We start from the raw sequence: 230686 nt of genomic DNA, 5'->3' as shown, positions 1-230686 counted from the left end.
CCACCAATACCCATCAGCACAGACAGAAATCCAAGGCTGGGCGACAGAACGGCCCGCCGAATCCCGCGCGGCATATCCTCGGCCAGCCGCCAGTGGGCGCGGCCCAGCCCCAAATAGGCGCCAATGACCAAGCCCAGCCCGCCAAAGATCGCCTGCAACACCACCGACCGCAGGCCCGAGGCGACCAAAACCCCCACCAGTGCCCCCGCCGCAATGCCGGGCGCCCATGTCCTGAGGATACCCCAATCGACCGCGCCCCGTCGATTATGCGCCATGACTGATCGGATTGAAGTCACGATGATCGTCGCCAGCGAAGTCGCCAGACAGATCTGCATCAACTGGTCAGAGCCATAGCCAAGTCCCGAGAAAGCATAGAAAAACGCCGGCACCAGCACGATGCCACCACCGACGCCCAACAGCCCTGCCAGAACCCCGGCAAAGGCGCCGATGACCAGCAAAAGCGCCGCCATCGGCAACAGAAGAGATAAATCTGGCATGGGTGATCCTTATGTCGCCGAGGCGTGTTCGGGGACTTGTGACAGAGCTTCAGCTACCAAGGCAACCCCTGCGCCGTCGCGGGTTGCGCCTTCAGACAGGATGCGCCGCCATTTGCGTGCGCCGGGGCGGCCCGTGAACAGACCCAACATATGCCGGGTGATCGAATGAAGGCGAATGCCTTGGGTCAGTTGCGCCTCGATATAAGGGTACATCTTCTTGACAACCTCATGTGCGCTGGGTGGCCGTGTGGTGTCGCCGAAGATCGCTTGATCTGCGCCCAACAGCACGGCGGCCGGGTCATGGTACGCCACGCGCCCGATCATCACGCCATCCATCACATCCAGATGCGCGCGCACTTCGTCCAGTGATGTGATCCCACCGTTGATTGACAGATGAAGATGGGGAAACGCCTGCTTCATCCGGTGCACCAAAGGATAATCCAAGGGCGGAACATCCCGATTTTCCTTGGGGCTGAGGCCCTGCAGCCATGCCTTGCGGGCGTGGATCGTAAATCGCTTCACACCTGCAGCGGCGACGGTTTCGATGAAATCTGGCAACACATCATCTGGCGTCTGATTATCCACGCCAATCCGACATTTTACCGTAACCTCAACACCTTGCGCGGCGTCATTCATTGCTTTCATGCAATCCGCCACCAAGGGCGCATCCCGCATCAAGACCGCCCCAAACGTGCCCGATTGCACCCGGTCCGAGGGGCAGCCGACATTCAGGTTCACCTCGTCATACCCGCGAGCGACACAGATTTTCGTGGCTTGCGCCAGCTCCTTGGGGTCTGATCCGCCAAGCTGCACCGCAACGGGATGTTCTTGGGGGTTGTAATCCAACAGATGCACCGCCCCCCCGCGCACCAAAGCAGGTGCCGTTACCATCTCGGTATAAAGAAGGGCGTGGCGGCTCATCAGCCGATGGAAGTATCGGCAATGGCGATCAGACCAGTCCATCATCGGTGCCACGGACAGTCGGGCGGCCGTTTTAACGTCTTTTGTCATAAGTTTATCAGGCGTTCTTAATTTTCTTAAAACCGCAGTTTTGTGTGAAGCTCGGCGTGTCACTTCGAGTGTTGCGTGTCCCAATCACTCGACTGCACCTCAGTAACAAGTTTTCTCGCGCACTGCACCCCCAACTGTTTATGGGGCAGGTCATAAATGGTCTTCTGACATAAAAACCCACGGCCGTGCTTAAGCCGTGGGTCATTTGCCCTATCGGGCCGATTGCAGATTGTGGCGCTTCAGAACTTCTCCTCCACGATCTGAGTGTCTTTTACGCCAAGATCTTTCAGCGCATCGCGCACCGCGTCCATCATGGGCGGCGGGCCGCAAAGATAGCAGCGATCATCCGCCTGAACAAACTGGCCCAAGAAGTCCCGATCAAGTCGCTGTTCGGGCAGGGCCGATCCAGGTTTGGCGGTGTCGACGACAAAGACGCTTTCAAGCCCCTCCATCGCTTCGAACTGATTGCGCCAGATGATGTCATCTTCGGTCTTGTTGGCGAAGATCAGCTTCGATCCGGCAAGCGTACCCTTGTCGTGCAGGCGCTTGCGCAGAATTGCTATCATCGGCGTCACACCAGCGCCCCCGGCGATGAATACCCCCGGCCCTTGGTCGGACATCGCGCCAAACGGGCCTTTCATCTCGACCTCGTCGCCTGGTGTCATCTTGCCGATCTGTTCGGTTACGCCGTTATGATCGGGATAGGATTTAATGACGAATTCAAGCATCGGCTGCTCCGGCAGGCTGACGGGTGTGAAGGGTCGCCCCTCGTCCTTCCAACCGTCCTTCAGGACATGCAGCTCGACCCCCTGCCCGGGAGAATACTCAAAGCCGTCCGGTCGGTCGAATACCAGATGGTGTGTGTCCTGGGTGACGGGTTCGATCTGCTTCAGTGTCATACGATGTGCCATACATGACTCCCTTCACTTATGTTTCTCGCGGCAGGGTCGGGATCCAGGTGCCCGGCGAGCTCCCACGCGCGAATCTGTTAATTCGGTATTTGCAATACCGATTACCTTTCGGTATATTCGGTAATATCAATACCAGTTAAAGGACTGTGGATGCAACTTTCCAAGTTTACCGACTATGGCTTGCAAGTATTGATGCGACTGGCTGGCACCCCAAATCAGGCAATTTCGACTGGGAAAATCGCCGCAGAGTTTCAGATCTCGCATCATCACCTTGCCAAGGTCGTGCGGCATTTGGGCCACGGCGGGTTTGTCACAAGCCAACGTGGTCGAAGCGGTGGCTTGCAACTGGCCCGTCCCGCACAAGCCATCACGCTGGGCGACGTCGTGCGCCACCTTGAGCAGCGTTTCGCCCTTGTCGAGTGCTTTCGCGCTGATGGCGGATCGTGTTTGCTTAGGCCGCGATGCCGTCTCAGAACCCGGCTGGCCGATGCGCAAGAGGCGTTCATGGCCGAGCTTGACCGATCAACGATCGCTGACTGCGCTTTGTCTGAGGCATCATCAGGCGGACCGCCGTTGGCTGCGGAATAGAACGCACAGAAAGAGAGGAGCCAATGGCACAAATTGAACTCGCGAACGACCAAGTGCGGATTGACGCTGATATCGTCGCCAAGGCGTTTCGTATCGATCCACGAGACCTGCAAAACCGGATGCGGGAAGGCACCATCACAAGCCGGTTCGAGCAGGGCGAAGGTGAGGACGCAGGCAAGGTGCGGCTGACCTTTTTCTCAGAAGATCGAAAGGTGCGCATTACCGCCGATGAAGGCGGCAATGTGCTGAACTGCAGCGCAATTCCATACCTCAGGCCCGGAACGCAGGAAGGTCCGGCAACTGAGGCCGCCGACGACACCTGATCACCAAGACTGGCCGCGCGGCCAAGACCGGTGGTCGTGACACAAGATATGGTCGCCCCATACTGCTTTTGTCGCGGCGCTGTGTCTCGCGTCTTCACGATAGAAGGATTAATGACATGTTGGTCGAAAAGATAATGGCCGATATACGTAAGCGTCTGCTTTGCATCGAACCAACCGCAACCCTGATGCAAGCGGCCCGGCTGTTGGATGATGGCAGGGATATGGTTCTGGTCTGTGACCAAGCCGCGCAGTTGGCCGGGGTCATCACCAAGACGGATGTTGTGCGTATGATCGGCCACTGTGACGGCGCACGCTGCACCGCCCCTGCAACCGATGCAATGACCCGTGATGTTCTGACATCCACGCCGAAAGCGTGGCTGCATGATATCTGGAAAACGATGCAAACACGCGAACTGAAAAATGTGCCGATTGTTGACGAAAACGGCGCGTTGCTGGGTATTCTGAATGCCCGCGATGCGCTTCAGGCGCTGCTGCAAGAGGTCCGCTATGAAGAAGAGTTGCTGCACGACTATGCGATGAGCCTTGGCTATCGTTAATCTGGGAAAAGCAAATCAAGGCGGCACAAAGCCGCTGCAATAATCCGAGGGGACCTCTGCAAGGCTGAGAAGGACATAACATGACCGCATCATTTTCAATTCAGCATACCCTTGTCACCGAACGGCGCGCTCAGATCCGGCGCGCAGCCGGGGTTATGGGCATCAACGAAGCCCATCTGTCGATCATGGTCGACGACTTTTATGCTCGTATTCGCTCCGATGAGCGGCTAGGCCCGATTTTTGATACAGAGATTCAAGACAACTGGGACGAGCACCTTGACCGTATGAAACGGTTCTGGGCGTCAGTAGCGTTGAATGCCGGCAGCTATTCGGGCAAGCCAGTGGTTGTTCACAAGCGCTTGCGCGGGGTCACGAATGACGATTTCGACCGGTGGCTGGCACTGTTTCAGGACACGCTGGATGATACCGCCCCAACACCCGAAGCTGCCAATTATCTGATGTTTCGCGCCGAACGCATCGCGCGCAGCTTGCGCATGGCGATGTTTGAACGGACCGAAGATGGTGTGCCATCGCTTTCGTGATGCTGCCGGGGTACTTTGATCCGTCAACAGGATGTATCCTCGCCGGTAATAGGATAAATCACCTTTCCGTCGTCAGTCCGGATGGCGGAAGGCGTTGGTTGCGCGGCGTCTTCGCGTCCGTTTCCCATCAGGTGAAACACCTTATACCCATCCAGAAGAATGTAGTCGGTGATGATGCGGCGGTGACAACGCCACCACACGGCCTCGGCGCACATGATGGCAACAATATGATCCGCGCCAAGGGTCAGTAGCTGCGCATAGGCGTCCCTAAACTGATCCGACTGCGTATAATCGGCATAGCTTTGAAAGCTGCGATTGCGCCAAAACGCGTTCAACGTGTCGGAAACGTCCTTCTGCACGGGGCGCCGACCACCAAGGTCTGGGAAATGACGATACCCGATCTGATAATCCTGAAGCGCATCCGGCAACGTGTCGATGTTGAAGGCAGGGTTGCTGCGCGATCGGGGAAAGCTGCGCACATCTGCGATCACCTCTACACCCGCTGCGCGCAGAATGTCTACGAAGACCTCAAGGCTGCGGTTTGAATGACCGATGGTGCGAAAACCGCCTGGCATCAGTCTATCTTCGTCAACGTGCCCTCTTTATGGGCGGCGACGTGATCGGTCTTGTCACTTTCAATCTCGTATTGCGGATCATCTTCCGAGGCGCGCCGGGTATGCCCCTTATAGTCAAAATCGCTGGTGTGAATCTTGCTGATCCGCCCGGTTACGTAACCGGCTTCGGAGTTCCATTTGACGTGATCGCCAATTTCAAACTTGGCCACTTAATTGCCCTCCTGTCTTGCTGCGTGAAGGCAGGGCTACGGACCCTGCCCGTTACAGTCAATATGGGGACATTCCACGCAGGCGCAAGGCAGGGGCCGTCAACGGGGCGCCATGCGAATGGCACCGTCCAGCCGAATTACCTCGCCGTTCAGCATCGGGTTTTCGATGATGTGGCGCGCGAGGGCCGCGTATTCTGCCGGATCACCAAGGCGCGAGGGAAACGGGACTTGTGCGCCAAGGCTATCTTGCACCTCTTGCGGCAGACCTGCGACCATGGGCGTTTTGAAAATGCCCGGCGCGATGGTCATCACACGGATACCGTCGCGCATGAGGTCGCGCGCCATCGGCAGGGTCATGCCAACCACACCCCCCTTGGACGCGGCATAGGCCAACTGTCCGATCTGACCGTCGAAGGCAGCAATCGACGCCGTGTTGATAATCACGCCCCGTTCGCCATCACCGGTCAGCGGATCGGCTTGCGACATACCTGCCGCCGCTTGGCTGGCACAGTTGAAGGTGCCGATCAGGTTCACGCTGATGGTCTTTCCAAAAACGACCGGGTCATGCGCTTCACCCTTCGATTGGGTCTTCGCCGCTGGCGCGATGCCCGCGCAATTAACCATGATGCGTTCCTGCCCATGCGCTGCGCGCAGAGCTTTGAACCCTTCGGCAACTGAGGCGGGATCAGAGACGTCGACCATGGCGAATGTGCCACCGATCTTGTCGGCCATCGCTTGGCCGGATGCGTCATTCAAGTCAAAAATGCCGACCTTGGCGCCAGCACCCGCCAGCGCCTCGGCCACTGCGCCGCCAAGCCCGGATGCGCCGCCGGTCACAATCGCAACGGTGTTTTCGGTGATCTGCATGGGGAACCCTCCGTGAACTCTGTGGCTTGGCCTAGCAAGAATTGCACAAGCGTTCAATAAATCCGGGCACCCCCCACAAATTACGCAGCGTCGCCCTGCCCCTTGCACACAGGCACCGCCCCGTTCACAGGCCCCAAGGCCTGCATCGCGGCAAACTGGGTCAGATAGACACAGCCGGTCAGACTTTGAATAAAATCAGTGCGCATCAGGCGGTCCATCACCGGGCCTTTCACCTCAGACAAGCTCAGCGTGATGCCAGCGTCGCCTAGTTGTCGGTTTAGCTCCTCAAGCGTTTCCAAGGCCGACAGGTCAATTTCGTTCACCGCCGAGCACATCAGGACGACATGCTTGATGCCCCCTTTTGCGACGCGGGCCAGCAGGTAATCCTCGATAAACCGCGCGTTGGCGAAATAGAGGTTTTCATCCAGCCGCAGCGTCACCAGTTCCGGGTGGGTCAGCACCGCGTGGCGGTTAATGTTGCGAAAGTGCTGCGTGCCGGGGACCAGACCGACCTCCGCAATATGGGGTCGCGAAGTTTTGTAAAGATACAGCACGATGGACAGGACCACGCCCGCCGAAACACCGATTTCGACGCCGAAGGCAAGGGTCAGGAGGATCGTTGCCAGAACAGCGGTGAAATCCGCCCGATGATAGGCCCATGTGGCCTTTAGGATGTGGAAGTCAACAAGGCTCAGGACCGCGACAATGATGGTCGCGGCCAGTGTGGCCGTCGGCAGGAAGAACAAGAGCGGCGTCAGGAAAAGCGCCGCCCCTGCGATGCCGATGGCGGTGAATGCGCCTGCCGCCGGGGTTTCTGCGCCTGCATCGAAATTCACGACCGACCGCGCGAAGCCGCCCGTGACGGGGTAGCCGCCCGACATGGCCGCCGCGATGTTGGACGCGCCAAGGCCCACAAGCTCCTGATCTGGCACGATGCGTTGGCGTTTCTTCGCGGCCAGTGTTTGCGCGACCGAGATGCTTTCGACAAACCCGATGATCGAAATCAGAAGCGCCGACCCAAACAGGCTGGTCCATAGGTCCGCGTCAAAGCTGGGAAAGGTCAAAGGCGGCAGCCCTTGCGGCACGTCGCCCACAATGGCCACACCCTTTGATTGCAGGTCGAACCCCCAGCTGATCAGGGTCGTCACTGCCACCGCGCCAACAGGCCCGGCTTTTGCCAGAATGTCGGCCATGCGCGGGCCAAGCCCCCACGACAAAAGCAACGGTTTCAACCCCTTGCGCACCCAGAACAGAAACGCGACCGAGGCCGTGCCGATCACGAATGTGATCAGGTTGGTCTGGGTGATGTGCGCCAGAAGCGAGCCGATCAGCTCCAACAGAGAATGCCCGTGCGCTTCGACGCCCAGAATGTGTTTCAGCTGGCTGGTGGCGATCAACAGGCCCGACGCGGTGATGAAGCCTGCAATCACCGGATGGCTCAGGAAGTTGGCCAGAAAGCCCAGCCGGAACACGCCCATGACCATCAGGATCAGCCCTGACAGAAACGCCAGCGTAATTGCTGCCGCGGCGTATTCGGCTGGATTGTCCAGCCCCAGATTGCCGACGGCGGCTGCGGTCATCAGGCTGATCACCGCCACCGGCCCAACCGCCAAGGCGCGCGAGGTGCCGAAGATTGCATAAGCGACCAGCGGCAGGATCGAGGCATAAAGCCCCATCTCGGCGGGCAACCCCGCCAGCAGAGCATAGGCCAGCGATTGCGGGATCAGCATGATCGTCACGATCACCGCCGCCAACAGGTCCGAGGTCAGCGCGTCATTGTCATAGCGCGCGCCCCAATCCAGAATGGGCACATAGCGTCTGATGGCAGCGCCGCGCGCCGCCTTTTTCAGATCAGGCTTCATGATCTTATTCCTAAGCTATCCCAAAGGGTTGCCCCTTGACGTTTACGCGTTTGCCTGCGCGGTCGCCCACAGGATTTCGCAGCGCGCACCGCTGCGGCAATAGGCAAAGACCGGCCCCGGCGCCTCGTCGACCACGCGGCGAAACTCGTCCATCACGGCGAAGGCATCCTCGCGGTTGGACATGGGCAGGAACGAGGTGCCAAGCCCTGCGGCCTCAGCTGCCGCGCTGACCTCGTCCCATGTGGGTTGGCCGGGTTCCTCGCCATCAGGGCGGTTGCACATCACCACCGTAAACCCCGCTGCCTTGATTGCCGGAATGTCATCTGCCGAGACCTGCGCGGCAACCGTCACCCGGTCATCCAGTTTCTTCATTTGCATCTTGTGGTTTGCCTTTCCAAGCATCAGCTTACAATGTGTTCACGGGCACCTTCAGGAAGGTCTTTCCATCTTCGTCCGCAGGCGGCATGTCACCAGCGCGCATGTTGACCTGAAGCGACGGAATGATCAGGCGCGGCATATCAAGTTGCGCATCGCGTTCGGTGCGGAACTTCACGAATTCCTCTTTGGTTTTGCCAGCACCCACATGGATGTTGTGTGCTTTTTCATCCGCCACGGTGGTTTCCCACTGAATGTCGCGCCCATTGGGGCCATAATCGTGGCACATGAATAGACGGGTTTCATCGGGCAGCGCCAGCACCTTCTGGATCGAGTCATAAAGCTCGCCCGCGTCGCCACCGGGGAAATCGGCCCGTGCCGAGCCGCCATCGGGCATGAACAGCGTATCGCCCACGAAGGCCGCGTCGCCGATCACATGCACCATGCAGGCGGGGGTGTGGCCGGGCGTGTGCATCACGAACGCCTCCATCGTGCCGATCTTATAGGTGTCGCCTTCTTCAAACAGCCGGTCGAACTGGCTGCCGTCGCGCTGGAACTCGGTGCCTTCGTTGAAGACCTTGCCGAACACCTCTTGCACAACAGTAATCTTACTGCCGATACCGATCTTGCCGCCCAGCTTGTCCTGGATATAGGGCGCGGCGGACAGATGGTCGGCGTGGACATGGGTTTCGATCAGCCATTCCAACTCAAGCCCTTCAGCTTTGATATGGTCGATGATGTTGTCGGCATGATCGGAACTGATCCGACCAGCGGCATAATCGATGTCCATCACGCTGTCGATCACCGCGCAGGCGTTCGAGGCGGGGTCTTTCACCACGTATGAAATGGTGTTCGTGTCCTCTTCGAAGAAGGCGGTCACGTCGGGTTTCAGGGCGGTGTTGACGGGGTAATCATTCATGTCATGTCCTTTCCTTTTGCCAAGGGCGCACGCGCCCCAAGGTCAGTTGGCTTGTGCCGCGTCTTGGCGGCGTGCCGTGACGGAGATCATCCAGCGGGCCAAAAACAGACCCACGATCATCGACACGGTAAAGATCAAAACCGATGGATTCCCCGTCGAGATGACGGGCAGCGCCGCACCGGGGCAGAAACCGGCCAAGCCCCAGCCCAATCCGAAGGTAAACGATCCCAAGACCAACTTGCGGTCGATCAGCTTTGTGCCCGGCAGTTTGAAGCTTTTGGCGAAGGCGGGTTTTTCTCGCTTGAACACCAGCATGTAGCCCGGCGTCGCAACCAACAGGGCCGCGCCCATCACGAAGGCAAGACTTGGGTCCCATGCGCCAAAAACATCAAAGAAATTCAGAACTTTGGCGGGATTTGCCATGCCCGAGATCGCAATCCCCAGACCAAAGACGACGCCGACCAGATATGTCAAAACAAGTTTCATCTGTTGTCCCCTTACATGCCGAAGATGTGACGGGTCACGAACACCATCACGGCTGTACCTGCCATGAATGTCAGTGTCGCAACGATCGACCGCGGTGAAAGCCGCGCATTTCCACAAATCCCGTGCCCAGAGGTGCAGCCCGAGCCATAGGTGACGCCAACGCCAACGATCAGCCCGCCCACAATCATCGACAGGGTCGAAACCGGCACTTCAATCGCAGGAAAACTGCCCGTTGCAGCCAGATAGATCAGCGGGCCGGTCAGCATCCCAGCCAAGATTGCCGCCCGCCAGGACCAATCGGTTGAGCTGCCAGGTTGCAAGAACCCCACCAAGATACCTGTCGCGCCAAGTATATTGCCACGCAGCCACATCAAAAGCACTGAAGCCAGCCCGATCAACGCGCCCCCCAATGCCGATGCAAGCGGTGTGAATGCCGTTTCGATCATGATCTGCCTCGCTGTATTCTCTGTTCCCAGGTTAGATCTAGGATGGGATATCGGCACAGACAAGGGTTGTATTCTTTATTTTGAATATAATTCTAAAAACGTTTCATGGAACGTCGCGGCCGCGCCTGCCTTACGGACAAACGCGGCCAGCGGTCCCTTGAATATCTCTGGGAATCAGTCGGCAACCGCCTCTTGCACGATTTCGTCCAGAAGCGTTTGGACCTTCTGCATGTCGCCCTCGGGATACTTGCTGTATCCAACACGCACGTCGCCATCCGTGTCGGTGACGAAGATGCCGTAGGGGCAGAAGCTGATATTCATCGGATCAGCTTCCATCACCTCGCGGCTGATCTGGGCCGAGCAAAACAGGAAAATGTCGGCAGCGTCATAGATCTTGATGTCGGACCCCACATCGGCCTTCGTCCGCTCCAGCATCGCGCCGGTGTGGCTGACATAGTCAATCACCAGCCCCTTGCCGACAATCGCCGTTTCAACCGCGAAAGTCGCGTCGTCGAAATCCCCGTCGAAGCCATAGGTGACGGCATGGGCTGTTTCCTGCATCGCGTGATTGTCCGCCAAGGCGGGCGCGGCCAGAAGCGCGGCGGACAGGGTGAGGGTGAGTAACGGTTTCATGAAGACTTCCCTTGCGGTTTTCGGCCAGGGCCCCTGCCCTGTCCTTTGGTTGTGCGTGGGCCGCATGACCAGCCCACGCCTTCGTCTAAAACGTATTCCATCAGGCGAATATTATCAACTGAATCAGCCGAACATGTCGGCAGTGATCCCCGCATACCAACCGATACTTTCCTCATAGGTTGCCTTGCGCAGCGCGTCGTCTTCGCCGGTCTGGCTGATGAAGCCATCGACCTTGGCGATCTTTTCGTCTGTCGCCTCGTAACTCGCGCCCACCTTCACGCCGTTATCGGTGTCGATCAACGACCAGCAGGTGTTGGTGAACTTGGCGGGAAACAGCTTGGACCCGGTCAGCGCCGCGCGCACGGCCATCGCCGCCACCTTGGCCTGACTGTTCGCTGCAAAGGCCGATTTTGGCATGTCGCCTTGCTGGCTGGCATCGCCCAGCACGTGGATATTCTCGTCCATACGGGCCTGCATCGTGTGGGGGTTCACGGGTGCCCAGTTGCCATCCGTGATCCCAGCCAATTCGCAGATACGCCCCGCCTTCATCGCGGGGATGACATTGCAGACATCGACCTTCGTTTCCTCGCCATCAATGGTCACGGTCATGGCGTCCGGGTCGACCGAGACATTGCCGCCACCGAAATCCGCCCCGATCCAGTCGATCATGCCGGGATAATTATCGGCCCACCCTTCCTGAAACAGCGCCATTTTCGAGAACTTGTCTTTCGGATCCGCGATGATGATCTTCGCGGTCGGGTTCTTGTCTTTCAGGATATGCGCCACCATCGAGATCCGCTCATACGGCCCCGGCGGGCATCGAAACGGGTTGGGTGGGGCGACCATCGCGAAGGTGCCGCCTTCGGGCATCGCCTCAATCTGGGCTTTCAAAAGCTCGGATTGTGACCCGGCCTTGAAGGCGTGCGGCATAGCGTTCTGGTGGGTGACGTCCCAGCCCTGCACCGCGCCATCGACGAAATCAATGCCGGGCGACAGGATCAACCGGTCATAGGGCAGCGTGGCGCCCCCGGCCAGGGTGACCGTCCGTGCCTCGCGGTCAATTCCGACCGCCCAATCATGCACCACGTTCACACCAAAGTCAGAGGCCAGCGTTCCATAGCTGTGGGCAATCGACCCCAGTTCGCGAAACCCCGCCATGTAGAGGTTCGAGAAAAAACAGGTGTAATAACTGCGCGAGGGTTCCACCAGCGTCACGTTAATCTCGCCCTTGCTGTCCTTGGCGATGTAACGCGCAGCGGTCGCCCCGCCAGCCCCGCCGCCGATGACAACGACCTTTGGTTTGCCGTTGGTCGCACCATGCACCATTGGCGCAGCCAGTGTGGCGGCGGCCGCAGCCCCGCCCATGAAAAGACGTCGGTTCAGGTTCATCTTGGTTCCTCCCATTTCGATGCGAATTCCGCGCGCACCCGTCGCGGGGCAGACCCCTTCCGGTCCGCCCTTCTATTGTCCCACCTGCTTGAAATAGACCGCCAGCGCGGCGATCTCGTCATTGGACAGGCGTCCGGCCATCATCTGCATCACCGGATGAGGGCGAAACTTGTCTTTATAGGCGTGCATGGCGACAACGAAATCGTCGACCGGCCAGCCGATGATTGGCGGGATGCCGTCGTAATCGCCGTCCAGCTGGTGACACGACACACATTCCGAGGACAGGTATTCACCATATTCCGGGTCGCCCTGTATGGCCAGGATGGTCGGATCGACCGAATGATCGGTGCCGGGGGCCGTCGGCGCAGCCTCGGGGATATTCGCGGGGTCGTCGGAATAGCGGCGCAGGAACGCCAGCAGATCGGCCCGCTGGGCTGCGTCTTTTAGCCCGCCATAGGCCATTCGTGTATCGGACGCGAAAGCTTTGGGGTTTTCGACGTAGCGATCAAGCAGATCGAAATCCCAGATCAGCCCATCATTGCCCATTCGCGTCAGGCCCGCCGAATAGTTAAATCCATCAACCTCTGCCGCACGACGACCAAACAAGCCGTTCAGATGCGGCCCGACGCCGTTTTCGGCACCTTGCCCGACCGAATGGCACGCGGCACATTCGTCAAACAGCTCGGCCCCCTTGTCGGCATCGCCCAATTCGTTCGCTAGTCCGGGCAATCCCCAACACGTAGCCGCGACAACGCCTAAAATAATGTTTCGAATCCACCCCATAACAGAAGGCTAACGCGTTAAGCTAACCCACTCAATAATTTTCATATGTTGATGAATGCATCCGGCGTACACCTACCAGACATCCGGTGTTTCGCCGTTTTTCTCCATCGTCTGAAATACGTCCTGCAGGTAGCGTTGAAACACCTGATCTTGGTAGACATCGGTCGAGACATATTCCAACGATTTTAGAAAGTGAAACGGCTTGAAATAGCCCGGCATACGGAACGCTTCGCCATTGCGGGCACTGCTGGTGTCAGGGGCATCGGCGGGAAAGATCACCACGGTCGGGGTGAAATTCACGCCCCACTTCACCGCAAGATCGCGTTCTTCCAGCGCCTCGCCATCGAAATCGACAACCTCGCGCGCGCCAAACAGGTTCAACTGCACGACCATGAAGTTCTTTTTCAGGTGATCAACGATCTGTTCACGTGCAAAATTCACCTCGTGCAGCTCGCGGCAATAAGGGCAACCTTGTTGTTCAAACAGGATCAGAAGGTCTTTGCCTTCGTCCCCCGCCTCGGTCAGGTCATCGGCCATTTCCAGGAAACTGTCGGTGAACCACGGCTGCTTGTGCAACCCATCATCGCCCAGTTCCGCCGCCGTCGCTGGCAACGCGATGATGAAAGCCAAAATGCCCAGACAAAGAGACAAATACCGCATCGTTTCCTCCTGCATATCGGTGTCGATCAAGCGCTTTTAATCCTAACACAAGAGCGCCCGATCCCAAACCTGCACACCACAAAAAAGGGGCGCCGTTGTCAGACAACGGCGCCCAAGGGTCTGAGTATGAACCAGTTATTGACTGTGCGATTTCAGGAACTCAAGCACCGCCTCGATATCCGCGTCTTTCTTCAGTCCGGCGAAAGTCATCTTGTTACCCTTCAGATATTTACGTGGGTTGGCCAGATAGCCCGACAGAGTCTCGGTGTCCCAAACCAAGCCATCTTCGCCCGCCGCGCTCATCGGTTTGGAGTATTTGAACCCGTCCACCGTGCCGGCGGTTCGCTCCCAAACATCGTTCAGGCTGGGCCCGACGCCGTTCTTGGCCCCCTCGCCGACCTTGTGGCAGGCCTTGCATTTCTTAAACACCTTCTCACCGTCGTCGGCCAAATCGGCGTCGAAGGCGACGGCCACGGGGGCCGCATCATCAGCAGACGGCGCAGTGGCCTCGTCCGTTGTAGACGGGGCGGTGGTTTCGATTTCGTCCGCGCTGGCGCCAGCGTTGGGATCACCCTTGAACACTACGGTCTTGGTAATCTCGACCGCGCCGGGCTTGCAATCTTCCATGCAACGTTCGGTAAACACAGGGTATTCCGTCTCCGGGCGATCATCGACGAAGAACCCGTCCGCATTGGGCATTTCGACATCAAGGAAGGTGTCTTTTGACAGGGTGAAGTCATCCTCGACCAAATAGTTCGAATAGAGGATGTAGGCCACGATCGCGTAAACGTCGTCGTTCGACAGGCTTTGTGCGTCGCCAAACGGCATGGATCGGCGGACATAATCGAAGGTGGTCGACAAATAAGGCCAGTACGACCCCACGGTCTTCAAGGGATCTTCGTCGGCCAGCGTGTCATCACCGCCCGCCAGTTTCGGCCAGTTGTCAATGCCTTCAGCGAAATCGCCGTGGCAGACCGCGCAATTGTCGGCAAACACCTCTTCGCCGGTCAGCACGTCGCCCGACCCTTCGGGCAGGTTTGAGCCATCGGGGAAGACGTCCAGATCCCAAGCGGCCACCTCGGCTTCGGTCGCGGCGCGGCCCAGCCCCAGCTTTTCGGCCATGGCGGGGGCGGCTGTCAGGGTGGCAAGCGCGGTTGCCATCAGGAACTTAGGAAACTTCGACATTGTTCGCCTCTCCTTCAGCATTCACGTGCCATGTCTGGATACCATTGTTGTGATAGATCGAGTTCAACCCGCGCACCTCGCGCAGTTGGGTTTTGGTCGGCTGCACATAGCCCGTGTCGTCCACAGCGCGCGACTGCAGGAACATCTCGGACCCGTCCCAGTCGATATCCAGATAAAAGCGGCTTAGCGCCATCGGTTTGCCGGGTTCGGCCAACCGCGCCTCTTGCCACGTGACACCGCCATCCAGCGACACGTCAACCGCCGTGATCGCGCCGTTGCCAGACCATGCAAGCCCGGTGATGACCAACGGACCCTTGCCATGCGTGATCGGCATTTGAGGGCTGGGGCTGGTGATGATCGACTTGGCGTCCATCGTCCATGTCCACTTGCGCGAGGTGCCATCGGCCATCGTGTCGGTATATTTCGAGGTCTCTTCCCGGCTTTCCACCGGCGCGTCCATCACCTCGATCCGGCGCAACCATTTGACCCACATGTTGCCTTCCCAACCGGGCACAACCAGTCGCACGGGATAGCCGTGTTCCATGCGCAGCGCTTCGCCATTGGCCTTGAACGCGACTAGGCAATCGTCCAACGCCTTTTCCATCGGGATCGACCGGCCGTTTGAAGACGCATCCGCCCCTTCGACATAGACCCACTTGCCCGCCAGATCGCCCGCGGCATCTAGCCCGGCCTCTTCCAACAGGGTGCGCAAAGTCACACCGGTGTATTCCATGTTGTGGATCATGCCGTGGGTGTATTGCGCACCGTTCAGCTGCGCGCCAGCCCACTCCATGCCGGTGTTGGCGGCACATTCCAGAAAAAAGGTGCGCGTGACACGTGGGAAACGCTCAAGATCGGCATAGCTGAAGACCAAGGGCGTATCGACCAGCCCGTTGATCATCAAACGATAGTCTTCCTTCTTCAGCGTGATCGCGCCCGAGTGGTGACGTTCAAACGCACAGCCCTGCGGGGTGATCGTGCCATCCAGCGCGTGGATCGGTGTGAAGTTGATCGACGAGATCGTATCCGCCGTCAGCCATTCCACATTGCGGCGGATCACGTGGTCTTCGAACTCGATCGGCATCCCGTAGGGCGTGGCATCCACCCCATCACCCAGACCTGCGGCCCAATACTGCACCTCGGTGATCAGGGGATCACCTTCAGCGCGTGCAGCGCCTGTGGCCCCAAAGGCGGCCCCGGTTGCGGCGGCCCCTTTCAGGAACGCGCGCCGGGATGCGCCGGATTTCGTAGAGCTGTCACTCATTTGGCATCTCTCCTCTAACATCTCAACATTCGCCTATGTGCATGAATAGGCGTGGAAAAATGGCCCGTCCCCGCGAAGGTCCGGGCCGTCTTGCGTCAGACGCCGACCACTGTGACCGAGTTGTTCGGGTCCAGTTTGACGGTGCCTTGTTTCTTGATGTGGCTTTCGACCACGTCCCAGATCTGAGGCCCTTCGGTGCCTTCGTTCACGCTGGCCCAGCCCGCGACCACATAGGTCTTGGCCGGGTCAATTGCCTCGCCGGTTTTCAGCAGCGTCATCTCGGTGATCCGGCTGCCTTGCGGCTTGGTGATGTCGATCCGGTAGCCCATGCCGCCGATCCGCACCATGTCGCCGCCCTGCTGGTAATAGGGGTCGGGGTTGAAGAGATTGTCGGCCACGTCCTCAAGGATCGTGTGGATGAACTCGCCGGTCATCTCATTGCGGTACGCCTTGCCGTAAGACATGGAGGTGACGTTCCAGATATCTTCGCGCGTGATCTCTTGCCCCGGCAGAATGCTCGGTCCCCAGCGCACGCCCGGCGACATAGCAATGTCCGCCTCGCGTTCGTTGATCAGCGCGTCGCAGATCAGGTCGTCCCACGATCCGTTGAAGTTGCCGCGACGATACAGAAGCGTGTCGGTGGTGCCGATCACCTCTTCCAACTCGGCCTTGTAGGGCGCGCGTTGGTCGTCAATCAGTTGGGTGATGGTGGCATCCGGCGTGATCACGTCGGCGAAGATCGGGATCAGCTTGTGGCGGATGCCCATCATCTTGCCGTCGCGCACATCCAGATCGACACGGCTGACAAACTTGGAGTTCGACCCGGACGCGATGATAAACGTCTGCTCGACCTGCACCGGTTCTGGCAGCGCGTCATGGGTGTGGCCCGACAAGATCACGTCGATCCCCTTGACCTTGCCCGCCATCTTCTTGTCCACGTCGAAGCCATTATGGCTCAGCACGACGACCAGCTCAGCGCCTGCCGCGCGCACTTCGTCGACCATCGCCTGCATGTTCTCGTCCCGGATGCCGAACGAGTATTCCGGGAACATCCAGCCGGGGTTTGCAATCGGCATATAAGGGAAGGCCTGCCCGATCACCGCGATCTTTACCCCGCCGCGATCAAAGAACTTGTAAGGTTTGAACAGCTCGGCCGGCTCGTCCCATTCGGCGTCAAAAATGTTCTGACCAAGGGCGGCGAAGGGCAGCCCCTCGACGATCTCGTTCACCCGGTCTGATCCCAGCGTGAATTCCCAATGGAAGGTCATCGCGTCCGGTTTCAGCGCGTTCATCACATTGACCACATCCTGCCCTTGGGTGTGGTGGCAGGTGTAAGATCCGTGCCAAGTGTCGCCGCCATCCAGCAGCAGTGCATCGGGGCGGTCTGCGCGAATGGCGTTCACGACGGTGGCCACACGGTCCATCCCGCCGACACGGCCATATTCGCGCGCTAGCGCCGAAAAGTCGTTATACGTCAGCGCATAAGCCGAGGGTGATCCGTCCTCGATCCCATATGCGCGCCGGAAATCCGCGCCGGTCACATGTGGCATCTGCCCTTTCGCGGGGCCGACGCCAATGTTGATCTCGGGCTCGCGGAAATAGATCGGCTTCAACTGCGCGTGAATGTCGGTGATATGGATCAGGCTGACATTGCCGAACGTATCAAATTTCAGCAGATCGTCTTGAGTCAGCGCCTGCTGCGCGGCCAGGCGCGCCCAGTTGCCGAAGCCCGAAGCGCCATACAAAGCCGACGCGGCCATTGAGACCTGAAGAAAATCACGGCGAGAGATCATGTGCGGTTTCCCTTTGTCATCAAAGCTTTAACGCGCCATACTTATGCGTAGCTATGAATATGTTGGCAGAAAGAAACCCCGCCCGAACAGATCCGGGCGGGGCAAAAAGGTTTAGTTGCGGACCGACGGGCCTTCGACCGACAGACCGTTGCCGCGCGAGGCCACGTAAAGCTCAAGCGCTACGAACTCGTCCGACCCCGGGCTGAAAGTGTGCGCCCGCGTGTCGCGAATGCACCCCTTGAAGCGCGAGTGCATCCCGTTCAGCTTGGTGTTTTTCAGACGATAGGTCGGAAACCCATTGACCTGCCCTTGGCTTAGATGGTCAGCGCGGATCATGTTGCCGTAATTATCCTCGTGGCAATTCGCACAGCTTAGTTCCAACTGGCCATAGCGGGTATAATACATTTCTTTGCCCTGCTCCCACGTCTCTTGCGCGGGGCCATCTATGGCCACGTTCACGGGCATTCCGCGTGACACGGACGCAAGCAACGCCTCCATGTCGATAGCGACGGGTTTGTCATAACCCCACGGTTCGGCCCCCATGCGGTTTTCGCGGCAATCGTTGACCTGCATTTGCAGGGTGCGCACCTCGCCCGCCTCTTCGTTCCATTTGGGATAGACCGGCTTCACGCCTGCCATTTCCTCGGGCTCGCCGTGGCAATCGGCGCAGGATTTCCCTTCGGACCCGTCCGCGGTCGACCACGTGTCAAGCGCGCTTTCGACGCCCAGCATTCCGGGATTGTCGAAATCATCCATCTCCATTTCCTGGGTCTGGTCCGATCGAAACCGCCAGCCCGACAACACCTCGTCCAGCACATCCGAGATATGCGCAGGCGCGTTGGTGCGGGTCGTGATTTCGATCTCGCCATTGATGACAAGCTCGGCGTTTTCATCGGCGGTGGCGACCGCCGCCCCGAGGACCGAGGCAGCGGTGATTGCGGCTAGGCCGTGAAACTTTTTCATTATATTTATCCCTCCCTTACGATCAGCTTAGCCGATCGCGATCGATTTCGCCGTCTCGTAAACGTCGCCGTCATCGTCATACCACGTGAATTTGAATTCGCCGGCCTCGTCGACCTTGGCATCAAATTCCAGATACGGGTTGGTTGAAATCGCCGGTTCCAGCGTCACGTCGATCACCATCTTGCCGTTCAGCTCGCAGGTGAAGCGGTTGATGATGGACCGGGGGATCAGATTGCCGTCGCCGTCCTTGCGTTGACCTGATTCCATCTTGTGGCTGATCAGGGTTTTCAGGGTCACCACCTCGCCGGCGCTTGCCGTCTTGGGGACCTTTACGCGGGGTTTTACACCTTTTGCCATGTCTTCAAGCTCCTTTAAGTTAGCCGCCGCAGCCGCCGATGGTGACTTTTACGGTCGATGATGCTTTGACAAAGCTGCCATCAGCCATCTTCGCAATAGCGATCACGTCTTGGGTGCCAGCCAGACGCATCCGGGTTGAGGCGGCTTGACTGCCTGCCGCTTCACCGAAGTTGAACTGCGCAACGCCGGGTGTCGGGTTGCCTGCCGCCAGCAGGATGATCGATTCTGCGCCGGGCGCGTCGACCGTGATCGGAACGGTGTTACCGTTTTCCGCAATTTCCGGCGCGGTCAGTGTCACCCCGCCTTCGCCCATTTCGGCCCCGCCGGTAAAGGCGGCGATCGCCTCGTCGGCGGCAGCAGCCGCACGCATAGGCAACATCGCCAAGGCGGTTGCGCCAAGACCAAGTGCCAGAGCATCACGTCGTGTGAATTTCATCTGTGTCTCCTGTAGATAAGTGGTTGGTGACGTCCTGCGCGCTTATTTCAGCGTCATCAGGTATGCGACAACATCTTCGACCTGCTGTGCAGACAGCAGCGGTTCGACTTCGCCCTCATAGGCTTTGCCGGTATAGGCCTTGCCCAGACGGATGAAGCCATCGGTTTTATAGAACGACGGCATCATCGATTCGTAGAACGTCATCTTCGCGTTGGCGACAATGCCGCGCAGTTCTGCTTCGCTCCACCGGTCGCCGGCGCCGTCCAAAATCGGGCCAACCTCACCGTGAAACGGTACATCTGCCAGATCGCTGATTTCGTGGCAGGCAATGCAATTGCCCAGCGATTTTGACGATATGACTTTCGCTCCCTCGACCGGGTCACCAGCAACACCAGTCAGCGACTGGGCCAAAGCCCCATCATCAGTGAACGTGATGTCGGCGGGTGCCACCGTGTCAGCGTTTGCCATTCCAAGCCCTGCAAGCAGCGCAATAAGCGTGATCGTTGTCCGCTTCATAATACCTCCCATGACCGTTGCGCGCCCACAGACCGACCAGGTGATCTTGGGGCCACAATTTGTATAAGGTAACATGCGAAGTAAATTGCGCAACATCAAATTCTAATCTTTGAATTATTCGTGGGCTGGTCGCAGTTTATCATCCGATATTGCCCAGCCACGGCATCCAATCCAACATTGTCTGCCCGATGGCATTGACCGAGTTGGTGACGATCAGCAACGCAAAGAGGATCAGCATCACGCCCATGCCCCGCTCGACCCATGGCAGGTATTTTCGGTTGCGTCCCGCCCAAGCCAGAAACGGCTTGGCAAACAGGGCCGCGATGACGAAAGGCGTGGTCATCGCCAGCCCATAGACCGCCAGCAAAAGTGCGCCGCGCCACAAATCCCCCATCCCCGATGCAATCATCAGAATCGAGGCCAACGCCGGCCCCACACAGGGCGTCCAGCCAAACCCAAACGCAAGCCCCATCAGATATGCGCCGATGATCGTGCTGGGCTCTGCCTGGCTTTCCAGCCGTGCCTCGCGATACAGAAACGGAATTTTTACGACCCCAAGGAAATGCAGCCCGAAGGCCAGCAGAATCACCGCGCCGATATAGCTCAGCGTTTCCTTATGGCGCGCAAAAGCCGTTCCCAGCGCCGTGGCCCCCAGCCCCAGCAGAATGAAAATCGTCGTAACCCCCAACGCAAACGCGACAGCCGAGGTCACAAGCCTGCGCTGTGCACCCGTGCTGATCCGTCCCTCGCCCGTCAGCTCGTTCATCGAAATACCGGCCATGTAACATAGGTAAAACGGCACCATCGGCAGGATGCAGGGCGTAAAGAAAGACAAAAGCCCCGCAAGTGCGGCGCCGGCAAAAGAGATATCGAGCATCGGCTTTCCTTGAAGTCAGGACATATTCAAATTAGGTGTTGGATTATCACAAAGGTCAACCACTTCTCTGAACAGGTGCAGAAGATGTCGCGTATCCGTGCCGCATATGCGGTGTTTTTCATGGCAGTTATCATGGCTGGCGGCATTCTTGTCGCCACCCCCGCCCCAACCATTGCCGCCGAACTGGTGATGGTTGAAGAACCCGGCTGCCCGTGGTGTGCCAAGTGGGAGCTTGAGCTGGGCGCAATTTATCCCAAGACATCGGAAGGCCAATACGCACCACTGCGCAAAATGCAGTTGCGTGACATCCGCCAAAATGACGATCCGGCGGTGCTGGGCTTTGAACTGGCCCGCCCCGTTACCTTCACGCCGACATTTCTGCTGATCAAAGACGGTGCCGAAGTCAGCCGCCTTCAAGGATACCCGGGCGAGGATTTCTTCTGGGGATTGCTGGAAAAAATGCTGGTGGAACACACCGACTACACTGCCCCCAACGACCCGGACAAGGCCGCGAACTGAACCGATATCCGGCCCCCCGCGCCCGCGTCATTGCGCCGCCCCGCACTGGGCGCGTTACGATTGCAAAGATCTTGATACATCTATAAAATTAAATCAGTCTTATGGAAACAAGAGGATTGATCATGGCATTGCCCGTCATCAGCGAGGATATGTCGAGCGAGGAACTGGATCACATGATGGCTAACGCGTGTGATGCCTCGACCCTTTTGAAGGCAATCAGCCACGAAGGCCGTTTGATGATCCTGTGCCACCTTGTGACCGGCGAAAAATCCGTGACCGAGCTTGAGCATCTTCTGCACGCCCGTCAGGCCGCCGTGTCCCAGCAACTTGCCCGCCTGCGGCTGGAAGGTCTTGTGACCCCGCGGCGCGAGGGCAAGACGATCTTTTATTCTCTGACCGACGACCGGCCCCGCCGCATCCTGGAAGTGATATACGAGCTGTTCTGCTCGACCGACCCGGCCGGGGATACGCAACAAAAGGCGGCGGAATAGGCCCGGCAACGCACGTAATACAACACACGGAAACGCTCGGCGCGCCCCGTGCGTTTGAAAGATAAGCCGATACCGCACCGCGTCCGGCTGGGGACAGGAGCATTCACCCATGTTCGACTGGATCACCGACGCCAATCTCGCCGCACTGATAGGACTGTTCAGTGGCGCGCTTCTGGGCCTTGCCGCGCGACTTGGCCGGTTCTGCACGCTGGGTGCGATCGAAGACGTGCTTTATGCCGGATCGTCCTTGCGGATGCGGATGTGGGGCATTGCGATCGGCGTTGCGATGATGGGCACTCATCTGCTGGTCGGCGCGGGACTTCTGCCGATGGAGGAGGCAATCTATCTGCGTCTTGCTTGGAATCCGCTGGCCGCTATCGTGGGCGGGCTGCTGTTTGGATACGGCATGGCGCTGTCGGGCAATTGCGGCTTCGGGGCGCTGGCGCGGCTTGGGGGCGGTGATCTGCGGGCCTTCGTAATCGTGGTGGTGATGGGGCTTTCGGCCTATGTCGCCATTTCCGGCCCGCTGGCAAATCTGCGCGTTATGGCCTTTCCCCAACCTGTCGCGGATCCTGCCGTCCTGCCGTCGATCTCGCACCGCGTGGGGGCTTGGCTGGGGCTTGGCGCGCCGATCATTGGGATCGTAATTGGAGCCATTCTGACCTTTGCCATGTTCACCAGCGTCGAGATGCGAAAGACCCCAAGTGTTGCTTTCTGGGGTGTCATGGCAGGGCTTGCCGTGGTGATTGGCTGGGGGGGCACGGCGTGGGTCTTTCAGAACGGTTTTGCGGCGATCCCTGTTGAAAGCCACACGTTTTCAGCGCCCTTGGGCGATACGATGATTTATCTGATGACCTCTTCGGGGACTCAGTTGAACTTCGGCGTGGGCAGCGTCGCCGGCGTGCTTGCAGGCGCATTCATCGGCAGTTTGTTCAAGGGACATTTCCGTTGGGAAGCCTGTGAAGACCCGCGCGAATTGAAACGTCAGATGGGCGGGGCTGCAATCATGGGGTTGGGTGCCGTGATCGCCTTTGGCTGCTCGATCGGGCAAGGGCTTTCAGCCTTCGCAATCCTCTATTACGGCGCCCCTGTGACCTTCGCTGCAATCTTCGCAGGCGCCGCGCTTGGTCTGCGCCAACTGATCTCGGGCTTCGCTGCTGCTGAATGACGGCGAATGATCCGGTAGTTGAGGCCGCGGCCGCTCTTTCCCTCTTTTCACTTATCAGTCCGCAAGATAGGGTCCGCCCCTGTAGCGCGCAGGTGCCGTCAAACGGCAATCAAGGATCACGAGGAAAAGCAGGGCCATGACTAATTTCACCCCAAGCCCAGACCACGCAGGCGCGTTTCGCGCAGCCCTTGGCCTGTTCACGACAGGCGTAACGGTGGTGACAGCCAATAGCCCGCGCGGCCCCCTGGCGATGACGGTGAACAGCTTTACCTCGGTTTCGTTGGACCCGCCATTGATCCTGTGGTGTCCGGCGCGCGTGTCTGCCCGCCACGATGCCTTTGTTAAGGCCGAACACTTTGCCGTGCATCTTCTGCGCGACGACCAAATTGACATCGCCCGTCATTTTGCCCGTCAAGGCGAGGATTTCGCGGATATGACATGGCGCACCGATTATCATGATGTGCCCGTCATTGAGCCGTGCCTGGCGCGATTTGACTGCACGACCGAAAACGTGGTGGCGGGCGGCGATCACTCGATCGTGCTTGGCCGCGTGCATCGTGTGTCGACAAATGACGGACAACCCCTGATCTTTCATGCAGGCCGGTTCGGCGGATTTGATGCAACCCCCTGACCGCATTCACTGGGTCAGGATATCCGCACGTTCATAGCTTGATGTTGCCTCGCCCCCGTCGTCATAGACAAGCCTGATCGTCACCACGTCGATGGTCTTGGGATCAAACGTCAGATATGGCAATGTGTCGGTGGCCTTGATGGCGTTTGGCTGCGGGTCGCCTTCGTAACAGGGTTCGGCGTTGAACTGCTGCTCGCTCTGCCCATTCACGGCATAGTAAATCTGGTCCAGTCCGCAGCGCCACGCCAGAAGATGTGTGAAATACAGCAGATCCTTGCCATCGTATTCACGCACTGCAATCCATCCCTGACGCGTCGCGTCAAGGATTGGGCGCACCTCGTCGGCGGTGGTGAAATCCTGCGCAAAGGCTGACGCCCCGGACCCCATCAACAGGGCGGCTGCAATCACGGGTCTGATCATGGTCTGCTCCTTCCGGCCCGGTGGGACGGGTCAATCGTTACGGTGCCGCAAGGGCAGCCGGAAAATGTTCCGGGGTCGATGGCCGAAGTGGGTTCAGCCTATCCCCGATCCCGCCTATACTGACTGAAATTCACCGCGCAGGCAAAGCACTGATGGTTAAACCCACCCCCGAATCGGCGAAATCACGCCCTGCTTTCAACATCATGATCGTCGCCCAAGCCGGCAGGTTATCATACGAGGCGCTGCTGTTTGCCGCCACCTTGCGCCATAGCGACCCCACATTTGCCGGACGCCTGTTCGTGGCCGAGCCGCAACCCTCGGACCGCTGGCCCAACGATCCAAGGTTGAAACCACACATCCGCGACGCACTTGAGGAGATGGGGGCCGAGATCATCCCCTTCACCAACCAGCATTTCGGCCATGATTATCCCAACGGCAACAAGATCGAGGCACTGTTGGCTCTGCCCAAGGGCGCGCCCTTCGTGTTTTTTGACACAGACACGGTGATCACTGGCGCGTTGTCCCAGGTGCCGTTTGACTTTAACCGCCCCGCAGCCTCCATGAAACGCGAGGGGACATGGCCGAAGGTTGAACTTTACGGCCCCGGCTATGGAGCAACGTGGAAATCGTTATATGACAAGTTTGACCTCGACTACGAGGCGACGCTGGACCTGCGCCAACCGGATGAATACTGGCAGCGCTATCTCTATTTCAACGCCGGTTGGTTCTTTGGTCCCTGCCCGCGTGCTTTTGGACAACGATTTCGGGACTATGCGGTGGCGATCCGTGACGACCGCCCCGATGCTTTGGTTTGCCAAGAGCTGTTTCCGTGGCTGGATCAGATCGCCCTGCCCTTGGTCATCACCAGCTTCGATGGCGGGCGTCCGGGGCCGGAACTGGCGGGACTGGATGGTAATGTGACCTGCCATTGGCGCGTTTTGCCGCTGGCTTATGCCCGCGAAAGCGACCAGGTGATTGAGGTGATCGAAACCGCGTCAGCGCCCAACAAGATCAAGAAGATCCTGAAGGAATACGAGCCGATGAAACGGATGATCTATCAGGGTCGCGGTCGGAAGGTGCGCGCAATGTTCAACCGCGACGCCCTGCCCCGGCGCGAACAGAAGATCCGCAACCAAATCAAACGCGAAGGGTTTTGGATGCGGTGACGCCCCACCGGAGCGAAAGAAAAAGGCGCATCGTTTCCGATACGCCTTCTTTGTCTGCGAAGATTTGGCCCAAGGGGCCGTATCCTTACGCCAGAGCGATATTCGTCGCGCTTTCGCGGCCGTCACGGCCGGGCTCGATGTCGAAGGTCACTTTCTGGTCGTCGGCCAGACCGGTCAGGCCTGCGCGCTCAACAGCTGAGATGTGCACAAACACGTCTTTGCCGCCGCTTTCGGGTGCAATAAAGCCAAAGCCTTTAGTTGCGTTAAACCATTTGACGGTTCCATTAGCCATCGTTTTTCTCCTAGTTAGTCTGCCCACGTCATGCGGCAGGTCGGCAAAGTCAGTACAAGATCGAGAGACTGAGCCTTTAGGAGCAGTGTAGTCGATAGTGGTAACGTCGCAGGCCCTACATGGGATGATTGCGTCGGAAATACAAGTGTTTTTCTTCTGCTGCGATTGATCGGTGAATTTCTGCGCATGGGGCAAGGGTTGTCAGGCGTCAAACACCAGTTCCATATCGCGAAAGCCCTTCACTTCAATCGGGTTGCCGGACGGGTCGCGAAAGAACATTGTCCATTGTTCGCCCGGCTCATTCTCAAAACGAACGGTGGGCGGGATCACCCATTCGGTGCCATTTGCTTCAAGCCGTCCAGCCAGTGCGCGCCAGTCTTCATACTCCAGAACCACGCCGAAATGCGGCATCGCCACCATATGCGTACCGACCTTGCCGGTGTTTTCCGTCGTAAAAGGCGTTCCCAAGTGCAGACTGAGTTGATGGCCGAAGAAGTTGAAATCGACCCAAGAATCGGTCGATCGCCCCTCTTTGCAGCCCAGCAGATCGCCGTAAAAGCGGCGGGCGGCGTCCAGATCGGTGACGTTGATGGCGAGGTGAAAAGGGGTCGGCATGGAGCACTCCGAAAAAAGGTTCCGAAAATTATAGCAGGGCGCGAACAAAGGACCACCCGAAAGCGCAGGGCCGGACGCGGTTCCGATGCGCGCGCAAACCGTCTGCGGCCGTTTATGACCCGTTGAAGCCCTGCATCCTTTGCCTTAGCCTGCGCGCAATCAAAAACACGTGCAAACTCCGAGGGAAACGCCCATGTCTGACGACCGCCAACTGGCTTTTGAAACCCTGCAAATCCATGCAGGCACCGAACCTGACCCCGCCACCGGTGCCCGTCAGGTGCCGATTTACCAAACCACCGCCTATGTCTTCAAAGACGCCGACCACGCCGCGCGACTGTTTAATCTGGAAGAAGTGGGCTACATCTATTCCCGCCTGACCAACCCGACGATTGCCGCCCTGCAAAACCGCATCGCGGCGCTGGAAGGTGGCGCGGGCGCTGTCTGTTGTTCATCCGGTCACGCGGCGCAAATCATGGCGCTGTTCCCCTTGATGGGTCCGGGCAAGAACCTGGTCGCGTCGACGCGGCTTTATGGTGGCACCGTCACGCAGTTCAGCCAGACCATCAAACGTTTCGGTTGGGAAGCCCGATTCGTCGATTTCGATGACGAGGCCGCCGTGGCCGCTGCCATCGACGACAACACCCGGGCGGTTTTCTGCGAATCCATTGCCAACCCCGGTGGTTACATCACCGACATTCCGGCGATTGCCGCGATTTCAGACAAGGCGGGCGTGCCGCTGATCGTCGACAACACCTCGGCCACGCCTTACCTGTGCAACCCGATTGCGCTTGGCGCGACGCTTGTTGTGCATTCGACCACCAAGTACCTGACCGGGAACGGCACCGTCATGGGCGGCTGCGTGGTGGATTCGGGCAAATTTGACTGGATGGCATCGGACAAGTTCCCATCGCTCAGCCAACCAGAGCCTGCCTATCACGGCTTGGTTTTTGCCGAGGCACTTGGTCCGATGGCGTTCACTTTCCACGGTATCGCCATTGGCCTGCGCGATCTAGGCATGACGATGAACCCGCAAGCGGCGCATTATACGCTGATGGGGATCGAAACCCTGTCCCTGCGCATGGAAAAACATGTCGCCAACGCCGAAAAGGTCGCCAATTGGCTTGAGGCGGACCCGCGCGTCGACGCCGTGACCTATGCCGGGCTGGACAGCTCGCCCTATAAGTCGCGTGTGGCGACGGTCTGCCCGAAAGGCGCGGGGGCGCTGTTCACGGTTGCTGTGAAAGGTGGCTATGACGCCTGCGTGAAGCTCGTGGACAGTCTGGAACTGTTCAGCCACGTTGCCAACCTTGGCGACACGCGGTCCTTGATCATCCACTCGGCGTCTACCACTCACCGGCAATTGTCGCCCGAGCAATTGGAGGCCGCAGGCGCTGCGCCAAATGTGGTCCGCATCTCAATCGGGACCGAGGACGCAGACGATATCATCGCCGATCTGGATCAGGCGCTGGCGAAGGCCACGGCGTAAGCCGGACCGAGTAATCGAAAACAAGAAAGGCCGCTGTTTCAGCGGTCTTTTCTTATGACTGGGATGTGTTTCTGGGTCGTCGTTCAGAATGATATTCTGTGGGCCGTCTGATAAATGCGGGGTCAAACAGATTGAGCGCGCTTAGGAAGATGGCTGATACGGCCAGCAGATACGAAGAAGCAACTGCGCCCCAAGCCCACCTGCCGTTCCTACGAAGGCCTGGTCTGCGCTTAAAACAGAATAAGTGAAGAAAATCGGCGTCACGGCAAGAGGGACAGCGCCGAAATGATGGAAGGCGCGATACCCGCGATGCCATTGGACCCTAAGTGCTGTGATCCGCACATCTCGCAAGATCAAAAACCCTGAGAACAGCAGAGACACCACAAATAAGATCAAAGTTGCAACAGCGACCTTAAAACTGCTGCCAATTTAAAATGACGTGCAGCCTCTTACCCATCCGGGTTTTGCTCGATCTCGGACATGACATCGGCGGGGAACACCTCGAACAATCGAAGAAACATAACACAGGCCAGAAGGGGCATATGTCGCAATCTTCCGCTGCGTTGGTGACGCGAACGGTAGTTGATCCGACATACACCTGTCCTGTTTAACCTGAGCGTTGGTAACCCCTTAGTCTATTCCTCGTTCAACTCAAACACCATCGTCACGCTGGAGCCAATCTCCAGCTCGCCCGCTGCAATCGGCATGTCGGACGGCGCGGCCTCCATCGCCATGCGGCCATAAACCGGCGCAGGCGCGCGGCCACCCCCTTCGTGGATCGACATGATCGCCCCCAGCTTCACGCTCGCAGCGTCCGCCAGCACCTTCGCCCGCGCCATCGCGTCCTTTACGGCATCCGCGCGGGCGGCGTCCTCGGTTGGGCCGCGGTCTTGCAGGTCAAACTGCAATCCGTTCAACTGGTTGGCCCCATCGGCCGTGACCGCTGTCATGATCGAACCCAGCTTGGTCAGGTCGCGCACACGCACAGACACCATCGTATTGGCAGTGAACCCAACCAATTTGGGCGGGCCGTCCGAGGTGCGGTTATGGTCATATCTGGGCGACAGGTTGATCTGAGAGCTTTGCATATCACGCGCCTCGACCCCGGCCTCGGTCAGCCGGGCGAAGACAGCCTGCGCGACGTCGGCCACTTGATCCAGCGCGGCGCTTGCCTCGGTCGCCTGTTTCGTCACGCCAAGGCTGATCCGTGCCATGTCCGGTTCCACTTGTGCAAGACCCTGCCCCGTGACGGTCAGTCGCGCATCCCCGGCGCCATCGGCCCAGCCGGGTGTCGCCACCGCCATCATCAGCCCCAAAATTGCAATCGTTTTTCGCATGTTACCCTCCTGTTTCAAGCCACATTGCGCCGATCTTTGCCGGGTGCAAGGGCGCGCGCGCCGCCCCCCTTTCCTTGGGCGAAAAGCTGCTATAGTTTCAAGGGCGTGCGGTTGCCCTTTGGCTTTGGGCCGCACAGATGGGGAACCCGGCAGTGATCGGGATGGGGATATCACGGGACGACAAACGGTATGAAGCCCAATTTTGCGCTTGATCTTAGCCATGACGGCATCGGTCTTGTCCATCGCGGCAAGGGTGGCTGGACGTTGGTGGGCGAGGTGTCACTGGACGACCCCGACATGGCAGGCGGGCTGGATGTGTTGCGCCGCAAGGCGGCTGACCTGGAAAGCACCGGCATTTCGTGCAAGCTGATCATTCCCGGCTCTCAAATCCTGTTCACCGGTCTGACCGCGCCCGGCCCAGATGACGCGACGCGCACAACGCAGATCCGTGACGGGCTTCAAGGGCTGACCCCTTATGACGTCACCGATCTGGTCTTTGACTGGCATCCCGACCCGGCACAGGACGGCATGGTGCATGTCGCCGTCGTCGCACGCGACACTTTGGACGAGGCCGAAGCGTTTGCCAATGAACACCGGATGAACCCGGTCAGTTTCGTGGCCCGCCCGCTGGGAAATTTCTCGGGCGAGGCATTTTTTGGCCCGGTGTCAAACAGCAATACCACCGTCCAGCGTGACAGCGCACCGGTGCCCGATCTGAGCGGCGAAATGCCCGATCCGGACGTGCCCGCCTCTGATATATCCGACCCCACCCCCGCTTTGCCCGCGCTTGCCCCGTTCCCCCCCACACCAGACACGCCAGCGACCGCGCCGCCGCCCCCAAAGCCGGCAACCGAGCCGCCCAGACCCGCAACATCACCCGGTTTGGCGCCCGAGCCGGAGGCCACACCACAGGCCGTCGCAGACACGCAAGCCGAAGACCGATCGACGGAGGAACACGACACGGTTTTATCGGGTATCGTACCCTCACCCCCGCCGTTGCCATCGACCACTCTGCCAACAGACAAGGCCCCGACTTTTGCATCGCGTCGCACGGCCGATCCGGCGCAGGACCGCGCAGACAGCACGGACATCAAACCTGATCCGGCAGACATGGATGTCTCGCCGCGCCTGCATTTTGGCGTGGAGCATCAGACGGAGAAAGCCGATCCTTCGGCCGATGCCCGCACTGATTTTGACGTCGAAAAATCCGCACAATCCGATACACCGGCGCGCGCGCCGGTTCACGTGCCTGTCACATCACCAACCGTTTTGGGTGATGATTCCGAACCGCGCACGAACACGTCAGCAAAGCCCAAGAAACCCACCGCACTGCCGGCGAAAGACGATCGTCAGGATAGGCCGTCCGGGACGCCCCCGAATGGGTCGGATGACGCGGCACCTGAGGTCCAAACAACACAGCAGGTCACGCGCAAACCCGCCAAGATGGCTGAGCACGGGCACGATAAACTGCCCTCGGGGCCATTTGGTCAGACCGAAAAATCCACGTCTAAACTATCCTTGCCAAAGCTGCTCAAGCGCGAGGATCAGGCGGCTCGCGACACCGCCGCGACCGCAATTGCCCCCCCGCCGCCGCTGTCTGCGGGTGGGCGTCCGGCGAGCGCCCCCAATCCCACGCCAAAATCTGCAAAACCTGCTTCGCCGCGCGCGCGCGAAGCTGAGACGCTGACCGTTTTCGGCGCGCGACAGACCAACGCTGTCGGTGGCAAGCCCAAATATCTGGGCCTGTTCCTGGTGCTTGGCCTGTTGCTGTTGATGGTCGTCGTTGCAATATGGTCGATGTTCTTCCTAAATGACGGCACTGCGCGCTTGTTTCCCGAACGCGAAGATCCGTTCGAGGCCGCGATTTCCGGCGGACCCGACCCGGACGACATCACCGACAGCGGGCTGAAGGATGCAAGCGCTGCGCTGGACCGTGCCGACGACCGCTCAGGCGGGCTGGCGGGCGTTGCCGACCCTATGACACCCGAAGCCGCACAGGCGCGCTATGCCGCGACCGGCATCTGGCAGCGCGCGCCCGAACCGCTCGGGGGCACCGAGGTAGCCAACCTGAACGATCTCTACATAGCCTCGATCGATCCACAATCGGGCGCGCAAGACGCGGTCGCCCTGCCCGATCCCAACCGGGCGGCGGGGGACGCAATCGCGATCAACACCGCGCCGCCCCCACCCCTTGGCACCACCTTCACGCTGGACAGCGACGGGATGGTAGTGCCAACGCCGGATGGCGCACTATCACCGGCAGGCATCATGATTTACGAAGGGCGCCCTGCGCGCGTTCCCGCCCCCGCGCCGCGTGCCGACAGCGATGTATCGCTGGTTGAAGACCCTGCCGACATCGCACCGACCGTGCCCCGCATCACGCCCCGTGCCCGTCCCGAAGGACTGATTGAGGGCAACGAGCGGCTTGAACTTGGCGGACGCACCCGCGCCGAACTGGCGGTACTTCGCCCTCGCCTGCGCCCCTCCACACCGCAAGCCCAGGCGCGGGCCGCCGCCATCGTCGCAGCACTTGGTGCCGACGCTGACGAAAACGCAGCCGCCGGCAACCCATCAACCGCCGCCATCGTCGCCCCGACCGATCAGGCCATCGCCCAGTCGATCGAGCCGCGTTCCCGTCCACGTGGATTCAACAAGATTGTGGCGCGCACAAACGCTGCCCGCACTGATGCGTCAGACGGATCGGTGGCGGTGGCAGCCGCGTCCACCCAACAAAACGTGGTGCCGAACATCCCCACCCGCGCGTCTGTTGCCAAGCAAGCTACGATCAAAAATGCGATCAACCTGCGCAAGATCAGCCTGATCGGCATTTACGGATCGTCGTCATCCCGGCGCGCACTGGTGCGGTTGAAATCCGGACGCTATGTTAAGGTGGCCCCCGGTAGCCGGCTGGACGGGGGTTCGGTCCTGTCGATCTCGGCTTCTGAGCTTGTGTATAAGAAGGGCTCGCGCACCTATACGCTGAAGGTCGTGCCGTTTGGATGAACGCAAAACGCCCGACTGTTAAGGGCCGGACGCGTTGTATCTGGGCGCAATGGTTGCGTTGTCACGCTATGTCGCCCAATTCGCCCTTCTCGATCTGTTCGCGTTCGATGCTTTCAAACAGGGCTTTAAAGTTCCCCTCGCCAAATCCATCATCGCCTTTGCGCTGGATGAATTCAAAAAAGATCGGGCCGATCACGGTTTTCGAGAATATCTGAAGCAGTATCCGCGTTTCACCCCCGCCCACCACGCCTTCACCATCAATCAGAATGCCGTGCTTCATTAAATCTTGCTTCGGCTCGGAATGGTCTTTCACGCGATCATATGACATATCGTAGTAGGTGTCGTTCGGCCCAGGCATGAATTTCAAACCCCGATGCGCGACCTCGTTGACCGAGGCGTAGATATCCTCGGTGCCAACCGCGATGTGTTGAATACCCTCACCGTTGTATTTCTCAAGATAGGCGACGATCTGACCTTTCTCGCCACGATCCTCGTTGATGGGAATGCGAATTTTGCCGCAGGGCGATGTCAGCGCGCGGCTGTACAGCCCGCTATGCTTGCCCTGAATATCAAAAAACCGGATTTCCTTGAAATTGAACAGGGCACCGTAGAACCGAAACCAGACATCCATGTTCCCCTTGAATACATTATGGGTCAGGTGATCGAGGTAATAGAAGCCCACACCTTTCGGATGCGCATCGGCAATCCAGTCGAATTCGTCATTATAGGCACTGGTGTCGAAATACTGATCAATGAAATAGATCAGCGACCCACCAATTCCATAAATCGCGGGCACATCCATCACTTTGCCCGGTCCTTCATATGGTTCGGCCCCCTTCTGCACTGCATGGGCAAACGCATGATCCGCATCCACCACCCGCCAACCCATTGAGGGCGCACAGGGGCCGTGTTCCGTGATAAACTCAGCAGCATGGCTGTCGCGTTCGATATTGATCAGGTAGCTGATATCGCCCTGCTGCCACAATTCAACCTTGCGGGTCTTGTGATTGGCGGTGTGGGCAAACCCCATCTTGATGAACAAATCACGCAGGTCTTGAGGGTTGGGATGGGCAAATTCGACGAACTCGAACCCATCGGTTCCGGCAGGATTATCACTGCTGATGACTGCGCGCGGGGCATCATGGGGGAAAGGACCCATCGTCTCACTCCTGTTCGTTAAGGTTTCATGGGGCAAGTATCGCGCAACCAGCTTGATATATTTGCGCGTTTGACGCAGAGATAAAGTCCAACCGTGCGCAAACACGCGCACGATCAAGCCAACTGCGCGGAAGGTTCGCATATGGACCAGATTGATCGAAATCTGCTGAAGGCGCTGCAGGGCAATGCGCAGATGACGGCGCAAGAGCTGGGCGAACATCTAAATCTTTCTACCAGTCAGGCCGGTCGGCGGCGCGCCCGGCTTGAACAACAGGGATATATCCGCGCCTATACCGCCCGGCTTGATCCGGCCCTGCTTGGCCTTCGGGTGCAGGCCTTCATACAAGTTCAAATGGAAAGCCAGGCGCCCGAGGCCGCGCAGGCCTTTCTGCGCTTGGTTCGGCTGCGTGACGAGGTAACGTCCGTCTGGACCCTGACCGGTGACGCCGATTATCTGATGCGCGTCTATTGCAGCGATCTGGCCGCGCTGAACGTGTTGATACACGAGGTTCTGCTGCCGCATCCGTCGGTGCAACGGGTACACAGCCAGATCGTGCTGGATCATGTAAAGCAGGATGCCCCCCTGCCCACCGACTACGGATAATGGATCAGGCGTCGGACACGCCGGCTTCGGCGAAGGTGGCCATGCCGGAATGGCACGCCACGGCGCCTTGCAGGATGGCGATGGCCAGCGCGGCACCCGACCCTTCGCCCAACCGCATCCCCAGCGACAAAAGCGGTTCTTTTCCCAAGGCGTTCAGCACGCACCCATGTCCGGCCTCGGCCGAGATATGGCCCGCAACGGTATGATCCAGAGCGCCGGGACACATTGCGGCCAGACACGCTGCCGCGGCCGAGCAAATGAAACCGTCCAGGATCACCGGAATGCGATCCAGCCGCGCCCGCGCGATGGCACCGACGACACCGGCCAGTTCACGACCACCCAGACAGCGCAGCGCCTCGGCCCCGTTACCTTGTGCGGTGGGGTTTTGTTCCAGCCCCGCCGCGACCACGCGCGCCTTCAAGGCAAGTCCCGCGTCATCCACCCCGGTGCCGCGCCCGACCCAGTCGGCGGGTGCCCCGCCGAACAGGGCATGCGCGATGGCGGCAGCTGACGTGGTGTTGCCGATCCCCATCTCGCCCACAACCAGAAGGTCGGTGTCGGGATCGACTGCATTCCAGCCGGTACGCAAGGCGTCCAGCAGCTCAACTTCGGTCATAGCGGGGCCTTGGGTGAAATCGGTGGTGGGCCGGTCCAGCGCCAGTGCATGCACGTCCATCCTCGCGCCGAACGTGCGCGACAATTGGTTGACTGCCGCACCACCATGCTGGAAATTCAACACCATCTGTTCCGTCACCTCGGCCGGAAATGCCGACACGCCCTGCGCGGTGATGCCGTGATTGCCCGCAAAAACAATCACCTGTGGCGCGCTGATCGCGGGCCGTGCACTACCGCGCCAACTGCCATACCAGATCGCCAGATCTTCCAGCCGCCCCAGCGCGCCGGGCGGTTTGGTCAGTTGGCCGTTACGCTCCTGCGCCGCGATCCCGGCCGCCTTGTCAGGTCCGGGGGCGGCGGCAAGCAACGCCGTGAAGTCGGCAAGTGTGGCGAAGGGGGTGGAGGTCATGGCGTCGTTCCCAATTGATTCCGTCTGCGACCCTCTTTACCCATGACCCCGCAAGACAACCAGACGACAAAAGGCAGATCATGACAGCATATAACGACCGGTTGGCGGTGGCCGCCGATATTCCCGCCTCGATCGGGTTGTTGACCCGCCTTCCCGTCCGGCTGGCGGATGATCAGGTCTTGCGGCGGGGCGGACGGTCGGCCTGGGCCTGGCCGTTGGTGGGAGTGATCCCGGCAGGCCTGGGCGCGCTGGCGGGGTTCGTCGCGCTGGCCTTCGGGGCGCCTGCGCTGTGGGCGGCTGCGCTTATGTTGGTCGTTCAGGTGATGATCACCGGCGCGCTGCACGAGGACGGGCTCGCAGACACCGCCGACGGGCTGTGGGGCGGCGCGACCCGTGCCCGGCGATTAGAGATCATGAAGGACAGCCATATCGGCACCTATGGCGTGATCGCTCTTGTCCTGTCGCTTCTGCTGCGTGTCGCGGCATTGATGGTCATCCTGCCCGCAGATGGCGCGTTCTGGGCAATCGTGGTGGCAGGCATCGTCAGCCGCGCGCCGATGGTTGCACTGGCCGCGACCATGTCGAAGGCGCGACCGGGTGGGCTGTCACATGCGGTGGGGTTGGTGCCGGGCCGGACCGCGTGGCTGGCGGTGGGGCTGTCGGCGGTCTGCGCGCTGGTGCTGACGCCTTACGCCGTCTTGGGCCTGTTATTCTGGTGTGCGCTGGGGGGCGCGGTCGTGGCTGTGAGCGCCGCGCGCAAGATTGGCGGGCAGACCGGCGATGTTCTGGGCGCAAGCCAACAGGTTGCCGAGATTGCCGCGCTGGCCGTCTTTGCCACCCAACTGGGCTGAGCATGAACGAGAACCGCCGCCCGTTTGACGGGGCGGCGGCTGTCAAAATAGTTCACATTGGCTTATGCCGCGGCAGCGCGCGATTCCAGCACATCGCCGACTTTTTTCTGCGCGGCCAGTTCGTCGCCCCCGCCAACGGCGGCAACTTCGCGGGTCAGACGCTCCAACGCGGCTTCATAAAGCTGACGTTCAGAATAGCTCTGCTCGCGCTGATCATCGGTGCGGTGCAGGTCGCGCACAACCTCGGCAATGGCGATCAGGTCGCCAGAGTTGATCTTTTGCTCATATTCCTGTGCACGACGCGACCACATGGCCCGCTTGACGCGCGCCTTGCCTTTCAGGGTTTTCATGGCGTCCGTCACCTCGTCTGGGCTGGCAAGATTGCGCATCCCCACTTCGGTGGCCTTGTGGGTCGGAACCCGCAGCGTCATCTTGTCCTTTTCGAACGCGATGACGAAAAGTTCCAGTTCGATGCCAGCGACCTCCTGCTCTTCGATCGAGACGATCTGCCCGACCCCGTGGGACGGATAGACGACATATTCATTCGGGCGGAAATCCAGCTTTTTCTTGCTCATACAACGCATCCTTCGCGTAACGTTTTGTTATCACTGTCGGAAGGCGCAAAACAGCAGGCGAAACAAAAACCGCAAGGTAATAAATTACCCTTCGGCTTTACGTGGTGTCCGGTTCATTTTTTCGCTGCTACGGTCGTGCGTGCCCAACAAATCTATATCTATTATAACATAAATCTCACCCCTGTGGAAGCGCCGCGGCGCAGCAGAGGCAGATCGTCTATTTATATCAAGTAGATACCCTACTGACCGGCGGTCAAATACGGCGATTTTTCAAGCCCGGACGCGCATATTCCGAATCACTGTTCGGCAGGGTTTTCCGAGAAGTATTTCTGCAACTTCCCCTCTTCCCCGTCGCGTTCTTCCGCGTTGGGTAACGGTTCTTTTCGTTCAACAATGACCGGCCATAGTTCCGAGTATTTGCGATTGAATTCAACCCAGCTTTCGGTGCCGGGTTCGGTATCTGCCCGGATCGCGTCAGCGGGGCATTCGGGTTCGCAAACGCCACAGTCAATGCATTCATCGGGGTGAATCACCAACATGTTCTCGCCTTCATAGAAACAATCGACGGGGCACACCTCGACGCAGTCGGTGTATTTGCACGAGATACAGTTATCTAGGACGACATAGGTCATGTTGGCACCTCACTTTGGCTCATAGCATCCAATATGGCAGGCGGCGCGATCATTCAAGGGATCGCCTGCGGGAAAGATCAAGGCTGCGACGATCTTTCTTGGTCGGGCGACCCTTTCGGTCGGATCGGATTGCGGGGGCCGTGGGATCGGAAACATCGTCCCCGCGTGGCTGGGGCGGGTCGAGGTCATCATAGAGCATCTGCGCCTCGGGCGCCGGGCCCCGCCGCGTCGATAGCGAAAGGATTCGCACCACCCTCACCAGTCGTCCCTGCGGAAAGGTCAGCACATCCCCCGCCCCGACACTGAAAGACGGCTTCGCCACCTTTGTCGCGTTGACGCGCAAATGCCCTGCCGCGATCAGTTTCGTGGCCAGGCCGCGCGTCTTGAAGAACCGCGCGTGCCACAGCCACTTATCAGCTCTCATCTTGCCATCCGGCCCGGTGCGGCCCGTCTGATCGCTATTCGTCAATCAGTCTTTTTCCTTCAAGGCCAGCAACGCTGCGAACGGATTGTCCGGGTCGATAGCTTTTTCCTTTTTGGGGCTGGACTGATAGCTTTTCGGCTTCTGATCGCGCGGTCCTTTGCGTGGGCCGCCGCGCGCCGATTTGCCACCCTGCTTGCCACCGGGTTTGGCACCTTGTTTGCTGCGGGGGCGATCCCCCTGCGCATGATCGCCGCGTGGTTTGCCACCACGGGCGCGGCCAAAGCCACCCCATGTGAAAGTATAGAACACTTCCGTCTCGGGCGCGTCTTCGCCCACTGCGGCGGTTGTGTTGTTTGCTGGGTTGTCCGGCACCTCGGCAGGTGGAACGGTCGGCGTCTCGCCGGGTTGTTCCACGGGGACCTCGGCGGGCGGCTGGGTCGGCGTTTCGGTCGGAGATTGGTCGGGGGTTTCGGCCGGGGTCGGGGCTGGCACTTCATCCGGTGTTTCGCCGTCGGCTTTCACATCCCCAGCGGCGTCTACCGGAGCCTTGACCTTCACCCGCTCGCTCTTGTCGGCCTTATATCCAAGGCCCTGCATCAAATCCGCAAATTGATCCAGCGTCATGCCGGTGATCGACAGCATATCCGCCTTGGCTTCAAATCCGCCGCGACTGTCTTCAGACCGCAACTGGTCGGTCAGCCGTTCCAGCATGTCGATGCGGATCGCGCGCGCGCCTGACGGGCGATAGCCTGCCAACATATATGCCGAACGGTCCACGCCTTCGACCACCGGAATGGTCACAAGACCGGGCGGGGGTGATTCCGGGAACTCGGACAAGTCCTTGAACAGGCTATCCAGAACCAGACGCAAACGGGTCGGCGCGGGTTTCAAAAGCAGCGGCATGAAAATCGTGAACTGACCGAAGCGAACACCGTGCTTGCGCAGGGCAGCGCGGGCATCCTGATCCAAGTCTTTCACTTCCTGCGCGACCTGATCGCGGGGGATGATCCCCAGCGCCTCGATCATCCGAAAACCGAAGCCACGGGCCAGCCCGGTCAGGCTTTCGTCTTTTTCGATGGTGGTCAGCGGTTCGAACAAAGCCTGCACCTTTCGGTCGATGAAATGCTGCAAACGACGTGTGACCTTCTCAGCAACATCCGTACCGGCTTCTTCATCCACGAAAGCCTGCACGCGGGGCTTGCGCACTTCGTCGCCCTTGACCAGCTTGCCCACCGCCAACTCGCCCCACATCAGGCCGCCTTGTTCGGTGAAGTCCAGCTCGGTATCCGGAGCGTTATAGAACCGGTCGGCCCGCAGGTGGAATTCCGGCGCCAACGCCTTCAGGCTGGCAGTGCGAAGGGTTTTCGCTTCTTCCGGGCTTTGCGCGGTGTCCTGGCTGAACCGGAACCCCTCAAGCCGGCCAACATGCTGGCCTTCAACCGTCACTTCACCTTTGTCATTCACGTCAGCCACGAGGCTCTCCTTCTGTTTCAACCGCCGCAGCAAGACAGATGTGCGGCGATCTACAAATCTTTTGGTCAATGCGCTGTGCAGCGCATCCGACAGGCGATCTTCTACAGCACGAGTCTCTCCGCGCCAATGGGCAACATCATCCAGCCAATCGCGCCGTTGCGCAACATATGTCCATGTCCGAATATAAGCCAAACGTTTCGAAAGCGTGTCGATATCGCCGTCGGTGCGATCAATGCGCTTGACCTGCCGCGCAAACCAGTCGGCGCGCACCCGCCCGTGCTGGTGAATATCATTGAACAGGCTGGTGATTAGACCGGCGTGTTCTGCATGGCTGATGCCGCGAAAATCAGGCAGGCGGCATATATCCCAAAGCAAACCGACTGATCGCCCATCAGTGGCGCGCGCGATCACCTCGGCATCCTCGGCCAGCAATTTCAGGGCCACAAGATCGTCGGCGTCACGTGCCCGCATCAGACGTTCATTCGTGGTCGGCATTTCAAGTGAGCGGATAAGCGCCGGAACGCTGCCAAAGGACAAGTTCGCATTACGCCAACACAGTTTACGGATGGGCGTGAACGAATGCGATGTGATCGCGTCGGCCACTGCGTCAGACAGCGGGGCGGCTTCGCCGGTCACCCCGAACGAGCCGTGTTTCATATACCGCCCTGCCCGCCCGGCGATCTGTGCCAGTTCGTTGGGGGCGAGTTCACGCATCCGGTGGCCGTCAAATTTCGACAGGGCCGAGAAAGCGACATGGTCGATATCAAGGTTCAGCCCCATCCCGATGGCATCCGTGGCGATCAGGTAATCCACCTCGCCGTTCTGATACATTTCGACCTGAGCGTTACGAGTGCGGGGCGACAGCGCGCCCATGACGACGGCCACGCCCCCCTTTTGACGACGCATCAACTCGGCGATGGCATAAAGATTGTCGACGGAAAACCCGACAATCGCCGATCGCCCCGGCATCCGGCTAAGCTTTTTTGAGCCCGCGTGAATCAACTCGGAAAATCGTTCGCGATAAAGGAACTGCACATCGGGCACCAGCGCCGCAATCGCGCCGCGCATCGTGTCAGAGCCCATGAACAACGTTTCCTGCGTGCCGCGCATATGCAGCAGGCGGTCCGTAAACACGTGGCCGCGTTCGGGGTCAGCGCAAAGCTGTATTTCGTCGATTGCAACGAAATCGGCGCCAAGGCCCAGTGGCATCGCCTCGACCGTGGCAACCCAGTATCGCGCGCGTTCGGGAACGATGCGTTCTTCGCCCGTGACCAGCGCGACGGCGTTGGGGCCACGCAAGGCGACCAGTTTATCATACACCTCGCGCGCAAGTAGGCGCAGCGGCAGACCGATGACGCCGGTGCGATAGCCCAGCATCCGGTCCAGAGCATAGTGGGTCTTGCCGGTGTTGGTGGGGCCAAGCACGGCAGTGATCCGCGAGCCGCCCCGCGCGCTGTCCGAGACCATTTTCTGCCCCTCCGTCCGTGTCGGTGGGCGCGATTGCCCGCGCCCGCCCCTCAGATATCCCGCCCGGCTGCCAATTCAAGCCGCTGGACGGCTTCTTTTACGCGCGGATTTCGGGGATGTATAGCAAGTGAATGGCGATAGGCCTCAAGCGCGGCTTTGGGGTCGCCCAATTCCTCCATGATCATGCCAAGGCCAGAGAGCGCCGAGAAATGGCGCGGCTCCAACGTCAGGACGCGTGCGATGTCATCCAGTGACAGACCCAACCGCCCCGACAGGTAAAATGCGGTCGCGCGTGCGTTCCAACCTTCGGCAAATTCCGGCGCATGATCGGTCAGCGCCGTCAGATGTTCGATGGCTGCTTCAAGGTCGCCACCCTCAAGCGCCTTGCGCCCACGGTTCAGCAAAAAATCGAACGTGGCCGATCCTGAACGGGACCAAAGATCCCAGATCTCGTCCTCAAGCGCCTTCCAATTGCTGTCGTCAGCTTGCGCCAGTTGATCAAACAGCCGGTCAAGCTGGGCGGCGTGTGGATGCGGCGCAGCGGTGTGCGCGGCCACATCACCCTGCGCCCCCGACGCAACGGGCATCAGGACGGCAAGCGCCAAGGCAGCGGCGCGGATGGTTGGTAAACGCAACATACCTTATGCTAGGCCTTTCGACCCTGCTGGGCCAAACACAAACCTGTGCATCCGCCAAATTTCTGCAACTTCCACACGTCCCGTCGCGTCACTTCACCGAAAAGCGATTTACGCCTGCGTCAACACTGCGTTAGCATTCGTGCGACAAACATAGCCCGAACGGGCCAAAAACGGAGGATACCTACGTGAGTGACGTGATTAATGGGGCAGTGACCGCCCTGAACGAAAAAATGGAAGGCGGCTTTGACGGCGGCACGGCGAAGTTCGTGCTAAACGGCGAAGGCTCGATCATGGTCGATGGCGACGGCGCGCGCGCAGGCGATGAAGACGCCGATGTGACCCTGACCGCCGACCGCGACGTGTTCGAAGAAATGCTGGCGGGCGAATTGAACCCGACCACCGCCTTCATGTCCGGCAAGCTGTCGGTTGACGGCAATATGGGTCTGGCCATGCAACTTGGCGCTGCGCTGAGTTAAGGGAATACCAAGGCCAGGATATGACAGACGCCCCGCTGTTTCATGACATCGCACATGCGCCACCCGGTGGACGGGCGTTCTGGCGCGTGACGTCGGATGGCGTGCGGGTGCGTCTGGCCCACTGGCCGCGCGCCGACGGCACCAAATCGCGCGGCACCATCCTGCTTCTGCCCGGCCGCACGGAATATATAGAAAAATACGGCCTGAACGCCGCCGAACTTGCCGCGCGCGGGTTTGATACGCTGACGATCGACTGGCGCGGGCAAGGGCTGGCCGACCGCCCGGATGCTGAACGGGTGCTGGGGCATGTCGGCCATTTCGACGAGTATCAGCGCGATCTGGACGCGATGATGGCACAGGCGCGTGATCTTGATCTGCCCCGTCCTTTCACGATGCTGGCCCATTCCATGGGCGGCTGTATCGGGCTGCGCGCGCTCCACAACGGGCTGGATGTGGTCGGCGCGTGCTTTTCGGCGCCGATGTGGGGCATCATCCTATCCAAACCCCTGCGTCCGATGGCCTGGGGCTTTTCCTGGGCCTTGCATTGGTCGCCGTGGAAGATGACCCTGTCGCCGGGCACCGCACGCGAAACCTATGTGCTGGCCGAACCGTTTGAGGGCAACATGCTGACCACCGACCGCACGATGTGGACGATGATGCAGCAGCAGGCAAAGGCCCATCCCGAATTGACGTTGGGCGGGCCTACCGCTGGCTGGCTATTCGCCGCGCTGACGGAAATGCACGCACTGGCCCGACTGCCAGTCCCCAATGTTCCCGCGGTGACGTGGCTTGGATCGAACGAACGTATTGTCGAATCCGTCCCAATCCACCGGTTGATGGCGGACTGGCCGAAGGGTCGGCTGGAAGTGTTGCGCGATCGCGAGCACGAGGTTCTGATGGAAGACCCAACCGTGCGTGGGCAGGTCTATGCGTCGATTGAAGAGTTGGCGCGAGGGCGTTCGAAGGCCACGTCGGCGGCCTGACCCAGCCGGTCCGCCCTTGCAGCGATCAGGTCACGGTCCTGTCTTTTTTCATCCGCGACAGATGTGCCACCAAAGCGCGGGTCGATCCGTCAAGATCATCACCGGGCGCATGGCCGGAAACGACGGGCTCCAACGCAACGGCCAGTTCCTTGCCAAGTTCAACCCCCCATTGATCGAACGAGTTGATACCAAGGATCACCCCTTCAACAAAGACGCGATGCTCGTAAAGCGCGATGATCTGGCCCAGCACCTCGGGCGTGAGTTTGGGATAGACCAGCGTGGTCGACGGGCGATTGCCCGGAAACACGCGGTGCGCGGCCTGACGTTCCAGCTCGTCGCCTTCGAAATCCTGCGCTTCCATCAGCTTGCGCGCCACGTCCAGCGACCGGCCCTGCATCAGGGCTTGCGACTGCGCCAGGCAATTGGCCATCAATAGCCGGTGCTGGTGATCAAGCTCAGGTTCATGGCCCGCCGCGCCGATCATGAATTCACACGGTATGATGTCCGTCCCCTGATGGATCAACTGATAGAACGCGTGCTGCCCATTGGTGCCGGGTTCGCCCCAGACCACGGGGCCGGACACCTCGTCCAGCGGGGTGCCGTCCAGCGCGACACGCTTGCCGTTGCTCTCCATCTCCAACTGTTGAAGATAGGCTGGAAGTCGCGCCAGTCGCTGTTCATAGGGCAACACCGCGCGGGTCGGGTAGCCGCAAATCTGGCGGTGCCACATCCCGACAAGTGCTAGCATCAGAGGCATATTTTCGCGCCCCTCTGCGGCGCGAAAATGCTCATCCATTGCCCGCGCGCCCGCCAACATCTGATCAAACCGGTCTGGACCAATGGCGATCATCAGCGACAGCCCAATCGGCCCCCACATCGAATAGCGCCCGCCCACCCAGTCTTCAAAACCGAACACACGCTCATCCGCGATGCCCCATTCCGCCGTTTTTTCCAGGTTCGAGGACAGCGCGGCGAAATGCAGCCCGACCGCGCGCGCACCTACGTCGCGCATCAGCCAGTCGCGGGCGGTGGCGGCGTTGGTCATGGTTTCAATTGTGGTGAACGTCTTGGACGCCACGATCACAAGCGTCTCGGCCGGGTTCAGCGGCGCCAGTACATCCGCAATCTGCGCCCCATCGACATTCGAGACGAAATGCACGCGCGGCCCATCATGATAGGGTGACAAGGCCAGTGTTGCCATTGCGGGGCCAAGGTCCGACCCCCCGATCCCGATATTCACCACATCGCGAAACCGTCCGCCCCCCGGCGCACGGATCTGGCCCGAGCGCAGGCGCGAGGCAAAATCGCGCATCCGGGCCAATGTTTCGTGTACTTGGGGGATCACGTCATGCCCATCCACCTCGATCCGCGTGTCGCCGCCGGCGCGCAACGCCACATGCAACACCGCGCGATCTTCGGTCATGTTGATCTTTTCACCTGCAAACATCGCTTCCCGCCGTTGGGCCACATGCGCGTTATCGGCGAGCCGCATCAGCATATCGACCGCCCGGTCGTCCAGCGCGGTTTTCGACCAGTCGAACACCATGTCCAGCGCCGTGGTTGAAAACGCCTCGGCGCGGCCCTGTTCGTCAAACAGATCGGCGATGTGCAGGTCGGCCATCCGCGCGCGATAGGCTTTCAGGTCGTGAAACGTCATGGCTTTCCTCAAATCGGCATACTCAAATAAACAAAGATCAAATTCGGGCTGCAGCTCCTGAAAATCCGAGCCCCGCCTGATTGCGTCATGCAGCCCAATGCACTGTCATGTCAGCTAGCACCGCCTTGACGGGTGCGTTCATTGCGTCAGGCGCCTTGGTCGCAGCATTCAGTGCGGCGCGTTTCGCTTCACCCATGATCAACAGATGTTTCGACATCGCACCATTCAGAACCGGTGCGGTCAGGGTGATGCGTGGCTCGTCCGCACCCGGCGCGCGCATCGGCAGAAGCGGCGGCGCGTCAGGCGACAGGCCTTCGGCCAGACGGTCTGCACCGGGAAACAGGCTGGCGGTGTGCATGTCTTCGCCCATGCCAAGCAGCACGACGGATAGAGGCGTCGCCGCCGCGACCGCGTCAGACAAGGCGTCAAGACTTTCCTCGGGCGTGTCGGTGCCACCGTAAAGCGGGATCAGGCGCGCAGCCGCAGCTTTGTCCACCAGTAAACGGTTTTTCAAAAGCGCAGTGTTCGAGCGGGGATTATCCTCGCCCACCCAACGTTCATCGGTAAGCATCACATCGACCCGCGACCAGTCCAGATCGACCCCCGAAAGAGCATCAAACACCGGCCCCGGCGATGTGCCCCCCGCCACCGCAAGCGAAGCACGGTCATTCTGGTCCAGCATCCGCGCCAAGGTCGACGCAATCTTGTCCGCCAAATGCAGCATCATCAAATCGCGATCTGCATATTCAAGCATATTCATTACCGGATCTCCCTCCAACGACGTCCATCCTTGTGAAGCAGCATAAGCGCCTCTTCCGGTCCCGTCGAGAAGGCGTCGTAAAGCTTAGGCTTGTCGGCGCGCTTTTCCCACCCCGCGATAATGGGATCGGTCCAGGCCCATGCCGCTTCGACCTCGTCGCCGCGCATGAACAACGTTTGGTTGCCCCTGATCACATCCATGATCAGCCTTTCATAGGCGTCGGGGGCCTCGGCGGCCTCTTCCCCCAAGGCGTCGGCAAAGGTCATGTCCAACGGCACATCAATCAAACGCATACCGCCCGGCCCCGGTTCCTTGATCGTGACCTTCAGATCCATACCTTCGTTCGGTTGCAAGCGGATCGACAATTCGTTGGCGGTCTGGCCCGTGTCTTCCTCGAAAATCGAATGTGGCGGTTCTTTGAAGCGCACCACGATTTCTGACACCCGACCCCGCAGGCGTTTACCTGTGCGCAAATAGAACGGCGTGCCGTTCCAGCGCCAGTTCGAGATGTGCAGCTTCATCGCGATGAAGCTTTCGGTCATGCTGGCATCCGTTTCCGCGTCCTCAAGGTACGATGCCACTTCGTCATTGCCGCGATACTGGCCGCGCACCATATCGCCGGGTTCCACTTGGTCCAGCGCACGGATGATCTTCAGCTTTTCGTCCCGCACTGCGTTCGGTTCGAATTTCGAGGGCGGCTCCATCGCGGTCAGACACAGAAGCTGCATCAAGTGGTTTTGCACCATATCGCGCATGGCACCCGACTTGTCATAATAGCTGCCCCGCCCCTCAACCCCCACGGTTTCGGCCACCGTGATCTGGATGTGGTCGACATATTGCGCGTTCCAAAGTGGTTCGAACAGCATGTTGCCAAAGCGCAGCGCCATCAGGTTTTGCACGGTTTCCTTACCCAGATAATGGTCGATCCGGTAAATCTGATGTTCCGCGAAATGCCGCGCCAAAGTCTCATTCAACGCCCGGGCCGAAGCTTCGTCATGTCCAAACGGCTTTTCAACGACGATGCGCGCATCCGGTCCGGCGATTTCATGCGTATGCAGACGCTCGGCGATCGGGCCGAACAGCGACGGCCCAACCGAAAAATAGAACGCCTGCACCCGGTCAGGTTTCGTCGCAGCCTTCAGCTCGTCCCATCCCTGATCGCCGGTCGCGTCAAGTTGCACGAAACTGATCCGTTCAATAAAGGCTTTTAATATCTTGGCATCACACCATTTTTTCGCCACGAACTCACGAACCGAGGTCTCGACGAAGGCACGATATCCATCGGTATCCATATCGCCCCGGGCAACGCCGATGATGCAGGCCTCACCCGGCATCTGCCCGTCCAAATAACGTCGATAGAGCCCCGGCAGGATCTTGCGCCGGGCAAGGTCGCCGGTGCCCCCGAAAATCACAAGATCGAAAGGGTCGACGGGAATGACGCGTGAAACCATGGGTAGCTCCAGTTTAAGTTAGCGCTAACGGACGTTGACAAGGCTTTTACCCGCAGCCAGCGTCCGAGTCTAGCATCCACAGGTCGACCGGCAAGGAAAACCGCGCCCGAAGCGCCTATTGCACCATCATGCACAAAAGCTCGAACATGATCGAAGCGCCCAGATAAGCCGTCGCGCCCGAGGCATCAAACGGTGGCGAAACCTCGACCAGGTCTGCGCCGACGATCTTTACGCCCTGAAGCGCGCGCACAACCTCGATCGCCTGAAAAGAATTCGGGCCACCGATCTCGGGCGTGCCGGTGCCGGGGGCAAAGGCGGGGTCCACGAAGTCGATGTCATAGCTGACATAGGTATCACCGGTGCCGACGATGCCGCGCGCCTCTTCCATTACGTCAGCGACGCCGCGGGTGTGGAATTCCTCGATCGGGATAACGCGGATGCCGACGTTTTGGGCGAAGTCGCGATCCTCGTTGTCATAGGCGGTGCCCCGAATGCCGATCATCACCACGCGGGCGGGGTCAAGCAGCCCCTCCTCGACCGCGCGGCGAAAGGGGGTGCCGTGGGTGAACATCGTGCCGTCAAAATAGGAATGGTATAGATCAGTGTGGCTGTCGAAATGAACCATGCCAAGGGGCGCGTCCTTGGCCAGCGCGCGCAGTATCGGCAGCGTGCACAGGTGATCGCCGCCGCCCGTCAGCGGACGAATGCCTGCCGTATGCACCCGCTCGTAAAACCGCTGCATCCGCTGCAAACTGTCCATCACGTCGGCGGGGTTCGGGGCCACATCGCCCAAATCGGCGCAATTCGCGACCTCGAACGGGCGGATGCCGGTCGCCCCATTTTGCGCGCGGATCATGGTGGACATATCGCGCAACTGGCGCGGGCCATGGCGCGGGCCGGGCCGGTTCGTGGTGCCGCCATCCCAAGGCGCACCGATCAGCCCGATCTGCACCTCGTTGAATCTTGGATGGTCGAAATCGACATGGGGCAGGCGCATGAAGGTCGGCACCCCGGCAAAGCGCGGCAGATCAAACCCCGACACAGGGGTGAAGAACGGATCGGACATGGCGAAGCTCCCTTTCAGTCTTGGGGAAGGCTATCGCCAGAATGGTGGCGCGTCACGCCTCCAGTTCCGCGTCCCAATACAGAAAATCCATCCAGCTGTCGTGCAGATGGCCGGGCCGAAAACGCCGGCCCATATTGCGCAGTTCGGCGGCGGCCGGTTGGCGCGGGGGGCGGCGCAGGGTCAGGCCCGAATGCCGCAGGGGTTTGGACCCCTTGCGCAAATTGCAACGCTGACAGGCGGCCACGACATTTTCCCAGCTGGTGACGCCCCCGGCGGCCCGTGGCACAACATGATCGAAGGTGAGATCGCCTTTTGCGCCGCAATATTGGCAGCAGAATGCGTCCCTCAGAAACAGGTTGAACCGCGTGAAAGCCACGCGCTTTTGCGGTTTCACATAGTCTTTCAAAACGACGACCGAGGGGATGCGAATTTGAACCGACGGGCTGCGCACGACCTCGTCATATTCCGCCAGGATTGTGACCCTGTCCAGCACGGCGGCTTTCACGGCCTCCTGCCACGGCCATAACGATAGCGGGTAGTAGGACAAGGGTTGATAATCCGCATTCAGCACCAGCGCCGGGTTGGTCTTCCCGCCACCTTCGCGCACGAAGTTAGTCCTGAAGTCGCCGTCCATCTCGTATCAAATCCTCACCCGTATATGTCTTGTGTCGACCTATCGGGGGCGGGGACACCCGCCCCTTTCTGATAAGCTGACTATATATAGGTGAGCGCAGCTGACAACCCCCATGATCTGGGGGCTTCACTGGGTTTATTCGGCCTTCACGGCGGGCGCGATGCCCAGCTTATCCTGAATAAAGCTCAGCGCGACCGACAGCCCGTCCATCGCGATCCCATGCCCGGTGCCCTTCATGACGAAGCCGTAGGTTTCAAACCCTGCCGCCTGCAAAATCTCGCCGCTTTCCGAGAAGTGGCCGGGCGGTACCATGTCATCCTGATCCCCATGAACCAGCAGCACAGGCGGCTTTGACTTCACGTGATCGGGAAACTGGTCGGGCTCCAGCATCCGACCTGAAAACGCGATCAGACCGGCAACCGGCTCGTCCCGGCGCGGCAGCACACGCAGTGCCATCATCGTGCCTTGTGAGAACCCGAAAACAATGAGTTGCGAGGGGCTTATCCCTTCATCCTCAAGCACTTGATCAAGAAAAGCGTCGATATCTTGCGCTGCTTGATTGGCGCCCTTCATGCTGTCTTCTTCCGACGATCCGTCCAGCCAAGGAATCGGAAACCATTGAAAGCCCATCGGGTTTCCCGCGCATTTCTCGGGTGCGTCCGGAGCGATGAACGTGGTGTCGGGCAGATGCTCAGACAGCGGGTCGGCCAAGCCCAGAAGGTCCGCCCCATCCGCGCCGTATCCATGCAGGAACACGACCACCGATTTGGTCGTTGCCGATGCGGCCTCGCGCCGTTTCACATCCAGTATTCGGTTCATCAGCGGATCCCTTCGCGTTGCTTTTCCACCCGGTAATAGGCCCATAGAAGCCGGGCCGCAACGCCCCTCCACGGCGACCACGGCGCAGCAAGGGCGCGCATCGCCGGATCATTGGGGCGGTCGGGCAGGTCAAACAGCAGGCGCGTGGCCTCTTGCAGGGCAAGATCGCCTGCTGGGAAGATGTCGGCGCGGGCCAAGGCGAACAGGGCATAGATCTCGGCGGTCCAAGATCCGATGCCCGGTACAGCGGTCAGGGTGGCGATCACCTGATCGGACGGCGCGCACCGCAGCGCGGGGTAATCCAGCCCTGCCCCAGCCAATGCCTGCGCATAGCGGACCTTGGGTCGCGACAGGCCCAACGCGGCCAGATCCTCAGGCTGGGCGTCTGCAACGGCGGCGGGCGTGGTCATCCCCGCACCCTCGACCCGCGCCCAGATCGCTGCCGCCGACGCGGTCGAGACCTGTTGACCCACGATTGCAAAAAGAAGCGCGGCGAACCCGTCGTCACGAAGGCGAAGCGGGATATCGTCGATCTGATTCATGACCGTCGCGAACCGAGGTTCGGTTGCGCATAGCCAATCCGCGCCTTCCGCAAGGCAGGCAGACCCGTGAATCAGGCGCTCTGTCTGGACAACCATGTCAGGGCCTCTTGCACGGTTTGGGCATGGTCGCAATCCATCATTACAGGGCGATCCAGCAACGCCACAGGTCGCCCCAAGGCACGCGCTGCGTCAAGGATCGCCCGCGCTGGACCACCTGAATTTTTGCTCACAACCCATTCAATAGAATATGTTTTTAAGAGCCGCAATTCATAAGCGAGCACGAAGGGCGGCTGCCCGATAATCCAGCCACCGTCAAAGGGAAAGGGCTCATCGGTGCGATCTGCGCGACGACAAAACAGCGTGCGCCCCGACGCTAGGTCGGCCCATTTGTCCAGGGCTGCGGCCTCGGTCGACAAAAATACCCGCGCTTTCTTGGGGATCAGCTTGGCGATGTCCGCTTCGGACGCGGCGCTGTGCCACAAATCGCCATCCTGCGCCTGCCACATAGGGCGCAAAACGCGCAGGTATGGCAGCTTCAGGCGGCGCGCAATCGCAAAGCTTCGGGCGGAAATCTTAGCGGAAAACGGCGGTGTTGCGTCGATCACCGCATCAAACCCGCCATCACGTAAAAACCGTTCGTGCGAGACCTCGCCCCCGAACCCCCCGCGCCGGGTCGGAATGGGAAACGTACGGGACGCATTATCGACCCCGACAAGTGACGCCACCGCCTGCGCGCCGTCCGAGGCAAGCCGGTCGGCGATGGCCCGGGCTTCGGGCGTGCCAGCCAGAAGCAAGGTCTTCACGTCAACCGCGCGATGACCGCGCCCTTTTGGTTCATCATTCGACAGGCCGGCAAACCGCCACACCGCGCCAATGTGCTTTGCCGAGGCATATCAATCTGTTGGGGTCCGTTATTCATTCTCGTACAACCGAACCTCGATACTGTCGGGACTGCCCTATCACAATACCAATACCTCTGCGAATATGCGCGAACCAGATCAAAAGCCGACGATAAGCTGACCGTCCATCAACAAATTCCCCAGAATAGCCCCCGGTATCAAGTATAGTGTCATTCCATAGGCCAGAAAGCGCCTGCAGCGCAGCAGACCCGGTCACCATTTTCGCGATTAGGCGCTTTTCGCCGTCAGGCGCCCGGTGCATAAGAAGACATGATCGACTCGCCCCCCTTTACCCCGCCCCCTTTGCCGGGCCGTGACTGGCCGCAGATGCAGCCCGGTTGGGTCTGGCTGTGTGGTGCCGGGCCCGGCGATCCAGGGCTGTTGACCTTGCACGCCATCAACGCGCTGGCGCAGGCAGATGTCATTGTGCATGACGCGCTGGTTGCGCCGGAAATCCTAGGTTGGGCCAATCCGAACGCCGAGGTCATCCGTGCGGGGAAACGCGGCGGGCAGCCATCAGCCAAACAACGCGACATCTCGCTTCAATTGATTGATCTTGCGCGCGCGGGTCGCAAGGTGCTGCGCCTGAAAGGCGGCGATCCTTTCGTCTTTGGCCGTGGTGGCGAGGAAGGGCAAAGCCTTGTGCAACACGGCGTGCCGATCCGCATCATCCCCGGCATCTCGGCCGGGATTGGTGGACTGGCCTATGCGGGCATTCCCGTCACCCACCGCGACGTCAATCAGGCGGTCACTTTCGTGACCGGCCACGACCATTCCGGTAACACGCCGGGCGGGCTGGATTGGGGCGCAATCGCGCGTGGGTCACAGGTGATCGTGATCTATATGGGCATGAAGCATCTGGACCGGATTCGCTCCGCGCTGATGAAGGCCGGACGCACGCCCGATGAGCCTGTCGCAATCGCCGCCAACGCCACGACAGACGATCAGCACGTGCTGGAAACCACCCTTGCCACCTGTGTCGAGGATGCAGCACGCGACGGGATCGGTGCGCCCGCAATCATCTGCGTGGGCCGGGCCGTTCTGATGCGTCAGGCGCTGGACTGGCAGGCGATGGCCGCAGGACAAGCCCCGCGCAACGCTGATCCGCTGAACCTTGGCCGCCCGGCCGAGGATCTTTGACACCCACACCCCGCGAGGTGAACGCAACCTGATGGCCAATCCAATGCCACGTTGCGGCTGGACTTTTCCATCTGGTCAAATCCTCACGTCACATATACGGATATCCGCATGAGTGACGCGATCCCATCCCCCGCCCCAGCCGACCACGCCCGCGCCAAGCGCAACGTGACCATACTTGTGCTGGCACAGGCGCTTCTGGGCGCGCAAATGCCAATGATTTTCACCATGGCCGGGTTGGCGGGGCAATCGCTGGCGTCCAACCCGTGCTGGGCGACACTTCCAATTTCGCTGATGGTCGGCGGGTCGATGGTGTTTGCCAACCCCGTGGCTTGGGTCATGCAGACCTACGGTCGCCGCGTGGGCTTCTGGTTGGGCACCGCAGGCGGCTCGACGGGGGCTGCGATCAGTGCCTACGCTCTGACTCAGGCGGATTTCGGCATCTTCCTGATCGGTTCGTTCCTGATGGGCCTGTATCAATCCGCGCAGGGATTTTATCGCTTTGCGGCTGCCGATACGGCCTCGGCCGAGTTTCGGCCCAAGGCGATCTCCTATGTGATGGCAGGCGGGCTTGCGTCAGCGGTTATTGGCCCGCAACTGTTCAACGCGACAAATGATGCGATGGTTGTGCCGTTTCTGGGTGCCTACCTGACAATCATTGTCATCAACTTCTTGGGATCATTCCTGTTTCTGGCATTGGACATCCCCAAACCGCCCAAACCACATGCAGACGATCCCAGAGGCCGCACCCGGCGCGAGCTTTTGCGCGACCCGGTGATTGCTGTCGCAATCATCTGCGGGATGGTATCTTACGCGCTTATGAATCTTGTCATGACCTCGACCCCCCTGGCGGTGGTCGGTTGCGGGTTTGAAACCGATATGGCTGGCAATGTCGTCACCGCGCACGTTTTGGCCATGTTCGTACCCAGCTTTTTCACCGGCCATCTGATCGCCCGTTTCGGCACCCGCAAGGTAATCGCCACCGGGCTGGCAATCCTGGGGCTGGCGGGCGTCGTCGCCCTGCAAGGCGTCGAGTTAGAAAACTTCTTCATCGCCCTGATCCTTCTTGGCATCGGCTGGAATTTCGGCTTCATCGGCGCGACCTCGATGCTGGCAGGCGCACACGCGCCCGAGGAACGCGGCCGCGTACAAGGCATGAACGACATGATCGTTTTCGGCTGTGTGACCATCGCATCTCTGGCCTCGGGCGGTCTGATGAACTGCTCGGGCGGATCGACGGTCGAGGGCTGGAACGCCGTCAACATCGCCATGGTACCGTTTCTGGCCTTGGCCGGTGCGTCGCTGATCTGGCTCATGTTACGCCCGCAGGATGATGTGGCGTGAGAGACCGTTGACAAAAGTGTTATCACGCGAATAAGCATGAACTGAATACACGACGCCCAACTTGGACCATGAGTTGAGAGAAAAACTGCGGTAAAGTCGAGTCAGTTTCGTCAGGTAAGCCATTGATATAAGAATAGTATCTGATGTTGAGAATAACCAGCAAGCGGCTTTACTTTTGGATCGCCATCGTTTTCGCCACGAACATGATATTGCTTGCGACAACCCGCGCAACGCTCGATCTATCGGTTCTGATCACCTACCTTCTTTGGTGTTTCTTCTTCGGATTGCTGTTCTGCGGAAGTGTCTGGATGGCAAGACACTGGGGCGACAATCGTTTGTGCCTAACTGTCATTGCGTTCTTGGAAGGACTGTTCTTCCTGAAACTTGTCTGGCTGAACGTGCGCCTTCTAAACCATCTGACAATGATGATCCCGTTTCCTTTTCAGGACGAGGTTTTATCCTCATGGGACCGCTATTTCGGCCTGAACTGGCTTGCCTATTTTGAATTCGTACACGAGCGCCCTATGTTGATCCAAATTCTGGATGGCGGTTACACCTCGCTGACTTCCCTCAGCATCGCCGCGCTTCTGGGTCTTATATTGATGGCCCGATTTGACCGTGCGCGATACTTCACCGAGACATTCTTTGTAACAGCGATCATCTGCATCGTGTTCGGCGCAACCATGCCGGCCCTTGCCGCAGTTGCCCATTACATTCCCAATCCCGCCGCATATCTCAATTTTGACGAGACGCCGGGCGTTTATCATCTTGAGCATTTCCAGACATTGCGCGCCGAGGCCGGACCGATCGCTTTGCATCTGAACCGCCTTCCCGGCCTCGTGACATTTCCCTCATTTCACACGGCCGCAGGTATCCTGCTTTGCGCCGCCTATTTCCGCACATTCCTGTTTCTGCCAGTGCTTGGATACACGGTAGTTATGATCGCATCGACGCCGGTCTTTGGCGGCCACTATTTCGTGGATATCTTCGCAGGTGCTGCGGTTGCTTTGGTTGTCGCCTTCGTATTTGCACGAGCGCCAAGTACACTGGCCAGCCCACAACAGACAGCCGTGGGTTAAGCGATATCTTGAGGCTAGCGGACAGGTAAGCGCTAAAACGGCGTTATCACCCCACCCGACCCTTCCGCCCGCCGCGCCGCTTGGGCGTCTTTGCCTCTTCCAACGCCAACCCCAGCACTTGCGTCATCGGGTGATCCGGTTCATCGGTGCCGTAGTGGTCCAACAGCGCCCTTATCCGGTCGCTCTGGGTCATTTCGTGGTCATCGAACAGCGCCCAGTCCAGGAAGATGGACCGGCATTCCTCGATCCTGATGCCGTCGATCCGGTAGCTTTCGCGGATCAAACCGCGCGGGTCGATGGTGGTGATGAGGTCCGTCATGATGGCTCCTTGTTTATTTGGACCGCGGTCGTCATGCCGGGGGCGAGGCCAACACTTTGTCGATGGCACGGGCTGCGGCGCGAGCTTTGCTTTCCAGTTCTTCGACCAACGCTTCTCCGGTTTTCGCGCCCGTTTCACGCAAAAGCAAATCCTGCCCGCCGGTTCCCAACGCGTCAAGGTCCAACGGGCCTTCCGATAACAGTTTTGACACAGCTTGAAGGCGCCACATCAGGTCGTGACTATCGGCCATTGCGCGGCCCTGCGCGGCGGTAAACCAGCCCGATGCAACCCCATGGGCAATCTGCGACGCCGGATCGCGTGCGGCGTCAGACGACAAAAGCGCCACCGCTTGCACAACCAACTCGACGTCTTGCAAATGACCTGCACCCAGTTTGGCGTCCAGCGTTCCGCCGCCGGTCTTGGTCTCGGCGATGCGACTGCGCATGTCGATCACATCGGCCAAGATCTTCGCCGGGTCGCGGTCGAACTTCATGACCTCAGCGCGGGCGGCATCAAAGGCGGTGGCAACGCTGGCAGAACCAGTGATGACGCGGGCGCGGGTCAGGGCCAGATGCTCCCATGTCCAGGCTTCGTCTTTTTGATAGGCGCGGAAACTGTCAATTGAGGTTGCAACCGGCCCTTGCCGGCCCGAAGGTCGCAAGCGCATGTCGACCTCATAGAGCCGCCCTTCGGCCATCGGGGCGGACAGCGCGGTCAGGAACGCTTGGGTCAGGCGCGCATAATAGGCGCGGGGCGCAAGGGGGCGGCGGCCTTCCGACGCCTCTTCCCCCCGAGGGTCGTAGATCACGATCAGGTCCAGATCAGACGCTGCGGTCAGGGTACGCGCACCCATGGATCCCATGCCGATGATCGCCGCCCCTGCCCCCGGCGGGACGCCATGTTTGGCGGCGAAGTTGTCCACCACCACGGGCCAAAGCGCGCGGATCACCGCATCGGCCAGATCGCTGTATTGCATCCCGGCTTCCCCAGCCGGGATCAGCCCGCGCAGCAGGTGGACACCGATGCGAAAATGCCATTCCTTCATCCACCGCCGGGCTCCGTCCAGCCGCGCCTCGTAATCAGGTAGCTTAGTCAAACGGGTGGACAATTCGACCTCAAGCGCGGTGACACCGGGCCAATCCTCAAAGAACCCGCCACCGATCACCGCGTCCAGCACCTGTGCGTTATGTCCCAGATAAGCAGCAAGCGCTGGGGCCGTGGCGGCGATATCGACGATCAGATCCACCAGCGTGGGGTTGGCTTCGAACAACGAAAACAACTGCACCCCCGCTGGCAGGCGCTTCAGGAACCCGTCAAACTGGATCAGCGCATCGTAAGGCTTCGGCGCATCGGCCAGACGGGTCAGAAGCTCGGGTTTCAACCGTTTGAATATACGCACAGCGCGGGTTGACCGCAGGCAGGGATAGGTCGTCCAGCGGCTGACGATTTCGGCCTCGTTTTCGGTTAGCGCGCGGCTGTCGGGGGCGTCGTCGTCAGGGGCAAAGAATCCTTCGGTCACGCTGTGAACCTGGCTTAATGCGGCGTGCAAGCGGGATTTAAGCGCGGCGGTGTCGCCTTCCCCCATCATGCGCGCCAGCCGGTCAAAGCCTGCGTCGGTCGAGGGCAAATCATGAGTTTGTGCGTCGCGTAACATCTGGACGCGATGTTCGACCTCGCGATGGTCACGATAATGACGGGTCAAAATCTGCGCCACGTCCTGCGGCACCCAATCTTTTTCAGCAAGCGCCGCCAGCCCATCCACCGTGCCGCGCACCCGCAGGGTTTCGTCCCGCCCGCCCGCGATGATCTGGCGGGTCTGAGTGAAGAACTCGATCTCGCGAATGCCGCCGCGACCCAGTTTCATATCGTGTCCGGGTAACGTGATATCGCCGTGAAGTCCCTTATGTTCGCGGATGCGCAGGCGCATGTCGTGGGCGTCCTGAATGGCGGCAAAGTCCAGATGCTTGCGCCAGATAAAGGGGCGCAGTCGGGTCAGATATGCCTGCCCCGCCGCGATATCCCCCGCGCAGGGCCGGGCCTTGATGTGGGCGGCGCGTTCCCAAGTGCGGCCAAGGCTTTCATAGTAACGCTCGGCGGCCTCCATCGACACACAGACGGGCGTGACCGCCGGATCGGGGCGCAGACGCAGGTCGGTCCGAAAGACATAGCCATCGGCTGTCAACTCGGACAGCATTGCGCTCATCTTTCGGGTGGCGCGGACGTGGCTGGCGCGGGCGTCGTGGAAATCTGACCCTTCGAACTTGCTGTCGTCAAACAACATGATCAGGTCGATATCCGAGCTGTAATTCAGCTCATGCGCGCCCATCTTGCCCATCGCCAGCGCGACCAGACCGCCTGCGGAGGCGATGTCGTCTTGCGTCATGCCGGGCAGTTTGCCGCGCCGGATTTCCTGGGCCACCTGAAACTGCATCGCCGCACCCGTGGCGCGGTCGGCCAGATCTGTCAACGCGCCCGTGACCTGTTCCAGCGTATATACGCCCGCCAGATCGGCCAGCCCCGCCAACAAGGCGATCCGCTGCTTGGCGATGCGCAAGGTGACGCGCAGGACGCTGTCGCTGTCGGCCTCTGGCGTGACTTTGGCCAGCACCTTGGCAATCGCATCCTCGGGCGCAGCAGATAGGGCGTCGCGCAACCAGTCGGCCTGTGTTTCCATCAACCCTTTCAGATATGGCGCGCACCCGGCCGTGCCCACCAGCACCTCGCGCACCTCAGCCGGTTGATCGGCAAACAGCGTGTCGATCTCGGCGGCGGGGTCGGCCTCGAACGGGATGGGGGTGCGGGTAATGCGGGCGGCGAAGGGGCTGTGACTCATGGTTGCAAATTGCGCCGCACGACGGGGCGGGTCAACTGGCATCATTGATTTACGACACATCGGGCTGCGCTTGCACGGGTGGCGTAATGAGCTAACGTCGCGAGGGTTAAACAGACGAAAGGAACGCGCCCATGTCAAAAAGCCTGAAACGCGTGCAGGCCGACCTGATCGACCTTGGCATTGACACCTCGGTACACGAGATGGAACAAGGCACCCGCACCGCAGAAGATGCCGCCCGCGCGGTCGGTTGTCACGTCGACCAGATCGCGAAATCTATCATTTTTCGCGGCGAAGACAGCGGCCATGTGATCCTGTTTCTGACCGCCGGCGGCAATCAGGTGGATGCGGCCAAAGGCTCGGCCTTGGTGGGCGAGGTGTTGGGCAAGGCTGACGCGCAATTGATCCGCGCCGAAACCGGATTTGCCATCGGTGGCGTGTCCCCCGTTGGGCTGATCCGTCCGGTACGCGCCTTTTTTGATCCACGCCTGATGGAGTTTAGCGAGGTCTGGGCGGCGGCAGGCACGCCGCGACACGTTTTTGCCGCCCCGCCTGTCGTATTGGTCAACGCCTGTGGTGCCCAGCGAGGTGATTTCGTAGCTGCATAAAGCTTGCAGATGCAAGCAATATCGCGTAGCTTGCATCTGCAACTTACAGCCAATCGTCCAATCCTCGGACCGCCGAATCAACAGGAGCCACCATGACCCGCTATCATCCCGCCCTTGCCGCCTTGCACTGGGTTCTTGCCGGACTGATCATCGGCGCGCTTGTTATGGGCAGTCAGGTGTTGGCCGCACTGCCCAATGACAGCCCCGACAAGATGTTCAGCCTGCGCGCCCATATGACGGTGGGCTTGGTAATCGGCGCGCTGATGATCTTGCGTTTGGGTACTCGGCTGACAACACAGCACCCGCCCAAAGCCGATGCGGGCAACCGACTTTTGAACAGCGGCGCACGGGCCGCGCATTGGGGGCTTTATGTGTTGGTTTTTCTGATGGTGGCCAGCGGCATCGGAATTTCGATAACCGCGGGGCTGCCCGATATTGTCTTTGGCGGGTCGGCCGACCCCCTGCCCCAAACCTTCGATGATCTGGCACCGCGGGTGGCCCATGGCGTCATCTCAAAGTTGCTTCTACTTACGATTCTGGCCCATATTGCGGGCTGGCTGTATCATCAGTTTGTGCTGAAAGACGGCCTGATCCGCCGCATGTGGTTTGGGAAACGCCACTGATCGCAGCTTCTGTCGCGCCTGAAAGCCGTCCACAAGGACGGCTTTTTTTGTTTCTAAGCAAAGAGATGTCAAAAAAATGTAAAAAACATTCACATTAAACCTTGATGTGAACCGCCAAATACCCACATCTTACCCATGTGAATGGCATTCACATTAAAGCAACCAACGGAGATCAACCATGAACACCGCCGCACAAACCGAGTTTCCCGCCGCACCCCGCGGCTGGTTTTCGCGAAGCGAGGCATGGCTGGACGAACGCGGCAAAGGCGCGTGGATCGCGGTCATGGTCATCAGCTTCATCTTCTTCTGGCCCCTTGGGCTGGCGATCCTTGCCTATCTGATCTGGAGCAAACGCATGTTTTCGAAATCCTGCAGCCACCGCCGATCAAACGACAACACCGCATGGAAAGACGCGCGCTATGCCCGTCGTCATGGGTTCTCGACATCGGGCAACACTGCGTTTGACGCCTATAAGGCTGAAACGCTACGCCGCCTGATGGACGAACAGGAAGCGTTCGAAGCGTTCCTTGAGCGTCTGCGCGCCGCCAAGGATAAGTCAGAATTCGACCAATTCATGGACGAACGCGCAACCGCCGCCCAATCGGCACGCGAACAGGCCTATGACACGGATAACGTCGATCCGGGCGCAGACGATGTTGAGGTTCTGGATGAACCAGCCAAGGGCACAGACAAGACCTCGTAAATGCATCGCTGTTACCTATATAAGCGACAGCCCACCCGGCCCCTATCTTGGGCCGGGTTTCTTGCCAGACGAACAGAACACAGGACCGACCATGTCTGATTTCCCACACGCGTTTCACAGCGATACAAGCGGGCGCGCGCGCTATTGGGGGCTGCCCGACCCAGAAACGCAGGCTGAGTTTTATCGGGATGTCACGATCAAACGGCTGCTGGCTTGGCTGATTGACGTGGTTCTGATCGTCGCAATCTGCATTCTGGTCAGCCTGCTGACCCTTGGCGTGGGTTTCTTTTTGTGGGGTATCATCTATCTGGCGGTTAGCTTCATTTATCGGGTCACCACGCTCAGCAGCAAATCCGCAACCCTAGGCATGCGCCTTACAGCGATCGAACTGCGCACCCATCGCGGGCAACGTTTTGACCGGGGCACGGCGGCGCTTCACACGCTGGGGTATTTCGTGGCGATGTCGACCTTCGTTCTTCAAGCGATCTCGATCGTGATGATGTTCACGACACCCCGCGGTCAGGGGTTGGGCGATATGGTGCTGGGAACCGCTGCTGTGAACCGAGCAGCGGGCCAGTGATCGGACGGTTGGCGGCGGGTTGGATTCACCTTCTCGTCTCGCGCCCCTTGCCCGACCTGCTTCGTCGCGCTAACGTTCGTTCATCCGCACCAATCTGATACCCCAATGCGTCACACCCTTCCGCTTGCTCCTCAATTCTATGTCACCGCGCCGCAGGAATGCCCGTATCTTGACGGGCGCATGGAGCGCAAGCTGTTCACGGCGTTGCAAGGCGAACATGCCTCTACCCTGAATGACTCTCTGTCCAAACAGGGATTTCGACGGTCGCAGAATGTACTGTATCGCCCGTCCTGTGCGGACTGCTCGGCTTGTCTTTCCGCCCGCATTCGCGTCGCGGATTTTGCACCGACCAAGGGCCAGCGCCGCACCATGCGCCGCAACGATGATCTGGAACGACGCGCCCGATCGCCTTGGGCCAGCGAAGAACAATATGAACTGTTCCGTCGCTATCTTGATACCCGCCACGCCGATGGCGGTATGGCTGACATGGACGTGTTCGAATTTGCCGCCATGATTGAAGAAACGCCGATCAAAAGCCGCGTCATCGAATATTCCGAACGCGGCGCAAGCCAGCAGCCGGGGGACGAGCCCGCCGGCCCCTTGCGCGCCGTCTGCCTGACCGATGTTTTGGATGACGGGCTGTCGATGGTCTATTCCTTCTATGACCCGGACCGGGTCAAAACCTCGCTTGGCACGCATATGATCCTTGATCATATTCAGATCGCGCGCGAGGCCGGTCTGCCCTATGTCTATTTGGGATATTGGGTGCCGGGCAGCCCAAAAATGGATTATAAATCCCGCTTTTCCGGGCTTGAGATCTATCGCAACGGCGAATGGACCCTGCTTCGCGCCGGGGAAGACTACGACGCCGAGCTGCACCCCCTGTCCACCGCCCCCATTGCCCAGCAGGTTGCCAACATCACTCTTCCCGACGCGGCCGGGTCATCGGGCAACCAAAGCTAACACCACCCCTAGCCGAATGAAACCACTAGGAATCGGTCCTGTATTTGCAAAAATTGCGCTGCCATGCACCAAAAAGACTGAAAGTTACAATTTTTTTGACCCTGCGACACTTTATTCACCCTTTTCGCGGTTGACGCCCCCTTTTGTCGCTCATAATGTCGCGCCCATGTCAGCAAAACGCCCGTTCGGGCAAGGCAAAGGAAAAGTTGCAGTGGGCAGCATCCTCGTACTTGTAGAGAAATGGCGCATGGGCCGGTAACGGAACCATATTGGATCCCCATGCGCCCCCGAAAATCGGGGGCTTTTTTGTGAATAACGCACGTGGAACGGAGAGAGTGATGACACGTCAGATGACCGGAGCGAAAATGGTGGTACAAGCCCTGAAGGATCAGGGTGTCGACACGGTATTCGGCTATCCGGGGGGCGCAGTCCTGCCGATCTATGATGAGATTTTTCAGCAAAACGACATTCGCCACATCCTTGTCCGTCACGAACAGGGCGCGGTCCATGCCGCCGAAGGCTATGCGCGTTCCACCGGCAAGCCGGGCGTCGTTCTGGTGACATCTGGCCCAGGTGCCACCAACGCAGTCACCGGGTTGACAGATGCCCTGCTGGATTCCATTCCGATCATTGTCCTTACCGGACAGGTTCCGACCTTCATGATCGGCACGGATGGCTTTCAGGAAGCCGACACCGTGGGCATCACCCGCCCCTGCACCAAGCACAACTGGCTGGTGAAAGAGACCGACAAACTGTCCGATGTCATCCATCAGGCTTTCCACGTCGCCACACAGGGCCGTCCCGGTCCGACACTGGTCGACATTCCGAAAGACGTGCAGTTTGCAACCGGCAAATACACCCCGCCCGCGAAGGCCGAAACCCATCACTACACCCCACAGGTGCGCGGCGATATCGACGCGATCACCGAATTGGCTGCCGCGATGGAGACCGCGAAACGGCCGATCTTCTATACCGGCGGCGGTGTGATCAACTCGGGCCCAGAGGCCTGCCAATTGCTGCGCGAACTGGTGGATGCGACGGGCTTTCCCATCACCTCGACCCTGATGGGGCTGGGCGCTTATCCGGCGTCGGGCAAACATTGGTTGGGTATGTTGGGGATGCACGGGCTTTATGAAGCCAACATGGCGATGCATGACTGCGATCTGATGATCTGCGTCGGCGCGCGGTTTGATGACCGGATCACCGGGCGGCTTGACGCGTTCAGCCCCGGTTCGAAAAAGGCGCATATCGACATTGATCCCAGCTCCGTCAACAAGGTGATCCATGTGGATATCCCGATCATCGGTGATGTTGGCTATGTGCTTGAGGACCTTCTGAAAATCTGGAAAGCGCGCGGGCGCAAGACGCATGCCGACGGGCTGGCTGACTGGACAAATAAGATCAATGAATGGCAGGCACGCGACTGTCTGGCCTATCAGGGCAGCGACAAGGTAATTCAACCACAATACGCGATGGAACGGCTTGAGGCCCTGACAAAAGACAAAGACCGTTACGTTGCCACCGAAGTGGGCCAACACCAGATGTGGGCCGCGCAATTCATGGGCTTTGAAGGTCCGAACCGCTGGCTGACTTCGGGCGGGTTGGGCACGATGGGCTATGGCCTGCCCGCGTCACTGGGCGCACAGATCGCGCACCCTGACGCGTTGGTCATCAACGTGGCAGGTGACGCAAGCTGGCTGATGAACATGCAGGAAATGGGCACCGCCGTTCAGTTCCGCGCGCCCATTAAGCAGTTCATCCTGAACAACGAACGCTTGGGGATGGTACGCCAGTGGCAAGAACTTCTGCACGGTGAACGATACAGCCAAAGCTGGTCGGAAAGCCTGCCTGATTTCGTGAAGCTCGCCGAGGCGTTCGGCTGCAAAGGCCGACAAGTGTCTGACCCCGCCGAACTGGACGATGCTATTCAGGAAATGCTGGATTACGACGGCCCGTTCATTCTGGATGTGCTTGTCGAAAAGCACGCAAACTGCTTCCCGATGATCCCGTCGGGCGAGCCGCATAACAAGATGCTTCTGGGCGAAGCCGAGACGCAGGGCGTCATCGGTTCCTCAGGCGCGACGCTGGTTTAAGGAGGGTCTGTAAATGTCTGCACTCAAGATCAAAAAAGGCTCGTCACGCAAATCGGCCTATGACCTGCGCGATCCCAATTCGGACGTGATCGAACGTCACACGCTGGCGATCGTGGTCGACAACGAAGCCGGCGTTCTGGCCCGCGTCATCGGGCTGTTTTCGGGCCGGGGCTATAATATCGAAAGCTTGACCGTGGCCGAAATCGACCACTTGGGCCACCTGTCGCGGATCACAATCGTCACCACTGGCACGCCGGCGGTAATTGAGCAGATCAAGGCCCAGCTGGGTCGGATCGTACCGGTACATGACGTTCATGACCTGACCGTCGAAGGCCCGTCGGTCGAACGTGAACTGGCCTTGTTCAAGGTCGAAGGGTCCGGCGACAAACGGGTCGAGGCGCTGCGCCTTGCCGACATTTTCCGCGCCAATGTGGTCGACTCGACCCTGGACAGTTTCGTGTTCGAGATGACAGGCACGACCGACAAGATCTCGGCGTTCTCAGAATTGATGCGCCCCTTGGGTCTGGTAGAGGTTGCGCGCACCGGGGTTGCCGCACTGTCGCGCGGGGCGACCGCTTGAACTGACAATTGGTTGAAACGAACGCGCCCGCCACGGTCGTGTGACGGGCGTTTGTGCGCAATCGTTGGAACCCTTCTGTCCTGCGTCGCAGGTCAGGCCACAACTCGCAACATCGGGCCAGCGGCAGGAGGGTCATAGTTCGCCAAGACCTTGGCCGGGTCTGTGCCCCCCATCACTACCGCAACCCCTTCGATCCGTCGGACGGTCCGAAAGCCGTTCTGCTCTTCGTAGCCAAACCGAATTTGGGCACCCCGGCCCAGCTTATGCACGCCTTCCGGGACGGCAACTTCTGGCCCGATATAAGCCAACGGCCCCTGATCCTCGCACCAGACCAAGCCAACGCTCTTATCGGCGTTATACCAAAGGATTATTCCCAACATCTGCTTCTCCACTTCTAGTGGTTAAAATACCGTTGGTATGTGGCAGAAACAGGGCGATTTTCTGCGACTGCGAAAAAAACGGCCGATCAAAACGATTTTCAGGACCAATTCAAGACGACTTTGCGTCGTTTTAAGGTCAGCGGTGCCCCCACGTCACCCGTGGCGCAAACACGCATGGAATCAGCCACCCACCCGGACCCATCGAACGATCTTTCGCGCAAAAGAAAGGGGCGCCCGCAGGCACCCCAGTTTCGCTGATAAAGCTCTTGATTGTTACCGCCCGGTTTGTTTGCCTGCGGCCTTATCCGCGTCAGGGGACGAGCGCACCCGCCCCGTGTCAATTCGGGCTGGCGGCGGACCGCCCTGCCCTGTCTTGTCTGGACGTTCATCCACCGATGAGCGTCCGTTTTGATTCTAGCTACAGCCCGACGTCCCACCGCAAGTGTTGCACTTCATGCAGGTGCCGTTACGCACCAGCGTGTAGTTGCCACATTCGCCACAAGGGTCGCCTTCGTAGCCTTGCATCTTGGCCTTGGCGCGCGCGTCGATCTTGTTGACCGTGCCCGCTGACACCGCCGTTTCGCTGACCAGTGTTTCTGTCACGGTGGTTCGCACGCCCGTCGTTTCCGGCACAAGCGCATTCAACGTGCCGACCGGATCGCTGCCGCTCAGAACAGTTCCGCCCGCCTCGGCCCCACCCTGCAATACCATCAACTGTTGCGGCATCCGTTTGCGCAGATATCCAGTCGAGCTGATTTGCTTCAAGACTGCCAAAGACTTGGTCGCGGCTGTTTCGGTCATTTCCTGAACATTTGCCACGCCTTCTTCTTGGCCCCGGCCCAGATCGTCAAAGGCAGCACCTTCTGGCTTCACATGGGCAAGATCCGTGCGGTCCAGATAGGACACGGCCAATTCGCGGAAGATGTAGTCAAGAATAGACGTCGCGTTCTTGATCGAATCGTTGCCCTGCACCATCCCTGCCGGTTCGAACTTGGTGAAGGTGAAAGCGTCCACGAATTCTTCAAGCGGCACACCATATTGCAGGCCAACGGACACGGCGATGGCAAAATTGTTCATCATCGCCCGGAAGCCCGCACCTTCCTTGTGCATATCGATGAAAATCTCACCCAGCTTGCCGTCGGCATATTCGCCGGTACGCACATAAACCTTGTGCCCCCCCACGATGGCCTTCTGGGTATAGCCTTTGCGGCGTTCCGGCATCTTGTCGCGCCCACGCGCCACCTCTTTGATTACCACTTTTTCGATGATCTTTTCGGCCAGCGTCACGGCCTTGTCATGCGGATTGCCCGAGGCCAAGATTTCTTCTGCCTCCTCGTCATCTTCCACCAGCGCAGCCGCCAACGGTTGGCTGAGTTTCGAGCCGTCGCGATACAGCGCGTTGGCCTTGATCCCCAAGCTCCAGGACAGCTCATAAGCTCTCTGACAGTCCTCAATCGTGGCGTCGTTTGCCATGTTGATCGTTTTCGAAATCGCACCGGAAATGAAGCTCTGCGCGGCCGCCATCATATAGATATGGCTGTCAACGTTCAGGAAGCGCTTACCGATTTTGCCGCACGGGTTGGCGCAGTCAAAGACGCTGTAATGCTCTTCTTTCAGATGTGGCGCGCCTTCCAGGGTCATCGTGCCGCAGACGTGATCGTTGGCCGCGTCAATGTCCTTGCGGGTGAAGCCAAGGTGGCTGAGCAGGCTGAAATCGGGGTTGTTCAGTTTGTCTGCCGGAATGCCAAGAACGTTGGTGCAAAACTCATCGCCCAGTGTCCACTGGTTGAATACGAAACGAATATCAAACGCCGAGGGCAGAGCCGCTTCAATCTTGTCAATCTCGTTCTGGCCGAAGCCATGGCCGATCAGCGTGGTGTGGTTGATCCCCGGCGCGTTGCCAATGGTTCCATGACCCACAGCATAGCTGATGATCTCTTCAATTTGCGACGAGCTGTAGCCGAGCTTCTCAAGCGCGGCGGGAACCGAGCGGTTGATGATCTTGAAATATCCGCCGCCCGCAAGTTTCTTGAATTTCACCAGCGCGAAGTCAGGCTCAATCCCGGTGGTGTCGCAGTCCATCACCAGACCGATCGTGCCGGTGGGTGCAATCACAGATACTTGCGCGTTGCGATAGCCGTGCTTTTCCCCCAGTGCCAGCGCTTCGTCCCAAGCCCCCATGGCCAGATCGACCAGCTTCCCGTCAGGGCAGTTTTTCAGGTCCAACGGCAACGGTTTGATCGCCAGATCCTCGTAGCCTTCCGTTGCACCATACGCCGCCGTTCGGTGATTGCGGATGACGCGCAGCATGTGGTCTTTGTTGCGCTTATACCCTTCAAACGCGCCCAACTCGCCTGCCATTTCCGCCGAGGTCGCATAAGACACACCCGACAGGATCGCGGTCAACGCACCACACAGCGCGCGGCCTTTGTCGCTGTCATATCCCAGACCCATATTCATCAGAAGCCCGCCGATATTGGCATAGCCCAGCCCCAGCGTGCGGAAAACGTAGCTGCGCTCGGCGATCTCTTTCGATGGGAACTGCGCCATCATCACCGAGATTTCCAAGGTGATCGTCCACAACCGCGTGGCGTGCATGTAGTCCTCGGCCTGGAACACGCCATCTTCAAGGAAGGTCAGCAGGTTCATCGAGGCGAGGTTACAAGCAGTGTCGTCCAGAAACATGTATTCTGAGCACGGATTCGAGCCGCGGATCGCGCCATCTTCCGGGCAGGTGTGCCATGCGTTGACGGTGTCGTGATATTGAATGCCGGGATCGGCGCAGGCCCATGCAGCGTGACCGATTTGGTCCCACAGATCCCGCGCCTTGATGGTCTTGGCGACCGAGCCATCGGTGCGGCGAATCAATTCCCAATCGGCGTCAGCTTCGACGGCTTTCAAATACGCATCGGTCACACGCACCGAGTTGTTCGAGTTCTGACCCGATACGGTGGCGTATGCTTCCGAATCCCAGTCGGTGTCATAGGTCGGAAACTCGATCGAGCCATAGCCCTGCTTGGCATAATCCAGAACGCGTTTCACGTACACTTCTGGAATCGCGACTTTTTTCGCAGCCCGAATGGCAGCTTTCAGAGTGTCATTTACCTTCGGATCATAGGCGTCTTCCTCGGCCCCGTCCCACGCGCGGATTGCGGCAAAGATGTGGTTCAAATGCTCTTCGTGCATCTTCGAACCTGCGACCAGCGACGCCACCTTCTGCTCTTCTTTCACCTTCCAGTTGATGTATTCTTCAATGTCCGGGTGGTCGCTGTCCACGATCACCATCTTGGCGGCGCGACGCGTGGTGCCCCCCGATTTGATCGCGCCCGCAGCGCGGTCGCCAATTTTCAGAAACCCCATCAGGCCCGAGGATTTGCCACCGCCAGACAGCGGTTCATTCGCCGCACGCAGGGACGAGAAGTTGGTGCCAGTGCCGGAGCCATATTTGAACAGGCGCGCCTCGCGCACCCACAGATCCATGATGCCACCGTCGCCCACCAGATCGTCACCAATGGACTGAATGAAACAGGCGTGCGGCTGCGGATGCTCATAGCTCGACTTGGATTTGGTCAGCTTGCGGGTCTTGTGATCTACATAATAATGGCCTTGTGCGGGGCCGTCGATGCCGTAGGCCCAATGCAGGCCGGTGTTGAACCACTGGGGCGAATTCGGTGCTGCGCGCTGGCTGGCAAGCATATGCCGCATCTCGTCGAAATAGGCTTTCGCATCCTCTTCGGTGGTGAAGTAGCCACCCTTCCAACCCCAATAGGTCCACGCACCGGCCAAACGGTCGAACACCTGCTTGGCCGAAATCTCGCCGCCAAACCGCTGTTCTTTGGGCAGGTCTGCCAGCGCTTTGTCGTCAGGGACCGAACGCCACAGGAATTCCGGCACGTCCTTTTCCTTCACGCGCTTCAGGGCGGCGGGCACACCAGCCTTACGGAAGTATTTCTGCGCGATGACGTCCGAGGCAACCTGGCTCCAATCGGCGGGCACTTCGCAATCGTCCAACTTGAACACGATCGTCCCGTCCGGGTTACGGATTTCCGACGAAGTGGTGATGAAATCCAGATCCGAATATGCGTCTTGGCCGGCCTTGGTGAATTTGCGTTCAATCTTCATGGTGCCCCATCGTTCCTTACGTGCAAAGCGGTGCTGCGTGCTTCCACGCCGTCACCTGAGAATAATCAAGCGCCGTTCATACAGGGTTTCGGGCACACGACTTTCCCGCCCCCAAACGTGATCTTAACCACGTCTGGACAAGACCGACCTCAACGGCCGAATTTTTCGCATTTGTTATCCCGCTGAAACCTGCCGCCACTATATGTTGTGGCTTGATGACCAGCGCCCACAACTTGGCGTAGCGACCCCTATCAGGTCAACCAAAACTTCTGCTCTATCCACAACTCTTTTAAGTTGACGTTAATACCGGATTGTTTAAGCGCTGCATTAACCATTTGATTCCGGAGAGTGGATGATATTGGGGACAACATGTGGACGGTTTTAGATTTTGTTAATCCGTCCGCAGGCTTACGCGCAGAAGGATAAGTTTTACCTCAATCCCTGCGACGCGCACTCAGATCTGCCGTGCGACAACAAGGCCGCCGCTTACCGTTGATATTGTGGTTTTCACGCGAAAACCCTGGTCGAGCGCAATCGCGTTGCAAACATGGCGGTGAGGTGGCGATTGTGACAATCTGGTGCCACATTTTCGATGCGATGGGCATCTGACCGTGGCGGCTAGGGGAATCACTTTTTAGGACGAAACACCTGTTCATTTGGCGCCTCTGCACCCCCCCCTTAACGACCGCCACAACAGTTTTGTGACCAATCGCCGGTCAATCTGCCCCGCTGCGCTGACGCCAGACGCCCCTGATCCACCACTAGATATAGTATGCACCGCTTAGAGCGGGCAAAGGCTGCGACTTGCAAGAATGATGGAAGAATGGTCGGGACGGCAAGATTCGAACTTGCGACCTACGGTACCCAAAACCGTCGCGCTACCAGGCTGCGCTACGCCCCGAACGTCCCTTCCTTAACGGTGCTTCTGCGTGTTGAAAAGAGCAAACTGCGCCGTGGCGGCATCTTCGCACTAGTCGGGCGCGACACAAGGCCAGGCGGCGCGGTCCTGATCCAGCGCCGGATGACGCAGAACGCTGCCTGCGTCGATACCAAATCGCTTTGCGATCCCGCCATTGACCTCAAGCACCGCAAGGATATCCGTGCCGCCGGGAATGGGGGTGAGATCATGAGGCACCGCGTTATGATGGATGCGCGCAACAGTGCCATCAGCGCGCAGAAACAGCATATCCAGCGGGATCAACGTATTCTTCATCCAAAAGCTGACTTCGCGTGGCCGGTCATACAGAAACAACATGCCGTGCGTTGCGGGCATTGTCTCGCGGTGCATCAGGCCGCGCGCCCGTTCGCTGTCGTCGTCGGCGATCTCGACTGTGAACCGCGCCTGCCCCCAGGTGCCGCGCAGATCAACATGGTCTGACGCGCAACCGCCTGCCCAAGCCACAGCGCCAGACAGCAGCAAGGCGCACGCTACTGATGCCCCGGACCGTGCTAACTTGCGAACGGTCGGCACCATGTCAGCTGTCGACCTCGTGTTCTTGGGAGGTACTGTTGGCGGCATCCCATGACAAGACACTGACGGCCATACAGCCGCGTTTGCCCGCTGCCGACCGCAGGCCGATTGCCTCGCCCGGTTGCAGGTCCGCAAGACCGGAGCGACGCAAAACTTCGACATGGATAAACACGTCCTCGGACCGACCGAAGACGTTGGCGAAGCCAAACCCCTTGGCTTTGTCAAACCATTTCACGCGGGCAGGTTCCAGCGGGCCGACGCTGTCGGGGTCCACCAAACCTTCGGTAAACTCTTCTAACTGGTGTTCCCCATCAGCTTGCGGCGGTTCGATAGACAGCACGCTAACCGCTTGCCGGCCGCGTTCGGTTGACTGGACCGTGATTTCGATCAGCGAACCATCCGCCACCGAACTTTGCCCGAAATTACGCAACACATTAGCGTGAAGCAGAATGTCTGCTCCACCCTCGTCTGCAATTACAAACCCAAACCCCTTGTTCGGATCGAACCATTTGACTTGGCCGCGCAACACGATCGGATCGTGCGCACTAATTTCTTGAGCCATTGTCTTCCTCTGATAGTTTTCATCCCCACTCAAGTATTGAGCGGTTTGAGGAAAGGGCGCAAGCAATAAACACCTGTCCTTTTGGGTATGTTCCGTTCTAAAAACTCTTAAAATTAGGGGTTTAGACGAACAACTGACCATGGGTCATTTTTTTGCGAGCGGGTCCAGCGGAACCGGTCATGCAGCCGGAACGCGCCATCGGCCCAGAACTCGATCTCGGTTGGGTGAATGCGATAGCCGCCCCAGAACGGCGGACGGGCCGGGTTCGGACCATGTGTGGCGGTCACTTTGGCGACCTCGGCCATCAAGGCGGCACGCGACGCTAAAGGCAGGCTTTGTTGCGACGCCCATGCACCCAGACGGCTTTTCAACGACCGCGAGGCATAATAGGCATCCGCCTGCGGCCCTTCTTCGCGTTCGATCACGCCACGCACGCGGATCTGACGGCGCAACGACTTCCAGTGCATGACAAACGCCGCCTTGCCCGCCCCATCCAGTTCCCGCGCCTTGACCGAGCCGTAGTTGGTGTAAAAGACGAAGGCATCATCCTCGATATCTTTTAGCAGAACCATGCGGACATTGGGCAGACCATCGGCATCAACGGTGGACAGCGCGATGGCATTGGGATCGTTGGGCTCAGATTTTTCTGCCTCGGCCAGCCAGTTACGCGCGATCCGAAAGGGATCATCGCCTGCAAATATCCCGCCACGTTCCGCCATTGCGACCTCCGTTTTCGTTGTGGTCCGGCATTGCGCCGTGCGCGGTTGCCTGCCAACTGTGTTACAATCAGTTCGCTGATCACGTGCCGCAGACTTGAAGAAGCACGACCAATCACTTAAACGAGCGTATCTCAGTATCTCGGGACGGGGAACCAGAATGTCGACCGAATTGATGAAGGGCAAACGCGGCCTGATCATGGGACTTGCAAATGACAAGTCCATCGCGTGGGGAATCGCAAAGTCATGCGCCGAGGCAGGCGCCGAACTTGCGTTTTCCTATCAGGGTGACGCCCTTAAAAAACGCGTCGATCCGTTGGCCGCCCAGTTGGGATCGGATTTCGTGGTTGAATGTGATGTGTCCGATCAAGGGTCAATCGACACCTTGTTCGCCACGCTCGAGGATAAATGGGGCAAGCTGGATTTCGTCGTCCACGCCATCGGCTTTTCGGACAAGAGCGAGCTTCGCGGCCGTTACGTCGACACCAGCCCCGAGAATTTTCGCACGACGATGGATATCTCGGTCTACTCCTTTACTGCCGTTGCCCGCCGGGCCGCAAGCATGATGCCTGATGGCGGGTCGCTTCTGACACTGACGTATTATGGCGCTGAACAGGTCATGCCGCATTATAACGTGATGGGCGTGGCCAAGGCCGCACTTGAGGCATCCGTGCGCTATATGGCCGAGGATCTGGGCAAGGACGGTATTCGCGTCAACGCGATCTCGGCCGGGCCGATCAAGACACTGGCGGCGTCCGGCATCGGGGACTTCCGCTATATCCTGAAATGGAACGAGTTGAATTCCCCTCTGCGCCGCAATGTGACCATTCAGGATGTGGGTAACTCGGCGCTTTATCTGCTGTCGGACCTTGGGTCGGGCGTCACGGGCGAGACACACCACGTCGACAGCGGCTATCACGTCGTCGGCATGAAGGCCGTCGACGCACCCGATATCGACGTCACAACCGGTCGCAAGTAAGGAGCCCGCAGATGAGCCACCAACTGCCGCACGAAAAAGGGTTTCACATCAGTTGGGATCAACTTCACCGCGACAGCCGGGCACTGGCCTGGCGCCTGGACGGCGAAGGCCCCAAGGACACAGGTTGGCGGGCCGTTGTCGCGATCACCCGCGGCGGACTGGCCCCGGCGATGATCGTCGCCCGCGAGCTGGACATCCGCACGGTCGATACGATCTCGGTCAAATCCTATCACCATCAATCGCGAGGCGAGGCCGAGTTATTGAAAGCCCCAGACGCCCAGATGATGGGCGATGGCGAGGGTATTCTTGTAATCGACGATCTGGTCGACACCGGCAAGACGCTGGAACTGGTGCGCAAGATGTATCCCAAAGCGCATTTCGGCACCGTTTATGCCAAACCCAAGGGCCGTCCGCTGGTGGATACGTTCATCACCGAGGTCAGTCAGGACACTTGGATTTTCTTTCCTTGGGATATGGCCCTGCAATATGTCGAGCCCTATCGCGGGACCGAATAACCGCGGCAGGACCACTGCTTTGCCCAACCGTTCAGTCCGGAAACCCCGCGTCCCGCGCGGGGCTTTTCCAATGGCAGATAGCGCAGCATCATCCGCACAAAAGAAAGCCCGGCGCTGATTACAGGCCGGGCTGAAGATGTCCTATTTGCGGGCTCTACTCTGCCGCTTCGGGGGTATCGGGCGTTTTGTCCCCCGAGCCACCATCGCCATCCTGTCCGGATCCCTTGTCATCCGACTTGGCCGGTTTGCGCGGTTTGCGGCTGCGCGCCTGGGCCTTTTTGGGCTTGCTTTCCGGTGTTTCCACCAAACCGCTATCGGATCCGTCGGCTATCACGTCGGACTCGGCAGGGACATCAGGCTGGTCGCCTTCGCCCGGCACGTCTTGCGCGGCTTTGCGTTCGGCGCGGGCGTCGCGCTCTTCCTTCTCGCGCTGCTGGCGTTCGCGGTTTTGCTGTTCGGACTGAAGCCTGCGGGCTTCCATCTCGCGCTGCGCTTCGCTTAGAAGGCGGGTGTAATGTTCGGCGTGCTGCTGGAAATTTTCACCCGCGACCCGGTCGTTGGACAGAAACGCGTCACGCGCCAACTGGGTGTATTTGTCAATAATCTGTTGCGGCGTGCCACGCACTTTGCCCTCGGGCCCAGAACTGTCATAGACTCGGTTGATGATGTTTCCCGGAGTGTTCCGGTTACGGTTCGATTTAGTATTACGCGAACGTGATTTCGGCGATCTCATAAGCTTGTTTTTCCAGCTTTGGTTTCCGGCGCACAAGCCAATTGCTGTGCTGTGTTTTCGAACAAGGTACTTATAGGCACCGTATCGTTCGAATTTTTGGGCTTACCAGCAGCGGCTGTCGCAAGGACTGCGTCACTGCTAGGCCTTGATTGTCACGCGAACAGCCGAAACACAAGACTTATCTGGAAAAAATTAGCCAAAACGGGGGAATTTGCCGAATTCGGGCGGGTTTCACGGCTGTTTCATGCTTGTAAACTGGTTTGGGCGCGATTGTCAGGCAACCTGCCCATAACGACGCGATCATGGCCCGAGAGATCTTTCAGAACATGTATTCCCGCAAACCCGGCGCGCTGAAACAGAGTCTTGACCGCCGCCGCCTGCGCCGTGCCGATCTCGACTATCAACCGTCCGGCGGGGGTTAAATGTGCAGACGCACCAGATATGATCGCGCGATACGCGTCCAGGCCGTCGCCGCCGGGGGTCAGCGCCAAGTGCGGCTCCCACGCTTCGACCTCGGGCGCCAATGTCGTCATTTCGTCTTGCGCGATGTAGGGCGGATTAGAGACGATCAGATCAAAGCGCGCCCCATCGGTGATGGGTGTGAACCAAGACCCTTCGCCAAATGTGGCACGATCTGTAACCCCCAGCGCCACAGCGTTGCGACGCGCAACCTCAAGCGCGGAGGCGGACACGTCCACCCCCTGCCCGCAAGCAGCAGGCAGTTCGGCCAGAAGCGTCAGAAGAATGCAGCCCGATCCGGTCCCAAGATCCAGGACCCTATCAAACGGAGCTTGCAGTGCAGTGTCGACCAGAAGTTCCGTTTCAGGACGCGGGTCCAGAACGTCGCGGGTCACGATAAAGTCGCGGCCATAGAACGCGCGCGTGCCGGTGATCTGTGCGACCGGTTGGCGCGCGGCGCGCGCTTTGATCGCCCTCGTGAATGCCCATATCACATCTTCACCCACCGGTTCGGGCAGCATCAAGGTCAGCCGGCTGCGGTCAATCCCCATCACATGCGCCAACAACACCCGCGCATCGCGTGCGGGGTCATCCACGTTCGCCGCCCGCAGCGCGCGTGTGGCCGAAACCAATAACGCCGCGCCGGTCGTGTCGCCGGCCATCATGCGCCCATATCGGCCAGTTGCGCAGCCTGGTCTTCAGCGATCAGTGCGTCGATCACATCGTCCAGATCGCCTGCGATGATCTGGTCCAGCTTATAAAGCGTCAGATTGATCCGGTGATCGGTCATCCGCCCTTGGGGGAAATTATAGGTGCGGATGCGTTCCGAGCGATCGCCCGACCCGACCTGCGCCTTGCGGTCCGCCGCACGCGCTTCGTCGACGCGTTGCCGTTCAAGGTCAAACAGCCGCGTCTTCAGAACCTGCATGGCGATGTCGCGGTTGCGATGCTGGGATTTTTCCGAACTTGTCACAACGATTCCGGTTGGCAGGTGCGTGATCCGAACGGCACTGTCGGTGGTGTTCACGTGCTGCCCGCCCGCGCCGGACGAGCGCATGGTGTCGATGCGCAGATCGCCCGGGTCGATCTGTATGTCCACGTCCTCGGCCTCGGGCAGAACGGCGACGGTGGCGGCTGATGTGTGAATGCGCCCACCGCTTTCGGTTTCGGGCACACGCTGGACGCGGTGCACGCCACTTTCGTATTTTAGCCGCGCAAAGACGCCATCGCCCTTCACATGGGCGACAACCTCTTTCACGCCACCCAGTTCGGACAGGGATTGTTCCATGATCTCGAATTTCCAGCCGCGGGCTTCGGCATAGCGTTGATACATGCGCAAAAGATCAGCGGCAAACAGCCCGGCTTCGTCCCCCCCCGTGCCGGGGCGAATTTCGATCATCGCAGGCCGCGCATCAGCGGCGTCCTTGGGCAGAAGGACCAACCGCATGGCCTGTTCGACCTCGGGCAGACGTTCCTTCAGGGCGGGAAGCTCATCTTCCGCCAGTTCGCGCATATCGGGGTCGTCCAGCATCGCCTCGGCTTCGGCAATATCATTCAGCAGGCGGCGATAAGCGGCGATCTCGTCAACTACGGGTCGCAATTCGGCATATTCGCGCCCGACCTGCGCAATCTCGTCGCCCGACAGGCCCTGAGCCATGCGAGCTTCCAGATATTCGAACCGTTCGGTGATCGCTGAGAGTTTTTCCAATGGAACCATCGTCGCGGTTTCCCCCATCCGGCGGGTTTGGTCAAGAGGCGTAACGTCGCCAACGTGCGGCTTGTTCTGCTTTATAAAGCAGTTTCTAATCGTACGCCGATGTCAGGATGCGGACGTATCGGCACGCACGAAATTGACCTGATCAGTGTCCATATACGGTCGCTGATCTGATTAACGGACCCTTAGAGGATCATCATCATCTTCGGTCTCGGTGGCAAGTAGGGCCAACCGGTCCAGCCACCGGTCTGTTCGCGCCGCATTCTGACCCAAATCGTTCTTGCCATAGACCAGATGCGCATGAACATGCAGGTTCCCGTCGGCCACCCATGCGACGGTAATATCGGGAAAGCCGATACGACGGGTGCGTGTAACAATCGCGATCAGGTCATCTTCTTGATGGGCCAAACGGCTGCGCGGTGTCTCTAGCGCGATCCAAGTCAAGTGATCCAGCGCACCGTCGGGTAATAGTTTCAGGGGAATCACATATTTCACACCGCCCGGCATCTTGTGCGTTCCGGGTGAATAAGGGCCGGGGCGCGCGGAAAAGCGTTCGACAGGTAAGGGAGCCAAACGCACCCAGCCAACACCAAGAACTGCCAGAAACAACACCCCAACAACAGCAGCAACCAGATAGTTCACACACACCCCCTAACCCTGAGCCCCCCGGCAGATCAGGATCAAACACCTGTAATTAGCGATAGATCAGCGCGCCTGACCCTGCAAGCCGAATGATATCCAAAGCGTGCTATTCCTGACCTGGCCCTCGACGGATCACGGCCCACAGGTTCAGGATTTCCATCGCCACATGCGCCCCCGCAATCGCGGTGGCTCCGGTGGTGTCAAAGGGCGGCGACACCTCGACCACATCACCGCCGACAAGGTTGATCCCCGCCAGATCACGCAGAATGATCGAAGCTTGCGCCGAGGTCAGCCCACCCCAGACCGGCGTGCCTGTGCCCGGTGCAAAGGCCGGGTCCAGCGCGTCAATATCGAAGGTCAGATAGGTCTGGTGGTCGCCAAGGATCGACTTGATCTTCTTGGCCACCGCAGCAGGTCCGGTTTCATGCACCTCGCGCGCGTCGATGATGTTCACGCCCAGAGTATCGGCGTTATGTGTGCGAATCCCCACCTGGACCGAGCGCGCGGGGTCGATCAGCCCCTCTCTCACCGCCTTGTAGAACATCGTGCCATGATCGACGCGGGTCATGTCGTCGTCAGGCCAGGTGTCGGTGTGCGCATCGAACTGCAACAGGCACAGCGGGCCGTGCTTCTTTACATGCGCGCGCAGGATCGGGAAGGTGATATAGTGATCGCCGCCAAGCGCAAGACAGGCCGCGCCTTGGTCCAGAATGCTGGTGATATGCGCCTCGAGCGTTGCGGGAAACTGGTCGATATGGGCATAATCAAAGGCCAGATCACCATAATCCGCGATGGCAAACTCGCTCATCACGTCAAAGCCCCAGCCATAAGCGGGGTCCGGGGATTGCAGGCTTGACGCCTCGCGGATGGCACGCGGGCCAAGGCGGGTGCCGGGGCGGTTGGTCACGGCCTGATCGAAAGGGATGCCGGTGACAGCAATATCGACGCCGGTTAGATCCTTGCTATAGCTTCGCCGCAAAAAGGACGGCACGCCGCCGAAGGTGTTTTCAAAGGCCAACCCCTTGAACCCGTCGCGGGTCACGGCGGTATCCACCTGTGTCTTTGCGTCTTCCAGTGCCATCTGTGTCTCCTGTGGTTGTTTGGACCGGTTAGCACAGGCAGGCAAAGCACGCCAGAAATCTGATTAAATCGGGTTCAGCCGCTCAACCAACCGAGCGAAGAAACTGGCCCCGTAAGGCGCGGCGTCATCGTTGAAGTCATAGGCCGGATGATGCAACCCTGCGCCATCTTCGCCCTGCCCCAGAAACAGATAGGCGCCGGGGCGTTCTTCCAGCATATAGGCGAAATCCTCGGCTCCCATCTGGCGACCATAATCGCGGCGCACGCGGTCTGCGCCGCTGATCTCGCGCGCGACGGCGACGGCCTGTTCAACAGCACCAGCGTCGTTGACGGTGGGCGGGTAGCCAAGCTCATAGTCGATCTGAGCAGTGACCCCGAAACTGGCCGCCTGCCCTTCGATCACCTCGTGAAGACGCCGCTGCGCCAGCGCGCGCACCTGGGGCGTAAAGGACCGGACGGTTGCGGTAAACCAGGCATCTTCGGGGATGATGTTGTCCGCCGTACCCCCGCCGATCATCGTGACCGAAATCACAAGATTGTCCATTGGCGACAGGTTGCGACTTACAATCGACTGCACCGCCTGCACCATCGACACCACCGCCATGACCGGATCGGCCGTGTCCTGGGGGTAAGCCGCATGCCCACCGCGCCCCGTCACCTTGACGCGCAGAGTGTCCACCGCAGCCATAATTGGCCCCGGCGTCGTCTGGAAATGTCCCAGTGGTTGGCCCGGCTTGTTGTGCAGAGCATAAATTTGCGAAATATCAAACCGCTCCATCAACCCGTCGTCACACATATGTTTCGCCCCACCCTCGTTTTCCTCGGCGGGCTGAAAGATCAGGGCGGCGCGGCCTTTGAAGTTCCGCGTCTCGGCCAGATAACGCGCAGCACCCAGTAACATCGTGGTGTGCCCGTCATGGCCGCAGGCGTGCATTGCCCCCGGCACGGTCGAGGCATAGTCAAGCCCCGTCGCCTCGTCCATCGGCAGCGCATCCATATCGGCGCGCAGGCCAATGGTGGGTCCCGTGCTGTGGCCGTTGATAATGCCCACCACACCCGAGACGCCCATCCCTTCGTACACCTCGTCCACGCCGAAGCTATGAAGGTGATCGACCACATAGCGGGCGGTGTTGTGACACTCCAACCCTAATTCGGGATGGGCGTGCAGCCAGCGCCGCCAAGTCTTCATGTCGCCTGCAAATTCGCCAATGCGGTTGATGATCGCCATGACTTCCTCCTATCAAGGGTGCGATGAAACAATCCTGATTTGGACCATGATGCAATGAGCAAAACTCACGATCTTTCCCCCTCTGACAGTCTGGTTCATGACCCGCAAGGGGGGATGGATCGCCTGCGCGAGATCATGCGCCGCCTGCGCGATCCGCAAAACGGGTGCCCTTGGGATATCGAACAGACCTTCGCGACCATCGCCCCCTACACGATCGAGGAAGCCTATGAGGTGGCTGACGCGATCGAACGGGAAGCCTGGGACGAGCTTAAGGGTGAATTGGGCGATCTGCTGTTCCAATCCGTCTTTCACGCCCAGATGGCGGAGGAAGCCGGGCTGTTCACCTTTGACGACGTGGCCGACACTATGTCCGACAAGATGGTTGCGCGCCATCCGCATGTGTTCGGGGACGAATCGCGCGACAAATCCGCCCAGCAGCAGACCCGCGATTGGGAAACCATCAAGGCCGCTGAACGTGCCGGGAAGGCTCAACAAGGTGTGTTGGACGGCGTTGCCATCGGCTTGCCTGCCCTTCTTCGGGCAATGAAGCTGCAAAAACGCGCCGCACGGGTGGGCTTTGACTGGCCCGATATCGGCCCGGTCTTGGACAAGATCACCGAAGAAGCGCACGAACTGGCCGAAGCCCGCGACACGCTTGGCCCCGATGAGGTGCGCGAGGAATTAGGCGATCTGCTGTTCGTCGTGGCCAATCTGGCCCGCCATCTGGATGTGGACCCCGAAGAAGCGCTGCGCAACGCCAACGCCAAGTTCGAACGCCGCTTTCAGGGGATCGAACGCAGGCTGGCCAACCAAGGGCGCAGCCCAGATCATGCCACACTGAATGAGATGGACGCGCTTTGGGACGCGGAAAAGGCCGTCGAGAAATCTGTCAAACGCGGCGAATAATCTCCGATTAAATCAATCGGGTATTGACCCGACGAAAAGAGTCGGGTTTAAGCGCGGCAACACCAGAAACACGAAGGAGATCTTTCTGATGACACCCATCCGCACCCTTACCGCAAGCCTGATTGCCGCGACTGCCCTGACCCCCTTCGCCGCCAGCGCGGACGAGGTCAACGTTTATTCCTATCGCCAACCCGAGCTGATCCAGCCGCTGACCGATGCGTTCACCGAAGAAACCGGCATCGACGTCAACGTGGCCTATTTGAACAAGGGCATGGTCGAACGTCTGAAAGCCGAAGGCGAACGCAGCCCGGCGGACCTGATCTTCACCGTCGACATCTCGCGGCTGGCCGGAGTGGTCGACGAAGGACTGACACAGGCTGTCGATAATGAAACGCTTAAGGCAAACATCCCCGCCACCTATCGCGACCCTGACGGCCATTGGTTTGGCCTGACCACGCGGGCGCGGATCGTCTATGCCTCGAAAGACCGCGTGGCGGATGGTGAAGTCACCACCTATGAAGATCTGGCCGACCCAAAATGGAAGGGCCGCATCTGCACCCGTTCGGGCACCCACGCTTATACGCTGGCGCTTGTATCGGCCTATCTGACGCACCACGGTGCGGAAGAAACAAAGACCTGGCTGGAAGGCGTAAAAGCCAACCTGGCGCGCAAACCGCAAGGCAACGACCGCGCGCAGGTCAAGGCGATCTGGGCCGGTGAATGCGACGTCGCTATCGGGAACACCTATTACATGGGTAAGATGGTCAACGATCCCGAACAGAAAGAATGGGCTGACAGTGTGAATGTTGTTTTCCCTGTCTTCGAAGGCCAAGGCACACACGTGAACGTGTCAGGCGTGGCGCTGGCCAAGAACGCCCCGAACAAGGACGGCGCGGTGAAGCTGATGGAATTCCTGTCCTCGCCAAAAGCACAGGAAATCTATGCCGCGCAGAACTTCGAGTATCCCATTGCACCGGGCACCGAAGCCGTTGATCTGGTGAAAAGCTGGGGCTCGTTCACGCCGGACAGTCTGAACCTGATGGAAGTCGCCGGCCACCGCGCCGACGCTTTGAAACTGGTGCAAGAAGTCGACTTCGACAGCTAACACCGCCCCTGTCCCGAAAAATGGAAAGCCCGGCCTGATCGCCGGGCTTTTCCTATGTCTGGCTCACTCGCCTGCTTTGCGGATCGGGGTCAACATCTGCGCCAGATACTGCCCGGTATAGCTGTCGCTCACCTGCGCCACGTCCTCGGGCGTGCCGGTCGCCACGATCCGTCCGCCCCCATCGCCGCCTTCGGGGCCAATATCGATGATATGGTCGGCGGTCTTGATCACGTCCAGATTGTGTTCAATCACGATGACCGTATTGCCCTGATCGACAAGCTCATGCAGCACCTCGAGCAGCTTGCGCACATCTTCGAAATGCAGACCCGTCGTGGGTTCGTCCAGAATGTAAAGTGTGCGCCCGGTCGACCGTTTGGACAGCTCTTTCGACAGCTTCACCCGCTGCGCTTCGCCCCCTGACAGTGTCGTCGCCTGCTGGCCCACTTTGATATAGCCCAGCCCGACCCGCATAAGCGCATCCATCTTGTCGCGTATTGTCGGAACTGCTTGAAAAAAGGCCTGCGCATCTTCGACGGTCATATCAAGAACGTCCGCTATGCTTTTGCCCTTGAACTGAATTTCCAAAGTTTCGCGATTATAGCGCGCACCGTTGCAGGTTTCACAAGTGACGTAAACATCAGGCAGGAAGTGCATTTCGATCTTGATGACACCGTCGCCCTGACACGCCTCGCACCGGCCGCCCTTCACGTTGAAGCTGAAGCGACCGGGCTTGTAGCCACGGGTTTTGGCCTCGGGCAGACCGGCGAACCATTCGCGGATGGGCGTGAACGCCCCGGTATAGGTCGCCGGGTTGGATCGTGGCGTGCGCCCGATGGGGCGCTGGTCGATGTCGATCACCTTGTCCAGATGCTCAAGCCCCTTGATGGTTTCGCAGGGCGCGGGCGTCTGGCGCGCACCGTTCAAGCGCATCGAGGCCGTCTTGAACAGGGTTTCAATCGTCAATGTGGACTTGCCCCCGCCCGACACACCGGTGACGCAAACAAACTTGCCCAACGGGAAGGTGGCGGTCACGTTTTGCAGGTTGTTGCCTGTTGCCTTCACCACCTTCAACATCTTTCGATTGCCCTTGCGGCGCTTCGCAGGCACAGGAATTTCGCGGGTGCCGGTCAGGTATTGGCCGGTGATGGACGCCTCGCAAGCCGCAATATCGGCAGGTGTGCCGTGGGCGATCACTTCGCCGCCATGCACGCCAGCGCCGGGGCCGATGTCAAAGACGTAATCGGCCTCGCGGATGGCTTCTTCGTCATGTTCGACGACGATGACGGTATTCCCTTGATCACGCAGGTTTTTCAGCGTGGTCAGCAGCCGCCCGTTGTCGCGCTGATGCAATCCGATAGAAGGCTCATCCAGCACATACAGAACCCCCGTCAGACCCGATCCAATCTGGCTGGCCAATCGGATGCGCTGGCTTTCACCCCCCGACAACGTGCCGGAATTGCGGCTGAGCGTCAGGTATTCCAAGCCGACATTGTTCAGAAAGCCAAGGCGTTCGCGAATTTCCTTCAGGATGGCGCGTGCAATCTCGTTTTTCTGGGCAGACAGGTGATTGGGCGCGTCCTCGACCCAATCCAGTGCCTCGCGGATCGACATTTCAACCACCTGCCCCACATGCAACAGCGCCTTGCCGGACCCGATCTTGACCGCCAAAGCCTCGTCGCGCAGCCGGTATCCGCCGCAAGCGCCACAGGGGCGGTTGTTCTGGTAACGCTCGAACTCCTCACGAATCCAGTTCGAATCCGTCTCGCGATAGCGGCGTTCCATGTTCGGAATGACCCCTTCGAAGGGTCGCGTCACCTCGTAAACCCGACCGCCTTCGTCGAAGCGAAACTTGATCTCGTCCTCGCCCGAGCCATACAAAAACACCTGTTGCACATGCTTGGGCAAGTCTTTCCACGGCGTGTTGCGATCAAACTCATAGTGTTTCGCAATCGATTCAATCGTTTGCAGGAAATAGGGCGACTTGCCCTTGCGCCACGGGGCCAGCGCGCCGTCATAGATCTTCAAGGCCGCATCAGGCACGATCAGGCGTTCGTCGAAAAACAGCTCTTTCCCCAGCCCGTCACAGACCGGGCACGCGCCGAAAGGGGCGTTGAAGGAAAACAGGCGCGGTTCGATTTCGGGGATGGTGAAACCCGACACGGGACAGGCGAAGTTTTCCGAAAAGGTGAATATCTCTGGCTCACCCTCTTTCGGTGCTGTTTCCAGCAGGGCGATCCCGTCGGCCAGATCAAGCGCGGTGCGGAAGCTGTCGGCCAGCCGCTGCTCCATCCCCTCACGCACAATGATCCGGTCTACCACCACGTCGATATTGTGGCGAAACTTCTTATCCAGCGTTGGTGGCGCATCCAGTTCGTGAAGCTCGCCGTTCACCTTGACGCGCTGGAAGCCTTTTTTCTGAAGCTCCTGAAATTCCTTGCGATATTCACCCTTTCGGTCGCGCACGATGGGGGCAAGAAGATAGGCGCGGGTGCCTTCCTCCATCTGCATGACGCGATCCACCATATCCTGCACTTGCTGGGCTTCGATGGGCAGACCTGTAGCGGGGGAATAAGGCGTACCCGCGCGCGCAAACAAGAGCCGCAGATAGTCATAAATCTCGGTCACCGTGCCAACGGTCGAGCGCGGGTTTTTCGAAGTCGTCTTTTGCTCGATCGAAATTGCGGGCGACAGCCCCGCGATATGATCCACATCGGGCTTTTCCATCATGTCCAGGAACTGCCGCGCATAGGCTGACAGGCTTTCGACATAACGCCGCTGCCCTTCCGCATAGATTGTGTCGAACGCCAACGAGGATTTACCCGACCCGGACAACCCCGTGATCACCACCAGCTGGTCGCGCGGGATATCCACGTCAATGGATTTCAGATTGTGTTCACGCGCACCGCGAACTTGGATTTCTTTCAATTCGGCCATTCTGACCCCCTGTTCATCGACAGATAACGGATAGGGGAAAGCCCGGGCGGGAACAATCAAAAAATAAGAACGTAAGGGGAACGGCAGAGACTCACACGCAGTTGTGTAAGTCTTATTCGTTTCTCTGCATATTTATATGCGAACCGACGTTGACCGACCGTCGCAACAGTTTATATCCGGTGACGCAATCGCAATCGAAAGGTAACGCATGTTCGGTCTTTTCACGAGTGGCCCGAAGCTCAGCCCGCAAGACGCTGTGACCCGTGCGCGGGCGGGCGAGATTACGTTGATCGACGTGCGCAACCATGCCGAAGTCCGAATGACTGGCAAGGCCAAAGGTGCGCTGGTCGTGCCACTATCTGTCATGCCCATTAAATGCGACCCGAAAGGGCCGGATTTCATCGCAGGTATCGACCCAACCAAGCCAATCGCGCTTTACTGCGCATCGGGTGCACGGTCAGCCCAAGGCGCGCGCGTGCTGAAACGGATGGGGTTTGAGCAGGTGTATAACATCGGCGGATTGACCCACTGGCACCGCGCGGGCGGCGAGATCGAGCGTTAGTCGCCCCGCATAGCGGCGGCGTCGCGCAGGTAAATCGCGCGAAAAGGCACAGACACCGGGCCGAAAAAAACGCTTAGCGCCAACAGGAATACCGCGAACCGCCAGCGAAACCGCGTGGTATGGGTCAGCCGACAGGTGTCTAGAAGCGCACAGGCCGCGACAATGTCATGATCGAACACCATCACCCGCGCGCCACCCATCGCAACCGCGTGCTGCCCCATCATCTGGTGCACTTCGTCCCCGTGGATGAAGATCGGGAGTCCCGCCGCATCAAATGCCGAACGAACCAAGCCGATATCTGCCACGCCATAGGCCCAGCCGATATGCTTCAGAACGGCCATATCGGCCTCGCGGTGCGGATCATGGCCGGGCTACATATGAATGACACGGTCATAGGCATCGAGCACCGCCTCGTGCATACTTTCCGAGATTGTGGGGTGCGGGAAGACCGAGTGCATCAACTCTTCTTCCGTGGTTTCCAGCGTCTTGCCGACGACGTAGCCTTGGATCATCTCGGTCACTTCCGGGCCCACCATATGCGCGCCCAGAAGCTCGCCCGTCTTGGCGTCGAAGATGGTTTTGACCATGCCTTCCGGGTCGCCCATGGCGATGGCCTTCCCGTTGCCGATAAAGGGGAAACGGCCAACCTTGATCTTCAGCCCCTGCTCTTTCGCCTTCGCCTCGGTCAAGCCAACGCTGGCAACCTGCGGATGGCAATAGGTGCAGCCGGGGATGCTTTCAGGCTTCACCGGATGGGCGTGCAGGCCCGCGATCAACTCGGCTACCATCACGCCTTCGTGGCTGGCCTTGTGGGCAAGCCACGGCGCGCCGGCGATGTCGCCGATGGCATAAAGCCCGTCGACGCCGGTGCGGCAATGTGCGTCGGTCACAACATGGGTGCGGTCGATTTTGACGCCCAATTCCTCAAGCCCCAGACCTTCGACATTTCCGACGATACCAACCGCGGAAATCACGGTGTCGAAGTCGTGTTTCTCGACTTTGCCGCCAACCTCAATATGCGCCGTGACCTTGCCCTTGGCGCGGTCCAGTTGTTTGACCATGGCCTTTTCCATGATCTTCATACCTTGCTTGATGAAGGACTTCTTGGCGAAAGCTGAAATCTCGGCGTCTTCGACGGGCAGCACGCGGTCCATCACCTCGACCACGGTCGTATCCGCGCCCAGAGTGTTGAAGAAGCTGGCAAATTCAATGCCGATGGCGCCTGATCCGATCACCAGAAGCTTTTTCGGCATACGCGGTGGGTTCAGGGCGTGGCGGTAGGTCCAGACCAGATCGCCATCGGCCTCAAGCCCCGGCAATTCACGGGCGCGGGCGCCGGTGGCCACGACGATATTCTTGGCGCTCAGCTCGTCCGTGCCCTTATCGGTCTTGACGGACACCTTGCCCTTGGCGGGAATCGTCGCATCGCCCATGAACACGGTGACCTTGTTCTTTTTCATCAAGTGACCAATGCCGCCGGACAGCTGAGCAGCCACCCCACGCGAACGTTTGACGATTGCAGGCAGGTCGTAATCAATCTTTCCTGCCGACAGGCCAAATTCCTTGGCGCGGTGCATCAAGTGGAACACTTCAGCCGAGCGCAGAAGCGCCTTGGTCGGAATACACCCCCAGTTCAGGCAAATGCCGCCCAGGTTTTCACGCTCGACGATGGCAACCTTCTGACCCAGCTGCGCTGCCCGAATTGCCGCCACATACCCACCGGGACCGGCCCCGATAATTATCGTGTCAAAAGTCTTGCCCGCCATGGAGTATCTCCTCATCTTCAGGATAGTTCGGTGCTAAACCAATTCCCACATCTGATCAATGACGCAAGGGAAATTCGCAGGACAAAACCGACGCAGGTCGGCTTAATCCTGCTTTGCCTTGACCTGTTTGAGGATCGCGGCATAGCCACCATCATCCAGAAACACCTGTTCTTCATCAGTTGTGTCACGCCCCAAGGCATCGTTTCGATAGGGGAAGCGGCCAAAGCGGCGGATAATCTCGCGATGCGCCCGGGCGTGCAGCGTATCACCCTGCCCCGGCGTGTCGGCCATGCGTTCGGCCATCAGCTCGATGCAACGCTCCTGATCCTCCATCGCTTCGCTGTGCATGAAGGGCAGATAGAAGAACTGCCGGTCGGGCAAGCCGATCTGCATGTCCAGCCCTTGCGCGATGGCGCGATCGGCGCAGGCCCGCGCCGCCGGGTCCGTCGCGAAAGAGCGCGCATCGCCGCGAAACATGTTGCGCGGGAACTGGTCGGTCAGGATCAGGAACGCCAGCGCACCTTTGGGATCGTCCTGCCAATCATCGCGGGCACCATCTCGTGCCGCCTCCCAATCCGCCATGAACCGGGCGCGGATCGTGTTGTCCAGCTTGGCCGAACTTTCATACCAGCCCTTTGGCCCGACCTCGTTGATCCAGAAGCTGATGATCTCGTCCGGTGTTGTGCGTGTCATGGCGGCCCCTCCTTTTGCTCCTACCCTAGCCGGTGACCGGAGCAGCGCAAGGGGGCTTTGCATGATATGCTACCCCTCCTCTTCCTCGAGAGCCTCATCTGCCCAGACCTCTTGCGCCATATCCAGCGCCACTGGTGAAGCCGCAGGCGACATGGTCATATAGGCGCCAGTGTCCGTCGGTGCGGGCGCCGACCGCTGGAACGTGCGCCAGATGCCATAGGTCAACAGCCCGATCAGCAAAAGAGCCATGTACCCAAAGAAGCCGATCGGCCCCATCACACCCATCACCCAGCCCGTGATCAGTGGCCCGGCAATCGCGCCCATCCCGTTGATGAAGATCAGCCCAGCCGATGCCGCCGGCATGTTTTCCGGCTCAAGAAAGTCGTTCACATAGGCCAAAAGCAACGCGTAAAGCGGGTTCGTCATGCCGCCCAACAGGAAGGACGACACCAGCAAAAGCTCGTATCGCACGCCAAAGACCACCGGCAGCAGGGCCGCCACGCTGGCAATCGCTGTCACGATCAGGATCAGTGCGCGTCGGTCCATCCGGTCTGAAATCCAGCCAATAGGGTATTGCAACACCAGCCCACCGATATACAGCGCCGATACGAATGCCGAGATCTGGCCAACCGTCAATCCGACCTGCTGTCCAAAGACCGACGCCATGCCAAACTGCGCCGAGAAGACCCCACCCAGTGCCATGAAGCCGACACAGCCCAAGGGCGAAATCGTGAACAGTTCACGCAAGCTCATCCCCTTGGTGGTTTCAAACGCGGGCGTTGGGCTAATCGACAGAAGGATCGGCGCAAAGGCGATGGACACCAGCACCGAAGGCAGGATGAACAGGATGAACCCACCAGGGTCTCCGATTACCAGCAGACCCTGGGCGGCGATGATACCAACCATCTGGACAAACATGTAAAGCGACAGCGCCTTGCCTCGGTTCTGGTTGTCTGCCGCATTGTTCAGCCAGCTTTCCGCCGTGACATACACGCCCGAAAAACAGAACCCCACAATCACCCTGAGTGCCGCCCAAGCCCAAGGATCGGTCAGCGTCGGATACAAGATCAGCACCGCCGAGATGAACGACCCCAGCGCGGCAAAGACCCGCACGTGCCCGACGCGACGGATCATGATCGGTGCCATACGCGAGCCGAACAGGAAGCCAGCGAAATAGCCGGACATGACGACGGACAGCTCGAAGGTCGAAAACCCTTCAAGCCCGCCCCGGATGCCCAAAAGCGTACCTTGCACACCGTTGCCCACCATCAGCAACATCATGCCAAGAAGCAGAGCCCAAGAGCTCGACAAGACCTGAAGCATGGGATTCTCCTGTTCGCGTCAGATTTCAGATTAGCAAGCCGGGCCTTGTGACAGTTGACCTTTCACGACACCTGAAGGTCTGTCACCGGCCCCGACCGTTTCGGATTACGCCCCGTGGGGCAGAAGTAAAGAGCTGTCGCCGTAAGAAAAAAAGCGATACCGCTGGGCGATGGCATGGTCATAGACCGCGCGCATGCGGTCCGTGCCCATCAGGGCCGAAACCAGCATCATCAAAGTCGATTTCGGCAGGTGGAAATTGGTCATCAACCCGTCGGTGATGTTGAACCGGAAACCGGGGGTGATGAAAATGTCGGTCTCGCCCTGCCATGGCGCGATCTGGCTGGGGCCGGTCGACGCACTTTCGATCAGGCGAAGCGCGGTCGTGCCGACAGGAATGATCCGCCCACCCGCGTCCTTGGTGGCCTGGATCTCGGCCGCCGCATCTGTGCTGACACGGCCCCATTCGGCGTGCATCTTGTGTTGTGAAATATCGTCGACCTTCACGGGAAGGAACGTGCCCGCCCCAACATGCAAGGTGACATGGGTCAGCCCGACCCCCATTGCCTTGATCTGCTCAAGAAGAGCGTTGTCGAAATGAAGCGAAGCCGTGGGTGCCGCCACCGCGCCAGAATAGCGGGCAAATACGGTCTGATAGTCCTCAAGGTCGCGCGTATCCGCCGCCCGTTTCGCGGCGATGTAGGGCGGAAGCGGCATTTTACCGGCGGCGGCAAGGGCTGCGTCAAATACCTCGCCTTCCAGATTGAACCGGATCAGGGCTTGTTCATCTTCGCGCCCCAGAAACGTGGCCGACAGATCGTCCGAGAAGCTGATGACATCGCCCGCGCGCAGTTTGCGCAGGGGTTTGGCCATCACGTGCCACTGACCCGCGCCGTCGGGCGACAGCAGAGTGACCTCGATCTTTGCAACCCCTTCGCCGGGGGCTTGGCCCGTGCGGGTCCGCATGCCCAGCAGCCGGCCCGGAATGACCTTGGTATCGTTCAGAACCAGCCGGTCGCCCGGCCGCAGCCACTGGGCCAAATCGCCGACCTGCGCGTCAGTGATCCGGTCCGGTGTCGCCACCAACAGACGGCTTGCCGAGCGCGGACGCGCAGGGCGCGTCGCGATCAGGTCGTCGGGCAGGTCAAAGTCAAAATCACTGAGCTTCATGGCGGCGCGTGTAGGGCGCTTGCCCGCGCCCGTCAACGGATTCCTGTCAGCGCCACCATAACGTCATTGTGGTTGCGGTCTGGGAGGTGGATCGCGGCGAAAAATATCTCGGAAAAAACCGGGCGTAAACAGCGACAATGGATTAACCCCCACCTGCGGGTCCGACGCCGTACCTTTTAGGGTATAGTTGAAACCCACAAGCCCTTCGCCCTTGCGAGCAAAGATCTGGCCGACCGAATTCACCATATAGAAAGGTGAAATCACCCCCTGCATGTCCATCCGCCCTGCCCCAAGGAAGTAATACCCATCCATCGAGATTCCCATGGAATGACCCGACGCCGCACCTTGATAAAGCGTGACCTTTTCAGGATCCAAACGGAAGCGCGCATCGACATCGGTGAAAGGAATGCCCTGCCCGCCCAGTTGCTGCAAAAGGCCGACCACGGAAATGGCCGACAAGAGTTCGGCCATGGCGGGGGCGTCGTGGATGTTGATGTTGTTGATCTTCAGGTCGCCTTCGTAAACGCCTTTGCCGCTTCCGGGGGCTAGGATCAGATTCAAATCCCCCCCGCGCGCGGATTTCAAAAGGCCCGCAGCGCGCAGCACACCGCCGGCATCCGTGCTGGTCAGCCGAAACGCAGTACCTTTAGGCTGAGGCGCAGCGGTGCCCCGGATGGTGGGGCCACCGCCGATCCGCCCCTGAAACGTGCCGTTCAAACCGCCGCGCGCCTGTGTGAAATCGCCCTCGAAACCTGTGACGGTGATTCCCTTCGAGATGATCAGCCGATCCAGCAGAAGCGAGATGGGGACGGGTTGCCCACCGCCCCCGCTGCCGCTACCCGACCCAAGCGTGGCCCGGCGCATATCCACCGTGCCACCCTTAACGGTTATCGCGACCGGCTGTCCCGGCCCGCGTCCGGTCAAGGTTACGGGTGCATCCAGCCATCCGCCCAACGTGACCCGGTCAAACTGTGCGGCGACCAGCCCGCCACCTTCGGCCATGATCACGCTGCCTTTCGCCTCTAACCCCGCGGCGCGCAAGGTCACGTCCTCGATCACCGGGGCTTTGCCCAGCTTGCCGGACAGAGACAGAACACCCTTGGCCGCGCTGGGCTTTGACCAACCCAGCGGTGCGATGCGCAGACCAAGCCCGGTCAGGGGGGCCTCAAGCGTGATCCGGGGCGGCGCCCCGCGTTCCAACGCAATCTCATAGCTGGCATTCGTCGCGCCCGTCACGCTGCCTGGCGGCAACCCAATTGAGAACGCATCCAGAAAAGCCTGATCCAACGTCATCTCGCCCGAGACGGTCGAGCGGCCAGTGGACTGTCCGCCCTCAAGCACCTGTTCCCATTTTCCCGTGACAGGGACGCCGGACAGACGGCCCTTGCCAGCGATGCTGACACCCGACTTTGACACCTTCAGATCGGCGCGAGGCAAGTCCAGAAGCCGACCCGCCACAATCTTATCGCTTTTTACACTGCTCAACGTGCCGGAAAGCAGATAGTCGATGGCGCTACGCGGTACTTTGGGTTGCATCGCGATGTCGATCCGCCCGCCCATCGCGATGCGCCCGCTGACCATGTCAGGCCCGATCGCGCCGCCGGACGTGTTGCGAAAAATGCGAAACGGTTTGTCGTCCAGCAGATGCAGCGCCGCCTTCAGCGGACCCGAGACCGACAAATCCACCCAGGCCGGCACCGGCGGGCGCGGAGCCGAGGGGTCCTTGGGGCGACGGGCCATCTGCGGGATCACGAAACTGGTGCCCGAGGCATCCAGAACCCCCGCGGTATCGCCCGTGCGATCACGCGGCCGCAACACGCCGCGATCTGCGGTCACGACCAGCCTGCGCCCATCAATGGTGAACTGGCCCGAGGCGTTTTCAATCGGGACCATGTCCTTGACTGCGCGCACCGTCACACCGTCAAACCCGGCGCTTAACGCCGTGTGGGCGGGGGTGCCTTGCGTCTTTCGCCACGCCATCGTGACATCGGTGAACCGCCCCTTGGTCACATTCTTGCGCGTCCATGCGCGGGTGCGCAGACCACCGGTCAGGGGCCAGAACGCTGTGACCTGCTGGGGGCTGACATGATCTGCGGCCGCGTCAATGGCCACCGACCAGCCATCCTTGCCAATTCCGATTTTGGCCGACCCTGTCACCAGCGCGTCATCATGTGTCATGGCAAACTGACCCACATCCACTCGAAATGGGCTGAGTGTCAGTCGAAAATCGGCCGATCCCTCGCCTAGCGCAAGCGGATCTTCAAACAGCTCTGGCGGGCTGATACGAGCGCGTGTGACATTCAACTGGCCAAGCAATTCGGTCGGCCACCCCCCAGACCAGCCCCGCAAATAGGAATGACCGTCAGCCTGTATCTCGCCCCAATCTGACTGCACGGACATTTGCGCGAAGTTCATCCGCTCGCGTTCCGGTTCATAGTCAAGATAGATTTTTCCGCCGTTGAACTTCACCGGTTTCGCCGCCGGATCAGGCGAGAGGCTGCCTGCGCCAAATTCCAACGTTCCGGCCAGGTTTGACACCGCGCCTGTGTCGTCGATAACCGTGCGCAACGCGCCCGAAATCGGCGCGTCAACGAGGCCAAGAAAGGTCAAAAGCGGAGTTTGCGCTGCGATGTCGCGCGCCAGCGCGTTCTGGAACGTGGCCGTCAGCCGCGCCGACGAGCTGCCTTTTACCGACCGAAACCCCAGCACGGTCTGGGCCAGCTCCTCGGTCTGGTTGAACACCTCAAACGATAGGGTCATGTCGACCGCCGTTTCGGTTTGCGTCACGCCAAGCCGACCGTTTGTGACCTGCCAAAGACGACCCGAACGCGCGTCTTCAAGCGTTATTGTCAAGTTTGTGGCGCTGATCCGTTCGGTGCCCGACAGGATGCCCGTGTTGAACACCGCGTCAATCCGGTCCAATACCGAGGCCAGATCACCCGTCGCGCCAATTCCCTGACCAAGGCTCAGATCGAAGGCTCCGTCACGGCGGCGGCGAATGGTGATCTGCGCGCCGCGCAGCGACAGGGTCGCAGGCTCTACCCGCCCCGACAGAATTGGCCGCAGCAAAAGCGCGCCCTCGACAGCATTCAGACGTCCGATCTCAAGCCCGGTATCATCGCGCACACCCAGATCAACCAACCGCAGCTGTGGCAGCCCCAGCCGCGTCACCCCCAGTTCAACCCGCGACAGGGACAATTTCACGCGGTTGGTACGGTTATTGATCGTCGCCTCGATCCGTTCCGTTGCCCATTTGGGAAGCACAAGGACATGGCCGGTGGCCGACATCGACACAAGCCCCAAAAAAACCGCTGTCAAAGCGATCATGATGAACGACCAGATACCGAAATGCCATTTTAACCGCCGCCGCCGACGGGTCTTTGGGTTGGGCGCTGCGGCAAGGGCAGGCGCGTTGTCGTTCGTCTGTGACCCGTCACCATCAACACCGCCATCGTCTGTCCCGGATTGCGCGGATCGCGCAGCTTGATCGACGTCCGAAGGCGCTGCTTCGTTCGTATCGTGATCCTCGCGCTTGTCGTCTTTATCCATCCAGATTGCCCAAATGCCGCCTGCCCGCGATCGCTCGTGCCTTTCATCCTGACGCGAAACGGCATAGAAGGAAAGCTGACAAAACTCTAGGCGCTGAACGCGGAGGATGCCAATCAAATGACCGATAACATGCTGAACACAGGCGATATTGCGCCGGATTTCACCTTGCCACAGGATGGTGGCGACCCGGTGACGTTATCGCAGCTGGCCCCTGCCCCGGTGGTGCTTTATTTCTACCCCAAGGACAACACGCCGGGCTGCACAACCGAGGCACAGGATTTTTCGACCCTTCTGCCGGAGTTTCAAGCCTTGGGCGCGCATGTGTTCGGTGTGTCGAAAGACAGTCTGAAGAAGCACGAGAATTTCCGCACCAAGCAAGATCTGAGCGTCCCGCTTCTATCAGATGCCGATGGGGACGTCTGCGAACGTTATGGCGTGTGGGGCGAGAAAAAGAATTATGGCCGCACTTATATGGGCATCACGCGCACAACCTTCCTGATTGGGGCGGATGGCAAGATCGCGCAAGTCTGGAACAAGGTGAAGGTCAAGGGCCACGCCGACGAGGTGCTGAAGGCGACCCGGGCACTGGCCGACCAATGATCGCCTTGTCCCGCCCGCTGGCCGAAATGGCCAATGCAGTGTTGCGCACGGCAGACGGACGCGAAAAGACGACTTTGGCGCGCAAATACGCCGCCGAATGGATCGCCGCGCGTCAAGACGGCGCGATCACGACGCCGTTGACCCACCGCGAAGCGATCATAGGTGCCGCCACGCCACCCGACTTTCCCGCGCGGCCGGAAAAACCCGAACTGAAAGACCCCCGCGATGTGCCCCGCCGCCGGCCCGGCACCCGCGAAGGCCAAATCGCACTTTTACACGCGGTGGCCCATATCGAACTGAATGCGGTTGATCTTCATTGGGACATCATCGCGCGGTTCACGGACACTCTTATGCCGCTGGGGTTTTACGATGACTGGGTCAAGGCCGCCGACGAAGAAGCCAAGCATTTCAACCTTGTAAACGACTGCCTTGAGGCACTGGGAAGCCACTACGGCGCCCTGCCCGCACATACCGGTATGTGGCGCGCCGCCGAGGACACCGCGCAAGATCTGATGGGGCGACTTGCCGTCGTGCCGATGGTGCTTGAGGCGCGCGGGTTGGACGTGACCCCCGGCATGATCGAGGTGTTTCGCAAGGCAAAGCTTGATGACACCGTCGCCGCACTTGAGGTGATCTATGCCGAAGAGGTCGGGCATGTCGCTTATGGCTCGAAGTGGTTCCATTTTCTGTGCGGGCGTCATGAACTGGACCCAAAAGAGACATTTCACAGCTTGGTGCGTACCTATTTCCACGGCAGCCTGAAGCAGCCCTTTAACGAAGAAAAACGCGCCGAGGCCGGATTGCCACCTGATTTCTATTGGCCTCTGACGGATGACGTCCGGGCAAAATCGCCCAACAAGGCTGACTGAGACCAGAGACCAAAGACGAATGGATCGGCAAAATTTCGCTTGAAACCCCGGCTGCTGTTGAGAAATTTCAAAATTCCTTGCGTGAATGTGTCACCCGCGTTACTTCCCCTTTGCTTGCCGACGCGCGCGTTTCTTCGCATACGCCGTGCTAAGGCTTGCCGCAAAAGGAAAATTCGGGGCGTCGGACTTGCATATAAGCTTGATGAACAAGGTTAATCATCTTCTGGAACGTGTTTTTCCTGAACAACGGCTGTTTCTGCGGTCCGAGGACAGCACACGCTTTATCCGCCTCTCTCCGCTAACGCAGGCCCTTGGCTGGACCGGTTCTGCTGCGTTTATCGCCTGGTCAATCATCGCCACTGCGGTTTTGCTGATGGATTCTATCGGTTCGGGCAATCTGCGTGACCAAGCGCAACGCGAAAAGCTGTTGTACGAAGAACGTCTGCAAACTCTGTCGGAACAACGTGATGCCCGCGCAACCGAAGCTGCCGCGGCTCAGGAACGCTTCAACCTCGCACTGGCCGAGATTTCGGACATGCAAAGCGAGCTGCTGGCCAGCGAAGAACGCCGCAAAGAGTTCGAGACAGGTATTGGCGTCATTCAAGCCACGTTGCGCCGCACCATGCACGAACGCGACGCCGCCAAGGATAATCTGGCCGAAATGGTCGCCACCCAAAAAGAAAATGGTGCTGGCGCCGGTGGGTCCGGCCCCGTGCAGGCGAATGCGACACTGGCTTTCCTGACATCGGAATTGTCGCGCACCGCAGCCGAACGCGATCTTGTCGCCCAGAACGCCGCCCAGGCAGAGAATTTCGCACAAGATATGCTGTATGACGCACGCCTGCGCGATGAGCGCAACGACCAGATTTTTCGCCAACTTGAGGACGCCGTCACGGTCTCGATGGAGCCTTTGGACAAGATGTTCGCCAAGTCGGGGATGTCCGTCGATCACATACTAGACCAAGTGCGCCAGGGCTATTCTGGCCAAGGCGGACCAATGACCCCGTTGATCATGTCGACCCGCGGGCAACGCCCCGACCCCGACGCGGAACGCGCCAACAACATCCTGAACGAATTGGACAAGATGAACCTGTACCGCATCGCGGCACAGAAAATGCCGTTTGGTATGCCAGTAAAGTCGGGGTTCCGCTTCACCTCGGGCTTCGGGTCGCGCTGGGGGCGAATGCACAACGGTACTGACTTCGCCGCGCCCATCGGCACGCCCGTTTATGCGCCCGCCGATGGTGTGGTGGTCAGCGCTTCGTGGAGCTCGGGTTACGGGCGGCTTATCAAGATCCGTCATGAATTCGGGATCGAAACGCGATATGCCCATCTTTCGCGCATGAATGTGCAAAAAGGACAAAGGGTCTCGCGCGGCGATCGAATTGGTGATATTGGAAATTCCGGGCGTTCAACCGGACCGCATCTTCACTACGAAGTGCGCGTCGGTGGCAAGCCCATCAACCCGATGATCTATATCAAGGCAGCAAAAGATGTTCTCTAAAAGCAGGATCAACGAGCCGGGTCCGAAAGCCGGTGACAAGGAAACCCATCCCGACGCAAAGGCCGACAAGCCCGCGTCCTCGGCACCTGCGGTTCCATCCGCACCGACATCGGCAGGACCCAAGGTCAAGCCGCCCGCGTCTACCCTTTCGTCCGATCTTGTGATCAAAGGCGACGTCAAGTCGACTGGTGACATCATGGTGGAGGGCACAGTCGAAGGCGACATCCGCGCCCATCAACTGACCATTGGCGAAACCGCCACGGTGAAGGGCGAAGTCGTTGGCGACGATGTCGTGATCAACGGTCGCATCATCGGCCGCCTGCGTGGGCTGAAAGTGCGTCTGACGTCATCGGCACGCGTTGAAGGCGACATCATCCACAAGACAATCGCCATCGAAAGCGGCGCGCATTTCGAAGGCTCGGTCCAACGGCAGGACGACCCGCTGGGTGGTGCCAAGTCCCCTCATCCGGCTGCCCCGGCACCGCAACAGCCACCGAAATCTGACAAAGGCTGAGCACTGCGCTCAGACAAACGCAAAAGGCCGCCTTTGGGGCGGCCTTTGGTCTTTTAGGATATTATCAAACGGATGCTCAACCCGGTTGATCTGCAAAATGCATCATCCGGCGATACAAGTGCCAAGTCGCGTGACCCAGCACCGGCAAGATGATGAAAAGTCCAAGGAAAAACGGCAACATCGCAACCAGCATCCCAATCGAAATCACGGCGCCCCACGCAACCATCGGCACGGGGTTGTACAACACCGATTGCACCGAAAAGATCATCGCTGTGATGAAGTCCATCTCGCGATCCAGAAGCATCGGCAGACTGACGACGGTCAGTGAAAACAGGCTGAACGACAGCACAGCGCCGACCGCCGTGCCCACGAACAGCATCGTGATCCCATTGCGGTTCAAAAGCGCGTCCTGCCAGTTCGACGTGATGTTGGTCAGTGGCTCAAGCCCCATGAAGATGGCGAACACCAGATGCGCTACGAACACCCAGAACATGAAAATCATAATGATCACCATCGCGATGGATGGGAATTGTCGGTCTTTCTGGCTGAAAACGACCCCCAATATCTGCGCCCAATCAAGGGGTTGTTCGGTTTCAATTCTGCGGCTGACCTCGTACAGGCCGACTGCCAAAAACGGCGCGAGCAGTGGAAAGCCCAGCCCCAACGGGATGATCCAATAGCTTTGGTCCAGCACATCCAGTTGCAGATAAATCAGATTGCCCAGCACCACATAGAAAGCGGCGAAGAACAGTCCAAAGACTGGGGCGCGTTTGAAGTCCGCCATCCCGGCCTTGATGGCCTGCAAAACGTCACGAATACTGATGGAATGAACCTCGGGCGGCGCCGAGGCTTCAAGGATCGGTGCGTCTGTCATATGTCCTCCCTGCACGCGTCAATGATAGCGTATGACATAGTGTCGCGGTAGACGCGGCCTGCGTCAAGTTTCTGAATGCGTTAAAGTCTCGATCCCTGCCCAGTTTTTCGTGCGGCGCCGTTCAGTCCATGATCATGCCAGCAAGGCCTTTACCAACCACACAAAAGCCATACTATTGAGCCAGCCGAACGAAGGAACATTCTTTATGTCTATTTTGAAAATGCTTGCTGCAACCGGCATGGCCGTTACACTGCTTACCGGCATGGCGATTGGCGCTGACTGTGGCAACACAGGTGGTGGGTTTGAAAGCTGGAAGGCCGGATTTGCCAAAGACGCAAAGGCCGCAGGGGTCGGACAACGCGGATTGCAGGCGCTGGCTGCGGCGCAATATTCAACCTCGACCATCCGTGCCGACCGCAATCAGAAATCTTTTAAGTACTCGCTGTCGAAATTCATGCAGGTGCGCGGGGCCGACACGATTGTCGCACAAGCGCGCAAACGCAAGGCGCGCAATCCCGGGTTCTATCAATCGCTGGAAAAACACTTTGGCGTGCCGGCCGGTATCCTGCTGGCCATTCACGGGATGGAGACAGGATTTGGCGGCTTCATGGGCGACACACCCGTGGTATCTGCGATCACCACGCTGGCCTATGATTGCCGCAGACCAGCTTTTTTCACCCCGCACGCCATTGGCGCGCTGAAACTTGTGGACCAAGGGACGATCACCGCGAACACTCGCGGTGCAAAACACGGCGAATTGGGCCATACGCAATTTCTGCCGGGAAATGCGTTAAAATACGGTGTGGACGCATCAGGCGACGGGCGGGTGGACCTGTACAACCTTGCCGACGCACTGGCGTCGACCGCCAACTTTCTGCGCAAAAAGGGCTGGAAACCCGGCAAAGGCTATCAGCAAGGGCAAAGCAACTACAAAGTGATCAAACATTGGAATGCGGCCAGTGTCTATCAGCAGGCGATCGCGATCATGGCGGCGCGGATCGACGGCTGATCACTCGTCCGCGTTCGCTTCGGCCCGTGATTTTCCAGCCACGTCCTGCGCCAGAACGGCAGCCATGAAGGCATCAAGATCGCCGTCCAGCACGCCTTTGGTGTCAGACGTTTCATGCCCGGTGCGCAGGTCTTTCACCATTTGATAAGGTTGCAGCACGTAGGAACGGATTTGGTTTCCCCAACCCGCTGCCCCCTTGTTTTCATGGGCTTCGTTGATGGCGGCGTTGCGGCGGTCCAGCTCCAGCTGATACAGCCGCGACTTCAGCGCCTTCATGGCGATGTCGCGGTTCTGGTGCTGCGATTTTTCCGAACTGGTGGTCACGATGCCCGTAGGCACGTGCGTAATCCGCACCGCTGAATCCGTCGTGTTCACGTGCTGACCACCCGCGCCGGACGACCGATAAGTGTCGATGCGGATATCGGACGGGTTCACGTCAATCTCGATATTGTCATCCACCACCGGATAGACCCAGACCGAGCTGAAGGACGTATGCCGCTTGGCCGCAGAATCATAGGGCGAGATGCGCACCAACCGGTGCACCCCGCTTTCCGATTTGAGCCAGCCATAGGCGTTGTGGCCGGAAATCTTGTAGGCGGCGGATTTGATCCCTGCCTCTTCGCCCGAGGTTTCAGATTGCAATTCGACCTTATAGCCCTGCTTTTCCGCCCAACGAACATACATGCGCGCCAGCATTGATGCCCAATCGCAGCTTTCCGTGCCGCCTGCGCCGGAGTTGATTTCAAGGAAAGTATCGTTCGCGTCGGCTTCCCCGTCCAACAACGCCTCAAGCTCGGCGGCGGCGGCTTTTTTGGTCAATCCGGCAAGCGCGGCTTCGGCATCGGCGACGACCTCTGTATCGTCTTCCATCTCACCCAGTTCGATCAGGTCGATATTGTCCTGAAGGTCCTGCGACATCGATTTGTAAGTGTTTACGGAATCCATCAACGCCTGCCGTTCGCGCATCAGCTTCTGCGCACGGTCCGGGTCGTTCCACAGGTCCGGGTCTTCGGTCATCGCGTTGAATTCCTCCAAGCGATGTTCCGCCGTTTCCCAACCGATCCGCTGACGCAACAGCGCCAGGGATTTCTCGATTGCGTCAACGTTATTCTGAGCCTCTGCCCGCATGGGTGCGTCCCCTGTCCGAAACTTTGCCCCCCGCAATAACAACCGGGGCGGCGATGAGCAAGGTGCGCGCGAACCGCGCCGAGGCAAAACGTCAGGATCGCATCGTCACACCGTCGTGGAAAATCTGCAGCTTCGACGGGTCCGCCGTCAGGCCCACGGTCTGACCTTTCAACTGCTCATGGATACCGGGCAGTTTGGCAAGCAGGTGGGTCTGGTTGGCGCTGTCCGCCCCCTCACCCACCGACATTTTGGCCGGCAGGTAAAGCAAGGTGACTTCGCCCAGAGCTTCGACGATTTCGACCTTGCCGGTAAAAATTGCGTCGCTGTCGGTCAGTACCAAATCTTCCGGCCGCACACCCAGATTGACCTGTTTGCCCATATCGGCGTCTGTGGTGGCAATGTCCGCCCGCCCCACGCCGCCTGCGTCCAGTGTCACTTCGGTCTGCGGGCCAGTGGCGGTGATCTTGCCGGGCAGAAGGTTCATCGCGGGCGAGCCGATGAACTGCGCCACGAACTCGGTGCGGGGACGTTCATAAAGCTCCAGCGGGCTTCCGACCTGCGCGATGCCTTTGTTGGCCAGCACCACGATGCGGTCGGCCAGCGTCATCGCCTCGACCTGATCATGGGTCACATAGATCATCGTGCTGTCGGGCATCGCCTCTTTTAGTTGGGAAATCTCGATCCGGGTGGCGACCCGCAGCGCGGCGTCGAGGTTTGAGAGCGGCTCATCGAACAGATAGACCTTGGGATCGCGCACGATGGCGCGCCCGATGGCAACGCGCTGCCGCTGCCCGCCAGACAGCGCCTTTGGCAAACGATCCAGATAGGATTCCAACTGCAAGGCTTTGGCGGCTTTGTCCACCGCAGCATTGATCTCGGCTTTCGGCTTCTTGGCGATGTTCAGCGCGAAGGCCATGTTGTCGCGCACCGTCATATGGGGATAAAGCGCATAGGACTGGAACACCATCGCGATACCGCGCTGGCTGGGGGGCACGTCGTTAACCACCTGACCGTCGATTTTCAGCGTGCCGTCGGTGATCTTTTCCAACCCCGCGATCATTCGCAACAGCGTGGACTTACCGCAGCCCGAGGGGCCGACGAAAACGATCAGTTCGCCGGTCTGGATATCAAGATTAATGTCGCGCAGGACATTCACCTTGCCATAGGTCTTGACGAGGTCAGTCAGTGTCAGATCGGCCATTATTCGCCCCCTTCGGGTTTCATCACCAGTGATTGCCAGCCGTCCAGCGTGATCGTCTTCGTCGTGGTCAACGTCATCTCGGGCACGGCATCGACGATCGACCACGCGCCCGCGGGCAAAGTCACGGTCTGCGGCGTGTTGCCCAAGTTGAACAGGCACAGCAGATCCTGATCGTCGATGCGGCGGTGAAAGCGCAACACAGATCCGTCGACACGCATATCCTCCATCGTGCCTTTTGCCAGCGCGGGATGGGCGCGACGCAGAGCGATGGCGTGGCGATAGTGGTGAAGCAGCGCATCGTCGTCGGCTTCGGCCGTTTCGACCGCGCGCCCCAGATGTTCCGAGGCCACGGGCAACCAGGGCCGCGCTGCTGTGGTGAAGCCTCCGTTCAGGTTCGACGCCTCCCAAACCATTGGCGTGCGGCAACCATCACGGCCTTTGAACTCGGGCCAAAACTCGATGCCATAGGGGTCTTGCAGATCGTCAAAGGCAACGTCGGCTTCAGTCAGCCCTAATTCTTCGCCCTGATATATACAGGCCGACCCACGCAGGCACATCAGAAGGGTTGCCAGCAGCCTCTGCCCCTCGGGTGGCAGCGACCAGCGGGTGGCATGGCGTTTGACGTCGTGATTGGAATAGGCCCAGCAGGCCCAGCCATCGGCGGCCACGCGTGCGACATGGTTCATGACCTCGGCCACGCGGGCCGCATCCGGGCGATCGCCTGACAAAAGCTCGAACGCATAGCACATATGGGCCAGATCATCACCCGCAGTGTATTCGCCCAAGATTTCAAGTCCGCGTTGGGCATCGCCCACCTCGCCCAGCAGCGCACCGTTGTAAGGGGCAATCGCACTGCGCAGCTTGCGCAGGAAACCCAGCGTCTCGGGCCGGTTCTTGTCGTAAAGATGTTCTTGATGGTTATAGGGGTTCACAGCCGGCGCGATTGTGGCATTGCGCGCCTCGGGCGGCAGCGGGGGATTGTCGCGCAACAGCGCGTCGTGGGAATAGAAGTTGATCGTGTCCAGCCGGAACCCGTCCACACCCCGGTCAAGCCAGAACCGGGCCACGTCCAAAAGCGCCTCTTGCACGGCGGGTTCGTGGAAGTTCAGGTCGGGCTGCGAGACAAGGAAGTTGTGCAGGTAATACTGGCATCGTCGCGCATCCCACGTCCAGGCCGAGCCGCCGAAGATCGACAACCAGTTGCTGGGCGGGGATCCGTCAGGTTTGGCGTCCGCCCAGACATACCAGTTTGCCCGCGCATTATCGCGATCCGCCCGGCTTTCGACGAACCACGGGTGCTGATCGGAACTGTGGCTTAACACAAGGTCGATCATCACCTTCAGGCCCAGTCCGTGCGCGGTCTGCACCAGCGCGTCGAAATCCGCCAGCGTGCCGAACATCGGGTCCACGTCCCGATAATCGGACACGTCATAGCCAAAATCCTTCATTGGCGACGTGAAAAAGGGCGAAATCCAGACCGCATCCACCCCAAGGCTGGCCACATAGGGCAGCCGGCGGGTGATCCCGCGCAAGTCCCCGATACCGTCGCCATTGTCATCCTGAAAGCTGCGCGGATAGATCTGATAGATCACCGCCCCGCGCCACCAGTCGGCGTCCTTGGCAAGATGTGTCATATCGCTGTTTGCGACCGAAGTATTCATGTCTCAGCCCCCTTTGACCGAGCCGGCCAGAAGGCCGCGCACAAGATAACGTTGCAATGAGAAGAAGACGGCAATCGGCACCGCGATGGACACGAAGGCCGACGCCGCAAGGATTTCCCAATCCCCCCCGCGCGACCCCAGAAGGTCCACGATGCGGCCCGTCATCACGGCCTGATCTTCGCCTGTGCCAAGGAACACCTTGGCGACCAGCAGGTCATTCCAGACCCACAAGAACTGAAAGATCGCAAACGACGCCAGCGCCGGGAAGCTGAGGGGCAGGATGATCTTGCGAAAAATCGCAAAGTCCGAGGCGCCATCGACACGCGCGCTTTCGATAATCTCGCCCGGCAATCCGACCATATAGTTTCGCAAAAGAAATACCGCCAACGGCAGGCCGAATCCGGTATGGGCCAGCCAGATCCCCAGATATCCCTTCCCGATCCCGATATTGTTGTGCAGCTTCAGAAGCGGGATGAAGGCCACTTGCAACGGCACGACCAAAAGGCCCACGACGCCCGCGATCAGAAGCGCGCGGCCCGGCATCTCCATCCACGCCAGCGCGTAAGCCGCAAAGGCGGCGACAAGTATGGGGATGATGGTCGCCGGGATGGTCACGGTCAGCGTATTCAAAAGCGCCTTGCCCATGCCTTCGGCGAACAGCACCTCGCGGTAATTGTCCAGGGTGAAGCTGGGCGGCGCCTCGGCGCGCACGAACAGGCGCTGGCCCCGACTGCCTGATGGCTTTTCTGGATATGTGATGCGGTAATCCCCATTGGCTTCGACCGTGATCTGCTGCCCGCGCTTGTGGGTTGCGACCTCGCCGGGGGCGAAGGCGACGGGCTCGCGAGAGGTGATGCCGAAGGCGGTGATCTGGCCGCCTTCCCCCTCGCTCACATTGCCCGTGATCACCCAAGCGTCACCATCGGGTTTGGCGCTGTCGGGCGCATCGGCGCGCACGATGGCGTTTTGTTCAGACGCCGAAAGCGCCGTCCACCAGCCCGAAGTCGAAATCGCATCGCGGTCGCGAAATGAGCTGACCAGAAGGCCGAATGTAGGGATGATCCACAGAAGAACCAGAAACCCGACCGTCAGGTTCACCGCCCATGTCAGGCGGGATTTGGTGCCAGCCATTTCCATCAGCGGTTCTCCTTATGTGCGTTCGAGATGTTCCAGATCATCACTGGCGTCACCAGCAGCATGATCACCATCACGATGGCGGACCCGCGCCCGAAATCGGGCGACCCGCGGAACATCCAGTCATACATCAGATTGGCCAGAACCTGCGTGCCCCATTGGCCGTTGGTCATGGCAAAGACGATGTCAAACACCTTCAGGACGGTGACGGTAATTGTCGTCCAGACCACCGCAATGGTGCCCCATATCTGCGGGATCTTGATCTTGAAAAAGATCTGCAAGGGCGATGCCCCATCCAGATAGGCCGCTTCGATTGTTTCCTCGCTGATCCCCTTCAGGGCGGCGGACAGAATGACCATGGCAAACCCGGTCTGAATCCAGATCAGGATAATCATCAGGAAAATGTTGTTCCAGAACGGCATGGTGATCCAGGCATACGCGGTGCCGCCCAGCCCTTCGACAATCGCGTTTAGAAGGCCGATCTGTTCCCCCTGATTTTCACCGCGATAGTCATAGATGAACTTCCATATGACCGAGGCGCCGACGAAGCTGATCGCCATCGGCATGAAGATCAGGCTTTGCGCGACCGACCCCCATTTGATCCGGTCCGTCAGCCCCGCCGCCACCAGCCCGAAAAAGGTCGACGCCGCAGGCACGATCACCAACCACAACAGGTTGTTGCCAAGGCTTTCGCGAAACTTGCCGTCGCCTGCAAGCCAAGTGTAGTTCTCGCCCCCGATGAAGCTGCCGCGCGTGTCCTGAAGCGACAGGACGAAGGTCGAAAAGACCGGATAGACAAGGTAAAGACCAAGCACCAGAAGCGCGGGCAGAAGAAACAACCATGGCCGGATCGCGTTGGCCTTGTTGATGTTGGTGCCGGCGTTTGGCCCCTTGGCGGGAAACACGCGGTCCAGCAGGATGTTTGAGAAATAGAAATAGGCCACGCAGCCAAACACACCCACAACAATCGTCGAAACAGCGAAAAGCAGTTGGTTCATGATCCCTCCCGTTGCCGCCAGGGCGACGTGTTGTCAGGTGGATGGGGTGGCGGATCACACCGCCAGCCCCGGTTTTGTCGCGCTGTTACTTGATCGAATCCCAAGTCGACTGGATCGAGGAAGCCACCTCGCCCGCGTCTTTGCCGCCCGCGTAATCCACCATGCCCGTCCAGAAGACACCTGCCCCGATGGCACCGGGCATAAGGTCGGACCCGTCAAAGCGGAACGTGTCGGCATTCAGCAGGATATCGTTCATCTTGGCCACGGTCGGATCGGTATAGACCTCAGTATTGACGCCGGTGTGCGGGGTCAGAAAACCCCTCTGCGCCATCCAGACTTCATGGGCGATTGGGGTTTTCAGAAAATCCATGAAGGCTTGCGCTGCTTCGGAATCTTTGGTGATACCCCAAACGGTACCCGCACCCAGCACCGGCTTGCCCAGGTCTTTCTCGGCGTAGGCCGGAAAATAGAAGAAATCAGCATCCAGCCCCACTTCGGTCCCATCCGGGAAAAAGGTCGGGATGAAGCTTGCCTGTCGATGCATGTAACACTGTGGCGGCGAGGCAAACAGACCTTGCGGGCTGTCGCGGAAATCGGTCGTCGCCACAGCACCCGCCCCACCTGAAACATAGTCGTCATTGCGGGCAAAAGCGCCGAACTCCTCGATCGCGGCGATCACCTTGGGGTCGTCGAAGGGCAATTCGTTGCTGACCCAGGCGTCATATTCCTCGGGCGTGTTGATGCGCAGCATCATGTCCTCGACCCAGTCGGTCGCGGGCCAGCCGGTCGCCCCACCCGAACCCAATCCGATGCACCAAGGCACTTCACCGTCTTGGACGATCTGATCGGACAGCGCCTTCAAATCCTCCATCGTCTCAGGCACATCATAGCCCGCATCTTCGAAATTTTCCGGCACATACCAGACCAGCGACTTCACATCGACCTTGTAGAAAAAGCCATACAGCGCGTCGTTGCCATCCGGCCCTTCGAAGGTGCCAAGATCGACCCAGCTGTCACCCGCGGCGTAGTTTTCGCGCAACCAATCAGCAGTTCCGTCTGGCAGCGGCGACAACAGCCCTTTTGCGGCCAGATCGGCGGCCAGCCCCGGCTGCGGGAAAACCGCGATGTTGGGCGCGCTTCCGGCTTCGGTGTCGATGACAATCTGCTGTTCGAAACTGTCCGAACCGGAATATTCGACCTCGGCGCCGGTTGCCTCTTCGAAATAGGCGATTACGCTTTCGACCAGTTCCTTGTCTGGCCCAAGCCACGGGCCAATAATGGTCACTTTCTGGCCCGACAGTTCCTGGGCCTTCAGCGATTCATAGCTGTCCCAGCTGAACGCCCCTTCGCCCGGTGCGAATTTCAGGTGCCCATCCGCCTGCGCCGTCCCTGCCGTCAGGCCAGCCGTCAGCGCCATCGCGGCGGCGCTTGCGTAAAATCCCAGTTTCATTATGTCCTCCCTACGACCCAACGGGCCAAGCGGTTGCGGGGCGTCAACACGCCCCCGGCGCGCAGGCGCCTGATGATCTGTTCAGCGCGATAGAGAAGGCAGATTCGCCCGACTTCCAAAGCGCTTTGAGCATCATGACCCTTGCGCAGAAACACAAACCTGTCAATCTTTTCGTTAGCGCAAACACCATTTTCGCTATCAATCGCAGTTTCCACGCCAAAAGGCCATTCTGCCTTTGACGCAGGGTCCTAGGCTGGCTAACGTCGGGAAATCCAAACCGCTTTGAAGGACCGCGCCCGGCCATGACGCTTAAGGAACTCTCGGAATTACTGGGGCTGTCCCCGACCACCGTCAGCCGCGCACTGAACGGCTATCCCGAAGTGTCCGAAGCCACGCGCAAAAGGGTCACGGCCGCGGCCCGCGAATATGGATACGCGCCCAACACACGCGCCCGGTCGCTGGCCACAGGGCGCGCGATGGCAATCGGTCACGTCATACCGATCAGCGCGAAACACGAGATGGTGAACCCCGTTTTCGCAGATTTCATCGCGGGCGCCGGCGAGGTATATTCGCGCAACGGCTATGACATGCTGCTGTCGGTCGTTCCCGACGAAGACGAGGTCGACGCCTATCGCGGTTTCGCGACCAAAGGGAACGTCGATGGGATCATCCTGCACGCCCCAACCCTGAATGACCCGCGCATCGAACTTCTGAACACGCTTGGCCTGCCCTTCGTTGTGCATGGGCGCAGCTCGGACACCGACGGACCCTATGCTTGGGTCGATGTGAACAACACACGCGCCTTTCAGCGCGCCACCGATTTCCTGCTGGACCTGGGCCACCGGCGCATCGCGCTGGTCAACGGGCTTGAGCATATGGATTTCGCCATTCGCCGGCGCGCGGGGTATGAGGGCGCTCTGGCAGCACGCGGCATAGCCCCCGACCCCGCCCTGATGTTCGCAGGCGAAATGACCGAAACCCATGGCCACGACATTACCCGCGCCCTTCTGGCCGGACCGACCCCGCCCAGTGCCATCCTTGTCAGCTCGATGATCACCGCCATCGGCGTGCGCCGCGGGATGGAGGAGATGGGGCTGCGAATGGGCCGCGACATATCGCTGATCACCCATGATGACGAGCTAAGCTACTTTCGCAACGGGGCCGATATTCCCGTCTATACCTCTACCCGTTCCTCGGTGCGCGACGCCGGGCGGAAGGCGGCGGGCATGTTGATCGACATCATCGAGCGGCGTGACACCCCCCGCGAAATCCTGTTAGAGGCCGATCTGACCCTTGGCCAGTCCACCGGCCCCGCCGTTACGGTTTGAAACGAGGTTAGGATGCTGCCCCATCGCACTGAATTTCCGACTGATTTCCTGTTCGGCACCGCCACGTCGGCTTATCAGATCGAGGGCCACGCCAAAGGCGGCGCGGGGCGCACCCATTGGGACGATTTCGCCGCCACGCCGGGCAATGTCACGGGAGCGGCAAACGGGGCCATCGCTTGCGATCACCTGGACAGGTGGGAGGCCGATCTGGACCTTGTGCGTGATGCAGGGTTCGACGTTTATCGCTTCTCGACCTCGTGGGCACGGGTTCTGCCCGATGGGCGCGGCACGCCGAACGTCGCAGGGTTGGATTTCTATGACAGGCTGGTGGATGGGATGCTCGCGCGCGGCATCAAGCCAGCGGTCACGCTTTACCACTGGGAATTGCCCTCGCCACTGGCCGATCTCGGGGGCTGGCGTAACCAGGATATCGCAGGCTGGTTTGCCGATTTCACCGAAGTCCTGATGCGTCGGATCGGCGATCGCGTCTGGTCCGCCGCGCCGATCAACGAGCCGTGGTGCGTGTCGTGGCTCAGCCATTTCGAAGGCCACCACGCCCCCGGCCTGCGCGACATCCGCGCCACCGCGCGGGCGATGCATCATGTGCTTCTGACCCATGGCCGCGCGATCGAGGTCATGCGCGGGTTGGGAATGTCGAACCTTGGAGCGGTCTGCAACATGGAATACGCCGCCCCGATCGACGACAGCGCCGACGCGCATCGCGCCGCACGGGTGCAGGACGCGATCTATAACCGGTTCTTCATCTCGGGGCTGACCAAAGGCGTCTATCCCGACACGGTGCTTCAGGGAATCGAGCCGCACCTGCCCCACGGCTGGCAGGATGATTTCGCGACGATCAGGGCGCCAATCGACTGGATCGGGGTAAACTACTATACCCGCAAGCTCTATGGTCCCGCCGAAGATCCCGCGGCCCCGTGGCCCGCTACCTGCGAACATAAAGGCCCGTTGCCCAAAACCGCCATCGGCTGGGAGGTCTATCCCGAAGGGCTTTCCCATTTCCTTGACATGGTGGCGCGAGACTATACCGGCGACCTGCCGATCTATGTGACCGAGAACGGCATGGCTGGGGTGGTCGAGCACACGGGCGACCCGACCCACGACCCCGACCGGGCAGCCTATCTGGCCGATCACATGCGCGTCGTGAAGGCGGCGATCGCCAAGGGGATTCCGGTCAAGGGCTACTTTACCTGGTCGCTTCTGGACAATTATGAATGGGCCTTGGGCTATGCGCCGCGCTTCGGGCTGGTCCATGTCGATTGCGAAACGCTCACCCGAACGCCGAAAGCGTCATATTATGCCGTCAGAAAGGCTTTGTTGCGCCCATGACCTCCTATTCTCTTGTTGCCGACGTTGGTGGCACAAACACCCGTGTCGCGCTGGCCCAAGGCACTGAACTGCGGCCAGACAGTATTGTGAAGCACCGCAACTGCGACCATTCCGGGCTGGCAGAACTTCTGGTCGCCTATCTGGACGGTCAGGACAACCCGGTCTGCGACCGCGCGGCCGTCGCGATTGCCGGGCCGGTGAAGGACGGCGCGGGGCAACTAACCAATCTGAATTGGCAACTGGACAAGGCGAGGCTGGCGCGTGTGTCAGGTGCCGGGCGCAGCGCGATCCTGAACGATTTGCAGGCGCAGGGCCACGCGTTGGGCCACATTGATGATTGCCACCTGACCACGCTTAAACAAGGGCAGGACGTGAACCCGAACGCCGCGATGCTGGTCATTGGCGTGGGCACCGGGTTCAACTGCGCGCCGGTCTTTCAGACTGCCAAGGGCCGTTTCGTGCCCCCGTCCGAGGCGGGCCACCTGACCTTCCCCGCCCGAGGTCATGACCAATGGGACCTGTCGCAATTTCTTGACGCCCAACTGGGCCATGTCGCGGTCGAGGATGTCCTGTCCGGGCGCGGTTTGGAACGCTGCTTTGCCTGGGCCAGCGCGACAATGGGCCAGCCTCGCACCGCCACGACGACCGACATCTTTGCGGCTGCCGACGCAGGCGACCCCGCAGCGATCAAGGCGATTGGTGCGTTCGTCACCGCCTTGGGCGGCGTTGTCGGTGATCTGGCCCTAACACTGCTGCCCTTTGGTGGAATCTATCTGGTGGGCGGCATGGCACGTGCGATAGCTCCGTGGTTCGACCGCTGCGGCTTTAACGCGGCACTGACCGACAAGGGACGGTTCAGCGACTTTCTGGACGGTTTCGCCATCCGATTGGTGGAAGACGATTATGCCGCACTCTCGGGATGTGCGCATTTTCTGGCAGGTTCCGACAATCAGTCCTAAAAGGCCCCCAAGTTACGCTGCAAGAAAGGAAGCCCCATGTCCGGCTGGTTCGAATATATTCTGGCCTTTATCGTATTCTTCGTCACGCACTCGATACCAGTGCGTCCGGGCGTGAAATCGCGCCTGGTGGCCGTCCTGGGTGCGCGAGGCTTCACCATCGCCTATTCGTTCCTGTCAATCGCGGTCCTGACTTGGGTGATCGTGGCTGCGGGGCGTGCGCCCTTCGTGGGGCTGTGGGATTGGGCGCCGTGGCAAAACCACGTCACGCTGACTGTGATGTTCCTGGTCTGCCTGATCGCCACATTGTCCATCGGGCGCCCCAACCCGCTGTCGTTCGGGGGCGCCAACAACCACCGCTTCGACCCTGACCACCCCGGCCTGATCGGTTGGATGCGCCACCCGCTGCTGGTCGCACTGTTTCTGTGGGCGTTCGGGCACATGATACCCAACGGCAACGTGGCCCATGTGATCCTGTTCGTCGTGTTCGGTGGCTTTGCCCTGCTGGGGATGCGGATCATCGACCGGCGGCAGAAACGCATCATGGGGGCAGCAGAATGGGCGCGGCTGGCGGACACGCGGCGCACGGTCACGGTGACACCGAACGGCCTGATCCGGGTGGTAATTGCAGTTGCCGTCTATGCCCTTTTGTTGTGGCTGCACGAGCCGGTCATCGGCGTCGAGCCTCTGCTGTAATCAGTGCCCCGCGCGCGACATCGCGCGGGGTCAGGCCGAACTCGGTCCGGAAGGCCCGGCTGAAGGCGCTGGCGTCACCATAGCCCGCGCGCAAAGCAACCTCGGCAATCGACAGCCCACCGGATTCCAGCATCCGCCGCGCCGCGTTCAGGCGCAACCGACGATAGACCTTTTGCGGTGTCGCGCCAAAATGCTTTTGAAACCGCTGTTCAAGGTCGCGTTGTCGACATCCAACCTGCCGGGCCAAGACAGGAAGGGGTATCGGGGCTTCAATATTGGCCTCCATCTCGCGCAGGCAGGCATCGACGCGCCGATCCCCGCGCACCCGCGCCATCGCTTGCGGCGCGGTCGCGCTGTCGGACATGAACAGGCGCGTGATCTCAAGCAACAAGGCCGCACCGTGGTCGGCGCCGATCAGGTCGCAAGCCAGTTCAAACGCCGCCATCCCGCCGCTGCAGGTGATGCGACTGCCATCGCGCACCCAACGGGCGCGCTCGACGTCTATCATCGGAAACCGTTCACCAAAGGCATCCTGCAGGTCGAAATGAATGGTCGCGCGGTGTCCGTCCAGAAGCCCCGCCGCCGCCAGAAGCCACGCGCCGGTGTCGACACCCACCATGGTGTCGAACCGATCAGACAACGCGCGAAGGGTCTTGGCCGTTGCGGGCGTCGCAAGCGAACTGTGCCCATAGCTTGACACCGCGCACAGGTAATCCCCCCGGCCCAGATCACCCAGCCGCGTGGTCGCCATCACCGGCAGGCCGCTGGAACTATGCACGACCCCATTATCGGGTGTGCAGATCTGCCATTCGAAGGCCTGACGACCCAACAGGGTATTCGTCGCGCGCAATGGCTCCAGCAAATTCGCCAGCGCCATGTTTGAGAAGCGATCAAACAGCAAAAAGCCGATCTTGCGGGTTTGCCGGGTGGATTTCGACCAATACTGCATGATTATGCATAAATCTGCACATCAACCCCGTCAATCCCGCCCATCATGGTGGGACCATTCCGCACATCCAGATGGAGGACCCGATGCCCCTGACCATGAATACCGACGTTTTCATCACCTGCGCCGTGACCGGGTCAGGCAGCACGCAGGACCGTTCGCCCCATGTGCCGCGCAGCCCCAAGCAGATCGCCGACAGCGCGATTGCCGCCGCGAAAGCAGGCGCTGCCATCGTGCATTGCCATGTGCGCGACCCCGAGACGGGCACGCCCTCGCGCGACCTGAAACTCTACCGCGAAGTGACCGAGCGTATTCGCGACGCCGATGTGGACGTGGTCCTGAACCTGACCGCGGGTATGGGCGGCGACATCACTTTCGGCCCAACCGACGCGCCCATGCCCGTGAACGAAGCCGGCACCGACATGATCGGCGCCGCCGAACGGGTCGCCCATGTGGCCGACTGCCTGCCCGAGATCTGCACACTGGATTGCGGCACCATGAATTTCGCCGAGGCGGATTATGTCATGACCAACACCCCCGGCATGTTGCGCGCCATGGGCCAGATGATGACCGATCTTGGTGTGAAACCTGAGATCGAGGCCTTCGACACAGGCCATCTGTGGTTTGCCAAGGAGTTGGAGAAGGAAGGCGTGTTGGACAGCCCCGCCCTTGTGCAGCTGTGCATGGGTGTGCCGTGGGGCGCGCCGGACGACCTGAACACCTTCATGGCGATGGTCAACAATGTGCCGGACGACTGGACCTTCTCGGCCTTTGGATTGGGGCGCAATCAGATGGCCTATGTCGCTGCGGCCGTGCTGGCTGGTGGCCACGTGCGTGTCGGGCTTGAGGATAACCTGTGGCTTGGCAAGGGCGAGCTTGCGACCAATGAACAGCTTGTGACCCGCGCCCGTGGCATCATTGAAGGCATGGGCGCCCGCGTGATCGGCCCCGAGGACGTGCGCAAGAAACTTGGCCTTGTGAAACGAGCCCCGAAATGAAGGCGGCAATCATTGGCGGCGGCGTAATTGGCGGCGGCTGGGCCGCACGGTTCCTGCTGAACGGATGGGACGTGGCCGTGTTCGACCCCGACCCCGAGGCCGAACGCAAGATCGGCGAAGTCCTGACCAACGCCCGCCGCGCGTTGCCGGGCCTCTACGAAACCGCGCTGCCTGCCGAGGGTCAGTTGACCTATCACGACGATCTGGCCCAAGCCGTCACAGATGCCGATTGGGTGCAGGAAAGCGTGCCGGAGCGGCTGGACCTAAAGCACAAGGTCTTCGCAGACCTGATGCAACACGCGCCCAAAACGGCGATCATCGGTTCATCAACATCGGGCTTCAAGCCCTCGGAACTAAACGAGAAAGGGGCGCGTGCGATTGTCGCGCATCCGTTCAACCCGGTCTATCTTCTGCCGTTGATCGAGCTTGTGGGCGACGCCGACACCTGCACCCGTGCAGCCGACATCCTTCAGACCGTCGGCATGTTCCCCCTGAAAGTCCGCAAGGAAATCGACGCCCATATCGCCGACCGCTTCCTTGAAGCCGTTTGGCGCGAAGCACTTTGGCTGGTCAAGGACGGCATCGCGACGACCGAGGAAATCGACGACGCGATCCGCATGGGCTTCGGCCTTCGCTGGGCGCAGATGGGCCTGTTTGAAACCTACCGCGTCGCGGGTGGCGAGGCTGGGATGAAACACTTCATGGCCCAGTTCGGTCCCTGCCTGACGTGGCCTTGGACCAAGCTGATGGACGTGCCGGAATTCACTGATGAACTGGTCGACCTGATCGCAGGCCAATCCGACGCACAATCGGGCCATATGTCGATCCGCGAGTTGGAGCGCCTGCGCGATGACAACCTCGTCTCGATGCTGCGCGCCCTGAAGGCCCGCGGGCCGGGTTCAGGGGCGGGCCGCGTGATCCGCGAACACGAAGCGGACCTGTGGCCTGCCATGTCCGACACCGTCCCCCTGCGCACCATTACCCGTGACGTGCCGGTGGACTGGACCGACTATAACGGCCACATGAACGAAGGGCGCTATGGCCAAGTCTTCTCGGACGCCGCCGACCGATTGATGGCGCATGTCGGCGCGGATGCGGACTATATCGCCACTGGCCTCAGCTATTTCACCGCTGAAACCAACATCAAATACATCGACGAATGCCATGCGGGCGACGCGGTCTTCGTGGACACCACCGTCACCCTTGGCGAAGGAAAAAAACTGCGCCTGTGGCACGAGATGCGGCGCGCGAAGGATGGCGGGCTGTTCGCAACCTGCGACCAATTTCTGCTGCATGTGGACCTGAGCACCCGCAAATCCTGCCCGCCCCGCGCCGATGTCAAAGCCCGCGTCGAAGCGCTCGCCGCCCTGCATGCCAAAGGAGCCAACTGATGCATTTCGGATTGTCAGAAGAACAGGAAATGATCGTCTCGACGGTGCGCAGCTTCGTCGAGAACGAGATCTACCCCCACGAGGACATGGTCGAACGCACCGGCCACGTGCCACATGAGTTGGGGCAAGAGATCAAGCGGAAGGTCATCGACCTTGGCTTTTATGCCTGCAACTTCCCCGAAGAGGTCGGCGGCGCGGGCCTGTCGCACCTCGATTTCACGCTGGTCGAACGCGAGTTGGGCCGCGGGTCGATGGCGCTGACGCATTTCTTCGGGCGGCCTCAGAACATCCTGATGGCCTGTACGGGCGATCAACGCGACCGCTACCTGCTGCCTGCCGTGCGGGGCGAGAAGATGGACGCCCTTGCCATGACCGAACCCGACGCGGGATCAGACGTGCGGGGCATGAAATGTTCAGCGGTGCGCGATGGTGGCGATTGGGTTCTAAACGGCTCTAAGCACTTCATCTCTGGCGCGGAACATGCGGATTTCTTTATTGTTTTCGTCGCAACGGACGTTGACGAAACCCCACGCGGACCGAAGAAGCGGATCACCTGCTTCCTTGTCGACCGAGGCACACCGGGCTTTGCCGTGCGCGACGGCTATGCATCCGTCAGCCATAAGGGCTACAAAAACTGCATCCTCGATTTCGACAATTGCCGCCTGCCCGATGCGCAAGTTTTGGGCGAGGTTGATGGCGGTTTCGCAGTGATGAACGAGTGGCTCTACGCCACCCGCCTGACGGTGGCCGCCTTCTGCGTCGGGCGTGCGCGCCGCTGCTTTGATATGGCCCTGAACTATGCAGCCGAACGCAAGCAATTCGGCCAACCCATCGCAAAATTTCAGGGCGTCAGCTTTCAGGTCGCCGACATGATCACCGAGATCGACGCCGCCGACTGGCTGACCCTTGCTGGCGCTTGGCGGTTGGACCAGAACCTGCCCGCCAACCGCGAAATCGCTTCGGCAAAGCTCCACGCGTCGGAAATGCTGGCCCGCGTCACAGACACCACGCTGCAGATCTTCGGCGGCATGGGCTTGATGAACGACTTTCCGATCGAACGCTTCTGGCGCGACGCCCGGGTCGAACGCATCTGGGACGGCACGTCGGAAATCCAGCGCCACATCATCAGCCGCGACCTGTTTCGCCCATTGGGAGCATGAGATTCAATGCCTTCGGCGAGGATATTTAGAGCCAGAAGAAACGCGGGAGGACCCATTGAGTCCCCCCGCGCGCTGAAACACCTGATCGTGTTTCCCCTGGCGCGGTCATCGACGTCCCCGCCTGTACCGCAATTCAACATTGTCCGAAATTGGTTAAGAATTGGTTGTTTCCTCTGGCTAAAAATATCCCGGGGGGAATTGGCCAAAGGCCAAGGGGGGCAGCGCCCCCACACCACCCCACTCGTCGCTAACCGGGGCGATCATGGAAAGTGATTTGTCCCGGTTGCTGCGCCCCAAATCGATCGCGGTCATCGGCGGTGGCGCGTGGTGTGCGAATGTGATCGAACAATGCCGCAGAGTTGGCTTCGCCGGTCATATCTGGCCGGTGCACCCCAATCACGATACGCTCGCCAATCTGCCTGCATACCCGTCTGTCGACGCTCTGCCCGCCCCACCCGACGCCTGTTTCATCGGCGTCAATCGTCACGCGACGATTGAGGTCGTACGTGCCCTGCGTGGCCGCTCCGCAGGTGGTGCAGTCTGTTTCGCTTCGGGCTTTGCCGAAGCGAGCAGCGAATGCGCTGCCGGTGCCGCGCTTGGGGCGGATCTTTTGGAAGCGGCGGGCGATATGCCCATCCTCGGCCCCAACTGCTATGGACTTCTGAATTATCTGGACGGTGTGGCCCTATGGCCCGACCAGCATGGCGGAATGCCGTGTCACAGCGGCGTGGCTCTGATCACGCAAAGCTCTAACGTGGCGATCAATCTAACGATGCAAACACGCGGTCTACCGTTGGCCTATGTGGTCACAGCGGGCAATCAGGCCCAGATCGGGCTGGCGCAGATCGGAGCGGCCCTTCTGGATGATCCGCGTGTCACCGCATTGGGGCTTCATATCGAGGGCATTGGCGATATTAGGGCGCTGGAAGCCTTGGCTGCACAGGCCCGCAAGCTGGGCAAGCCCATTATCGCACTAAAGGTCGGGCAGTCCGATCAGGCGCAGGCGGCGACGATCTCGCACACGGCGTCACTTGCAGGGACTGATGCGGGCGCTCGGGCCTTGCTGTCCCGTCTGGGCATCGGGCAGGTCGGAACGCTGCCCGCATTTCTTGAGGCATTGAAGCTTATCCATGTGGCTGGGCCACTTGCGTCAAACCGTGTGGCCTCGATGTCATGTTCAGGGGGCGAGGCCAGTCTGGTCGCCGATGCCGCCCACGGCAAGAATGTTAGTTTTCCAAAGCTTGACCCCAATCGCACGTTGCTGTTGCGTGCCGCTTTGGGGCCAATGGTGGCGTTGGCCAACCCTTTGGATTACCATACCTATATTTGGGGCAATGCCCCGGCCATGACCCAGACATTCACTGCCATGATGGACCCGGACTTGGGCTTCGGCTTCGTCGTGCTGGATTTCCCGCGCAGCGATCGGTGCTCGGCGGCGGCGTGGGATATTGTGATCGACGCGGTGAAACAGGCCCGCGCGGCCAGCGGAGTGCCAATGGGCATCGTTGCCACGCTGTCCGAGAACATGCCCGAGGCCATCGCGCAGGGCCTTGTGGAAGACGGCATCGTTCCACTGTCGGGTCTTGACCATGCCATCGACGCGATCGAGGTCGCCGCCACCCTTGGGCGTCCCCGCACCCAGCCCGAACCGCTGTTTCTGACCGCCCCTCAAGGCACCGGTATGTTAAGCGAGGCGCAGGCCAAGGCCGCGCTGGCCCAGCACGGCGTGGTCATTCCACGTGCCCACCGCGCCGACAGTGCTGACAGAATCGCGCAACTGGCCCGTGATATCGGCTTCCCGGTCGCTTTGAAGGGCGAAGGACTTGCCCATAAGTCTGAGGCAGGCGCAGTGAAGCTGAACCTGCCCGACAGCCAAGCGGTGCGCGACGCCGCAGATGCTATGGCTTGCGACAGTTTCCTGGTCGAACAGATGATCACTGGCGCAATCGCCGAGTTGTTGGTCGGCGTCACCCGCGACCCCGCGCATGGCTATGTGCTGACCGTCGCCGCGGGCGGCATCCTGACCGAGCTTTTGCAGGACAGCCGGTCGCTTTTGGTGCCCGCAACGCGGGCCGAGGTGCGCGACGCGCTGATGCGACTGAAGATTGCCCCGCTGCTGACAGGCTATCGCGGGGCTGCGCCCGCCGCGTTGGATGCGGTGCTTGACAACGTGATGGCCGTTCAGGCCTTTGTGATGGCAACCCCCGCGCACGAGATCGAGATTAACCCTCTGATCGTCACCGCCGACCGCGCTGTGGCGGCGGATGCGCTTATCAGGATCGAAGGAGACATCTGAATGACCGACACCCCCATCAAGACGCACCGCGACGGCCATGTGCTTGAAGTCACGCTGGACCGCCCCAAGGCCAACGCCATCGACCTGGCCACCAGCCGCATGATGGGCGAAGTATTCACCGATTTCCGCGACGATCCCGACCTACGTGTTGCGATCATCACCGGCGCGGGCGAAAAATTCTTCTGCCCCGGTTGGGACCTGAAAGCGGCTGCGGATGGCGACGCAGTCGATGGTGACTACGGGCTGGGCGGGTTTGGGGGCTTGCAGGAATTGCGCGGGCTGAACAAGCCGGTCATTGCTGCCGTAAACGGTATTTGCTGCGGCGGTGGGTTGGAGCTGGCTTTGTCTGCCGACATCATTCTGGCCGCCGATCATGCCAGTTTTGCGCTGCCGGAAATCCGGTCCGGCACCGTGGCAGATGCCGCCAGCATCAAACTGCCCAAACGCATCCCCTATCACATCGCGATGGAGATGTTGTTTACCGGCCGCTGGCTGGACGCAGACGAAGCCGCGCGATGGGGCATGATCAACCACATCCACCCCGCCGCCGACTTGATGGCCGAGGCGCGCAAGCTGGCGGCCCTGCTGGCTTCTGGTCCGCCTTTGGTCTATGCGGCGATCAAGGAGGTGGTGCGCGAGGCCGAGGATATGAAATTTCAGGACGCGATGAACCGGATCACCAAAAGCCAGTTTGAAACCGTCGAAAAGCTCTATCGCTCAGAAGACCAGTTGGAAGGCGCGCGCGCCTTTGCTGAGAAACGCGACCCGGTGTGGAAGGGCAAGTGACGGCTCAGAAGACTACGTTCAGCATGACGAGTGACACCACAAGGAAGATCACCGTCATGATCCCTCCGCTTTTGACGAAGTCTTTTACCTTGTAGCCCGCCGGGCCCATGATCAGCGCATTCACCTGATGGGTCGGGATGATGAACGAATTTGACGTGGAAATCGCCACGGTCAGGGCAAAAATCGCAGGATCACCCCCGGCGGCCACAGCAATCGACACCGCAAGCGGCACCAGAAGCACCGTCGCCCCCACATTCGACATGACCAGTGAGAACGCAGTGGACAGAATCGCGATGCCGGTTTGCAGCGCCCATAGCGGCCAGCCATCCAGAAGCGTCAAGATTTGCTGCGCGATCCACTCTGCCGTGCCGGTATTCTGAACCGCTTGCCCCAAGGGGATGAGGCTGGCCAGCAGAAACACGGTGTTCCAGCCCACCGCCTGATAGGCTTCGTCGATTGAAATCACGCGCGCCAGAAGCATCCCGACAGCCCCGGTCAGCAGACACAAAGACAGCCGAATATCCGTAAACAGGATCATCGAAATTGAGATTGCAAAGAACAAAAGCGCCCAGCCTACTTTGTGGGGCCGCAACTCCTCTTGCGGGAAATCCGACGTGATGATGACAAAATCGCGGTTTTCCTTGAGTTGGGTCAGGTTGTCCCAACGGGTGTGCGCCACCAGCATGTCGCCCACCTGAAACTCAACCAACCCGATGGCAGTGGGCTTGTGTTCATCGGTTTCAACATGGCTCAGGGTTTCTTCGCCGCGGTGAATTGCCAACAGTGACAGACCATAGGTTTTGCGCAACACAAGCTCGCGCGGGGATTTTCCGATCAGCTTGCTTTCGGGCGGAATGACGATCTCGGCGATGCCCGCATTGGTGGGGGCGAATTCCTCGACGAACACGTCCAGTTCGGGGAAAATCGACAGGCCGTATTTCTCGGAAAAGGCTTCGACCACCTTTCTTTTGCCAATGATGGCAAGGCGACACGGGGCGGCAATCTCGGCGGTCAGCACCTGCACCATCGAGGTCTTGCCGCGATAGAAGGTCGAGATGATGTAGAGGTTATTTTCAAGGTTCACATCCGCAAGAATTTGCCCCACCAACGGGCTGTCGGCGGGCACATCAACCTCGTACACATTGGCCTTGATGCCGTAGACGCGCTTGAGATAGGCCGACATCCCCTGCCCCACTGACGCGCGGTCAGCCGAGGCATGTTCAGGCAACACCCAACGCCCCAACAGCAGAAAATACAAGATCCCGCACAGGATCAGAACCGCACCAATGGGGGTGACAGAGAACAATCCGAAGGACGGCATTTTCTGCGCGTCCGGCAAGCTGGTATTCGCTGTGTCGATCAAATCGTTCAACAGGATCAGAGGGGACGAGCCAACCATGGTCATCGTGCCGCCAAGGATTGCGCAGAACCCCATCGGCATCGCCAGCCGGTTCAACGGAATGCCCGAGCGGGTTGAAATCCGGCTGATGACCGGCAGAAAAAGCGCCGCCGCGCCCACATTCTGCATGAAGCTGGAAATGATACCGACCGTGCCAGCCACAATAGGCTGAATGCGCGCCTCGGTTGCGCCGCCCCGCTTCATGATCGTGGCCGCGACCTTGTTCATCAGCCCGGTCTTGTCCAGCCCCGCGCCCACGATCATCACCGCAATGATCGAGATCACGGCATTCGACGCGAACCCGTCAAACAGGTGATTGACCTCGGCCAGGTTGGACATGGCGGGCAGATAGCTGAGGATGCCAAGAATGACGAGGATCAGGATCGCGGCCAAGTCAATCCGCACAATCTCGGACACAAACAGAAACACGGTGAACGCCAGCATCGCGCAGACGACAGCCATCTCCAGCGAAAACACTATCGGATCCATCCTGCCCCCTTGATCTGATCGGCGATCCTTCACGTTGCCGTTCGGTCAGCTTAGGGCAAGCATTTGTGAAAAATCAATTTTTTCCGGTGCGCAGGATACAGTTAGGGTGCCCGCCCCCGATTTCGGGCAACGTGATATACGATGTAACCGGCTGTTTTTAATACTATTTTACAGATTTGGAACCATTTCATCGCCATGCCGTTGATAAGGCATGAGACAGAAACGTATGAAAAAATTGCTCCCGTTCGCCTTCACCATCACGGCAGCGTCCGCATTGTCGGCAATGGCTTTCCAAAGTCTGCCCAACACCGGGACGCAAGCACCTGAACCGGCACCCGCCGCCCTTGCCCCTGCTTCAGCGGGGTTGGAGGCGGCGCAGCTGAACCTTTATCACGATGACCTTAACCCCATCCTGGGTGCCCCTGTATACGACCCGAATTCAAAGATTGCGGGCCGCGTCGTCGAGTTGATGTTCGGCCCGGAAGGTCAGTTGCGTGGAATGGTATTGGCTGTCCCGAAGGCGGATGACAGCGGCATGAAGCGCGTGGCCACAGAGGCGGAAAATCTAAGCGTGCTTAGCTTGAAGGCTAATACAACAGTGGTTCGTTCTGATATTCCGAATGAAGCACTACAGATCCGGCCCGCTTTCACACCAGATTACGCGACTGATTATCACTGAACGACACTATCATTCGATAAAGCAAAAAAATGCCCGGCAGCAAGGGGATCGCTGCCGGGCACCTCGCAATAAGCCGGTCGGCTTATTTCGGCATGATCACCGCATCAATTACGTGGATCACACCATTCGAGGCCTCGATATCCGCTTGAACGACATTCGCGCCGTCGATTTTCACGCCGTCTGTCGCATCGACCATCGCCTTGGCACCGTTGACGGTTTCAACATCCAAGGACTGGCCCGCGATGTCGCCAGACATGACCTTGCCCGGCACGACGTGATAAGTCAGGATCGCGGTCAGTTGGTCCTTGTTTTCCGGCATCAGAAGCGATTCGACTGTGCCTTCGGGCAGCGCGGCGAAGGCATCATCTGTGGGCGCGAACACGGTGAATGGTCCGTCACCTTTCAAAGTTTCCACAAGCCCTGCGGCTTCGACCGCAGCGACGAGGGTGGTGAAGCTGCCCGCCTCAACGGCTGTGTCCACGATATCCTTGGAGTGGTTGTCGGCCATGGCAGGCGTTGCCAGCAAAGCGGCGGTGGTGATCGAAAGAAAAGTTCTGCGAAGCATCGTATTTCCTTTGTTTAAGTCCCAGTTGGAAGTCGTATCAGCAATACGGCCCCGCCTTGGAAACGGATCACTTCGCTTTGTAAATATTTTCTTGGCTGCACGTAATCTTGCCAAATTCGGCAGTTTGTTGCCAATTCAGGGCCTCAATCCACCATGCCCGACAGCAATGAACCAAGGTCAACTGCGATCTTCATATCATCATCCAGCAAAATCAGATCCTCGATGCGGCGCCCGTCAAGCCCACCAAACGCGGGCTGACCGATGCAGTCCGCCGGGATCGAGGTCGCCATGGAAAGCGCATCGGACAGTGATAGGCCAACCCGGCGCACCAGCCGCCAGACCCCGTCGGCTTGGGTTACATGGGCGCCCGCCAGGTTGCCTTCGTCGTTGATCAGGCGACCATCCTTCAGCCGGATCGTCTGCCCGTAAAGGTCGAAGTGATCCGGCCCGCCCACCGTTGCCATCGCGTCCGATACCAAAAACATCCGTTCGGGCACGGGCCGGGCGCGGATGGCCAGGGCGATCATCTGGTCCGCAACATGATGGCCGTCGCAAATAATGCCGCTATAGGCGGTCGAGTTAATGACCGCCCCCACCGCGCCCGGAGCGCGGCCCGTCATCGGCGACATCGCGTTGAACAAATGCGTCGCGCAACGCGCACCAGCGGCGAAGGCCGCCTCCATCATTTCGAAGCTCGCATCCGTGTGACCCAAGGACACGACCGCGCCCATCTGTCCAAGCTGTGCGATCTGTTCGGGCGTCGTGGCCTCGGGCGCAACGGTGATCATCACGCCCACATCCGCCGCGCGCAAGCGCGCGACCGTGTTCATTGTACGCGCATCCATCGGGCGGATTTTGTCGGGCGCATGGGTGCCCCGGCGTGCCATCGCGATATGCGGCCCTTCGATATGCAGGCCCAAGATGCCCTGCTGCCCTTTCGCGGCAATCGCGGCGTCTGCGGCACGGTCGATCACATCGGGCGTGTCGGTGATCACGGTGGGCAGCACCGCGACGGTGCCGAACCGCCGATGGGCGGCGGCGATCGCGCCCAACCCATCAACCGTGGGGGTCGCGTTCAGCTGCACCCCGCCCCCACCGTTGACTTGCAAATCTACGAACCCGGGCGACAGAAGGCCCCGCACGGGGATTGCGTCCTTGGGGGCGTCGTCGATATCTGCAACGCAGCCGTCGTTGATCCGCAACGCCTTTCCGGTCGACAATGTGCGCCCGTCAAACAGGCGATTGGGGGTAATCCATTGGTCTTTCATGGGGCCTCATCCAAATAGAGATAGTGGCGTATTGCGTCGTCAGACATGTGCCCGGCCCGCCTGCGCCTGCCACGCTGCATAAGCTGCACCGCGCGCACCGCTGCTGTCGCCCCCTTCGGCCGAGGCCAACGGGGTCGCACGAAAATCGCCGAATTGCGCGCGGGCGCTGGCCGCTGACAAATCATCGATGACACCGCCAATGCGGCTTAACCCGCCACCCAGCACGATCAGGTCAGGGTCGAGGGTCAAGGTCAACATGTGCAAAAGTTCTGCCGTCAGATCGCACCACAGCGCCCAGACGGGTGCCATATCACCACGGCGACGAGCCGAGATGTCGCGGGGGTCAAGAGCCTCGCCGGTCAGCGCATGGGCAAGACGGGCAAGGCCGGGGCCCGCGATGAAGCTTTCGATACAGCCCGCGCGGCCACAGCCGCAGGGCAAAATTGGAAGGCCGTGACGCGCCACCAGATGCGCGGGGGCTGCGATGTGACCAAACTCGCCACCCGTAAGGGTCGGGCCATGCAATAGCACGCCGTCCAGAACGACGCCGCCGCCGATGCCCGTGCCCAGAATAACCGAGGCAACACGGCCCAGCCCCCGTCCCACGCCGAACACAGCCTCGGACAAGGCCATCGCGCGGGCGTCGTTCAGAAAGGTAATTTCACGGCCAACGGCTGCTGCAATATCGCGCGGCAAAGGCTGACCCGAAGCGGCAAGGTTTGCGCTAAGCACCCGCCCGGTCGCGGGGTTCAAAAGCCCCGCCGCCCCGATCCCAACCGGCACCACGCCGCCAGCCATGTCGTCGGCCCACTGCACTTGCCCTGCCAAGGCCGCGATCAGCGCGTCATAGTTAGCCGGAGTCGGTACTCGGTTGCGCCCGATCACGCGCCAATCGGCATCAAACACCTGCACCTCGATTTTGGTGCCGCCAAGGTCGATACCCGCCGCGTGGCTCATGTGGTTTGTGTCACCTTGGACAACGTTTCAGGCGCGTCCGGGTTCAGCCCCAGGGCCAGCGCAGTGTTCAGGACCACTGGATACATCAGCGCCAGAAGATAAGCCGCCGCCGCCGCTGGGGTAAGGTCCACCAAATCCAGATCAGCGGGCGAAATCCGGTGCACATCACAGCCAACCGCGCGGAACCGGGCTTCGGCCTGGTCAAGGCTGGTCTGTATCTTGTCGGCGCCGGTATCAAGGATCAGCACCATCAACGGATTTGTCGCCAGTTGCAGGGGGCCGTGCAGCACTTCGGATGCTGAATAGGCCTCGGCATGAAGCGCGCAGCATTCCTTGAGCTTCAGCGCCACCTCTTCCGCCGCACCAAAACCGGTATCCCGCCCGATTACATAAACATTGCGCGCCCTGAGAAGCGCGGCTTGCAGCGCCTTGGCGTGCGGATGCGTGCCGGGCGCATCCTTCAAACTGGCAACTGACGTTTGAACCCGCGCACGGTACTCGTGCGCGATGCCGCCCAGCAGGGCCATACCCGCAGCGACCGATCCAATCACGGTCTTGGTGGCGGGCACCGCCAATTCGGCGCCTGCGCCGATAGGCACCGTGGTGTGCGCCGCTTGTTCAACCGCGCTGTCGGGTTTGTTGGTGATCGCGACTACATTGGCGCCGTTTGCGCCCGCTCCTTTCGCGGCGCGCACCAAATCGTCGCTGGCGCCCGACTGGCTGATCACCAGCGCGCCGAAATTGTCAAAACAGACCCCCTTGCCCAGTGAAAACACAGATGGCGGTAGCGAGGTAACGGGCACGGACAGTTCGCGCATGAACTCGTAAGAAAGGATATTGGCCGCCGCATCCGACGACCCGCGCGCGATAGTGAAGATCGCCTTGACCTGCGCCAGCCCATTCGCATCGATGGATTGGGTCGCGGTGCGGCAGAACACGTCCATCGCCTCGGCACTTTCGGCGGCCATCAGATGCCCATGGGGCTTTGTCTCAATGCTCATTTTTCCATCTTCCATAGCTATGGGGACCGTGCCTTTTGGCTGGGCCACGAATCGAAGGTCCCCCCTGCATAGCAAATTTTGCCCCTATAGATACCATTATAATACCAATATAGCCACCTGGAGTGTACAGCTTGCGCCTAGGCCATTATTGGTATTATTAATAGATACCAAAGATGGGACGTCCAATGCATATACCCTCAAACTGGTTTCGCCCCGGACGCGGCCCGCGATACTTACAATTGCACCGCCTCATACGGACGGCAATCGACTGCGGCGATCTGGCGCCCGGTGATCCCCTTCCACCCGAACGCGATCTGGCGCGCGCCGCTGACGTTAGCCGCGTGACAGTGCGCAAAGCCATCGGCCAGCTTGCCGCCGACGGGCTGATCGAGCAGCGTCACGGCGCGGGTTCGTTCGTGCGCCCACCCGCCCCGAAGCTTGAGCAATCTCTGTCCTCGCTCGTGTCTTTTACCGAAACCATGCAGGCCCGCGGCATGACTCCGACCAGCGAAACACTGTCGCACGGACTTCACCGCCCCACCAGCGCCGAGATGCTGTCGCTGGGGCTGTCGGCAGGTGATCAGGTCGCACGGCTGACGCGGCTCAGGCGGGCGGATGGAACGCCGATGGCGCTGGAACAATCAACATTGCCCGCTGACATTCTGCCCCAACCTGACCGGGTCGATCTGTCGCTTTATACAGTGCTGCGCACCTCGGGTCAGGCGCCGACCCGCGCCATTCAGCGTGTGACCGCAACCAACCTGACCGCGCCGGATGCACTGGTGTTCAACCTGCCCCAAGGCACGGCTGTTCTGAAAATCGAGCGGACCGGATACCTGCCCACCGGACGCCCGATTGAGTTCACCAGCGGCCTGTATCGCCCGGATCTATACGATTTCGTGTCCGAGCTGCGGCTGGACTGACCGGGGAGGATTAATCCTCGATCCGCAAATGGCTGTCGGGGTCAAACAGATGCGCGTGCCCCGGTTGAACGGACAGGTGCGTGACCTGACCCCGCGATTGCAGGGGATGGACGCCCGGCAAGCTGGCGGTGAAGGCCGCGTTTGACCCCTGCAAGCGGCCATGCAGCAGCGTGTTGGCGCCCAGTGGTTCGGACAGATCGACCGACAGGGCCAGCGGGCCAGCGTCGTCCACCGTGACATGTTCAGGCCGAATGCCCAGCTTGATCGGCCCATCGCGATAACTGGTCTTGGCCACTTGCGCGTCACCGATCCGCACCTGCCCGCCCTGCACTTCTGCATCCAGAATGTTCATCGCGGGACTGCCGATAAACTGTGCGGCAAACAGCGTGCGCGGGGTCTCATAGACCTCAAGCGGGGTGCCGATCTGTTCGGCCACACCTGCATTCATGACAATCATCCGGTCCGCCATCGTCATCGCTTCGACCTGATCATGGGTCACATACAGCGCGGTGATGCCGAGCTTTGATTGCAACTCTTTGATTTCCAGCCGCATCTGGACGCGCAGCTTGGCGTCAAGGTTGGACAGCGGCTCGTCAAACAGAAATACGGCTGGTTCGCGCACAATCGCGCGCCCCATGGCGACGCGCTGACGCTGCCCGCCGGACAATTGCTTGGGGCGGCGATCCAGCAAAGCCTCAAGCTGTAACAATTCCGCCGCTTCATGCACTTTGCGGGCGATCTCATCCTTCGGCATCCCGGCGATCTTCAGCCCATAGCCCATATTCTGCGCCACAGACATATGCGGATAAAGCGCATAGTTCTGGAACACCATGGCGATGTCGCGATCCATCGGTTCCTTGTCATTTGCGCGCTCGCCCCCGATCAGCACCTCGCCCGAGGTCACGGTTTCTAACCCCGCCACCATGCGCAAGAGCGTGGACTTGCCACAGCCCGAGGGGCCGACAATCACGATGAACTCTCCGTCCTCGATCTGGGCGCTGATGCCGTGGATCACGTCCACTGGGCCAAAGCTTTTCTTGATGTCTTTCAGCGTCACGGTTGCCATTGATTATTTCTCGCTATCTACAAGGCCACGAATGAAGAGTTTTTGCATCGACACCACGACGATCACGGGCGGGATCATCGCAAGGATCGAGGTCGCCATGATGACCGGCCAATCCGCCACGTCATCGCCAGACGGGAACATCTGCTTGATGCCCATGACGATGGTGTTCATTTCGGGGTCCGTGGTGATCAAAAGCGGCCACAGGTATTGGTTCCAGCCATAGATGAACAGGATCACGAACAGGGCGGCGACGTTTGTGCGGCTCATCGGGACGACGATATCCCAGAAGAACCGCATCGGGCGGGCGCCGTCGACGCGGGCGGCCTCGGCCAATTCATCGGGGATAGTCAGGAAAAACTGGCGAAACAGGAAGGTTGCGGTGGCCGACGCGATCAGTGGGAAGATCAGCCCGGAATAGCTGTTGAGCATCCCGAAGCCTGCCACAACCTCGTAGGTCGGGACGATCCGCACCTCGACCGGCAGCATCAGGGTCAGGAAGATCATCCAGAAAAAGAAATTGCGCCCCGGAAATCGGAAATAGACGATCGCGAAGGCCGACAGAAGCGAAATGATGATCTTGCCCACCGCAATGCCAATCGCCATCACCAGCGAGTTGAACAGCATCGTCGCAACCGGCACGTTCACACCGGAAAACAATGCCGCCTTGTAGTTTGCAAGGAACTGATTACCCGGCCAAAGCGGCATTGGCGGGCGCACGATCTCGGGTTGCGTGACGGTCGAGGCCACAAAAGCCAGCCAGATCGGGAAAAAGATCACCAAAACGCCAAGGATCATCAGAACGTGAGTCAGCCACAGCCCTGCCCCACGTTTTTCCACCATGCCATGATGTTCGCGCGCCATCAGTAATGCACCCTTTTCTCGACAAACTTGAATTGCAATACGGTCAGCAGCCCGACCACGACAAGAAGGATCACCGACTGTGCAGAAGATGAGCCAAGATCCTGCCCCACAAACCCATCTGCAAAGACCTTGTAAACAAGGATCGTCGTCGATTGCTGCGGCCCGCCTGAGGTGATGGTGTGGATCACGCCGAAGGTTTCAAAGAAAGAATAAACCACGTTGACCACCAGCAGGAAGAACGTGGTGGGCGACAGAAGCGGTAAGACAATGGTGAAGAAACGCCGCCAGAAGCGCGCGCCGTCAATGGCCGCAGCTTCGATCACAGAACGAGGCACCGCTTGCAGGGCGGCAAAAAAGAACAGGAAGTTATAGCTGATCCGCCCCCAGGCCGAGGCGACAACGACCAGCCCCATCGCCTCGCTGCCGTTCAGTACGTGGTTCCAGTCATATCCCAACTGCCCCAGATACCAGGACACCACGCCCACGCGGGTGTTGAACATGAAAAGCCACAGCACACCGGCGACGGCGGGCGCGACCGCATAAGGCCAGATAAGAAGCGTGCGATAGACGCCCGACCCCTTGATCAAGCGATCTGCCAGCACCGCCAGAAACAGCGCCGGGATCATCGAGGCGAGCGTGACAAGAACTGAGAAAACGCCCGTCGTCACGAAGGACGCGCGATAAAACTTGTCCGACAGCAGATATTCGAAATTGCCCAAGCCAACATACTGCATCGACAGTCCGAAAGGGTCGGGAATGAATAGCGACTGCCAGATCGCCTGCCCCGCCGGATAAAAGAAAAACACGACCGAGATGATGACCTGCGGGGCAATCAGGCATAGCGGCAGAAGCCACCCCCGGAATGTGACGCGTTTTTCCATTTTGGCCCTCGAAATAGCAAAGACGGGCCGGTATGGCCCGCCTTTTTGATGGTTAGGTTACTTGTTGGCTTGCTCAAACCGGCGCAGCAGCGCATCGCCGCGTTCCTTGGCGCTATCCATCGCCTCTTGCGCGGTTTTATCGCCTGCCCAGACGCCTTCCAGCTCTTCGTCGATGATACCGCGGATCTGATCGAACGACCCCAGACGGATACCTTTGGAATTGGCGGTTGGCTCGTTTGCCGTCATCTGCTTCACAGCCACATCGGTGCCGGGGTTCTCTTCATAAAAACCGGCCTCGCGGGTGGCTTCGCCCGCTGCGGTGGTGATCGGTAGATAACCGGTATCCTGGTGCCATTTCGCCTGAACCGGGGTCGAGGACAGGAAGGACAGGAATTCACCGACGCCCTTGTATTCCTCGGCCTCGTGGCCTTGCATCACCCAAAGGGACGCGCCGCCGATGATGGTATTTTGCGGCGCATTGCCGACCCCTTCCCAATAGGGAAGCGGGCGCACGTCGAAGTCAAACTCGGCTTCGTCCTTGATGCCAGCATAACCCGCCGAACTTTCGGTGAACAGCGCACATTCGCCCGAACGGAAGTTCGCGCCCCCTTCGTTGCGACGGCCGGTATAGATGAATTCGCCATCCTTGGCCCATTCGCCCATCTTGGCCAAATGCGCCACCTGTGCTTCGCCGTTCAACGCAAGCTCGGTGTCCAGACCGGCAAAGCCGTTTTCCTGGGTGGCAAACGGCACATCGTGATAGGCTGACAGGTTTTCAACATGGATCCAGCTTTGCCATGCGGTGACCAGCGGGCAATCTTCGCCGCCGGCTTTCAACTGCCCCAGCACCTCGTCGACATTCTGCCAGGTCGACAGATCGGTGTCAGGGTCCACACCTGCCGCTTCCATCGCGTCGCGGTTCACCCACAGAACGGGCGTGGACGAGTTGAACGGCAAGGACAACATTTGGCCGTCGGTTGTGGTGTAATAGCCTTTGACCGCACCAATATAGGCGTCGGGGTCAAACTCCGCCCCGCTTTCGGCCATCACTTCGTAAACCGGCTTGATCGCGCCCTCGGCTGCCATCATTGTTGCGGTGCCCACTTCGAACACCATCAGGATATGTGGCTGTTCGCCCGCGCGGAAGGCGGCGATCCCGGCGTTCAGCGTTTCGGAATAGTTGCCCTTGTGGCTGGCGACGATCTTGTAGTCGCTTTGGCTGTTGTTGAACTCTTCGACCTGCGCGGCCACAAGCTCGCCCAAGCGACCGGTAAAGGCGTGCCAGAATTGAACTTCTGTCTGCGCATAGGCCCCGATCGGGGACATCGCAGTGGTTGCGGCAGCAAGTGCGCCAAACACGATCTTTTTCACTTCATCCTCCTCGCACCAAGCGGTGCATTTCCCAGTCATCCACGCACACCCAAAAAAGGCTTTGTTGCGTGTCTGGCAAAAGGGTTACATCACGTATGACATAATGCAAGAGTATTTGCTGTAACAGTTTTATAACACTAGATTATAAAGCTAGCGAGAACCAACAGCACAAGGATCATCGGATGACACATGCTCTGCGGCTGCGCCAGTTAGAGGCCCTGATGGCCGTCACGCTTCACGGCTCGATGACGCGCGGAGCGCAGGAATTGGGCATCAGCCAACCGGCGGTGAGTCGCCTTCTGTCCGATCTGCGTGACGTTTTGGGCTTCAACCTTTTCAACCGGCGCGACGGGCGGTTGGTGCCGACGCAAGAGGTGCGATACCTCTTGCCCGATATTCGCCGCGTGCTGGACATGATGACCCAGATTTCCGAGGTCAGTCAGAACATCACCGACAAGAAAGCCGGGCATCTGAGCATTGCCTGCCTGCCCGGCTTCGCCACCAGCCACCTGCCCGGCGTCGTCGCCAGCTTTTTGCGTGATCGCCCCGGCGTCAGCGTGACACTTGAACCTGACCGGCCCGAGCGTATTCTGGAATGGATGGTGGGCGAGCAATATGATTTCGGCATCACCGACGGGTTCGAAGGCCATCCGGCAGTCGAAAGCGAACATATCGACATCCGCACTGTCTGTGTCTTTCCGACAGGGCACAGGTTGAGCGCACGGAAGGTTATCGGGCCACGTGATCTGGCGGATGAAAACCTGATCCACACAAGGCGCGACAGCACCTTTTTCCGCGACCTGAACGAGGCGTTTCAGAAGACCAACACCGCCATCAACTCGTTGGTGGAATCGCGCCAGTTCACCGCGGCCTGCGAATTGGTCTGCGCGGGCGTCGGTGTGTCGGTGGTCAGTGCGCTGGATGCCCACAAATATGTCGGGCGCGGCCTGGATCACCGACCATTTGCGCCCGCCATCCCGCACCGGCTGTCACTGGTGCGCCCGACGTTGAAGCAACCCTCGATGATCTCGCTGGAATTCATGGAAGTATTCACCGAAAGCCTGGCGCCTTATCGGATGGGCTAAGGTGCCTCGCACAGCTTTTCTTTCAGCCACAGCGCGCGGTCTTTCTGTTTGTGCACCAGTTCGATCTTCTGCCACACACGCTCTTTCTTGGCGTCCTTATGGGTGTCGGCCAGTTCGGCTTCAAGCTGTTGGGCGCGCGCTTCCAGTTTGCGGATCACTTCGTCTACATGCTCGGGCTCGATCTTCTGCGCCTTGCCCTGCTCTAACCGGTCGAAATACTTGTCCAGTTTCTCGATGGTGCTTTCAAGTCCCACGGCACGCCCTCTTTTTCAACGGTTTGCTCAGTCGAATGGCTCTTGCAACAATATGGCGGTCTTTCCCGTTCATTGTGTCACGTCATCGTGCGTATCACCAAGCGCATTCGCAACAAGGCTGCCCAGTTCTTCATCCTCAAGCCCCAAAATATGCTCGACCTCAGCCAGCGCATCCTCGGGCGCGATGTAATAGGCCCGCGCCGCCCCCAACAGATCGCGCATCGCCGAATAGGCATAGTGAGAGTCATTCAGGAACGAGGTCGCGACCGACGCATCAAGCTGCCGCTTGCGGATCAGCCCTTCGATCCGGTCATTGGTGTCGCGGGCGTCCTGTTCAACCTGCACACGCTGCTGATCCAGCCAAAGCGGCGAGCGATCCTTCGGGTCCGCTAGGTCAAGTTGACGGATTTCAACCAAAATGCGTGCAATCTCGGTTCGAAGTTGGTTGTATAGTTCGGTCACAGCCCCCTGTGGACGTTCGGTATACCGGCTGGCGTTCCCGCGCAGATGCTTGACTGATTTCACCGCGCGCACAATACGCCCCGCCACGTCGCGCAGGATGTAGACATCATCCATGACATCGGTCGGCATGTCTTTGGTGCCGACCCGCGTGGTAAATTCCACAATCGCGGCATACAGCGTCTTGACCCGCGCCTCGTAACGTTCGTCAAGGTCAAAATCGACCGGGCGGCGGCTGGCGCGGACCGTGGCGGCGATATCCTTGGTTGTGAAAATATTCTTTCGGTGAAGGTTTAGCCCATGCGCGATCAATTCGACCGCGTTGTCGTATAGGTGTTTGACCTCTTGACGAAGGGCAACCTCCGCAGTTTGCGGAAACTCGTCAACGGCGTCAGACAGGTATTTGGGTTTGCTCAGATCTTCTTTCGGCGGAATGATGGCGCGTTCCAGAAAGATGATCAGTCGGCGCATGAGCGGCAGCATGACCAATACACCCAGCGTATTGAACACGGTGTGAAACACAGCCAATTTCAGACTGAAATCATTGTCAGGGATGCCCACGCCCGCCGCGATCGTGTCCACCAAAAGGCGCAGCGGCCCGATGAAGGCCAGCGCAATCCCCGCCGTCACCACGTTGAAGATCAGATGCGCCAGCGCCAGCCGTTTGCCCTGATAATTCGCGGTCATGGCTCCGATGATGGCGGTGATCGTGGTACCGATATTCGCCCCGATTGCCAGCGCCAGTGCGTTTTCATAGGAAATCTGCCCCGCCGCAAGCGCGGTGATGATCAGGGTCATCGTCGCGTGGCTGGACTGCATGACCACCGTCGCCGCCGCACCCACCAAGGTATAGACCACCAGCCCGACGAGCCCCGACAATGCAAACCGCGTCAGGTCGAACTGGTCCTTGAAAGCCTCGAACCCTTCTTTCATGTGGTGGATGCCCAGGAACAAGAACCCAAGACCGGCAAGCACAAACCCTGCCCCGCGCAGATATTTGTTGGTCTGGAACACCAGCACAATCGCCACCGCCAGCATCGGCAGGGCATAGGCCGAGATATTGACCTTCAGCCCGAACCCCGCCACCAGCCATGCGCCTGTCGTGGTGCCGATATTGGCGCCAAACACGATCCCCACCCCGGCCAGAAGCGAAATCAGCCCTGCCGACAGGAACGAGATCGTGATGATTGAGACCAGCGAACTGGACTGCATGATCGTAGTGGTCAGAATGCCGAAGCCCATCGACTTGGGCAGCGACGCGGTCGCCTTTTCCAACAGAACCTCAAGAAACCCGCCGCTGAACAGCTTGAACCCGTCCTCAAGCATCAGCATCCCGAACAGGAAAATCGCCACACCTGCGGCGATTTCCTGAAAGTCACGGCTGGCCCAGAAGCCCGCGCCCAGCACCAGCAAGATGACGGGCAAGGTTAGTCTTCTCATCATGAAGGCACGTCGCGTTCCCTCGGTCGCATCTCGCGCAGCATGGCATGACGTTTCTCAAGCCGCGATGCGCCGACGGGGGCGGGTTTAGCGCACGCCATCTTTGACGCTACTCTTACCGCGGATGAGGGATTGCGCAGTATAGACCACGATCGCCAGCCCGATTGCGCCGACCAGGGCAATGCCAAGCAGCAATATGACGTCGATCGGCCCGCCAATGTCGCGAAGGCTGGAATCCGTGACCGCCTGAACGAACACCACCGCCGCGACGGCGCCGACGGGCATCGAAAGCTGCGCCAGCAGAAACTTGCGCCAGTTTACCGACCGGTCGCGGATCAGGACGTAAATATAGGCAAGCGTGACGATCGCTGAGACGGCGACCATTGCCCAGAACAGGCCCCTGCCGAACATCTCTTCCGCGACTGCGATCATGGTGCCGAATGTCATCTCTTCCATTGTTCTGCCTCCTTCTCAGGCGCGGCCGCGCAGCATGGCGTTGTAGGTCGCCTTGAGCGCGACCGACTTCATCAGCCAGGTGATCCACAGTTCCTCCAGGGGCGCGATGACGCCGGGAAAGGACGGAACCAGGTTGTTGTCATAGTCGAATTCCACCAGCATCGCGCGGCCAATAGCGGTGATCATGGGGCACGAGGTGTAACCGGCATAGCTTGCGCTGCCCTCGCGGCCGTCAATCAACGCGACGAGGTGATCCTCGACCACCGGCACCTGGAACTTGACGCTGGCCGCGGTCTTGCCCTTGGGCACGCCCGCCACGTCACCAAGCGCGAAGATGTCCGGATAGCGGCGGTGGCGCAGGCTGTGCATGTCAACCTCGACCCAGCCCTGATCGGTCCAGCGGTCGGCCCAGCTCAGCCCCGACTGGCGGATGAACTCGGGCGCGCGCTGCGGCGGAATGACGTGAAGGTAGTCGTAGTCCATCTCCTGCTCGCCATTCGGCGTTGTAAAGGTGGCGATCTTCTTTTCAGCATCCACGGATTTCAGGACGTGGCTGTAGGCGGTCGCGAAACCACGATCCGCGAACAGCATCCGCACCTTTTCCGACACGATCGGAACGCTGAAAAGGGCGTCATTATGCGCAGCATAGACGATCTCGGTCTTTCCTGAGTTCCCGGCGCGTCGCGCGATATCGTCGATCAGGAAGGTGTGCTTCAGCGGTGCGCCGGCGCACTTCATCTCGGTCGCGGGACGGGTAAACACCCCCTTGCCGCCGGTCTCGGTGAACGCGGCCGCCGCAGTCCATGTTCGCGCCGCGTAATTCGGCCCGGCATAGAGCGCGCCGATTCCATTCGTTCCGACCATGTCGAGCGAGAAACCCTCGATCGCGTCGTGGTCAAGCACGAGGCCCGGCGCCAGCACCAGGAAGTCGTAATCGACCGACTGCCCACCCGTTGTCGAGACCTTGCGGGTCTCGGGGTCCACGGCGGCGACCGCATCGGGGATAAGAGTCACACCCGACGGCAGCCAGTCTGCTGTGCTGGACACGACGTATCCGGCCGGCTTCAGCCCTGCGGCAACCAGCGACAGACCCGGCTGGTAGAGATGCTCTCGGCGCGGGTCAATAATTGTGATCTTCGCGCCATCAAGCCGCTGCACCAGTCGATTGGCCAGCGCAGTGCCTGCCGCGCCCGCCCCGACGATGACGATCCGGGCCTGCGTCGCGATCGGGGTAACCCTTGCGCCCGCAACTTGCGGGTTTGCGAGCGCACCCGCCCCGGCCAGCGAGGCAAGCGTCATGAATTGTCTGCGATCCATCATGTTCCTATTCCTTCTGCGGGCGACCACTGCTGTCGGCGCTCGGACTGTCCGGTTTAGACAGCGCGCGGTCGTGCTGCATTTCAAGCCACATGGCGTTTACGACGGCAAAGATCGCTGCCAATGGAAGGCCAAGCAGCCAGGCAAAATACCACATCCTGTTTTCCTTTCCTTAATAGGCCGAGTGGGAGTCGGTCACATCCGCCTCGGTCACCTTGCCCCAGAGAACCTTGTAGACCCAGGCCGTGTAAGCCAAGATCAAAGGCATGAAAATCACCGTCGCAACCAGCATCACGAACAAGGTCTGATGCGATGATGAGCTGTCCCAGACCGTCAGCGACGACCGCGGGTCGATGCTGGACGGCAGGATGAACGGAAACATCATCAGCCCGACCGACGAAATCGCGCCGAAAATGCCCAGTTTTGACCACAACAGGGTCGCGCCCTCGCGCCCGGCCCGCAGGCCCAGAACGGTCATGACCATCCCGACCAGCCCCAGAACCGGTGCCAGTGCGATCCATGGCCGCGCGGCGTAAGCCGACAGCCAGCTATCGGTGCGCACGACCTCGGAATACAGCGGGTTGGACGGGCCATTGGCTGCAACCTCCGAGGTGAAGGCATAGCCTTCGATGCCAATCGCCAACCAAAGCCCGGCCAGCACATAGCCCCCGATCGTCACCAACCCCGAAACCGAGCCGATGGCGCGGGCACGCTGGGCCACGATGCTATCCGCCTTGAACGAAAGCCACGCCGCCCCATGGGTCAGCAGCATCGCAAAAGACACCACGCCAGCCAACAGCGCAAAGGGGTTCAGAAGCCCCGCAAACTTGGCATAGAACGCGCCTTCGTAACGGGCAAACAGGTCCGGCGTCAGTTCAAACGGGACGCCTTGCAGAACGTTGCCGACCGCGACGCCGAACAGAAGCGCGGGCACCGCACCACCAGCAAAGAGCGCCCAGTCCCACGTCGCCCGCCAACGCGCGCCGTCACGTTTCGATCGGTATTTGAAAGCCACGGGTCGCACGATAAGCGCCGCCAGAATGACAAACATCGCCAAATAGAAGCCCGAGAAGCTGACCGCGTAAAGCGGCGGCCAGGCGGCAAAGATAGCCCCCCCGCCAAGGATGAACCAGACCTGGTTGCCCTCCCACACCGGGCCGACGGTGTTGATGACCACGCGCCGCTCGACATCTGTTTTGGCGACAAAAGGCAACAACGCGCCCACGCCCATGTCGAACCCGTCGGTCAGTGCAAAGCCGATCAGCAGGATGCCCAGAAGCCCCCACCAGATCACGCGCAGGATATCGTAGCTTATGAATTCATGCAGGATCATGGCAATTACTCCGCTGGTGTGTCGGCAAAGGGAACCTTGCCGTCATGGGTGCGCAGGCGATGTTCGTGCTGCGCGGTCCAGATTTCGGTTTCTTCCACGTCCTCGAACGGGCCTTTGCGGATGTATTTCAGCATCAAGCCAATCTCGACGATGAACAACACCGTGTAGAAGGTGACGAAGCCCGCCAGCGTCAACAGCAGATCGGCCACCGACAGGTGACTGACCGATAGCGCCGTGGGCAACACCCCGTCCACCGTCCACGGTTGGCGGCCGTATTCGGCCACGAACCAGCCCAGTTCGGCCGCGATCCACGGGGTTGGAATGATCATCACCGCCCCCCAAAGCGCCCACCGGGGATAGGTCTGCCTCCGTATGCTGGAACACCAGAAGAAATAGGCCATGACCGCGATGAAGCTGAAGCCCAGAGCCACCATCAGGCGAAACGCCCAGAACAGCGGCCAGACCTTCGGCAAGGTGTCGTTGGATGCCTGAACGATTTGTTCCTCGCTCGCCGCGCGTGGGTCATCGACATAGCGTTTCAGCAAGAAGGCATAGCCCAGATCGCCGCCGTGGCGTTCGAACGTCTCGCGCACGTCCGGCGTGGTGGCCTCGCGGTCTTCGCGGATCGTCATCAGCGCGTCATAGGCGACGATGCCCGAACGGATCCGCTCTTCCGATTGGGCGATCAGCTCGTGAATGCCCGTGATCTCGGTCGTCAGCGACCGCGTGCCGATCAGCCCCATGACATAAGGAATATGCACGGCGTATTTCGTCTCGCGCGCTTCCTGGTCGGGCAGACCGAACAGGGTGAAAGACGCAGGCGCGGGCTCGGATTCCCACATCCCCTCCATCGCCGCCAGCTTCATGCGCTGGCTGTGCGTAGCCGAATAACCGGACTCGTCGCCCAGCACCACCACCGACAAAGCCGAAGCCAACCCGAAGGACGCCGCAACCGTGATGGACCGGCGCGCCAATTCAACATGGCGACCCTTGAGCAGATACCACGCCGACACGCCCAACACGAACACAGACGCCGTGACATAGCCCGCCGATACCGTGTGTACGAATTTCGCCTGTGCGACTTCGTTGAACATGACATCGAAAAAGCTTGTCATCTCCATCCGCATCGTGTCGGGGTTGAACTGTGCGCCGACCGGGTTCTGCATCCAGCCATTGGCGATCAGAATCCACAGCGCCGAGAAGTTGGACCCGATGGCCACCAGCCATGTGACGGTCAGGTGACCCACTTTGCTGAGCTTGTCCCAGCCAAAGAAGAACAGCCCCACAAAGGTTGCCTCCAGGAAAAACGCCATCAGCCCTTCAAGCGCAAGGGGCGCGCCGAAGATGTCACCGACGTAGTGGCTGAAATAGGACCAGTTCATCCCGAACTGAAATTCCATCGTGATACCGGTGGCGACGCCGATGGCGAAGTTGATGCCAAACAGAAGCCCCCAGAATTTCGTCATCTGCCGCCAGATCGGACGGTCGGTCATGACATAGACGGTCTCCATAATGGCGACGATCACGGCCAGACCCAGCGTCAGGGGGACAAACAGGAAGTGATACATAGCCGTCATCGCGAATTGCAGGCGAGACAGCTCAACAACATCAAGTTCCATTTCCGGTACTCCTTCGATGGCATTCTGTTTTCAGGGTAGCGTATCCGAAACCAGGGTCTGGGTTTGAAAGCACCACCGTCATACATTCATGGCCTTAGATATATCAAAGACCGGGTGATCAGCACTGCGGTGCAGTGTCGCTAAAATTGCTGCCTGGGGCAAGGCGGCGCGAACGCCCCTAAGAACACGGTCGGCGGTGTCGCGGTCCAGCCCTTCGGTCGGTTCGTCCAGCAGCAGAAGGCGCGGCTGGCGCAAAATGGCACGCGCAAGCGCCAGACGGCGCGCCTGCCCGCCGGACAAGCCCGCGCCCCCTTCGCCCAAGTCCATGTCCAGCCCGCCGCGGGCGCGAATCATATCGCCCAGCACCACCGCGTCCAGCGCGCGCCACATCTGGCCGTCGTCTACCGCGGCCGCCAGGGCAAGGTTGTCGCGGATCGTGCCCGCCAGCAGCGCACTGCGCTGCGGGACCATGGTCAACGTGTCGCGCAGCGCGTCCTCGGGCCATGTGCCGGGACCGGTGCCCAGAATGGTGATGCCTGTGTCCGGGGCAAGGCCCGCAATCTGCATCAACAGGCTGGTCTTGCCGCTGCCGCTTGGCCCGGTCACCGCCGCCGCCTGCCCCGGCGCAAGCGACAGGGTCAGTGCAGGCTGGTGAATCTGTAAGACGGCAGAAGCGTCGCGATCCATGTCTGGCACAGGCAGCGCGTCCGGCGCCGTATCCGTTTCCAGCGCAATCCGCCCTGCGGCCCCGGCCATCTTGCCGTATTCCGCCACCCCACGCGCCAGCGGCGGCAGGGTTTCGGCCAGCGCCAGCGCAACGAAAATGCCAATCGCGCCGCTTGCCGGGCCAATCGCGCCCCCGGCGACGGCCCAACCGCCGACCAGCAGCGCAAGCCCCGTCACCCCGGCCACCAGAGCCGACAGGCCCGCGCCCGCCAACCGCTCGGCCCGGTCAAGGCTGCGCGCGGCCTGTCGGGTGGCGCTGTCCAACTCGCCAAGCTGCGCCTCACGCGGGCCAAGGGCCCCATCAAGGATCAGCGCCTGTCGGCCCCGGATCATGTCGATCACCCCGCGCCGCAGCGCCTGCGCCAGTGTTTCGGCCCGGTCGGACGGGTTCACGGTTGTGCGTCCCAACGCCAAGAAGATCAGCGCGGCGAGCGGCACATATCCCAGCCCCACAGCCAGCGCGACGGGCCAACCCGCCAGCCAGCCAAGCGCCGCAAAGACGACCGCATGGGTGACAAGACCCGCCAGCGCCGGCAGGAACAGCCGCAAGATCACACCGTCCAGCGCATCGACGTCCGAGACGATGCGGGTCAGCACCGCTTCGGCCCTGAGCCGCGACAGTGCGCGCGCGCCCAGCCTTGCCTGCCCGCGCAAAAGCGTCACCCGCAGCGCCGCCAGCGCACGCAGGGTGGCGTCATGGGTCAGCAGCCGTTCACCATAGCGCGCCGCCGTGCGTCCCAGCGCCAGAAACCGCACGCCTGCCGAGGGGCGAAAGACGTCAAACGCGATGCCCACGCCTGCCAATCCCGCAACGCCGGTCGCGGTGATGAACCATCCCGACAGGCCCAGAAGGGCCGCGCCCATCAACAGAACGATTACCGACAACAGCGCCCCCCGGAACATGGCCTGCGGCGCGGCGCTTAGCAGCACACGAATGATAGGAAGAAGCGCCTTCATGACGGGATCTCGATTATTCTGTCCATGGCACCTGCCAGCGCCGGATCATGTGTCGCAACGATCAGGCTGTGTCCGGCCCGTTTTAGCCCAAGCAGCGCGTCGATGACGCGGGCGGCAGTGTCCGGGTCCAGATCGGCGGTCGGCTCGTCGGCCAGGATCAACTCGCGCCCGCTCAGGACCGCGCGGGCGATCATCAGCCGCCGCGCCTCGCCGCCCGACACGCCACCACCGGTTTCGCCAAGGCGGGTGTGCAGCCCGTCGGGCAACCGCGCAACAAAACGGTCGGCATTGGCAAGGCGCAACGCGGGCCTCGGATCGGCAACATCGTCACCCAGCCAATCGCGCAGGGTCTGGTCGGGGAAATGCGGGGCTTGGGGGATCAGGGCGACACGCGCGCGCCAAGCATCTGCGGTGCCGTGGTCCAGCGGCGTGCCGCAGACGTTGATATGGCCCTCTGCCAGCGGAACCAATCCCGCGATGGCCAGAAGCGCCGTACTTTTACCCGCCCCGCTGGGTCCGGTCAGCGCAACGGCCTCGCCCACGTCCAGCCGCAGGTCCGGCAAGGCCAGCCGCGTGCCGGGCAATGCGACCACCGCTCCTGACAGATCGACCGACAGCGGGCCATCCAGCGGCGCGCAACGCTCGGCCAGTCCAAGGAAGGGCACACGGTCGGCGGCGTCCAGCGCGTCCAGCTCGGCCACCACCGACAGCCCCGCCGCGCGGTCATGCCACGCGGTTGCCAGATCGCGGAAGGGCTGGAAGAACTCGGGCGCGATCAGCAGCAGGAACAGCCCTTCGGCCAGTCCAAGCGATCCGCCCCAACTGCCGAACGTGATTTCGCCCAGCAAGGTAAAGCCAACAAGAACCGCGACCATCGCGACGCCTATGGCGCTGAACAGCTCCAAAACGGTCGAGGACAGGAACGCCACCCGCAAGACCGCCATGGTGCGCAGGCGCAGCCCCTCGGCCCGCGTCGCGAAATCGCGCGTGGCCCGCCCGGTCGCGCCCAGAAGCCGGATGTCCAGCATGGCCGACAGCCGGTCCATCAGCATCGCGTTCATCGCCCCGATCTCGACCATCTGCTTGCGCGAGGCATCCTCGGCCGCCATCCCGACCAGCGCCATGAAAACAGGGATAAGGGGCCCGGCCACCAACAGGACCAGCCCCGCCGCCCAAGAAAACCAGAAGGTGATCGCCAGCAAGACAAGCGGCAGCAACGACACCCGCACCATCGCGACGTAATAACGGGTGATCCACGGTTGCAGCAGCGGCAGTTTTTGCACCAGAAGCGCGGCCACCTCGGCCGAGGTGACTGGCGCACGTGCCCGCCCCTCGCGCCCGATCAGGGTCGCGCGTTCGCGGGCAATGGTCTGGTCGGCGGCGTCAAAAAGACAGTAGCCCGCCCGGTGATCCAAAGCGGCCCGGACAAGCCCCCCAACCACGAAGACAGCAGCCGCGGGTGCGGTGCGCCCCATGTCGCCCAAAACCCAGCCCGCGACCGCCCAGGCCAGAACGCCTGCCTGAAGCGGCCAGATCAAGCCAGACAGAACTGACAGCACGCCCGCCTTGCGCAGCGTGCCGGCGACCGGTGCGATGATCCGGTCCTGCGCGCGGCGGCGGCTGGTTGATTCCGTCTGGTTGCCCGGTTCGCTCATACTCGATTGGCCTTTCGCGCGTCTGGCGCGCAGGGGACCACGGGCGGCATGGGCTTTCAAGTCACCAAGGCCGGGGGTGCGACACCAAGGCCACCGGCGCGGGCTGGGTCACAGGTGTGGTGCATCGTCCCAAAACGCCGGATGCGGCGCGTCGCTGCCGCGCCAGTTGGTTAGAAGATCCAGCAAAGCCACGGTAAACGCAGCCGTGAACGCCCCCGCGAGGGTCAGGACGACCCGCGTGAAGGTCGCATAGGTGGGGTCTTGCGTGGACAACGCCCCTGCCACCAGCGACAGCATCACGGAATAGCCGTATTGGTAAACCATGCTGGGGTGGCGTCCGTCCAACATCCTGCTGCCCAGATACAGGCCCGACAGGAATATCAAGCCCAGCAGGATCAAAAGGTGCTGCGAGAAGGTGAACACGGCCAGCACAGCCAGAGTAATCCACGCGCCGTAAAACGTGGCCCGCACACGCTGCCATGCCTCGGACCAGACTGCGGTGCGGGTGGGAAACACGATCACCATCGCCGCCACCATCGCCATCATCATGTCCGAGGGTTGCATGACCGAATAGAGCCAGAACGACAGACCCAGCAAAACGGTGGCCCGGATGGCGGCGCCCATGTCGATATTGCCGGGGCTGGGCACGGGGTTGTCCACGTGTTTTTCAGTCGTACGGGCGGGCAGAACCAGATAGACCAGCGGCCCGATCAGCCCCGCAACCAGCGCGGCTTGAACGAACCCGTCGCGCATGGTCTCAACCGTGGCAGAGCCGTGCATCCCCATCACCGACATCAGGACCGCGACAATGATGATCAACATTCCCATCGGGGCGCCGGTTTTCAGGATCATCCGAAACGCCGCAAAATAAACCAGCCACAGCGCGCCCACATAGACAACTGGCAACGGGCGCAACTGTTCAACGAACCACGTCATCACGTAGACCAGAATGATCATCACGATCGGGGCAGCAATCATCTTGACCGGGTTGAACGCCTTGCGCTGCGCGGCAATCAGCCCCACGGGAAGGGCCGCAATGATGGGCGGCAGCGCCGGGTTGATGATCGGGATGGCTGCATAAGCCAGCATGCCCGTCAGACCAAGGCGCACCGCATACAGCGGGTCTTCGTTCACATTGGGACGTGGGGTGACATACATCGCGCGATCCTGCCCGGATTAGTGCAGGAAGCTGGTCCAGGACCGGACCCGTTGCAGCCCGCCTGCGATCCAGGCGATGGGGTTGGACTTGCCACCCGCAAAGACAACCGCGTGGACCTTGCCGCCCACCCGCGCCGGACGGGGCCAATCGTCCATGCCGCCAGCCAACTCGATCCGCACGGGAATGCGGCGAGCGGGTTCGAACCAGCGGTTCGTCGGCTGGTTCACGACCAGACCGCCCTGCACATTGCGCCCCGGATTGATGCCCCACGCGATGCTTTGAACGCGGCCTTCCAGAATGCGTCCGGGCACGGCGTCGAACAGCAGGTTGGCGCTGTCGCCGACCTCGATCTTTTGCAACTGGTTTTCGCGCAGATCGACCGTGACCCAGGCGGCATCCGCGTCGATAAAGGTCAGGGCGGGATTGCCTGCGCCGACGAACTGGCCCTCGGACAGTTGCACGTTGGTCACGACGCCATAATGCGGCGCGCGCACGGTGGTCGAGGCAAGGTCATATTGCGCCCGCTCAAGCTGAGCCTGCGCTGCAAGGATGGCGGGGTTGTCCTCGCCGTCGGGCCCAAGCTGTTCGCGTGCGCTTTCAAGGCTTGCCTGCGCCGAGGCCAACCGGGCTTCGGCATCTGCCACCTGCCCGCGCGCCTTGTCGCCCTGCGCCGCCGATGCAATGCCGCGCTCTTCCAGACGGAAGATGCGGTCGGCCTCGGCGCGAGTGGTGTCAAGCGCGGTGCGCGCCTGGGTTACTGTGGCCTGTGCGGCGACCAACGACGCGCTTGAGGCGTTGATCCCTTGCGTTGTCGACATCAGGTTCGCCTCGGCCTGTGCCAGCGCCAGATCGAAGGGACGGGTATCAAGTGTGAACAGAGGGTCGCCTGATTGCACCACGGCATCGTCCATAACATGCACCTCTGTCACCTCGCCCGAGACCTTGGGCGCGACCTGCACGACATGGGCGGCAATAACTCCGCGTGATGTAGACGGCGCCAAACGATCGCTCAGCGCATAGACCACTGTCATCGCGAGCAATAGCACAATAACGATCACGGAGATCGCCTTGGCGGGGTTGCTGGCCTGATCGGCGGCGTCGGTTGTGGTCGGGGTCTGGCCGGTCGCAGAGGCTTGTGGCTCACGCACTGTCATTCCTTCCTGTCTTTGTCGAAACCTCAGGTAGACATGAATTGCAGGGAAAGGACCAGTGGAAATTCGCGCAAGCTTTTAACCCACGCAGAACCATGCGCCCTGCCCGTAACGCAGAAGCCTGCCCTTGGTTAAGCGATGGTTGTGCGATCCGAACCGGTGCGCCCTCTCTCTGGCTGCTAACTTGCCCAGACCGAACGTCAAGTCGCCGGAAAATCTGGCAGATCACTTCGAGCTCATATAAATTGGGTTATAGAGCCACGCTACCGTGAGAGATGGCAGTTGTGCGAAATCACGGTTGCGCGACCGGGCGCTGCCCTCGCAATCCGCCGGCATTTCAGCCCAAACTAAGGTCCCGTCTTGCGCGGGACACGTCTTCTTTTAGGAGGCCAGTTCGGATCATCCCGCTTGATAGCCCGTGCACTCCAAATCCCGGCGGGGACGCCAATGACCAGCCCCAGCACGCCGGCAGCGGCGAAGGCAATCCAAGTGACCCATTCCAAGCTGAGAAACACGACCACCGCAGTACCGGTAACACAGGCAACCCATATGGCGATCATTAGAAGTCGGAGAGGTCTGAACATGACCGTACTCCTTTCCTTATTGTGACGGTTATTGATGCAACGCGCGAAAGCGGAGGGGGTTCCAAAAGCGTGCGGGGGGTCTTCACGACTGTCCTCAGCCTTGGCGTGTGTAAGGGCCGACCACCCTCCTGCGCGACGCCGCGACGCTGCAAAAAATCGTGACCAATGCGCCACAATGTTTCAATATACAACACAATTGTGAAACTTTTGTTCGCGACCTAAGGTTCATAATCTGTTAACGTGTTCATATCGAAAGATCTCTGGTGGGGAAAATGGTGCGTCATATTCAGGCGCGAACCGAATAACTGGAGTGGGGAAATGGTATATAAGTCACAGATAAAACAGATTAAAACACCACAACGTGTCGTTCGTTATCTTCGACAGCAAACACCGCCGAAAACAGATAGAACCAAAACCGAGGAACCGGAAACGCCCGCTGTGGTGTTCACGGACTGGGCCAGTATCTGACGGGTTTTCACGGTTGAGCAACACGCTTAAATTGGGATCATGACTGATCCTGTTTCGTCCATACGCAATCTTGGGCCAGCGTCGGATGCATCTTTCGCACGGGCTGGCATTCACACGGCGCATGAACTGCGAGACTTGGGCGCTGATGAGGGCTACCGTCGGCTGTTGGCGGCGGGTTCGCAACCTCACTTTATCGGCTATTACGCCATGGTCATGGGGTTGCAGGGCCGCCCGTGGAACGACTGCAAGGGCAAAGAAAAAGTCGAATTGCGTGCGCGGTTTGATGCACTAAAGGCCGAAGCGAGTGCGAACAAGCCGCCGGAAGACAAGATGGAAGCGATCTTGGATGAGATCGGGGTGCTAAAAAACCCGAACCTTTGAGATAGCTCACTATGTGAGCCTATGGGGCGCTGCCCCTCGCGACCAAGGCCGCTCGCCCCAAGATATTTTCAGCCAGAAAAAGACAGGTGAAGGAAAAAGGCCGCCCGATTTTCTTCGGACGGCCTATCGTCATCTTTTGTCATTTTGACGGCGCCGCTTAGCCGACCAGTTCAAGACCCGAGAAGAAGTAAGCGATTTCTTCTTTGGCGGTTTCCGGCGCGTCCGAGCCGTGGACCGAGTTTTCTCCGACGGACTCGGCGAATTCTTTACGGATCGTGCCTTCGTCCGCGTCTGCCGGGTTGGTCGCGCCCATCACATCACGATAGGCTTTGATCGCGTTTTCGCCTTCCAACACCTGAACGACGACCGGTTCCGAGATCATGAATTCCACCAATTCGCCGAAGAAGGGGCGTTCTTTGTGGACGCCATAGAAGGTTTCGGCCTGAGACTGGGTCATGTGGATGCGTTTCTGCGCGATGATGCGCAGGCCCGCGGCTTCGATCTTGGCGTTGATCGCACCGGTCAGGTTGCGTTTGGTGGCATCGGGTTTGATGATCGAGAACGTGCGTTGAATGGCCATGTTGATCCTTTTGCGTTTTGGGGCGCGGGGACGCTGCCCATGACAGCCCCCCGCGCGTGTTAGTTGCGGCTCCCGTAGCATGGGCTTGGGGTTTTGAAAAGTGGCGATTGATGCTGCATGGCGCGAACTTGGGCCGCTCATCTGGCCCAACCAATTACCCCGACATACGAGGTATTTGCCCACCGAAAGTATATCCGACTGTTTCAGTAAGTTTTAGCTTGCCTTATGCCTGACTTTTTCTGTAAGCATTTCGCGATTCCACTCCAGAAAAGGAACTCTCATGTCAATCATTCGCTCCGCCGCTGCCGCCATGCTGTCAGCCGCCGCCCTGTTTCCGGTGACAGCCACCGCAGAGCAAACACCGGCGCAACTTACATATGAACAATTTGAAGCGGCCGTTCCGCATATCGATCTTGAAAACTGCCCGGACAGCCTTGCGCAGGAAAACGCGTTCTGCCGGGCGTCTATTCTGCATGAACAAATCCACGTTTTCGTCTTTTCGTACGATGGCGACAGCCCGATGGTCGGTTTCGCGACATTCGAGGCTGACGGCATTGAAACGCTGTTGAACTAAGAAATTCGGCGTCGGGCGTCTGGCGCCGGCTTGGTGGCTCTGGTATGCGCCACGCATGTTACGCATTTCAGACATCACTTATGCCGTCGAAGGCCGCCCGCTGTTCGAAGGCGCCTCGGCCACCATTCCTGATGGTCACAAGGTTGGTCTTGTGGGGCGAAATGGCACCGGAAAGACCACGTTGTTTCGCCTGATCCGGGGCGAGTTATCTTTGGAATCGGGTGAAATTTCGGTGCCAAAGGGCGCACGGATCGGGGGGGTGGCGCAGGAGGTTCCGGCCTCGCAAACGTCGCTTCTGGACACGGTGCTGGCCGCCGACACCGAGCGTGCCGCCCTGATGGACGAGGCCGAGACCGCCAGCGACGCAACACGCATTGCCGATATTCAGACCCGGTTGACCGATATCGACGCCTGGAGCGCCGAGGCGCGGGCATCATCCATCCTCAAGGGGCTGGGGTTCGACGATCACCAGCACGCCCTGCCCTGTGCCGATTTTTCCGGTGGATGGCGGATGCGTGTGGCGTTGGCTGCCGTATTGTTTGCCCAGCCTGATCTTTTGCTGCTGGACGAACCGACCAACTATCTGGACCTTGAAGGTGCGCTTTGGCTGGAGCAATACCTGACACGCTATCCCCACACGGTCCTGATCATCAGCCACGACCGCGGGCTTCTGAACCGCTCGGTTGGTGCGATCCTGCACCTCGAAGACAAGAAGCTGACGCTTTACCAAGGCCCCTATGATCGCTTCGCCGAAACCCGCGCGGCGCGTTTGGCCGTGGCGGAAAGTGAAAACCGAAAGGTGGAAGCCCGCCGCGCCCATCTTCAGAGTTTCGTGGACCGGTTCCGCGCGAAGGCGTCGAAGGCCGTGCAAGCCCAATCTCGGCTGAAGATGATCGAGAAGCTCAAGACCATCTCGACCCCGCAAGAGGCCGCGTTGAAGGCGTTCAGCTTTCCCGAGCCCGAGGAACTGTCGCCCCCGATCATCAATATGGAGGGCGCATCCTGCGGCTATGGTGACACCACCATTCTGTCGCGGATGGACCTGCGCATTGATCAGGACGACCGGATCGCGCTTTTGGGCAAGAACGGTCAGGGCAAATCCACCTTGTCAAAGCTGTTGGCCGATCGTCTGCCCCTGATGAGCGGACGCATGACCAAGTCATCCAAGCTACGCATCGGCTATTTCGCCCAGCACCAGATGGACGAACTTTACGAAGATGAAACCCCCATCGACCACCTGCGCCGTCTGCGCCCCAACGAACTGCCCGGTCGCCATCGCGCGCGGCTGGCAGGCTTCGGGCTGGGGGCCGATCAGGCGGAAACTGTGGTGGCCCGGCTGTCAGGCGGCCAGAAAGCGCGGTTGACGCTGCTGCTGGCAACGCTGGACGCGCCGCATCTGTTGATCCTTGACGAGCCGACCAACCACCTGGACATCGAAAGCCGCGAGGCGTTGGTCGAGGCGCTGACAGCTTATACCGGCGCGGTCGTTCTGGTCAGCCACGACATGCACCTGTTGGGGCTGGTGGCCGACCGGCTGTGGCTGGTGAACAAGGGTGGCGTCGCCCCGTTCGAGGGCGATCTGGACGATTACCGAAAGATGCTTCTAACAGCGGATGAGGACAGGAAACCAGCCAAGGTGAAACCCGCCCCCGCCACTTCCAAGCGCGCCGACCGTGACACGATCCTTGCCTTGCGGTCCGAGCTGCGAAAAGCCGAAGCACGGGTTGAAAAGCTGGAGGCGATGCGCGACAAGCTGGACGCAAAACTGGGCGACCCCGCAATCTATGAACCCGAGCGCAAGGACGAGGTCGTTGTCTGGCAAAAGAAACACGCCGAGGTGCACGAGGCACTGGACCGGGCCGAAGAACTTTGGCTGCGCGCGCAGGGAAAGTTAGAGAAAGCCGAAGGTTAAACTTGGATCTTGATGTTTTCATTCCCGCATTTGTCACGCTTTTCGTGGTGATGGACCCCATTGGCATCTTGCCGCTTTTTATTGCTCTGACACAGGGCAAAACAGCGCAGGAACGACGGTCGATTGCATTGCGCGCCTGCTTGATTGCGGGCGTTTTGTTGGTTCTGTTCGCGTTTCTGGGTGAAAATGTTTTGGGCTCGCTTGGCATCTCGATGCCTGCGTTCCGCATTTCCGGTGGTATTCTATTGCTATTGCTGGCGCTGGACATGTTGTTTGAACGCCGCACGCAGCGGCGCAAGGATCAAAGTGAGGAAGGCGTCGAAAGCGAAGATGATCCTTCGGTTTTCCCGCTGGCCATGCCGCTCTTGGCCGGACCGGGATCAATTGCTACGATGATCCTGTTGTCCGGCCAGGGGGATGGGTTTTCGGGCGTGACGCTTGCGCTGATCGCAATGACGCTGGTCTTGCTGATCACCTTCTTGATGTTCAACATCGCATCCCTGCTGGAGCATATGCTGCGCGAAACCGGGATCAAGATCGTGACCCGCGTGTTGGGGATGCTTTTGGCAGCCTTGGCGGTTCAGTTCATCTTGGACGGACTGCACAATTTCGGCATGTTAAGCTGACGCGGCTCATATACCCAATCCGCACCTGACCCAAGACGACCGGGTGACATCCTGTGCGCGCGTTCCTATATCTTGATCAAAGGGATGTACGGAGATCACGATGACCGGCGATGACTATGCCCGGATAGCCTATTTCACGCTGCTTCTGGCGGCGATTGGTGGGTATTTCATTGCCGAAAACCGCAAGAACATCGGTCAAACCCTGCGTCATGCCCTGATCTGGGCGCTGATTTTCGTTGGCGCGTTGGCGGGTGTTGGGCTGTGGAACGACATCCGCAACGACATCTCGCCGCGCCAAAGCGTGGTGCAGGAAACCGGGCAGATCGTCTTGCCGCGCGCCTTTGACGGGCATTTCTATGCAACCCTTTTGATGAACGGGCAGCCCGTCGACTTTGTCATCGATACCGGTGCCAGCCAGATCGTCCTGACGAAAGAGGATGCCTTGAAAGCAGGTGTTCAGATGGACGCGCTACGCTTTTTCGGTCGCGCGATGAGCGCGAATGGCCCCGTGCGCACCGCCCCCGCCCGTATCGCGCGGGTCGAGCTTTTGGGCATCATGGATTACGGGGTCGAGGTCTGGGTGAATGACGGCGAAATGCCGGGGTCGCTTCTGGGCAATGATTATTTGCAACGGTTCGAGAAAATTGAGATTTTGAGCGACAAGCTGATCCTGACACGATAGCCGTCACTTTTCATCGAAAAAACGGGTGGTTACGAGCTTGCCTTCATCTCCCACCGGCCACTTTCCTGGCTCCAGTATTTCGCGGTGCAACCTGCCGCGACTACCTCTTTCCATTGTGATCTAGCATGAGCAACGGCATCGGGGTCGTTGCCGTCAAACAATATGCTGACGCGGGTCAGGCGGGTCATTTCATCCGCGCTGACCAATGCGCCATCCACCGCGATCAAAGTGTTGGCAGCGTTGGGAAAGTCACTATCGGTTGTCAAAAGAACCGGTTGGTCGGCGTCATGCGGCCCGCCCGCCTGCCCGTGCGGCAGGAAGCCGTCATCGGTGGTGGTCCACAGCCGTTCGTCCAGCCATGTCATCCGCCCTGCATCGGTGCCGCGAACGCAGACCGTCCAGCCTGCGCTCAGCGATTTTTGCAACAGTGCTGGCAGCGTGGCCTCAAGCGGGCTGCGCGTCATGTGATAGAACAGGACCTCGCCGCCTGTTTTATCCTGCGCGCCCTGCCCGCCCGATTTATCCGCTGCCGCGTCGGTCATGCCATCAGGCCTCGAACATGTCCTGGACCAGACGGTTCAGGGTTAGAACGCCCCAGCCGGTCGCGCCCTTGGGTGCCAACGGCCCGTCCTTATCCACCTGCGCGGTGCCGGCGATATCCAGATGAATCCACGGCTGGCCTTCCTTGACGAAGCGGCCAAGGAATTGCGCGGCGGTGATCGAGCCCGCAGCCCGCCCGCCAACGTTTTTCATGTCCGCCTTGTGCGATTTGATCAGCTGGTCATAGCCGGGGCCCATCGGCATCCGCCATGCGCCCTCGCCCTCGGATTTCGCGGCGTCCAGCAGCCCGTCGCACAGGGTGTCGTCATTCGAGAAGGCACCCGTGTTTTCGTTCCCCAAGCCGATAATGATGGCGCCGGTCAGGGTCGCAAGGTCGATCATGCCCGCAGGTTTATATTCCTGCTGCGCGTACCACATGACGTCACACAGCACGAGCCGCCCTTCGGCGTCGGTGTTGATCACCTCGATCGTATCGCCCTTCATCGAGGTGACGATATCACCGGGACGTTGCGCACGTCCGTCGGGCATGTTTTCGACCAGCCCGACAAGTCCGACCACGTTGGCCTTGGCTTTGCGGGTGGCAAGTGTTTTCATCACGCCGGCCACGGTGCCCGCACCGCCCATGTCCATTGTCATGTCTTCCATGCCAGCGCCGGGTTTCAGACTGATGCCACCGGTGTCAAACACAACGCCCTTGCCCACCAACGCCAGCGGCGCGATATCCTTTTCGCCGCCCATCCATTCCATGACAACCACCTTCGAGGGCGACTCGGACCCCTGCCCGACGGCCAGCAGCGCGCGCATTCCCAGTGTCTCAAGCTCGGCCTCGTCCAGTATTTTGACCTTGACGCCCAGCGTCTTCAGGTCGGCCAGCCGGTCGGCAAATTCGGTGGTGGTCAGGACGTTGGCGGGTTCGTTGACCAGATCGCGAGTGAAAAACACACCCTCGCTCAGCGCGGCAATCCGGTCGGCCGCACCGTCATACTGATCGACCCTCGACACCATTAGCTCCAGGTTGCCACCCACCTTATCCTTCGCATTCTTGTCCGATTTGTGGTCGGTGAAGGCATAGGCGCGCAGGACGACGCCCAAAGCAAGCTCGTCCGCGTGTTTCAAGGGGCCTGCCAGAACCAGAACATCCTTGCCCGCCATAGCTTTGCCGATGGCGCCACCAGCCTTGCGCGCAAGTGTCAGGTCAGCACGCGGGGCCAAGCGCACGACCTGCACGGCCTCGGCATTCATCCCCGTGGGAAAAGCCAGTTCATGGGTGTCGCCGTCTTTCATCTTCTCGAACGCTTCGCTTTCGGCGAAGCGCAGAAGGGCACCGCGCGTCAGCTTGTTGACACGGCGCGCTGCTGGGTGGAGCTTGCCGGGCTCAGACAGAACCACCGCCACGCGGCCTTCATGTTCGCCAATGGCATCAAGGTTCACTTCACTGAAAACAGGCTGGATCGGGGTCGTCATGCGGCATTCCTTTCAAGCAATCTTTTGCCTTTCCTACCCAGCCATGCCCGGATTGACCAGATAGCAGTTTTCCCCGGCGCCGGGATCGGCTAGAAAACAGACCACAAGATATGGGGTGAAACGGGGAAAAAATGGCCAGATTCGACCGCTATATGCTGTCGCAGCTTGTCATGCTGTTTGGCTTTTACGGGCTGGTGCTGGTTTTGCTGTTTTGGGTGAACCGGGCGGTTCTGCTGTTTGACAAGCTGATTGCCAGCGGCCAGACCGCACTGGTGTTTCTGGAATTCTCGGCGATGATCGTGCCCGGCGTGATCGTGTTCATCATACCGATTGCGTCTTTTGCCGCCTCTGTATCAGTCACCAACCGCCTGAATTCGGAAAGCGAGCTGGTGGTGGCGCAGGCGGCAGGGTTTGGCCCCTTTCGGCTGGCCCGCCCGGTGCTGATCTTTGGCCTGTTCACGGCGCTGTTCATGTTGGTCCTGACCCATGTACTGGTCCCGATGAGCCAGCTTCGCTTTGCCGAACGCCAAGCCGAGGTGTCGGAAAACATCACCGCGCGTTTTCTGACCGAAGGCAGCTTCGTCCACCCCGTCAAGGGGATGACGCTTTATATTCGCGAAATCAGTGCAGCCGGCGAGTTGCAGGATATCTTTCTGTCCGACGAACGCGAAGCGGGGCAGAAATATACCTATACCGCCAAGAAGGCACTGATCCTGCGCACCGATGCAGGCCCGCGTCTGATCATGTTTGACGGTCTGGCGCAGGTTCTGAACACAAAAACGCAAAGGCTGTCGACCACCGGGTTCAAGAATTTTACCTATGACATATCGGCGTTGATGGCAGGCCCCGTCATTGGCAATCGTGCCGTGACGCAGATCTACACGCCCGAACTTCTGGACCCGCCCGACACGACGCTTGAGGAAACCGGCGAAACCCGGGCCGCGTTGCGGGCCGAGGGGCATTTTCGCAATGCTCAGGCGCTTTATTCCGTTGTTACCGCGCTCAGCGGGTTTTCCATGCTGATCGTGGCGGGCTTCAGCCGGTTCGGGTTGTGGCGACAGGTGGTGCTGGCGCTGGGAACGGTGGCACTGTTGCAGACGCTGGACAATACGATGCTGGACATGGCACGGCGCAGCGACAGCGCGCTGTGGCTCGTCTATGTCGCCACGGGCGTTGGCGCGGTGTTCAACATCGTGGTGCTGATCCTTGCCAGCCGCCCATCGCCACGCGATCTGCGCATACGGCGGCGCACCCTGCGCGCATTGGCCCGCGGCGAAGACCCCCAGCCCGTCGGAGGCACCGCATGAAGCTGCACCTTTACATCGCCCGCCGTTTCCTGACCGCGTTTCTGACCATGCTGGTCGTGCTTGGGATCATCTTTGTGCTTCTGGACATGGTGGAAAGCATGCGCCGGTTTGACGCGGCAGCGGTGGGATTCGGCAACATTCTGGGCCTGACGCTTTTGAACGCCCCGGTCTGGATTTACCGCATCCTGCCCCTGATTGTCATTCTGTCGACGCTGTGGATGTTCCTGAGCCTTGCACGCAGTTCGGAAATGGTTGTAACCCGGGCAGCCGGCCGATCAGCACTGCAAACGTTGATCTCGCCTGCGCTGACGGTGTTTATATTCGGGATGATCGCGGTGGCAGTTGGCAACCCGATCGCCGCAGCGACGTCAAAAAAGCACGCCCGCGTCGCCTCGCAACTGAAGGGCACGGGCGGGTCTGTCCTGTCCATCTCGCCCGAAGGGGTGTGGCTGAGGCAAGGCAACGAAGACGGGCAAACCGTGATCCACGCCACACGATCGGACCTTGAGGGCACACATCTGTCCGGCGTCACCTTCTTCTCGTTCGCCCCCGATGGTCTGCCCACCCTGCGGATCGAAGCGGGCAAGGCAAAGTTGGAACCCGGCCAGTGGTCGCTGACCGATGCCAAGGTCTGGGACTTGGAAAACGCCGACAACCCCGAGCTTGAGGCGCAAGCGTATGGCGACTACGCCATTACCTCGAACCTGACGCAGGACCAGATCCGCGACAGTTTCGGCAAGCCCAGCTCAATCTCGATCTGGGATCTGCCGGGGTTCATCCGCCAGTTGGAGGCCGCAGGCTTCTCGTCCCGCGCGCATCGCGTCTGGTTCCAGATGGAGCTGGCAACGCCCCTGTTCCTCGTCGCGATGGTATTGATCGGCGCAGGATTCACGATGCGCCACACGCGGTTTGGGCGCACCGGGATCATGGTGCTGTTTGCGCTGATGATGGGGTTTGGCGCCTATTTCATCCGCAACTTCGCGCAGATATTGGGAGAGAACGGGCAAATCCCCGTGCTTTTGGCCGCATGGGTGCCGCCCATTGCCGCGATCATGATGCCCATGGGCATCCTGTTGCATCTGGAGGACGGATGATGGACCTGATGCGCAGACTTCGCGCCGGTGTGTCGGCAGCGTGGCTTGGCCTGGCCGTCGCCACCGGGGCTTTGGCCCTTTGCGCCGGTGTCGCCTTCGCCGGTCAGGCCAGCCTGATCGCCGATCAGGTGCGGGTCGAGGGCAACGACGCCCTGATCGCGCAAGGCAATGTGGTGGTCCTGTATGAAGGCACGCGCCTGACCGCGCGCCGCGTCACCTATGACAGATCGACCGATACGCTGACGATCGAAGGTCCCATCGCCATAAGCCGCGAGGATGGCACAGTGTTGGTCGCCCAAGCGGCTGAACTGTCGTCGGACCTGCGCAACGGCATCCTGACCAGCGCCCGTCTGGTGCTGGACCAGCAACTGCAAATCGCTGCCGCCCAGATCAATCGAATCGACGGGCGTTATACCCAGATGAGCCGCGTCGCGGCGTCATCCTGTCAGGTCTGCGCGGCCAACCCCGTGCCCCTGTGGCAAATCCGGGCCGACCGCGTGGTGCATGACGAAAAAGCGCGGCAGTTGTATTTCCATGGCGCGCAGCTTCGTGTGGCGGATGTGCCGATCTTTTACCTGCCGCGCCTGCGGCTTCCCGACCCTACCCTGAAACGCGCATCGGGCTTTCTGCCGCCACAGATTCGCACCAGCTCGACCCTTGGGCTGGGCGTCAGCGTGCCGTATTTCCTGCGTCTGGGCAATCATGCCGACGTGACCCTATCACCATTTCTGGCCGCCAAGACCACGACACTTGAGTGGCGATACCGGCAGGCGTTTCGTGCTGGCGACATCGCATTTACCGGCGCGATCAGCCGCGACACCATCTTGCCCGATGATGAAACCCGATTTTACGTCTTTGGCGAAGGCACCTTCGCCCTGCCCCGCGATTACACCCTGCGGTTCGAGGTGCAAGAGGCCTCTGACCCCGGCTATTTGCTGGATTACGGCTATTCCGATCAGGACAGGTTGCGCAGCACGGTCAACGTGATGCGTGCGCGGCGTGACGAATTCGTGTTCGGCGGCATCACCCGCTATGACACGCTGCGCGAATCCGAACTATTGATTTCCGATCAGTTGCCTTTTGCCCAGATCGACGCGTTTTATGAACGCCGCTTGTTTCCAAGCTGGCTCGGGGGCGAGATGCGCGGCACGCTGTCATGGCAGGCCAATTTTCGCGAAAGCACCGCTGATATTCTGGGCCGCGATGTGGCGCGAATGGGTGCCGGGCTGACCTGGACGCGCGACTGGATCGGGCCTGTCGGGCTGCTTATTCAGGCCGAAGCGGGGGTGGACGCCAACGTTTATTGGATCGAACAGGACAGCCGGTTCGATTCCGAGCAGAGCTTCGCGGCACCGTCAGCCGGTCTCACCCTGCGCTGGCCCCTGTCGCGGGTCGCTGCCTCGGGCGCAGTGGATATCGTCGAGCCGATCGCCCATATCGCGTGGTCCGAACAGGTCGGCGCCGACATCCCGAACGAGGACAGCGTCTTTGTCGAGTTTGACGAGGCAAACCTGTTCGACCTCAGCCGCTTCCCCGGACAGGACCGGCGCGAGGATGGTGCACGCGCCGCCTTCGGGTTGAACTGGACACGCCATTCGCCGTCGGGCTGGGCCTTCACGCTGGGCGCTGGCCGGGTTTTTCGGGAAGGTGGGATCGACCAGTTCACCGACGCCTCGGGCCTTGCGGGCGACCAGTCCGATTGGCTTCTGGGCGGGCATGTCAACATCGGGGGCCGCTTCGCCTTTCAGGGTCGCGCCCTTGTGGGTGACGATCTGAGCCTGACCAAGTCGGAAACCCGCGCCGCGTATCTGGACGAGGATTTCCAGATCAGCGCCGCCCATATCTGGGTGGTCGAGGACATCGCCGAAAACCGCCCCGACCCCACGCACGAGCTGCGATTGGACGGAGCCTATCAGGTCAGTGACTTCTGGAAGGTCTCGGCCGATGGCAGCTTCGATCTGCAGGAAAATCAGGCCACCCGTGCGGGTCTTGGGCTGCAGTATCAAAATGAATGCCTTTTTGTGGATGTTTCCCTCTCGCGTCGTTTCACATCCTCGACTAATGTGACGCCAACGACAGATTTCGGCCTTAAGGTCGAACTGACCGGGTTTGGCGGTGCGCGCAGCAGAACCACGCATAAATGCGGCGGCTGATCAGGTGGGATGGAACCGAAACCGGAAATTGAGATGATGACGAGCAGATCGGACAGACACATGGTGAAACGTATGACCAACAGCCGCACGAACACGTGGCAGACTCTTCACCGCACAAAACGGGTCGCACTGGCGCTTGTGGTGGGTTTGGTGATCGCGATGTCGTGGGGCGCCCCGCAAGCAATGGCACAAAACCTGTTTGCCCCGGTCAAGAAGGTCAATGACGGCGTGATCACCGCGTATGAACTGTCGCAGCGCATGGCGTTTCTGACCATCCTGAAAGCGCCCGGCAACCTGCGCGATCTGGCGATCGAGCAGTTGACCAACGAAACCCTGCAACGCCAAGCTGCGGTGCAAGCCGATGTCGAACCGACGGCAGAAGAGGTGCTGGCAGGCATGACCGAATTCGCCGGTCGCTTCAATCTTGAGATCGAGGCATTCACAAAGATCCTTGCCCAGGCAGGCATCGCGCAAGAAACCTTCCGCGATTTCGTCGCCGCCGGCGTCGCCTGGCGCGGCGTCGTGCGCGCCAGGTTCGCCGGACGCGTCACGGTCACGGATGACGAGGTTGATCGTCAACTTGCACTGACCCGCCCCGGCGCTGGCGTGCGTGTTCTGCTGTCGGAAATCATTCTGCCGGCACAGACACCGGCACAAATGCAAAGCTCGAACGCACGGGCCTCGGAACTTAGCCAGATCACGACGCTGGGCGGGTTTTCAGCGGCGGCGCGACAGTATTCGGTTGCGCCCTCGAAGCAGCGGTCGGGCCGGATGCCTTGGATGGATCTGTCGAACCTGCCGCCAGCCATTGCCGCGCAAATTCTGCCGCTCGCGCCCGGTCATGTCACCGATCCGATCCCCGTTCAGAACGGCGTGGCCATCTTCCAACTGCGCGCGATGGAGGAAACCGACGCCCCCGCCCCCAAGGATGTGACCGTTGACTATGCCACGCTTATGCTGCCCGGCGGACGCACCGCGCAAACACTGGCCGAAGCCGCCCGTCTGCGCAGCAGGGCCGACACCTGTAATGACCTATTCGGCATTGTGGGCGGCGAAAATCCCGCGCAATTGCAGCGCGAGGCCATGCCCATTGGGCAGGTGCCCACGCGCTATGCGGTGGAGCTGGCCAAGCTGGACGAAGGAGAGGTATCAACTGCGCTGACCTCGGCCTCTGGTCAGAACCTCGTGTTCCTGATGCTGTGTTCGCGCGCCCGTGACCTGCCCGAAGACGTCAGCCGCGACGATATCAAGCGCCAGTTGCAAAACCAACGTTTGCAAAGCTACGCCACAGCCTATCTGGAAGAGCTGGAGGCAGCCGCGCATATCGAAGACTACACCGGCCAATGACCTCTACCGCGCCGGCAAAGGCCATCTTGCCACCAATTGCGTTAACGATGGGCGAGCCTGCTGGCATCGGGCCGGATATTGCAGGCCCGGCCTTTGCTGCCTTGAAAGGCGAGGTGCCATTTTTCTTGATCGGTGACCCCGCGCATCTGCCCGCAGGCACCGCGTTCACGGAAATCTCTGCGCCCACGGGGGCGTTCGACGCGCCCTCGTTGCCCGTCATGCCCCATGATTTTGGCCCCCCGCGTACGCCCGGCAAGCCACAGCCGGACCATGCGGCGCAGGTCGTCAGGGTCATCGAACGCGCGGTGGACCTTGCCCAACAGGGCGAGGCGCTGGCGATCTGCACCAACCCCATTCACAAGAAGGCCCTGCAGGACGGTGCAGGCTTTGCCTTTCCCGGCCATACCGAGTTTCTGGCACATCTGGCGGGCGGCGCCGAAGTCGTGATGATGCTGGCCTGCGACGGGCTGCGCGTCGTGCCTGCGACGATCCATATTGCCCTGTCGGACGTGCCAAAAGCGCTGACCCGCCAAGGGTTGGAACAAGTCATCCGCACCACCCACCGCGCCCTAATCGACGATTTCAGCCTGTCCACCCCGCGCATCGCCGTGGCCGGGCTGAACCCCCATGCGGGGGAAGGCGGCGCGATGGGGATGGACGAAATCACGATGATCACCCCGCTTCTGGATGACCTTCGGGCTGAGGGGCTGGACCTTATCGGGCCGCTTTCAGCCGATACGATGTTCCACGCGGCGGCGCGTGCGGGCTATGATGCGGCGGTGTGCATGTATCATGATCAGGCGCTGATCCCAATCAAGACCATCGACTTTGCGGGTGGCGTGAATGTCACGTTGGGCCTGCCGTTTGTCCGCACTTCGCCCGATCACGGCACGGCGTTTGACATTGCGGGCACGGGTAAGGCCGACCCAAGCTCTTTGATCGCCGCACTGCGCATGGCGCGGCGCATGGGCCGCGCCCGGCACGGGCAAGCGCATGGACAGCACAGATGAGCCAGATCGACGGCCTGCCCCCCCTGCGCGAAGTGATCGCGACCCACGGGTTGACCGCCAAGAAATCACTTGGGCAGAATTTCCTTCTAGACCTGAACCTGACCGCCAAGATTGCGCGGCAGGCGGGTGATCTAAGCAAATCGGATATTTTGGAAATCGGCCCCGGCCCCGGTGGGCTGACGCGCGGTTTGCTGGTTGAAGGCGCACGCAAGGTACTGGCCGTCGAAAAAGACCGCCGCGCCATGGCACCATTGGCCGAGATACAGGCAGTCTATCCCGACCGGCTTCAGATCATCAACGCCGATGCGTTAGACCTTGATCCGCTGGACCACCTGACCCCGCCCATACGCATCGTGGCAAACCTGCCCTATAACGTAGGGACCGAGCTTCTGGTGCGCTGGCTGACCCCGCCCAGTTGGCCGCCCGTCTGGGACAGCCTGACATTGATGTTCCAGAAAGAGGTTGCCGATCGGATCGTCGCCCAGCCGGGATCGAAGAAATACGGTCGTTTGGCCGTACTGGCCCAATGGCGCACCACCCCCCGCGTGGTGATGGAACTGCCACCCGAGGCATTCACCCCTCCGCCCAAGATCCATTCTTCCGTGGTGCATTTCGACGCTCTGCCCGCTCCGCGCTTCGAGGCGGATGCGGACAAGCTGCAAGCACTGGTCGCCAAGGCGTTCGGACAGCGGCGCAAGATGCTGCGCGCGTCCTTGAAGGGATTACATCCACAGATCGAGGACGTGCTGACATCGGTCGGGATCAAACCGACGTCGCGGGCCGAAGAAATCGGCATCGAAGAATTCTGCGCCCTTAGTCGCGCGCTGGCAGCATCCTGAGCCTTGCGCCCATCATCAACTATGTTCTTCCGCCGCCATGCGGGTCAGCGCGCGGTTGAAGGCCTTTAACGCATCCACCTGAAACACCGCGCCCCACAGCTCGGGCGGGTCGCCCTCGCCCCCCAGGGTGACGACGGGAATAAAGGTGGTGCTGGCATTTTCGAACATCGGCATGACCACCTGCAAGGTGGCGTTGCCATCGACATAGACGCCATCTTCAATCAATTCCCAGCAAAACTCCTCCTTTGCGGCGCGGCTGTGGTCGCGATCGCGCATGACGGTCGCGACCCGAACCGTTGACGGCAGATAGGCTTGCGGACCAGCCGCCAGATGGATGCCGCTTCGCTTCAACTGCGTCAGGAAGAAACTGCGATCAACCCAACGGCTGGACAGCGCTGTGGACAGCGACACCGCCGTCATCACGGCAATGCCGGTTTGCCAGTCGCCCGTTAGTTCAAACACGATCAGCGTGGTGGAAATCGGCGCGCCAAGAACGGCAGCCGCCACCGCCCCCATGCCTGCCAACGCATACAGCGTCTGCGAGCCGGAAACGTCAGGGAAGATGGACGTCGCCACGATGCCAAACGCCAGCCCGGTCAGCGCGCCCACCATCAGCGCGGGTGAGAAAACACCACCCCCCATACGCCCGGCAATGGTAATCGCAACCGCCACCACCTTGACCACCACATACGAGATCGCCAGTTGCAGCCCCAGTGTCCCGGTCAGCGCGTCCGATGTCGTTTCATACCCGACCCCAATGATGTGTGGATACCAGATCGCAATCGCCCCCAGCATCAGCCCTGCAATGGCTGGTCGCAGCACCTTCGGAAGGCGCAAGGCCGATTGCACCGCATCGCTCACATCCTCGGCCCAAAAAATGGACCGCATCAACACCACCGACACCACGCCACAGACAAGCCCAAGGATCAGGAAGGCAGGAAGTTCGACATAAAAGACAAACGATCCCTCGGCGGGCAAAATAAACTCGGTCACATCGCCGTATTCAAGACGGTTGATGACCGTCCCAGCAACCGAAGCAATGGCGATGGGTGCAAAGGCACGTACAGCGAAGTGGCGCAACACCACCTCTAACGCGAACAGCGCGCCCGCGATGGGGGCGTTGAAGCTGGCCGACACAGCCGCAGCGACGGCACAGCCCAACAAATCGCGCCCGGTAACGCCATCAGCCTTGATCCGCGCCGACACCCAACTTGAAATCACCGCGGCCAAGTGAACCACTGGCCCTTCCCGCCCCGACGACCCGCCAGTAGACAGCGTTATCATCGACGCAAGCGCCGACCCCAACCCCGCGCGTTTTTCAACGCGCCCGTCCCAAAGCGCTGCGCCCTCGATCACATCGGCGACGGCGCGCACCCGCCCGTCATGGGTGAACCAGTTCAAGATAATGCCCACCACCAGCCCCCCGAACGCTGGCAGCAGCAGCACCCAATACCACGGCAGGGTGCCGGCGAAACTGTGCAAATGGGCCAGATCGTCGGTGCCATAAATCGCTGTTTGAAGCGTCTCGATCCCTTTGCGGAACCCAAGTGCGGCGAAGCCAGAGGCGATCCCGATCACCAAGGCAATCAGCCAGAACTGCAGTTGGCTTGGACCTTTCTCGACCAGAATATCCCAAGCAGTAGAGATCCGCGAAACCAGCTCCCGCCACACGCGATTTAAGAACAATTTTAGCCGATTAGGCATCGTCCCCCGCCTGCGCCACTCTTCCCAAGATCACGCATTTACCATAAGTTGTTCCGGCTTTGCTGGGGAGGATGGGATGACCATCGACACCGTGTTAACCGAGCTTTCGTCCATGCTAGGCGATCGGCTCAGCCGCTCCAAGTCTGATCTGTTGCATCATGGCGGATCGGAAAGCCATTTCGACCCCGCCCCGCCCGATGCGGTGGCGTGGCCCGAAACCACGGATGAGGTCAGCGCGATCCTGCATCTGTGTCACAGCGCGGGCATGCCGGTGATCCCCTTCGGCGCGGGCACCTCGCTTGAGGGGCACACAAGCGCGCCTCGCGGCGGCCTGTGTCTGGATATGTCGCGCATGAACGCGGTCCTATCCGCAGACCCCGGCGATATGCTTGCAGTCGTGCAACCAGGCCTGACGCGCGAAGATTTGAACGTTGAGCTGCGCACAATGGGTGTCTTTTTTCCGGTCGACCCAGGGGCAAATGCGTCCATCGGCGGCATGGCGGCGACGCGGGCATCGGGGACGACCACGGTGCGCTATGGCTCGATGCGTGACAACGTGCGGGGCCTGACCGTGGTGCTGGCCGATGGGCGGGTGATCACGACCGGATCGCGCGCGGCGAAATCAGCGTCGGGCTATGATCTGACCGCGCTTTTTCTTGGGTCCGAAGGCACGTTAGGCATCATCACCGAATTGACCTTGCGCCTGCACGGCATCCCCGAACAGATCAGCGCAGGGATCTGCGCCTTTCCAGACATGGCTTCGGCGGTGGGGGCCGTGCAGCAGGTGATCCAGATGGGCATTCCGATGGCCCGGATCGAGTTCGTGGATGCCGACACCGCGCGGGCCTTCAACGTCTATGCTGGCACCGACATGCCCGAATGCCCCCACCTCTTGGTCGAATTCCACGGAAGCCCCGCTGCCGTGGCCGAGGCAAGCGACGGGTTCGGCGAGATCGCGACCGATTTTGGTGCCACTGGCTATAAGCACGCAACGAAGACCGAAGATCGCAATGCGCTGTGGAAAATCCGCCACCATGCCTATTACGCGGTCCTGTCCCTGCGCCCCGGCGCGCGGGCGGTGGTTACGGATATCTGCGTGCCGATTTCACAACTGGCCTGCGCGGTCGAAGAAACACAGGCCGACATCGCGGCATCAAACCTGTTGGGGCCGATCCTTGGCCACGTCGGCGACGGCAATTTCCACGCGATCCTGTTGATCGAAGACGGCAACGCCGCCGAGAAAGCCACCGCCAAGGCGCTGGCCCGCCGGATGAGCGACCGGGCGTTGGCGATGGGGGGCACGATCACGGGGGAACACGGCATCGGCATGGGCAAGCTGGACTTGATGGAGGCCGAGCACGGCGCCGCTTGGTCGGTGATGGGTGATATCAAATCGGCGCTGGACCCGACTGGCATTCTGAACCCCGGAAAACTTGTTCCACAGGGCTAGACGCGGTTAACCGCCCAGCAGTTCTTTCGCCGCTGCGCGACCTGCCTTGGTGATCGTATCGCCAGAAATCATGCGCGCCACTTCGTCCACGCGGGCGGCATCATCCAGCGCGACGACAATGGATAATGTGACACCCTCCACCACGGTTTTCTGCACCTGCCAATGATGATCGCCAAGGGCGGCGACCTGAGGACTATGGGTCACGACCAAGACCTGCCCGCCATCCGACAAAGCCGACAGGCGACGGCCAACCGCGTCGGCGGTGGCACCGCCCACGCCGCGGTCGATTTCGTCAAAGATCATGGTCAAGCCGTCGGCTTCGCGGGTCAGGCAGACCTTAAGCGCCAACAGGAAGCGGCTAAGCTCGCCCCCGGATGCAATCTTGTTCAACGGGCCAGCGGGTGCGCCGGGGTTGGTGGCGACGGTGAAGGTAATGTGATCGCGACCTTCCGGCCCCGCGTCCGTGTCGGTGCGAGCGGTGGTGAAAACGGCGCGCTCCATCTTCAAAGGCGCGAGCTCTGCCGACATGGCCTTGTCCAATTCCGTCGCCGCATTGCTGCGCGCCTGCGTCAGCGCGGTGGCGGAGGTATCATACCGCGCCTGCGCGTCTGCCGCGTCCTGTTCCAGCCCGGCAATCGCATCCGCGCCTGCATCCAGCGCCTTTAGTCGCGCGCGCAGCTCGTCAGCAAAACCGCCCAGATCGTCAGGTGCCACCTGATGTTTGCGGGCCATTGCGCGGATTGCGAACAGACGTTCCTCGACCATCTCAAGCTCGTGCGGATTGAAGGTCAGGCTGTCCAGCGCAGCCTCGATCCCCTGCGCGGCGTCGGACAATTCAGCCAGCGCGCGGCCAAGGGCGGCGATGGGCGCGTCCAGTGTATCGCCTGCCTGCTCGACCACCCCTTCCAGCCAGCGCAGCGCATCGCTGGCGCGGGCCTCGGCCCCCTCGCCCATGCCTAGGGCTTGTTGGGCCTTGGAAATATCCTCTCCGATTCGTTCTGCGCCCTGCATCAGGCGACGGCGCGCATCAAGCTCGGCATCCTCGCCCGGTTCAGGGGCCAGCGTGTCCAGCTCGCCAACCGCATGGCGCAGAAACTCTTCTTCGGCTTGGGCTGCGGCCAGATCGGCGCGCGCCTGATCCAGCGCCTTCTGCGCCCGCGCAAGGTCGCGCCACGCAGCGCGGCTGGCGTCGACCTGCGCGCCCAACCCGCCGAATTCGTCCAACAATTGCCGGTGCACGCGCGGGTTCAGAAGCCCGCGATCATCCTGCTGCCCGTGCAGTTCCACCAGCGTGTCCGACAGCGCGCGCAGCACCTCGCCCGACGCGCGGCGGTCGTTCACCCACGCCGTCTTGCGCCCATCGGCCCGGTTCACGCGGCGCAGGACCAATTCATCCTCGACCGGGATGCCGGCATCGTCCAGCACCGCGCGGGCGGGATGACCTGCGGGAAGATCGAATGTTGCCGTGACCTCGCCCTGATCGGCGCCGGTGCGCACAAGATCGGCGCGCCCCCGCCAGCCCAGCACGAAGCCCAAGCTGTCCAGCAAGATCGACTTGCCCGCGCCAGTTTCGCCGGTCAACACGTTCAGACCCGGCTGAAACTCAAGCTCCAGCCGGTCGATGATCAGAAGATCGCGAATATCAAGACCACGCAGCATGTTGCCCTCGGTCGCCGGTTGCCTTGCCCGAAGACAGAGTCAGAGCCATTCGCCCTTGATCAACTGGCGATAAATGCGGTTCAGCCAATTGTCGCCCTTGGCTTCTGGCGTCAACCCGGCCTGTGTCAGCAAACGATAGCTGCTTTCGTACCACTCGGTCGATCGGAAGTTGTGGCCCAGAATCGCGCCCGCCGTCTGGGCTTCGTTGATCAGCCCCAGCGATATGTAGCCTTCGACCAGGCGGTGCAGCGCCTCGGCCACATGGGTCGTGGTCTGGAACTGCTCGACCACCACACGGAAGCGATTGATCGCGGCCGTATAGTGTTTGCGTTTCAGGTAATACCGACCGATTTCCATTTCCTTGGCCGCAAGATGGTCAAACGCCAGGTCGAATTTCAGGATCGCGGATTTCGCATATTCTGTGTCGGGATAGCGTTCGATCACTGCGCGCAGGGCTTGCAACGCTTGATAGGTCAGACCCTGATCGCGCCCAATCTCGTCGATCTGGTCATAATAGCTGAGCGCCAGCAGATACTGCGCATAGGCAGCATCTTCATTCGCCGGGTAGAAGTCGATATAGCGCTGCGCGCTGGCCCGCGCCTGTTCGTATTCGCGGTCCTTGTGCAACGAAAACGCCTGCATGATCAGCGCGCGCTTGGCCCATTCGGAGTAGGGATAGAGCCGCTCGACCTCGCCGAACCATTTTGCGGCTTCGGCCGGGTCGCCCCGTTCAAGGTCGTATTCGCCGCGTTTATAGATTTCTTCTGCAGTCCATTGGTCGATCGGCTTTTTTTCGACCGGTTGGGAAAAGGCACCAAACAGGCCGCCCCCACTGTTCGAGCCGCCAAGGCTGCCCCCGCCGCCCCCGCAGGATGCAAGAGCCGTGCCCGAAATCAGAGCCACGCCGATAGCTTTGCCAAAATTCACGCGGATCATGACCGGTGCCACCCCAAAAAATTTCTATTCGACCAAAACGCCCGAATTGTTCCCGCCTGTCCTAGCACAGAAATTTTCGAGGCAAAATGGTTTGCTCTGCAATTTTCGTGGCTTCGGGGCAGATGGTGGGCGATCGGGACATAAATCGCGCACATGAAACGAAAAATGCCACACCAAAACGGCGTGGCATAGGGTGTGCGCCGAAGGGATTGCCGCGCAATCAGGCCGTCATCGGCAGGTCGGAACGACGCACACCGACACCTGGCAACTGGCGCGCCAGCGCTTCGTCGCATTCAACCAGACGCCAAGCATCAGGCTGGGCAAACAGGGCGCGCAGTAGCTTGTTGGTCATGGCATGACCCGAACGGTGGCCAACATAGCGCGCCTTGAGCGGCGCCCCTGCCAGCGCAAGGTCACCAAGCGCATCCAGCATCTTGTGACGCACCGCTTCGTCGGCATGGCGCAGACCGCCGGGCGACAGCACCGCATCGCCGTCCACTACCACCGCATTGTCGTAGGTGCCACCAAGGGCCAGGCCAGCGTCATGCATTGTCTCGACATCCGCACGGCGGCAAAAGGTGCGGCTATCGCTTAGCTCACGTACGAAATTGCCATTGGACATATCCAGCCGCAGATGCTGGGTGCCGATCACTTTGTCCGGGAACGAGATATGGAAGTCGATCTCAAACCCGTCTGACGGTTCCAACCGCGCCCAAACGGCGTGATCGCCATCATCCTCGCGGTATTCCACGGGCTTCAACACTTCGATCACATGGACGGGCGTCCCCAGATCACGCACGCCGGTCTTGACCAGTCCATCAACGAACCGCGCCGCGCTGCCATCCATGATCGGCACTTCGGGCCCATCCAGTTCGATCAACGCGTTGTGAATACCACAGCCCGCCAGCGCAGCCATGATATGTTCGATGGTCTTCACCTCGACGCCCGCATCATTACGGATCAACGTGCACAACGGCGTCGACACGCCCGAGGCCCAATGGGCAGCGATCAGGTTGTCGCGATCCTGCACATCAAGACGTTTAAACCATATGCCGTGATCGGCAGCGGCGGGCGTGACATACATCCGTGCCGGACGACCGGAGTGAAGCCCCGTGCCGGTGAATGAAACTGTGCTTGCAACTGTGGTTTGCACGTGTCGCCTCTTTGCTTTCTTGCGTCGGTTGGGCGGGGCTGTCGCGCATGGCGGTGGCCGGGTGCCCGTTGTTTTTCTGCCGCGCCGGCGGGCCTGTTCAAGCCGCACCGTGATTGCGCGCCACGCGTCCATCGCGTGGTACCTGACAGGTAAGTCTTGCCCCGAGAAATGACAATTCAAACCTCTGTAACGGTCTGTAACATGCTGACACGGCTCGGCAGAGCACCGCTCGTTCTATGAAGGACGCGCCCTAACCCTATGCCTTTAAATGAAAAAGACCCGCTCAAAGGCTGGTCTATCTTGATTTTCGGTATCATCAGAAACCGGCGTATCACCGCGCAACCCGTCACGGTCCACCCCATAACAAATAAGGGGGCGCGCGCCCCTTACGGACGCGCGCCCCTTGAATATGGGTGGATCAGTTCGCTTGGCGGCGCAGAAAAGCTGGGATTTCCACTTTGTCCTGCTCGGGATCTGCCGCGCGGGGTTGCGGCTGCGCGGGCGGTTGCGATTGTACCGGAGGTTGGCTGCGCGCGTGATCTTCGGCCCCTGCCGCACCCGACCCCGTCATCCGGTTGATCAGGGAATTGATCCCAAAACGCGGCTTTTCCTGCGAAGAGGTGCCTTGGGCGTGATCGGCGGACCCGTCACCTTGGGGTGCGCGGTGCTGCGGGGCGGCTGCGCCTTGCGCACGAGGTTGGTTCTGTACAGCGGCCTGCAAACGCGCCAGTGCCTCGGGCGACGGTGTGCCCGGTGCCGGCGCGCGCGGAGCGACAAAGGCCGCAACATCCGGTTCGTCGCCATAGTTTGCATAAGGATCGGCAGGCGCGGCTTCGGGCTCACGGGGTTGATAAGCAGGCGGCGGCACATCGCCCCCTGCACTTTCAGCCTCGAACACGTTTTCGCGTGGTGCCTGAGGTGCGGTCGATTGCGGTTCCATGTCACCAAACAGCGTGGGTTCGGTGCTGGCGGCATCGGGTTCGGGCGCATTTTGCGCCGTTTGGAACTGTGCAGCAGCAGGGGCTTCGCGCACCGGAGCGTTGTCGATGGCAGCTGCCGCGGCAACCGCATCGGGCGCTTCGGCTTCCATCTTATGCTCGACGTCCTGCGGTGCTTGCAGCGGTGCAGCCAAGCTGCGGCGCGGCAACGGCACTTCCGAATTCACATCGACAGCGTCGATGCCCGTCGCAACCACAGACACACGCATCGCGTTTTCCATATCCGTGTCCAGCGTAGAGCCGACGATGATGTTGGCGTCCTGGTCGACCTCTTCGCGGATGCGGTTGGCTGCCTCGTCCAGTTCGAACAACGTCAGGTCGTAACCGCCGGTGATGTTGATCAACACGCCTTTCGCGCCACGCAGACTGATTTCGTCCAACAGCGGGTTGGCAATGGCTTTTTCGGCGGCTTGAATCGCACGATCTTCACCTTCGGATTCACCGGTGCCCATCATGGCTTTGCCCATCTCGTCCATCACGGCGCGGACATCCGCGAAGTCGAGGTTGATAAGACCCGGGCGAACCATCAGGTCGGTTACACCCTTAACGCCTTGATAAAGCACGTCATCGGCCATCGAAAACGCTTCGGTAAAGGTGGTCTTCTCGGTGGCAAGGCGGAACAGGTTCTGGTTGGGAATGATGATCAGCGTATCGACCATCTTTTGCAGTGCCTCGACGCCATCTTCAGCCTGACGCATGCGTTTTGCGCCTTCGAACTGGAAGGGCTTGGTCACGACACCTACGGTCAGCACACCCAATTCACGCGCTGCTTGCGCAATGATCGGGGCCGCGCCTGTTCCGGTGCCGCCGCCCATCCCGGCGGTGATGAAACACATATGTGCGCCGGCCAGATGATCGACGATCTGTTCAATTGATTCTTCTGCCGCAGCTGCGCCCACAGACGCCCGCGCGCCTGCGCCCAGACCTTCGGTGACCTTCACACCCATTTGGATGCGGTCTTTCGAACGCGAGTTCTGCAATGCCTGCGCGTCGGTGTTGGCTACTACGAATTCTACGCCCTCAAGCTCTTTCTCGATCATGTTATTGACTGCGTTGCCGCCGGCACCGCCCACGCCAAATACAGTGATACGAGGTTTCAGCTCTTCCTGACCGGGCAAGGTAAGGTTCAAAGTCATGATTTGTCCGCCTGTTCAATGTCCGCGCCGCACCGATGTCCCCCGGTGGCGGCAAATACTGTCTGTTAATTCCGACTGAATCGCCGGTTACTGCCTCGATTTTTCCCATGATACCCTGAAAAGCAGTCTTTCGTCACGCCCTAATGGCGCGCAAAACCGCAAAATATTGGGGAATTCACCGGATTTTCAGCAGGATTTCGCCGAACGCACCGCATGTAGCGGGATCGGCGCGCCCGTCACCAATTGTCTTTGAACCATTTGAAAGCGCGGCGCAGGCTGCGGGCCGGATAGCTCTCAGCCGGAATGTCAAAATCCCACCATTCGTCTTGCGGATGGGCGGCAAACAGGCACAGCCCCACGGACGAGGCAAACCCCGCCCCCGTCGCCGCCTGCGGCAAGCCCTGCACCCGAAGCGGGCGCCCGATGCGGACCTGTTGGCCCAGTATTTTCGGCGCCAGACCGTCCAGACCGGGGATCTGACTGCCACCGCCGGTCAGCACAATTTGCTGGCTGGGCAGATGTTCAAAACCGGACGCATCCAGACAGGACCGGACCTCTTCCAGAATCTCTTCGACCCGCGGGCGCATGATGCCGATCAACTCGGCGCGGCTGACGGTGCGCCGGTCATGTTCCCAATCGCCAGTGTCGCCGCCAATCTCGATCATCTCGCGATCATCCATCCCGGTGGCGACCACGCCGCCATAGAAGGTCTTGATCCGTTCCGCCGTGGAGAGTGGCACCTGCAACCCTTTGGAAATATCCGAGGTCACGTGATCCCCGCCCAGCCGAACGCTGTCGGTATAAATCATGTGCTTTTTCATGAAGATAGACAGGCCAGTTGATCCACCGCCTAAATCAATGCAGGCCGCGCCAAGTTCTTGTTCATCCTCGACCAGCGCCGAAATGCCAGACACATAGGCCGAGCTGGCCAGCCCCGCCAGTTCCAGGTCGCAGCGCTTGATGCAATAAAGAAGGTTCTGAATAACCGTGCTGTCCACTGTCAGGACATGCATGTCCACCGCCAGGCGGTTGCCGATCTGTCCGCGCGGATCGCCAAGGCCCGACCGGTGATCCAGCGCAAAGTTCACGGGTTGAGCGTGCAGCACCTCGCGCCCCTCGCCGATATCAGGCATGTCGCACGACGCCAGCACGCGGGCCACGTCATCTTCGCGCACGGCCGAGTTGTTCAGTTCGACAGCGCCGGCCAAACCGTAGCTGCGAGGGTTGGCACCCGAGAAGCAGGTGATGACGTGATCAACCCGGATATTTGCCATTTTCTGCGCCGCCTGAACGGCAGTGCGGATGGCGCGTTCGGTTTCCTGCATCGCGTCAATTTCGCCGAAGCGAACGCCGCGCGACCGCGTGGTGGCCGCGCCAATCACGCGAAACGCGCTTTGACCTGCCATGCCGCCCACCCCGTCGCTGTCGCGAAACTGCTCGGGCCCATCAAAGCGCAGGATCAGGCAGGCAATCTTGGCACTGCCGATATCCAATATGGCGATCACCCCGCGTTGCATCGCAGCTTCGCGCATCGAACGCATGGCACGTTGCTGGCTGTATAGATCGGTCATGACGGGTCTTCTCCAAACTCACGTCCCCTGATGCGGCGCAACTCTTCGACGGCGGGGTTCGTCAATCGAAGGGTTGGACGTTGGGGGGTTCTCATATCAACTACGGTCAGATCCCGTGACAGGACCTCTTGCGCCTGATCCAGGGCGATCACTTGTTCCAGGGCCGAAACCGGGTCGTTGGCCGGTAACATAATGCGCTGTTTCGACGCCAGAACCAGATCCCACCGGCGTTCGCCCACGCGCACCAAGCCGCGCAGATCGGCACCCAGCGGGCGGGCCGTGGCGATCAACTCCAGCGCCTCGCGCACGGCACGGTCAGCCCCCATGCCTGCGATCAATGGCAGATCGGGACGCCCATTGCGCGCGGTCATGCTTGCCACGCGATGCCCGGTGCGGTCCAACAGATCCAGTATCCCGTCATGCCGCCAGACAATGACCGGATCACGTTCGGTGATAGCGACTTCAAGCACGCCGCCGGGGCGAATGCGCAGCGCGGCCTTTTCAACCACGTCCAGCTGCGCGATCTGCTGGCGCATCGCCTCAAGGTCCAGATCGAAGCTTGAGATCGGAAAATCAATCGGCAACATCTGCCGCACGGCGTCATCGACCACAGGGCTTGCACCTTCGACCGCCATTAGCTTGACCATAAATTCGGGGCGTTCCTGAATCGAACGCTGAACCTTCGTCACGCTGCCCATGATCGCCGCACGATTGTCGGGGTTCGACAGATACAAGCCGACCACCAGAAGCACTGCACCCACCGGAAGACCCACCCGCAACGCACCGCGAAACAGCGGCGTCAGCCACAGCCGATGCACCTTATAGGCCAGCCGCGAGGGCGCCGGGTCGCGGCGCGCGCCCTGCCCGGCGGCGGTCTTTCCCGATCGCGACGCGCCGACCGAGTGATATTCCGTGCGCGTCTTGCGGCGTATCAGCGATCGCATGATGCGTCCTCCACCATCCAAGCGCAGAACTGCCCGAAACTGATCCCGTGATGGGCTGCCTGTTCCGGGGACAGCGATGTGGGCGTCATGCCCGGTTGCGTGTTGGTTTCCAGAAGGATCAGCCCGTCCAGCCCGCGCGCCTCGTCCCAGCGGAAATCGGTGCGGCTGACTCCGCGGCAGCCCAGCACCTTGTGGGCGCGCAGGGCGTAATCCAGACAGGCGGCTTCAATGTCAGCGGGGATGTCGGCGGGCAGAACGTGGCGCGACCCACCTTGCGCGTATTTCGCGTCGTAATCATACCAGCCATCGGTCAGAATATCGGTCACGCCAAGCGCCCGGTCGCCCATCACGGTCGTGGTCAGTTCGCGCCCCGGCGCATAGGTTTCCACCATCACCGTGTCGGGCATCGTTGCGGCCAACTGTGGGGGCGTGTTCGCGCCGTCCTGCACAATATAGATGCCAACCGAGCTGCCCTCGTTATAGGGCTTCACCACGTAAGGCGGCTCCATCACATGACGCGCGCGCACTTCGTCGGCGGGGGCCAGTATACTGTCCACGACCGGCAGGCCCGTCACGCGAAACGCATCCTTCGCGCGCTCCTTGTCCATCGCCAAAGACGAGGCCAACACACCGGAATGGGTATAGGGAATTTGCAGCCACTCGAGCAGCCCTTGCACGCAGCCGTCTTCGCCCCAGCGGCCATGCAGTGCGTTGAACACCACGTCGGGGGATTCTGCACGCAGGCGTTCAGACAGATCGGGGCCAGCGTCTATCGCGACTACGTCATAGCCCTCAGCCTTCAGCGCCGCGACGCATTCGCGCCCGGAACTCAGCGAGACTTCCCGTTCGACCGAATGGCCGCCCTGAAGAACCACAACTTTCGAGACTGTCTTGCCCGACATGCCTGCTTTTGCCTCGTCCCTGGCCGCGCGATGCGGCCAACTGCCCAGCCGTTTCCGGCGCCGATCCGCACTTTGTGCACGGTATTTATCTTTATCGGAGGCTGTACCGCCCCTTCGCACAGGGCTTGATGCCCCTTGTTTGCAAGGGCGTTTGCCCCTTGTCACCGGTTCTTTTCGACCGGATCTGAAGGGCCTGCCCGACCCCAGTATCTGCACGTGATTGCCAGCTTATTTGCCTGCCGGTTCACCCACGCGCATGATTTCCCATACTAGCTCTATGCCACTGTGTTCGTAAACCTTTTTTCTGACCTCTTCGCCCAAACCTTCAAGGTCTGCGGCGGTGGCATCGCCAGTGTTGGTCAGGAAATTCGCGTGCATAGGGTTCATCTGTGCCCCGCCAAGGGTGGCGCCACGCATCCCTGCATCCTCAATGACCTTCCACGCCTTCAGCTCGTGACTATCATCAGCGCGCCCGGTCGAACTGTAGCCCGCCGGGTTGCGGAACGTTGACCCTGCGGTGCGGTCCTTGGTCGGCTGGGTCTGATCCCGCTTGGCCAGTTGCGCGTCCATCCGCGCGGTCAAATCGGCGGGATCGCCCGGCGGGCCCTCGAATGTCGCGCTGGTAATGATCCATCCATCCGGCAGGTCGGTCTGGCGATATTGAAACCTCAGGTCGTCGGCGGTCAGGGTGACGCGTTCGCCTGCCCGCGTGATCGCCTGCGCCTTGACAAAAACATCGGCAACATACGTGCCATAGCAGCCCGCGTTCATCTTGACCGCGCCGCCGATGGCACCGGGGATGGTGCGCAGGAAGGTCAGGTCAACACCGGCCTCAGCCGCCTTGCGCGCCACATGGGCATCCAGTGCGGCGACCCCTGCGGTGACGCGGTGGCCGTCGATTTGTATGCCATTGAACCCCCGCCCCAGCCGGATCACAACGCCGCGAATGCCACCATCGCGCACGATCAGGTTTGACCCGACGCCCATTGGAAAAACCGGAATGTCAGGGTCGAGCGCTGCCAGAAACTGCGCCAAATCGTCTTCGTCCGCGGGCATGAAGAACCAATCCGCAGGGCCACCCACGCGCAGCCATGTCAGGCCAGACAGGTCCTTGTCCGCCACCAACGTTCCGCGCGTTTCGATCTTGCTTGGATGGGTCACGTCAACCTCGTGTTCTGCGCAGCCACCGGATCAGATAGATCACCGGCCAGCGCAGAATGGACATCGCCGCGATCAAGACCAGCCCTCCGACCAGTGGACCGTTTTCATATACGACGAAACCCAATAACGGAATGCCCACGGCAATCAAGATGTAAGCGGCGGGCCAGTGGTGGTGGCGCGAGGGAAACAGAGCGACGACTTGCGCCGCCACCGCCCAGAAACACGCAAGGATCAGTGATAGCGTCATACCCGGCCCAGTGCTTTACGGCTTAGATACCAAAGGGGGCGGCGGAACATGGAGATGAACGCGCCCAACCCGATCGCTGACCATATCCATCCATGCGCGGCCCCAATCCAGATGATCAGCACAGGCGCGGCGGCCAACAGCACAAAGCCCGGCCCGAACTGGCGGCGCATCGGAAGGAACGCCACCGCGCTAGCGGCGATCACCCAAACGGCCGCTGCGATCAGCGACGGGCTCATTGCGCGGGCCGTGTCATGACAGCCGCGCGGGCAGGTTGTTGGCCCAGATCGAGATCGTCCCCGCCCCAAGGCACACCACCAAATCACCCGGCTCGGCATGGTCCCGCACCAGCTTGGTCAGCGCATCTTCATCTGGCACGGCGCAAGCGTGGCGATGGCCGTGGCTAACCAGACCTGCAACCAGATCATCGCGGCTTGCGCCTTCGATCGGGTCTTCGCCAGCCGCATAGACATCAGCAATTCCGACCACATCGGCTTCGTTGAAACAGGCGCAAAACTCTTCGAACAGATCATGCAGGCGCGAAAAGCGGTGCGGTTGGTGCACGGCGATCACGCGCCCCTCGGTCGCTTGGCGGGCAGCTTTCAGCACTGCGGAAATCTCGACCGGATGATGTCCGTAATCGTCGATGATGGTGACGCCGTTCACCTCGCCCACGCGGGTAAAGCGCCGGTTCACGCCGCCAAAACTCTCCAAAGCCGCGCGGATTTCGTCGCGCGTCATGCCAAGATGGCGCGCGACCGCCACAGCCGACAACGCGTTCGAGACATTGTGATCCCCCGGCATCGGCAGCGTGCAATTGTCGATCCGCTCGTCTTGCCCTTGCAGTTCAATATCAAAATGCGCGACACCACCCTTATAGGTCAGGTTGACCGCCCGCACATCCGCCTGCGCGTTGAAGCCATAAGTTACCACACGGCGGTCGGTCAGCTTGCCAACCAGCGACTGCACTTCGGGATGGTCTGTGCAGCAAATTGCCAGCCCATAAAACGGAATGTTGGACACAAAATCCAGAAAGCCCTGACGCAGCGTGTCAAAGTCGCCCCAATGCTCCATATGTTCGGGGTCGATATTGGTGACGATGGCGATAGTCGCGGGCAGACGGTTGAACGTGCCGTCGCTTTCATCGGCCTCGACCACCATCCATTCGCCCTGCCCCATCCGCGCGTTCGAACCATAGGCGTGAATGACGCCGCCATTGATCACGGTCGGGTCGATGCCGCCATGCACCAGCAACTCGGCCACCATCGTGGTGGTGGTCGTCTTACCGTGTGTACCCGCAACAGCGATGTTGGATTTGAGGCGCATCAACTCGGCCAGCATTTCCGCCCGACGCACCACCGGCAGGCCGCGCGCGCGCGCAGCATCCAGTTCCGGGTTGCCCGGCTTGATCGCGGAAGAGATCACGACCACCTCGGCATTCGCCAGGTTCTCGGCATTTTGGCCAACGAAGATTTCAGCGCCCAGATCGGCAAGCCGGTCGGTGATCTTCGAGGTCTTCAGATCCGACCCCTGCACCCGATAGCCGTGGTTCAGCAGGACTTCGGCAATACCGGACATGCCAATGCCACCAATGCCGACAAAGTGGATCATCCCCATCTCGATGGGAAGTTTGGTCGCTGCTGCGTTCATGTGGCTACCTTTCACTCGTGCGATATGCCCGGCCCTGTCTGTGGTCCGTCAAGTTGTTTGGGGGACACCCGCCAGTTGATCGACCAGTTCCACCAGCGCGTCTGTCGCATCGGGGCGGGCCTGCCCCTGCGCGGCGCGCGACATTCGCATGGCGCCTTCGGGATTGTCCAGAACCGTTCTGATCTGTTCGGACAACGTATCCACATCCAACCGGCTTTCCGGAATCAAGATCGCGGCGCCTGCGTCGAGCAGGCCGCGCGCATTTGCCGTCTGGTGGTCGTCCGTTGCGTGCGGATATGGCACAAGAATTGACGGGCGCCCGATCACCGAAATATCCGCCACCGACGACGCCCCTGCCCGACTGATCACCAGTTGCGCTTCGGACATGCGGCGCGGGATATCGCTAAAGAAGGGCTGCACATCGGCACGAATGCCGTGTTCGGTGTAAAAGGCGCTGACCCGCTCCATATCTTCCTCGCGCGCCTGATGGCTGACTGAGATATGCTCCAAAAGTTCTGTCGGCAGGTTGGCAATTGCAGGTGGCACCGTGTCCGACAAAGCCCGCGCACCTTGCGAGCCGCCTATGACAAGGATCGACATCGGATAATCACCGGGCGAAATATAGCCTGAGGTCTGGCGGGCCAACACCGCACCCCGGACCGGATTGCCGGTATAGAAGGGGTTTGCGCCATCGGGCAGCTCGGTCGGCCAAGTGCCGCAAGCAACAGCGTTCACACGCGTCGCGAAAATCTTGTTCACCCGCCCCAACACACCGTTTTGTTCGTGGATCATGCGCGGCACGTTCAACATCTTGGCCGCTGACAACGCAGGAATCGTCGGATAGCCTCCGAACCCGACAACGGCCTTGGGCTTGTCGCGGCGCATTTTCAGGATCGCGCCCAATATGCCCACGCCGATCCGGGCGGGCACCAGGGCTTTGGCAAACACCCCGCCGCGCGCAAAGGTCGCCGAGGAGACTTCCTCGATTTCGACCACATGTGGGAAGCCGCCAGTATACCGCGCGCCGCGCGCATCGGTTGACAGTTTCACCCGCCAGCCCTTGCGCAACATCGCCTCGGCCAGGGCCTGGGCTGGGAACATATGGCCGCCAGTGCCGCCTGCGGCTATGATAAGAAGGGGTTTGGTCTGGCTCATCGTCCCTGCCTGTTTGCGAACACGTCCTGCATGCGGCCCTGTGGCCGGGTGCGGGTAAAGGCCAAAAGCATACCAAGCGCAATTCCCCCCGCGATCAGGGACGACCCGCCATAGCTGACGAACGGCAAGGTCATACCCTTGGCAGGCAGAAGGCGCACGGCGACGCCCATATTGATCAGCGCCTGAATACCAAACATCGCGGCCAAACCCGAGCCTGCCAACCGGATGAACGTATCGCGTTCACGGATCAGGCGCAAAAAGCTGCGCACGACGATGGTGGCATAAAGCGCGATGATCACAAGCACCAGGATCAGGCCGTATTCTTCGGCGGCGACGGCGATGATGAAATCGGTATGCGCGTCGGGCAGCGACCATTTCACCTGCCCCTCGCCCACGCCGACGCCGAAAAAGCCGCCCTCGCGGATCGCGTTTGTGGCATAGCCAAGCTGGGTTGTCGGGTCGACGTCCGGGCTTAGAAACCCGTCAATGCGGCGCGCAAAGTGTTCCGAGTTGTTATAGGCAAACATCCCGCCCAATACGACAACCCCGGCGGCACCAGCCAACAGCAGGATCGGCGCACCGGCCAGAAAATACATCACACCCCAGCCAAACAGAAGCAGCGCAGCCTGCCCGAAATCAGGCTGAAATGCCAGAAATCCCACGATCACCAGCACCAGCGCCAGCGACATGGACCGCCCCGGTGGGCCGTTAATTTCCTGACTTGCAGCCATCAGCCACGCAGCGACCACCACGAAACCGGGTTTCAGAAACTCTGACGGCTGGACCGAGGCGAAGCCCAGCGAATACCACCGCACCGCGCCCTTGCCGAAATCCGTGCCCAGCACCGGCAGCAGCATCAAGGCGCCCAACGCCACTCCAAAGCCCAGCACACCAAGGCGGCGCACCATCTGCGGGCTCATCATCGTGGTGGCGAAAAAAGTGATCAGCGCGGTCACACCGAAAATCAACTGGCGTTGGACGTAATGAAAATGCTCAAGCCCATTGCGTTCGGCCAACGGTGGCGAGGCGGCCAGACCCAGCAGAATGCCGATTCCGAACAAAATCAGGATGCAGGACACCGACCATTTATCAATTGTGCGCCACCACCGGGGAAGTATGGGGTCGCCATCACGCGCGGGAACCGCGCCATATACCATCTCTGTCATGGGATAATGCCTGCCACTTGTCTCTACCGCTCGTCTTCACCAACAGCAGGCCCCGTTTTCGGGTTATGTCTGCCACTGATCCTCATTCGCCCGTCTGATGCGGGTCGTTGTGCAAACGTTAGCGGGGTTTTTACCATTTTTCCAGCGAATTCGCGTAACGCGCGCCTAGATACGCGATCACCCGCCCGGTGGGCTGACGGCACGCGATTTCGACAGATCGCGGCCCAACTGGGCTTCGCGCCAGATGATCACCATGCCGGCAAACACGACGATCCCTGCGCCAGCCAGCATTTGCAGCGTCGGCAACTCGGCAAAGAAGATGTAACCAAAGATCAGGGCAAAAATCATCGAAGAGTAATCAAACGGCGCGATGGTCGAGGCATCGGCGTGTGTGTATGCCGTGGTCAGCATTAACTGCCCCACCCCGCCCGCAAGCCCCGCGCCCAGAAGCAGCGCAAACTCGTTTCCCGTGGGCCAAACCCAACCGAAAGGTAGCGACAACAGCGATAGGCATATCGCTGTGAGCGACGCATAGATAACAACGGTTGAAGGTGGGTCGATCCCCACCAGCTTGCGCACAAGAATCTTGGCAACCGCCATACAGCAAGCGGCGATCAGTGCAAGAAGCGCACCAAACGCCCGAAGCGCGTCGTCACCTTCACCGCTGAAGCCGTCGAGACGCGGCCACAAGATGACCAACACGCCAACCAGCCCGGCCAGAACCGCACCGATCCGCACCATGCGCACCCGTTCGCCCAGAATGATCGCAGCAAGGATGACGGTGATGATGGGTGCGGCGTAAAAAATCGCTGTGACCTCTGGCAGTGGCAGATATCCAAGCGCCGAAAAGCTAAGCGTCATCGCCAGCACACCCACGGTACCCCTGCTGACATGGCCCCAAGGATTGGTCGTGCGCAATGCACTGTGCAACCGTCCTTCGTAGGCCAGCCAGCCAAAGATTACGGGCAGCGCGAACAACGAGCGGAAGAACACAGCCTCGCCCGCCGGAACATGGCCCGACACCGCCTTGACCATCGTCTGAAGCGACAGGAAGAAAGCAACCGAGCCGAGTTTCAATGCTATGCCGCGTGAAGGGTTCATTCCCATCGCTTAGCGCGTTTGCCCGACCGTTGGAAGCCGGACCCGCCCAAAACGAAAAACGCCCCCGGGTTAGCGGGGGCGTTTGATCGGTATCTAAGGTGCTTAGCTGATCAAGCCCAACAGCGTGTCCAGCGACTGTTTCGCGTCACCATAGAACATGCGCGTGTTCTCTTTGAAGAACAGCGGGTTCTCGATGCCCGAATAGCCGGTACCCTGACCACGTTTCGACACAAAGACCTGCTTGGCCTTCCAGCATTCCAGAACCGGCATCCCGGCGATGGGGCTGTTGGGGTCTTCTTGGGCCGCCGGGTTCACGATGTCATTTGACCCGATGACGATGGCGACATCCGTGTTGGGGAAGTCGTCGTTGATCTCGTCCATCTCAAGCACGATATCGTAGGGCACTTTGGCTTCTGCCAGAAGCACGTTCATGTGACCGGGCAGACGGCCCGCGACCGGGTGAATCGCAAACCGGACGTTCTTACCTTTGGCGCGAAGACGGCGGGTCAGTTCGGCCACGTTCTGCTGGGCTTGCGCCACAGCCATGCCGTAGCCGGGGATGATCACCACGCTGTCGGCATCCTCAAGCGCGGCGGCCACGCCTTCGGCGTCGATGGCGATCTGCTCGCCCTCGATTTCCATCGCGGGGCCGGTCGAGCCACCGAAGCCGCCCAAGATCACGCTGATGAACGAGCGGTTCATCGCCTTACACATGATATAGGACAGGATCGCACCCGAGGACCCAACCAGCGCGCCCACAACGATCAGAAGGTCGTTGCCGAGCGAGAAGCCAATCGCCGCCGCCGCCCAGCCGGAGTAGCTGTTCAGCATCGACACGACGACCGGCATATCTGCACCGCCAATGCCCATGATCAGGTGGTAGCCGATGAAGAACGATGCCAGCGTCATCACGAACAGCGGGAAGAACCCGCCGGTGTTGAAATACCAGATCAGACAGATCAACGAGATGATCGCAGCACCCGCGTTCAGCATATGCCCACCGGGCAGCTTTTCGGCCGCCGATGTCACCTTGCCCGCCAGTTTGCCGTAAGCAATCACCGAGCCGGTGAAGGTCACGCCACCGATGAACACACCCAAGAACAACTCGATCCGCAGGATATTTTGCTCAACCGGTGTTTTGTGCGCCAGCAGACCGGCGAACCCCTCAAGCCCCGCGCGAGCCTCCTGGCTCATCGCCAGCACGTTACCCAGTTCGATATGGGCGTTGTAACCCACGAACACAGCGGCCAGACCGACCAGCGAGTGCATCGCGGCGACAAGCTGCGGCATCTCGGTCATTTGGACCTTTTGCGCCACATAGGTGCCGATCAAGCCCCCCCCTGCAATCAAAAGGATCGACAGAAGCCACAAGCCCGATCCGGGGCCAACCAGCGTGGCGACAACCGCCAGCGCCATGCCGACGATGCCATACCAAACCGCGCGCTTCGCGCTTTCCTGCCCGGACAAACCGCCAAGGGACAGGATGAAAAGAACTGCCGCAACAACATATGCGGCTGTGGTGAAACCAAATTCCATGATCCCTACCCCCTTAAGATTTCTGGAACATGGCGAGCATACGCCGTGTCACGAGGAAGCCACCAAAGATGTTGATCCCGGCCATGAAGATGGACACCGCTGCCAACAAGATCACCAGGAACGACCCTGATCCGATCTGCATCAGCGCGCCCAGAATGATGATCGACGAAATCGCATTCGTGACCGCCATCAGGGGCGTGTGCAGCGAGTGGCTGACATTCCAGATCACCTGGAAGCCTACAAACACCGCCAGAACGAACACGATGAAGTGCTGCATGAAGCTGGCGGGCGTATAAAGCCCTGCCAAAAGCATCAGCGCGCCACCGACCGCCAGCAGCGTGACCTGCTGCTTGGTCTGCGCCTTGAAGGCGGCCACTTCCTGCGCTTTCTTCTCTTCCGCCGTCAGTTCTTTCACCGCGGGCTTAGGTTTGGCGGCAATTGCCTGAACCTTGGGCGGCGGGGGTGGAAATGTTATCTCGCCCTGATGCGTCACAGTCGCGCCGCGGATTACGTCGTCTTCCATGTCGTGATTGATCTTGCCGTCCTTGTCCGGCGTCAGATCCGTCATCATGTGGCGGATGTTGTTGGCATAGAGGCTGGACGCTTGCGAGGCCATGCGCGACGGGAAATCGGTATAGCCGATGATGGTCACGCCATTGTCGGTCACGATCTTCTCGTCCGGGACAGTCAGTTTGCAATTGCCGCCCTTCTCTGCCGCAAGGTCCACGATGACCGAACCGGGTTTCATGGCTTTTACCATGTCCTCGGTCCACAGCTCGGGCGCTTCGCGGTTCGGGATCAGCGCGGTGGTGATCACGATGTCCATTTCGGGGGCCAATTCCCGGAATTTGGCCAGTTGCGCCTCGCGGAATTCTGGACTGGACACGGACGCATAACCCCCTGTCGCGGCCCCATCCTGTTGGGCTTCTTCGAAATCCAGATAGACGAATTCGGCGCCCATGCTTTCGACCTGCTCAGCCACCTCGGGCCGCACGTCGAATGCATAGGTGATCGCCCCAAGCGACGTCGATGTGCCGATGGCGGCAAGACCAGCCACACCCGCGCCGACCACAAGAACCTTGGCTGGCGGCACTTTACCGGCGGCTGTCACCTGCCCGGTGAAGAAGCGGCCGAAATTGTTGCCCGCTTCGATCACCGCGCGGTAGCCTGCGATATTGGCCATCGACGACAGGGCGTCCATCTTTTGCGCGCGGCTGATGCGCGGCACCATTTCCATCGCTATGACATTGGCGCCCGAGGCCTTTGCCTTCTCCATACCGTCTTCGTTGCCGCCAGGGTTGAAGAAGCTGATCAGCGTCTTGTCAGCAGACAGACGTTTCAATTCCGTATCATTGGGCGGGCGGACCTTGGCGATGATATCTGCGGCTTTCCACAGCGCGGGTGCGGTCTTCACGACCTCGACACCTGCATCCTTGTAAGCCGCGTCCGAGAAGCCCGCAGCAGCGCCGGCCTTCGTCTCAATCACGCAGTCATAACCCAGCTTTTGCAGCATTTGGGCGCTTTCCGGGGTCATTGCGACCCGGTTTTCGCCCTCGAATATTTCCTTGGGTACACCGATCTTCACAGTCTCTTCCTTCTCCCGTCGTGTGCCGACCGTGGGGGTTCCCCGGTCCCGGCGGTTTCACAGGCACCTATACGCGGCCCGCGCGCAAGATGCTATCGTTGCGAAGCGCATTGCGACAATATTGTTTCAATACGCGACTCGTTATCATGGGGCAATGCTGCTGTGCAGCAAACATTCATATCCATCGCCGCACATCACCTGCCCATATCGTAAATTCCTTACCAAACCGGGCCTTCAAACCCGCCTCTTCCCCCAAAACAAACCGCTGCGTGATCACTGCAATGAACAGGGGCACCAATACAAGCGCGGGCAACACGTCCCACCTGAGGACCAATCCCGCAAGAATCAGCGCGTCGCCCAAATAGATCGGGTTGCGCGTCCAACGATAAATACCACGGCGCACGAAAGCTGTGGGCACTTCGCGGGGGATGATCGTGGTACGGGCGCGCAGAAACTCCCACACAGCAAAGGCCATCAGGGCAAGGCCAAGCCCCACAAGCAAGGTGCCAAGCGATTGCATCCAGCCCAGCCCAAAGCCCAAACCCGGCGCGATAAGGTCCAGCGCAAAGGCCCCCGCGACCATAGCGGCCAGCCAGACCGGCGGCATATCAAGCCATCGCAGGGGGGTGGGCATCATCCTTGGCTCCATTTTCTTTGCATGGTTTGTAACGGTTCGCACGTGATGTGCAACGCGGTATGCGGCAAGATCAGACTTGTTCGGGCGATGGAAATCCCTACCCTGCCCCAAACTCACCGCAGGAGGCCCCCTTGACCGATTTCAACGCAACCCAAACCCTGTTTTCCCTGCCCGATGGCATGACGTATCTGGATGGCAATTCGCTTGGCCCCATGCCCGTCGCAGCGCAAGACAGGATGGCCGCTTGCCTTCAGAACGAGTGGGGCGAGATGCTGATCACCGGGTGGAACAAGGCGGGCTGGATGAGACAGCCGCGCGCGCTTGGCGACCGCATCGGGCGACTGATCGGAGCCCCAGCGGGCACAACGGTGGTTGGGGATACGCTTTCCATCAAGGTCTATCAGGCGCTGGCTTCGGCGCTGGAATTGCGCCCCGACCGCCGCGTGATCCTGTCCGACAGCGGCAACTTTCCGACCGATCTTTACATGGCCGAAGGGTTGGTGCGATCGCTGGACCAAGACCACCGGATCGAAACACCTGCCCCCGAAGACGTCACCGCACAGATCAGCGCCATCGGCGATGACCTTGCCGTTCTGATGCTGACCGAGGTTGATTACCGCACCGGACGCCGCCACGACATGCCCGCCCTGATCCGCGCGGCGCATGAGGTTGGCGCACTGGTCATCTGGGATCTCGCGCACTCGGCCGGGGCGTTCCCGGTGGATGTTGCGGGGGCGGATGCGGATTTCGCAGTGGGTTGCACCTATAAATATCTGAATGGTGGCCCCGGCGCACCCGCGTTCATCTATGTCGCCCCGCGCCTTGCCAGTCAGGTTCAGCCTGCCCTGTCGGGATGGCTGGGCCACGACGCCCCCTTTGCCTTCGATCCCGATTATCGCCCCGGCCCCGGCATTGACCGGATGCGCGTCGGGACACCACCGGTCTTGCAAATGGCCGCGCTTGATGCAGCGCTGGACATCTGGGATCAGGTCGACATGGACGCATTGCGCACCCGATCGGTCGAATTGTGCGAGCGGTTCATAGCGGGCGTCGAATCCACTTGCCCCGACCTGACGCTTGCAACCCCGCGCGCCGCAGCGATGCGCGGCTCGCAGGTCAGTTTCCGCTTTGAACATGGGTACGCCGCGATGCAGGCGCTGATCGCACGCGGCGTCGTCGGGGACTTCCGTGCGCCCGACATCATGCGCTTCGGCTTCACCCCGCTTTACATCGGGATGAACGATGTGGACCGGGCCGTTAAAATCCTGTCGGATATCATGGCGAACCGCCTGTGGGACCAGCCCGAGTATCACGCGCGCGCGGACGTCACATAGCGCTACTGCGCAGGTTGAATGAATGTCCCGTTGCGTAAGTCTGCCATCGCCTGCCGCAGCTCGTCCTTGGTATTCATGACGATCGGGCCATGCCACGCGACGGGTTCGCGGATCGGCGCGCCTGCGACCAACAGAAAACGCACGCCATCAGGCCCGGCCTGCACGCGCACATCATCGCCCGCACCAAAGCGCACCACGGTGCGGTTGCCGGACAGGTCGCGGATGTTGACCTCCTGCCCCATCACCTCTTTTTCAAGCAGCACACCCTGAGGGGCAGCCGCATCCGTGAACGCGCCCGCGCCTTCGAACACATACGCGAAAGCTTGTCGACGCGTATCCACGGGAAAGGTTTTGGTTACACCAGCCGGGACGCTGACATCCAAATAGAGTGGGTCGGCGGCGATGCCATCCACCGGGCCGGACTGGCCCCAGAAATCGCCAACGATGACGCGAACCTTGGTGCCGTCATCTTCTTCGATCACCGGAATTTCGACCGATGGCACATCCTGATAATTCGGCGCTGTCATTTTAAGATCACGCGGCAGGTTGGCCCAAAGCTGGAACCCGTGCATCTGCCCGCGCGCGTTCGCGTGCGGCATTTCCTGATGCATGATGCCAGAGCCTGCGGTCATCCACTGGATATCCCCCGCGCCAAGACGGCCCGCATTGCCAAGGCTGTCTTCGTGTTCAACATCCCCCGCCAAAACATACGTAATCGTTTCGATCCCCCGATGGGGATGCCACGGAAAGCCCTTTTCCGACAGGCGCGGATCGTCGTTGCGGAAATCATCGAACAACAAAAACGGGTCATAGGCTTCGGGCTCGTGAAAGCCGAAGGCACGGTGCAGATGAACGCCTGCCCCCTCGATCGTGGGTTTGGCTTGGTTGGCGGCGGCGACAGGGCGGATGGACATACAAAACCCCTTTTCAGAGCGCTATTGGGTGAGTGGTGATCGATGTAGGGTCGCCGCCCCATCACTTCAACAGTCCTATCGCGCGTACCTGCCGCCAATTCGTGCTATGCTTGTGTTATTCCAAACGTACAAGGCACCTATGGCCCAGCATTTCACAGAAGCCGAATGGCAGCAGATCGAAACGCATCTGAATGCGGCCCTTGCTGTCGATCCAAAAGCCTATGGTCTGCCCGAACGACGCGACGGATCAGTCGTGCTGATGTCGTGGAACATCCGCAAATTCGGGGCGCTGACCGACCGGGACGGCCCCAAGAAAAGCCCCGGCGCAATGCGAATGATCGAACGGATCGCCGCACATGCCGACCTTTTGTCGATACAGGAACAACAGGAAAAGACCGGCGCATTGGAGGCGTTGGTGACCGCCCTTGGCCCCGATTACGACGTAATCTACAGCGACGTGACGGGGCGCAGTCCGGGCTATCGCGGTATGTCGGAACGCTTTGCCTTCCTCTATCGCCACGACCATGTGCGGCTGGGGCATTTAGCCTCGGACCTGTCTTATGACCGAACGGCCATTGCCGCGAACATGAACGAGGCGCTGAAAGCGTCTTTTGACACCAGCGTGCCGGGTGAAGACGACCCGGGCTATCTTGAGCGGCTAATGGCTTGGGTGCAAAACACCACGCAAATGGTGGGTGCGCAGTTCTCAACCTTCGTGCAGTTTATTCGCAGCCCGCATCTGGTCGAGTTTGTAATCGAAGGCCCAGAAGGGCGGTATGAGATTTATGCTATCAACGCCCACCTTGTGTCCGGCAAGAAACGCGAACGCCAGCAAGAATTCTTCGCCCTGCTTGAATGGCTTCTGCACGACAGCCGGAAGACGGTCAGCGAGCGGGGCAAGATCATCATGATCATGGGCGATCTGAATATGGATTTCGATACGTCAAACGACCGCCGCCGCATCGGGATCGAAAATTACGTGACCAGCATAAACGCCAAGCGCAAGCTGGACGCCAAGGTGAATTTTCCGTTTCTGGACGGTAATTTCAACACCAACGCGCGGCGCACCCAGACCTATGATCATATCGCTTGGCTTGCCGATGACACCCGCCTGCCGCGCGGGCGGCATAACGATCTTGCGGGCACACTTGGGTCTGATCAGTTTGATTATGGAATGTTCGATTTCACCCAATTGTTCGTCGAAGCTGGCCCCGGTCGCATGCCCGACGGCACCCCGGATTATGCCCGTTTCGCACATGATCTGTCCGATCACTTGCCGATCTGGGTCAGACTCCCCTTGCCCGCAGCAGATCAGCGCCGGTTCACGACGACGTAGGCGGTAAGGGACAATCGGATGGTTGCCTTTTCCAGCACAGCTTGTCGAATTCGCGCGGGCTGGTGACCGAGATATTAACCAGGTCGCGCGGATAGATCCCCGTCCATCTGGCAGCAAACGGCGGTTCGTATTTTGCCGCGGTTTCGACCACGATCAGGAATTCACCGTCATACATCTTCGGTATATGCGGCCCAAGCTGTTCGCGCATGGTCAGTTGGGTATGCGGTGTGAGCCCGCTTCCCTCGCTGACTTGCGAATCCCAATCATGCTCAAGTTTAAGAAGCCGCGGGTTTCGATCATTGCACCTGGCCGGCGTATCATCGCACCAGACGACCGTAACGCGCACCCAGCTTTCGTCGCTCGTGTACGACATATACTCAAACAAGCTGTCCAATCCGTTCAGCGCGGTTTGGTCATAATTGTGGGTGCGCGACAAAAAATCAGCGATCGCGTAGTTGGCCTTCAACGCCAGGTTCTGTCGACGATACGCGTCAAAGTATGTATAGGTCGCCATCACGCCGAACAGCAGGAGCGGCAAGATGATCACACTTTCAACCGTGACAGTGCCGCCTTCACGGCGTGAAAACCCGCGAAGATGTTGAACAGAGCGCCACATGCGCTGGGCGACGGCTCGTCGGAAAGTCATATAATCAGACACTCATCCCCCCCTAAGGTTCGTTTACATAGGTCGACAACGCCACGATGGAAACACCACCAGACGGATCGCGCGGCAGGCCCATTACCCAAGGTGTCGTGCCAAAGAACGGACTTTTGTTCACGCAGACGCGGATCAAAAGAAGATCGCCACTGCCGCCGGGACCATATTCAACGTTTTCCGGATCCTTGTAATCCTGAGTACGATCGACGCAGCCAATCGCGTCTGTCGGAAGGGCCCAGCTTGTGGTGTCGATCCGGCGAACATCGACGGAGATTTCCCTCAGGCAGTCCCCCAACAAAATCGTCTCGTTGCAGACGTTCAACTTGAACTCGTCCACAGTATTGGGGCGTTTATTGCCCAACCGCATACCGCGCACATTCAGATCGACAGCGCGTTCCAGCATCATTGAACGCATGCCGTAAATGCTTAGCTCGAAGGATGTCAGAAATAGGGTCAGGAACAGCGGAAACCACATCACGAACTCGATGGTTGCGTTGCCATCACGCGCCCGAAACCTGCGCCAAGCTTTCTGCAATACGTGTTTCATTCGTTACATTCCGTTGTTCCGCTCTGCAGTCCCTACACGGCAACAAAGCCAGCCAACATGCAGGAGGTCGCGTCTGATCAGATCAATTTATCAGCCGCAGCTTATTGATATCCTGAGCAATTTTTGAAAATACCTGCGACAGGTTTACGCTGCCGTGTTTTGTTACCTTGTAATGCAGACGCTTCTTGTCTTTCACCGACGCGCATTTTTGCATCGCATCGGTCGCGGTATTCGGTGTTTCCATTTCAATCGTATAGATCGTCATCCCCGCGTTCTTGGCAGCGGTGCACTGGTCCAGAAGACGTTGGTCAATGTCCCGATTTCCATCATTGTCGGAATCATTGCTGTTCGAGATCAGACGCCCCGGCGAATTCTTGCCTGCGGGCAACAGCCAATCAAACCTTTCGACAAATCCCCAGACAAAATCCATCGCCCAGAACTCTTCCCATGTCAGGTTATCCGGCGTTGCGACACGCGTCGGCTTGTAACGCGAGGGGTTCGGATCTGTCGCACAGACATATTTATACGACCCCCCAAAGCAATCGTCTGGGTCAGCTCCAAACGGATGATCGTGCCACTCTGTTCTGCGCGTCCGTCCACCAGAATAGTAAAACCAAAGATACTTGTCCGTGCTTGCGCGATAGATCGACATGATCTCTCGACTGTATTCTTTGCCTTGGTTCGTATACGGCGCATGTGTGACCGCAAACGGTGACGGCCCCGTGCGATAGCCATCATACAGGTGGTGATGATTGGTGTTCTGGCCATCGGTCATCAATACTAGGAACTTTGACGAAGCGGTCGTTCCCGAATTAAAAGGCCGTCCGCTGAATTCATTGCTGATCTTGTTGTCGTCAATCAGGCTGGTGATTGCCGGCTGTGCGTCGTGATGAAGAAGCGCCGCGCCCCATTTCAAACCAACATCAATGGCAGTATCACCCCTGGCTTCAAGCGCCTCAATTTTGGTTTTCATAGTTTCCGGCGAATGCTCAAACGCAACAACCTCGCGCCAGGAATCCGTGTGGCACGAGAGGAAGTCATCAGAGCTGGAGTTCTTATAGCTCCCGCCATATCGATAGAACTTTGCTGCCTGACGAATAATCCGATCCGATTCAAGAATTGGATCTGGATTTGATTTCACACCTGCTTGCTGGAATTCAGCATCTCGGAAAGTCACGCAATAGGCATCGTCTTGGGCATCGTGGCGCGTAAACTTGCTCAACAAAGTCTTGCCTACGTTCACCTGCGTTGAATATGGAACTAAGGAAAGAGACGTCTTGAAGTCATTAAGGGTGCAATCAGTGGATTTTGACCCATCGTTGGGATTACACAACAGCAAGTTGGAAAACTCTTTTGCAGCTTTGCGTAATTCATAAATCTTAGAGTTACCCGTCGTTGATCGGTTGTTCATCGACCCCGACACATCCACGACCAGCGAAATCTCGGTCAAGGTGTTAACCTTGGCGGCCGCACCCGAGGCCGGCGCGCTCAGATAACTGATACCAGGGGGGGTGCGCATGAACGGAAACGGATCATCCAGAAATGGTGTTCCAACCTTCATTCTTGCGCTGCCCGACACCATCGTTCCGTCTGACTTTACCGTTACGATCACATCTTCGGGTTTGATCATTCCTTCAAGGCCTGCGCGCTTGAAGTAATCCATGACGACACCCTTGCGATCATTTTCCTGATCGGGGTGGGCAGCGGCCAGAAGGGCGCGGTCAAGCGTCGCCTGCAAGCGGGTGCGCTGCAATTCGTATCGCATCAGGTCAATGGACAGGCCCGACACGATCAACAAGATCATGAACAGAAACATCGTCAGGATGAACATCGCGCCGTCTTCGTCACGGGCAAATCTTCGGGCGCGACCAACAAGCAGAATATCTTTCAAACCCGTTTTCAGTCCGCCCAAGCCGTTGTTATGGCGCGCCATGTCGATTTCCCTTCCCATGCCCCCGCACGGTAACAATTCACGAATACAAACATTTCTTAACCTTCCGATATAAACTCGGCGGCTATGGCAAAACTAAGGCAACTTCCGATCAAAAGCGAGTTAACTCGACCAAATGCCCTCTATTGTCCGCGACTGGACGACAGAAAGGGGGCGCGGCGCACTTTGACCCCAAAAGGTACACCAATTGTCAACCGAAAACGGGGGGTGGCTTTGTTGGCAATTCGGCCTACCCTGCCTGAACAAGCGCCGCAGGCAAGCGATTCTGCGGCGGTGCAGAAACGTACGCAGAGGTGCCGAAATGGCTGATATGGCTGAAATCAAAGAGCCGAGTTTCAGAGAATCCGTTAACCTGATGTTTGACCGCGCGGTTGGACTCATGGACATTCCCAAAGGCTTGAAAGAAAAAATTCGCGTCTGTAACGCCACCTATACCGTGCGTTTCGGCGTGCGCTTGCGGGGTGAAATCCACACCTTCACCGGATACCGATCAGTTCATTCGGAACATATGGAACCCGTCAAGGGCGGCATCCGCTATGCGTCGGCGGTGAACCAGGACGAGGTCGAGGCGTTGTCAGCGCTTATGACGTTCAAATGCGCGCTCGTAGAAACGCCCTTCGGTGGTTCGAAAGGTGGGCTGTGCATCAACCCACGCGACTATGAGGAACACGAGCTGGAGCTGATCACCCGCCGCTTCACTTACGAATTGGTAAAACGTGACCTGATCCACCCATCCCAAAACGTCCCTGCCCCCGACATGGGCACAGGCGAGCGCGAAATGGCTTGGATCGCTGACCAGTATGCTCGCATGAACACCACCGACATCAACGCGCGCGCCTGTGTCACCGGCAAGCCCACCCATGCCGGCGGCATCGCAGGCCGGGTCGAGGCAACCGGACGCGGTGTCCAGTATGCGCTGCGGGAATTTTTCCGCCATCCCGACGATGTGGCCAAAGCCCATTTGAGGGGCAAGCTCAAGGACAAACGCATCATCATTCAGGGTCTGGGTAATGTGGGTTATCACGCCGCCAAGTTCCTGACAGCCGAGGACGGCGCAAAGATCACCGGGATTGTAGAATGGGACGGAGCGCTGACCGATCCAGACGGGCTGGACGTGGAAGCGGTGCGCCAATGGATCACCGAAAATGGTGGCGTTAAAGGATATGGCGACGGCGAATTCGTCGAAAATGGGCCGTCCGTTCTGGAAGCGGAATGCGACATCCTGATCCCCGCAGCGCTTGAGGGTGTCATCAACCTTGGAAACGCCGATCGGATCAAGGCCCCCCTGATCATCGAGGCCGCGAACGGCCCGCTGACCTCGGGCGCTGACGAAATCCTGCGCAAGAAAGGCACTGTCATCATCCCCGACCTTTATGCCAACGCCGGCGGTGTGACCGTCAGCTACTTCGAATGGGTAAAAAACCTGAGCCATATCCGATTCGGTCGGATGCAGCGCCGGCAGGAAGAGGCGCGCCACCAACTGGTGGTGGACGAGTTGGAGCGGCTGGACCGTTACCTTGGCGATGCGTGGTCCATGACGCCGCAGTTCAAGGAGAAATACCTGCGCGGCGCGGACGAGCTGGAGCTTGTACGCTCGGGCTTGGATGACACGATGCGCACCGCCTATCAGAGCATGCGCGAGGTATGGCACGCCCGCGACGATGTGCCCGACCTGCGGATGGCGGCCTATATCGTGGCCATCAATCGGGTCGCGGCAAGCTATCGCGCCAAAGGGCTTTAAGCCCCACGCCCCCTTCGCGTGACACGCGAGGGGGGTGCACACAAGGTCGAAACGACGCTTTTATTGCCGCAGCCGTTCGGCGTTGGCCGCATCCTGAATCGACCAGTATTGCAGCGCATCTCGAATGCCCTCTGCGGCCCGCCTGCGCCAGTCCTCGTCCTGCAACAGCTTGCGATCACGCGGCGATGATAGAAATCCCAGCTCGATCAAGACCGATGGAATATCAGGCGCCTTCAGGACCGAAAACCCTGCCTTCATGCGGGGCGTCTTATAGGTCGATCCGGTCGCAGAAAAGATCCCTTCGACCAGCGTATCGGCCAACGCCTCGGATCGCGGTGTGGTCTCGGTTCGTGCCAGATCCATCAATACCAGCGCGACCTCGTCCGATTGTCGGGTCAGGTCGACACCGGCCAGAATATCCTCGCGGTCATGGCGTTCGGCAAGGGTTTGCGAGGCCGCATCGCTGGCCGCATCCGACAGGGTGTAAACGGTCGCGCCTGTTGCCCGCCCCTGCGCCAGTGCATCGGCATGAAGCGACAGAAACACATCCGCGCCCGCACGACGCGCGATGGTTACGCGTTCCTCAAGCGGCACGAACACGTCACGGTCGCGGGTCAGAACGACCTTGAACCCGCCCGCCCGCAAAAGTATTTCTTTCAATTCCCGCGCGAAGGCTAACATCAGGTCGGCTTCGACAACGCCGCCACGCTCGGCCCCCGGGTCAATGCCGCCGTGACCGGGGTCAAGCACCACCACCAGATCACCAAACCCCGTCTGTCGCGTCTTGGGCGACGGCATCGGGCGCGGTGCGGGCGTGGCGAAGACCGCGCTGTTTGGCGCACCGGTGGTTGCGGCGAACTCCTCTGCCGAAGCATGGGCAAGCTCAAGCCGCATGGTTGTCGGATCGCCTGCCTGAACAGGCCCGCGCATCGCCGCCCGGTCAATCACCATCGGGCTGGCAAGGGACAGCACCAGCCGTGTCCAGCCGGGCCGGTATAGACCCGCACGGATGTCGGTAAACTTGTCCGACCCCGCCAGAACGGCGTCAGCATCCAGCCCCGCCCAATCGAGTTCCGAGAAATCCAGGATCACCCGCGCCGGATCATTCAGCGTAAAGACCCGCCACGGTACCGTTCGCGTCATCGCGATATCGACCGCCACGCCGCGCCACCGATCGGACACGGTAACACCCGACCCGGACAGACGTGCGAAACCCGTGAGGGTTTGCGGCGACGCGATTGGGGCGGCTGCAGTGTTTGGATTGGGCCGGGGCTTCTGTTGCGTCGCAGGCGGCAGTGTCGTTGACGTAGCAACATCGGACTGCGCCCGCTCGGGTCGCGGTCGTGGCAAAATAGAGGTCGCGGGGGCAAGGCCTTGCCTATTCGCGTTGGCGCCGGCCGATATGGGCCAAAAAGCGCCCACACCTGCCATAAACCCAACTGCCAGCAAGACCGCCCCTGCCCCGCGCTGCGTTCGTCTCGTCATGCTGAGTTAATCCTGCCCGTGCCTGTTTGGCGCAACCATATCAAGCGCCGGGCAGAACGTCAGCCATGAATGACGCGCGCGGTCAGCTTTCCTCGCGTTTCGTGGCGATGATCTGCTCCATCTGCTCAAGCGGCATATACCCGCGCGCCATCGTGTCGTGCATGACGAAGGCTGGCGTGCCGGAAATCTGCAACCGCTGTCCCAGCGCCCGGTTCTCGGCCAAGATCGCATCGACCTCGGGGTCGTCCATGCCGTCAGCGATGGCCTGTCCGTCCAGCCCCAGATCGTTGCCCAGTTTGACCAGGCTGTCGGTCGTGACCGGCCCGCGCACGGTAATCAGGGCGTCATGCAACTTGGCATAAGCGTCTTCGCCAAACAATTGCTGGCCGGCGATCGCAAATCGCGCCGACAACATGCTGGCCTCGCTGAGGATCGGAAACTCTTTCAGGACCAGGCGGATACCGTTGTCCTTTTCCAAAAGCTCCTGCACGACCTCGTAGGATTTGCGGCAATAGCCACATTGATAATCCACGAACTCGACAATCGTGATATCGCCCTCGGGATTGCCCGCCACATGGGAAAAACCGTCGTCAAACAGCGCCTTTGCGTTGACACGCACCAGGTCGGCATCCATCGTTTCCTGGGCATCGGCCTGGCGTTGTTCCAGCACGCCGATCGCCTCCATCAGCACTTCGGGGTTGTCCATAAGATAGGCACGTACTTCGTCGCGGAAAGCGTTGCGTTCGTCATCCGTCATGCTGGACAGATCAAGCGAAGTGCCCGGCAGGGCCGAGGCCATTGTCAGCGCGGTGGTCAAGGCCAGGGTCCGTGTGAATTTCATGTCGTTCGTCCGTTCTTGTTTGGTCGCACCACGTGGGCGCGCGAATATACTAGCAATCGGGCGTGCCGTGTAACTGCACAATCCCGCGATCACCACGCGTTTATGCCATTGGCGCAGCGCTGCCAACCAGCGACCTGTCCCGTGACCTGCGACAAAATCCGCGAATGGCCCCATTGACTTTGTCCTACGCCAAGGGCACCCACACGGACGCGCAGTATGATGAGGACGCCATGAAAAGCTCTAGCCGCGGTATTGTCGATCCGTTTATTGTCATGGATGTGATGGAGGCCGCCCGCGCGGCCGAGGCCTCCGGGCGCCACATCATTCACATGGAAGTGGGCCAGCCATCGACCCCTGCACCGGACAAGGCCCGCGCGGCACTGGTGGATGCGATGGGCGGTGACGCGTTGGGCTATACCGTATCCCTTGGCCTTCCGGCACTTCGAGATGGCATCGCAAAGCTTTATAAACACTGGTATCATCTGGACATTGACCCCAACCGCGTGGTGGTCACACCCGGCAGTTCGGGCGCGTTCATCCTGGCCTTTACCGCGCTGTTTGACGCGGGCGACAAGGTGGGGCTGGGCGAACCCGGATACCCGTCCTATCGCCAGATCCTGAAAGCCCTGAACCTGACACCGGTGGGCATTCCGACCCGCGCGGAAAACCGCCTGCAACCTGTTCCGTCCGAAATCCCCGGCGACTTGGCCGGGCTGATCACCGCCTCGCCCGCCAACCCGTCGGGCACGATGCTCGACCATGCAGCGCTTGAGGGGTTGATCAGCACCTGCCACGCGCAAGGCACCCGCTTCATTGCGGATGAAATCTATCACGGCCTGCAATACGAGGGCCGCGCGGTGTCGGCGCTTGAGGTGTCGGACGATATCTATGTGATCAACAGTTTCTCGAAATATTTCTCGATGACCGGTTGGCGCGTGGGTTGGATGATCGTGCCCGAGGATCACGTGCGGCTGATCGAGCGTCTGTCGCAAAACATGTTCATCTGCCCCTCGCATGCCAGCCAGATCGCCGCAATTGCCGCGCTGGACGCGCGGGACGAGCTGGACGCGAACCTGACCACCTATGCCGCCAATCGCCAGCTGATGATCGAGGAACTGCCGAAGATCGGCTTTGACAAATTCGCCCCGCCGGATGGCGCGTTCTATATCTATGCCGATGTCAGCGACCTGACCGATGACAGCCGCGCCTTTGCCGCTGAAGTCCTTGACAAGGTGGGCGTCGCCCTGACTCCGGGGCTGGATTTCGACCCCAGGCGCGGCCACCAGACGCTGCGGTTTTCCTATGCCCGTTCGACCGAGGACATCCGCGAAGGGCTGCGGCGGCTTGCTAAGTTCATGCAGGCGCGACGGTAACGCCACTGCCGTTTGTCGCGTAAGCGTTGGATAAGGTGACAAACGGGAAGTGGGTGCCTTAATAGATGCCGTTTTCGCGCTGCACCGCGCGGATGAAGGTGATGACGTCCGCGATCGCGGCGCGGGTGATGCCTTCGACCGGGGCCATGTTGCCAAACTTCCAATGATGCGCGCGAACGCCCTGCTCGGCAGCCATGTAAAAGGCGACATCGGCGTGGTGGGACGGCTCGTAAACTTTGTGAATCAGGGGCGGCCCGGCCCCGTCGCGTCCGCCGCCAGTGTCACCGTGACACGATGCACATTTGGCCTGAAAGACCTTCTGCCCGATCGTCTCTTGCCCTTCCAACCGGGGCATACGCACCGGGACAAGCTGGTCGTCGGTGGGGGTGGTCGTCGATGCCATGTCTGCGGCGCCTGCCCCATCGTCGGACGGCGCGGCCAATCGTGACAAGGCAAGCCCCGCCAGCGCCACCGCAACAAGTGCGATGCCAGCGTAAACGGTTTTTGATCTGGGTTGGCTCATGAGTTCCCCGATTTCGTTAAGGTGTTCACCATTTTGAGGGTTCCACCAAGGGGAAGGTCAACCGGTTTTTTGCGCCTTACGCGACCGAAGACTGCGCCGCAAAACCCGGCCCGGTCCCGCGATTGCCAACCCAATCCCGCGCCGCGTCGCCAAAGGCCGAAAACAGCACCCGCGACACAGGGTCCTGCGTTGCGTTGTATTCCGGGTGCCATTGCACCGACAGGGTGAAACCGGGCGCGTCTTTGATCACAAGCGCCTCGGGCGTCCCATCGTCGGCATGGCCTTCGATCCCGATGCGGTCTCCGGCGGTCTTGATCCCCTGCCCGTGCAACGTGTTGGTGCGCACGCAGGTGGACCCGAACAACCGGTGAAACACGCCGCCCTTCTCGAAATGAACATCGTGGCGGATGGCGAATTTTTCCTCAAGCGTGCCATCAGGTGGCATCCGGTGATTCATGCGCCCCGGCAGATCGCGGATTTCGGGGTAAAGCGTGCCGCCCATGGCGACGTTCACCTCTTGAAATCCGCGGCAGATGCCGAAAAAGGGCTGGCCTCGGTCAACGCAAGCGCGGATCAGGGGCAAGGTGATAGCGTCGCGGCAGCGGTCAAATTCGCCATGTGCCGGGGTCTCGTCCTCGCCATATTCAGCGGGGTGAACGTTGGGGCGACCGCCGGTAAACAGGAAGCCATCGCAGGTATCGAGCAGTTCTTCGACCGTGACCAAAAGCGGATCCGAGGGCACGATCAGGGGCAGGCAGCCCGCAACCTGCGCCACCGCTTCAGAATTCATCGTCCCGCCCGCATGGGTCGGATATTGGTCATTGATCAGATAGGAATTTCCAATGATTCCAATGATGGGCCGTCTCATGCCTGCTCCGAATTTGCGTCGATTGCACGAGGGTAATAGAAGTCGGTCCGCTGGGCAACGCCGCGGCTGTGTCAGCCTTCGGGCACCAGTCCTGCGGCGACGATGCCTACCTCACCTGCCGCAAGGTCATTTTCAGACGTGTCGCCCGACACGCCCAGACCGCCGATAATGTCGCCTTCGGAATTTCGCACAACAAACCCGCCTGGCACCGGCACAAGCTTACCACCATAGGCCGCGTTGGCCGCCGCTATGAAATAGGCCTGCGCTTCGGCGCGGTCACGTTGCGCGGTGCCGCCAATCCCCAGCATGACCGAGCCATAGGCCTTGCCATGCGCCAGATCGAACCGACCGACCGGCGCACCATCTGATCGTTCAAACGCAATCACATGGCCGCCCGCATCAACGACAGCGACCGATAGTGGCTTCATCTTGGCCTTTTCGGCGTGGTTCAGGGTTTCCCGCACGATGATCCGTGCGGTTTCCAGTGAAATCCTGTTCATATGTCTCCTCCCTTGGTTGGCCTACCCCACGCTTTCTGCCTTTTTAGCCAGTCGATGCGCGTGTAGCATGGGTTCAGTATAACCGGATGGCTGCGCGCGGCCATCAAATACCAGTTCACACGCCGCTTTGAAGGCTTCACCGTCAAAGCCGGGCGCCATAGGCTCGTAGGCCGGGTCGTCCGCATTCTGGCTGTCGACCTTTTTGGCCATGGCGCGCATGGCGTCCATCACCTCGTCTTCTGAAACCACGCCGTGGTGCAGCCAGTTAGCAAGCGCCTGGCTGGAAATCCGGCAGGTCGCGCGGTCTTCCATCAAGCCTACATCGTGAATATCCGGCACTTTTGAACAGCCCACGCCCGCATCCACCCAACGCACCACATAGCCAAGGATACCTTGAGCGTTGTTTTCCACCTCGTCCCGGATTTCGGCGTCAGACCAGTTCACGCCTTGCGCAACGGGGATGGTCAGCAGATCGTTCAGCGTGCTGCGCGACCCCTTGGCGGCAATCTCGTCTTGGCGGGCCAGCACGTCGACACGGTGATAATGGGTGGCATGCAGTGTGGCCGCCGTCGGGCTTGGCACCCAGGCGGTGTTCGCACCCGCTTCAGGATGGGTGATCTTTTCGGCCAGCATATCCGCCATAAGGTCCGGCATCGCCCACATACCCTTGCCGATCTGCGCGCGCCCGCGCAGCCCGCATGCCAGTCCGATATCAACGTTGCGATCTTCGTAGGCGCCGATCCAGGCGGTGTCTTTCATGTCGCCTTTGCGCACCATTGGCCCAGCTTCCATCGAGGTGTGAATCTCGTCGCCCGTGCGATCAAGAAAGCCCGTGTTGATGAAGGCCACGCGGTGCTTGGCGGCGCGAATACATTCCTTCAGGTTCGCACTGGTGCGCCGTTCCTCGTCCATGATCCCCAGCTTCACGGTGTATTGCGGCAGACCCAGCATCGCCTCGACCCGAGTGAAGATTTCATCCGCAAAAGCAACTTCTTCCGGCCCGTGCATCTTGGGCTTCACCACATAGACCGACCCTTTGACCGAATTGCCACCTTCACGCATCAAATCGTGCATCCCGATCAGAGTGGTGACGACGGCATCCATGATCCCCTCGGGCACTTCGCGACCGTCGCGGTCCAGAATGGCAGGGTTGGTCATCAGGTGACCCACGTTACGCACCAACATCAACGCGCGGCCCTTGTGGGTTATGGGCGTGCCGTCCGGCGCCGTGTAGTCAACGTCATCGGCGAGCTTGCGGGTGAAGCTTTTGCCGCCTTTCGTGACCTCTTCGGTTAGCGACCCGTCCATCAGGCCCAACCAGTTGGAATAGGCCAACACCTTGTCTTGCGCATCAACGGCGGCCACGCTGTCTTCGCAATCCATGATCGCGGACATTGCGCTTTCCAGACGGATGTCCGAGATGCCCGCGCGGTCCTGCTTGCCCACGGGCGTTTGTGAATTCAGATTAATTTCGATCAGCAACCCGTTGTTTTGCAGATAAACCCGACCTTCGGCATGGCCTGCAAACTGCGTGGAATCTGCCAGTGTAGGAGCCAGCACACCGTCTTTGACAGACAGCGCCTCAAGCTCGGACCAACTGCCTTGGACCAGCGGCACGGCCTGATCCAGAAACGCACGCCCCCACGCGATCACGCGCGCGCCATGTTCGGGATCATACCCCCCTGCTTTGGGGGCTGCGCCAAGCGCATCGGTGCCGTAAAGCGCATCATAAAGGCTGCCCCAACGCGCATTGGCCGCGTTCAGGGCAAACCGCGCGTTCATGATCGGCACGACCAGTTGCGGGCCGGGAACTTCGGCAATCTCGGGGTCCACATTGGCGGTTTCAATCTGGAAATCGGGGCCTTCGGGAACCAGATAGCCGATGTCGCGCAGGAAAGCCTGATAGGCTTCAGCGTCGTGCGGTTGCCCGGCCCGCGCAGTGTGCCAGTCGTCGATCTGGCGCTGCAAATCTTCGCGCTTTTCCAGCAGCGCGCGGTTCTTTGGGCCAAGCTCATGGATGATATCTGCAAAACCACGCCAAAAAACATCGTCTTTCAGACCAGTCTTTGCCAGCGCGCGGGTTTCCAGAAAATGCACCAACTCGCGATGCACTGATAATCCTTTGCGGTCGATATAGTCGCTCATCCCAAGCCCCTTTGCCCAACATTTCTGAATTTGCAGTAGACTCTCGCATACCGCCCAGAATCGCAAGTGGGTATTCTTGGCTGCCAGTCAAGCAAACCTTAACCGAAAACCTCGGACACCTGCCGCCTTGCAGCCCCCTTCGCACGGGTCTAACCTGCCGACTTGGACCCGAGCGGAAAGGACACCCGATGACAGACGCAACCCCGCAGCCAATCTATCTTGCCGACTATACGCCGCCCAACTGGCTTATCGAAGGCGTGTCTCTGACCTTTGTGCTGGACCCGACCGCGACGCGCGTACGCTCGACCATCCGATTCACGCCGAACCCCGACGCCACGTCGCGCACGTTTTTCCTGCACGGTGAACAGCTTGAGCTGATCCGTGCAGCTATCGACGGAAATGAGATCACGCCCAAGATGGTTGAAGGCGGGCTGACCGCCGACGTGCCTGACCACGCGTTCACATGGGAATCCGAGGTTGAAATCAGCCCCGAAACCAACACCGCCCTGTCCGGCCTTTACATGTCGAACGGCATGTATTGCACCCAGTGCGAGGCCGAGGGCTTTCGCCGCATCACCTTCTATCCTGACCGCCCCGACGTGATGGCCCCGTTCAAGGTGCGGATCGAAGGCGACATGCCGGTGCTATTGTCCAACGGCAACCCCTCCGGGTCGGGCGATGGCTGGGCCGAATGGCATGACCCGTGGCCCAAGCCCGCATATCTTTTCGCGCTGGTGGCTGGCGAGTTGATCGCGCGGCAGGACAGTTTCACCACCATGTCGGGTAAAAAGGTGGACCTGAAGCTTTGGGTGCGCCCCGGTGACGAAGTAAAAACAGCCTTCGGGATGGAGGCGTTGAAAGCCTCGATGAAATGGGACGAAGAGGTTTACGGGCGCGAATATGACCTTGATATCTTCCAGATTGTCGCCGTTTCCGATTTCAACATGGGCGCGATGGAAAACAAGGGATTGAACATCTTTAACACCTCGGCTGTGCTGGCCAGCCCCGAAACATCAACGGACGCGAACTTCGAGCGGATCGAGGCGATCATCGCGCATGAGTATTTTCACAACTGGACCGGCAACCGGATCACCTGCCGCGATTGGTTCCAACTGTCGCTGAAAGAGGGTCTGACCGTGTTCCGCGATCAGCAATTCTCAGGCGACATGCGGTCCAAGGCGGTGTGTCGGATCAACGATGTGTCTGCCCTGCGCGGTCGCCAGTTCCGTGAAGACAACGGCCCGCTGGCGCATCAGGTTCAGCCTGACAGCTTTGTTGAGATCAACAATTTCTATACCGCCACCATCTATGAGAAGGGCGCAGAGCTGATCGGCATGATGAAAACGCTGGTCGGGGACGAGGAATATTACAAAGCGCTGGACCTGTATTTTGAACGTCATGACGGCGAGGCGGCGACCATTGAAGATTGGGTGCGGGTGTTTGAGGATAACACCGGACGTGATCTGACCCAGTTCCGCCGCTGGTATAAACAGGCTGGAACACCGCGCCTCAAAGTCACGGATGACTTCAATGATGGCAGCTATACGCTTCATTTTGAACAAGAAACACCGCCCACGCCCGGGCAGGATGAAAAGCTACCACAGCATATCCCAATCGCCCTCGGCCTGATCGGCCCCAACGGCGACGAGGTGGTCACGACTCAAGTGTTGGAACTGACCGAGGCCAAGCAAAGCTTCACCTTCGACGGGCTGGGCGCGAAGCCCACGCCTTCCATTCTGCGGCATTTCTCGGCGCCCGTGATCGTGCAGCGCGACAGCTCACCTGCGGAACGCGCGTTCCTGCTGGCCCATGACACCGACCCCTTCAACAAGTGGGAAGCCGGGCGCACGCTGGCCAAGGACGTGCTGATCGCGATGGTGACAGAAGACGACGCGCCACTGTCCGAATATCTTGACGCGCTGGCGGTGATGCTGCGCGACGACAGCCTTGACCCGGCCTTCCGCGCGCTGACGCTTGATCTGCCGGGCGAGGACGATCTGGCGCAAACGCTGTTTGACGCCGGGCTGACGCCTGATCCGACCAAGATCTACCAGACCCGCGAAACCTTGAAACAGGCGATGGCCGAGCATCTGCAAGACACGCTGCCGCGCCTGTCATCCGAGATGGACGTGGACGCCCCCTTCAAACCCGACGCCGAACAAGCGGGCAAACGTGCGCTGGGGCTGGCGCTTTTGCAGCTGACCAACCGTCTGGATGGCGGCGCGGCGGCTCAGTCGCTATATGACAGCGCCGATAACATGACCCATCGCCTTGGCGCGCTTGGCTGTCTGCTGGATGTCGAAAAAGGGAACGGCGCCCTGACGGACTTCCGCAAGCGGTTCGAAGGTGACGAGTTGGTCATGGACAAATGGTTCAGCCTTCAGGTGGCCCACGCCGCCCCTGACAAGGCGGCAAATGTGGTCGAGGTTCTGACCAAAGATCCCGCTTTCAACTGGAAAAATCCCAACCGTTTCCGCGCCGTGTTCGGGGCTTTGATGATGAACGCGGCGGGCTTCCATCATCCCTCGGGCGACGGCTACAGGCTGTTTGCTGATTGGCTGATCAAGCTTGATCCGGTCAACCCGCAAATCGCGGCGCGCATGTCATCGGCGTTCGAGACATGGCGGCGCTATGACGCCGACCGGCAGGACATGATGACCACCGCCCTGAAGCGCATCAAGGCGACCAAGGGGCTGAGCCGCGACAGTCAGGAAATGATCGGGCGCATATTGGGCGACGATTGACCTGTTCAGCAGCAGCCCGCCTGTTTTGCCTTAACGCCCCGCGCTGGTCGCGGGGCGCGCGACCAATCCCCCTATACGGGCGTAACTCCCCGTTGACCCGGCTAAATGTTGGAGCAATTCATGCGAACGACACGCGACCGTATTCGTCATGCTATAAGCTTTGAAATCATCGGAATCCTGTTGGTGGTGCCACTTGGATCACTGACCTTCGGTATTGGCGCGCTGGATGTGGGCGTCGTGACCATCGCTGGCGCGACCATCGCAACCCTCTGGAACTATATCTATAACGTGTTGTTTGATCGGGCGATGCTGCGGATCAGGGGCCATGTACACAAAACCATCGCCCTGCGCATGCTACACGCCGTCTTGTTCGAGGGCGGCTTGCTGGTTTTCACTTTGCCTGTGATGGCCCTGTATCTGGGTGTCGGTCTGTGGCAGGCGCTGATGCTGGATTTGGCCTTCGTGGTCTTTTATCTGGTATATGCGTTCGTCTTCAACTTAGCCTATGACAAACTGTTTCCTATTCCTGACCCTGTGATCGACTGAAGACACCCGGCCCAATCGGTCAGCGTGCCGCGCAGTAGTTCTGGTCGCTGATCCATTCGCGCATTCCGTTGCGTTTGCGCTTGGAATGGAACGGCCCCCAGTCTGCGGCCACGCCCCGCATACCCTCGGACACGACATTGTCGCGGGGCACGGTCACTGACAGAATGCGCACGGCGCAGCTTAGGTTAAGCTCACCTTTTTTCAGGTCTGCCCCCGACTTTGCCTGACAGCCATATCCGCGTGCCGTGGCGGGCAGGATTTGGACAAGGCCAAACCATTTGCCACCACCGCCGACGATGGCCGGGCGCCATGTGCTTTCGTAAAACGACAGGGTGGACAGAAGCCCGGCCCAAAATGCGTTGCGCCCCTTCTTGCCCTGCGTTTTGTAGCCTGGACACCAAGTGTCGATATCGGCGGGCACCGTTTCAGACAGGATCGCCCCGTGTGTTTCAAGCGCACTCATGGTCGCCTTGGTCCAAGAGGCCGCTTGCGGCTTCTCATCCCATTTCATCGTCAAAACCGGCGTGCGCACCCCTCGCGTACCGAACATTTCGCTGGCCTGTGCCGTCGGCGCAATCATCATCGCTGCGGCCAAGCCCAAAATCAGTCGTTTCATCGTCCCCTCACTCAGGTCCGTTTACATTCCCAATCAAGTCATCGCGGGCCTTTACGGAGGGCGGTTGCATAAAGCAACTTTCACAATCCAAGGCACGCGGAAATTGGCGAAACATCGCTGATATTCCATATTTGCAAGGCCGCTATGCGCCCGCCTTTTCCACCCATGCCAGAAAAGACCGCCATTCCGACGCGACCACACACGCGGGCGTTGAGGTGCGCGCGAACCCGTCGCCCCTTGCCCCCTGCGCACGCCTGCCCTAGAAGGCCAGCAGATCAAGAAACACGGGAACTGCGCACATGCTGGATCATCTCGCCTATGAAAGCCCAACCGTCAAAACGATTGCCGGGGCGAAGGAAGATTGGGAACTGGTCATCGGGATGGAAATCCACGCTCAGGTCAGCTCGAACGCCAAGCTTTTCTCAGGTGCCTCGACCACATTTGGCGCTGAACCCAATTCGAACGTGTCCTTCGTGGATGCCGCCATGCCCGGCATGTTGCCGGTGATCAACGAATATTGCGTGGAACAGGCGGTGCGCACGGGACTGGGCCTGAAGGCGGATATCAACCTGTTTTCGGCCTTTGATCGCAAGAATTATTTTTATCCTGACCTGCCGCAAGGCTATCAGATCAGCCAGCTTTACCACCCCATCGTGGGCGAAGGCGAAGTGATCGTGGACATGGCTCCGGGGATCGCCCGCAAGGTGCGCATCGAGCGTATTCACCTTGAACAGGACGCAGGAAAATCTGTCCATGACATGGACCCGAACATGTCGTTTGTTGACCTGAACCGCACTGGTGTTGCGCTGATGGAAATCGTCAGCCGCCCCGACATCCGCGGCCCGGAAGAAGCTGCCGCCTTTGTCACCAAGCTGCGCCAGATCCTGCGCTATCTGGGCACGTGTGACGGCAACATGCAAAGCGGCAGTATGCGTGCGGACGTCAACGTGTCGGTCTGTCGTCCGGGGCAGTATGAGAAATACATGGAAACGCAGGATTTCGGCCATCTTGGCACGCGGTGCGAGATCAAGAATATGAACTCGATGCGGTTCATTCAGGCGGCCATTGACTTTGAGGCCCGCCGCCAGATCGCAATTTTGGAAGATGGCGGCGAGATCACGCAGGAAACCCGGCTGTATGATGCCGACAAGAACGAAACGCGGTCGATGCGATCCAAGGAAGAAGCGCATGACTATCGCTATTTCCCCTGCCCCGACCTGCTGCCGCTGGAGATAGAGCAAGATTGGGTCGACGAGATTGCCAAGAACCTGCCCGAACTGCCAGACGAAAAAAAGGCCCGCTTTGTCAAAGACTTCAGCCTGTCGGAATATGACGCGGGCGTGTTGACCGCAGGCGTGCGCAACGCGGCGTTTTTTGAGGCCGTCGCCGAGGGGCGCGATGGCAAGCTGGCCGCCAACTGGGTTATCAACGAATTGTTCGGTCGGCTGAAAAAGGACGACAAGACCATCGCTGACAGCCCCGTGTCGCCCGCGCAATTGGGCGGCATCATCGAACTGATCACCAAGGGCGACATTTCGGGCAAGATCGCGAAGGATCTGTTTGAAATCATCTATACCGAAGGCGGCGACCCGGCCGAGATCGTTGAAACCCGTGGCATGAAACAAGTCACCGACACCAGCGCCATCGAAGCCGCCGTGGACGAGGTGATTGCCGCCAACCCTGCGCAGGTCGAAAAGGCCAAGGAAAACCCGAAACTGGTCGGGTTCTTCGTGGGCCAGGTCATGAAAGCCACCGGCGGCAAGGCCAACCCCAAGGCAGTGAACGAGATCGTCGTGGCCAAGCTGGGCCTTTGAGTCCTGTCGTTTACTGACCCATTAAAAATGGCGTCTCTGGGGCGCTTCTTTCTTGTCAGCAAAACCATAAAACGGGGCCAGCGCGGCCCCGTTTTGCATCCGGGATATTACAGACCCGGCAGCATCCGCGTCAGGCCGCGTTCGCCAAAGGTCGCGCCGCGTTTTGCACCGAACGCGTATTCGACACCGAAACCGACATAGTTCGTCGAGGCATCCAATGTCACACCGTAGTAGTCGGCGCCCATGCCAAACGATCCGACTTCGCCAAAGACCGAGAACCGGTCAGCCGCTGCATAACTGGCACGCAGGGCGGTTTTGTGGATGTTGAAGTCACCATCAAAATCAACCCGATCATAGGCGACACCAATGGCGAAACGGTCATTGATGTTATAGTCGGCAGCCAGCCCGAACGCTGTGCCCGATACGCCAGCTTCTTCCCCGTGCCCGATATAGGCTTCTAGATCCAGCGCGCCCATCTCGTGGCCGACTTCCGCGCCGTAAAGATCCAGCGACGTACCGTCGATGTCTTCGCGGCCATAGAAGGCACCAACCGAGGTGACGTCGCTGACGTGGAAGATGGCATGAACCGTGCCGGTGGTCACGCCATCATCGGCAAACCCAAATTCATAGCGCGCAAGGTCGAATTGCATCGAAAACGCGCGGGTAAACCCAACTTCGACCGATCCCTCGATGGCAACACGTGACAGGTCGGTGTCCTCGGTGAAGGCAGAATAGCTCAGCGATACATCGCCGCCGGTAATCTCGACAGCAAGGGCGGGCGCGGCGGCCAGCGTGGCGGCCCCAATCGTGGTGATCAGAAAGGTAGAAGTCTTGGTCATGTTGGTCTCTTGTTCACTAAAGGTTTACTACGCGTCCAGAGGCGCCATGACCGAAAAAACACGCCACATCACCACCCGGCAAGTCGCTGTTAACAAAGGTTAATGACCCCGGCCAGAGGACGTAGAAAATTGTCGGATTGATTGTGCCCACGGATAGTTAATGCGCTGTTTTGGCAACAACCCCCGACCATGACCCCGGCCCCTGCCGTTGCGCGCAAACTCGCTTGGCGGCGGGATCAGGTCTGGCCCCGCAGGCGATCAACTGTTAAGGAACGCGTCTGCACCAACCAGACCAGAGTGACCCCATGTTCGAATACGAAGTCATCCCCGCCCCGCGCAAAGGCAAGAAAGCCCGCGGCGTCAAATCCAGCGAAGCACGCTTTGCGCTGGCCATGACCGACCTTCTGAACGACATGGCCGCCGATGGGTGGGAATACCAGCGCACCGATACGCTGCCCAGCGAAGAACGCGCGGGCCTGACGGGGCGTTCCACGACCTATCAGAACATGTTGGTGTTCCGCCGCCCATTGGACCATGTCAGCCCCGAAGTCGAACTGTCCCCAACACCCGCGCTTGATGCCAGAAGCAAGGTCGAAGAACCCAACACTGCGCCCGCCCTTCCATCAGCCGATCAGGCGAACCAAGTGGGCGACTCCGCGCCAAATATCACCCGCGACGAGGCTTGAAAGCGGCGCGTTACGTTCCCACATCCAGCGCAAGGGCGTGGATCTGGCCCACCAGATCGGGCCCCAGTGCCTTGTGAACGGCGCGGTGGCGTGCCACGCGCGACATACTGCCGAACACAGGCGCGCGAATGATCACGCGGAAATGGCTTTGCCCACCCTCTTGGTATCCGGCATGGCCCCGGTGACTTTCGCTTTCATCAATCACTTCAAGGTGTTGCGGCGAAAAGCTAGTATCCAGCGCCTGATGAATTTGCTCTGCTCTGGTCATTTGTTGCCCTTTCCCTCTTCAATCGCCACCAAAAAAGAGTAAACTCTCTGGTCCGAGTCGAAAAGGGTGTTCCCATGTCCAATAGCGATCCATTTGGTTTTGATATGTCCGTGTCTGCGGCAAAGAAGAAGAACCCGCGCGGCAAACGCGGGATGTCGGGGGCGTTCGAAACCTCGAAACGGGTGTGTGAGCATGAGGGCTGCCAGGAAGCCGGGCAATACCGCGCGCCGCGATCGCCCGATCATCTGGACGAATTCAAGTGGTTCTGCAAAGATCACGTACGGGAATATAACCTGAAGTGGAACTTTTTCGACGGCTCGTCTGAGGAAGAGTTGCACGAACAGTTCGACAAGGACCGCGTCTGGGAACGTGAAACCAAACCGTTTGGCACGAAGGCCGAGCAACGTGCATGGGCGCGTCTGGGCGTGGATGACCCACATCAGGTGCTGGGCGAAAACGCCACGCGCAATCCCGGCAAGTCGATCACCGGAACCCGTAAGCTGCCCCCCAAGGAACGCCGCGCGGTCGAGATTCTGGAGGCCAAGGACCACTGGACGAAGGCCGAGATTCGCAAGACTTACAAGAAGCTGATCAAAGTCTTGCATCCGGACATGAACGGCGGCGACCGCTCGCAGGAAGAACAGCTGCAAGAGGTCGTCTGGGCCTGGGACCAGATCAAGGAAAGCCGCAGCTTTCGGTGATGCACATTCGCGTGTTTCGGTCGCGCGGTCAGGCTGAGGCAGGGCAAGGGGCTTTGCCCCTCTGCGCTGCGCGCATTCACCCCAGGATATTTTCGGCCAGAAGAAGCACCGGGCGGGGCGGCTGACGGCTGCTTTCAAAACGAGCGTCGCGGGGCGTCGCAAATCTGGCCCCTTCCCCTTGAACCCGGCTCGTTCATCGGGCATCACACTCGGGTTGCGACGCGCGAGGCAAAAGGAACTACACATATGGCTGACGGCACACAGGACATGAACGCAAAACCCACCGAAGACGTTTCGGTTCGTGAGGTTTTCGGCATCGACAGCGACATGAATGTCAAAGGCTTTGCCGACCGCATGGATCGCGTGCCCGAGATTGATCCCACCTACAAGTTTGATCCCGACACGACGCTGGCCATCCTTGCGGGCTTTACCCACAATCGCCGCGTGATGATCCAAGGCTATCACGGCACGGGTAAATCGACCCATATCGAACAGGTCGCGGCGCGTCTGAACTGGCCTACGGTTCGGGTGAACCTGGACAGCCATATCAGCCGGATCGACCTGATCGGCAAGGACGCGATCAAGCTGAAAGACGGGATGCAAGTCACCGAGTTTCAGGAAGGCATCCTGCCGTGGGCACTGCGCACCCCGACCGCGATTGTGTTTGATGAATATGATGCAGGCCGTCCCGACGTCATGTTCGTCATCCAGCGTGTGCTGGAGCATGACGGCAAGCTGACCCTGCTGGACCAGAACGAGGTGATCACCCCTCACCCGTCCTTCCGCCTGTTTGCGACAGCCAACACCGTGGGTCTGGGCGACACGACCGGACTGTATCACGGCGTGCAGCAGATCAACCAAGCGCAGATGGACCGTTGGTCGCTGGTCGCCACGCTGAACTATCTGAGCCATGATGCGGAAACCAACATCGTGCTGGCAAAGAACCCGTTTCTAAATACCGAAAGTGGGCGCAAGACGGTCAGCCAGATGGTCACCGTCGCTGACCTGACCCGCACCGCGTTCATGAATGGCGATCTGTCCACTGTGATGAGCCCACGGACGGTGATCAACTGGGCACAGAACGCGCATATTTTCCGCTCGGTCGGTTATGCGTTCCGCCTGTCCTTCTTGAATAAATGTGACGAACTAGAGCGCCAGATCGTCGCCGAGTTCTATCAGCGGTGCTTTGACGAGGAACTGCCGGAGAGCGCGGTGAGCATGAGCTTGGGTTGACGCGGAAACCCGCGATATCAACATGCACCGCCCGGGCGCAAGACCGGGCAGCGCCGACCCGCCCCCATTGGGCGGCGCTTTCGCACGACCCCGCGGGTCTTTGCAGTCCTAAGCGCAACAAAGCAGCAACCAAATGAAAAAACCATCCGACAACCCTGCTGATCCGTTCAAAAAAGCGCTCGCTGAGGCGACGAAGACGCTTGCCGATGAACCGGAACTGTCGGTCAGCTTCACGGTGGATCCGTCGGGGGTCACGAAGGACGCGATGCGGCTGCCTCAGGTCACGCGGCGGATGACCAAGGAAGAGGTGTTGTTGGCGCGCGGCACCGCAGATGCCTATGCGATGAAGCTGCGCTATCACAACGACGCGACGCACGCGAAATACGCGCCCGCCAGCGGAATGGCGCGCGAAATCTACGAGGCGATGGAAACCGCCCGGTGCGAGGCGATGGGCGCGCGCGATATGCCGGGCACGGCGGGCAATATCGACGCCAAGATCGAAAGCGACGCGATGCGCGCGGGCTTTGACCAGATCACCGCCGCCGCCGACGCGCCGCTTGCAACCGCGGCTGGATACCTGATGCGGCATCTGGCAACCGGGCGCGACATACCGCCCGCCGCAGCGAATGTGATGAACCTGTGGCGCGACTTTATCGAAGGTCAGGCGGGCGATCATCTGGACGATCTGGGCGAGAAACTGGAAGACCAACAGGCCTTCGCCCGTTTCACCCGCCAGATCATCGAAGATTTGGGCTACGGCGATCAACTGGGCGACGACCCCGACAACGAGGATGATCAGGCCGACGAAGACGCCATGTCCGAGGACGACCAGACCGAGGATGATCAACAGAGCGAGCAATCGCCCGATGAGGATGAGGCAGAGGCCGATCCCGAACGCGCCCAAGACGAACAGATGGACCCGTCTGAAGCCCAGGTCACGGTCGATGACATGGCCGAGGACGAGATGGGCGACGAAGCGGAAATGCCCGAGGCCGAAGCGCCGCTGGAGCCCCCCTCGCCCCCACCGGCTTCCGATGCCGACCCCGAATATCTGGTTTATAGCAACGAGCATGATGAAGAGATCATGGCCGAAGATCTGGCCGAACCGGCCGAGCTGGAACGCCTGCGCGCCTATCTGGACCAGCAGTTGGAGCCCTTGAAGGGCGCAGTCAGCCGGTTGGCCAACAAGTTGCAGCGCCGCTTGCAGGCGCAGCAAAGCCGCTCGTGGCTGTTCGATCTGGAAGAAGGCATCCTGGATGCGGGCCGTCTGGCCCGCGTGGTCGCCAACCCCACCACGCCCCTGTCCTTCAAGCAGGAAAAAGACACCGAGTTTCGCGACACCGTGGTAACGCTGCTTCTGGACAATTCAGGGTCCATGCGCGGCCGTCCAATCTCAATCGCTGCGATTTGTGCCGATGTTCTGGCGCGCACGCTGGAACGCTGTCAGGTCAAGGTCGAGGTGCTGGGCTTCACCACCCGCGCGTGGAAGGGCGGGTTGGCGCGTGAAAAATGGCTGGGCGATGGGCGCCCGCAGCAACCCGGACGCCTGAATGATCTGCGTCACATCATCTACAAGAAGGCCGACGCGCCGATGCGCCGCACGCGCGACAATCTGGGTCTGATGATGAAAGAAGGCCTGTTGAAGGAAAACATCGACGGCGAGGCACTGGAATGGGCGTATCGTCGGATCGTGGCCCGACCCGAACAACGAAAAATTCTGATGGTGATCTCGGACGGGGCGCCGGTGGATGATTCAACACTGTCCGTTAACCCCGCGAATTACCTGGAAAAACATCTGCGCGACGTTATCGAAATGGTCGAAAAGCGCAAGCAGGTTGAACTGCTGGCGATCGGGATCGGCCATGACGTGACGCGCTATTACGACCGCGCGGTAACCATCACCGATGTCGAACAACTGGCAGGCGCAATGACCGAACAGCTTGCATCGCTGTTTGATGCGGACCCGCGTGCGCGCGCCCGCGTCATGGGCATCAAGAAGGTCATCTGACCCCCTTTTCACCGCTGGCGTTTCACGGCATGGTGCGTGCGATTGCGGCCCGGTTTCCGGGCGCGAGCCCCACCCATCCAGTCTTCGGAGATGATCCATGTTCCAAACCTTTGACAGCACCGCCGACCCGTCACGCGGCCCCGGCCGGTTGGAGCGTCTGCGCCGCGCGATAGCGATGAAGGGGTTGGATGGCTTCATCGTGCCCCGCGCGGATGCCCATCAGGGGGAATATGTCGCCGATTGTGATGCGCGTTTGGCGTGGCTGACGGGGTTCACGGGGTCTGCCGGGTTCTGTATCGCGCTGAACGATCACGCAGGGATTTTCGTCGATGGACGCTATCGCACGCAGGTGCGCGCGCAGGCCGACATGGAGGCGTTCACCCCGGTCCACTGGCCGGAAACCCAGCCCGGTCCGTGGCTGAAGGACAAGCTGGAGGGACAGTCGGCAAAGATCGGCTTCGATCCCTGGCTGCACACCAAGGGCGAGATCGAGAAGATCGAGAAGGCGCTGGCCGGCACCAAGGTGGCACTGGTCGCGACCGACAATCTGGTGGACCAGATCTGGCAAGACCGCCCCGCTGCCCCCAATGGCAGGATCATCGACCAACCGCTTGAATTCGCGGGAATATCCAGCGCGGTGAAACGGTCTGAATTGGCCGATGGATTGCTGACAGCGGGGCAAAAATCCTGCGTGATCACTCTGTCTGACAGCATCGCGTGGCTTCTGAACATTCGCGGCGATGACCTGCCGCGGATTCCTGTCGTGCAGGGTTTTGCAGTGCTGCATGACGATGGCTCGGTCGCGTTCTTCACGGCAGAAGGCCGGGCGATGGACGCGCGGCTTGACGCGAATGTGAAGCTGCATCCGGTGCGCGATTTCGCAGCGCATCTGAAAACGCTGGACGGCCCGGTGCGTTTGGACAAGGCGACCGCACCCTTTGCGGTGTCGCAAATACTGGAGAAGGCTGGCATCCAGATCGACTGGGCCGATGATCCCGCGATCTTGCCCAAGGCGCAGAAAAATCCGACCGAGCTGCGCGGCGCGCGCGAGGCGCATCTGCGCGACGCCGCTGCGATGGTCGAGTTTCTGACCTGGTTCGAGGCTTCTGACAAAACCGCACTGACCGAGATTGATCTGGTTACGGCGCTGGAAGAAAAACGCGGCGCGACAAATGCACTGCTGGATATTTCGTTCGAAACCATTGCCGGTGCCGGCCCACACGGTGCGATCATGCACTACCGCGTGACCAACGACACCAATCGCACGTTGGCCCCCGGCAATCTGGTCGTGCTGGACAGCGGCGGGCAGTATCGTGATGGCACCACCGACATCACGCGGACGCTTCGTGTAGGCGATGTCGGGGACGAGGAAAAACGCTGCTATACCCGTGTGTTGCAGGGCATGATTGCCCTGTCGCGCATCTATTTCCCGAAAGGGCGCGCGGGGCGCGATCTGGACCCGATTGCCCGCTATCCGCTGTTTGCGGCGCATCAGGATTTCAACCACGGCACCGGGCATGGTGTGGGGTCTTTTCTGTCGGTACATGAAGGCCCACAGCGGATCAACTCGCTCTCCGAGGTCGAACTTCTGCCCGGCATGATACTGTCGAACGAACCGGGATATTACCGCGAAGGCGCCTTCGGCATCCGGCTGGAGAACCTGATCGTGGTCGAAAAGGCCACCTGCCCGCCCGGGGGCGACGCGGACCGCGAGATGCTGTCGTTTAAGACACTGACCTTCGTCCCCGTCGACACAAGCATTGTGATCGCCGACATGCTGTCAGGCGAGGAACGCGCGTGGCTGAACGATTATCACGCGCGCTGTGTGGAAAAGCTGGCCCCAAGGCTAAGTGACGCTGCGTTGGTCTGGTTGCATGAGGCCTGCGCGCCGATTTAAGTCGCATCGGGCAAACGTTTTCGTATAAAGTCCGCCGTGACCAACCTGAAAAACGAGGAACCGATGGCTGACCAAATCACGATCCGCCCTGCAGAAGGAAAATGGACTGTTCGCGCGGGGGGTGCCGTATTGGGCGAAAGCCTGTCCGCGCTTGAGGTGATCGAGGGCGACCGCGCCCCGGTGATCTATTTCCCAAAGGGCGATGTGGCGATGGCGTTTCTGGACAAAACCGGCACCGTCACCACTTGCCCCTATCGCGGCGAGGCGCGGCATTTCTCGATCCAAACAAAATCCACGGTAATCGAGGATGCGGGTTATATGTATGATGCACCCGTCGCGCATTTTTCAACGCTTAAAGACCACCTGGCCTTCTATGCCGAGAAAGCAACCGTCGCGCGGACTTAAGCGCCCGCTATTCGGGATGCGACACCGTGCCCCCGCCGACCGCGGCGGCAACCCCTGTTGTGCTGGGCGATGACGTGGTCATCCCCCGCGCGACCCTGACTGCCAGATAAGCGAACGCCTGAGCTTCCAGCATATCGCCGTTCAGCCCGGTTGTATCGATATCATCAACCGGCATGGGCAGACGCGCGCGAAGCTCGGTCATCAGGGCGGCGTTGTGGCGCCCGCCCCCGGAGACCAGAAGCCGTGTGGGTGGGGTTGGGCAATGCTCCAACCCGCGCGCAACGGCAGCGGCAGCGCAAGCGGCAAGTGTGCGCAGGGCATCCGGCGCGGACAGCCGCGCAACCCCGTCAGAAAGATCAGGAAAGTCGTTTCTATCCAGTGACTTGGGTGGGATGCGGTGAAAATATGGGTGGGTCAGGAACGTGTCGATAACGGGGACATGGACCGATCCCGACAAGGCCAGCGCGCCGCCCTCGTCCCGGCTTTTGCCGAGTCGCGCCTGCATCAGGTCATCCATCGGCGCGTTAGCCGGGCCAGTGTCGAAGGCCAGACAAGCGCCGGGCGCATCGGGCGCCTGTTTGCCCGAATCAACCCAAGTGATATTGCCCACACCACCAAGGTTCAGAAATGCCAGCGGCGCGTCGGCCCCGATAAACCGCGCACAGGCATGGTGAAAAAACGGCGCTAGCGGCGCGCCCTCGCCGCCCAGCCCGACATCAGCGCTGCGAAAATCCCAGACAACAGGCAGGCCTAACGTTTGCGCAAGCACCTGCCCATCACCGGCCTGATGAGTGCCGCGACCCTGCGGATCATGGGCGAAGGTTTGTCCGTGAAATCCCAGAAGGCGTGCGGCGGGATCGTCAAGCATCAGCCGCGCGATTACCTCACGATGGACTGTTTCGACAATCCGCGCAGCCTTGGGCACTTCGGGGTCATCGTGCCATTTACCCAACGCGCTGCGAAGCGTCTGGCGCTGATGATCATCGTAAGGCTGAAACGCGGTCGGGCCAAACGCGGTGATCACCTTACCATCGGTTTCAACCAAAGCTGCGTCCACCCCATCCATCGACGTGCCGGACATGCATCCCATTGCCCAGACCGGGCCATTGTTCAGCCGCAGGTCGGACGCACCGTCAGAGTGGGTTTTCAACACGCTCTTTTCCTTTTCCCGCCCCCCGTCTATATGGGGGGTTCAACACTCAGGATGGACCAAAAAAACATGACCTACCACCCAAAATCCGACTTCATGCGTGTGATGATCGAGCGCGGCTTTCTGGCCGATTGCACCGATTATCAGGCGTTGGATGATGCGCTGATTGCAGGGGTGGTGCCAGCCTATATCGGTTATGACGCAACCGCGCAATCGCTGCATGTGGGGCATTTGATGAACATCATGGTCCTCAGGTGGTTGCAAAAATGCGGCCATAAGCCGATTACTCTGATGGGCGGCGGCACGACAAAGGTGGGCGATCCGTCCTTCCGGTCGGACGAACGCCCCTTGCTGGGCCCCGACCAGATCGCGGCCAACATCGCGGGCATGAAGCAGGTGTTTGCGAAATATTTGGCCTATGGTGATGGCGAAACGGACGCGATCATGCTGGATAACGCCGAATGGCTGGACGAGCTGAACTATCTCGATTTTCTGCGCGATATTGGGCGGCATTTCTCGGTGAACCGAATGTTATCCTTTGAAAGCGTGAAGTCACGGCTGGATCGCGAACAGAGCCTCAGCTTTCTGGAATTTAACTACATGATCCTTCAAGCCTATGATTTCCTAGAGTTGAATCGGCGCTATGGCTGTCTGTTGCAGATGGGTGGATCGGACCAATGGGGCAATATCGTGAACGGCATCGACCTGACCCGCAGGGTGCTGGACTCCGAGATTTTTGGATTGACGACGCCACTTCTGACCACGTCGGACGGGCGCAAGATGGGCAAAAGTCAGGGCGGCGCGATCTGGCTGAACGGCGATATGCTTAGCCCCTATGAGTTCTGGCAGTTCTGGCGCAACACCACCGACGCCGACACTGGCAAGTTTCTTAAAATCTTCACCGAACTGCCGGTCGAGGAATGCGATCGACTGGGCACGCTGGAAGGGGCCGAGATCAACGAGGCCAAGATCATTCTGGCCAACGAGGTGACGGCCCTTCTGCACGGCGCTGACGCCGCACGCGCCGCCGAAGCCACCGCACGCGAAGTGTTCGAAAAAGGCGGCGCAGGGGATGACCTGCCAACGCTTACGTTGAATGCAGATGATCTGGGCGACGGGATGTCTATCGTGCAGTTGTTTGTAAAATCGGGCCTTGCGAAATCGGGCAAAGACGCCAAGCGTCTGATCGCCGAGAGCGGGGCAAAGGTGAATGACAACGCCCTGACGGATGCGGGGCGGATGGTATCGGCGGCCGATCTTGGGCAGCCGATGAAGCTGTCAGCGGGCAAGAAGCGCCACGCATTGGTTGTCTTAGACGCCTGATAGCGAGCCGCGCGGGCTGTTTCTGGCTCACTTCGTGAGCCTGAGGGGCGCTGCCCCTACGCGCCAAATCGTGGATTTGGCGCTTCCCCGGGATATTTCGGGCCAGAAGAAAACATGTGGCGGATGGGCGTTGCTGTGGTTTGCGCGGGTCGCTACGGTTGGCGGAAATCAGACAGGATGAAGTTGTGATGACGCTCTTGAACCCTCTGCTATCTGCGACGTCTCGCCCCCCTGTGATGGAGGCCCGCCGATGGGTTGAGGGACGGGACTTTCCTGCGGACCGGCCCTTGATCAATGTCAGCCAAGCCGCGCCGGTCGATCCGCCACCGGATATGATGCGGCGGGCGATGGCAGACGCGGTCTTGCAGCAGGACGAGGTGCATCTTTACGGCCCGGTCATGGGCTTGCCGCCGCTCCGGGCTGCGCTTTCAGACAACATCGACCGCCTTTATGGCGCGCAGATTGCGGCGGAGAATGTCGCCATCACCGCGGGCTGCAATCAGGCCTTTTGCGCCGCCATTGCCAGTTTGGCCGCGCCGGGAGACGAGGTGATCCTGCCGGCGCCGTGGTATTTCAACCACAAGATGTGGTTGGATATGGGCGGAGTTCGAACCGTGCCGCTTGCGGTTGGGCCAGATATGTTGCCCGACCCCGATGCCGCACGCGCATTGATCACACCGCGCACACGGGCGATCGTGTTGGTCACGCCGAACAACCCCACGGGGGCCGAATATCCCCCTGCCCTGATCGCCGCGTTCCGCGATCTGGCGCGGGTCCGTGGCATTGCATTGGTGCTGGACGAGACCTATCGCGATTTCCATTCAAAGCCCGGCGCGCCGCATGATCTATTCACTGATCCCGATTGGGCTGACACGGTGATTCACCTTTACAGTTTCTCGAAATCCTATCGGCTGACGGGGCATCGCGTGGGGGCGGTTGTCGCGTCGCCCGCGCGGCTGGTAGACGTCGAGAAGTTTCTGGACACCGTCACCATATGCCCCGCGCAGCTTGGACAGCACGCGGCCCTTTGGGGGCTGCGCAATCTTGACGATTGGCTGGCGGGTGAGAGGATTGAGGTTTTGGCCCGTGCGCAAGCGTTGCGCGACGGGTTTGCGCCGCTTGCCAGGCAAGGCTGGCATCTGTTGGGATGCGGGGCATATTTTGCCTATTTAGAGCATCCGTTTGACATGCCCTCGGACCGGGTTGCGCAGATGTTGGTCGAACAAGCGGCGGTGTTGGCCTTGCCCGGCACGATGTTCACGCCTCAAGGGGATGCGGGCGGCCACCAGCAGTTGCGCATGGCCTTCGCCAATGTGGATGCAACTGGCATCGCAACAGTGCTGTCCCGGCTGGGTGGTATCGCTGTTTGACGCTTTGGCACTGACAGATATTGGCAATCAGGGCTGGCTCACCTACAACCCTCGCAAACAGGTGGTGAAAGGAATACGCGTATGGCAACCGGCAAGACATCCCGCACGTTCGGCTGGATCCTGATGGGTCTGGTGATGGTCGGGCTCGTGGGGTTTGGATCGACGAATTTCGGCGGCTCGGTCCGGTCGATTGCGACCGTGGGCGACACCGAAGTGGACGCAAACCGGTATCTGCGTGAATTGCAGGCCGAAATGAACGCGTTTCAGGCCGAAACCGGTGAACGTCTGACGATGGAGATGGCGCGCGGAATTGGGCTGGACCAACGGGTTTTGGCACGGGTGATAGGAACGGCCGCCCTTGAGGATGAAACGGCACAGCTTGGCATCTCGGTCGGAGATGTGCAATTGCGCGACCGCATCGTTGATATTCCCGCGTTTCAGGGGGTCGATGGGAAGTTTGATCGCGAGGGCTATAAGTTTGCGCTGGAGCAATCAGGCCTGACCGCGGCCGAGTTCGAGCGAAGCCTGCGCGACGAGGTGAGCCGCCAGATCCTGCAGGCCGCCGTGGCGACCGGGGTTGCAACCCAGCCCAGCTATGTCGAGACGCTTTATGCTTACGCGCGTGAAGCGCGTGATTTTACTTGGGCGTCGATGGGGGTCGATCGGCTGAGCACACCAGTTCCCGAGCCGACCGAGGCCGAGTTGACCGCCTATTACGAGGCCCATCCACAGGATTTCACCCTGCCAGAAACCAAGGTCATCACCTATGCGTGGCTGGACCCCGAGGATGTGATCCCGACAATCACCGTCAGCGACGACCAGATCCGCGCGCTTTACGAAGAACACTCGTCGGAATACCGGTTTCCTGAACGGCGCATGGTGGAACGGCTGGTCTTTGCCAGTTTGGAAGACGCGCAAAGCGCCGCAGATGCCATCGCGGCGGGCGAGACGACGTTCGAAGACCTGGTGGCCGCGCGCGATCTGGAACTGTCGGACATTGATCTGGGGGATTTGTCAAAGGAACAGTTGGGCGCCGCGGGGGACGCGATTTTCGCGTTGGAAGAACCGGGCATCACCGGCCCGCATGACAGTGATCTTGGTCCGGCCCTGTTTCGGATGAACGCCATTCTGGCCGCGCGCGAAACCAGTTTCGAGGACGCCCGCGAAGAGTTGCACGGCGAACTGGCCGCAGACGCCGCCCGTCGCCAGATCGGCGACATGGTGGCCGAGCTTGACGACCAGATGGCCGGAGGCGCGACGATCGAGGAAATCGCCGAAAGTCACGACATGCGGACCGGCGTTCTGAACTGGACGGCGGGCGACAGCGACGGCATCGCCGCCTATAAGACCTTTCGCGAGGCCGCGCAGGCCGTGACCGAGGATGACTTTCCCGAAATCACGTTGCTTGAAGATGGCGGCGTGTTTGCGTTGCGTCTGGATGAATTACAAGCACCGCGTCTGCAGGATCAGACCGAAGTGGCCGACGCCGTACGCGAAGGGTGGACCGCCCAAAAGCGGCTTGAGTTGCTGGCGGAGGAGGCAAGCGGCCTGATCCCGTCCCTTGAAGGCGGGGAAAGCCTGTCGTCGCTTGGCCTGACCGAGGTGGTCGAACAGGGCCTGACCCGCGATGCGTTTGTCGAGGGAACACCGCCTGCCTTCATGGACGAGGTATTCGCCATGGAGCCGGACACGTGGCAGGTCTTGCAAGGCGAGGCTGGTGTTGTGCTGGTGCGTCTGGACGCCGTACAGCCTGTCGATCAGGACAGCGACGAGGCGACTGCGCTAAAGACTGCGTTTGCAACCGGTGTGGCACAGGAAATCGCGCTGGATGTGGAAACCGCGTTTGCCCGCGCCGTGCAGGAACGGGCGGGGATCGTGTTGAACCGTCCGGTGATCGACGCCGTGAACGCGCAGTTGCAGTAAGCTCTGCCCCGCCGACCGAAAGGACACCAGATGGCGCTGACCCCCACGTTCGAGGATTTCGAAGCCGGTTGGAATGCCGGGCGCAATCAGGTGGTCTATACCCGGTTGGCGGCCGATCTGGACACGCCAGTCAGCCTGATGCTGAAGCTGACCGAAGCGCAGCGCGACAGCTTCATGCTGGAAAGCGTCACGGGCGGCGAGGTGCGCGGGCGGTATTCCATCGTCGGGATGAAACCCGATCTGATCTGGGAGTGTCGGGGCCATCAGGCACGCCTGAACCGTCAGGCACGTTTTGATGCGGACGGGTTCGAACTGGTCGAGGGCAACCCGCTGGACAGCTTGCGCAAGGTTCTGGCTGACAGCCAGATCGACCTGCCCACCGACCTGCCCGCAGCCTCGGCGGGGCTGTTTGGCTATCTGGGCTATGACATGATCCGGTTGGTCGAGCATCTGCCGGATGTGAACCCCGACCCGCTGGGCCTGCCAGACGGGATGATGATGCGCCCGTCCGTGGTGGCGGTTCTGGACGGGGTGAAGGGCGAGGTGACGCTGGTGTCGCCCGCTTTCGTCGATTCGGGGCTGTCGGCCAAGGCGGCCTATGCACAGGCAGCCGAGCGCGTGATGGACGCCCTGCGCGACCTTGACCGCGCCCCGCCGGGCGAGACACGCAACCTGGGCGAAGCGGCCGAGCTTGGACCTCTGGTATCGAACTTCGCCAAATCCGACTATCTGGCCGCCATCGAGAAGGCGAAGGATTATATTCGCGCGGGCGATATTTTTCAGGTCGTGCCCAGCCAACGGTGGGTGCAGGATTTTCCCCTGCCGCCCTTTGCGCTGTATCGCAGCTTGCGGCGTACGAACCCCTCACCCTTCATGTTCTATTTCAATTTCGGGGGGTTCCAGGTGGTGGGGGCCAGCCCCGAGATCCTGGTGCGCGTCTTTGACCGCGAGGTGACGATTCGCCCCATCGCCGGCACCCGCCCGCGCGGCGCAACGCCCGACGAGGACAAGGCACTGGAGGCCGATCTGCTGGCCGACCAGAAAGAACTGGCCGAGCATCTGATGCTGCTGGATTTAGGACGCAACGATGTAGGACGCGTGGCGAAGATCGGCACGGTGCGCCCAACGGAAGAATTCATCATCGAACGCTACAGCCATGTGATGCATATCGTCTCGAACGTGGTGGGGGAGTTGTCGGACGATCACGACGCGCTGTCGGCCTTCTTTGCCGGGATGCCCGCGGGCACTGTCTCCGGCGCGCCAAAAGTGCGCGCTATGGAAATCATTGACGAGTTGGAGCCGGAAAAGCGCGGCGTCTATGGCGGCGGCGTTGGGTATTTCAGCGCGGGCGGCGACATGGATATGTGTATCGCCCTGCGCACCGCCGTGGTGAAGCATGAGAAGCTCTATATTCAGGCGGGTGGCGGCGTTGTCTATGACAGCGACCCGGACGCGGAATATGAAGAGACGGTGAACAAGTCGAAAGCCATAAGGCGGGCGGCGGAAGATGCTGCGATGTTCACGCGCGGGGGCAACGGGTAAGGGATCAGGGGCTTTACCCCTCTGCGCTGCGCGCATTCACCCCAGGATATTTTGGGCCAGAAGAAACGGGCGCGTCAGTTGCCCAGCATCCATGTGCCATTGGGCCAGAAGGCGTGAAAGGCGAAGGCGAAAAGCACGTCATGGGGCACGTCGCGCCCTTGGGCGTCACGAACACGGATCGTGCCGACGTCGCGCCCGTCAGCGATACGCGCAGTGTCGAGCGCCGAGGCCTGCCCGGCGGACCAGCTGATCACCAATCCGGTTTCGCGAATCTCGCCGCCGTCCGACAGGCGCGCGACGGGCCAGGCGCGGTCCTTGACCCGGACGACCCGCGCAAGGGCGGGCACGCCATGCGGCGGGTTCTCGCCCGAGAAGAACGGATATGGCTGATTGCGGCTGTCATAACCGGCATAGGGGTTTTGACCATAGGGGCGTTGGGCCTTGGGTTGCGCCATGACAAGGCCATCAGGGTTGCGCGTCGTGAATTCAGCCCAGCTTTCCATCCACGCCGGCAGTTGCGTCAGTTGGGTGCCGGTATGGTCCCCGACGATCCCCTCGCCGATGGCCTGCTGCCACCAGCTTTCGGTTTCCCTGTCATACATCACCATGTCGGAGTTTCTGAGCTTGCCGGTCACGCCGAAGGTCAGGATTTTGTTTCCCACCCTTCGATCAAACACCATGCCGGAGTTGCACAGCGGGCAGAAGGTGACGGCGACGGGGATGCCGCCCACGCGGTCGTTGACGATTTCGTGCCAAGTCAGATAGCGCAGCGGATAGGCGCGCGGGGTTTCGTTGGCAAGTTCCAGCGTGATCACCGGCTCACGCGCCCCAAGGCTGGTGTCATCGGCGGCCTTGATGAAGACGGGGTCGGTCAGGGCCGGGATGCCGTCGCGACCGGGGCCGCCGGACAGGATCTCGTCCCAGTCCGGGATGCTGGTCTGGCTGAAATCGGTTTTCGGGAATTCGCGCGCCCAAATGGCTGGGTCCGCGCGCAGGTCTTGCGCCCATAGCCCAAGACTGATGGCAAGCAGGGTCAGGATGATGCGCATGGGGCCTTTCCTTATTGTTGCCGCCAGATGATCCTGACAGAGAACGGAAAGGCCCCATAGCCCCTGTCACGGGGGTTTGAGCGGTTGTGTGCGCGGATCAGTCGATCACGCGCATTGTCGTCATCACGTCGGGCGTGCCGGTCACCGCACCATTGGGACCATCACCGCGCTTGATCTTCTGCACCACGTCGAAGCCCTCGGTCACATGGCCGACGACGGTGTAGCTGCCGTCAAGGTTGGGACTGGGGGCAAACATGATGAAGAACTGGCTGTTGGCCGAGTTGGGACTTTGCGACCGCGCCATTCCGACCGTGCCCGCGACGAAGGGTTCGTCAGAGAACTCGGCCGGTAGGTCGGGATAGCTGGACCCACCCATGCCTGCGCGCCCACCATTGCCGTCGGTCTTGCCGAAGGCGACATCGCCGGTCTGGGCCATGAAACCTTCGATCACGCGGTGAAAGATCACGTTGTCATAGGCGCCGTCATTGGCCAGTTGGACGATCCGCTCCACATGCCGTGGGGCCAGGTCCGGGCGCAGGGTGATGACCACCTTGCCCTCTGCCTCGCCCGCGATGGTCAGTTCGACCTTGGGCGCGTCGCCAAGGCTTGCCGTGTCCACCTCGGGTGGCGACGACGGCCAGAGCGTGTAGACCGCATAGCCCACGACGATGGCAACGCCCGCCAGAAAGGCGATCCAGAAGATGCGCCGGTCGCGCTTGCCATAAGCGTCAGGCATCGGCGGCAACCTTGACCGAGATCATCGTGTCGGGGTCTGCAGGCGGCTCGCCACGCGTGATGGCATCCACATGCTCCATTCCCGAAATAACGCGGCCATAGACGGTGTATTGGCCGTTCAGGAAATGGTTGTCCTTGAAGCTGATGAAGAACTGGCTGTTGGCCGAATTCGGATCTTGCGAGCGTGCAGCCCCCAGCGTGCCGCGATCATGTGGCAGCTTGGAGAACTCGGCAGGCAGGTTGGGCAGCGAGGAGCCGCCCGTGCCCGCATGGCGCAAGGTCATCGGGTCTTTGCCATTGGCGACATCACCGGTCTGAGCCATGAAGCCGTCGATCACGCGGTGAAACACCACGCCGTCATATTCGCCCGCGCGCGCCAGTTCCTTCATACGCTCGGTATGTTTGGGCGCCACGTCGGGCATGAGCTCGATGACCACGGTGCCGCCTTTCAGCTGCATCAGGATGGTGTTTTCCGGATCTTTGTATTCGGCCATCTGGGCCTCCTTCCATCGGGGTGTTATGGGGTTGTGTTCGCGGGGCAACCTATGCCCGCACGCGGTAAGATGAAAGAGGCAAGCTGCGCAATTTCGGCCGACGACCGTTGACCCCGGTGCTCTTTTGATGTGCAACTGCCGTGTAGCTGATGGAGAGACAGATGGCCTGGAAAACACTCGACGACATGGATCTTGACGGCAAAGTCGTGCTGACGCGCGTGGATATCAACGTGCCGGTGGAGAACGGCCAGGTGACGGACGACACCCGTATTCAGCGCATTCTGCCCACCATCCGCGATATCTTGGAGGCTGGCGGGATGCCTGTTTTGCTAGCGCATTTCGGACGCCCAAAAGGCCAGCGCGTGCCGGAAATGTCGCTGTCCGTGGTCCGTCCTGCGCTTGAGGCCGCCCTGGGATCTCCCGTCAAGTTTGCTGAGGATTGCATCGGTGGGCCGGCGAAAAAAGCGGTGGCTGGGTTGGAAAAAGGCGACGTGTTGCTTTTGGAAAACACCCGGTTCCATGAAGGCGAGACCACGAATGACGGCAGCTTTGCTGCGTCATTGGCGGCGTTGGGCAATGTTTATTGCAATGACGCGTTTTCCGCCGCGCACCGTGCCCATGCATCGACCGAGGCGTTGGCGCATCTGTTGCCCGCCTGCGCGGGCCGTCTGATGCAGGCCGAGTTGACCGCTTTGGAAACAGCGCTTGGCGATCCCGAACGCCCGCTTGTCGCGGTGGTGGGTGGCGCAAAGATTTCAACCAAGTTGGACCTGTTGGGCAATCTTGTCGAAAAGGTCGATCATCTGGTGATTGGCGGCGGTATGGCGAACACGTTTCTAGCCGCACAGGATATCGACGTGGGAAAATCGCTGGCCGAACACGACATGGCCGACACCGCACGCGAGGTTCTGGACAAAGCCGATGAAAAGGGCTGCAAGATCGTCCTGCCCAGCGACGTGGTCGTGGCCCGCGAATTTGCAGCGGGGGCCGAGCATCAGGTGGTCGCCGCCGATGCCTGCCCGCCGGATGCGATGATCCTTGATGCCGGGCCCGAGACTGTGGAACGCATCACCGATATTTTTGAGCGCGCCAAAACCTTGATATGGAACGGCCCGCTTGGCGCGTTCGAAATCGAACCGTTTGGCGCAGCGACCAACGCGGCCGCAAAGAAAGCGGCGCAATTGTCGGCCGAGGGCAAGCTGATATCGGTTGCCGGTGGCGGTGACACGGTCGCAGCCTTGAACAAGGCGGACGCGGCGAAGGACTTCACCTATATCTCGACCGCCGGGGGGGCGTTTCTGGAATGGATGGAAGGCAAAGATCTGCCCGGCGTGATCGCGCTTTCAGACTAAAGGTTTGTTGGAAAAAGAGAATATTAGCCCCGGCACCCTTAAAAAGTGCCGGGGCTTTTTCTTGATAATTGGTTCTTGACTATATCCTGACTGTTTTAGTAAGTTTTCACTATCAGCCAGTTGCGCGTCAACCAGCCGGAGACTTGAGAGCCGCAAAGCTCACGTTTAACAGGAGCGCGACAATGACAGCTCAATTCGAAGGTCCGCATTTGGCCCGATCCGATATTCCATCACCCCTGCCCATCCTGCCCGGCCTGCAATGTTTGGCCGCGTGGATTTTGGCCTGCCTTGAAGGAGACACCCGATGACAGCCCCACTGCACAGTTCCACATTCGATACCGCCAGCCAATCAACCCCGCCCTGCCATGATGCGCTGGACCTGACCGGTCTGGGCAAGAAGGCTCAGATCGTGCTGAACGACATGGTTTACACGCTGACGATCACGCGGGCCGGTAAGCTGATCTTGACGAAGTAACTCTGCAATCGCTTTGGTGCGCGCGTCGGGCGGCGTTCCCCCGCCCAATCGGTTCCCCGCGCCCAAGACCGGGGGCAAGGCCCACGACCGTTTCATCCAGCCTTGCCCCCAACGTCCCTGCCCGCCTGTGGCAAATGTTCTGCGTAACGTTAGCGCCAGCATGTTTGCATGGTCACGTCCAGTCGCCTAGAACAATGGAAACACATCCAGATTGGGACAGGACCGACATGCCAAACCAAGCACAAATGGAAAAGATCAAAGCCGGGCAAGGCTTCATCGCAGCCCTTGATCAATCGGGCGGTTCGACGCCCAAAGCGCTGCGCCTTTATGGCATCGACGAAGACGCCTATTCGGGCGACGGCCAGATGTTTGACCTGATCCACGCCATGCGCGCGCGGATCGCGCAAGCCCCGGCTTTTACGGGCGATAAGGTGATTGGCGCAATCCTGTTCGAAATGACGATGGACCGCGAGATCGCCGGAAAACCCACCGCAACTTATCTGTGGGAAGATCGAGGCGTCGTGCCGTTTCTGAAGGTCGATAAGGGGCTGGAGGACGAAGAAAACGGTGCGCAGTTGATGAAGCCGATGCCCGAGCTTGACGCGCTTTGCGCGCGCGCCGTGAAGGCGGGCGTGTTCGGAACCAAAATGCGCTCGGTGATCAATGCGGCAAATGCCGACGGGATCAAGGCCAATGTCGCCCAACAATTCGATGTCGCAAGGCAGATCCTGGGCCACGGGCTGATCCCAATCATTGAGCCCGAGATCAACATTTCGATCCCTGACAAATCCGCTGCCGAAGACCTGTTGCTGGCCGCGTTGAAATCGCAGCTGGACGCCCTGTCCGACGATCAGATCGTGATGCTGAAGCTGACTTTGCCCGAGACGCCGAACCTCTATAAACCCTTGGTAGATCACCCGCGCGTGGCGTCGGTGGTGGCGCTGTCGGGCGGCTATACCCGGGCCGAGGCCAACGAACGGCTCGGTCAGAACACCGGCGTGATCGCCAGCTTCTCGCGTGCGCTGACCGAAGGGCTGTCCGCACAGCAATCTGACACAGAATTCAACGCGACCATCGCTGATACGATCGACAGTATCTATCAGGCCTCGATCGCGGGCTGATCGCCCTAGATCATGAATTACGCCCGTTGCTGCGGCTGCGGGCGGTTTTTGTTGTCTGCTCTTGCCCGCTTTTTTATCCAGCGATTCGTTTTGGGGATTCACAAGACGAATCGCCTGTGTCATAGTATTTCTGCACCGCCCGAAAAGAGGTGGGCAAGAGGCAGTACATACAGAAAGACAGGAAGCCTATGGGCGCACCTCGTACACAAGCTGGCTTTGGTGGGGCGATCTACTTTGTGGTGATCGTGGGTCTTGGCCTATACTTCACCTTTGCCAGTGTGCAGGGCGATTACGGCTTGTTCCGTCGCGTACAAATCGAGGCCGAGACGCGCGCACTCATGAGTGAGCGCGACGCGCTCTCGGCCGAGATTGCCACATTATCCAATAAAACCCACCGCCTGTCGGATGAATATCTGGATCTCGACTTGCTGGACGAACAGGCACGGTCGGTGCTTGGCATGGTGCGCGCAAACGAGGTCGTGCTGCGCTGACTGCCACACGCGATTAACGACCCTTCCCCTTTATTCAGGCAAGCCGGCAGTTCCTGCCGTCGACTTACCGGCCCTTACGTCAAGTTTTTGTCGACCTACGGGCGCAAATTCGGTATATTATAGTTTAACGTTAAACTATTGCCAACGCACTGGCTGATGCCAGAAGGAGGATGCCATATGGCCGCCCGGAAAAGCGCAGATAAAAAACCCTCAAAATCAAATACTTCCAAAGAAGAGCTTCTGGATCATTACCGTGAGATGCTGTTGATCCGCCGATTCGAAGAGAAGGCGGGCCAGCTTTACGGCATGGGCCTGATCGGCGGTTTCTGTCACCTCTATATCGGGCAAGAGGCCGTCGTGGTCGGGCTGGAAGCCGCCGCGGAAGAGGGCGACAAGCGCATCACGTCCTATCGCGACCACGGGCATATGCTGGCCTCGGGGATGGACCCCAAGGGGGTGATGGCCGAACTGACCGGACGCGAGGATGGCTATTCCAAGGGTAAGGGCGGGTCGATGCACATGTTTTCGACCGAAAAACACTTCTATGGCGGCCACGGTATCGTAGGTGCGCAAGTGCCAATTGGCACAGGGCTGGCCTTTGCAGACAAGTATAAGGACAACGGCCGCGTGACCTTCACCTATTTTGGCGATGGCGCGGCCAATCAGGGGCAGGTTTACGAAAGTTTCAACATGGCCTCGCTGTGGCAATTGCCGGTGATCTATGTGGTTGAAAACAACCAATATGCGATGGGCACATCGATGCAGCGGTCAAGCTCAACCCCTGATATTTATAAACGCGGGGAAGCGTTTGCCATTCCCGGTGAAGCGGTCGATGGGATGGATGTTCTTGCCGTCAAGGAAGCCGGCCTTCGCGCCACCGAACATTGCCGGGCCGGTGATGGGCCATATATCCTCGAGATGAAAACCTATCGCTATCGCGGGCATTCGATGTCAGACCCAGCCAAATATCGGACCCGCGAAGAGGTACAGAAAGTGCGCGAAGAACGCGACGCGATTGAACATGTACGCGAGCTTTTGTTGCAGGGCAAACATGCATCCGAGGATGAATTGAAGGCCATCGACAAAGACATCAAAAACGTCGTCAACGACGCCGCCGAGTTTGCGAAGAACAGCCCCGAGCCCGCAGTTGAAGAACTGTGGACCGACATTTACGCCTGACCCGGACAGAGGAGAAGAAAGAATGGCAACCGAAGTATTGATGCCCGCCCTGTCCCCCACGATGGAAGAGGGTACACTGGCAAAATGGCTGGTCAAGGAAGGCGACGAGGTCGCATCGGGCGACATCCTGGCCGAGATTGAAACCGACAAGGCGACGATGGAATTCGAAGCCGTCGATGAAGGGATTATTGGCAAGATCCTGATCGACGAAGGCACTGAAGGTGTAAAGGTTAATACACCTATCGCGGTGATGGTCGAGGACGGCGAAAGTGTGGACGACATTGCGGCCCCTGCCGCGAACGAAGACGACGCCAAAGACAGTGCGCCAAAAGAAACCGATCGCCCTGACGGCGACAAAGCCCCCGCACAGCCCACCCGTCAAAGCGCGCCGCCTGAAACCGACATTCCCGAAGGCACCGATATGCGCTCGACCACCGTGCGCGAAGCACTGCGCGACGCTATGGCCGAGGAAATGCGCGCAGACGACACGGTCTTTCTGATGGGCGAGGAAGTCGCCGAATATCAGGGCGCTTATAAGGTTAGCCAAGGTCTGCTGGACGAATTCGGCGCGCGACGCGTGATCGACACGCCGATCACCGAACACGGCTTCACAGGGCTGGCAGCCGGCGCTGCGATGGGTGGGCTAAGACCCATTGTCGAGTTCATGACCTTCAACTTCGCCATGCAGGCGATGGATCAGATCATTAACACCGTCGCCAAAACGCGCTATATGTCCGGCGGTCAGATGTCCTGCCCGATCGTATTTCGTGGCCCCAACGGGGCAGCAGCGCGCGTCGCCGCACAGCACAGTCAGGATTACGCTGCATGGTATGCGCACGTTCCGGGCCTGCATGTCGTTATGCCCTATTCGGCGTCAGACGCGAAGGGGCTGTTGAAAACGGCGATTCGCGGTGACAACCCGGTGATTTTCCTGGAAAACGAACTGCTGTATGGTCAAAGCTTTGATGTACCCGAGATGGACGACTATACCGTTCCGTTCGGCAAGGCACGCATCTGGCGCGAAGGCGAAGACGTGACGATTGTCAGCTTCGGCATCGGCATGAAATACGCGCTGGAAGCCGCTGATGCACTGGCCGAAGACGGGATCACCGCCGAGGTCATCGACCTGCGCACCCTGCGCCCGCTGGACTATGATACAGTGCTGAACTCGGTCAAAAAAACCAACCGCTGCATCACCGTCGAAGAAGGCTGGCCCGTCGCATCCATTGGCAACCACCTGTCGGCCACGATCATGGAACGCGCGTTCGATTATCTGGACGCCCCCGTGATCAACCTGACCGGCAAGGACGTGCCCCTGCCCTATGCCGCCAACCTTGAAAAGCTCGCGCTTGTGACCACGAAAGAAGTGATCGAAGCCGCGCGCGCTGTGACCTATCGGTAAGGAGACACTGACATGGCAACCGAAATACTGATGCCCGCACTGTCGCCCACGATGGAGGAAGGCACGCTGGCAAAATGGCTGGTCAAGGAAGGCGACGAGGTGTCCGCAGGCGACTTGTTGGCCGAGATCGAGACCGACAAGGCGACGATGGAGTTCGAAGCCGTTGACGAGGGCATTATCGGCAAAATCCTGATCGACGAAGGCTCCGAAGGCGTGAAGGTTAACACCGCCATAGCTGTTCTGTTGGAAGACGGGGAAAGCGCCGATGATATCGATGCAGCCCCGGCTACAAAGAAGGACAACGCGAAAGACGCCGATGCCCCGGCAACCAAGGACAACGCGCCCGAAGCGTCCAACGGCAAGGACACGCCCGCAACAACCAAGTCGATCCCTGCCCCGCAAGACGCGGATGGTAAACGCATTTTTGCCTCGCCGCTTGCACGCAGGATTGCAGCGGACAAGGGGCTGGATCTGACACAGATCAAGGGCTCTGGCCCCAAGGGGCGGATCGTGAAGGCGGATGTGGAAAGCGCCAAGCCAGCCGCGGCCCAGAAAGCTGCTGCCGAAAGCTCTGCTCCGACTGCCGCCCCCGCGCCCAGCGTATCTGCGGATGCGGTTGCCGCGATGTATGAGGGGCGCGAGTATGAGGAAATCAAGCTGGATGGTATGCGCAAGATCATCGCGGCGCGCCTGACCGAAGCCAAGCAGACGATCCCTCATTTCTATCTGCGTCGCGACATTCAACTGGATGCGCTTCTGGCCTTCCGATCACAGTTGAACAAGCAGTTGGAGGCGCGCGGCGTCAAGCTGTCGGTAAACGATTTCATCATCAAGGCCTGCGCCATTGCGTTGCAACAGGTGCCCGATGCCAATGCCGTCTGGGCGGGCGATCGCGTCTTGAAGATGAAAGCGTCCGATGTGGCAGTGGCCGTCGCGATTGAAGGTGGATTGTTCACCCCCGTCCTGCAGGACGCCGAGATGCGGTCCCTGTCCAGCTTGTCAGCCCAGATGAAAGACCTGGCCGCTCGTGCACGCGACCGAAAGCTTGCGCCGCACGAATACCAAGGCGGCAGCTTCGCGGTTTCCAACCTCGGCATGTTCGGCATCGACAATTTTGACGCCGTGATCAACCCACCGCACGGGGCGATCCTGGCGGTTGGGGCTGGGGTGAAGAAGCCCGTGGTGAATGGCGAAGGTGCCCTGGATGTGGCGACGGTCATGTCTGTCACCCTTTCGGTCGATCACCGCGTCATCGACGGTGCATTGGGGGCGGAACTGCTGACCGCGATCAAGGACAATCTGGAAAACCCGATGTCGATGTTGGCCTAAGGTCACATTCGAAAACTGCGATCTATTGACATGGCTCAAGGCGGACCATCCCGCCTTGAGCCATTTGCTTGTCCGACAACCCGTTAAACAGGAGATTACGATGGATTTCAAAGCACTGCTGGATGACACATCCGCCAACACCGACACCTTCCGCGCCGTGCAGCCCGATGCGGCCAAGGGCTTCGTCGGGATGCACCGCGCCGCGATGGGCGATGGGGCCGTATCCACCAAGCACAAAGAACTTCAGTGCATCGCCATCGGCATCGCCAAGCAGTGCAACGACTGCATCGGGTTTCACGTCCGCGCCGCAATCCGTGCTGGTGCGACCCGCGACGAGGTCGCCGAGACCGTGTCGGTGGCGATCATGATGGGCGGCGGTCCGGGCTATATGTATGGCGCCCGCGCGCTTCAGGCGTTCGATCAACTGTCTGAATGAGTCTGAATCTGGAAAAGCAAAAGGGCGGCGCTTTCGCGTCGCCCTTCGTAATTCTGAGGGACTGCCCCGGTTTTGGCGTGTGCGTTATCCGGTAACAGCGACAAGGAAAAGGGCGGAAAATCCGACCACTGTCGCAAGCCAAATCTGTGTCATCTCGGTTCTCCGAATATTCTGTATGGGAACCGTATAGATCCAGCCGACGGGTTAGGACATTGATTTTCCTCAAGTCCGCGGATTTCCGCCGATCATTACCCGCTTAGGGTCTGGTTCATGCTGACCGAAGGGAATTCACAACCTGCCTCGCCGACGATGCGGGCTGGCACACCTGCGACAGTGGTGTCGCAAGGCACCTCCTCCAGTACGACCGAGCCTGCGGCAATACGCGAGCATTGTCCGACCTTGATGTTGCCCAGCACCTTGGCACCTGCCCCAATCAGAACCCCGTCGCCGATTTTGGGGTGGCGATCCTCGTGTTCCTTGCCGGTGCCGCCCAGCGTGACGGAATGCAGCATCGAGACGTTATCCCCCACCACGGCGGTTTCCCCGATCACGATGGAATGGGCATGATCGATCATGATCCCGCGCCCGATGCGGGCACCTGGATGGATGTCGATGCCATAGACTTCCGAGCAGCGCATCTGGATAAAATAGGCCAGATCCTTCCGCCCCTGCTTCCACAGGTCATGGCCCAAACGATAGGCCTGCATCGCCTGAAACCCCTTAAAGAAGAGAATCGGTTGCAACATGCGGTTGCAAGCGGGGTCGCGATCCAAAACCGCGGTGATATCGGCACGGGCGGCCTCGGCCAGATCCGCGTTGCGGGCATAGATTTCATCCGCGATCTCGCGCAGCAGAACCATGCTCATCTCGTTCGAGCTGAGCTTGGCCGCGAAGCGATAAGACAGCGCCTTTTCTAGGCTGCGGTGGTGCAGAACACAGGCGTGAACCAAACCACCCAGCAACGGTTCATCGGCCACGGCTTGTTGGGCTTCGCGGGCAATTCGATCCCAGATCGGATCGATTTCGGTCAAAGTTGCGCGTTTCTCGGCCATCGGTTTCCCTTTCATTGGACACCTTTGCTACAACAGATAGGGTCGGAGTTCAAAATACAAACCAGTGATGGCGCCGAAATCTATGTTGAGTGAACGCGAAATTGAGACCTACCGCCGCAATCTGCGAAACGCGTTGGAGGAGTTGGCGCGTGGCGACGCGCGCGGGGCCGAGGGTCAAAAGACCGTCATGCTGGATCAGCAGGCGGTCGGGCGGCTCAGCCGCATGGACGCGTTGCAAAATCAGGCGATGGCTAAAGCAACTGGTGCCCGCCGCGCCGCCCAGCGCACCCGCATCGACGCCGCCTTGGCCCGGATGGACGAAGGCGAGTTCGGCTATTGCGAGGATTGCGGCGACCCCATCCCGCGCGGCCGCCTTGATCTGGACCCCTGCGTCACCAAATGCGTCAGTTGCGCAAGCGGCTGACGCCCGCGCGCCGATCATTGCGCGCCTTCAGGGCGGCAAACACGGTCATCATGCAATCGACGTAATCGGGATCGTTCAGGAACGGCTCGGCCGCGCGTGGCAGGGCCATGGCAACGGATGCAAGGCTGCCATTGCCCCAGTGGGGATGGGCGCGGCCCAGCGCCAGCCGGTATCTGTCCGCAGCTTCGGCGCGGTGCAGCATTTCCAGCATGGCGCCGGGGCGTTTGCGGGCCGGAAGCGCAAGAAGCGCGCATCCGGCAGCCGCAACATCGGCAGGCAAGACGGGGCGCATGGTTACAGCGCCACGTCAAGCCGGGCAAACGGACCGGGGCCGAAACGGTCCGAGATCTGCGCCACTTCGACCACATAAGCACCGCCGACCGCATCCGCACTGCGCAAGGCGGCGTCATAGGTCCAAGTCGGGTCTGTCACCTCAACCTGACGCTTTACCACACCGTCATGGATCACCCGCAGGCGATAGCATTCAGACGCTTCGCCCAGCGGCACATCGCCGTCACCCCAGCTGTCGTCATCAATCCGGGTGCGCCTGATCCAGCCGACCTGGTGATGGCCTGCCGCATCGCGCGCGGCCAGATGCACCGGCGAAAGGGGCCGAAGTCCCACGCCCTTGAACGCGTGTACTTGGTGCAGGAAGGACGGGTCCGACAACGGCTTGCGGGCTGGACCGATCCGGTAGTGCCGGTTCAACCCCCGTGCCGAGGACGCGAGCCGCACCTGCGCCTGATGTCCGCCCAGCAGGACGAAATAGCTGCCCGCTGGCCATGTGGGCGGCATGATCGCATCCGTGCCCGCCTGCCCGCGCAGACGCAAGGTCAGGTCGTAAGTCCGCTCGCCCACCAGCTCGGCCCCTGCGAACTGGAACACTTCCCAACTGTCCGGGCTGCCGTCGCCGATCACCGCGACGTTCGCGCCGTTCAGCATGTCGTCGATGGAACAGGCAAACAGCGTCCCCTCGGTCAGGGTCACACGCAGCGCGGGGCCACGGTCGATCACACCCGACGTCGCGCGAACAAGCGGCGTTTGCGTCACACCGATGATCGACGGGTCCGTGACAGTCCGATTGAGCGTATAGCCATTATCCGTGACTGAACTGTAGACCGCCACGCTACCCGGCCAGGGGCGCGCTGCCACTGCGATCCGCGGCTGATGCGGCACCTCATCTCCTGTCAAAAGCGGCAGGTCCAGAAACAGCGGAAAGACTTGCGCGGGCGGTATATAGGGTTTCACCGCCGGGGCCGGTTCGACACTGTCGGAAGGCTGGAACAATCCCGGCTCAACCCGCACCGCGCGCAGGGTCTGCACGCCGGTGTGATCGACGTGATCAATCCGGTATTGTTCCGTGCCCGCGTCGGTGGTCAACTCGATCACGTCACCCGCACCCTTCGCCAACTCGGACGGCGGCAGCGCGAAGGTCGCCTTGTCACGCGCCACGCGGGCTTCGGACAGCCAACGTTCGACAATGGCGCGCGCCTCGACCCGGGTCATGATCAAGGGGATCTCCGACGCGGCCACCGACCGGCTGGTTTCATCCGGGAAAGTCGCTTCGACCGAGCGGATGTCATAATCGCCCTCGCCTTCCACATAGGTCAGGCGGATGCGCCCGGCGATCTCGGCCTCGGGATCGCGCACGCGTTCCAGTGTGCTGTCGCGATCCGGCGACAGCGCCATCCTGTCCGGGTCAAGCACATGGTCCGACCGCCCGGTGCGCGTCTTGAACACCAGCATGCCTTCGCGTTCCGTCACCTCGAACCCATAGGCCAGCATCAGGGGCTGCAACGCGGCCCGCGCGCCGCCCATCTGGTCCACGACATAGCCGCGCACCAGGCCATAGAGTCTGGACACGTCATAGCGCGTCACACCCGAGCGTTCGCAGATCTCGGCCACAACCGACGCCAACGACCGCGCCGA

At 60.1% G+C, this 230686-nt stretch carries 217 protein-coding genes and 1 tRNA gene (2 of these 218 only partly in view); 86 read left to right on the top strand and 132 right to left on the bottom strand.

The window, feature by feature from the left end; translation table 11 throughout:
* The 3 genes from MN186_RS04050 to MN186_RS04040 form a co-directional block, all read right to left on the bottom strand.
* On the bottom strand, positions 1–497 hold the 5' portion of the coding sequence (locus MN186_RS04050) for a sulfite exporter TauE/SafE family protein (RefSeq protein WP_242112201.1). 328 nt of this gene lie to the left of the window's left edge; only the first 497 of its 825 coding nucleotides appear in the window; it begins with the start codon at positions 495–497; the stop codon falls past the left edge of the window.
* A gap of 9 nt (positions 498–506) precedes the next feature.
* Entirely contained in the window at positions 507–1508 is a 1002-nt protein-coding gene (gene dusA, locus MN186_RS04045) for a tRNA dihydrouridine(20/20a) synthase DusA (protein ID WP_242112198.1), read from the bottom strand.
* Positions 1509–1747: 239 nt separating this feature from the next.
* Positions 1748–2419 carry an FAD-binding oxidoreductase gene (locus tag MN186_RS04040; RefSeq protein WP_242112181.1) on the bottom strand — a complete coding sequence of 224 codons (672 nt, stop codon included), beginning with the start codon at positions 2417–2419 and terminating at the stop codon, positions 1748–1750.
* Positions 2420–2569: 150 nt separating this feature from the next.
* Between MN186_RS04040 and MN186_RS04035 the strand changes: the two genes are divergently transcribed.
* The 4 genes from MN186_RS04035 to MN186_RS04020 all read left to right on the top strand — a co-directional run bounded on the left by MN186_RS04035 (position 2570) and on the right by MN186_RS04020 (position 4429).
* Positions 2570–3007: an RrF2 family transcriptional regulator gene (locus MN186_RS04035; protein ID WP_242112179.1), complete on the top strand. Its 438-nt coding sequence runs from the start codon at positions 2570–2572 to the stop codon at positions 3005–3007.
* Positions 3008–3030: 23 nt separating this feature from the next.
* On the top strand, positions 3031–3330 hold the full coding sequence (locus MN186_RS04030) for a DUF6522 family protein (RefSeq protein WP_242112177.1): 300 nt from the start codon (positions 3031–3033) through the stop codon (positions 3328–3330).
* Between the two features lie 116 nt (positions 3331–3446).
* Positions 3447–3887 (top strand): CBS domain-containing protein, encoded by a 441-nt coding sequence (locus MN186_RS04025; RefSeq protein ID WP_242112175.1) that lies wholly within the window; start codon positions 3447–3449, stop codon positions 3885–3887.
* Positions 3888–3967: 80 nt separating this feature from the next.
* Positions 3968–4429, top strand: coding sequence for a group III truncated hemoglobin (locus tag MN186_RS04020; RefSeq protein ID WP_242112170.1), 462 nt, complete (start codon positions 3968–3970; stop codon positions 4427–4429).
* 23 nt (positions 4430–4452) lie between these two features.
* Here the strand turns inward: MN186_RS04020 and MN186_RS04015 are convergent, their stop codons facing one another.
* The 20 genes from MN186_RS04015 to MN186_RS03920 all read right to left on the bottom strand — a co-directional run bounded on the left by MN186_RS04015 (position 4453) and on the right by MN186_RS03920 (position 21024).
* Entirely contained in the window at positions 4453–5004 is a 552-nt protein-coding gene (locus MN186_RS04015; RefSeq protein ID WP_242112167.1) for a DUF488 domain-containing protein, read from the bottom strand.
* Positions 5004–5213, bottom strand: coding sequence for a hypervirulence associated TUDOR domain-containing protein (locus tag MN186_RS04010; RefSeq protein ID WP_242112155.1), 210 nt, complete (start codon positions 5211–5213; stop codon positions 5004–5006). Before MN186_RS04010 ends, MN186_RS04015 begins: the two co-directional genes overlap by 1 nt.
* Before the next feature lie 99 nt (positions 5214–5312).
* Positions 5313–6080 carry an SDR family NAD(P)-dependent oxidoreductase gene (locus MN186_RS04005; protein ID WP_242112150.1) on the bottom strand — a complete coding sequence of 256 codons (768 nt, stop codon included), beginning with the start codon at positions 6078–6080 and terminating at the stop codon, positions 5313–5315.
* Between the two features lie 80 nt (positions 6081–6160).
* Positions 6161–7942: a SulP family inorganic anion transporter gene (locus tag MN186_RS04000; RefSeq protein WP_242112147.1), complete on the bottom strand. Its 1782-nt coding sequence runs from the start codon at positions 7940–7942 to the stop codon at positions 6161–6163.
* A 42-nt stretch (positions 7943–7984) separates the two neighbouring features.
* Positions 7985–8314: a protein tyrosine phosphatase family protein gene (locus tag MN186_RS03995; protein WP_242112137.1), complete on the bottom strand. Its 330-nt coding sequence runs from the start codon at positions 8312–8314 to the stop codon at positions 7985–7987.
* A 34-nt stretch (positions 8315–8348) separates the two neighbouring features.
* On the bottom strand, positions 8349–9236 hold the full coding sequence (locus MN186_RS03990; RefSeq protein ID WP_242112104.1) for an MBL fold metallo-hydrolase: 888 nt from the start codon (positions 9234–9236) through the stop codon (positions 8349–8351).
* A gap of 42 nt (positions 9237–9278) precedes the next feature.
* On the bottom strand, positions 9279–9722 hold the full coding sequence (locus MN186_RS03985; protein ID WP_242112100.1) for a YeeE/YedE family protein: 444 nt from the start codon (positions 9720–9722) through the stop codon (positions 9279–9281).
* 11 nt (positions 9723–9733) lie between these two features.
* Positions 9734–10168 carry a YeeE/YedE family protein gene (locus MN186_RS03980; protein WP_242112096.1) on the bottom strand — a complete coding sequence of 145 codons (435 nt, stop codon included), beginning with the start codon at positions 10166–10168 and terminating at the stop codon, positions 9734–9736.
* A 174-nt stretch (positions 10169–10342) separates the two neighbouring features.
* Positions 10343–10801, bottom strand: coding sequence for a DUF302 domain-containing protein (locus MN186_RS03975; protein WP_242112094.1), 459 nt, complete (start codon positions 10799–10801; stop codon positions 10343–10345).
* Positions 10802–10924: 123 nt separating this feature from the next.
* The gene (locus MN186_RS03970; protein ID WP_242112090.1) at positions 10925–12190 is read right to left on the bottom strand and encodes an NAD(P)/FAD-dependent oxidoreductase; all 1266 of its coding nucleotides are present in this window, start codon (positions 12188–12190) and stop codon (positions 10925–10927) included.
* 72 nt (positions 12191–12262) lie between these two features.
* On the bottom strand, positions 12263–12973 hold the full coding sequence (locus MN186_RS03965) for a c-type cytochrome (protein WP_420838892.1): 711 nt from the start codon (positions 12971–12973) through the stop codon (positions 12263–12265).
* Positions 12974–13045: 72 nt separating this feature from the next.
* Positions 13046–13633 carry a thioredoxin family protein gene (locus MN186_RS03960; protein ID WP_242112086.1) on the bottom strand — a complete coding sequence of 196 codons (588 nt, stop codon included), beginning with the start codon at positions 13631–13633 and terminating at the stop codon, positions 13046–13048.
* A gap of 135 nt (positions 13634–13768) precedes the next feature.
* Positions 13769–14818: a c-type cytochrome gene (locus MN186_RS03955; protein WP_242112081.1), complete on the bottom strand. Its 1050-nt coding sequence runs from the start codon at positions 14816–14818 to the stop codon at positions 13769–13771.
* On the bottom strand, positions 14802–16082 hold the full coding sequence (gene soxC, locus MN186_RS03950; protein ID WP_242112077.1) for a sulfite dehydrogenase: 1281 nt from the start codon (positions 16080–16082) through the stop codon (positions 14802–14804). Before soxC ends, MN186_RS03955 begins: the two co-directional genes overlap by 17 nt.
* A 95-nt stretch (positions 16083–16177) precedes the next feature.
* Complete coding sequence (gene soxB, locus MN186_RS03945) at positions 16178–17875, bottom strand: thiosulfohydrolase SoxB (RefSeq protein ID WP_242112066.1); 1698 nt, start codon at positions 17873–17875, stop codon at positions 16178–16180.
* 111 nt (positions 17876–17986) lie between these two features.
* The gene (gene soxA / locus MN186_RS03940) at positions 17987–18838 is read right to left on the bottom strand and encodes a sulfur oxidation c-type cytochrome SoxA (protein ID WP_242112062.1); all 852 of its coding nucleotides are present in this window, start codon (positions 18836–18838) and stop codon (positions 17987–17989) included.
* 27 nt (positions 18839–18865) lie between these two features.
* Positions 18866–19195, bottom strand: a complete 330-nt coding sequence (gene soxZ / locus MN186_RS03935) for a thiosulfate oxidation carrier complex protein SoxZ (protein ID WP_242112048.1) — start codon at positions 19193–19195, stop codon at positions 18866–18868.
* A gap of 19 nt (positions 19196–19214) precedes the next feature.
* A complete protein-coding gene (soxY, locus tag MN186_RS03930) occupies positions 19215–19631 on the bottom strand; it encodes a thiosulfate oxidation carrier protein SoxY (protein ID WP_242112043.1) in 417 nt (138 codons plus the stop codon).
* A gap of 42 nt (positions 19632–19673) precedes the next feature.
* Positions 19674–20147 carry a sulfur oxidation c-type cytochrome SoxX gene (soxX, locus tag MN186_RS03925; protein WP_242112039.1) on the bottom strand — a complete coding sequence of 158 codons (474 nt, stop codon included), beginning with the start codon at positions 20145–20147 and terminating at the stop codon, positions 19674–19676.
* Positions 20148–20286: 139 nt separating this feature from the next.
* Positions 20287–21024, bottom strand: coding sequence for a cytochrome c biogenesis CcdA family protein (locus MN186_RS03920; protein ID WP_242112036.1), 738 nt, complete (start codon positions 21022–21024; stop codon positions 20287–20289).
* Between the two features lie 84 nt (positions 21025–21108).
* Between MN186_RS03920 and MN186_RS03915 the strand changes: the two genes are divergently transcribed.
* The 4 genes from MN186_RS03915 (at position 21109) to MN186_RS03900 (ending at position 23833) form a co-directional block, all read left to right on the top strand.
* Positions 21109–21543: a thioredoxin domain-containing protein gene (locus MN186_RS03915; protein ID WP_420838890.1), complete on the top strand. Its 435-nt coding sequence runs from the start codon at positions 21109–21111 to the stop codon at positions 21541–21543.
* A gap of 122 nt (positions 21544–21665) precedes the next feature.
* On the top strand, positions 21666–22034 hold the full coding sequence (locus MN186_RS03910) for an ArsR/SmtB family transcription factor (RefSeq protein WP_242112033.1): 369 nt from the start codon (positions 21666–21668) through the stop codon (positions 22032–22034).
* A gap of 109 nt (positions 22035–22143) precedes the next feature.
* The gene (locus MN186_RS03905) at positions 22144–23202 is read left to right on the top strand and encodes a YeeE/YedE family protein (protein WP_242112009.1); all 1059 of its coding nucleotides are present in this window, start codon (positions 22144–22146) and stop codon (positions 23200–23202) included.
* Positions 23203–23338: 136 nt separating this feature from the next.
* A complete protein-coding gene (locus MN186_RS03900) occupies positions 23339–23833 on the top strand; it encodes a flavin reductase family protein (RefSeq protein ID WP_242112007.1) in 495 nt (164 codons plus the stop codon).
* Positions 23834–23839: 6 nt separating this feature from the next.
* Here the strand turns inward: MN186_RS03900 and MN186_RS03895 are convergent, their stop codons facing one another.
* The gene (locus tag MN186_RS03895) at positions 23840–24253 is read right to left on the bottom strand and encodes a hypothetical protein (RefSeq protein ID WP_242112005.1); all 414 of its coding nucleotides are present in this window, start codon (positions 24251–24253) and stop codon (positions 23840–23842) included.
* Positions 24254–24405: 152 nt separating this feature from the next.
* On the opposite strand from MN186_RS03895, the gene MN186_RS03890 reads away from it, so the two are divergent.
* A complete protein-coding gene (locus MN186_RS03890) occupies positions 24406–25419 on the top strand; it encodes a hypothetical protein (protein ID WP_242112001.1) in 1014 nt (337 codons plus the stop codon).
* 85 nt (positions 25420–25504) lie between these two features.
* On the opposite strand, the gene MN186_RS03885 is transcribed toward MN186_RS03890, so the two are convergent.
* Both MN186_RS03885 and MN186_RS03880 read right to left on the bottom strand, forming a co-directional pair.
* Positions 25505–25711, bottom strand: a complete 207-nt coding sequence (locus tag MN186_RS03885; RefSeq protein WP_242111999.1) for a cold-shock protein — start codon at positions 25709–25711, stop codon at positions 25505–25507.
* A 201-nt stretch (positions 25712–25912) separates the two neighbouring features.
* Complete coding sequence (locus MN186_RS03880; protein WP_242111997.1) at positions 25913–26326, bottom strand: VOC family protein; 414 nt, start codon at positions 26324–26326, stop codon at positions 25913–25915.
* A gap of 193 nt (positions 26327–26519) precedes the next feature.
* Here MN186_RS03880 and MN186_RS03875 point away from each other — a divergent pair, with 193 nt between their 5' ends.
* Positions 26520–27812 (top strand): O-acetylhomoserine aminocarboxypropyltransferase/cysteine synthase family protein, encoded by a 1293-nt coding sequence (locus MN186_RS03875; RefSeq protein WP_242111994.1) that lies wholly within the window; start codon positions 26520–26522, stop codon positions 27810–27812.
* 635 nt (positions 27813–28447) lie between these two features.
* On the opposite strand, the gene MN186_RS03870 is transcribed toward MN186_RS03875, so the two are convergent.
* On the bottom strand, positions 28448–29149 hold the full coding sequence (locus tag MN186_RS03870; RefSeq protein WP_242111977.1) for an SIMPL domain-containing protein: 702 nt from the start codon (positions 29147–29149) through the stop codon (positions 28448–28450).
* A 189-nt stretch (positions 29150–29338) separates the two neighbouring features.
* Between MN186_RS03870 and MN186_RS03865 the strand changes: the two genes are divergently transcribed.
* A complete protein-coding gene (locus MN186_RS03865) occupies positions 29339–32152 on the top strand; it encodes a hypothetical protein (protein ID WP_242111960.1) in 2814 nt (937 codons plus the stop codon).
* Positions 32153–32213: 61 nt separating this feature from the next.
* Here MN186_RS03865 and hppD read toward each other — a convergent pair whose 3' ends face one another.
* The gene (gene hppD, locus MN186_RS03860) at positions 32214–33311 is read right to left on the bottom strand and encodes a 4-hydroxyphenylpyruvate dioxygenase (protein ID WP_242111958.1); all 1098 of its coding nucleotides are present in this window, start codon (positions 33309–33311) and stop codon (positions 32214–32216) included.
* 141 nt (positions 33312–33452) lie between these two features.
* Between hppD and MN186_RS03855 the strand changes: the two genes are divergently transcribed.
* Positions 33453–33914: an Lrp/AsnC family transcriptional regulator gene (locus MN186_RS03855; RefSeq protein WP_242111956.1), complete on the top strand. Its 462-nt coding sequence runs from the start codon at positions 33453–33455 to the stop codon at positions 33912–33914.
* A gap of 4 nt (positions 33915–33918) precedes the next feature.
* On the opposite strand, the gene cobT (MN186_RS03850) is transcribed toward MN186_RS03855, so the two are convergent.
* On the bottom strand, positions 33919–34938 hold the full coding sequence (gene cobT / locus MN186_RS03850; RefSeq protein ID WP_242111953.1) for a nicotinate-nucleotide--dimethylbenzimidazole phosphoribosyltransferase: 1020 nt from the start codon (positions 34936–34938) through the stop codon (positions 33919–33921).
* 80 nt (positions 34939–35018) lie between these two features.
* Between cobT (MN186_RS03850) and cobS (MN186_RS03845) the strand changes: the two genes are divergently transcribed.
* A complete protein-coding gene (cobS, locus tag MN186_RS03845) occupies positions 35019–35789 on the top strand; it encodes an adenosylcobinamide-GDP ribazoletransferase (RefSeq protein WP_242111950.1) in 771 nt (256 codons plus the stop codon).
* Positions 35790–35851: 62 nt separating this feature from the next.
* On the opposite strand, the gene MN186_RS03840 is transcribed toward cobS (MN186_RS03845), so the two are convergent.
* From MN186_RS03840 to MN186_RS03820, 5 genes are all read right to left on the bottom strand, one after another.
* The gene (locus tag MN186_RS03840) at positions 35852–36364 is read right to left on the bottom strand and encodes a CarD family transcriptional regulator (protein WP_242111947.1); all 513 of its coding nucleotides are present in this window, start codon (positions 36362–36364) and stop codon (positions 35852–35854) included.
* 296 nt (positions 36365–36660) lie between these two features.
* The gene (gene fdxA, locus MN186_RS03835) at positions 36661–36996 is read right to left on the bottom strand and encodes a ferredoxin FdxA (RefSeq protein WP_242111945.1); all 336 of its coding nucleotides are present in this window, start codon (positions 36994–36996) and stop codon (positions 36661–36663) included.
* 49 nt (positions 36997–37045) lie between these two features.
* Complete coding sequence (locus MN186_RS03830; protein ID WP_242112737.1) at positions 37046–37420, bottom strand: RNA-binding S4 domain-containing protein; 375 nt, start codon at positions 37418–37420, stop codon at positions 37046–37048.
* Positions 37421–37465: 45 nt separating this feature from the next.
* Positions 37466–40360, bottom strand: a complete 2895-nt coding sequence (locus MN186_RS03825) for a helicase-related protein (RefSeq protein ID WP_242111941.1) — start codon at positions 40358–40360, stop codon at positions 37466–37468.
* 50 nt (positions 40361–40410) lie between these two features.
* The gene (locus MN186_RS03820; protein WP_242111937.1) at positions 40411–40998 is read right to left on the bottom strand and encodes a tetratricopeptide repeat protein; all 588 of its coding nucleotides are present in this window, start codon (positions 40996–40998) and stop codon (positions 40411–40413) included.
* Between the two features lie 185 nt (positions 40999–41183).
* Between MN186_RS03820 and MN186_RS03815 the strand changes: the two genes are divergently transcribed.
* Together MN186_RS03815 and MN186_RS03810 are read left to right on the top strand one after the other, a co-directional pair.
* The gene (locus MN186_RS03815; protein ID WP_242111933.1) at positions 41184–41474 is read left to right on the top strand and encodes an SCP2 sterol-binding domain-containing protein; all 291 of its coding nucleotides are present in this window, start codon (positions 41184–41186) and stop codon (positions 41472–41474) included.
* Positions 41475–41494: 20 nt separating this feature from the next.
* A complete protein-coding gene (locus tag MN186_RS03810) occupies positions 41495–42457 on the top strand; it encodes an alpha/beta fold hydrolase (RefSeq protein WP_242111931.1) in 963 nt (320 codons plus the stop codon).
* Between the two features lie 25 nt (positions 42458–42482).
* Here MN186_RS03810 and pgi read toward each other — a convergent pair whose 3' ends face one another.
* The 8 genes from pgi to MN186_RS03770 all read right to left on the bottom strand — a co-directional run bounded on the left by pgi (position 42483) and on the right by MN186_RS03770 (position 50189).
* Complete coding sequence (pgi, locus tag MN186_RS03805; RefSeq protein ID WP_242111915.1) at positions 42483–44114, bottom strand: glucose-6-phosphate isomerase; 1632 nt, start codon at positions 44112–44114, stop codon at positions 42483–42485.
* Positions 44115–44199: 85 nt separating this feature from the next.
* Entirely contained in the window at positions 44200–44874 is a 675-nt protein-coding gene (pgl, locus tag MN186_RS03800) for a 6-phosphogluconolactonase (RefSeq protein WP_242111911.1), read from the bottom strand.
* Complete coding sequence (gene zwf / locus MN186_RS03795; protein WP_242111896.1) at positions 44874–46325, bottom strand: glucose-6-phosphate dehydrogenase; 1452 nt, start codon at positions 46323–46325, stop codon at positions 44874–44876. The genes pgl and zwf overlap by 1 nt, the downstream gene beginning before the upstream one ends.
* Before the next feature lie 115 nt (positions 46326–46440).
* Positions 46441–47391 (bottom strand): agmatinase, encoded by a 951-nt coding sequence (speB, locus tag MN186_RS03790; RefSeq protein WP_242111893.1) that lies wholly within the window; start codon positions 47389–47391, stop codon positions 46441–46443.
* A 52-nt stretch (positions 47392–47443) separates the two neighbouring features.
* Positions 47444–48025 carry an HNH endonuclease gene (locus tag MN186_RS03785; RefSeq protein WP_242111889.1) on the bottom strand — a complete coding sequence of 194 codons (582 nt, stop codon included), beginning with the start codon at positions 48023–48025 and terminating at the stop codon, positions 47444–47446.
* Between the two features lie 135 nt (positions 48026–48160).
* The gene (locus MN186_RS03780) at positions 48161–48844 is read right to left on the bottom strand and encodes an alpha/beta hydrolase (protein ID WP_242111887.1); all 684 of its coding nucleotides are present in this window, start codon (positions 48842–48844) and stop codon (positions 48161–48163) included.
* Positions 48844–49482 carry a DNA-3-methyladenine glycosylase family protein gene (locus tag MN186_RS03775; protein WP_242111885.1) on the bottom strand — a complete coding sequence of 213 codons (639 nt, stop codon included), beginning with the start codon at positions 49480–49482 and terminating at the stop codon, positions 48844–48846. Before MN186_RS03775 ends, MN186_RS03780 begins: the two co-directional genes overlap by 1 nt.
* Positions 49458–50189, bottom strand: a complete 732-nt coding sequence (locus tag MN186_RS03770; RefSeq protein ID WP_242111884.1) for a precorrin-6A/cobalt-precorrin-6A reductase — start codon at positions 50187–50189, stop codon at positions 49458–49460. The genes MN186_RS03775 and MN186_RS03770 overlap by 25 nt, the downstream gene beginning before the upstream one ends.
* 366 nt (positions 50190–50555) lie before the next feature.
* Between MN186_RS03770 and cobA the strand changes: the two genes are divergently transcribed.
* From cobA to MN186_RS03755, 3 genes are all read left to right on the top strand, one after another.
* Positions 50556–51425 (top strand): uroporphyrinogen-III C-methyltransferase, encoded by an 870-nt coding sequence (cobA, locus tag MN186_RS03765; protein ID WP_242111882.1) that lies wholly within the window; start codon positions 50556–50558, stop codon positions 51423–51425.
* Positions 51426–51533: 108 nt separating this feature from the next.
* Positions 51534–52766 (top strand): MFS transporter, encoded by a 1233-nt coding sequence (locus MN186_RS03760; RefSeq protein ID WP_242111880.1) that lies wholly within the window; start codon positions 51534–51536, stop codon positions 52764–52766.
* Positions 52767–52909: 143 nt separating this feature from the next.
* Complete coding sequence (locus MN186_RS03755; protein ID WP_242111869.1) at positions 52910–53845, top strand: phosphatase PAP2 family protein; 936 nt, start codon at positions 52910–52912, stop codon at positions 53843–53845.
* Positions 53846–53891: 46 nt separating this feature from the next.
* On the opposite strand, the gene MN186_RS03750 is transcribed toward MN186_RS03755, so the two are convergent.
* Positions 53892–54164, bottom strand: a complete 273-nt coding sequence (locus tag MN186_RS03750) for a hypothetical protein (RefSeq protein ID WP_242111866.1) — start codon at positions 54162–54164, stop codon at positions 53892–53894.
* 31 nt (positions 54165–54195) lie between these two features.
* Entirely contained in the window at positions 54196–56997 is a 2802-nt protein-coding gene (locus tag MN186_RS03745; protein ID WP_242111863.1) for a [protein-PII] uridylyltransferase family protein, read from the bottom strand.
* A 131-nt stretch (positions 56998–57128) separates the two neighbouring features.
* Between MN186_RS03745 and MN186_RS03740 the strand changes: the two genes are divergently transcribed.
* The 7 genes from MN186_RS03740 to ilvN all read left to right on the top strand — a co-directional run bounded on the left by MN186_RS03740 (position 57129) and on the right by ilvN (position 63144).
* Positions 57129–57602, top strand: a complete 474-nt coding sequence (locus tag MN186_RS03740) for a YbaK/EbsC family protein (RefSeq protein WP_242111861.1) — start codon at positions 57129–57131, stop codon at positions 57600–57602.
* A gap of 92 nt (positions 57603–57694) precedes the next feature.
* Entirely contained in the window at positions 57695–58225 is a 531-nt protein-coding gene (locus MN186_RS03735; protein ID WP_242111857.1) for a cytochrome b, read from the top strand.
* Positions 58226–58403: 178 nt separating this feature from the next.
* On the top strand, positions 58404–58928 hold the full coding sequence (locus MN186_RS03730; RefSeq protein WP_242111846.1) for a DUF2852 domain-containing protein: 525 nt from the start codon (positions 58404–58406) through the stop codon (positions 58926–58928).
* 91 nt (positions 58929–59019) lie between these two features.
* Complete coding sequence (locus tag MN186_RS03725; protein WP_242111843.1) at positions 59020–59508, top strand: RDD family protein; 489 nt, start codon at positions 59020–59022, stop codon at positions 59506–59508.
* Between the two features lie 105 nt (positions 59509–59613).
* The gene (locus MN186_RS03720) at positions 59614–60471 is read left to right on the top strand and encodes an arginyltransferase (protein ID WP_242111839.1); all 858 of its coding nucleotides are present in this window, start codon (positions 59614–59616) and stop codon (positions 60469–60471) included.
* A gap of 338 nt (positions 60472–60809) precedes the next feature.
* Positions 60810–62564, top strand: coding sequence for an acetolactate synthase 3 large subunit (locus MN186_RS03715; protein WP_242111835.1), 1755 nt, complete (start codon positions 60810–60812; stop codon positions 62562–62564).
* Positions 62565–62577: 13 nt separating this feature from the next.
* On the top strand, positions 62578–63144 hold the full coding sequence (ilvN, locus tag MN186_RS03710; protein ID WP_242111825.1) for an acetolactate synthase small subunit: 567 nt from the start codon (positions 62578–62580) through the stop codon (positions 63142–63144).
* Between the two features lie 92 nt (positions 63145–63236).
* Here the strand turns inward: ilvN and MN186_RS03705 are convergent, their stop codons facing one another.
* The 6 genes from MN186_RS03705 to pdxH form a co-directional block, all read right to left on the bottom strand.
* On the bottom strand, positions 63237–63524 hold the full coding sequence (locus MN186_RS03705) for a hypothetical protein (RefSeq protein ID WP_242111807.1): 288 nt from the start codon (positions 63522–63524) through the stop codon (positions 63237–63239).
* A 414-nt stretch (positions 63525–63938) separates the two neighbouring features.
* Positions 63939–67646: a vitamin B12-dependent ribonucleotide reductase gene (locus MN186_RS03700; protein WP_242111805.1), complete on the bottom strand. Its 3708-nt coding sequence runs from the start codon at positions 67644–67646 to the stop codon at positions 63939–63941.
* 824 nt (positions 67647–68470) lie between these two features.
* Positions 68471–68547: transfer RNA gene (locus MN186_RS03695), tRNA-Pro, on the bottom strand.
* A gap of 69 nt (positions 68548–68616) precedes the next feature.
* On the bottom strand, positions 68617–69120 hold the full coding sequence (locus MN186_RS03690) for a DUF192 domain-containing protein (protein ID WP_255743714.1): 504 nt from the start codon (positions 69118–69120) through the stop codon (positions 68617–68619).
* Between the two features lies 1 nt (position 69121).
* The gene (locus MN186_RS03685; RefSeq protein ID WP_242111800.1) at positions 69122–69679 is read right to left on the bottom strand and encodes a cold-shock protein; all 558 of its coding nucleotides are present in this window, start codon (positions 69677–69679) and stop codon (positions 69122–69124) included.
* A 113-nt stretch (positions 69680–69792) separates the two neighbouring features.
* The gene (pdxH, locus tag MN186_RS03680) at positions 69793–70398 is read right to left on the bottom strand and encodes a pyridoxamine 5'-phosphate oxidase (RefSeq protein WP_242111798.1); all 606 of its coding nucleotides are present in this window, start codon (positions 70396–70398) and stop codon (positions 69793–69795) included.
* 157 nt (positions 70399–70555) lie between these two features.
* On the opposite strand from pdxH, the gene fabI reads away from it, so the two are divergent.
* On the top strand, positions 70556–71374 hold the full coding sequence (gene fabI / locus MN186_RS03675) for an enoyl-ACP reductase FabI (RefSeq protein WP_242111789.1): 819 nt from the start codon (positions 70556–70558) through the stop codon (positions 71372–71374).
* Between the two features lie 11 nt (positions 71375–71385).
* Positions 71386–71889: a xanthine phosphoribosyltransferase gene (gene gpt / locus MN186_RS03670; protein WP_242111779.1), complete on the top strand. Its 504-nt coding sequence runs from the start codon at positions 71386–71388 to the stop codon at positions 71887–71889.
* Positions 71890–72043: 154 nt separating this feature from the next.
* On the opposite strand, the gene MN186_RS03665 is transcribed toward gpt, so the two are convergent.
* The 6 genes from MN186_RS03665 to MN186_RS03640 all read right to left on the bottom strand — a co-directional run bounded on the left by MN186_RS03665 (position 72044) and on the right by MN186_RS03640 (position 77745).
* Complete coding sequence (locus MN186_RS03665; RefSeq protein ID WP_242111761.1) at positions 72044–72622, bottom strand: DUF4167 domain-containing protein; 579 nt, start codon at positions 72620–72622, stop codon at positions 72044–72046.
* Positions 72623–72864: 242 nt separating this feature from the next.
* Positions 72865–73743 (bottom strand): peptide chain release factor N(5)-glutamine methyltransferase, encoded by an 879-nt coding sequence (gene prmC / locus MN186_RS03660; RefSeq protein WP_242111759.1) that lies wholly within the window; start codon positions 73741–73743, stop codon positions 72865–72867.
* Positions 73743–74798 carry a peptide chain release factor 1 gene (gene prfA / locus MN186_RS03655; RefSeq protein WP_242111750.1) on the bottom strand — a complete coding sequence of 352 codons (1056 nt, stop codon included), beginning with the start codon at positions 74796–74798 and terminating at the stop codon, positions 73743–73745. Before prfA ends, prmC begins: the two co-directional genes overlap by 1 nt.
* Before the next feature lie 171 nt (positions 74799–74969).
* The gene (locus tag MN186_RS03650; protein WP_242111734.1) at positions 74970–75437 is read right to left on the bottom strand and encodes a DUF1499 domain-containing protein; all 468 of its coding nucleotides are present in this window, start codon (positions 75435–75437) and stop codon (positions 74970–74972) included.
* A gap of 106 nt (positions 75438–75543) precedes the next feature.
* A complete protein-coding gene (speB, locus tag MN186_RS03645; protein WP_242111731.1) occupies positions 75544–76518 on the bottom strand; it encodes an agmatinase in 975 nt (324 codons plus the stop codon).
* A 63-nt stretch (positions 76519–76581) separates the two neighbouring features.
* The gene (locus MN186_RS03640) at positions 76582–77745 is read right to left on the bottom strand and encodes a M20 aminoacylase family protein (protein ID WP_242111728.1); all 1164 of its coding nucleotides are present in this window, start codon (positions 77743–77745) and stop codon (positions 76582–76584) included.
* A gap of 54 nt (positions 77746–77799) precedes the next feature.
* Here MN186_RS03640 and mazG point away from each other — a divergent pair, with 54 nt between their 5' ends.
* Positions 77800–78651, top strand: coding sequence for a nucleoside triphosphate pyrophosphohydrolase (gene mazG / locus MN186_RS03635; RefSeq protein WP_242111724.1), 852 nt, complete (start codon positions 77800–77802; stop codon positions 78649–78651).
* An 88-nt stretch (positions 78652–78739) separates the two neighbouring features.
* A complete protein-coding gene (locus tag MN186_RS03630; protein ID WP_242111720.1) occupies positions 78740–79756 on the top strand; it encodes a Fe(3+) ABC transporter substrate-binding protein in 1017 nt (338 codons plus the stop codon).
* Between the two features lie 63 nt (positions 79757–79819).
* Here the strand turns inward: MN186_RS03630 and uvrA are convergent, their stop codons facing one another.
* Entirely contained in the window at positions 79820–82690 is a 2871-nt protein-coding gene (gene uvrA / locus MN186_RS03625; RefSeq protein ID WP_242111709.1) for an excinuclease ABC subunit UvrA, read from the bottom strand.
* 208 nt (positions 82691–82898) lie between these two features.
* Between uvrA and MN186_RS03620 the strand changes: the two genes are divergently transcribed.
* Positions 82899–83252, top strand: a complete 354-nt coding sequence (locus MN186_RS03620) for a rhodanese-like domain-containing protein (protein WP_242111704.1) — start codon at positions 82899–82901, stop codon at positions 83250–83252.
* On the opposite strand, the gene MN186_RS03615 is transcribed toward MN186_RS03620, so the two are convergent.
* From MN186_RS03615 to MN186_RS03590, 6 genes are all read right to left on the bottom strand, one after another.
* Positions 83249–83593, bottom strand: a complete 345-nt coding sequence (locus MN186_RS03615; RefSeq protein ID WP_242111700.1) for a hypothetical protein — start codon at positions 83591–83593, stop codon at positions 83249–83251. The two genes, MN186_RS03620 and MN186_RS03615, sit on opposite strands and share 4 nt — an antisense overlap.
* Before the next feature lie 30 nt (positions 83594–83623).
* Positions 83624–85018, bottom strand: coding sequence for a dihydrolipoyl dehydrogenase (lpdA, locus tag MN186_RS03610; RefSeq protein ID WP_242111698.1), 1395 nt, complete (start codon positions 85016–85018; stop codon positions 83624–83626).
* A 102-nt stretch (positions 85019–85120) separates the two neighbouring features.
* A complete protein-coding gene (locus tag MN186_RS03605) occupies positions 85121–85711 on the bottom strand; it encodes a DUF924 family protein (protein ID WP_242111696.1) in 591 nt (196 codons plus the stop codon).
* Between the two features lie 69 nt (positions 85712–85780).
* The gene (locus tag MN186_RS03600; protein ID WP_242111694.1) at positions 85781–87034 is read right to left on the bottom strand and encodes an MFS transporter; all 1254 of its coding nucleotides are present in this window, start codon (positions 87032–87034) and stop codon (positions 85781–85783) included.
* Positions 87035–87139: 105 nt separating this feature from the next.
* Positions 87140–88201 (bottom strand): tRNA preQ1(34) S-adenosylmethionine ribosyltransferase-isomerase QueA, encoded by a 1062-nt coding sequence (gene queA / locus MN186_RS03595; protein WP_242111690.1) that lies wholly within the window; start codon positions 88199–88201, stop codon positions 87140–87142.
* A 63-nt stretch (positions 88202–88264) separates the two neighbouring features.
* Positions 88265–91750 (bottom strand): AsmA-like C-terminal region-containing protein, encoded by a 3486-nt coding sequence (locus tag MN186_RS03590; protein ID WP_242111687.1) that lies wholly within the window; start codon positions 91748–91750, stop codon positions 88265–88267.
* 117 nt (positions 91751–91867) lie between these two features.
* Here MN186_RS03590 and bcp point away from each other — a divergent pair, with 117 nt between their 5' ends.
* From bcp to MN186_RS03570, 4 genes are all read left to right on the top strand, one after another.
* Positions 91868–92350: a thioredoxin-dependent thiol peroxidase gene (bcp, locus tag MN186_RS03585; protein WP_242111685.1), complete on the top strand. Its 483-nt coding sequence runs from the start codon at positions 91868–91870 to the stop codon at positions 92348–92350.
* Positions 92347–93219, top strand: a complete 873-nt coding sequence (locus MN186_RS03580) for a ferritin-like domain-containing protein (RefSeq protein WP_242111682.1) — start codon at positions 92347–92349, stop codon at positions 93217–93219. The genes bcp and MN186_RS03580 overlap by 4 nt, the downstream gene beginning before the upstream one ends.
* 187 nt (positions 93220–93406) lie before the next feature.
* Positions 93407–94723, top strand: a complete 1317-nt coding sequence (locus MN186_RS03575; RefSeq protein ID WP_420838887.1) for a DUF5930 domain-containing protein — start codon at positions 93407–93409, stop codon at positions 94721–94723.
* Positions 94713–95237, top strand: coding sequence for a bactofilin family protein (locus MN186_RS03570; RefSeq protein WP_242111669.1), 525 nt, complete (start codon positions 94713–94715; stop codon positions 95235–95237). Before MN186_RS03575 ends, MN186_RS03570 begins: the two co-directional genes overlap by 11 nt.
* A 76-nt stretch (positions 95238–95313) precedes the next feature.
* On the opposite strand, the gene MN186_RS03565 is transcribed toward MN186_RS03570, so the two are convergent.
* Positions 95314–96111: a DUF2189 domain-containing protein gene (locus tag MN186_RS03565; RefSeq protein ID WP_242111661.1), complete on the bottom strand. Its 798-nt coding sequence runs from the start codon at positions 96109–96111 to the stop codon at positions 95314–95316.
* A gap of 205 nt (positions 96112–96316) precedes the next feature.
* Between MN186_RS03565 and MN186_RS03560 the strand changes: the two genes are divergently transcribed.
* On the top strand, positions 96317–97120 hold the full coding sequence (locus MN186_RS03560) for a lytic murein transglycosylase (protein WP_420838886.1): 804 nt from the start codon (positions 96317–96319) through the stop codon (positions 97118–97120).
* Here the strand turns inward: MN186_RS03560 and prfB are convergent, their stop codons facing one another.
* The 6 genes from prfB to MN186_RS03530 all read right to left on the bottom strand — a co-directional run bounded on the left by prfB (position 97121) and on the right by MN186_RS03530 (position 104692).
* Positions 97121–98248 carry a peptide chain release factor 2 gene (prfB, locus tag MN186_RS03555; protein ID WP_242111657.1) on the bottom strand — a complete coding sequence of 376 codons (1128 nt, stop codon included), beginning with the start codon at positions 98246–98248 and terminating at the stop codon, positions 97121–97123.
* 91 nt (positions 98249–98339) lie between these two features.
* The gene (locus MN186_RS03550) at positions 98340–99449 is read right to left on the bottom strand and encodes an ABC transporter ATP-binding protein (protein WP_242111654.1); all 1110 of its coding nucleotides are present in this window, start codon (positions 99447–99449) and stop codon (positions 98340–98342) included.
* Positions 99449–101110, bottom strand: a complete 1662-nt coding sequence (locus MN186_RS03545) for an alpha-amylase family glycosyl hydrolase (RefSeq protein WP_242111648.1) — start codon at positions 101108–101110, stop codon at positions 99449–99451. The genes MN186_RS03550 and MN186_RS03545 overlap by 1 nt, the downstream gene beginning before the upstream one ends.
* 3 nt (positions 101111–101113) lie before the next feature.
* The gene (locus MN186_RS03540) at positions 101114–102250 is read right to left on the bottom strand and encodes a carbohydrate ABC transporter permease (RefSeq protein ID WP_242112732.1); all 1137 of its coding nucleotides are present in this window, start codon (positions 102248–102250) and stop codon (positions 101114–101116) included.
* Positions 102247–103242: a carbohydrate ABC transporter permease gene (locus tag MN186_RS03535; protein WP_242111636.1), complete on the bottom strand. Its 996-nt coding sequence runs from the start codon at positions 103240–103242 to the stop codon at positions 102247–102249. Before MN186_RS03535 ends, MN186_RS03540 begins: the two co-directional genes overlap by 4 nt.
* A gap of 85 nt (positions 103243–103327) precedes the next feature.
* Positions 103328–104692: an ABC transporter substrate-binding protein gene (locus tag MN186_RS03530; protein WP_242111631.1), complete on the bottom strand. Its 1365-nt coding sequence runs from the start codon at positions 104690–104692 to the stop codon at positions 103328–103330.
* Between the two features lie 302 nt (positions 104693–104994).
* Here MN186_RS03530 and MN186_RS03525 point away from each other — a divergent pair, with 302 nt between their 5' ends.
* From MN186_RS03525 to MN186_RS03510, 4 genes are read left to right on the top strand one after another with little or no spacing between them, the layout of a single operon-like run.
* Complete coding sequence (locus MN186_RS03525) at positions 104995–106020, top strand: LacI family DNA-binding transcriptional regulator (RefSeq protein WP_242111628.1); 1026 nt, start codon at positions 104995–104997, stop codon at positions 106018–106020.
* A 12-nt stretch (positions 106021–106032) separates the two neighbouring features.
* The gene (locus MN186_RS03520; RefSeq protein ID WP_242111616.1) at positions 106033–107367 is read left to right on the top strand and encodes a GH1 family beta-glucosidase; all 1335 of its coding nucleotides are present in this window, start codon (positions 106033–106035) and stop codon (positions 107365–107367) included.
* Positions 107364–108326: a glucokinase gene (locus MN186_RS03515; protein ID WP_242111598.1), complete on the top strand. Its 963-nt coding sequence runs from the start codon at positions 107364–107366 to the stop codon at positions 108324–108326. The genes MN186_RS03520 and MN186_RS03515 overlap by 4 nt, the downstream gene beginning before the upstream one ends.
* Positions 108327–108362: 36 nt before the next feature.
* Positions 108363–109019, top strand: a complete 657-nt coding sequence (locus MN186_RS03510) for an NnrU family protein (RefSeq protein ID WP_242111596.1) — start codon at positions 108363–108365, stop codon at positions 109017–109019.
* Here MN186_RS03510 and MN186_RS03505 read toward each other — a convergent pair.
* A complete protein-coding gene (locus MN186_RS03505) occupies positions 108994–109968 on the bottom strand; it encodes a GlxA family transcriptional regulator (protein WP_242111591.1) in 975 nt (324 codons plus the stop codon). The two genes, MN186_RS03510 and MN186_RS03505, sit on opposite strands and share 26 nt — an antisense overlap.
* Before the next feature lie 83 nt (positions 109969–110051).
* Between MN186_RS03505 and bcoG the strand changes: the two genes are divergently transcribed.
* The 5 genes from bcoG (at position 110052) to MN186_RS03480 (ending at position 116596) form a co-directional block, all read left to right on the top strand.
* A complete protein-coding gene (bcoG, locus tag MN186_RS03500) occupies positions 110052–110963 on the top strand; it encodes a 3-dehydrocarnitine:acetyl-CoA trimethylamine transferase BcoG (RefSeq protein ID WP_242111580.1) in 912 nt (303 codons plus the stop codon).
* Positions 110960–112354, top strand: a complete 1395-nt coding sequence (locus MN186_RS03495; protein ID WP_242111577.1) for a carnitine 3-dehydrogenase — start codon at positions 110960–110962, stop codon at positions 112352–112354. Before bcoG ends, MN186_RS03495 begins: the two co-directional genes overlap by 4 nt.
* Entirely contained in the window at positions 112354–113514 is a 1161-nt protein-coding gene (locus MN186_RS03490; protein ID WP_242111576.1) for an acyl-CoA dehydrogenase family protein, read from the top strand. The genes MN186_RS03495 and MN186_RS03490 overlap by 1 nt, the downstream gene beginning before the upstream one ends.
* A gap of 262 nt (positions 113515–113776) precedes the next feature.
* Positions 113777–115810, top strand: a complete 2034-nt coding sequence (locus MN186_RS03485) for an acetate--CoA ligase family protein (protein ID WP_242111573.1) — start codon at positions 113777–113779, stop codon at positions 115808–115810.
* Complete coding sequence (locus MN186_RS03480) at positions 115811–116596, top strand: carnitinyl-CoA dehydratase (protein WP_242111570.1); 786 nt, start codon at positions 115811–115813, stop codon at positions 116594–116596.
* A 4-nt stretch (positions 116597–116600) separates the two neighbouring features.
* On the opposite strand, the gene MN186_RS03475 is transcribed toward MN186_RS03480, so the two are convergent.
* Positions 116601–118484: an SLC13 family permease gene (locus MN186_RS03475; RefSeq protein ID WP_242111561.1), complete on the bottom strand. Its 1884-nt coding sequence runs from the start codon at positions 118482–118484 to the stop codon at positions 116601–116603.
* 226 nt (positions 118485–118710) lie between these two features.
* On the opposite strand from MN186_RS03475, the gene MN186_RS03470 reads away from it, so the two are divergent.
* Positions 118711–119163, top strand: a complete 453-nt coding sequence (locus MN186_RS03470; protein ID WP_242111559.1) for a hypothetical protein — start codon at positions 118711–118713, stop codon at positions 119161–119163.
* Between the two features lie 82 nt (positions 119164–119245).
* Here the strand turns inward: MN186_RS03470 and MN186_RS03465 are convergent, their stop codons facing one another.
* From MN186_RS03465 to MN186_RS03450, 4 genes are all read right to left on the bottom strand, one after another.
* Positions 119246–119728: a fasciclin domain-containing protein gene (locus tag MN186_RS03465; protein WP_242111554.1), complete on the bottom strand. Its 483-nt coding sequence runs from the start codon at positions 119726–119728 to the stop codon at positions 119246–119248.
* Positions 119729–119871: 143 nt separating this feature from the next.
* Positions 119872–120996 carry an N-acetylglucosamine-6-phosphate deacetylase gene (gene nagA, locus MN186_RS03460; RefSeq protein ID WP_242111552.1) on the bottom strand — a complete coding sequence of 375 codons (1125 nt, stop codon included), beginning with the start codon at positions 120994–120996 and terminating at the stop codon, positions 119872–119874.
* A 39-nt stretch (positions 120997–121035) separates the two neighbouring features.
* Complete coding sequence (locus tag MN186_RS03455; protein ID WP_242111539.1) at positions 121036–121953, bottom strand: ROK family protein; 918 nt, start codon at positions 121951–121953, stop codon at positions 121036–121038.
* Complete coding sequence (locus MN186_RS03450; RefSeq protein ID WP_242111535.1) at positions 121950–122954, bottom strand: SIS domain-containing protein; 1005 nt, start codon at positions 122952–122954, stop codon at positions 121950–121952. The genes MN186_RS03455 and MN186_RS03450 overlap by 4 nt, the downstream gene beginning before the upstream one ends.
* Positions 122955–123139: 185 nt before the next feature.
* Here MN186_RS03450 and MN186_RS03445 point away from each other — a divergent pair, with 185 nt between their 5' ends.
* A complete protein-coding gene (locus MN186_RS03445) occupies positions 123140–123877 on the top strand; it encodes a GntR family transcriptional regulator (RefSeq protein ID WP_242111533.1) in 738 nt (245 codons plus the stop codon).
* Positions 123878–123887: 10 nt separating this feature from the next.
* On the opposite strand, the gene ugpC is transcribed toward MN186_RS03445, so the two are convergent.
* The 4 genes from ugpC to ugpB are packed head-to-tail and all read right to left on the bottom strand — an operon-like array spanning position 123888 to position 128056.
* Positions 123888–124943: a sn-glycerol-3-phosphate ABC transporter ATP-binding protein UgpC gene (gene ugpC, locus MN186_RS03440; RefSeq protein WP_242111531.1), complete on the bottom strand. Its 1056-nt coding sequence runs from the start codon at positions 124941–124943 to the stop codon at positions 123888–123890.
* 3 nt (positions 124944–124946) lie between these two features.
* Positions 124947–125783 (bottom strand): sn-glycerol-3-phosphate ABC transporter permease UgpE, encoded by an 837-nt coding sequence (ugpE, locus tag MN186_RS03435; protein ID WP_242112729.1) that lies wholly within the window; start codon positions 125781–125783, stop codon positions 124947–124949.
* Positions 125784–125803: 20 nt separating this feature from the next.
* On the bottom strand, positions 125804–126685 hold the full coding sequence (gene ugpA / locus MN186_RS03430; RefSeq protein WP_242111526.1) for a sn-glycerol-3-phosphate ABC transporter permease UgpA: 882 nt from the start codon (positions 126683–126685) through the stop codon (positions 125804–125806).
* Between the two features lie 57 nt (positions 126686–126742).
* Positions 126743–128056, bottom strand: a complete 1314-nt coding sequence (gene ugpB, locus MN186_RS03425) for a sn-glycerol-3-phosphate ABC transporter substrate-binding protein UgpB (protein ID WP_242111524.1) — start codon at positions 128054–128056, stop codon at positions 126743–126745.
* A gap of 182 nt (positions 128057–128238) precedes the next feature.
* Here ugpB and MN186_RS03420 point away from each other — a divergent pair, with 182 nt between their 5' ends.
* Entirely contained in the window at positions 128239–129141 is a 903-nt protein-coding gene (locus MN186_RS03420) for a LysR substrate-binding domain-containing protein (RefSeq protein WP_242111522.1), read from the top strand.
* Here the strand turns inward: MN186_RS03420 and MN186_RS03415 are convergent.
* The 11 genes from MN186_RS03415 to MN186_RS03365 all read right to left on the bottom strand — a co-directional run bounded on the left by MN186_RS03415 (position 129138) and on the right by MN186_RS03365 (position 141664).
* A complete protein-coding gene (locus tag MN186_RS03415; protein ID WP_242111520.1) occupies positions 129138–129395 on the bottom strand; it encodes a hypothetical protein in 258 nt (85 codons plus the stop codon). The two genes, MN186_RS03420 and MN186_RS03415, sit on opposite strands and share 4 nt — an antisense overlap.
* A gap of 69 nt (positions 129396–129464) precedes the next feature.
* Positions 129465–131297 carry a Na/Pi cotransporter family protein gene (locus tag MN186_RS03410; RefSeq protein ID WP_242111519.1) on the bottom strand — a complete coding sequence of 611 codons (1833 nt, stop codon included), beginning with the start codon at positions 131295–131297 and terminating at the stop codon, positions 129465–129467.
* Positions 131298–131381: 84 nt separating this feature from the next.
* On the bottom strand, positions 131382–131750 hold the full coding sequence (locus MN186_RS03405) for a DUF5368 domain-containing protein (protein ID WP_242111518.1): 369 nt from the start codon (positions 131748–131750) through the stop codon (positions 131382–131384).
* A gap of 15 nt (positions 131751–131765) precedes the next feature.
* A complete protein-coding gene (locus tag MN186_RS03400; RefSeq protein ID WP_476726581.1) occupies positions 131766–133070 on the bottom strand; it encodes an NAD(P)/FAD-dependent oxidoreductase in 1305 nt (434 codons plus the stop codon).
* A gap of 4 nt (positions 133071–133074) precedes the next feature.
* Positions 133075–133224 (bottom strand): cytochrome bd-I oxidase subunit CydX, encoded by a 150-nt coding sequence (cydX, locus tag MN186_RS03395; RefSeq protein ID WP_242111517.1) that lies wholly within the window; start codon positions 133222–133224, stop codon positions 133075–133077.
* Positions 133225–133239: 15 nt separating this feature from the next.
* Positions 133240–134400, bottom strand: coding sequence for a cytochrome d ubiquinol oxidase subunit II (gene cydB / locus MN186_RS03390; protein WP_242111516.1), 1161 nt, complete (start codon positions 134398–134400; stop codon positions 133240–133242).
* Positions 134401–134405: 5 nt separating this feature from the next.
* Positions 134406–136019 carry a cytochrome ubiquinol oxidase subunit I gene (locus tag MN186_RS03385; RefSeq protein ID WP_242111514.1) on the bottom strand — a complete coding sequence of 538 codons (1614 nt, stop codon included), beginning with the start codon at positions 136017–136019 and terminating at the stop codon, positions 134406–134408.
* Positions 136020–136097: 78 nt separating this feature from the next.
* On the bottom strand, positions 136098–137702 hold the full coding sequence (locus MN186_RS03380) for an amino acid ABC transporter ATP-binding/permease protein (protein ID WP_242111512.1): 1605 nt from the start codon (positions 137700–137702) through the stop codon (positions 136098–136100).
* Positions 137699–139357, bottom strand: coding sequence for an ABC transporter ATP-binding protein/permease (locus MN186_RS03375; RefSeq protein ID WP_242111510.1), 1659 nt, complete (start codon positions 139355–139357; stop codon positions 137699–137701). Before MN186_RS03375 ends, MN186_RS03380 begins: the two co-directional genes overlap by 4 nt.
* A 108-nt stretch (positions 139358–139465) precedes the next feature.
* Positions 139466–140515: an FUSC family protein gene (locus MN186_RS03370; RefSeq protein WP_242111509.1), complete on the bottom strand. Its 1050-nt coding sequence runs from the start codon at positions 140513–140515 to the stop codon at positions 139466–139468.
* An 18-nt stretch (positions 140516–140533) separates the two neighbouring features.
* Complete coding sequence (locus MN186_RS03365) at positions 140534–141664, bottom strand: HlyD family secretion protein (RefSeq protein ID WP_242111508.1); 1131 nt, start codon at positions 141662–141664, stop codon at positions 140534–140536.
* 1094 nt (positions 141665–142758) lie between these two features.
* Here MN186_RS03365 and MN186_RS03360 point away from each other — a divergent pair.
* Positions 142759–143100, top strand: a complete 342-nt coding sequence (locus MN186_RS03360) for a TfoX/Sxy family DNA transformation protein (RefSeq protein WP_242111506.1) — start codon at positions 142759–142761, stop codon at positions 143098–143100.
* Between the two features lie 157 nt (positions 143101–143257).
* Here MN186_RS03360 and ndk read toward each other — a convergent pair whose 3' ends face one another.
* The gene (gene ndk, locus MN186_RS03355; RefSeq protein ID WP_242111504.1) at positions 143258–143680 is read right to left on the bottom strand and encodes a nucleoside-diphosphate kinase; all 423 of its coding nucleotides are present in this window, start codon (positions 143678–143680) and stop codon (positions 143258–143260) included.
* Positions 143681–143960: 280 nt separating this feature from the next.
* Here ndk and MN186_RS03350 point away from each other — a divergent pair, with 280 nt between their 5' ends.
* From MN186_RS03350 to MN186_RS03335, 4 genes are all read left to right on the top strand, one after another.
* Positions 143961–144254 (top strand): hypothetical protein, encoded by a 294-nt coding sequence (locus MN186_RS03350; RefSeq protein ID WP_242111502.1) that lies wholly within the window; start codon positions 143961–143963, stop codon positions 144252–144254.
* A 55-nt stretch (positions 144255–144309) separates the two neighbouring features.
* The gene (locus tag MN186_RS03345) at positions 144310–146166 is read left to right on the top strand and encodes an ABC-F family ATP-binding cassette domain-containing protein (RefSeq protein ID WP_242111500.1); all 1857 of its coding nucleotides are present in this window, start codon (positions 144310–144312) and stop codon (positions 146164–146166) included.
* 2 nt (positions 146167–146168) lie between these two features.
* Complete coding sequence (locus tag MN186_RS03340; protein WP_255743700.1) at positions 146169–146792, top strand: MarC family protein; 624 nt, start codon at positions 146169–146171, stop codon at positions 146790–146792.
* A gap of 100 nt (positions 146793–146892) precedes the next feature.
* Positions 146893–147474 (top strand): retropepsin-like aspartic protease family protein, encoded by a 582-nt coding sequence (locus tag MN186_RS03335; RefSeq protein WP_242111499.1) that lies wholly within the window; start codon positions 146893–146895, stop codon positions 147472–147474.
* 29 nt (positions 147475–147503) lie between these two features.
* Here the strand turns inward: MN186_RS03335 and MN186_RS03330 are convergent, their stop codons facing one another.
* On the bottom strand, positions 147504–148016 hold the full coding sequence (locus tag MN186_RS03330; protein WP_255743698.1) for a DNA polymerase III subunit chi: 513 nt from the start codon (positions 148014–148016) through the stop codon (positions 147504–147506).
* Positions 148017–148020: 4 nt separating this feature from the next.
* Entirely contained in the window at positions 148021–149499 is a 1479-nt protein-coding gene (locus MN186_RS03325) for a leucyl aminopeptidase (RefSeq protein ID WP_242111497.1), read from the bottom strand.
* 131 nt (positions 149500–149630) lie between these two features.
* Here MN186_RS03325 and lptF point away from each other — a divergent pair, with 131 nt between their 5' ends.
* The 6 genes from lptF (at position 149631) to rsmA (ending at position 157249) form a co-directional block, all read left to right on the top strand.
* Complete coding sequence (lptF, locus tag MN186_RS03320) at positions 149631–150806, top strand: LPS export ABC transporter permease LptF (protein ID WP_242111495.1); 1176 nt, start codon at positions 149631–149633, stop codon at positions 150804–150806.
* Entirely contained in the window at positions 150803–151900 is a 1098-nt protein-coding gene (lptG, locus tag MN186_RS03315) for an LPS export ABC transporter permease LptG (protein ID WP_242111493.1), read from the top strand. Before lptF ends, lptG begins: the two co-directional genes overlap by 4 nt.
* Entirely contained in the window at positions 151897–154053 is a 2157-nt protein-coding gene (locus tag MN186_RS03310; protein WP_242111491.1) for an LPS-assembly protein LptD, read from the top strand. Before lptG ends, MN186_RS03310 begins: the two co-directional genes overlap by 4 nt.
* 72 nt (positions 154054–154125) lie before the next feature.
* Positions 154126–155400, top strand: coding sequence for a peptidylprolyl isomerase (locus MN186_RS03305; RefSeq protein ID WP_242112714.1), 1275 nt, complete (start codon positions 154126–154128; stop codon positions 155398–155400).
* A 23-nt stretch (positions 155401–155423) separates the two neighbouring features.
* Complete coding sequence (gene pdxA / locus MN186_RS03300) at positions 155424–156410, top strand: 4-hydroxythreonine-4-phosphate dehydrogenase PdxA (protein ID WP_242112712.1); 987 nt, start codon at positions 155424–155426, stop codon at positions 156408–156410.
* Positions 156407–157249 (top strand): 16S rRNA (adenine(1518)-N(6)/adenine(1519)-N(6))-dimethyltransferase RsmA, encoded by an 843-nt coding sequence (gene rsmA, locus MN186_RS03295; protein WP_242111489.1) that lies wholly within the window; start codon positions 156407–156409, stop codon positions 157247–157249. The genes pdxA and rsmA overlap by 4 nt, the downstream gene beginning before the upstream one ends.
* 15 nt (positions 157250–157264) lie before the next feature.
* Here the strand turns inward: rsmA and MN186_RS03290 are convergent, their stop codons facing one another.
* Positions 157265–158953: a chloride channel protein gene (locus MN186_RS03290; protein ID WP_242111485.1), complete on the bottom strand. Its 1689-nt coding sequence runs from the start codon at positions 158951–158953 to the stop codon at positions 157265–157267.
* A 76-nt stretch (positions 158954–159029) separates the two neighbouring features.
* On the opposite strand from MN186_RS03290, the gene MN186_RS03285 reads away from it, so the two are divergent.
* Positions 159030–160403 (top strand): FAD-binding oxidoreductase, encoded by a 1374-nt coding sequence (locus tag MN186_RS03285; RefSeq protein WP_242111484.1) that lies wholly within the window; start codon positions 159030–159032, stop codon positions 160401–160403.
* A 6-nt stretch (positions 160404–160409) separates the two neighbouring features.
* Here MN186_RS03285 and recN read toward each other — a convergent pair whose 3' ends face one another.
* The 17 genes from recN to MN186_RS03200 all read right to left on the bottom strand — a co-directional run bounded on the left by recN (position 160410) and on the right by MN186_RS03200 (position 179937).
* Positions 160410–162062 carry a DNA repair protein RecN gene (gene recN / locus MN186_RS03280; RefSeq protein ID WP_242111483.1) on the bottom strand — a complete coding sequence of 551 codons (1653 nt, stop codon included), beginning with the start codon at positions 162060–162062 and terminating at the stop codon, positions 160410–160412.
* Between the two features lie 39 nt (positions 162063–162101).
* Positions 162102–162998: an outer membrane protein assembly factor BamD gene (locus tag MN186_RS03275; protein WP_242111482.1), complete on the bottom strand. Its 897-nt coding sequence runs from the start codon at positions 162996–162998 to the stop codon at positions 162102–162104.
* A gap of 220 nt (positions 162999–163218) precedes the next feature.
* Positions 163219–164151, bottom strand: a complete 933-nt coding sequence (lpxC, locus tag MN186_RS03270; protein WP_242111481.1) for a UDP-3-O-acyl-N-acetylglucosamine deacetylase — start codon at positions 164149–164151, stop codon at positions 163219–163221.
* Between the two features lie 418 nt (positions 164152–164569).
* On the bottom strand, positions 164570–166285 hold the full coding sequence (ftsZ, locus tag MN186_RS03265) for a cell division protein FtsZ (RefSeq protein WP_242111480.1): 1716 nt from the start codon (positions 166283–166285) through the stop codon (positions 164570–164572).
* 236 nt (positions 166286–166521) lie between these two features.
* Complete coding sequence (ftsA, locus tag MN186_RS03260) at positions 166522–167856, bottom strand: cell division protein FtsA (RefSeq protein ID WP_242111479.1); 1335 nt, start codon at positions 167854–167856, stop codon at positions 166522–166524.
* Positions 167853–168800, bottom strand: a complete 948-nt coding sequence (locus tag MN186_RS03255; protein WP_242111478.1) for a cell division protein FtsQ/DivIB — start codon at positions 168798–168800, stop codon at positions 167853–167855. Before MN186_RS03255 ends, ftsA begins: the two co-directional genes overlap by 4 nt.
* A complete protein-coding gene (locus tag MN186_RS03250; protein WP_242111476.1) occupies positions 168788–169702 on the bottom strand; it encodes a D-alanine--D-alanine ligase in 915 nt (304 codons plus the stop codon). Before MN186_RS03250 ends, MN186_RS03255 begins: the two co-directional genes overlap by 13 nt.
* Before the next feature lie 228 nt (positions 169703–169930).
* A complete protein-coding gene (gene murB, locus MN186_RS03245) occupies positions 169931–170863 on the bottom strand; it encodes a UDP-N-acetylmuramate dehydrogenase (protein WP_242111475.1) in 933 nt (310 codons plus the stop codon).
* Position 170864: 1 nt separating this feature from the next.
* Positions 170865–171110 (bottom strand): DUF2484 family protein, encoded by a 246-nt coding sequence (locus MN186_RS03240; protein ID WP_242111474.1) that lies wholly within the window; start codon positions 171108–171110, stop codon positions 170865–170867.
* Complete coding sequence (locus tag MN186_RS03235) at positions 171107–171346, bottom strand: DUF2484 family protein (RefSeq protein ID WP_242111472.1); 240 nt, start codon at positions 171344–171346, stop codon at positions 171107–171109. The genes MN186_RS03240 and MN186_RS03235 overlap by 4 nt, the downstream gene beginning before the upstream one ends.
* A gap of 13 nt (positions 171347–171359) precedes the next feature.
* Positions 171360–172757: a UDP-N-acetylmuramate--L-alanine ligase gene (gene murC, locus MN186_RS03230; protein ID WP_242111470.1), complete on the bottom strand. Its 1398-nt coding sequence runs from the start codon at positions 172755–172757 to the stop codon at positions 171360–171362.
* Positions 172758–172805: 48 nt separating this feature from the next.
* The gene (locus MN186_RS03225) at positions 172806–173912 is read right to left on the bottom strand and encodes a UDP-N-acetylglucosamine--N-acetylmuramyl-(pentapeptide) pyrophosphoryl-undecaprenol N-acetylglucosamine transferase (RefSeq protein ID WP_242111469.1); all 1107 of its coding nucleotides are present in this window, start codon (positions 173910–173912) and stop codon (positions 172806–172808) included.
* A complete protein-coding gene (gene ftsW, locus MN186_RS03220) occupies positions 173909–175078 on the bottom strand; it encodes a putative lipid II flippase FtsW (RefSeq protein WP_242111468.1) in 1170 nt (389 codons plus the stop codon). The genes MN186_RS03225 and ftsW overlap by 4 nt, the downstream gene beginning before the upstream one ends.
* A gap of 177 nt (positions 175079–175255) precedes the next feature.
* Entirely contained in the window at positions 175256–176179 is a 924-nt protein-coding gene (locus tag MN186_RS03215; protein WP_242111467.1) for a DMT family transporter, read from the bottom strand.
* Between the two features lie 102 nt (positions 176180–176281).
* Entirely contained in the window at positions 176282–177715 is a 1434-nt protein-coding gene (locus MN186_RS03210; protein ID WP_242111465.1) for an NAD(P)(+) transhydrogenase (Re/Si-specific) subunit beta, read from the bottom strand.
* A gap of 13 nt (positions 177716–177728) precedes the next feature.
* Positions 177729–179300, bottom strand: coding sequence for a Re/Si-specific NAD(P)(+) transhydrogenase subunit alpha (locus tag MN186_RS03205; RefSeq protein WP_242111463.1), 1572 nt, complete (start codon positions 179298–179300; stop codon positions 177729–177731).
* A gap of 175 nt (positions 179301–179475) precedes the next feature.
* Positions 179476–179937: a methyltransferase family protein gene (locus MN186_RS03200; RefSeq protein WP_242111461.1), complete on the bottom strand. Its 462-nt coding sequence runs from the start codon at positions 179935–179937 to the stop codon at positions 179476–179478.
* Positions 179938–180068: 131 nt separating this feature from the next.
* On the opposite strand from MN186_RS03200, the gene kynU reads away from it, so the two are divergent.
* Positions 180069–181271, top strand: a complete 1203-nt coding sequence (gene kynU, locus MN186_RS03195; protein ID WP_242111460.1) for a kynureninase — start codon at positions 180069–180071, stop codon at positions 181269–181271.
* A 2-nt stretch (positions 181272–181273) separates the two neighbouring features.
* Here kynU and MN186_RS03190 read toward each other — a convergent pair whose 3' ends face one another.
* Positions 181274–182185: a pirin family protein gene (locus MN186_RS03190; protein ID WP_242111459.1), complete on the bottom strand. Its 912-nt coding sequence runs from the start codon at positions 182183–182185 to the stop codon at positions 181274–181276.
* Between the two features lie 139 nt (positions 182186–182324).
* On the opposite strand from MN186_RS03190, the gene MN186_RS03185 reads away from it, so the two are divergent.
* On the top strand, positions 182325–183521 hold the full coding sequence (locus tag MN186_RS03185) for an exonuclease/endonuclease/phosphatase family protein (RefSeq protein ID WP_242111457.1): 1197 nt from the start codon (positions 182325–182327) through the stop codon (positions 183519–183521).
* On the opposite strand, the gene MN186_RS03180 is transcribed toward MN186_RS03185, so the two are convergent.
* The 3 genes from MN186_RS03180 to MN186_RS03170 form a co-directional block, all read right to left on the bottom strand.
* Positions 183508–184137 carry a TadE/TadG family type IV pilus assembly protein gene (locus MN186_RS03180; protein ID WP_242111455.1) on the bottom strand — a complete coding sequence of 210 codons (630 nt, stop codon included), beginning with the start codon at positions 184135–184137 and terminating at the stop codon, positions 183508–183510. The two genes, MN186_RS03185 and MN186_RS03180, sit on opposite strands and share 14 nt — an antisense overlap.
* 52 nt (positions 184138–184189) lie before the next feature.
* Positions 184190–184726 carry a TadE/TadG family type IV pilus assembly protein gene (locus MN186_RS03175; RefSeq protein WP_242111453.1) on the bottom strand — a complete coding sequence of 179 codons (537 nt, stop codon included), beginning with the start codon at positions 184724–184726 and terminating at the stop codon, positions 184190–184192.
* Positions 184727–184808: 82 nt separating this feature from the next.
* Positions 184809–186557, bottom strand: a complete 1749-nt coding sequence (locus tag MN186_RS03170; RefSeq protein ID WP_255743734.1) for a TadE/TadG family type IV pilus assembly protein — start codon at positions 186555–186557, stop codon at positions 184809–184811.
* A gap of 430 nt (positions 186558–186987) precedes the next feature.
* Between MN186_RS03170 and MN186_RS03165 the strand changes: the two genes are divergently transcribed.
* Complete coding sequence (locus MN186_RS03165) at positions 186988–188418, top strand: Glu/Leu/Phe/Val family dehydrogenase (RefSeq protein ID WP_242112710.1); 1431 nt, start codon at positions 186988–186990, stop codon at positions 188416–188418.
* A gap of 60 nt (positions 188419–188478) precedes the next feature.
* On the opposite strand, the gene MN186_RS03160 is transcribed toward MN186_RS03165, so the two are convergent.
* Together MN186_RS03160 and MN186_RS03155 are read right to left on the bottom strand one after the other, a co-directional pair.
* Positions 188479–189600: an N-acetylmuramoyl-L-alanine amidase gene (locus MN186_RS03160; RefSeq protein ID WP_242111451.1), complete on the bottom strand. Its 1122-nt coding sequence runs from the start codon at positions 189598–189600 to the stop codon at positions 188479–188481.
* 385 nt (positions 189601–189985) lie between these two features.
* Positions 189986–190744, bottom strand: a complete 759-nt coding sequence (locus MN186_RS03155) for a DsbA family protein (protein ID WP_242111450.1) — start codon at positions 190742–190744, stop codon at positions 189986–189988.
* 230 nt (positions 190745–190974) lie between these two features.
* Here MN186_RS03155 and MN186_RS03150 point away from each other — a divergent pair, with 230 nt between their 5' ends.
* Positions 190975–192117 carry a pyridoxal phosphate-dependent aminotransferase gene (locus MN186_RS03150; RefSeq protein ID WP_242112709.1) on the top strand — a complete coding sequence of 381 codons (1143 nt, stop codon included), beginning with the start codon at positions 190975–190977 and terminating at the stop codon, positions 192115–192117.
* Between the two features lie 58 nt (positions 192118–192175).
* On the opposite strand, the gene MN186_RS03145 is transcribed toward MN186_RS03150, so the two are convergent.
* The 4 genes from MN186_RS03145 to MN186_RS03130 form a co-directional block, all read right to left on the bottom strand.
* A complete protein-coding gene (locus tag MN186_RS03145) occupies positions 192176–192640 on the bottom strand; it encodes a c-type cytochrome (RefSeq protein WP_242111448.1) in 465 nt (154 codons plus the stop codon).
* Positions 192641–192716: 76 nt separating this feature from the next.
* Positions 192717–193508 (bottom strand): gamma-glutamyl-gamma-aminobutyrate hydrolase family protein, encoded by a 792-nt coding sequence (locus MN186_RS03140; RefSeq protein ID WP_242111445.1) that lies wholly within the window; start codon positions 193506–193508, stop codon positions 192717–192719.
* 71 nt (positions 193509–193579) lie between these two features.
* Positions 193580–194008 (bottom strand): GlcG/HbpS family heme-binding protein, encoded by a 429-nt coding sequence (locus tag MN186_RS03135; RefSeq protein ID WP_242111444.1) that lies wholly within the window; start codon positions 194006–194008, stop codon positions 193580–193582.
* A gap of 21 nt (positions 194009–194029) precedes the next feature.
* Positions 194030–196153: a malate synthase G gene (locus MN186_RS03130; RefSeq protein ID WP_242111443.1), complete on the bottom strand. Its 2124-nt coding sequence runs from the start codon at positions 196151–196153 to the stop codon at positions 194030–194032.
* A 188-nt stretch (positions 196154–196341) separates the two neighbouring features.
* Between MN186_RS03130 and pepN the strand changes: the two genes are divergently transcribed.
* Both pepN and MN186_RS03120 read left to right on the top strand, forming a co-directional pair.
* Positions 196342–198897 (top strand): aminopeptidase N, encoded by a 2556-nt coding sequence (gene pepN, locus MN186_RS03125; RefSeq protein ID WP_242111441.1) that lies wholly within the window; start codon positions 196342–196344, stop codon positions 198895–198897.
* Positions 198898–199017: 120 nt separating this feature from the next.
* On the top strand, positions 199018–199443 hold the full coding sequence (locus tag MN186_RS03120; protein WP_242111440.1) for a PACE efflux transporter: 426 nt from the start codon (positions 199018–199020) through the stop codon (positions 199441–199443).
* A gap of 19 nt (positions 199444–199462) precedes the next feature.
* On the opposite strand, the gene MN186_RS03115 is transcribed toward MN186_RS03120, so the two are convergent.
* Entirely contained in the window at positions 199463–200059 is a 597-nt protein-coding gene (locus tag MN186_RS03115) for a transglycosylase SLT domain-containing protein (RefSeq protein ID WP_242111439.1), read from the bottom strand.
* A 299-nt stretch (positions 200060–200358) separates the two neighbouring features.
* On the opposite strand from MN186_RS03115, the gene gatB reads away from it, so the two are divergent.
* A complete protein-coding gene (gatB, locus tag MN186_RS03110) occupies positions 200359–201873 on the top strand; it encodes an Asp-tRNA(Asn)/Glu-tRNA(Gln) amidotransferase subunit GatB (protein ID WP_242111438.1) in 1515 nt (504 codons plus the stop codon).
* Between the two features lie 107 nt (positions 201874–201980).
* On the opposite strand, the gene MN186_RS03105 is transcribed toward gatB, so the two are convergent.
* Positions 201981–202712: a porin gene (locus MN186_RS03105; protein WP_242111436.1), complete on the bottom strand. Its 732-nt coding sequence runs from the start codon at positions 202710–202712 to the stop codon at positions 201981–201983.
* 305 nt (positions 202713–203017) lie between these two features.
* Between MN186_RS03105 and MN186_RS03100 the strand changes: the two genes are divergently transcribed.
* Entirely contained in the window at positions 203018–203398 is a 381-nt protein-coding gene (locus MN186_RS03100) for a DUF4177 domain-containing protein (protein ID WP_242111435.1), read from the top strand.
* Positions 203399–203408: 10 nt separating this feature from the next.
* Here MN186_RS03100 and MN186_RS03095 read toward each other — a convergent pair whose 3' ends face one another.
* Positions 203409–203666: a BolA family protein gene (locus tag MN186_RS03095; RefSeq protein WP_242111434.1), complete on the bottom strand. Its 258-nt coding sequence runs from the start codon at positions 203664–203666 to the stop codon at positions 203409–203411.
* 74 nt (positions 203667–203740) lie between these two features.
* On the opposite strand from MN186_RS03095, the gene MN186_RS03090 reads away from it, so the two are divergent.
* From MN186_RS03090 to MN186_RS03070, 5 genes are all read left to right on the top strand, one after another.
* Positions 203741–204367 carry a DnaJ domain-containing protein gene (locus MN186_RS03090; RefSeq protein ID WP_242111433.1) on the top strand — a complete coding sequence of 209 codons (627 nt, stop codon included), beginning with the start codon at positions 203741–203743 and terminating at the stop codon, positions 204365–204367.
* Positions 204368–204613: 246 nt separating this feature from the next.
* The gene (gene cobS, locus MN186_RS03085) at positions 204614–205600 is read left to right on the top strand and encodes a cobaltochelatase subunit CobS (protein WP_242111432.1); all 987 of its coding nucleotides are present in this window, start codon (positions 204614–204616) and stop codon (positions 205598–205600) included.
* 133 nt (positions 205601–205733) lie between these two features.
* Positions 205734–207608, top strand: a complete 1875-nt coding sequence (cobT, locus tag MN186_RS03080; protein WP_242111431.1) for a cobaltochelatase subunit CobT — start codon at positions 205734–205736, stop codon at positions 207606–207608.
* A 97-nt stretch (positions 207609–207705) separates the two neighbouring features.
* The gene (locus MN186_RS03075) at positions 207706–209505 is read left to right on the top strand and encodes an aminopeptidase P family protein (RefSeq protein ID WP_242111430.1); all 1800 of its coding nucleotides are present in this window, start codon (positions 207706–207708) and stop codon (positions 209503–209505) included.
* Positions 209506–209568: 63 nt separating this feature from the next.
* The gene (locus MN186_RS03070) at positions 209569–209910 is read left to right on the top strand and encodes a DUF427 domain-containing protein (RefSeq protein WP_242111426.1); all 342 of its coding nucleotides are present in this window, start codon (positions 209569–209571) and stop codon (positions 209908–209910) included.
* 7 nt (positions 209911–209917) lie between these two features.
* Here the strand turns inward: MN186_RS03070 and MN186_RS03065 are convergent, their stop codons facing one another.
* Positions 209918–211000 carry an anhydro-N-acetylmuramic acid kinase gene (locus MN186_RS03065; protein ID WP_242112698.1) on the bottom strand — a complete coding sequence of 361 codons (1083 nt, stop codon included), beginning with the start codon at positions 210998–211000 and terminating at the stop codon, positions 209918–209920.
* A 129-nt stretch (positions 211001–211129) separates the two neighbouring features.
* Here MN186_RS03065 and tyrS point away from each other — a divergent pair, with 129 nt between their 5' ends.
* From tyrS to trpE, 4 genes are all read left to right on the top strand, one after another.
* Entirely contained in the window at positions 211130–212383 is a 1254-nt protein-coding gene (gene tyrS / locus MN186_RS03060) for a tyrosine--tRNA ligase (protein WP_242111425.1), read from the top strand.
* 188 nt (positions 212384–212571) lie between these two features.
* The gene (locus MN186_RS03055) at positions 212572–213753 is read left to right on the top strand and encodes an aminotransferase (protein ID WP_242111424.1); all 1182 of its coding nucleotides are present in this window, start codon (positions 212572–212574) and stop codon (positions 213751–213753) included.
* 81 nt (positions 213754–213834) lie between these two features.
* A complete protein-coding gene (locus MN186_RS03050; protein ID WP_242111423.1) occupies positions 213835–215676 on the top strand; it encodes a peptidyl-prolyl cis-trans isomerase in 1842 nt (613 codons plus the stop codon).
* A 30-nt stretch (positions 215677–215706) separates the two neighbouring features.
* On the top strand, positions 215707–217218 hold the full coding sequence (trpE, locus tag MN186_RS03045) for an anthranilate synthase component I (RefSeq protein ID WP_242111422.1): 1512 nt from the start codon (positions 215707–215709) through the stop codon (positions 217216–217218).
* 74 nt (positions 217219–217292) lie between these two features.
* Here the strand turns inward: trpE and MN186_RS03040 are convergent, their stop codons facing one another.
* The 3 genes from MN186_RS03040 to MN186_RS03030 form a co-directional block, all read right to left on the bottom strand.
* On the bottom strand, positions 217293–218267 hold the full coding sequence (locus tag MN186_RS03040) for a DUF3179 domain-containing protein (protein ID WP_242111421.1): 975 nt from the start codon (positions 218265–218267) through the stop codon (positions 217293–217295).
* Between the two features lie 97 nt (positions 218268–218364).
* The gene (locus tag MN186_RS03035) at positions 218365–219003 is read right to left on the bottom strand and encodes a peptidylprolyl isomerase (protein ID WP_242111419.1); all 639 of its coding nucleotides are present in this window, start codon (positions 219001–219003) and stop codon (positions 218365–218367) included.
* The gene (locus tag MN186_RS03030) at positions 218996–219496 is read right to left on the bottom strand and encodes a peptidylprolyl isomerase (RefSeq protein ID WP_242111418.1); all 501 of its coding nucleotides are present in this window, start codon (positions 219494–219496) and stop codon (positions 218996–218998) included. The genes MN186_RS03035 and MN186_RS03030 overlap by 8 nt, the downstream gene beginning before the upstream one ends.
* A 161-nt stretch (positions 219497–219657) precedes the next feature.
* On the opposite strand from MN186_RS03030, the gene MN186_RS03025 reads away from it, so the two are divergent.
* The 9 genes from MN186_RS03025 (at position 219658) to MN186_RS02990 (ending at position 227281) form a co-directional block, all read left to right on the top strand.
* Positions 219658–220848 carry a phosphoglycerate kinase gene (locus MN186_RS03025; protein WP_242111417.1) on the top strand — a complete coding sequence of 397 codons (1191 nt, stop codon included), beginning with the start codon at positions 219658–219660 and terminating at the stop codon, positions 220846–220848.
* A 182-nt stretch (positions 220849–221030) separates the two neighbouring features.
* A complete protein-coding gene (locus tag MN186_RS16415) occupies positions 221031–221156 on the top strand; it encodes a hypothetical protein (protein ID WP_255743669.1) in 126 nt (41 codons plus the stop codon).
* Positions 221153–221323 (top strand): hemin uptake protein HemP, encoded by a 171-nt coding sequence (gene hemP / locus MN186_RS03020; protein ID WP_242111416.1) that lies wholly within the window; start codon positions 221153–221155, stop codon positions 221321–221323. The genes MN186_RS16415 and hemP overlap by 4 nt, the downstream gene beginning before the upstream one ends.
* A gap of 245 nt (positions 221324–221568) precedes the next feature.
* On the top strand, positions 221569–222444 hold the full coding sequence (locus MN186_RS03015; protein WP_242111415.1) for a fructose bisphosphate aldolase: 876 nt from the start codon (positions 221569–221571) through the stop codon (positions 222442–222444).
* Between the two features lie 188 nt (positions 222445–222632).
* Positions 222633–222935 (top strand): FtsB family cell division protein, encoded by a 303-nt coding sequence (locus tag MN186_RS03010; RefSeq protein ID WP_242111414.1) that lies wholly within the window; start codon positions 222633–222635, stop codon positions 222933–222935.
* Between the two features lie 177 nt (positions 222936–223112).
* Positions 223113–224114, top strand: a complete 1002-nt coding sequence (pdhA, locus tag MN186_RS03005; protein WP_242111412.1) for a pyruvate dehydrogenase (acetyl-transferring) E1 component subunit alpha — start codon at positions 223113–223115, stop codon at positions 224112–224114.
* A 22-nt stretch (positions 224115–224136) separates the two neighbouring features.
* The gene (locus MN186_RS03000) at positions 224137–225516 is read left to right on the top strand and encodes a pyruvate dehydrogenase complex E1 component subunit beta (protein WP_242111411.1); all 1380 of its coding nucleotides are present in this window, start codon (positions 224137–224139) and stop codon (positions 225514–225516) included.
* 12 nt (positions 225517–225528) lie between these two features.
* Positions 225529–226845, top strand: a complete 1317-nt coding sequence (locus MN186_RS02995; RefSeq protein ID WP_242111410.1) for a pyruvate dehydrogenase complex dihydrolipoamide acetyltransferase — start codon at positions 225529–225531, stop codon at positions 226843–226845.
* Positions 226846–226945: 100 nt separating this feature from the next.
* On the top strand, positions 226946–227281 hold the full coding sequence (locus MN186_RS02990) for a carboxymuconolactone decarboxylase family protein (protein ID WP_242111408.1): 336 nt from the start codon (positions 226946–226948) through the stop codon (positions 227279–227281).
* A 248-nt stretch (positions 227282–227529) separates the two neighbouring features.
* Here MN186_RS02990 and cysE read toward each other — a convergent pair whose 3' ends face one another.
* Positions 227530–228333 (bottom strand): serine O-acetyltransferase, encoded by an 804-nt coding sequence (gene cysE, locus MN186_RS02985; protein WP_242112696.1) that lies wholly within the window; start codon positions 228331–228333, stop codon positions 227530–227532.
* An 82-nt stretch (positions 228334–228415) separates the two neighbouring features.
* On the opposite strand from cysE, the gene MN186_RS02980 reads away from it, so the two are divergent.
* Positions 228416–228757 (top strand): TraR/DksA family transcriptional regulator, encoded by a 342-nt coding sequence (locus tag MN186_RS02980; RefSeq protein WP_242111407.1) that lies wholly within the window; start codon positions 228416–228418, stop codon positions 228755–228757.
* On the opposite strand, the gene MN186_RS02975 is transcribed toward MN186_RS02980, so the two are convergent.
* Both MN186_RS02975 and MN186_RS02970 read right to left on the bottom strand, forming a co-directional pair.
* Complete coding sequence (locus MN186_RS02975) at positions 228738–229049, bottom strand: DUF7742 family protein (protein WP_242111406.1); 312 nt, start codon at positions 229047–229049, stop codon at positions 228738–228740. The two genes, MN186_RS02980 and MN186_RS02975, sit on opposite strands and share 20 nt — an antisense overlap.
* A 2-nt stretch (positions 229050–229051) precedes the next feature.
* Positions 229052–230686, bottom strand: partial view of a baseplate multidomain protein megatron gene (locus tag MN186_RS02970; RefSeq protein WP_242111405.1) — the end only. Its footprint extends 2289 nt past the window's final position; only the last 1635 of its 3924 coding nucleotides appear in the window; its start codon lies off the right edge, out of view; it ends in the stop codon at positions 229052–229054.

Source organism: Aliiroseovarius sediminis (assembly GCF_022678485.1).
Classification (GTDB): Bacteria; Pseudomonadota; Alphaproteobacteria; order Rhodobacterales; family Rhodobacteraceae; genus Aliiroseovarius; species Aliiroseovarius sediminis.
The sequence above is the reverse complement of the archived record's forward strand: the minus strand, read 5'-3'. Positions and strand labels throughout refer to the sequence as shown.

Excerpts from the sequence above, each read along its gene's own strand:
- MN186_RS03705 (WP_242111807.1), bottom strand. The coding sequence starts at position 63,524 with ATGTTGGGAATAATCCTTTGGTATAACGCCGATAAGAGCGTTGGCTTG.
- hemP (WP_242111416.1), top strand. The coding sequence starts at position 221,153 with ATGACAGCCCCACTGCACAGTTCCACATTCGATACCGCCAGCCAATCA.
- MN186_RS03175 (WP_242111453.1), bottom strand. The coding sequence starts at position 184,726 with ATGAAACACGTATTGCAGAAAGCTTGGCGCAGGTTTCGGGCGCGTGAT.
- MN186_RS03525 (WP_242111628.1), top strand. The coding sequence starts at position 104,995 with ATGACGCTTAAGGAACTCTCGGAATTACTGGGGCTGTCCCCGACCACC.
- MN186_RS03905 (WP_242112009.1), top strand. The coding sequence starts at position 22,144 with ATGTTCGACTGGATCACCGACGCCAATCTCGCCGCACTGATAGGACTG.
- MN186_RS03140 (WP_242111445.1), bottom strand. The coding sequence starts at position 193,508 with ATGAGACGGCCCATCATTGGAATCATTGGAAATTCCTATCTGATCAAT.
- MN186_RS03730 (WP_242111846.1), top strand. The coding sequence starts at position 58,404 with ATGAACACCGCCGCACAAACCGAGTTTCCCGCCGCACCCCGCGGCTGG.
- MN186_RS03180 (WP_242111455.1), bottom strand. The coding sequence starts at position 184,137 with ATGTGGCGCTCTGTTCAACATCTTCGCGGGTTTTCACGCCGTGAAGGC.
- fabI (WP_242111789.1), top strand. The coding sequence starts at position 70,556 with ATGTCGACCGAATTGATGAAGGGCAAACGCGGCCTGATCATGGGACTT.
- MN186_RS03385 (WP_242111514.1), bottom strand. The coding sequence starts at position 136,019 with ATGGAACTTGATGTTGTTGAGCTGTCTCGCCTGCAATTCGCGATGACG.
- MN186_RS03580 (WP_242111682.1), top strand. The coding sequence starts at position 92,347 with ATGATCGCCTTGTCCCGCCCGCTGGCCGAAATGGCCAATGCAGTGTTG.
- MN186_RS03335 (WP_242111499.1), top strand. The coding sequence starts at position 146,893 with ATGACCGGCGATGACTATGCCCGGATAGCCTATTTCACGCTGCTTCTG.
- MN186_RS03820 (WP_242111937.1), bottom strand. The coding sequence starts at position 40,998 with ATGTTGCGTTTACCAACCATCCGCGCCGCTGCCTTGGCGCTTGCCGTC.
- MN186_RS03250 (WP_242111476.1), bottom strand. The coding sequence starts at position 169,702 with ATGTCGGGCAAGACAGTCTCGAAAGTTGTGGTTCTTCAGGGCGGCCAT.
- MN186_RS03155 (WP_242111450.1), bottom strand. The coding sequence starts at position 190,744 with ATGAAATTCACACGGACCCTGGCCTTGACCACCGCGCTGACAATGGCC.
- MN186_RS03530 (WP_242111631.1), bottom strand. The coding sequence starts at position 104,692 with ATGAAACTGGGATTTTACGCAAGCGCCGCCGCGATGGCGCTGACGGCT.
- MN186_RS03400 (WP_476726581.1), bottom strand. The coding sequence starts at position 133,070 with ATGATGGATCGCAGACAATTCATGACGCTTGCCTCGCTGGCCGGGGCG.
- MN186_RS03560 (WP_420838886.1), top strand. The coding sequence starts at position 96,317 with ATGTCTATTTTGAAAATGCTTGCTGCAACCGGCATGGCCGTTACACTG.
- MN186_RS03465 (WP_242111554.1), bottom strand. The coding sequence starts at position 119,728 with ATGCTTCGCAGAACTTTTCTTTCGATCACCACCGCCGCTTTGCTGGCA.
- speB (WP_242111893.1), bottom strand. The coding sequence starts at position 47,391 with ATGTCCGATCCGTTCTTCACCCCTGTGTCGGGGTTTGATCTGCCGCGC.
- MN186_RS04000 (WP_242112147.1), bottom strand. The coding sequence starts at position 7,942 with ATGAAGCCTGATCTGAAAAAGGCGGCGCGCGGCGCTGCCATCAGACGC.
- MN186_RS03735 (WP_242111857.1), top strand. The coding sequence starts at position 57,695 with ATGACCCGCTATCATCCCGCCCTTGCCGCCTTGCACTGGGTTCTTGCC.
- MN186_RS03135 (WP_242111444.1), bottom strand. The coding sequence starts at position 194,008 with ATGAACAGGATTTCACTGGAAACCGCACGGATCATCGTGCGGGAAACC.
- pgi (WP_242111915.1), bottom strand. The coding sequence starts at position 44,114 with ATGACGTTTCACGACCTGAAAGCCTATCGCGCGCGGATGGCCGACCTG.
- ftsZ (WP_242111480.1), bottom strand. The coding sequence starts at position 166,285 with ATGACTTTGAACCTTACCTTGCCCGGTCAGGAAGAGCTGAAACCTCGT.
- lptF (WP_242111495.1), top strand. The coding sequence starts at position 149,631 with ATGGCCAGATTCGACCGCTATATGCTGTCGCAGCTTGTCATGCTGTTT.
- MN186_RS03665 (WP_242111761.1), bottom strand. The coding sequence starts at position 72,622 with ATGAGATCGCCGAAATCACGTTCGCGTAATACTAAATCGAACCGTAAC.
- gatB (WP_242111438.1), top strand. The coding sequence starts at position 200,359 with ATGCTGGATCATCTCGCCTATGAAAGCCCAACCGTCAAAACGATTGCC.
- MN186_RS03605 (WP_242111696.1), bottom strand. The coding sequence starts at position 85,711 with ATGACACGCACAACACCGGACGAGATCATCAGCTTCTGGATCAACGAG.
- MN186_RS04005 (WP_242112150.1), bottom strand. The coding sequence starts at position 6,080 with ATGCAGATCACCGAAAACACCGTTGCGATTGTGACCGGCGGCGCATCC.
- MN186_RS03495 (WP_242111577.1), top strand. The coding sequence starts at position 110,960 with ATGAAGGCGGCAATCATTGGCGGCGGCGTAATTGGCGGCGGCTGGGCC.
- MN186_RS03955 (WP_242112081.1), bottom strand. The coding sequence starts at position 14,818 with ATGTCGAAGTTTCCTAAGTTCCTGATGGCAACCGCGCTTGCCACCCTG.
- MN186_RS03600 (WP_242111694.1), bottom strand. The coding sequence starts at position 87,034 with ATGCTTCAGGTCTTGTCGAGCTCTTGGGCTCTGCTTCTTGGCATGATG.
- zwf (WP_242111896.1), bottom strand. The coding sequence starts at position 46,325 with ATGGTTTCACGCGTCATTCCCGTCGACCCTTTCGATCTTGTGATTTTC.
- MN186_RS03025 (WP_242111417.1), top strand. The coding sequence starts at position 219,658 with ATGGCCTGGAAAACACTCGACGACATGGATCTTGACGGCAAAGTCGTG.
- MN186_RS03780 (WP_242111887.1), bottom strand. The coding sequence starts at position 48,844 with ATGAACCGAATACTGGATGTGAAACGGCGCGAGGCCGCATCGGCAACG.
- MN186_RS03985 (WP_242112100.1), bottom strand. The coding sequence starts at position 9,722 with ATGAAACTTGTTTTGACATATCTGGTCGGCGTCGTCTTTGGTCTGGGG.
- MN186_RS03640 (WP_242111728.1), bottom strand. The coding sequence starts at position 77,745 with ATGGCGATCATCAACCGCATTGGCGAATTTGCAGGCGACATGAAGACT.
- ndk (WP_242111504.1), bottom strand. The coding sequence starts at position 143,680 with ATGGCCATTCAACGCACGTTCTCGATCATCAAACCCGATGCCACCAAA.
- MN186_RS02990 (WP_242111408.1), top strand. The coding sequence starts at position 226,946 with ATGGATTTCAAAGCACTGCTGGATGACACATCCGCCAACACCGACACC.
- MN186_RS03070 (WP_242111426.1), top strand. The coding sequence starts at position 209,569 with ATGGCTGACCAAATCACGATCCGCCCTGCAGAAGGAAAATGGACTGTT.
- MN186_RS02995 (WP_242111410.1), top strand. The coding sequence starts at position 225,529 with ATGGCAACCGAAATACTGATGCCCGCACTGTCGCCCACGATGGAGGAA.
- MN186_RS03120 (WP_242111440.1), top strand. The coding sequence starts at position 199,018 with ATGCGAACGACACGCGACCGTATTCGTCATGCTATAAGCTTTGAAATC.
- MN186_RS03975 (WP_242112094.1), bottom strand. The coding sequence starts at position 10,801 with ATGAAACCGTTACTCACCCTCACCCTGTCCGCCGCGCTTCTGGCCGCG.
- soxC (WP_242112077.1), bottom strand. The coding sequence starts at position 16,082 with ATGAGTGACAGCTCTACGAAATCCGGCGCATCCCGGCGCGCGTTCCTG.
- MN186_RS03995 (WP_242112137.1), bottom strand. The coding sequence starts at position 8,314 with ATGAAGAAACTGGATGACCGGGTGACGGTTGCCGCGCAGGTCTCGGCA.
- MN186_RS02975 (WP_242111406.1), bottom strand. The coding sequence starts at position 229,049 with ATGCGCCCCGTCTTGCCTGCCGATGTTGCGGCTGCCGGATGCGCGCTT.
- cobT (WP_242111953.1), bottom strand. The coding sequence starts at position 34,938 with ATGACCTCCACCCCCTTCGCCACACTTGCCGACTTCACGGCGTTGCTT.
- cobT (WP_242111431.1), top strand. The coding sequence starts at position 205,734 with ATGAAAAAACCATCCGACAACCCTGCTGATCCGTTCAAAAAAGCGCTC.
- pdhA (WP_242111412.1), top strand. The coding sequence starts at position 223,113 with ATGGCCGCCCGGAAAAGCGCAGATAAAAAACCCTCAAAATCAAATACT.
- MN186_RS03150 (WP_242112709.1), top strand. The coding sequence starts at position 190,975 with ATGAAAAGCTCTAGCCGCGGTATTGTCGATCCGTTTATTGTCATGGAT.
- MN186_RS03015 (WP_242111415.1), top strand. The coding sequence starts at position 221,569 with ATGGAAAAGATCAAAGCCGGGCAAGGCTTCATCGCAGCCCTTGATCAA.
- cydX (WP_242111517.1), bottom strand. The coding sequence starts at position 133,224 with ATGTGGTATTTTGCCTGGCTGCTTGGCCTTCCATTGGCAGCGATCTTT.
- MN186_RS03840 (WP_242111947.1), bottom strand. The coding sequence starts at position 36,364 with ATGAGCAAGAAAAAGCTGGATTTCCGCCCGAATGAATATGTCGTCTAT.
- MN186_RS03375 (WP_242111510.1), bottom strand. The coding sequence starts at position 139,357 with ATGAGCGAACCGGGCAACCAGACGGAATCAACCAGCCGCCGCCGCGCG.
- cydB (WP_242111516.1), bottom strand. The coding sequence starts at position 134,400 with ATGATCCTGCATGAATTCATAAGCTACGATATCCTGCGCGTGATCTGG.
- soxX (WP_242112039.1), bottom strand. The coding sequence starts at position 20,147 with ATGAAGCGGACAACGATCACGCTTATTGCGCTGCTTGCAGGGCTTGGA.
- MN186_RS03965 (WP_420838892.1), bottom strand. The coding sequence starts at position 12,973 with ATGGGGTGGATTCGAAACATTATTTTAGGCGTTGTCGCGGCTACGTGT.
- murC (WP_242111470.1), bottom strand. The coding sequence starts at position 172,757 with ATGAACGCAGCAGCGACCAAACTTCCCATCGAGATGGGGATGATCCAC.
- MN186_RS03035 (WP_242111419.1), bottom strand. The coding sequence starts at position 219,003 with ATGCCTGACGCTTATGGCAAGCGCGACCGGCGCATCTTCTGGATCGCC.
- lptG (WP_242111493.1), top strand. The coding sequence starts at position 150,803 with ATGAAGCTGCACCTTTACATCGCCCGCCGTTTCCTGACCGCGTTTCTG.
- MN186_RS03380 (WP_242111512.1), bottom strand. The coding sequence starts at position 137,702 with ATGAAGGCGCTTCTTCCTATCATTCGTGTGCTGCTAAGCGCCGCGCCG.
- MN186_RS03960 (WP_242112086.1), bottom strand. The coding sequence starts at position 13,633 with ATGCGGTATTTGTCTCTTTGTCTGGGCATTTTGGCTTTCATCATCGCG.
- MN186_RS03360 (WP_242111506.1), top strand. The coding sequence starts at position 142,759 with ATGACTGATCCTGTTTCGTCCATACGCAATCTTGGGCCAGCGTCGGAT.
- prfA (WP_242111750.1), bottom strand. The coding sequence starts at position 74,798 with ATGGTTCCATTGGAAAAACTCTCAGCGATCACCGAACGGTTCGAATAT.
- MN186_RS03065 (WP_242112698.1), bottom strand. The coding sequence starts at position 211,000 with ATGGGATGCATGTCCGGCACGTCGATGGATGGGGTGGACGCAGCTTTG.
- cysE (WP_242112696.1), bottom strand. The coding sequence starts at position 228,333 with ATGGCCGAGAAACGCGCAACTTTGACCGAAATCGATCCGATCTGGGAT.
- MN186_RS03875 (WP_242111994.1), top strand. The coding sequence starts at position 26,520 with ATGTCTGACGACCGCCAACTGGCTTTTGAAACCCTGCAAATCCATGCA.
- MN186_RS03760 (WP_242111880.1), top strand. The coding sequence starts at position 51,534 with ATGAGTGACGCGATCCCATCCCCCGCCCCAGCCGACCACGCCCGCGCC.
- MN186_RS03190 (WP_242111459.1), bottom strand. The coding sequence starts at position 182,185 with ATGTCCATCCGCCCTGTCGCCGCCGCCAACCAAGCCAAACCCACGATC.
- rsmA (WP_242111489.1), top strand. The coding sequence starts at position 156,407 with ATGAGCCAGATCGACGGCCTGCCCCCCCTGCGCGAAGTGATCGCGACC.
- MN186_RS03870 (WP_242111977.1), bottom strand. The coding sequence starts at position 29,149 with ATGCGAAAAACGATTGCAATTTTGGGGCTGATGATGGCGGTGGCGACA.
- MN186_RS03000 (WP_242111411.1), top strand. The coding sequence starts at position 224,137 with ATGGCAACCGAAGTATTGATGCCCGCCCTGTCCCCCACGATGGAAGAG.
- MN186_RS03285 (WP_242111484.1), top strand. The coding sequence starts at position 159,030 with ATGACCATCGACACCGTGTTAACCGAGCTTTCGTCCATGCTAGGCGAT.
- MN186_RS03470 (WP_242111559.1), top strand. The coding sequence starts at position 118,711 with ATGAAAAAATTGCTCCCGTTCGCCTTCACCATCACGGCAGCGTCCGCA.
- cobS (WP_242111950.1), top strand. The coding sequence starts at position 35,019 with ATGACAGCATATAACGACCGGTTGGCGGTGGCCGCCGATATTCCCGCC.
- queA (WP_242111690.1), bottom strand. The coding sequence starts at position 88,201 with ATGAAGCTCAGTGATTTTGACTTTGACCTGCCCGACGACCTGATCGCG.
- ugpE (WP_242112729.1), bottom strand. The coding sequence starts at position 125,783 with ATGGTGGAAAAACGTGGGGCAGGGCTGTGGCTGACTCACGTTCTGATG.
- MN186_RS03750 (WP_242111866.1), bottom strand. The coding sequence starts at position 54,164 with ATGACGGACCTCATCACCACCATCGACCCGCGCGGTTTGATCCGCGAA.
- MN186_RS03785 (WP_242111889.1), bottom strand. The coding sequence starts at position 48,025 with ATGGACGGCGACTTCAGGACTAACTTCGTGCGCGAAGGTGGCGGGAAG.
- MN186_RS03855 (WP_242111956.1), top strand. The coding sequence starts at position 33,453 with ATGGACCAGATTGATCGAAATCTGCTGAAGGCGCTGCAGGGCAATGCG.
- uvrA (WP_242111709.1), bottom strand. The coding sequence starts at position 82,690 with ATGGCCGAATTGAAAGAAATCCAAGTTCGCGGTGCGCGTGAACACAAT.
- MN186_RS03350 (WP_242111502.1), top strand. The coding sequence starts at position 143,961 with ATGTCAATCATTCGCTCCGCCGCTGCCGCCATGCTGTCAGCCGCCGCC.
- MN186_RS03520 (WP_242111616.1), top strand. The coding sequence starts at position 106,033 with ATGCTGCCCCATCGCACTGAATTTCCGACTGATTTCCTGTTCGGCACC.
- pdxH (WP_242111798.1), bottom strand. The coding sequence starts at position 70,398 with ATGGCGGAACGTGGCGGGATATTTGCAGGCGATGATCCCTTTCGGATC.
- MN186_RS03490 (WP_242111576.1), top strand. The coding sequence starts at position 112,354 with ATGCATTTCGGATTGTCAGAAGAACAGGAAATGATCGTCTCGACGGTG.
- ugpA (WP_242111526.1), bottom strand. The coding sequence starts at position 126,685 with ATGGAAAAACGCGTCACATTCCGGGGGTGGCTTCTGCCGCTATGCCTG.
- MN186_RS03970 (WP_242112090.1), bottom strand. The coding sequence starts at position 12,190 with ATGAACCTGAACCGACGTCTTTTCATGGGCGGGGCTGCGGCCGCCGCC.
- gpt (WP_242111779.1), top strand. The coding sequence starts at position 71,386 with ATGAGCCACCAACTGCCGCACGAAAAAGGGTTTCACATCAGTTGGGAT.
- trpE (WP_242111422.1), top strand. The coding sequence starts at position 215,707 with ATGGCGCTGACCCCCACGTTCGAGGATTTCGAAGCCGGTTGGAATGCC.
- MN186_RS03455 (WP_242111539.1), bottom strand. The coding sequence starts at position 121,953 with ATGAGCCACGCGGCGGGTATCGACCTTGGCGGCACCAAAATCGAGGTG.
- MN186_RS03920 (WP_242112036.1), bottom strand. The coding sequence starts at position 21,024 with ATGCTCGATATCTCTTTTGCCGGCGCCGCACTTGCGGGGCTTTTGTCT.
- pepN (WP_242111441.1), top strand. The coding sequence starts at position 196,342 with ATGACAGACGCAACCCCGCAGCCAATCTATCTTGCCGACTATACGCCG.
- MN186_RS03545 (WP_242111648.1), bottom strand. The coding sequence starts at position 101,110 with ATGAATACTTCGGTCGCAAACAGCGATATGACACATCTTGCCAAGGAC.
- MN186_RS03145 (WP_242111448.1), bottom strand. The coding sequence starts at position 192,640 with ATGAGCCAACCCAGATCAAAAACCGTTTACGCTGGCATCGCACTTGTT.
- MN186_RS03570 (WP_242111669.1), top strand. The coding sequence starts at position 94,713 with ATGTTCTCTAAAAGCAGGATCAACGAGCCGGGTCCGAAAGCCGGTGAC.
- MN186_RS02980 (WP_242111407.1), top strand. The coding sequence starts at position 228,416 with ATGTTGAGTGAACGCGAAATTGAGACCTACCGCCGCAATCTGCGAAAC.
- hppD (WP_242111958.1), bottom strand. The coding sequence starts at position 33,311 with ATGGGTCCTTTCCCCCATGATGCCCCGCGCGCAGTCATCAGCAGTGAT.
- MN186_RS03075 (WP_242111430.1), top strand. The coding sequence starts at position 207,706 with ATGTTCCAAACCTTTGACAGCACCGCCGACCCGTCACGCGGCCCCGGC.
- soxB (WP_242112066.1), bottom strand. The coding sequence starts at position 17,875 with ATGATCTCTCGCCGTGATTTTCTTCAGGTCTCAATGGCCGCGTCGGCT.
- soxA (WP_242112062.1), bottom strand. The coding sequence starts at position 18,838 with ATGAAAAAGTTTCACGGCCTAGCCGCAATCACCGCTGCCTCGGTCCTC.
- pgl (WP_242111911.1), bottom strand. The coding sequence starts at position 44,874 with ATGAATATGCTTGAATATGCAGATCGCGATTTGATGATGCTGCATTTG.
- MN186_RS03050 (WP_242111423.1), top strand. The coding sequence starts at position 213,835 with ATGGCAACCGGCAAGACATCCCGCACGTTCGGCTGGATCCTGATGGGT.
- MN186_RS03630 (WP_242111720.1), top strand. The coding sequence starts at position 78,740 with ATGACACCCATCCGCACCCTTACCGCAAGCCTGATTGCCGCGACTGCC.
- fdxA (WP_242111945.1), bottom strand. The coding sequence starts at position 36,996 with ATGACCTATGTCGTCCTAGATAACTGTATCTCGTGCAAATACACCGAC.
- MN186_RS03105 (WP_242111436.1), bottom strand. The coding sequence starts at position 202,712 with ATGACCAAGACTTCTACCTTTCTGATCACCACGATTGGGGCCGCCACG.
- recN (WP_242111483.1), bottom strand. The coding sequence starts at position 162,062 with ATGCTGCGTGGTCTTGATATTCGCGATCTTCTGATCATCGACCGGCTG.
- MN186_RS03565 (WP_242111661.1), bottom strand. The coding sequence starts at position 96,111 with ATGACAGACGCACCGATCCTTGAAGCCTCGGCGCCGCCCGAGGTTCAT.
- MN186_RS03810 (WP_242111931.1), top strand. The coding sequence starts at position 41,495 with ATGACAGACGCCCCGCTGTTTCATGACATCGCACATGCGCCACCCGGT.
- MN186_RS03115 (WP_242111439.1), bottom strand. The coding sequence starts at position 200,059 with ATGAAACGACTGATTTTGGGCTTGGCCGCAGCGATGATGATTGCGCCG.
- MN186_RS03890 (WP_242112001.1), top strand. The coding sequence starts at position 24,406 with ATGGTTAAACCCACCCCCGAATCGGCGAAATCACGCCCTGCTTTCAAC.
- speB (WP_242111731.1), bottom strand. The coding sequence starts at position 76,518 with ATGGCACTGGAAGACGCAAAGACACAGGTGGATACCGCCGTGACCCGC.
- MN186_RS03615 (WP_242111700.1), bottom strand. The coding sequence starts at position 83,593 with ATGGCCGTTCTGAAGCATATCGGCTGGGCCTATGGCGTGGCAGATATC.
- MN186_RS03305 (WP_242112714.1), top strand. The coding sequence starts at position 154,126 with ATGACCAACAGCCGCACGAACACGTGGCAGACTCTTCACCGCACAAAA.
- MN186_RS03240 (WP_242111474.1), bottom strand. The coding sequence starts at position 171,110 with ATGACGCTATCACTGATCCTTGCGTGTTTCTGGGCGGTGGCGGCGCAA.
- nagA (WP_242111552.1), bottom strand. The coding sequence starts at position 120,996 with ATGAAAGACCAATGGATTACCCCCAATCGCCTGTTTGACGGGCGCACA.
- mazG (WP_242111724.1), top strand. The coding sequence starts at position 77,800 with ATGAGCAAAACTCACGATCTTTCCCCCTCTGACAGTCTGGTTCATGAC.
- MN186_RS03910 (WP_242112033.1), top strand. The coding sequence starts at position 21,666 with ATGGCATTGCCCGTCATCAGCGAGGATATGTCGAGCGAGGAACTGGAT.
- MN186_RS03310 (WP_242111491.1), top strand. The coding sequence starts at position 151,897 with ATGATGGACCTGATGCGCAGACTTCGCGCCGGTGTGTCGGCAGCGTGG.
- bcp (WP_242111685.1), top strand. The coding sequence starts at position 91,868 with ATGACCGATAACATGCTGAACACAGGCGATATTGCGCCGGATTTCACC.
- MN186_RS03755 (WP_242111869.1), top strand. The coding sequence starts at position 52,910 with ATGTTGAGAATAACCAGCAAGCGGCTTTACTTTTGGATCGCCATCGTT.
- MN186_RS03690 (WP_255743714.1), bottom strand. The coding sequence starts at position 69,120 with ATGGTGCCGACCGTTCGCAAGTTAGCACGGTCCGGGGCATCAGTAGCG.
- MN186_RS03165 (WP_242112710.1), top strand. The coding sequence starts at position 186,988 with ATGGCTGAAATCAAAGAGCCGAGTTTCAGAGAATCCGTTAACCTGATG.
- MN186_RS03170 (WP_255743734.1), bottom strand. The coding sequence starts at position 186,557 with ATGTTCATCCTGACGATGTTTCTGTTCATGATCTTGTTGATCGTGTCG.
- MN186_RS03030 (WP_242111418.1), bottom strand. The coding sequence starts at position 219,496 with ATGGCCGAATACAAAGATCCGGAAAACACCATCCTGATGCAGCTGAAA.
- MN186_RS03200 (WP_242111461.1), bottom strand. The coding sequence starts at position 179,937 with ATGATGCCCACCCCCCTGCGATGGCTTGATATGCCGCCGGTCTGGCTG.
- MN186_RS03510 (WP_242111596.1), top strand. The coding sequence starts at position 108,363 with ATGTCCGGCTGGTTCGAATATATTCTGGCCTTTATCGTATTCTTCGTC.
- MN186_RS03900 (WP_242112007.1), top strand. The coding sequence starts at position 23,339 with ATGACTAATTTCACCCCAAGCCCAGACCACGCAGGCGCGTTTCGCGCA.
- MN186_RS03725 (WP_242111843.1), top strand. The coding sequence starts at position 59,020 with ATGTCTGATTTCCCACACGCGTTTCACAGCGATACAAGCGGGCGCGCG.
- MN186_RS03515 (WP_242111598.1), top strand. The coding sequence starts at position 107,364 with ATGACCTCCTATTCTCTTGTTGCCGACGTTGGTGGCACAAACACCCGT.
- MN186_RS03825 (WP_242111941.1), bottom strand. The coding sequence starts at position 40,360 with ATGGTCTCGGACAGCGCGCGGGGCGGCTCGCGGATCACTGCCGTGCTT.
- MN186_RS03885 (WP_242111999.1), bottom strand. The coding sequence starts at position 25,711 with ATGGCTAATGGAACCGTCAAATGGTTTAACGCAACTAAAGGCTTTGGC.
- MN186_RS03830 (WP_242112737.1), bottom strand. The coding sequence starts at position 37,420 with ATGAGAGCTGATAAGTGGCTGTGGCACGCGCGGTTCTTCAAGACGCGC.
- MN186_RS03290 (WP_242111485.1), bottom strand. The coding sequence starts at position 158,953 with ATGCCTAATCGGCTAAAATTGTTCTTAAATCGCGTGTGGCGGGAGCTG.
- MN186_RS03720 (WP_242111839.1), top strand. The coding sequence starts at position 59,614 with ATGCGTCACACCCTTCCGCTTGCTCCTCAATTCTATGTCACCGCGCCG.
- MN186_RS03275 (WP_242111482.1), bottom strand. The coding sequence starts at position 162,998 with ATGATCCGCGTGAATTTTGGCAAAGCTATCGGCGTGGCTCTGATTTCG.
- MN186_RS03700 (WP_242111805.1), bottom strand. The coding sequence starts at position 67,646 with ATGAAGATTGAACGCAAATTCACCAAGGCCGGCCAAGACGCATATTCG.
- MN186_RS03895 (WP_242112005.1), bottom strand. The coding sequence starts at position 24,253 with ATGATCAGACCCGTGATTGCAGCCGCCCTGTTGATGGGGTCCGGGGCG.
- MN186_RS03550 (WP_242111654.1), bottom strand. The coding sequence starts at position 99,449 with ATGGCCGATCTGACACTGACTGACCTCGTCAAGACCTATGGCAAGGTG.
- ftsW (WP_242111468.1), bottom strand. The coding sequence starts at position 175,078 with ATGACAGAGATGGTATATGGCGCGGTTCCCGCGCGTGATGGCGACCCC.
- MN186_RS03505 (WP_242111591.1), bottom strand. The coding sequence starts at position 109,968 with ATGCAGTATTGGTCGAAATCCACCCGGCAAACCCGCAAGATCGGCTTT.
- MN186_RS04015 (WP_242112167.1), bottom strand. The coding sequence starts at position 5,004 with ATGCCAGGCGGTTTTCGCACCATCGGTCATTCAAACCGCAGCCTTGAG.
- MN186_RS03345 (WP_242111500.1), top strand. The coding sequence starts at position 144,310 with ATGTTACGCATTTCAGACATCACTTATGCCGTCGAAGGCCGCCCGCTG.
- MN186_RS03775 (WP_242111885.1), bottom strand. The coding sequence starts at position 49,482 with ATGGTTGTCCAGACAGAGCGCCTGATTCACGGGTCTGCCTGCCTTGCG.
- dusA (WP_242112198.1), bottom strand. The coding sequence starts at position 1,508 with ATGACAAAAGACGTTAAAACGGCCGCCCGACTGTCCGTGGCACCGATG.
- MN186_RS16415 (WP_255743669.1), top strand. The coding sequence starts at position 221,031 with ATGACAGCTCAATTCGAAGGTCCGCATTTGGCCCGATCCGATATTCCA.
- MN186_RS04020 (WP_242112170.1), top strand. The coding sequence starts at position 3,968 with ATGACCGCATCATTTTCAATTCAGCATACCCTTGTCACCGAACGGCGC.
- MN186_RS03475 (WP_242111561.1), bottom strand. The coding sequence starts at position 118,484 with ATGGATCCGATAGTGTTTTCGCTGGAGATGGCTGTCGTCTGCGCGATG.
- MN186_RS03055 (WP_242111424.1), top strand. The coding sequence starts at position 212,572 with ATGACGCTCTTGAACCCTCTGCTATCTGCGACGTCTCGCCCCCCTGTG.
- MN186_RS03090 (WP_242111433.1), top strand. The coding sequence starts at position 203,741 with ATGTCCAATAGCGATCCATTTGGTTTTGATATGTCCGTGTCTGCGGCA.
- MN186_RS03480 (WP_242111570.1), top strand. The coding sequence starts at position 115,811 with ATGACCGACACCCCCATCAAGACGCACCGCGACGGCCATGTGCTTGAA.
- MN186_RS04030 (WP_242112177.1), top strand. The coding sequence starts at position 3,031 with ATGGCACAAATTGAACTCGCGAACGACCAAGTGCGGATTGACGCTGAT.
- MN186_RS03405 (WP_242111518.1), bottom strand. The coding sequence starts at position 131,750 with ATGGAAGAGATGACATTCGGCACCATGATCGCAGTCGCGGAAGAGATG.
- MN186_RS03235 (WP_242111472.1), bottom strand. The coding sequence starts at position 171,346 with ATGAGCCCGTCGCTGATCGCAGCGGCCGTTTGGGTGATCGCCGCTAGC.
- MN186_RS03010 (WP_242111414.1), top strand. The coding sequence starts at position 222,633 with ATGGGCGCACCTCGTACACAAGCTGGCTTTGGTGGGGCGATCTACTTT.
- MN186_RS03620 (WP_242111704.1), top strand. The coding sequence starts at position 82,899 with ATGTTCGGTCTTTTCACGAGTGGCCCGAAGCTCAGCCCGCAAGACGCT.
- MN186_RS04040 (WP_242112181.1), bottom strand. The coding sequence starts at position 2,419 with ATGGCACATCGTATGACACTGAAGCAGATCGAACCCGTCACCCAGGAC.
- MN186_RS04035 (WP_242112179.1), top strand. The coding sequence starts at position 2,570 with ATGCAACTTTCCAAGTTTACCGACTATGGCTTGCAAGTATTGATGCGA.
- MN186_RS03325 (WP_242111497.1), bottom strand. The coding sequence starts at position 149,499 with ATGACGACCCCGATCCAGCCTGTTTTCAGTGAAGTGAACCTTGATGCC.
- MN186_RS03100 (WP_242111435.1), top strand. The coding sequence starts at position 203,018 with ATGTTCGAATACGAAGTCATCCCCGCCCCGCGCAAAGGCAAGAAAGCC.
- MN186_RS03535 (WP_242111636.1), bottom strand. The coding sequence starts at position 103,242 with ATGAACCAACTGCTTTTCGCTGTTTCGACGATTGTTGTGGGTGTGTTT.
- MN186_RS04025 (WP_242112175.1), top strand. The coding sequence starts at position 3,447 with ATGTTGGTCGAAAAGATAATGGCCGATATACGTAAGCGTCTGCTTTGC.
- MN186_RS03185 (WP_242111457.1), top strand. The coding sequence starts at position 182,325 with ATGGCCCAGCATTTCACAGAAGCCGAATGGCAGCAGATCGAAACGCAT.
- MN186_RS03485 (WP_242111573.1), top strand. The coding sequence starts at position 113,777 with ATGGAAAGTGATTTGTCCCGGTTGCTGCGCCCCAAATCGATCGCGGTC.
- MN186_RS03740 (WP_242111861.1), top strand. The coding sequence starts at position 57,129 with ATGTCAAAAAGCCTGAAACGCGTGCAGGCCGACCTGATCGACCTTGGC.
- MN186_RS03865 (WP_242111960.1), top strand. The coding sequence starts at position 29,339 with ATGAAGCCCAATTTTGCGCTTGATCTTAGCCATGACGGCATCGGTCTT.
- prfB (WP_242111657.1), bottom strand. The coding sequence starts at position 98,248 with ATGCGGGCAGAGGCTCAGAATAACGTTGACGCAATCGAGAAATCCCTG.
- MN186_RS03410 (WP_242111519.1), bottom strand. The coding sequence starts at position 131,297 with ATGATGAGAAGACTAACCTTGCCCGTCATCTTGCTGGTGCTGGGCGCG.
- tyrS (WP_242111425.1), top strand. The coding sequence starts at position 211,130 with ATGACCTACCACCCAAAATCCGACTTCATGCGTGTGATGATCGAGCGC.
- MN186_RS03130 (WP_242111443.1), bottom strand. The coding sequence starts at position 196,153 with ATGAGCGACTATATCGACCGCAAAGGATTATCAGTGCATCGCGAGTTG.
- lpdA (WP_242111698.1), bottom strand. The coding sequence starts at position 85,018 with ATGGCGGGCAAGACTTTTGACACGATAATTATCGGGGCCGGTCCCGGT.
- MN186_RS03420 (WP_242111522.1), top strand. The coding sequence starts at position 128,239 with ATGACACATGCTCTGCGGCTGCGCCAGTTAGAGGCCCTGATGGCCGTC.
- prmC (WP_242111759.1), bottom strand. The coding sequence starts at position 73,743 with ATGGCCGGCGACACGACCGGCGCGGCGTTATTGGTTTCGGCCACACGC.
- cobS (WP_242111432.1), top strand. The coding sequence starts at position 204,614 with ATGGCTGACGGCACACAGGACATGAACGCAAAACCCACCGAAGACGTT.
- ftsA (WP_242111479.1), bottom strand. The coding sequence starts at position 167,856 with ATGACCGATCTATACAGCCAGCAACGTGCCATGCGTTCGATGCGCGAA.
- MN186_RS03915 (WP_420838890.1), top strand. The coding sequence starts at position 21,109 with ATGTCGCGTATCCGTGCCGCATATGCGGTGTTTTTCATGGCAGTTATC.
- ilvN (WP_242111825.1), top strand. The coding sequence starts at position 62,578 with ATGTCTGCACTCAAGATCAAAAAAGGCTCGTCACGCAAATCGGCCTAT.
- MN186_RS03745 (WP_242111863.1), bottom strand. The coding sequence starts at position 56,997 with ATGAGTCACAGCCCCTTCGCCGCCCGCATTACCCGCACCCCCATCCCG.
- soxZ (WP_242112048.1), bottom strand. The coding sequence starts at position 19,195 with ATGGCAAAAGGTGTAAAACCCCGCGTAAAGGTCCCCAAGACGGCAAGC.
- MN186_RS03990 (WP_242112104.1), bottom strand. The coding sequence starts at position 9,236 with ATGAATGATTACCCCGTCAACACCGCCCTGAAACCCGACGTGACCGCC.
- MN186_RS03095 (WP_242111434.1), bottom strand. The coding sequence starts at position 203,666 with ATGACCAGAGCAGAGCAAATTCATCAGGCGCTGGATACTAGCTTTTCG.
- MN186_RS03370 (WP_242111509.1), bottom strand. The coding sequence starts at position 140,515 with ATGTATGTCACCCCACGTCCCAATGTGAACGAAGACCCGCTGTATGCG.
- MN186_RS03685 (WP_242111800.1), bottom strand. The coding sequence starts at position 69,679 with ATGGCTCAAGAAATTAGTGCGCACGATCCGATCGTGTTGCGCGGCCAA.
- cobA (WP_242111882.1), top strand. The coding sequence starts at position 50,556 with ATGATCGACTCGCCCCCCTTTACCCCGCCCCCTTTGCCGGGCCGTGAC.
- ugpC (WP_242111531.1), bottom strand. The coding sequence starts at position 124,943 with ATGGCAACCGTGACGCTGAAAGACATCAAGAAAAGCTTTGGCCCAGTG.
- MN186_RS03225 (WP_242111469.1), bottom strand. The coding sequence starts at position 173,912 with ATGAGCCAGACCAAACCCCTTCTTATCATAGCCGCAGGCGGCACTGGC.
- MN186_RS03210 (WP_242111465.1), bottom strand. The coding sequence starts at position 177,715 with ATGGAATTTGGTTTCACCACAGCCGCATATGTTGTTGCGGCAGTTCTT.
- MN186_RS03040 (WP_242111421.1), bottom strand. The coding sequence starts at position 218,267 with ATGCGCATCATCCTGACCCTGCTTGCCATCAGTCTTGGGCTATGGGCG.
- MN186_RS03445 (WP_242111533.1), top strand. The coding sequence starts at position 123,140 with ATGCATATACCCTCAAACTGGTTTCGCCCCGGACGCGGCCCGCGATAC.
- soxY (WP_242112043.1), bottom strand. The coding sequence starts at position 19,631 with ATGAAATTCACACGACGTGATGCTCTGGCACTTGGTCTTGGCGCAACC.
- MN186_RS03450 (WP_242111535.1), bottom strand. The coding sequence starts at position 122,954 with ATGAGCATTGAGACAAAGCCCCATGGGCATCTGATGGCCGCCGAAAGT.
- MN186_RS03980 (WP_242112096.1), bottom strand. The coding sequence starts at position 10,168 with ATGATCGAAACGGCATTCACACCGCTTGCATCGGCATTGGGGGGCGCG.
- bcoG (WP_242111580.1), top strand. The coding sequence starts at position 110,052 with ATGCCCCTGACCATGAATACCGACGTTTTCATCACCTGCGCCGTGACC.
- MN186_RS03590 (WP_242111687.1), bottom strand. The coding sequence starts at position 91,750 with ATGGATAAAGACGACAAGCGCGAGGATCACGATACGAACGAAGCAGCG.
- MN186_RS03880 (WP_242111997.1), bottom strand. The coding sequence starts at position 26,326 with ATGCCGACCCCTTTTCACCTCGCCATCAACGTCACCGATCTGGACGCC.
- MN186_RS03215 (WP_242111467.1), bottom strand. The coding sequence starts at position 176,179 with ATGAACCCTTCACGCGGCATAGCATTGAAACTCGGCTCGGTTGCTTTC.
- MN186_RS03255 (WP_242111478.1), bottom strand. The coding sequence starts at position 168,800 with ATGCGATCGCTGATACGCCGCAAGACGCGCACGGAATATCACTCGGTC.
- MN186_RS03715 (WP_242111835.1), top strand. The coding sequence starts at position 60,810 with ATGACACGTCAGATGACCGGAGCGAAAATGGTGGTACAAGCCCTGAAG.
- MN186_RS03330 (WP_255743698.1), bottom strand. The coding sequence starts at position 148,016 with ATGACCGACGCGGCAGCGGATAAATCGGGCGGGCAGGGCGCGCAGGAT.